This window comes from Cryobacterium sp. PAMC25264 (assembly GCF_019443325.1).
Classification (GTDB): domain Bacteria; phylum Actinomycetota; class Actinomycetes; order Actinomycetales; family Microbacteriaceae; genus Cryobacterium.
Window position 1 is genome coordinate 2,742,047 of the sequence record NZ_CP080383.1, and the last position, 230,686, is coordinate 2,972,732.

General features: G+C 67.6%; 211 protein-coding genes, 4 tRNA genes and 8 pseudogenes (1 of these 223 only partly in view). 78 read left to right on the forward strand and 145 right to left on the reverse strand.

The features are described from left to right. Positions 1-419: 419 nt before the first annotated feature. Complete coding sequence (locus KY500_RS12760; RefSeq protein ID WP_219900866.1) at positions 420-2,375, reverse strand: glycosyl hydrolase; 1,956 nt, start codon at positions 2,373-2,375, stop codon at positions 420-422. Positions 2,376-2,901: 526 nt separating this feature from the next. Between KY500_RS12760 and KY500_RS12765 the strand changes: the two genes are divergently transcribed. Then, positions 2,902-4,404 (forward strand): MBOAT family protein, encoded by a 1,503-nt coding sequence (locus KY500_RS12765; RefSeq protein ID WP_219900867.1) that lies wholly within the window; start codon positions 2,902-2,904, stop codon positions 4,402-4,404. A 9-nt stretch (positions 4,405-4,413) separates the two neighbouring features. After that, the gene (locus KY500_RS12770; protein ID WP_219900868.1) at positions 4,414-5,562 is read left to right on the forward strand and encodes a hypothetical protein; all 1,149 of its coding nucleotides are present in this window, start codon (positions 4,414-4,416) and stop codon (positions 5,560-5,562) included. Positions 5,563-5,581: 19 nt separating this feature from the next. Here the strand turns inward: KY500_RS12770 and KY500_RS12775 are convergent, their stop codons facing one another. The 47 genes and pseudogenes from KY500_RS12775 to rpoB all read right to left on the reverse strand — a co-directional run bounded on the left by KY500_RS12775 (position 5,582) and on the right by rpoB (position 58,500). Next, complete coding sequence (locus KY500_RS12775; protein ID WP_219900869.1) at positions 5,582-5,806, reverse strand: antitoxin; 225 nt, start codon at positions 5,804-5,806, stop codon at positions 5,582-5,584. Positions 5,807-6,126: 320 nt separating this feature from the next. Then, entirely contained in the window at positions 6,127-6,969 is an 843-nt protein-coding gene (locus KY500_RS12780; RefSeq protein WP_219900870.1) for an ABC transporter ATP-binding protein, read from the reverse strand. Then, a complete protein-coding gene (locus KY500_RS12785; RefSeq protein WP_219900871.1) occupies positions 6,966-7,811 on the reverse strand; it encodes an ABC transporter ATP-binding protein in 846 nt (281 codons plus the stop codon). Before KY500_RS12785 ends, KY500_RS12780 begins: the two co-directional genes overlap by 4 nt. After that, a complete protein-coding gene (locus KY500_RS12790) occupies positions 7,808-8,710 on the reverse strand; it encodes an ABC transporter permease (RefSeq protein ID WP_219900872.1) in 903 nt (300 codons plus the stop codon). The genes KY500_RS12785 and KY500_RS12790 overlap by 4 nt, the downstream gene beginning before the upstream one ends. Then, positions 8,707-9,783: an ABC transporter permease gene (locus tag KY500_RS12795; protein WP_236900726.1), complete on the reverse strand. Its 1,077-nt coding sequence runs from the start codon at positions 9,781-9,783 to the stop codon at positions 8,707-8,709. The genes KY500_RS12790 and KY500_RS12795 overlap by 4 nt, the downstream gene beginning before the upstream one ends. A 4-nt stretch (positions 9,784-9,787) precedes the next feature. Further along, positions 9,788-10,210, reverse strand: coding sequence for a hypothetical protein (locus tag KY500_RS19380; RefSeq protein ID WP_255579283.1), 423 nt, complete (start codon positions 10,208-10,210; stop codon positions 9,788-9,790). Further along, positions 10,195-11,183: pseudogene (locus tag KY500_RS19390) on the reverse strand (ABC transporter substrate-binding protein). Before KY500_RS19390 ends, KY500_RS19380 begins: the two are co-directional and overlap by 16 nt. 397 nt (positions 11,184-11,580) lie before the next feature. Then, positions 11,581-11,886 (reverse strand): hypothetical protein, encoded by a 306-nt coding sequence (locus KY500_RS12805; RefSeq protein WP_219900873.1) that lies wholly within the window; start codon positions 11,884-11,886, stop codon positions 11,581-11,583. Further along, entirely contained in the window at positions 11,883-12,632 is a 750-nt protein-coding gene (locus tag KY500_RS19625) for a GNAT family N-acetyltransferase (protein WP_219900874.1), read from the reverse strand. Before KY500_RS19625 ends, KY500_RS12805 begins: the two co-directional genes overlap by 4 nt. Positions 12,633-12,790: 158 nt before the next feature. After that, positions 12,791-13,375 carry an Lrp/AsnC family transcriptional regulator gene (locus KY500_RS12815; RefSeq protein ID WP_219900875.1) on the reverse strand — a complete coding sequence of 195 codons (585 nt, stop codon included), beginning with the start codon at positions 13,373-13,375 and terminating at the stop codon, positions 12,791-12,793. A gap of 341 nt (positions 13,376-13,716) precedes the next feature. Further along, complete coding sequence (gene tuf / locus KY500_RS12820; RefSeq protein ID WP_066597682.1) at positions 13,717-14,910, reverse strand: elongation factor Tu; 1,194 nt, start codon at positions 14,908-14,910, stop codon at positions 13,717-13,719. 126 nt (positions 14,911-15,036) lie between these two features. Beyond that, positions 15,037-17,151, reverse strand: coding sequence for an elongation factor G (fusA, locus tag KY500_RS12825; protein ID WP_304505671.1), 2,115 nt, complete (start codon positions 17,149-17,151; stop codon positions 15,037-15,039). A 117-nt stretch (positions 17,152-17,268) separates the two neighbouring features. Then, on the reverse strand, positions 17,269-17,739 hold the full coding sequence (gene rpsG / locus KY500_RS12830) for a 30S ribosomal protein S7 (RefSeq protein WP_066597688.1): 471 nt from the start codon (positions 17,737-17,739) through the stop codon (positions 17,269-17,271). Next, complete coding sequence (gene rpsL / locus KY500_RS12835) at positions 17,739-18,113, reverse strand: 30S ribosomal protein S12 (RefSeq protein WP_055811472.1); 375 nt, start codon at positions 18,111-18,113, stop codon at positions 17,739-17,741. Before rpsL ends, rpsG begins: the two co-directional genes overlap by 1 nt. Positions 18,114-18,548: 435 nt before the next feature. Beyond that, positions 18,549-19,397: an endonuclease domain-containing protein gene (locus KY500_RS12840; protein ID WP_219900876.1), complete on the reverse strand. Its 849-nt coding sequence runs from the start codon at positions 19,395-19,397 to the stop codon at positions 18,549-18,551. Between the two features lie 274 nt (positions 19,398-19,671). Continuing rightward, positions 19,672-20,316: a spermidine/putrescine ABC transporter substrate-binding protein gene (locus KY500_RS12845; protein WP_219900877.1), complete on the reverse strand. Its 645-nt coding sequence runs from the start codon at positions 20,314-20,316 to the stop codon at positions 19,672-19,674. A 399-nt stretch (positions 20,317-20,715) separates the two neighbouring features. Beyond that, positions 20,716-21,918, reverse strand: coding sequence for a YitT family protein (locus KY500_RS19405; RefSeq protein WP_255579289.1), 1,203 nt, complete (start codon positions 21,916-21,918; stop codon positions 20,716-20,718). A gap of 44 nt (positions 21,919-21,962) precedes the next feature. Beyond that, on the reverse strand, positions 21,963-23,675 hold the full coding sequence (locus KY500_RS12855) for a hypothetical protein (protein ID WP_219900878.1): 1,713 nt from the start codon (positions 23,673-23,675) through the stop codon (positions 21,963-21,965). After that, entirely contained in the window at positions 23,668-24,615 is a 948-nt protein-coding gene (locus KY500_RS12860; protein WP_219900879.1) for a hypothetical protein, read from the reverse strand. The genes KY500_RS12855 and KY500_RS12860 overlap by 8 nt, the downstream gene beginning before the upstream one ends. A 2-nt stretch (positions 24,616-24,617) precedes the next feature. Further along, positions 24,618-25,106: a hypothetical protein gene (locus tag KY500_RS12865; protein WP_219900880.1), complete on the reverse strand. Its 489-nt coding sequence runs from the start codon at positions 25,104-25,106 to the stop codon at positions 24,618-24,620. 161 nt (positions 25,107-25,267) lie between these two features. Next, positions 25,268-25,564 (reverse strand): WXG100 family type VII secretion target, encoded by a 297-nt coding sequence (locus KY500_RS12870; RefSeq protein WP_219900881.1) that lies wholly within the window; start codon positions 25,562-25,564, stop codon positions 25,268-25,270. 133 nt (positions 25,565-25,697) lie between these two features. Beyond that, a complete protein-coding gene (locus KY500_RS12875) occupies positions 25,698-26,600 on the reverse strand; it encodes a hypothetical protein (RefSeq protein WP_219900882.1) in 903 nt (300 codons plus the stop codon). Then, the gene (locus tag KY500_RS12880) at positions 26,597-27,196 is read right to left on the reverse strand and encodes a hypothetical protein (RefSeq protein WP_219900883.1); all 600 of its coding nucleotides are present in this window, start codon (positions 27,194-27,196) and stop codon (positions 26,597-26,599) included. Before KY500_RS12880 ends, KY500_RS12875 begins: the two co-directional genes overlap by 4 nt. 8 nt (positions 27,197-27,204) lie before the next feature. Next, on the reverse strand, positions 27,205-27,840 hold the full coding sequence (locus tag KY500_RS12885; RefSeq protein WP_219900884.1) for a hypothetical protein: 636 nt from the start codon (positions 27,838-27,840) through the stop codon (positions 27,205-27,207). A 9-nt stretch (positions 27,841-27,849) separates the two neighbouring features. Next, positions 27,850-28,458 (reverse strand): hypothetical protein, encoded by a 609-nt coding sequence (locus KY500_RS12890; protein WP_219900885.1) that lies wholly within the window; start codon positions 28,456-28,458, stop codon positions 27,850-27,852. Beyond that, positions 28,434-29,141 (reverse strand): hypothetical protein, encoded by a 708-nt coding sequence (locus tag KY500_RS12895; RefSeq protein WP_219900886.1) that lies wholly within the window; start codon positions 29,139-29,141, stop codon positions 28,434-28,436. The genes KY500_RS12890 and KY500_RS12895 overlap by 25 nt, the downstream gene beginning before the upstream one ends. Further along, positions 29,138-29,464, reverse strand: a complete 327-nt coding sequence (locus KY500_RS12900) for a hypothetical protein (RefSeq protein WP_120339348.1) — start codon at positions 29,462-29,464, stop codon at positions 29,138-29,140. Before KY500_RS12900 ends, KY500_RS12895 begins: the two co-directional genes overlap by 4 nt. Positions 29,465-29,693: 229 nt before the next feature. Next, the gene (locus tag KY500_RS19410) at positions 29,694-32,573 is read right to left on the reverse strand and encodes an FtsK/SpoIIIE domain-containing protein (protein ID WP_255579293.1); all 2,880 of its coding nucleotides are present in this window, start codon (positions 32,571-32,573) and stop codon (positions 29,694-29,696) included. Then, complete coding sequence (locus tag KY500_RS19415) at positions 32,564-33,520, reverse strand: hypothetical protein (protein WP_255579295.1); 957 nt, start codon at positions 33,518-33,520, stop codon at positions 32,564-32,566. Before KY500_RS19415 ends, KY500_RS19410 begins: the two co-directional genes overlap by 10 nt. Further along, on the reverse strand, positions 33,433-34,164 hold the full coding sequence (locus KY500_RS19420; RefSeq protein WP_255579296.1) for an FHA domain-containing protein: 732 nt from the start codon (positions 34,162-34,164) through the stop codon (positions 33,433-33,435). The genes KY500_RS19415 and KY500_RS19420 overlap by 88 nt, the downstream gene beginning before the upstream one ends. Positions 34,165-34,230: 66 nt before the next feature. Then, on the reverse strand, positions 34,231-34,719 hold the full coding sequence (locus tag KY500_RS12910; RefSeq protein WP_219900887.1) for a DUF6121 family protein: 489 nt from the start codon (positions 34,717-34,719) through the stop codon (positions 34,231-34,233). A gap of 27 nt (positions 34,720-34,746) precedes the next feature. Beyond that, the gene (locus KY500_RS12915; RefSeq protein ID WP_219900888.1) at positions 34,747-35,772 is read right to left on the reverse strand and encodes a hypothetical protein; all 1,026 of its coding nucleotides are present in this window, start codon (positions 35,770-35,772) and stop codon (positions 34,747-34,749) included. A 117-nt stretch (positions 35,773-35,889) separates the two neighbouring features. Further along, positions 35,890-36,606, reverse strand: coding sequence for a hypothetical protein (locus tag KY500_RS12920; RefSeq protein ID WP_219900889.1), 717 nt, complete (start codon positions 36,604-36,606; stop codon positions 35,890-35,892). Positions 36,607-36,608: 2 nt separating this feature from the next. Further along, positions 36,609-37,271 (reverse strand): hypothetical protein, encoded by a 663-nt coding sequence (locus KY500_RS12925; RefSeq protein WP_219900890.1) that lies wholly within the window; start codon positions 37,269-37,271, stop codon positions 36,609-36,611. Then, positions 37,268-38,317: a type IV pilus assembly protein PilM gene (gene pilM, locus KY500_RS12930; RefSeq protein WP_219900891.1), complete on the reverse strand. Its 1,050-nt coding sequence runs from the start codon at positions 38,315-38,317 to the stop codon at positions 37,268-37,270. Before pilM ends, KY500_RS12925 begins: the two co-directional genes overlap by 4 nt. A gap of 34 nt (positions 38,318-38,351) precedes the next feature. Further along, the gene (locus KY500_RS12935) at positions 38,352-39,191 is read right to left on the reverse strand and encodes an A24 family peptidase (protein ID WP_370626812.1); all 840 of its coding nucleotides are present in this window, start codon (positions 39,189-39,191) and stop codon (positions 38,352-38,354) included. Then, a complete protein-coding gene (locus KY500_RS12940) occupies positions 39,188-40,966 on the reverse strand; it encodes a hypothetical protein (protein WP_255579298.1) in 1,779 nt (592 codons plus the stop codon). Before KY500_RS12940 ends, KY500_RS12935 begins: the two co-directional genes overlap by 4 nt. After that, entirely contained in the window at positions 40,966-41,658 is a 693-nt protein-coding gene (locus tag KY500_RS12945) for a type II secretion system protein J (protein WP_219900892.1), read from the reverse strand. The genes KY500_RS12940 and KY500_RS12945 overlap by 1 nt, the downstream gene beginning before the upstream one ends. After that, positions 41,655-43,022 (reverse strand): prepilin-type N-terminal cleavage/methylation domain-containing protein, encoded by a 1,368-nt coding sequence (locus KY500_RS12950; RefSeq protein ID WP_219900893.1) that lies wholly within the window; start codon positions 43,020-43,022, stop codon positions 41,655-41,657. The genes KY500_RS12945 and KY500_RS12950 overlap by 4 nt, the downstream gene beginning before the upstream one ends. Before the next feature lie 117 nt (positions 43,023-43,139). Continuing rightward, positions 43,140-43,634 carry a type II secretion system protein gene (locus tag KY500_RS19630; protein ID WP_304505673.1) on the reverse strand — a complete coding sequence of 165 codons (495 nt, stop codon included), beginning with the start codon at positions 43,632-43,634 and terminating at the stop codon, positions 43,140-43,142. 198 nt (positions 43,635-43,832) lie between these two features. After that, positions 43,833-45,062 (reverse strand): type II secretion system F family protein, encoded by a 1,230-nt coding sequence (locus tag KY500_RS12960; protein ID WP_219900894.1) that lies wholly within the window; start codon positions 45,060-45,062, stop codon positions 43,833-43,835. Next, complete coding sequence (locus KY500_RS12965) at positions 45,062-46,120, reverse strand: type IV pilus twitching motility protein PilT (RefSeq protein ID WP_219900895.1); 1,059 nt, start codon at positions 46,118-46,120, stop codon at positions 45,062-45,064. The genes KY500_RS12960 and KY500_RS12965 overlap by 1 nt, the downstream gene beginning before the upstream one ends. Continuing rightward, positions 46,111-46,836, reverse strand: coding sequence for a hypothetical protein (locus KY500_RS12970; RefSeq protein WP_219900896.1), 726 nt, complete (start codon positions 46,834-46,836; stop codon positions 46,111-46,113). Before KY500_RS12970 ends, KY500_RS12965 begins: the two co-directional genes overlap by 10 nt. A gap of 27 nt (positions 46,837-46,863) precedes the next feature. Then, entirely contained in the window at positions 46,864-48,534 is a 1,671-nt protein-coding gene (locus KY500_RS12975) for a GspE/PulE family protein (RefSeq protein WP_219900897.1), read from the reverse strand. A 1,037-nt stretch (positions 48,535-49,571) separates the two neighbouring features. Beyond that, the gene (locus KY500_RS12980) at positions 49,572-50,267 is read right to left on the reverse strand and encodes a hypothetical protein (protein ID WP_219900898.1); all 696 of its coding nucleotides are present in this window, start codon (positions 50,265-50,267) and stop codon (positions 49,572-49,574) included. A gap of 804 nt (positions 50,268-51,071) precedes the next feature. Beyond that, positions 51,072-54,964 (reverse strand): annotated as a pseudogene (locus KY500_RS12985) (DNA-directed RNA polymerase subunit beta'). 44 nt (positions 54,965-55,008) lie between these two features. Continuing rightward, positions 55,009-58,500, reverse strand: a complete 3,492-nt coding sequence (rpoB, locus tag KY500_RS12990) for a DNA-directed RNA polymerase subunit beta (RefSeq protein ID WP_066597748.1) — start codon at positions 58,498-58,500, stop codon at positions 55,009-55,011. Positions 58,501-59,242: 742 nt separating this feature from the next. Between rpoB and KY500_RS12995 the strand changes: the two genes are divergently transcribed. Further along, entirely contained in the window at positions 59,243-60,112 is an 870-nt protein-coding gene (locus KY500_RS12995; RefSeq protein WP_219900899.1) for a spermidine synthase, read from the forward strand. An 81-nt stretch (positions 60,113-60,193) separates the two neighbouring features. Continuing rightward, complete coding sequence (locus tag KY500_RS13000; protein WP_255579300.1) at positions 60,194-60,877, forward strand: hypothetical protein; 684 nt, start codon at positions 60,194-60,196, stop codon at positions 60,875-60,877. Positions 60,878-61,089: 212 nt separating this feature from the next. Here the strand turns inward: KY500_RS13000 and KY500_RS13005 are convergent, their stop codons facing one another. From KY500_RS13005 to KY500_RS13045, 9 genes are all read right to left on the reverse strand, one after another. After that, positions 61,090-61,980: an NAD(P)-dependent oxidoreductase gene (locus KY500_RS13005; RefSeq protein ID WP_219900900.1), complete on the reverse strand. Its 891-nt coding sequence runs from the start codon at positions 61,978-61,980 to the stop codon at positions 61,090-61,092. Further along, entirely contained in the window at positions 61,977-62,630 is a 654-nt protein-coding gene (locus KY500_RS13010; protein ID WP_219900901.1) for a DAK2 domain-containing protein, read from the reverse strand. The genes KY500_RS13005 and KY500_RS13010 overlap by 4 nt, the downstream gene beginning before the upstream one ends. Positions 62,631-62,637: 7 nt before the next feature. After that, positions 62,638-63,639, reverse strand: a complete 1,002-nt coding sequence (locus KY500_RS13015) for a dihydroxyacetone kinase subunit DhaK (protein WP_219900902.1) — start codon at positions 63,637-63,639, stop codon at positions 62,638-62,640. A 17-nt stretch (positions 63,640-63,656) separates the two neighbouring features. After that, positions 63,657-64,799 carry an ABC transporter permease gene (locus KY500_RS13020; RefSeq protein WP_255579303.1) on the reverse strand — a complete coding sequence of 381 codons (1,143 nt, stop codon included), beginning with the start codon at positions 64,797-64,799 and terminating at the stop codon, positions 63,657-63,659. Continuing rightward, positions 64,796-65,845, reverse strand: a complete 1,050-nt coding sequence (locus KY500_RS13025) for an ABC transporter permease (RefSeq protein WP_219900903.1) — start codon at positions 65,843-65,845, stop codon at positions 64,796-64,798. Before KY500_RS13025 ends, KY500_RS13020 begins: the two co-directional genes overlap by 4 nt. Then, entirely contained in the window at positions 65,845-65,985 is a 141-nt protein-coding gene (locus tag KY500_RS13030) for a hypothetical protein (protein ID WP_219900904.1), read from the reverse strand. Before KY500_RS13030 ends, KY500_RS13025 begins: the two co-directional genes overlap by 1 nt. Continuing rightward, positions 65,982-66,479, reverse strand: a complete 498-nt coding sequence (locus tag KY500_RS13035; protein ID WP_219900905.1) for an ATP-binding cassette domain-containing protein — start codon at positions 66,477-66,479, stop codon at positions 65,982-65,984. The genes KY500_RS13030 and KY500_RS13035 overlap by 4 nt, the downstream gene beginning before the upstream one ends. Next, on the reverse strand, positions 66,476-67,381 hold the full coding sequence (locus KY500_RS13040) for an ATP-binding cassette domain-containing protein (RefSeq protein WP_219900906.1): 906 nt from the start codon (positions 67,379-67,381) through the stop codon (positions 66,476-66,478). Before KY500_RS13040 ends, KY500_RS13035 begins: the two co-directional genes overlap by 4 nt. Positions 67,382-67,454: 73 nt before the next feature. Further along, complete coding sequence (locus KY500_RS13045; protein ID WP_219900907.1) at positions 67,455-68,504, reverse strand: autoinducer 2 ABC transporter substrate-binding protein; 1,050 nt, start codon at positions 68,502-68,504, stop codon at positions 67,455-67,457. A 371-nt stretch (positions 68,505-68,875) separates the two neighbouring features. On the opposite strand from KY500_RS13045, the gene KY500_RS13050 reads away from it, so the two are divergent. From KY500_RS13050 to mgtA, 6 genes are all read left to right on the forward strand, one after another. Next, entirely contained in the window at positions 68,876-69,625 is a 750-nt protein-coding gene (locus KY500_RS13050; RefSeq protein ID WP_219900908.1) for a DeoR/GlpR family DNA-binding transcription regulator, read from the forward strand. A 59-nt stretch (positions 69,626-69,684) separates the two neighbouring features. Next, positions 69,685-70,821, forward strand: coding sequence for a sorbosone dehydrogenase family protein (locus KY500_RS13055; RefSeq protein WP_219900909.1), 1,137 nt, complete (start codon positions 69,685-69,687; stop codon positions 70,819-70,821). After that, the gene (locus KY500_RS13060) at positions 70,821-71,312 is read left to right on the forward strand and encodes a SprT-like domain-containing protein (protein ID WP_219900910.1); all 492 of its coding nucleotides are present in this window, start codon (positions 70,821-70,823) and stop codon (positions 71,310-71,312) included. Before KY500_RS13055 ends, KY500_RS13060 begins: the two co-directional genes overlap by 1 nt. A 199-nt stretch (positions 71,313-71,511) precedes the next feature. Next, positions 71,512-72,207: a hypothetical protein gene (locus KY500_RS13065; RefSeq protein ID WP_219900911.1), complete on the forward strand. Its 696-nt coding sequence runs from the start codon at positions 71,512-71,514 to the stop codon at positions 72,205-72,207. Further along, on the forward strand, positions 72,183-72,650 hold the full coding sequence (locus KY500_RS13070; RefSeq protein ID WP_255579304.1) for a flippase-like domain-containing protein: 468 nt from the start codon (positions 72,183-72,185) through the stop codon (positions 72,648-72,650). The genes KY500_RS13065 and KY500_RS13070 overlap by 25 nt, the downstream gene beginning before the upstream one ends. 28 nt (positions 72,651-72,678) lie before the next feature. Then, entirely contained in the window at positions 72,679-75,198 is a 2,520-nt protein-coding gene (mgtA, locus tag KY500_RS13075) for a magnesium-translocating P-type ATPase (protein WP_219900913.1), read from the forward strand. A 173-nt stretch (positions 75,199-75,371) separates the two neighbouring features. Here the strand turns inward: mgtA and KY500_RS13080 are convergent. The 3 genes and pseudogenes from KY500_RS13080 to KY500_RS13090 form a co-directional block, all read right to left on the reverse strand. Further along, positions 75,372-75,673: pseudogene (locus tag KY500_RS13080) on the reverse strand (DUF427 domain-containing protein). A gap of 169 nt (positions 75,674-75,842) precedes the next feature. After that, on the reverse strand, positions 75,843-76,316 hold the full coding sequence (locus KY500_RS13085) for a DUF1772 domain-containing protein (protein ID WP_219900914.1): 474 nt from the start codon (positions 76,314-76,316) through the stop codon (positions 75,843-75,845). Between the two features lie 69 nt (positions 76,317-76,385). Beyond that, the gene (locus KY500_RS13090; RefSeq protein ID WP_219900915.1) at positions 76,386-76,748 is read right to left on the reverse strand and encodes a DUF4267 domain-containing protein; all 363 of its coding nucleotides are present in this window, start codon (positions 76,746-76,748) and stop codon (positions 76,386-76,388) included. Positions 76,749-76,861: 113 nt separating this feature from the next. Between KY500_RS13090 and KY500_RS13095 the strand changes: the two genes are divergently transcribed. Continuing rightward, the gene (locus KY500_RS13095; RefSeq protein WP_219900916.1) at positions 76,862-77,395 is read left to right on the forward strand and encodes a TetR/AcrR family transcriptional regulator; all 534 of its coding nucleotides are present in this window, start codon (positions 76,862-76,864) and stop codon (positions 77,393-77,395) included. A 100-nt stretch (positions 77,396-77,495) separates the two neighbouring features. Here KY500_RS13095 and KY500_RS13100 read toward each other — a convergent pair whose 3' ends face one another. The 4 genes from KY500_RS13100 to KY500_RS13115 form a co-directional block, all read right to left on the reverse strand. Beyond that, a complete protein-coding gene (locus tag KY500_RS13100; RefSeq protein ID WP_219900917.1) occupies positions 77,496-77,756 on the reverse strand; it encodes a hypothetical protein in 261 nt (86 codons plus the stop codon). Beyond that, the gene (locus KY500_RS13105; RefSeq protein WP_219900918.1) at positions 77,726-77,968 is read right to left on the reverse strand and encodes a hypothetical protein; all 243 of its coding nucleotides are present in this window, start codon (positions 77,966-77,968) and stop codon (positions 77,726-77,728) included. The genes KY500_RS13100 and KY500_RS13105 overlap by 31 nt, the downstream gene beginning before the upstream one ends. A gap of 131 nt (positions 77,969-78,099) precedes the next feature. After that, positions 78,100-79,365, reverse strand: a complete 1,266-nt coding sequence (locus tag KY500_RS13110) for a hypothetical protein (protein WP_219900919.1) — start codon at positions 79,363-79,365, stop codon at positions 78,100-78,102. A gap of 351 nt (positions 79,366-79,716) precedes the next feature. Next, positions 79,717-80,163, reverse strand: coding sequence for an EVE domain-containing protein (locus KY500_RS13115; RefSeq protein WP_255579306.1), 447 nt, complete (start codon positions 80,161-80,163; stop codon positions 79,717-79,719). A gap of 43 nt (positions 80,164-80,206) precedes the next feature. On the opposite strand from KY500_RS13115, the gene KY500_RS13120 reads away from it, so the two are divergent. The 5 genes from KY500_RS13120 (at position 80,207) to KY500_RS13140 (ending at position 85,390) form a co-directional block, all read left to right on the forward strand. Next, positions 80,207-80,797, forward strand: coding sequence for a hypothetical protein (locus KY500_RS13120; protein ID WP_219900920.1), 591 nt, complete (start codon positions 80,207-80,209; stop codon positions 80,795-80,797). A 4-nt stretch (positions 80,798-80,801) separates the two neighbouring features. Continuing rightward, entirely contained in the window at positions 80,802-81,437 is a 636-nt protein-coding gene (locus tag KY500_RS13125; protein ID WP_219900921.1) for a DUF1684 domain-containing protein, read from the forward strand. Between the two features lie 313 nt (positions 81,438-81,750). Then, complete coding sequence (locus tag KY500_RS13130; RefSeq protein ID WP_219900922.1) at positions 81,751-83,289, forward strand: DEAD/DEAH box helicase; 1,539 nt, start codon at positions 81,751-81,753, stop codon at positions 83,287-83,289. Between the two features lie 381 nt (positions 83,290-83,670). Then, positions 83,671-84,162, forward strand: a complete 492-nt coding sequence (locus KY500_RS13135) for a GNAT family N-acetyltransferase (RefSeq protein ID WP_066597774.1) — start codon at positions 83,671-83,673, stop codon at positions 84,160-84,162. A gap of 247 nt (positions 84,163-84,409) precedes the next feature. Next, positions 84,410-85,390, forward strand: a complete 981-nt coding sequence (locus KY500_RS13140) for a nucleoside hydrolase (RefSeq protein WP_219900923.1) — start codon at positions 84,410-84,412, stop codon at positions 85,388-85,390. Positions 85,391-85,450: 60 nt separating this feature from the next. Here KY500_RS13140 and KY500_RS13145 read toward each other — a convergent pair whose 3' ends face one another. Then, complete coding sequence (locus tag KY500_RS13145; protein ID WP_066597778.1) at positions 85,451-86,038, reverse strand: NUDIX hydrolase family protein; 588 nt, start codon at positions 86,036-86,038, stop codon at positions 85,451-85,453. A 212-nt stretch (positions 86,039-86,250) separates the two neighbouring features. Here KY500_RS13145 and KY500_RS13150 point away from each other — a divergent pair, with 212 nt between their 5' ends. Further along, positions 86,251-86,910, forward strand: coding sequence for an alpha/beta hydrolase (locus KY500_RS13150; protein ID WP_219900924.1), 660 nt, complete (start codon positions 86,251-86,253; stop codon positions 86,908-86,910). 159 nt (positions 86,911-87,069) lie between these two features. Here the strand turns inward: KY500_RS13150 and KY500_RS13155 are convergent, their stop codons facing one another. Next, complete coding sequence (locus KY500_RS13155) at positions 87,070-87,510, reverse strand: DUF5997 family protein (RefSeq protein WP_255579308.1); 441 nt, start codon at positions 87,508-87,510, stop codon at positions 87,070-87,072. A gap of 141 nt (positions 87,511-87,651) precedes the next feature. Between KY500_RS13155 and KY500_RS13160 the strand changes: the two genes are divergently transcribed. Then, a complete protein-coding gene (locus tag KY500_RS13160; RefSeq protein ID WP_219900925.1) occupies positions 87,652-88,443 on the forward strand; it encodes a LysR family substrate-binding domain-containing protein in 792 nt (263 codons plus the stop codon). A gap of 80 nt (positions 88,444-88,523) precedes the next feature. On the opposite strand, the gene KY500_RS13165 is transcribed toward KY500_RS13160, so the two are convergent. Genes KY500_RS13165 through KY500_RS13180 form a run of 4 tightly spaced genes read right to left on the reverse strand, consistent with a single transcriptional unit; the run spans position 88,524 to position 91,506 of the window. Beyond that, the gene (locus KY500_RS13165) at positions 88,524-89,186 is read right to left on the reverse strand and encodes a GyrI-like domain-containing protein (RefSeq protein WP_255579310.1); all 663 of its coding nucleotides are present in this window, start codon (positions 89,184-89,186) and stop codon (positions 88,524-88,526) included. A gap of 58 nt (positions 89,187-89,244) precedes the next feature. Next, complete coding sequence (locus tag KY500_RS13170; RefSeq protein WP_219900926.1) at positions 89,245-89,631, reverse strand: VOC family protein; 387 nt, start codon at positions 89,629-89,631, stop codon at positions 89,245-89,247. Between the two features lie 43 nt (positions 89,632-89,674). Continuing rightward, positions 89,675-90,514 carry an ABC transporter permease gene (locus KY500_RS13175; protein WP_219900927.1) on the reverse strand — a complete coding sequence of 280 codons (840 nt, stop codon included), beginning with the start codon at positions 90,512-90,514 and terminating at the stop codon, positions 89,675-89,677. After that, complete coding sequence (locus tag KY500_RS13180) at positions 90,511-91,506, reverse strand: ATP-binding cassette domain-containing protein (protein ID WP_219900928.1); 996 nt, start codon at positions 91,504-91,506, stop codon at positions 90,511-90,513. The genes KY500_RS13175 and KY500_RS13180 overlap by 4 nt, the downstream gene beginning before the upstream one ends. 84 nt (positions 91,507-91,590) lie before the next feature. Between KY500_RS13180 and KY500_RS13185 the strand changes: the two genes are divergently transcribed. Continuing rightward, complete coding sequence (locus KY500_RS13185) at positions 91,591-92,232, forward strand: TetR/AcrR family transcriptional regulator (RefSeq protein WP_219900929.1); 642 nt, start codon at positions 91,591-91,593, stop codon at positions 92,230-92,232. 17 nt (positions 92,233-92,249) lie between these two features. Here KY500_RS13185 and KY500_RS13190 read toward each other — a convergent pair whose 3' ends face one another. The 3 genes from KY500_RS13190 to KY500_RS13200 form a co-directional block, all read right to left on the reverse strand. Next, positions 92,250-93,218, reverse strand: coding sequence for a hypothetical protein (locus KY500_RS13190; RefSeq protein ID WP_219900930.1), 969 nt, complete (start codon positions 93,216-93,218; stop codon positions 92,250-92,252). 19 nt (positions 93,219-93,237) lie between these two features. Next, entirely contained in the window at positions 93,238-94,257 is a 1,020-nt protein-coding gene (locus KY500_RS13195) for a hypothetical protein (RefSeq protein WP_219900931.1), read from the reverse strand. A gap of 73 nt (positions 94,258-94,330) precedes the next feature. Next, positions 94,331-95,473: a hypothetical protein gene (locus KY500_RS13200; protein WP_219900932.1), complete on the reverse strand. Its 1,143-nt coding sequence runs from the start codon at positions 95,471-95,473 to the stop codon at positions 94,331-94,333. Positions 95,474-95,597: 124 nt separating this feature from the next. Here KY500_RS13200 and KY500_RS13205 point away from each other — a divergent pair, with 124 nt between their 5' ends. The 4 genes from KY500_RS13205 (at position 95,598) to KY500_RS13220 (ending at position 98,464) form a co-directional block, all read left to right on the forward strand. Further along, complete coding sequence (locus KY500_RS13205; protein ID WP_219900933.1) at positions 95,598-96,278, forward strand: potassium channel family protein; 681 nt, start codon at positions 95,598-95,600, stop codon at positions 96,276-96,278. Positions 96,279-96,479: 201 nt separating this feature from the next. Further along, positions 96,480-96,980: a CarD family transcriptional regulator gene (locus KY500_RS13210; protein WP_066597804.1), complete on the forward strand. Its 501-nt coding sequence runs from the start codon at positions 96,480-96,482 to the stop codon at positions 96,978-96,980. Between the two features lie 267 nt (positions 96,981-97,247). Further along, positions 97,248-97,955, forward strand: coding sequence for an endo alpha-1,4 polygalactosaminidase (locus KY500_RS13215; RefSeq protein ID WP_255579313.1), 708 nt, complete (start codon positions 97,248-97,250; stop codon positions 97,953-97,955). Positions 97,956-98,062: 107 nt separating this feature from the next. Further along, a complete protein-coding gene (locus tag KY500_RS13220) occupies positions 98,063-98,464 on the forward strand; it encodes a hypothetical protein (RefSeq protein ID WP_219900935.1) in 402 nt (133 codons plus the stop codon). 331 nt (positions 98,465-98,795) lie between these two features. Here KY500_RS13220 and KY500_RS13225 read toward each other — a convergent pair whose 3' ends face one another. From KY500_RS13225 to KY500_RS13235, 3 genes are all read right to left on the reverse strand, one after another. Continuing rightward, a complete protein-coding gene (locus KY500_RS13225) occupies positions 98,796-99,671 on the reverse strand; it encodes a membrane protein insertase YidC (RefSeq protein ID WP_219900936.1) in 876 nt (291 codons plus the stop codon). A gap of 94 nt (positions 99,672-99,765) precedes the next feature. After that, entirely contained in the window at positions 99,766-100,116 is a 351-nt protein-coding gene (locus KY500_RS13230; protein WP_219900937.1) for a DUF6412 domain-containing protein, read from the reverse strand. A gap of 47 nt (positions 100,117-100,163) precedes the next feature. Beyond that, positions 100,164-100,562, reverse strand: coding sequence for a DUF6855 family protein (locus KY500_RS13235; protein ID WP_219900938.1), 399 nt, complete (start codon positions 100,560-100,562; stop codon positions 100,164-100,166). Between the two features lie 146 nt (positions 100,563-100,708). Between KY500_RS13235 and ppk2 the strand changes: the two genes are divergently transcribed. Beyond that, entirely contained in the window at positions 100,709-101,569 is an 861-nt protein-coding gene (gene ppk2 / locus KY500_RS13240) for a polyphosphate kinase 2 (protein ID WP_255579316.1), read from the forward strand. On the opposite strand, the gene KY500_RS13245 is transcribed toward ppk2, so the two are convergent. Next, entirely contained in the window at positions 101,566-101,808 is a 243-nt protein-coding gene (locus KY500_RS13245) for a three-helix bundle dimerization domain-containing protein (protein WP_219900939.1), read from the reverse strand. The two genes, ppk2 and KY500_RS13245, sit on opposite strands and share 4 nt — an antisense overlap. Before the next feature lie 105 nt (positions 101,809-101,913). On the opposite strand from KY500_RS13245, the gene KY500_RS13250 reads away from it, so the two are divergent. Further along, a complete protein-coding gene (locus tag KY500_RS13250) occupies positions 101,914-102,669 on the forward strand; it encodes a dienelactone hydrolase family protein (RefSeq protein ID WP_219900940.1) in 756 nt (251 codons plus the stop codon). Positions 102,670-102,781: 112 nt separating this feature from the next. Here KY500_RS13250 and KY500_RS13255 read toward each other — a convergent pair whose 3' ends face one another. The 3 genes from KY500_RS13255 to KY500_RS13265 form a co-directional block, all read right to left on the reverse strand. Further along, entirely contained in the window at positions 102,782-104,227 is a 1,446-nt protein-coding gene (locus KY500_RS13255) for an NAD(P)/FAD-dependent oxidoreductase (RefSeq protein ID WP_219900941.1), read from the reverse strand. Positions 104,228-104,298: 71 nt separating this feature from the next. Continuing rightward, the gene (locus tag KY500_RS13260; protein ID WP_219900942.1) at positions 104,299-105,519 is read right to left on the reverse strand and encodes an AI-2E family transporter; all 1,221 of its coding nucleotides are present in this window, start codon (positions 105,517-105,519) and stop codon (positions 104,299-104,301) included. Positions 105,520-105,668: 149 nt separating this feature from the next. Then, positions 105,669-107,423 (reverse strand): pyruvate dehydrogenase, encoded by a 1,755-nt coding sequence (locus KY500_RS13265; RefSeq protein ID WP_219900943.1) that lies wholly within the window; start codon positions 107,421-107,423, stop codon positions 105,669-105,671. Between the two features lie 121 nt (positions 107,424-107,544). On the opposite strand from KY500_RS13265, the gene KY500_RS13270 reads away from it, so the two are divergent. Beyond that, entirely contained in the window at positions 107,545-108,036 is a 492-nt protein-coding gene (locus KY500_RS13270; protein WP_219900944.1) for a glutathione peroxidase, read from the forward strand. Between the two features lie 31 nt (positions 108,037-108,067). Here the strand turns inward: KY500_RS13270 and KY500_RS13275 are convergent, their stop codons facing one another. Together KY500_RS13275 and KY500_RS13280 are read right to left on the reverse strand one after the other, a co-directional pair. After that, complete coding sequence (locus KY500_RS13275; RefSeq protein WP_219900945.1) at positions 108,068-108,910, reverse strand: ABC transporter permease subunit; 843 nt, start codon at positions 108,908-108,910, stop codon at positions 108,068-108,070. Further along, positions 108,907-109,866 (reverse strand): ABC transporter ATP-binding protein, encoded by a 960-nt coding sequence (locus KY500_RS13280; RefSeq protein ID WP_255579317.1) that lies wholly within the window; start codon positions 109,864-109,866, stop codon positions 108,907-108,909. Before KY500_RS13280 ends, KY500_RS13275 begins: the two co-directional genes overlap by 4 nt. A 103-nt stretch (positions 109,867-109,969) precedes the next feature. Here KY500_RS13280 and KY500_RS13285 point away from each other — a divergent pair, with 103 nt between their 5' ends. Next, positions 109,970-110,125 (forward strand): hypothetical protein, encoded by a 156-nt coding sequence (locus KY500_RS13285; protein WP_219900947.1) that lies wholly within the window; start codon positions 109,970-109,972, stop codon positions 110,123-110,125. An 81-nt stretch (positions 110,126-110,206) separates the two neighbouring features. On the opposite strand, the gene KY500_RS13290 is transcribed toward KY500_RS13285, so the two are convergent. Further along, a complete protein-coding gene (locus KY500_RS13290; RefSeq protein ID WP_255579318.1) occupies positions 110,207-111,244 on the reverse strand; it encodes a LacI family DNA-binding transcriptional regulator in 1,038 nt (345 codons plus the stop codon). A 209-nt stretch (positions 111,245-111,453) separates the two neighbouring features. On the opposite strand from KY500_RS13290, the pseudogene KY500_RS13295 reads away from it, so the two are divergent. Both KY500_RS13295 and araA read left to right on the forward strand, forming a co-directional pair. Further along, a pseudogene (locus KY500_RS13295) lies at positions 111,454-112,162 on the forward strand (L-ribulose-5-phosphate 4-epimerase). 4 nt (positions 112,163-112,166) lie between these two features. Then, a pseudogene (gene araA, locus KY500_RS13300) lies at positions 112,167-113,683 on the forward strand (L-arabinose isomerase). A 15-nt stretch (positions 113,684-113,698) separates the two neighbouring features. Here araA and KY500_RS13305 read toward each other — a convergent pair. Continuing rightward, positions 113,699-115,219 (reverse strand): diguanylate cyclase, encoded by a 1,521-nt coding sequence (locus KY500_RS13305; RefSeq protein WP_219900948.1) that lies wholly within the window; start codon positions 115,217-115,219, stop codon positions 113,699-113,701. Positions 115,220-115,446: 227 nt separating this feature from the next. On the opposite strand from KY500_RS13305, the gene KY500_RS13310 reads away from it, so the two are divergent. Continuing rightward, positions 115,447-115,860 carry a PLDc N-terminal domain-containing protein gene (locus tag KY500_RS13310; protein WP_219900949.1) on the forward strand — a complete coding sequence of 138 codons (414 nt, stop codon included), beginning with the start codon at positions 115,447-115,449 and terminating at the stop codon, positions 115,858-115,860. On the opposite strand, the gene KY500_RS13315 is transcribed toward KY500_RS13310, so the two are convergent. The 7 genes from KY500_RS13315 to KY500_RS13345 form a co-directional block, all read right to left on the reverse strand. Next, entirely contained in the window at positions 115,846-118,095 is a 2,250-nt protein-coding gene (locus KY500_RS13315) for a bifunctional diguanylate cyclase/phosphodiesterase (protein WP_219900950.1), read from the reverse strand. The genes KY500_RS13310 and KY500_RS13315 overlap by 15 nt on opposite strands. 120 nt (positions 118,096-118,215) lie before the next feature. Continuing rightward, on the reverse strand, positions 118,216-118,857 hold the full coding sequence (locus KY500_RS13320) for a bifunctional 4-hydroxy-2-oxoglutarate aldolase/2-dehydro-3-deoxy-phosphogluconate aldolase (RefSeq protein ID WP_219900951.1): 642 nt from the start codon (positions 118,855-118,857) through the stop codon (positions 118,216-118,218). 5 nt (positions 118,858-118,862) lie between these two features. After that, entirely contained in the window at positions 118,863-119,894 is a 1,032-nt protein-coding gene (locus tag KY500_RS13325) for a sugar kinase (RefSeq protein ID WP_255579321.1), read from the reverse strand. Next, positions 119,870-121,414, reverse strand: coding sequence for a UxaA family hydrolase (locus tag KY500_RS13330; RefSeq protein ID WP_219900952.1), 1,545 nt, complete (start codon positions 121,412-121,414; stop codon positions 119,870-119,872). Before KY500_RS13330 ends, KY500_RS13325 begins: the two co-directional genes overlap by 25 nt. Before the next feature lie 48 nt (positions 121,415-121,462). Beyond that, entirely contained in the window at positions 121,463-122,923 is a 1,461-nt protein-coding gene (locus KY500_RS13335) for a glycoside-pentoside-hexuronide (GPH):cation symporter (RefSeq protein WP_219900953.1), read from the reverse strand. A 118-nt stretch (positions 122,924-123,041) separates the two neighbouring features. Further along, on the reverse strand, positions 123,042-124,427 hold the full coding sequence (gene uxaC / locus KY500_RS13340; protein WP_219900954.1) for a glucuronate isomerase: 1,386 nt from the start codon (positions 124,425-124,427) through the stop codon (positions 123,042-123,044). Positions 124,428-124,464: 37 nt separating this feature from the next. Next, complete coding sequence (locus tag KY500_RS13345) at positions 124,465-126,873, reverse strand: tagaturonate reductase (RefSeq protein WP_219900955.1); 2,409 nt, start codon at positions 126,871-126,873, stop codon at positions 124,465-124,467. A gap of 300 nt (positions 126,874-127,173) precedes the next feature. Between KY500_RS13345 and KY500_RS13350 the strand changes: the two genes are divergently transcribed. Continuing rightward, entirely contained in the window at positions 127,174-127,971 is a 798-nt protein-coding gene (locus tag KY500_RS13350; RefSeq protein WP_219900956.1) for an IclR family transcriptional regulator, read from the forward strand. A gap of 14 nt (positions 127,972-127,985) precedes the next feature. Here KY500_RS13350 and KY500_RS13355 read toward each other — a convergent pair whose 3' ends face one another. The 3 genes from KY500_RS13355 to KY500_RS19430 all read right to left on the reverse strand — a co-directional run bounded on the left by KY500_RS13355 (position 127,986) and on the right by KY500_RS19430 (position 129,627). Continuing rightward, positions 127,986-129,083 (reverse strand): hypothetical protein, encoded by a 1,098-nt coding sequence (locus KY500_RS13355; protein WP_219900957.1) that lies wholly within the window; start codon positions 129,081-129,083, stop codon positions 127,986-127,988. Between the two features lie 68 nt (positions 129,084-129,151). Beyond that, the gene (locus KY500_RS19425; RefSeq protein WP_255579324.1) at positions 129,152-129,442 is read right to left on the reverse strand and encodes a MerR family DNA-binding protein; all 291 of its coding nucleotides are present in this window, start codon (positions 129,440-129,442) and stop codon (positions 129,152-129,154) included. A gap of 11 nt (positions 129,443-129,453) precedes the next feature. Then, a complete protein-coding gene (locus tag KY500_RS19430; RefSeq protein ID WP_255579331.1) occupies positions 129,454-129,627 on the reverse strand; it encodes a MerR family DNA-binding transcriptional regulator in 174 nt (57 codons plus the stop codon). 48 nt (positions 129,628-129,675) lie between these two features. Between KY500_RS19430 and KY500_RS13365 the strand changes: the two genes are divergently transcribed. Beyond that, a complete protein-coding gene (locus tag KY500_RS13365) occupies positions 129,676-130,299 on the forward strand; it encodes a superoxide dismutase (protein ID WP_219900958.1) in 624 nt (207 codons plus the stop codon). A 491-nt stretch (positions 130,300-130,790) separates the two neighbouring features. Here KY500_RS13365 and KY500_RS13370 read toward each other — a convergent pair whose 3' ends face one another. From KY500_RS13370 to KY500_RS13385, 4 genes are all read right to left on the reverse strand, one after another. Beyond that, complete coding sequence (locus KY500_RS13370) at positions 130,791-131,315, reverse strand: pyridoxal 5'-phosphate synthase (RefSeq protein ID WP_219900959.1); 525 nt, start codon at positions 131,313-131,315, stop codon at positions 130,791-130,793. Between the two features lie 98 nt (positions 131,316-131,413). Continuing rightward, positions 131,414-132,619 (reverse strand): N-acetylglucosamine-6-phosphate deacetylase, encoded by a 1,206-nt coding sequence (gene nagA, locus KY500_RS13375; protein WP_219900960.1) that lies wholly within the window; start codon positions 132,617-132,619, stop codon positions 131,414-131,416. Between the two features lie 121 nt (positions 132,620-132,740). Then, positions 132,741-133,223, reverse strand: a complete 483-nt coding sequence (locus KY500_RS13380) for a PTS glucose transporter subunit IIA (RefSeq protein WP_255579334.1) — start codon at positions 133,221-133,223, stop codon at positions 132,741-132,743. A gap of 26 nt (positions 133,224-133,249) precedes the next feature. After that, positions 133,250-133,483 (reverse strand): glucose PTS transporter subunit EIIB, encoded by a 234-nt coding sequence (locus KY500_RS13385; RefSeq protein ID WP_066597867.1) that lies wholly within the window; start codon positions 133,481-133,483, stop codon positions 133,250-133,252. Between the two features lie 209 nt (positions 133,484-133,692). On the opposite strand from KY500_RS13385, the gene KY500_RS13390 reads away from it, so the two are divergent. The 3 genes from KY500_RS13390 to KY500_RS13400 all read left to right on the forward strand — a co-directional run bounded on the left by KY500_RS13390 (position 133,693) and on the right by KY500_RS13400 (position 136,731). Continuing rightward, positions 133,693-134,442, forward strand: a complete 750-nt coding sequence (locus KY500_RS13390) for a GntR family transcriptional regulator (protein ID WP_219900961.1) — start codon at positions 133,693-133,695, stop codon at positions 134,440-134,442. 173 nt (positions 134,443-134,615) lie between these two features. Then, the gene (locus KY500_RS13395; RefSeq protein ID WP_219900962.1) at positions 134,616-135,860 is read left to right on the forward strand and encodes a PTS transporter subunit EIIC; all 1,245 of its coding nucleotides are present in this window, start codon (positions 134,616-134,618) and stop codon (positions 135,858-135,860) included. A gap of 85 nt (positions 135,861-135,945) precedes the next feature. Then, positions 135,946-136,731: a glucosamine-6-phosphate deaminase gene (locus tag KY500_RS13400; RefSeq protein ID WP_219900963.1), complete on the forward strand. Its 786-nt coding sequence runs from the start codon at positions 135,946-135,948 to the stop codon at positions 136,729-136,731. Here KY500_RS13400 and KY500_RS13405 read toward each other — a convergent pair. Continuing rightward, positions 136,728-137,390, reverse strand: coding sequence for a LysE family transporter (locus tag KY500_RS13405; protein ID WP_219900964.1), 663 nt, complete (start codon positions 137,388-137,390; stop codon positions 136,728-136,730). The two genes, KY500_RS13400 and KY500_RS13405, sit on opposite strands and share 4 nt — an antisense overlap. Before the next feature lie 68 nt (positions 137,391-137,458). Here KY500_RS13405 and KY500_RS13410 point away from each other — a divergent pair, with 68 nt between their 5' ends. From KY500_RS13410 to KY500_RS13445, 8 genes are all read left to right on the forward strand, one after another. Next, positions 137,459-137,899 carry an Lrp/AsnC family transcriptional regulator gene (locus KY500_RS13410; protein WP_219900965.1) on the forward strand — a complete coding sequence of 147 codons (441 nt, stop codon included), beginning with the start codon at positions 137,459-137,461 and terminating at the stop codon, positions 137,897-137,899. Between the two features lie 46 nt (positions 137,900-137,945). After that, entirely contained in the window at positions 137,946-138,695 is a 750-nt protein-coding gene (locus KY500_RS13415) for an ABC transporter permease (RefSeq protein ID WP_219900966.1), read from the forward strand. Continuing rightward, a complete protein-coding gene (locus KY500_RS13420; RefSeq protein WP_219900967.1) occupies positions 138,692-139,447 on the forward strand; it encodes an AzlC family ABC transporter permease in 756 nt (251 codons plus the stop codon). The genes KY500_RS13415 and KY500_RS13420 overlap by 4 nt, the downstream gene beginning before the upstream one ends. Beyond that, positions 139,444-139,755, forward strand: a complete 312-nt coding sequence (locus tag KY500_RS13425; RefSeq protein ID WP_219900968.1) for an AzlD domain-containing protein — start codon at positions 139,444-139,446, stop codon at positions 139,753-139,755. Before KY500_RS13420 ends, KY500_RS13425 begins: the two co-directional genes overlap by 4 nt. A gap of 115 nt (positions 139,756-139,870) precedes the next feature. Beyond that, on the forward strand, positions 139,871-140,914 hold the full coding sequence (locus tag KY500_RS13430; RefSeq protein ID WP_219900969.1) for an NAD(P)-dependent alcohol dehydrogenase: 1,044 nt from the start codon (positions 139,871-139,873) through the stop codon (positions 140,912-140,914). A 327-nt stretch (positions 140,915-141,241) separates the two neighbouring features. Next, the gene (locus KY500_RS13435) at positions 141,242-141,451 is read left to right on the forward strand and encodes an RNA polymerase sigma factor (RefSeq protein ID WP_219900970.1); all 210 of its coding nucleotides are present in this window, start codon (positions 141,242-141,244) and stop codon (positions 141,449-141,451) included. Positions 141,452-142,181: 730 nt separating this feature from the next. Beyond that, positions 142,182-143,741 carry an HNH endonuclease signature motif containing protein gene (locus KY500_RS13440; protein WP_219900971.1) on the forward strand — a complete coding sequence of 520 codons (1,560 nt, stop codon included), beginning with the start codon at positions 142,182-142,184 and terminating at the stop codon, positions 143,739-143,741. 123 nt (positions 143,742-143,864) lie between these two features. After that, entirely contained in the window at positions 143,865-144,644 is a 780-nt protein-coding gene (locus tag KY500_RS13445; protein ID WP_219900972.1) for an SDR family oxidoreductase, read from the forward strand. Positions 144,645-144,653: 9 nt separating this feature from the next. Here KY500_RS13445 and KY500_RS13450 read toward each other — a convergent pair whose 3' ends face one another. Further along, complete coding sequence (locus tag KY500_RS13450; protein WP_245976969.1) at positions 144,654-145,367, reverse strand: FadR/GntR family transcriptional regulator; 714 nt, start codon at positions 145,365-145,367, stop codon at positions 144,654-144,656. A gap of 329 nt (positions 145,368-145,696) precedes the next feature. On the opposite strand from KY500_RS13450, the gene KY500_RS13455 reads away from it, so the two are divergent. The 10 genes and pseudogenes from KY500_RS13455 (at position 145,697) to KY500_RS13500 (ending at position 156,568) form a co-directional block, all read left to right on the forward strand. Then, entirely contained in the window at positions 145,697-147,094 is a 1,398-nt protein-coding gene (locus KY500_RS13455; RefSeq protein WP_219900973.1) for an ABC transporter substrate-binding protein, read from the forward strand. Positions 147,095-147,224: 130 nt separating this feature from the next. Next, positions 147,225-148,129: pseudogene (locus KY500_RS13460) on the forward strand (ABC transporter permease). A 4-nt stretch (positions 148,130-148,133) separates the two neighbouring features. Further along, positions 148,134-150,197 carry a dipeptide/oligopeptide/nickel ABC transporter permease/ATP-binding protein gene (locus KY500_RS13465; protein ID WP_219900974.1) on the forward strand — a complete coding sequence of 688 codons (2,064 nt, stop codon included), beginning with the start codon at positions 148,134-148,136 and terminating at the stop codon, positions 150,195-150,197. Beyond that, positions 150,194-151,000 carry an ABC transporter ATP-binding protein gene (locus KY500_RS13470; RefSeq protein ID WP_219900975.1) on the forward strand — a complete coding sequence of 269 codons (807 nt, stop codon included), beginning with the start codon at positions 150,194-150,196 and terminating at the stop codon, positions 150,998-151,000. The genes KY500_RS13465 and KY500_RS13470 overlap by 4 nt, the downstream gene beginning before the upstream one ends. Before the next feature lie 26 nt (positions 151,001-151,026). Then, complete coding sequence (locus KY500_RS13475; RefSeq protein ID WP_066597903.1) at positions 151,027-151,971, forward strand: dihydrodipicolinate synthase family protein; 945 nt, start codon at positions 151,027-151,029, stop codon at positions 151,969-151,971. Further along, positions 151,971-152,921, forward strand: coding sequence for an ROK family protein (locus tag KY500_RS13480; RefSeq protein WP_255579944.1), 951 nt, complete (start codon positions 151,971-151,973; stop codon positions 152,919-152,921). Before KY500_RS13475 ends, KY500_RS13480 begins: the two co-directional genes overlap by 1 nt. Next, positions 152,918-153,622 (forward strand): N-acetylmannosamine-6-phosphate 2-epimerase, encoded by a 705-nt coding sequence (locus KY500_RS13485; protein ID WP_219900977.1) that lies wholly within the window; start codon positions 152,918-152,920, stop codon positions 153,620-153,622. The genes KY500_RS13480 and KY500_RS13485 overlap by 4 nt, the downstream gene beginning before the upstream one ends. Further along, positions 153,622-154,401: a glucosamine-6-phosphate deaminase gene (gene nagB, locus KY500_RS13490; RefSeq protein ID WP_219900978.1), complete on the forward strand. Its 780-nt coding sequence runs from the start codon at positions 153,622-153,624 to the stop codon at positions 154,399-154,401. The genes KY500_RS13485 and nagB overlap by 1 nt, the downstream gene beginning before the upstream one ends. After that, positions 154,398-155,372: a DUF4862 family protein gene (locus KY500_RS13495; RefSeq protein WP_219900979.1), complete on the forward strand. Its 975-nt coding sequence runs from the start codon at positions 154,398-154,400 to the stop codon at positions 155,370-155,372. Before nagB ends, KY500_RS13495 begins: the two co-directional genes overlap by 4 nt. Then, entirely contained in the window at positions 155,369-156,568 is a 1,200-nt protein-coding gene (locus tag KY500_RS13500) for an N-acetylglucosamine-6-phosphate deacetylase (protein WP_219900980.1), read from the forward strand. Before KY500_RS13495 ends, KY500_RS13500 begins: the two co-directional genes overlap by 4 nt. A gap of 458 nt (positions 156,569-157,026) precedes the next feature. Here KY500_RS13500 and KY500_RS13505 read toward each other — a convergent pair whose 3' ends face one another. From KY500_RS13505 to KY500_RS13515, 3 genes are all read right to left on the reverse strand, one after another. After that, on the reverse strand, positions 157,027-158,601 hold the full coding sequence (locus tag KY500_RS13505; RefSeq protein ID WP_219900981.1) for a glycoside hydrolase family 1 protein: 1,575 nt from the start codon (positions 158,599-158,601) through the stop codon (positions 157,027-157,029). Further along, positions 158,598-160,526, reverse strand: a complete 1,929-nt coding sequence (locus tag KY500_RS13510; protein WP_219900982.1) for a beta-glucoside-specific PTS transporter subunit IIABC — start codon at positions 160,524-160,526, stop codon at positions 158,598-158,600. Before KY500_RS13510 ends, KY500_RS13505 begins: the two co-directional genes overlap by 4 nt. Positions 160,527-160,645: 119 nt before the next feature. Continuing rightward, complete coding sequence (locus KY500_RS13515) at positions 160,646-161,467, reverse strand: PRD domain-containing protein (protein WP_219900983.1); 822 nt, start codon at positions 161,465-161,467, stop codon at positions 160,646-160,648. Between the two features lie 199 nt (positions 161,468-161,666). On the opposite strand from KY500_RS13515, the gene KY500_RS13520 reads away from it, so the two are divergent. Continuing rightward, positions 161,667-163,172 carry a serine hydrolase gene (locus KY500_RS13520; protein ID WP_219900984.1) on the forward strand — a complete coding sequence of 502 codons (1,506 nt, stop codon included), beginning with the start codon at positions 161,667-161,669 and terminating at the stop codon, positions 163,170-163,172. 34 nt (positions 163,173-163,206) lie between these two features. On the opposite strand, the gene KY500_RS13525 is transcribed toward KY500_RS13520, so the two are convergent. Then, on the reverse strand, positions 163,207-163,668 hold the full coding sequence (locus KY500_RS13525; RefSeq protein WP_219900985.1) for an SRPBCC domain-containing protein: 462 nt from the start codon (positions 163,666-163,668) through the stop codon (positions 163,207-163,209). A gap of 210 nt (positions 163,669-163,878) precedes the next feature. After that, a tRNA-Ser gene (locus KY500_RS13530) sits at positions 163,879-163,968 on the reverse strand. Between the two features lie 76 nt (positions 163,969-164,044). Between KY500_RS13530 and KY500_RS13535 the strand changes: the two genes are divergently transcribed. Both KY500_RS13535 and radA read left to right on the forward strand, forming a co-directional pair. Then, positions 164,045-164,827, forward strand: coding sequence for an SGNH/GDSL hydrolase family protein (locus tag KY500_RS13535; RefSeq protein ID WP_255579338.1), 783 nt, complete (start codon positions 164,045-164,047; stop codon positions 164,825-164,827). Between the two features lie 46 nt (positions 164,828-164,873). Further along, positions 164,874-166,237: pseudogene (gene radA, locus KY500_RS13540) on the forward strand (DNA repair protein RadA). A gap of 48 nt (positions 166,238-166,285) precedes the next feature. Here radA and KY500_RS13545 read toward each other — a convergent pair. The 7 genes from KY500_RS13545 to KY500_RS13570 all read right to left on the reverse strand — a co-directional run bounded on the left by KY500_RS13545 (position 166,286) and on the right by KY500_RS13570 (position 176,788). After that, positions 166,286-166,696 (reverse strand): dehydrogenase, encoded by a 411-nt coding sequence (locus KY500_RS13545; RefSeq protein WP_255579339.1) that lies wholly within the window; start codon positions 166,694-166,696, stop codon positions 166,286-166,288. 102 nt (positions 166,697-166,798) lie between these two features. Next, positions 166,799-167,434, reverse strand: a complete 636-nt coding sequence (locus KY500_RS13550; RefSeq protein WP_219900987.1) for a hypothetical protein — start codon at positions 167,432-167,434, stop codon at positions 166,799-166,801. 53 nt (positions 167,435-167,487) lie between these two features. Further along, positions 167,488-169,998: a bifunctional UDP-sugar hydrolase/5'-nucleotidase gene (locus tag KY500_RS13555; RefSeq protein ID WP_219900988.1), complete on the reverse strand. Its 2,511-nt coding sequence runs from the start codon at positions 169,996-169,998 to the stop codon at positions 167,488-167,490. A 226-nt stretch (positions 169,999-170,224) separates the two neighbouring features. Continuing rightward, complete coding sequence (locus tag KY500_RS13560; RefSeq protein WP_255579945.1) at positions 170,225-172,483, reverse strand: ExeM/NucH family extracellular endonuclease; 2,259 nt, start codon at positions 172,481-172,483, stop codon at positions 170,225-170,227. Further along, entirely contained in the window at positions 172,408-173,334 is a 927-nt protein-coding gene (locus tag KY500_RS19435; RefSeq protein WP_255579340.1) for a lamin tail domain-containing protein, read from the reverse strand. The genes KY500_RS13560 and KY500_RS19435 overlap by 76 nt, the downstream gene beginning before the upstream one ends. A 278-nt stretch (positions 173,335-173,612) precedes the next feature. After that, positions 173,613-174,125, reverse strand: a complete 513-nt coding sequence (locus KY500_RS13565) for an amino-acid N-acetyltransferase (protein ID WP_219900989.1) — start codon at positions 174,123-174,125, stop codon at positions 173,613-173,615. 137 nt (positions 174,126-174,262) lie between these two features. After that, the gene (locus KY500_RS13570; protein WP_219900990.1) at positions 174,263-176,788 is read right to left on the reverse strand and encodes an ATP-dependent Clp protease ATP-binding subunit; all 2,526 of its coding nucleotides are present in this window, start codon (positions 176,786-176,788) and stop codon (positions 174,263-174,265) included. Between the two features lie 242 nt (positions 176,789-177,030). On the opposite strand from KY500_RS13570, the gene KY500_RS13575 reads away from it, so the two are divergent. From KY500_RS13575 to KY500_RS13595, 5 genes are all read left to right on the forward strand, one after another. Further along, positions 177,031-177,675, forward strand: coding sequence for a hypothetical protein (locus KY500_RS13575; protein ID WP_219900991.1), 645 nt, complete (start codon positions 177,031-177,033; stop codon positions 177,673-177,675). Next, the gene (locus KY500_RS13580) at positions 177,675-177,905 is read left to right on the forward strand and encodes a helix-turn-helix transcriptional regulator (RefSeq protein ID WP_219900992.1); all 231 of its coding nucleotides are present in this window, start codon (positions 177,675-177,677) and stop codon (positions 177,903-177,905) included. The genes KY500_RS13575 and KY500_RS13580 overlap by 1 nt, the downstream gene beginning before the upstream one ends. 112 nt (positions 177,906-178,017) lie before the next feature. Then, positions 178,018-178,410 carry a hypothetical protein gene (locus KY500_RS13585; protein ID WP_219900993.1) on the forward strand — a complete coding sequence of 131 codons (393 nt, stop codon included), beginning with the start codon at positions 178,018-178,020 and terminating at the stop codon, positions 178,408-178,410. Positions 178,411-178,470: 60 nt separating this feature from the next. Then, positions 178,471-179,571, forward strand: a complete 1,101-nt coding sequence (locus tag KY500_RS13590; RefSeq protein ID WP_219900994.1) for a hypothetical protein — start codon at positions 178,471-178,473, stop codon at positions 179,569-179,571. A 9-nt stretch (positions 179,572-179,580) separates the two neighbouring features. Then, positions 179,581-180,558: a pirin family protein gene (locus KY500_RS13595; RefSeq protein WP_219900995.1), complete on the forward strand. Its 978-nt coding sequence runs from the start codon at positions 179,581-179,583 to the stop codon at positions 180,556-180,558. 19 nt (positions 180,559-180,577) lie between these two features. Here the strand turns inward: KY500_RS13595 and cls are convergent, their stop codons facing one another. The 16 genes from cls to tilS all read right to left on the reverse strand — a co-directional run bounded on the left by cls (position 180,578) and on the right by tilS (position 194,575). Beyond that, positions 180,578-182,032 carry a cardiolipin synthase gene (gene cls, locus KY500_RS13600; RefSeq protein WP_370626935.1) on the reverse strand — a complete coding sequence of 485 codons (1,455 nt, stop codon included), beginning with the start codon at positions 182,030-182,032 and terminating at the stop codon, positions 180,578-180,580. 11 nt (positions 182,033-182,043) lie between these two features. Continuing rightward, the gene (locus KY500_RS13605; protein ID WP_162942781.1) at positions 182,044-182,220 is read right to left on the reverse strand and encodes a hypothetical protein; all 177 of its coding nucleotides are present in this window, start codon (positions 182,218-182,220) and stop codon (positions 182,044-182,046) included. Positions 182,221-182,333: 113 nt separating this feature from the next. Then, a complete protein-coding gene (locus tag KY500_RS13610; RefSeq protein ID WP_157109259.1) occupies positions 182,334-182,486 on the reverse strand; it encodes a hypothetical protein in 153 nt (50 codons plus the stop codon). A 4-nt stretch (positions 182,487-182,490) separates the two neighbouring features. After that, on the reverse strand, positions 182,491-184,029 hold the full coding sequence (gene lysS / locus KY500_RS13615; protein WP_219900996.1) for a lysine--tRNA ligase: 1,539 nt from the start codon (positions 184,027-184,029) through the stop codon (positions 182,491-182,493). A 55-nt stretch (positions 184,030-184,084) separates the two neighbouring features. Next, positions 184,085-184,960, reverse strand: coding sequence for a pantoate--beta-alanine ligase (gene panC / locus KY500_RS13620; protein ID WP_219903444.1), 876 nt, complete (start codon positions 184,958-184,960; stop codon positions 184,085-184,087). Positions 184,961-184,962: 2 nt separating this feature from the next. Next, a complete protein-coding gene (locus KY500_RS13625; protein ID WP_219900997.1) occupies positions 184,963-185,724 on the reverse strand; it encodes a Rossmann-like and DUF2520 domain-containing protein in 762 nt (253 codons plus the stop codon). Then, the gene (locus KY500_RS13630; protein WP_255579346.1) at positions 185,721-187,496 is read right to left on the reverse strand and encodes a PH domain-containing protein; all 1,776 of its coding nucleotides are present in this window, start codon (positions 187,494-187,496) and stop codon (positions 185,721-185,723) included. The genes KY500_RS13625 and KY500_RS13630 overlap by 4 nt, the downstream gene beginning before the upstream one ends. Then, a complete protein-coding gene (locus tag KY500_RS13635; RefSeq protein ID WP_219903445.1) occupies positions 187,493-187,996 on the reverse strand; it encodes a PH domain-containing protein in 504 nt (167 codons plus the stop codon). The genes KY500_RS13630 and KY500_RS13635 overlap by 4 nt, the downstream gene beginning before the upstream one ends. 25 nt (positions 187,997-188,021) lie before the next feature. After that, complete coding sequence (locus tag KY500_RS13640; RefSeq protein ID WP_219900998.1) at positions 188,022-188,513, reverse strand: DUF3180 domain-containing protein; 492 nt, start codon at positions 188,511-188,513, stop codon at positions 188,022-188,024. Continuing rightward, entirely contained in the window at positions 188,510-189,097 is a 588-nt protein-coding gene (folK, locus tag KY500_RS13645; protein WP_219900999.1) for a 2-amino-4-hydroxy-6-hydroxymethyldihydropteridine diphosphokinase, read from the reverse strand. The genes KY500_RS13640 and folK overlap by 4 nt, the downstream gene beginning before the upstream one ends. Then, positions 189,094-189,504, reverse strand: coding sequence for a dihydroneopterin aldolase (folB, locus tag KY500_RS13650; protein ID WP_219901000.1), 411 nt, complete (start codon positions 189,502-189,504; stop codon positions 189,094-189,096). The genes folK and folB overlap by 4 nt, the downstream gene beginning before the upstream one ends. Further along, the gene (gene folP, locus KY500_RS13655) at positions 189,501-190,307 is read right to left on the reverse strand and encodes a dihydropteroate synthase (protein WP_255579349.1); all 807 of its coding nucleotides are present in this window, start codon (positions 190,305-190,307) and stop codon (positions 189,501-189,503) included. The genes folB and folP overlap by 4 nt, the downstream gene beginning before the upstream one ends. A gap of 13 nt (positions 190,308-190,320) precedes the next feature. After that, complete coding sequence (gene folE, locus KY500_RS13660) at positions 190,321-190,890, reverse strand: GTP cyclohydrolase I (RefSeq protein ID WP_219901001.1); 570 nt, start codon at positions 190,888-190,890, stop codon at positions 190,321-190,323. A gap of 10 nt (positions 190,891-190,900) precedes the next feature. Next, the gene (gene ftsH / locus KY500_RS13665; RefSeq protein ID WP_219901002.1) at positions 190,901-192,913 is read right to left on the reverse strand and encodes an ATP-dependent zinc metalloprotease FtsH; all 2,013 of its coding nucleotides are present in this window, start codon (positions 192,911-192,913) and stop codon (positions 190,901-190,903) included. 83 nt (positions 192,914-192,996) lie between these two features. After that, positions 192,997-193,557: a hypoxanthine phosphoribosyltransferase gene (gene hpt / locus KY500_RS13670; RefSeq protein WP_066597968.1), complete on the reverse strand. Its 561-nt coding sequence runs from the start codon at positions 193,555-193,557 to the stop codon at positions 192,997-192,999. Further along, positions 193,544-194,575, reverse strand: a complete 1,032-nt coding sequence (gene tilS / locus KY500_RS13675; RefSeq protein ID WP_219901003.1) for a tRNA lysidine(34) synthetase TilS — start codon at positions 194,573-194,575, stop codon at positions 193,544-193,546. Before tilS ends, hpt begins: the two co-directional genes overlap by 14 nt. A 45-nt stretch (positions 194,576-194,620) precedes the next feature. Between tilS and ppa the strand changes: the two genes are divergently transcribed. Continuing rightward, positions 194,621-195,112 (forward strand): inorganic diphosphatase, encoded by a 492-nt coding sequence (gene ppa / locus KY500_RS13680; protein WP_219901004.1) that lies wholly within the window; start codon positions 194,621-194,623, stop codon positions 195,110-195,112. Positions 195,113-195,183: 71 nt separating this feature from the next. Here the strand turns inward: ppa and KY500_RS13685 are convergent, their stop codons facing one another. Both KY500_RS13685 and KY500_RS13690 read right to left on the reverse strand, forming a co-directional pair. Further along, the gene (locus KY500_RS13685; RefSeq protein ID WP_255579351.1) at positions 195,184-196,581 is read right to left on the reverse strand and encodes an NlpC/P60 family protein; all 1,398 of its coding nucleotides are present in this window, start codon (positions 196,579-196,581) and stop codon (positions 195,184-195,186) included. Further along, the gene (locus tag KY500_RS13690) at positions 196,574-197,986 is read right to left on the reverse strand and encodes a M23 family metallopeptidase (RefSeq protein ID WP_219901005.1); all 1,413 of its coding nucleotides are present in this window, start codon (positions 197,984-197,986) and stop codon (positions 196,574-196,576) included. Before KY500_RS13690 ends, KY500_RS13685 begins: the two co-directional genes overlap by 8 nt. Before the next feature lie 313 nt (positions 197,987-198,299). Between KY500_RS13690 and KY500_RS13695 the strand changes: the two genes are divergently transcribed. From KY500_RS13695 to KY500_RS13705, 3 genes are all read left to right on the forward strand, one after another. After that, positions 198,300-198,372: transfer RNA gene (locus KY500_RS13695), tRNA-Glu, on the forward strand. 66 nt (positions 198,373-198,438) lie between these two features. Then, positions 198,439-198,515 (forward strand) — tRNA-Asp (locus KY500_RS13700). Positions 198,516-198,582: 67 nt separating this feature from the next. Beyond that, positions 198,583-198,655: transfer RNA gene (locus KY500_RS13705), tRNA-Phe, on the forward strand. Between the two features lie 94 nt (positions 198,656-198,749). On the opposite strand, the gene KY500_RS19810 is transcribed toward KY500_RS13705, so the two are convergent. Continuing rightward, the gene (locus tag KY500_RS19810; protein WP_370626815.1) at positions 198,750-199,091 is read right to left on the reverse strand and encodes a hypothetical protein; all 342 of its coding nucleotides are present in this window, start codon (positions 199,089-199,091) and stop codon (positions 198,750-198,752) included. Between the two features lie 71 nt (positions 199,092-199,162). On the opposite strand from KY500_RS19810, the gene KY500_RS19815 reads away from it, so the two are divergent. From KY500_RS19815 to KY500_RS13730, 5 genes and pseudogenes are all read left to right on the forward strand, one after another. After that, on the forward strand, positions 199,163-199,573 hold the full coding sequence (locus tag KY500_RS19815) for a transglutaminase family protein (RefSeq protein WP_370626816.1): 411 nt from the start codon (positions 199,163-199,165) through the stop codon (positions 199,571-199,573). Between the two features lie 99 nt (positions 199,574-199,672). Continuing rightward, positions 199,673-200,283: pseudogene (locus tag KY500_RS13715) on the forward strand (acyltransferase). A gap of 2 nt (positions 200,284-200,285) precedes the next feature. After that, positions 200,286-200,936, forward strand: a complete 651-nt coding sequence (locus KY500_RS13720) for a hypothetical protein (protein WP_219901006.1) — start codon at positions 200,286-200,288, stop codon at positions 200,934-200,936. Between the two features lie 41 nt (positions 200,937-200,977). Then, positions 200,978-202,234, forward strand: coding sequence for an MFS transporter (locus tag KY500_RS13725; protein ID WP_219901007.1), 1,257 nt, complete (start codon positions 200,978-200,980; stop codon positions 202,232-202,234). After that, positions 202,231-203,247, forward strand: a complete 1,017-nt coding sequence (locus tag KY500_RS13730) for a hypothetical protein (RefSeq protein WP_219901008.1) — start codon at positions 202,231-202,233, stop codon at positions 203,245-203,247. Before KY500_RS13725 ends, KY500_RS13730 begins: the two co-directional genes overlap by 4 nt. 29 nt (positions 203,248-203,276) lie before the next feature. Here the strand turns inward: KY500_RS13730 and KY500_RS13735 are convergent, their stop codons facing one another. Continuing rightward, positions 203,277-204,506 (reverse strand): glycosyltransferase family 1 protein, encoded by a 1,230-nt coding sequence (locus KY500_RS13735; protein WP_219901009.1) that lies wholly within the window; start codon positions 204,504-204,506, stop codon positions 203,277-203,279. A gap of 224 nt (positions 204,507-204,730) precedes the next feature. Next, positions 204,731-205,387: a hypothetical protein gene (locus tag KY500_RS13740; protein ID WP_219901010.1), complete on the reverse strand. Its 657-nt coding sequence runs from the start codon at positions 205,385-205,387 to the stop codon at positions 204,731-204,733. Positions 205,388-205,573: 186 nt separating this feature from the next. Here KY500_RS13740 and KY500_RS13745 point away from each other — a divergent pair, with 186 nt between their 5' ends. The 6 genes from KY500_RS13745 (at position 205,574) to KY500_RS13770 (ending at position 211,422) form a co-directional block, all read left to right on the forward strand. Beyond that, on the forward strand, positions 205,574-206,026 hold the full coding sequence (locus KY500_RS13745; protein ID WP_219901011.1) for a hypothetical protein: 453 nt from the start codon (positions 205,574-205,576) through the stop codon (positions 206,024-206,026). Beyond that, positions 206,023-206,232, forward strand: a complete 210-nt coding sequence (locus tag KY500_RS13750) for a hypothetical protein (RefSeq protein ID WP_219901012.1) — start codon at positions 206,023-206,025, stop codon at positions 206,230-206,232. The genes KY500_RS13745 and KY500_RS13750 overlap by 4 nt, the downstream gene beginning before the upstream one ends. A 75-nt stretch (positions 206,233-206,307) precedes the next feature. Beyond that, complete coding sequence (locus KY500_RS13755; protein ID WP_219901013.1) at positions 206,308-207,546, forward strand: O-antigen ligase; 1,239 nt, start codon at positions 206,308-206,310, stop codon at positions 207,544-207,546. A 202-nt stretch (positions 207,547-207,748) separates the two neighbouring features. After that, positions 207,749-208,966: a hypothetical protein gene (locus KY500_RS13760; protein WP_219901014.1), complete on the forward strand. Its 1,218-nt coding sequence runs from the start codon at positions 207,749-207,751 to the stop codon at positions 208,964-208,966. 120 nt (positions 208,967-209,086) lie between these two features. Continuing rightward, entirely contained in the window at positions 209,087-209,923 is an 837-nt protein-coding gene (locus tag KY500_RS13765; protein WP_255579352.1) for a glycosyltransferase, read from the forward strand. Between the two features lie 122 nt (positions 209,924-210,045). Next, entirely contained in the window at positions 210,046-211,422 is a 1,377-nt protein-coding gene (locus KY500_RS13770) for a glycosyltransferase family 4 protein (protein ID WP_255579353.1), read from the forward strand. A 110-nt stretch (positions 211,423-211,532) separates the two neighbouring features. On the opposite strand, the gene KY500_RS13775 is transcribed toward KY500_RS13770, so the two are convergent. From KY500_RS13775 to KY500_RS13785, 3 genes are all read right to left on the reverse strand, one after another. Then, entirely contained in the window at positions 211,533-213,005 is a 1,473-nt protein-coding gene (locus KY500_RS13775) for an oligosaccharide flippase family protein (protein ID WP_219901017.1), read from the reverse strand. After that, positions 213,002-214,069, reverse strand: coding sequence for a glycosyltransferase (locus tag KY500_RS13780; protein ID WP_219901018.1), 1,068 nt, complete (start codon positions 214,067-214,069; stop codon positions 213,002-213,004). The genes KY500_RS13775 and KY500_RS13780 overlap by 4 nt, the downstream gene beginning before the upstream one ends. Before the next feature lie 67 nt (positions 214,070-214,136). Beyond that, entirely contained in the window at positions 214,137-219,935 is a 5,799-nt protein-coding gene (locus tag KY500_RS13785; RefSeq protein ID WP_219901019.1) for a DUF4082 domain-containing protein, read from the reverse strand. Between the two features lie 266 nt (positions 219,936-220,201). On the opposite strand from KY500_RS13785, the gene KY500_RS13790 reads away from it, so the two are divergent. Beyond that, positions 220,202-221,149 (forward strand): glycosyltransferase family 2 protein, encoded by a 948-nt coding sequence (locus tag KY500_RS13790; protein ID WP_219901020.1) that lies wholly within the window; start codon positions 220,202-220,204, stop codon positions 221,147-221,149. A 5-nt stretch (positions 221,150-221,154) separates the two neighbouring features. Here the strand turns inward: KY500_RS13790 and KY500_RS13795 are convergent, their stop codons facing one another. After that, complete coding sequence (locus KY500_RS13795) at positions 221,155-221,808, reverse strand: polysaccharide deacetylase family protein (RefSeq protein ID WP_219901021.1); 654 nt, start codon at positions 221,806-221,808, stop codon at positions 221,155-221,157. Between the two features lie 108 nt (positions 221,809-221,916). Between KY500_RS13795 and KY500_RS13800 the strand changes: the two genes are divergently transcribed. After that, positions 221,917-222,783, forward strand: a complete 867-nt coding sequence (locus KY500_RS13800) for a hypothetical protein (protein WP_219901022.1) — start codon at positions 221,917-221,919, stop codon at positions 222,781-222,783. An 8-nt stretch (positions 222,784-222,791) separates the two neighbouring features. Here the strand turns inward: KY500_RS13800 and KY500_RS13805 are convergent, their stop codons facing one another. The 8 genes in view from KY500_RS13805 to KY500_RS13840 are tightly spaced (at most 44 nt apart) and all read right to left on the reverse strand, a layout consistent with a single transcriptional unit that may run on beyond the window. Beyond that, entirely contained in the window at positions 222,792-223,784 is a 993-nt protein-coding gene (locus tag KY500_RS13805; RefSeq protein WP_219901023.1) for a hypothetical protein, read from the reverse strand. 23 nt (positions 223,785-223,807) lie between these two features. Then, complete coding sequence (locus KY500_RS13810) at positions 223,808-224,065, reverse strand: acyl carrier protein (RefSeq protein ID WP_219901024.1); 258 nt, start codon at positions 224,063-224,065, stop codon at positions 223,808-223,810. A 44-nt stretch (positions 224,066-224,109) separates the two neighbouring features. After that, the gene (locus KY500_RS13815; protein ID WP_219901025.1) at positions 224,110-225,336 is read right to left on the reverse strand and encodes a pyridoxal-dependent decarboxylase, exosortase A system-associated; all 1,227 of its coding nucleotides are present in this window, start codon (positions 225,334-225,336) and stop codon (positions 224,110-224,112) included. After that, a complete protein-coding gene (locus KY500_RS13820; RefSeq protein WP_219901026.1) occupies positions 225,333-226,955 on the reverse strand; it encodes an acyl-CoA ligase (AMP-forming), exosortase A system-associated in 1,623 nt (540 codons plus the stop codon). Before KY500_RS13820 ends, KY500_RS13815 begins: the two co-directional genes overlap by 4 nt. Further along, a complete protein-coding gene (locus KY500_RS13825; RefSeq protein ID WP_219901027.1) occupies positions 226,952-228,106 on the reverse strand; it encodes a DegT/DnrJ/EryC1/StrS aminotransferase family protein in 1,155 nt (384 codons plus the stop codon). The genes KY500_RS13820 and KY500_RS13825 overlap by 4 nt, the downstream gene beginning before the upstream one ends. Next, positions 228,103-228,744, reverse strand: coding sequence for a NeuD/PglB/VioB family sugar acetyltransferase (locus KY500_RS13830; RefSeq protein WP_219901028.1), 642 nt, complete (start codon positions 228,742-228,744; stop codon positions 228,103-228,105). Before KY500_RS13830 ends, KY500_RS13825 begins: the two co-directional genes overlap by 4 nt. Beyond that, positions 228,737-229,888 (reverse strand): DegT/DnrJ/EryC1/StrS aminotransferase family protein, encoded by a 1,152-nt coding sequence (locus KY500_RS13835; protein ID WP_255579355.1) that lies wholly within the window; start codon positions 229,886-229,888, stop codon positions 228,737-228,739. Before KY500_RS13835 ends, KY500_RS13830 begins: the two co-directional genes overlap by 8 nt. Then, positions 229,885-230,686 carry the 3' portion of an NAD-dependent epimerase/dehydratase family protein gene (locus KY500_RS13840; RefSeq protein ID WP_219901029.1) on the reverse strand. It continues 194 nt past the right edge of the window, so the window shows 802 of its 996 coding nt (coding positions 195-996); its start codon lies beyond the right edge, outside the window; the stop codon is at positions 229,885-229,887. The genes KY500_RS13835 and KY500_RS13840 overlap by 4 nt, the downstream gene beginning before the upstream one ends.

Here is a 230,686-nt window from a genome sequence, read left to right on the forward strand (position 1 = left end):
GAACCTAGCATGGTGCGCAAAAAGGTGACTACTGCACAAGACCCAGTCCGCCTCAGTTCTGGGTAGATCCCTCCACACAAGAGGCATAAGGGGCAATGCCAGCGCCTTGTGGTGCCGCAAAGGGGTCTTCGACAACCAAGTTTCTGTAACTCGTCCACTTCGAAAGCGCGAAGGGAGGTCTTCCCAGAGAGAGACAATAGGCGCGTCAGGGTATATCGAAGCAAGGACTTCGACTACGTTCTCTGACCCGCCATTGGTCGCGAGCCACTCGTGCACGATGACGCCGCTCATGAAACATCTCCTATTGGGGGTAGCCCCGAACCTGGCTGAGCCGGCTCGGCGCAGTGCTGACTAACGATATCGGCAGACAGGAACCTGCCGACAACCGCCGGCCTCGTATGATTGTCCGCTTAGGGGCGCTACGGCGTGACTGCAGAAACCGCCGTCACTGCTCCCTCAATGAAGATCGGCACGTCTGTGAGCTGGATGTTCACCATCCCGTCCACGGACTGGACGACTGTGACGTCTCCGCTCAGGGAGGTCAGTGTGAGAGCCCCTGTCGTCTTGTACGAGACGGAGGCGGGAGTTGGAGACCACGCCACTCGGCTTGCGTCCTTACCCTCGCCGAAGGCGTATGAGTACGTGGATGCGCCTACCTCATCACGAACCGTGAAATCCTTGCCGGCAACTTTCCTGATGAGAAGGGCCTGAGCCATCCCGGCAGGTTTCGGGGGAAGGGCGGGTACTGCGTCGGTGGCCTGCTTCACCAACCCGAAGTTTCCTTCATGGTCCGTCGGGTTGGTTTGGTCGTTCACCAAGTCGTACCAGAAGTACTTCTCAACGTTGTTTGCCAGCGCGATGGTTTCCGCCCTCACCAGGAACTTCGCCTGCGCGTCTTCGCCAAGCGATGCGGTTGACCAACCAAGTTCGGTCAGCCAGATTGGCTTTTCGACCCCGCCGTTGTATTCCTTAATGCGGTTCTCGGCCTGTTGCAAGCTATCCACGAGGAATTCCGGGTCTCCGGAATAGCCATAGTCGTACGGATGAAAACTCACCGCATCGAGGTACTTCAAGCCGCCCGCTTGGTACAGCTCGGTCAGCCAGGCGTCGTCGTTGTGTGCGATCGACGGCCCCACAACGTTTACCCCGGGGTTCGTCGCCTTCACCTTGTTGTAGCTTGCTTCCAGCAGAGGCAAATAGCACGTGGCGTTAGAGCCGCAGGCACTGGTATTCATCGGAGGATTATTGAACTCGTTGTAGATCTCAACCGAAGGGGCATTGAGGTGGGTAACCATGGCGTCGGTGTACTTGGCAAACGCCTCGATCGCCTCGGGGCTGCTGGGCGTGCGCCCTCCGTCGTACAGGTCGTTGCCGTAATCGCTGATAGGGAGGATCGCCATGCCTTCGCTGGCGTAGGCATTCATCTCAGCAGTCTCGTCAGCTCGGAAGGTGTACTCGCCTCGAGACTTCTCAACGTACGACCACGTCGCGTCTGTGCGCATGTTTCCAAAGCCGATTTGACGCGCGACCTGTGGGGCCGTGTCCCGGACCTGGTGGCTAAAGTGAACGCCGATCCCGAAACGGTCATCAAAGGAAACTTCGGTGGGATCAAGAACAGCGATGGTTGTATTGATCATGTCGCCAGGATTCTGCACACTGGCCAACGCGACCAAATAGTATCCCTGAGCAAGACTCTTCAGATCGACAACGCCGAGCCCATTGCTAGTGGAGACTTCGCCCTCGGCAGCAACTTCTCCAGACGGTTTCGTGACGGTCCATGCGATTTGATCGGTCCGCCAAGCGACACTGAGAGCTGCTTTCTCGCTCTCAAGAATCAATGACTCATTCGCGATCTGCGTGGGCGCCTCGTAAGTTTCGAATGAACTGTTGAGCACGGCATTGTCAGCTACCGTTGCCGACGTCATCGAGAGTTCGTCGATTTGAAGCGCGTCGGTGGGACCGGCGACCAGAAGTTCAAGCAGCACGGTCGTCTCGCCCGGGCCCGTCTTGTAGGCCCATTTCGTCGTTGACCATTCCCCTGGCGTCGGCTCTAGCTGAGCCACGGTTTGACCGCCCATCTGGATCGAGACGTCTGCAGCCGGAGCCAGGGTATCGTCGCCATACTCGACAGATCTTATTTGTGCGCTCAGGTCATATTCGGTCTCTGGCTGCACCGCAATCGTTTGGGTGAGTGACCGATGGACGGGGTTATCCGAGGGAGTGGCACTCTCTACCCGAAGTGAGACTCCGCCATTGTCCGCGACCCCTGCCTCGGCAAGGAACTTAGCGCCTAGGTCATCCGTTCCCGACTCGCTCCAGTCTGAGAAAGCGGCCAGCACCGTCGCTGTCGGAGCGTCCGGCAAGACCGGTTCCACTGCAGGCTCCGCCGGCTCCGCTGCATCGGCTGGCGCGCTAGGTTCACCATGCAGCCAGGGACCGAAAACCAGAAGGCCAGTCAGGGAGAGCGCGAGCGCGCCCCCAACGCCTACGATCCACCACGTTCGAGTTCTTAGTGGAGGCAATCCCGACCGTCGGCGTTTGGCTGGCTGTGTTGAAGTCATTCGCGGTGCGTCCCCCCAGAGGTTATTGCGGTGGCACCCGAATTTCCGTGCACCAGCTGATCGCTCCCCCTGTGAGCCCCGGCCGTTCCAGCCTAGGCCACACGCCATTCATACTCCGCACCTGCCAGAGGTAGACAGCCGCACAATCACCAGTAGCGCGGAGTCCACTGCCGGAGCCTATGCGCGCGATGACGCAAAATGCTCGCCCCGAATGGGGGCAAGAATCTAGCCGCGTCGCTCGGCGACGGCGACGACTTCCCCTTTAGGCTGAGCCCGGGGCAGGTCCATTGCCTCGAGAGTGAGTTGCACTCCGGCTGGCAGCGTGTGTTGCCCCGAAGCCGTGATCCTATTTGGCGGTCTGTTCTTCGTGGTCTTCTCGAGCCCCACCTTCCTGTTCCTGTTTCTACCGATCACGCTGTTGGTGTACCACGCCATTCCCGTGACGTCACGGTGGCGGAACACCTGGTTGCTGGCCGCGAGCATCCTGTTCTATCTGTGGGGTGCCGGCAGCGCGATTCTGGCGATTCTGTTCGTGAGCCTGTCCAGCTTCGGCGGCGCGTACATCGCCTGGCTCATTCTGCGGCGGCAGCGCCGGGATGCGGCGCCTGGCGGGGAGATCCGCAAGATCAGCATTCCGTCCTTCGTCACACTGCTGATCATCCTGGTGCCATTGGTGGCGTTCAAGTACCTCCCGCAGGTGGCGACGCTGGAGATCCCGCGGGTCTCCTCCGCGCTGACAACCCTGGGGGCGAACACCTGGGCGCTCCCCCTCGGCATCTCCTTCTTCACCTTCCACGCCCTCTCGTTCGTCATCGACTCTGCCCGGGCCGGGCGGCCGCTAACGACGTCGTTCCCGTCGTACCTGCTCTACCTGTTCGTGTTCCCGCACCAGATCGCCGGCCCCATCGTGCGGTACTCCGAGATCGGCGCGCAGATCACGGCGGTGCGCCGGATCACCGCGCAGCAGATGGGCTACGGCATCACCCGGTTCACCTGGGGTCTGTCGAAAAAGGTGCTCATCGCCGACAACTGCGGTGTGGTGGCCAACGCGATGTTCGACAACGCGGCGAACCCCACCCTGATGTCGGGCACCGGGGCATGGCTGGGCGCCGTGGCCTACGCGCTGCAGATCTACTTCGACTTCAGTGGGTACTCCGACATGGCCATCGGGCTGGCGCAGATGTTCGGGTTCCGGTTTCCGGAGAACTTCCGGTCGCCGTACACGGCGGGCAACATCACCGACTTCTGGCGCCGCTGGCACATCACCCTCACCACCTGGTTCCGCGACTACGTCTACATCCCCCTCGGCGGCAACCGCCGCGGCGTCTGGGTGGAGTATGGCGCGCTGCTGCTGGTCTTCCTGCTGACCTCGCTCTGGCACGGCGCCCTGGCCGGGTTCCTGATCTGGGGCGGCCTGCACTCGCTGGCGTTGCTGTTTGAGCGGGTGACCGGGCTGCGCAAGGTGCGGTCCTTCGTCGTGCTGCGGCGTTTGCTGACCCTCCTGTTCGTGATCGCCGCGTGGGTGCCGTTCCGGGCACTCGAGCTGCACACCAGCGTGGACATCTGGCAGGCGATGCTCGGCGGGCCGTGGGATTTCATGTCGCCGGGCCTGTTCGCCACGCTCACCCCGTTCACGATCGGTGCGCTCGTGGTGGGGGCGCTCAGCTTCGTGATGCCGGCGAAACGCACCGGCTTCCAGACCGTCTTCGGCCAGTCCGAACCGGGCACCCTGACCGCGTTCCGGTGGAAGACCGCGCTGGTGCTCGTGCCGCTGGCCCTCGTGGTCACCCTGGCGATGGTGCTGCACTCCGACTTCAGTCCGTTCTTGTACTTCCAGTTCTAAGGCGCATCCGTGACCGACACCGACCTCTCCCCCGACGCCAGCACCGAGCCGCGCGGCTGGCGGCGCTGGGCGCTGACCGCCCTGATCGCCGTGTTCTGCGTCGGGCTGCTGGCCATCTGGCTGGTACCCGGCAACACCGCCGGCGCGCAGAACCGCGAGCCGATGGCGTTCCCGGTGCTCTCCGCGGACGCGCTGGCCGAGACATCCACGTACCGGGGCATCGACGCGGCCCTGCGGGACCGGTTGGGCGCGCAAGCGGCGGTGTCGGAGAGCCTGGGCGACCTGTCGGTGCACGGTCTGGGGCGAAGCCCCACGTCGACCGTGCTGATCGGCAGCAACCGGGAACCATTCTTCGTGGAGGACCTCGCCCGCCCGTGCCGGGAGACCGAGGAGTCGCTGGCAGCGGTGAAGGGCGGCCTGGAGCAGGATCAGGCCGCCATGACCGCGGCCGGCAAGTACGTGTTGTTCACGGTGGCGCCGGACAAGACCTCCGTGCGCAGAGGGCCGGTGCTAGACGTCTCGCCGGATCTGCTGCGCTGCAGCGATTTCGTGCGCAGTCACTTCGAGACCTGGGAGGCCGACGGCGGGCTGCCGTTCATCGGCCTGTGGGACGATGTGGCCGCATTGGACACCCCGGACTCGCCCGCGTACCTGTGGAATGACACGCACTGGAGCGCATCCGGCTCGATGGCGCTCAGCCACGCGTTGATGAACCGGCTCGTCGCCGACGGGCAGGCGCCGCCGGCGATCTTGGACGACCTCACCAACCCGGTGAAGGGGAAGCCCGTGGCGTACGTCGGTGACCTGAACCGGATGATGGGCGTGGACGACATCGACCACGCGTCGACAGCCTCATTCGCGCGGCCCGGCGTGACCACCCGGCTGGAGACCACCAAAGGCGCCGCCGGCACCTCGCAGTACCACTACACGTCGACGTCGACGACGAAGCCGCTGATTCAGGGGCGGACGCTGCTTATCGGTGACTCGTTCTTGCTGCATCAGATGCCGACGCAGCTGTCGAACTTCTTCGCCGATGTGACGATGACCGACCTGGAGGAGTGGGAGCAGGCCGGAGACTACGACCGGGTGATCGTGGAACGGGTGGAACGCTACAGCGGCACCGGCGAGTGGCCGTCGTTGGCGGCGACGCTGCAGTAGCGGGGCGCCGGGGCATCGGTTACTTGGGGTCGGCAGTGGGGGTGCCGCGGCCGGCGTCGCCGTCGTTTTTGCCCAGGTGCTTGTCGGCGTTGTCGCGGGCGTTCTGGATCTTGTCGGCGTGCTTGTTGCCGGTGACCTTGTTGGCCACGTCGGCGGCGCCGTCGAGGACCTTGTCGGAGACGGACTCGCCCTTTTCGGTCTTGAGAAAGTCCTGGGCCTTGCGGGTGATGTCGTTGAGGTTCATGGGGTCTCCGATCTGGGGCGTTTTATAGAGGGTAGATCGGGTTGCGGGGTCTGGACAAGCTCGACCGACGTGTGGGGGCGACGAGCAGAGTGGGTTGCGGGGTCTCGACGAGCTCGGCCGGCGTGTGGGGGCGACTCGCAGGTCGGGGTGCGGGGTCTCGACGAGCTCGACCGGCGTGTGGGGGCGGCGAGTAGGTCGGGTTGCGGGGTCTCGACAGGCTGGACCGACGTGGGGGCGCGACTCGCAGATTGGGTTGCGGGGGCTCGACGGGGTTGACCGACGTGTGGGGGCGGTGAGCAGGTCGAGTTAGGCGGGCGGGGTTAGGGGCGGTTGAGGGCGTTCGGGAGCGGGGTGGACCAGGCGGCGGGGGCCTCGAGGTCGGGGGCGGCGGGCAGGATGCCGCGGCCGTCGGGGTGCGGGATGGCCGAGAGCAGCGCCTGTGTGTACGGGTGCATCGGGTCGGACCAGATGGTTTCGCTGCGGCCGGACTCCACGATCTTGCCCTTGTACATCACCGCGGTGCGGTCGGCGATCACCCGCACCACCGAGAGGTCGTGCGAGATGAACAGCATGCCCGCGCCGGCGTCGAGGCAGAGCCGGCGCATCAGGCCGGCGACGGCGGCCTGGCTGGAGGCGTCCAGGGCGGAGATCGGTTCGTCGGCGACGATGAGGTCGGGCCGGGCGGCCAACGCCCGGGCGATGGCGATGCGTTGCCGCTGCCCGCCGGAGAACTGGTGCGGGAATCGGTTGAGGAGGCTGCTGCTCAGGCCCACCGCTTCGATCCACTCCCCCGGTGTGGACCCGGCGGCGCCACGCGCCACGGCCGCGGCGATGCCGTCATTGATCTGCGCGCCGACCCGTTTGCGCGGGTTGAGCGAGGAGTTGGGGTCTTGGAAGACCATCTGCATGGCCGTGAACCGGTGCGGCCGGCGGCGCAGGCCGAGCGGCGGAACGGCGTCACCGCGGTATCGCACTGAGCCGGACTGGGGCCGTTCCATGCCCACGACCGCCCGGGCGGTGCTGGACTTGCCGCATCCGCTCTCGCCGACGAGCGCGAGCACCTCGCCGGGCATGATGGACAGCTCGATGCCGTCGACGGCGCGCACGGTGACGCGGCCGGGGTACTCGACGACGAGGTCATCGATGGTGAGCAGTGCGCTCATGAGGTGCCTTCTTCGTCGGGGAAATCGAGGGCGGACGCATCCGTGCCGGCGGCGGCGCGCACCGCGGGCGCCGAGTCGGGCATCGCGGCCAGCAGGGCCCGGGTGTACTCGTGGGTGGGCGCGAGGAAGATCTGCTCGCGGGTGCCGGACTCCACGATGAGGCCGTGGCGCATCACCGCCACGTCATCGGCGATGGCGCTCATCACACCGAGGTCGTGGGTGACCAGCAGCACGGCCAGGTTGCGCTCGATGGCCAGGTCGCGCAGCAGGTGCAGGATGCCAGCCTGCACGGTGACGTCGAGCGCGGTGGTGGGCTCATCCGCCAGCAGCACCTCGGGGTCGCAGGCGAGCGCGATCGCGATGGCAATGCGCTGGCGTTGGCCGCCGGAGAACTGGTGCGGGTAGCGCCCCAGCGCATTCTCCGGGTCGGGAACCCGCACCCGGGTGAGCAGCTCGACCGCGTGGCTGCGCGCGGCGGCTTTGCTGAGTTTGAGGTGCCGGCGCACATGGTCGGTGAGCTGGTGACCGACGGTGAGCTGCGGGTGCAGGCTCGCCGACGGGTCTTGGAAGACCATCGCCACCCGGCGTCCGCGCACGGCGCTGAGCTCACGGCGGCGGAGGCCGACGAGGTTGAGGTCGCCGAGCCAGATCGACCCGGAGACGGTCGCGGTGCGAGGCAGCAGGCCGAGCACCGACATCGCCGTGACGGTCTTGCCCGAACCGGACTCCCCGGCCAGGCCCTGCACCCGGCCGGCCTGCAGGTCGAGGGAGACGCCGCGCACCACGGGGGTGGGACCGAAAGCGATGGTGAGGTCGCGGATCTGCAGCACGGGCGCGCTCATACGACGGCCTCCCGTGCGGCCGGCTGCCCGGGCGTCACCGGGAGGGCGGCGGCCGCTTCGCGCGCCCCGCCGGAGACCGGGTCGAGGATGTCGCGCAGCGAGTCGCCGATGAAGTTGAACGCGAGCACCACCGTGAGGATGGCGAGGCCGGGGAACACGCCGATCCACCAGGCGTCGAAGTTCTGGATGGCGCTGGAGATCATGGAGCCCCATTCGGCGGTGGGCGGTTGGGCGCCCAGGCCGAGGAATGACAGTCCGCTGAGCAGCAGGATGGCGGTGCCCACGTCGAGGGTCGCGAGCACGACGACGGGGCCGGCGATGTTGGGCAGGATGTCGGTGAGCAGCGACCGCACCGGGCTGAAGCCGAGCAGCCGGCCGGCGATGACGTAGTTCTGCTGGCGGAGGCTGAGCACCAGGCTGCGGCTCACCCGGGCGTAGGCGGGCCACGACACCACGATGGCGGCGAGCACGGCGTTGAACAGCGACGGGCCGAGGGAGGCGGCGATGACCATGGCCAGGATCACCGTGGGGAAGGCCATGACCAGGTCGGTGAGGCGCATCAGCACCTCGTCGACCCAGCCGCCGAAGTACCCGGCGACGGCGCCGAGGGTGGTGCCGATGGTGAGCGACACGACCACCAGGGCCAGGGCGAGCGGGATGGTGACGCTCGCACCGCTCATCAGCCGGGAGAACACGTCCCGGCCGACGGAGTCGGTGCCCATCAGGGTGTCGATGCCGGGTGCCTGCAGGCGCGGCAGCACCTGCGCGTTGGGCGCGTAGGGAATCCAGAGCGGTGCGGTGACCGCGATGAGCACCCAGGCGACGGCGATGACCACGCCGATGATGGCGAGCGGGCTCACCCAGGCGCGTGGGATGGGGATGCGTCGGCGGCTGATCATCCGAGCCTCACTCTCGGGTCGAGGAATCCGTACAGCAGGTCCACCACGAAGTTGACCAGGAGGTAGATGACGCCTACGACCAGGCCCACGCCCATGACGCCGGGCAGGTCCAGGCTGGTGGCGGAGTTGTAGGCGTAGGTGCCCAGGCCCGGCCAGGCGAAGACGGCCTCGACGAGCACGGTTCCGGAGAGCAGCGACCCGAATGCGATGCCCACCACGGTGAGGATCGGCAGGGAGGCGCCGCGCAGCACGTAGTCGAGCACGACGCGGGTGCCGCTGAGGCCCTTGGCGCGGGCGGCGCGCACATAGTCCTGGTCGAGCACCTCGAGCACCGAGGTGCGGATGAACCGGGTGAGCAGACCCACGGTGAACAGGGACAGCACGAATACCGGCAGTGCCAGGTGGGCCATCGCATCCACGAACCCCACGCTGTCGCCGTTGAGCAGGAAGTCGAGCGTGTAGAACCCGGTGACGGTGGGCGGTGGGCTCAGCTGCGGGGAGAGCCGGCCGGAACCGGGGGCGATGCCCAGCTGCAGGAAGAACAGGTTGAATGCCACGAGAGCGAGCCAGAACGTCGGCACGCTCAGCCCGATGAGCGAGACGACCCGCACCACCTGGTCGGTGACGAGGCCGCGGCGGTAGGCGGCCAGGGTGCCGAGGGCCACGCTCACGACCAGGCTGACCAGGATGGCGCCGATCGCGATCTCGATCGTGGCCGGCACCGCGACGGCCAGGTCGGCGGTGACCGCCCGGCCGGTGGTGAGCGAGCGGCCCAGGTCACCCTGTAGGAGGTTGCCGAGGTAGGTGAGGTACTGCACGGGCAGCGGCTGGTCGAGCCCGTACCGTTCCACGTATGCGGCGACGGTCGCGGGGTTGTTCGAGGCGCCCTCGCCGAGGGCTGCGGTGATGGGATCACCGGGCACGAGGTTGGTGAGGGCGAACGTGACAATGGTCACGCCGAGCAGCAATAACACCGAGGTGCCGAGCCGGCGCAGCAGGTAGGAGGCGAGGGGGGAGGTCGCCTTCCTGCTGCTGCGCCGACTCGGACGGGCGTCAGTTTTGTCCAGGGTCACGCGGTCAGCTCGTGGGGCTCAACTCGGCGATGTCCATCGTCCACACCGCGTTGTACACGGCTCCGGTGACGGTCTTGGCCGTGGCGATGTTCGAGCCGGGCACGATCAGGGGAACGAACGGGCCGTCCTTCTGCATCGCAGTGGCGAAATCGGTGAAGATCGCCTCACGGGTGTCGGGGTCGGTCGCGGCGGCGGCCTGCGTGGCGAGGTCGGCGATCTCCGGGTTCGCGTCCGCGGTCCAGCCGGCGCGGAGGCCGACCTTGAGGCCGGGGGCGAAGGGCAGGAAGTTGGCCGTATCGGCGTAGTCCGGGCCCCAGAACCACATGCTGAACGCTTCGGTGCCGTTCACGTAGGGGTCGATCTCGGTGGTGAACGGCGCGGGCGCCAGTTCAACGTTGATGCCGGCATCCTTCAGCTGGGCCTGCACACGCTCGGCAAGCGGGGTGAACTCGACGCCGCGACCGGGTAGTCGTTCGGGTACTGCAAGCGCACGGTCTCGCCGGTGTAGCCGGAGGCGGTGAGGGCGGCGGTCGAGGCGGCAAGGTCCTGCTTGACGCCGTCGGTCAGGGCGCCGGCGAAGGACGGCGGGATCACGCCGGTGGCCTCGGAGGCACCCGTGCCGGCCAGTTCGAGCAGGGCGTCGTAGTCGAGCGCGTAGCGCACGGCCTCGGCGAACTTGGGGTTGGCGGTGACGCCGCCCACGGTGGCGTTCTGGTTGACCAGGAGGAAGATCGTCTGCGCGGACGGCACCGACGCGACGGTGAGGTTGTCGGCGAGGTTGGAGACTGGTCGCCGTTGAGGTCCATGGCGACCATGGTGTCGCCGCCCTCGAGGTTGATCTTCTGGGTGGCGCTCTCGGTGACGTTGCGGATCACGACGCGGTCGTAGGCGGCTTCTTCGTCGCCGTTGTACTCGGCGTTGCGGGTGAGCACGACCTGCGAGGTGAGGTCGAGCGAGTCGAGCACGAAGGGGCCGGAGCCGGCGGACTCGCCGTCGAGGAAGGCCTGCGCGGTGTCGGTTCCGTCGGTGGCGCCGCCGTTCTGCTCCACAACCTTGGAGTTCACGATGCCCAGCGCCGGGTTCGCGAGGATCGCGGGCAGCTGCAGCAGCGGGGTTTCGGTGGTGAAGGTGATGGTCTTCTCGTCGACCTTCTTGATGGTCACGCCGGCGAGGAGGAAGGCGGGCTTGGCGTCGGCCATGCCCTGGATGCGCTGCAGGGAGAACACCACGTCGTCGGCGGTGATGGGGCTGCCGTCGGAGAACACCCGGCCGTCGTCGAGGGTGAAGGTGAATTCGGTGGCGGCGTCGTTCTGCGTCCAGTCGGCCAGCCCGGGGATGGGCGTGGTGACGTCGGATCCCTTGAAGTCGACGAGGGTCTCGTAGAGCGCCTTCGCGACCATGTTGCCGGTGGGGTCGTAGGTGTTGCCGGGGTCGGCGGTCTCGATCGAGAACGCGGCGTCGATCACGACGGATCCGCCGGAGGCGTCGTCGGTGTTCTGCGCGGAGTTACCGCCGGAGCAGCCGGCCAGCAGGAGCGCCGCGACGGCGCCGATCGCGATGCCGGTGTAGCGGGGGGACGTACGCACGAAGTGCCTCCTGGAGTGAAACGGGTCAAAGTGTCGCAACAAGCAACCGCGGACGGTTTAGATGAGATTGCCACATCCCCCGACGATCTGTCCAACGGAACCGGCGGTGCCCGGACATTGCTCCGGTGGCACCGGCGTTCATTGGCAGAACGTCTACAAGAGCCGACGACGCGCGCGCGGCGATAAGACGAATGCTCGTGTTTCGGGCGTGTTACACGACCTGCACGCACACACTCTGGTGGGTTTGGCCGTTCTTCTCGAATTCCTCCACAAGGTAGACCAGGCCGTCGTCGCGCACTTCGGCCACGCTCACGGCCGAACCCATCACGACGGACCCGTCGGCGACGAGGGCGTGGGCGAAGCTGATCTCGATGCGATCCTCGACGATCCGGCCCACCATGCGACCCTGGGTGACGGTGTCGCCGGTGTAGTCACCCCAGACCAGCGTGCCGTCCTGACGGTAGAGGAACCGGGTGGGGGCCTCGGCGCTCACGTCGCTGGCGGTGGAGGAGATCATGTGGAAGCTGAGTCCGTCGAGCTGGAGGGGACGATCGGCGGCGGGTGTAGGCATGGGAACCGGTTCTTTCGGGGCGGGGCTGAGCCGTCGGAATGACAGCAGGGGCGGGTGGGTGGGGTCGGTGGGGGTTGAGGTGGGGGTGGGGACGGTGGGGGTTGTGGTGGGGGTGGGGTCGGTGGGGGTGGGGGTTGTGGTGGGGGTTGTGGTGGGGTTGTGGTGGGGGTGGGGTCGGTGGGGGTGGGGGTTGTGGTGGGGGTTGTGGTGGGGGTTGTGGTGGGGGTGGGGTCGGTGGGGGTGAAGCCCAGGCGGGTGAGCACGCGGGCGGATGCGGCGTTGGGCGCCTCGACGACGGCCTCGACGGCGGAGAGCCCGAAGCGTCGTTCGGCGGCCTGCAGCAGCTGGCTGGCGGCCTCGGTGGCGACGCCACGTCCCTGCGCGGAGGCGGCAAGGACGTAGCCGAGCTCGGCCGTGGTGTCGGACGTGCGCTTGAGCAGGATCTCGCCGATGACGGCGCCGGCCTCTTCGATGGCCAGGACGATCCAGTCGCCGGCGGTGCGGGCATCCGTCTGCCGCAGTTTGGCGGTGAGCGCGGCGAGGGTGGCGGCGCGGTCGCGCACGGGCCAGGGGATGTACCGGGTGACGTCGGGGTCGCCGTGGAAGAGCACGAGGTCGTCGAGGTCGTCGAGCGTGTGCGGGCGCAGGAGGAGCCGCTCGGTGCTTAGCGGGTAGTCGAAGGTCCAGATCACGCCCCGAGCCTAGACTGCGCGTGCGGGGCTCCGTGGGGCCGCTGGACGACCTTGGCGTGCCGGCCGCGGAGGCGCCGGTTCTGTCCATTCGGGCGGGTGGACCGGCAGGGGCGCGTTAGACGATTGGGGCGGCCGCGTGGCGGGGGCCGCGGTGGGGCTTACTGTCTGGGGAGTGATTCCCGTTCGGCGGCGGGTCGGGTCCAGCGGGTCATGCCGAGCCGTTCGGCCTGTTGCGGGCGCTGTGGGATGTCGCTGGGCAAAAGGTACGGTTTGCGGATCACCTCGTCGAGCACGACGACGCTCACGACTGCCTTGATCTCGGGGCGGATGGCGACGACCCCGGTGACGAACTCGTGCACGCTGCTGACGTCGGCGGCGCGGATGAGCATCATGGCGTCGTGCTCGCCGGTGGTGATGGAGCAATACTCCACGTCGGGCATGCTCTGCAGGGCGTCCCGGAATGATTTCCACATCTGCGGGTGAACGGTGACGAACACCAGGGCGCAGATATCTAGGCCCACCAGGCGCGGATCGATGCGGGCACTGAACCCGGTGATGACGCCGGAGCGGGTGAGCAGTTCGACGCGGTTGTAGGCGCTGGCGCGGGAGAGATTGATCTTCTCGGCCAGGGCGGCCATGGAGATGCGACCGTTCTCGCGCAGCTCCCGGAGGATGTGCAGGTCGACCGAGTCCAGGGTGGGCTTGGCCGGCCGAGACGACTCGGGGGCGGGCAGGTCGGCCATCAGCGCTGCCGGTCTGTCGTTTTGTCTAGCGTCATACCCAAATAGTAGACACATCGGCTAGTGCTGCGGAGGCTGGGGGTGAAATTGTCTGACCGGGTCTCGACAGGCTCGACCGCCGAGATCGGCGCGACGGGCGGGACCGGCGCGACCCGCACGCTGATCGAGCCTGTCGAGATCCCGGCACACGAGAGAGACCTGGTCGCGAGGTCGCGACAAGCTCGAGCGCCGAGACGCGCTCGAGCGCTGGGACGGGGTTTAACGACAACAGGGTCGGTCCCGAAGGACCGACCCTGTTGTTTCTCGACGAGCTCGATCAACGAGCCGCCGGATGTACTACTGAATTACTTGAGAACCTTGATGACGGTTCCGGCGCCGACGGTGCGGCCACCTTCACGGATAGCGAAGCCGAGGCCCTCTTCCATGGCGATCGGCTGGATCAGCGCGACGGTCATTTCAACCGTGTCGCCGGGCATGACCATCTCGGTGCCCTCGGGCAGCGTGATGACGCCGGTGACGTCGGTGGTGCGGAAGTAGAACTGCGGGCGGTAGTTCGCGTAGAACGGGTTGTGACGCCCACCCTCATCCTTTGACAGGATGTACGCGGTGCCCTCGAAGTCGGTGTGCGGCGTAACCGAACCCGGCTTGACGACAACCTGGCCGCGCTCGACGTCTTCGCGCTTGGTGCCACGAAGAAGAAGACCACAGTTCTCGCCGGCCCATGCCTCGTCGAGTTGCTTGTGGAACATCTCGATACCAGTGACCGTGGTCTTGATGGTCGGGCGGATGCCGACAACCTCGACCTCGGAGTTGATCTTGAGGGTTCCACGCTCGGCGCGGCCGGTGACGACAGTTCCACGACCGGTGATCGTGAAGACGTCCTCGATCGGCATCAGGAAGGGCTTGTCCTTGTCGCGGACGGGCTCCGGGAAGTAATCATCCACTGCCTGCATGAGCTCGAGGATCTTTGCAACCCACTTGGGGTCACCCTCGAGCGCCTTGAGGGCGGAAACCTGAACGACGGGGGCGTTGTCGCCATCGAAGCCCTGGCTGGAGAGCAGTTCGCGAACCTCGAGCTCAACGAGCTCAAGGATCTCTTCGTCGTCGACCGCGTCGGACTTGTTCAGCGCGACGAGCAGGGACGGCACGCCGACCTGCTTGGCGAGAAGAACGTGCTCACGGGTCTGAGCCATCGGGCCGTCAGTAGCGGCAACCACGAGGATCGCGCCATCCATCTGAGCAGCACCGGTGATCATGTTCTTGATGTAGTCAGCGTGGCCGGGAGCGTCGACGTGTGCGTAGTGACGCTTCTCGGTCTCGTACTCAACATGCGAGATGTTGATCGTGATACCGCGCTGGCGTTCTTCCGGAGCAGAGTCGATCGACGCGAAGTCGCGCTGAACGTTGGTCTTGGACGGGTACGTGTCGGCAAGGACCTTGGAGATCGCTGCAGTCAGCGTGGTCTTTCCGTGGTCAACGTGACCGATCGTTCCGATGTTTACGTGCGGCTTGGTCCGCTCGAACTTGGCCTTGGCCACTGTGGGTCCTCCTCAGGACTCTCGGCTCCACCGGACGTTGGTTTACGCCCGGTGGAACTGCTGGATTTGTGTACTTATGTTACTCGGGCCAGGAGGCCTAAGCGATTCGGCCCGTAGGCCGGTGGGTTATTCGCCCTTGTTCTTCTGGATGATCTCGTCGGCAACAGCCTTCGGGACCTCCTGGTAGCTCTCGAAAGTCATCGAGTACACCGCGCGGCCAGAGGTCTTGGACCTCAGGTCGCCGATGTAACCGAACATCTCCGACAGCGGAACGTGAGCGCGAATAACCTTCACGCCCTGTGCGTCCTCCATGGTCTGGATCTGGCCACGACGAGAGTTGAGGTCACCGATGACGTCACCCATGTATTCCTCAGGGGTGCGCACCTCGACGGCCATCAACGGCTCGAGAAGAACGGGGTTTGCCTTACGAACGGCTTCCTTGAAGCCCATCGAACCGGCAATCTTGAACGCCATCTCCGAAGAGTCGACATCGTGAGCGGCGCCATCAAGCAGCAACGCGCGCACGCCGACCATCGGGTACCCGGCGAGCACACCCACGTTGAGGGCATCCTGGATTCCGGCGTCTACCGAAGGGATGTACTCACGCGGGATACGTCCACCGGTGACCTTGTTCACGAACTCGTACGACTGGTCGGCAGTGATTTCAAGCGGCTCGATCGCGAACTGAATCTTCGCGAACTGGCCGGATCCACCGGTCTGCTTCTTGTGCGTGTAGTCGTGACGCTCGACGGCCTTCTTGATCGTCTCGCGGTAAGCAACCTGGGGCTTGCCGACGTTCGCCTCAACGTTGAATTCACGCTTCATGCGGTCGACGAGGATGTCCAGGTGAAGCTCGCCCATTCCCTTGATGACCGTCTGACCAGTTTCCTGGTTCTGCTCGGTACGGAAAGTGGGGTCTTCTTCGGCCAGCTTCTGGATCGCGAGACCCAGCTTTTCCTGGTCCTGCTTGGTCTTCGGCTCGATGGCAACCTCGATAACCGGGTCAGGGAACGTCATCGACTCGAGTACGACCTGCTGGGCAGGGTCGCACAGGGTGTCGCCGGTGGTCGTGTCCTTGAGGCCGATGACCGCGTAGATGTGACCAGCGGTAACGAAACCGACCGGGTTCTCCTTGTTGGCGTGCATCTGGAAGATCTTCCCGATGCGCTCCTTCTTGCCCTTGGTGGAGTTGATGATCTGGGCACCGGAGTCGATACGGCCGGAGTACACCCGGATGTAGGTGAGACGACCGAAGAACGGGTGCACAGCAACCTTGAACGCCAGAGCCGCGAAGGGCTCGTCAGCGTTCGGGTGCAGCATGACAACCTTTTCTTCGTCGCGAGCGTCGTGCGCCTCAATGGCGGGAACGTCGAGCGGCGTCGGCAGGTAGTCGACAACGGCATCCAGCATCGGCTGCACACCACGGTTCTTGAACGCGGAACCGCAGAGGACCGGGTAGATCTCGCTGGCGACCGTGAGCTTGCGGATGGCGTGCTTGATCTCGGAGACGGTGAGGTCTTCGCCGGAGAAGTACTTCTCCATGAGGTCGTCGTCGGTCTCGGCGACGGTCTCGAGGAGGAGCTTGCGGTACTCAGCAGCCTTCTCAACGAGGTCGGCGGGGATCTCTTCGATGGCGTACTTGGCGCCCATCTCGACGTCACCCTTGGAGTCGCCGCGCCAGGTCAGTGCACGCATCTCGACGAGGTCGACGACACCTTCGAAGTTGGACTCTTCACCGATCGGCAGCTGGATGACCAGCGGCTTCGCGCCGAGGCGCTTGATGATGGTGTCGACGGTGTAGTAGAAGTCGGCGCCGAGCTTGTCCATCTTGTTGACGAAGCAGATGCGGGGCACGTCGTACTTGTCGGCCTGGCGCCAGACGGTCTCGGACTGGGGCTCAACGCCCTCCTTGCCGTCGAACACTGCGACAGCGCCATCGAGGACGCGGAGCGAACGCTCCACCTCGACGGTGAAGTCCACGTGGCCGGGGGTGTCGATGATGTTGATCTGGTTGCCGGCCCAGAAGCACGTCGTTGCAGCGGACGTGATCGTGATGCCACGTTCCTGCTCCTGTGCCATCCAGTCCATCGTGGAGGCGCCATCGTGCGTCTCACCGATCTTGTGGTTCACACCCGTGTAGAACAGGATGCGCTCGGTCGTGGTGGTCTTGCCAGCATCAATGTGGGCCATGATGCCGATGTTGCGGACCTTGCTCAGGTCGGTGAGCACGTCAAGTGCCACGGGTGTCCTCCGGAAGTGTTGTGAAAGATGAGGTTGAACAGGCGTTCGATGGTCGAGCTTGTCGAAACCTGGCGAGTCGAGACTCGGGTCTCGACAGGCTCGACCAACGGTGGACTACTACCAGCGGTAGTGAGCGAAAGCCTTGTTCGCTTCAGCCATCTTGTGAGTGTCCTCACGACGCTTCACTGCGGCACCGAGGCCGTTGGATGCGTCGAGGATCTCGTTGGTGAGACGCTCGGTCATGGTCTTCTCGCGACGCGCCTTGGCGTAGCTGGTCAACCAGCGCAGCGCGAGGGTGTTCGCGCGGTGCGGCTTGACTTCGACGGGCACCTGGTAGGTGGAACCACCGACGCGGCGCGAACGCACCTCGAGGGTCGGGCGCACGTTGTCGAGGGCCTTCTTCAGCGTGACAACAGCATCCGCACCGTTCTTGGCAACAACGCCTTCGAGTGCATCGTAAACGATGCGCTCGGCGAGGCCCTTCTTGCCGTCGAGGAGGATCTTGTTGACCAGCTGGCTAACAATGGGGGCGCCGTATACCGGGTCAGCGATAACGGGACGCTTGGGCGCTGGGCCTTTACGAGGCATTACTTCTTCTCCATCTTGGCGCCGTAGCGGCTACGAGCCTGCTTGCGGTTCTTGACTGCCTGGGTGTCCAGGGCGCCACGAACGATCTTGTAACGAACACCGGGGAGGTCCTTAACACGACCGCCGCGAACGAGCACCATCGAGTGCTCCTGCAGGTTGTGGCCTTCACCGGGGATGTAGGCGGTGACCTCGGTACCGTTGGACAGCTTGACGCGAGCAACCTTGCGGAGAGCCGAGTTCGGCTTCTTCGGGGTGGTCGTGTACACGCGCGTGCAAACGCCGCGCTGCTGGGGGTTGGACTTCAGGGCGGGAGCCTTGGTCTTGGTGACCTTGGGGCTGCGTCCCTTTCGCACCAACTGCTGAATGGTGGGCACTAATAACTCCTTGTTTTTGCTGCACGGTGACAGCTGACTGATGTCAAAGCATTCGAATCGCACTTCACAGTGCTCATCGAGTTCATCTGGACCCTCCGGACATCACGAACTCGCGTTCGATCGTTCTGGTGGGTATGCCGTGGGGGCCGCTCGGAGAGCAAACCCTGTTTGCGTGGAGTGTCGGGGCGACTGAAGTGCAACCCGATGTTGGAACAACGAAGCGGCATAACTGAAGCGCACGACAAAGCGCACACTCGTCAATGCTAACCCCGGCAGGGTTGCGGGTCAAGCGCGTTCGACTTCAGGTGCTACTCCTCGTGTGGGTGCCGGCCGGGGGGCCTTGGTGGGAGGTTTACTGGGAGGTGCGATGGGAGGTTTACTGGGACAAAGTGAGATTACTGGGACGGAATCGGCGAAAGCATCCTCTTAATCTCACTATCTCCTGTTTTGCGCCGGCGACAGGTGCAGACCTTGGGCCATGGCCCGGAGAATCTCCTGCTCGATCCGCGGCCAGTCGAACAAGATCTGCCGGTAGTCGTAGCGCAACACCGTGTAGCCCAGCAGCGCCAGCCGTCGATCGTGCGCAATGTCCGCCCGCCGCTGCTCGGCCGAGGAGTGAAAGCTGAAGCCGTCGCTCTGCAGCACGAGCCGGTCGCCGATGAGCCCATCCACCTTGTGGCCGTCAAGCATCACCTGCTGGTTGACCCGGATGCCGGCCAACGCCAGCCGTGCCACCGGCAGCGTCTCCAGACCCGAATCAGACAATCCCGACGCGACGTCTCGCACGGCGCGGGCCGCGGCGCCGCGCAGGGGCAAGCGTGCGAGCGCCTGCTGGGTCACCAGGTTCTTGTTGAGGGCGGAGTCCCACACGACGAGAGCGTTCTCGAAGCTCTGGCACTGGGCAATGTGCACGAGGGCGTCCTCGATCGGTTCCACGAGGGCGAACCGAGCAATCGGCACCGGTCCGGCGCTCCAGTGCACCCGCAGGGTGTCGGATGCCGGAACCGTCCCATTCCTCGGCATGCTGACGTGGTTCATCCCGTCGGGGAGGTGCCACAGCTCGAGTCGCCTGGCCACGCTGAGGCACGCCACCCGCCCGCCGAGTGCCGCCGCAGCTCGCAGGTCGATCGGGGCCGTCGGCAGCGCCAACCAATCGCGCCGGATGCGGGCGCACACTCCTCTCGCAACGCTTTGCCGGATCGCGAAGCGGGTGAAGCCCGCTCGGAGGGCCTGGTGGGAGTGCGCGATGCCGTCGTGCTGGGTGAGCCAGATGCCGAGGTCCATGCGGCCAGTGTCCCCGCCGGCATCCGCTCGTTGAGCCCGGTGTTGTCGGCTGTGCAAACTCCCCCGTACCCGTGCATCTGTGCACAAGGGGCCCACCCTGTGCCCGCGCACGATTATGAGGAAAAAGTGAGATTACGAGGACGAAATCGGCTGACTCATCCCCATAATCCGCTTTTTTCCTCTTAACCGTGCCGCAGGTCGAGTTTGCCCACGGCGCCGGTCGACCTTGCCCACTCGCTGGTCGAGCTTGTCGAGACCTCGCGAGCCGCTCCCTCTAGGTGCCGTGCGGATCGAGCGTGTTGCCCAGGTCGGCCAGCAGCGCCTGCACCTGCGGCTCAACGAACCGTGCGATGGCCTGCTGCAGCTCGGGCCGGTGCGCAACGAGGGCGGCGCACACCTGCTTGCCCACGAGCAGCGCGTGGTCGTCGGCGAGCCGCATCTCCACCCGCAGCGCCGCCTTCTCCTCGGCGCTCAGCGGCGGCGGGGACAGTTCCGGGTCGTCGGCGCTGGGCGGCGGCGCGAAGTCCTCGAACATGAACAGGTAGGGCTCGTTCGGTTCGGCGGGCGGGTCGATGTCGACGCCGTCAAACTCCGGGCCGAGGCCCTCCAGCGGGTGATACGCCGCCTGCGCTTCCTTGCGCAGTTCGATCAGCCCGAGTTCGCGGTTGAGCATCGGCAGGTTCAGGGAGGTGTAGGTGTCAACCTCGTCCTCGATCAGGGCCTTGATGCGCATCGAGAGCGGATGCTGCACTCCGTGCGGCACATCCGTGTCGAGGCCGGCTGCGCGCAGCACGGGCGAGCCGAAGCAGTGCTGGCAGAGTCTGGAGCGTGCCCGGTGAGTGCCGGGCTGCCACTTGGGAACCCAACGCAGCCAGGCGTCGACTTCGCGGCCGACCCGCGACTCGATGGATGCATCCATGGCTGTCAAGTTTAGTCGGTGCGGATGCCGGAATCACCAGGGTTCAGTAAGCCACCTCGTCGGTCGAGCTCGTCGAGACCCCGCGAGCCGATCTCTCGACGCACGTCACCTGGTTTCGACAGGCTCAACCAGCGTGGGGTCGCCGCCACCTCGCCGGTCGGGTGTGGTCACGGCCATCTCGGCGGTCGAGCCTGTCGAGACCCCGTGAGCCGATCTCTCGACGCACGTCACCTGGTTTCGACACGCTCAACTAGCGCAACAGTCACCCGGTTTCGACAAACTCGACCAGCGGAACGATCACCTGATTTCGACACGCTCAACCAGCGCAACGGGCACCCGGTTTCGACACGCTCAACCAGCGCGTCGACACGCTCAACCAGCGGAACGGGGCACGGGCGGTTAGCCGAAGTAGCGGTCGGGGCGGTGGTTCATAGCGATGATCATGTTGAGGATGACCGCGCCCACCACCGAGAGCAGCACCATTGGCACCGGCAGGGTGGCGAAGGCCGCGAGCACGATGAGCACGTCCACGACGAGCTGCACGTAGCCGGCCCGCCATCCGCGGCTCTTCTGCAGGTACAGCGCGAGGATGTTGACCCCGCCCAGGCTGGCCTGGTGCCGGAACAGCACGATGAGGCCGATGCCCGCGAGCAGACTGCCGAGCAGGGTGGCGTAGATCGAGTTCATGTCCCCGATTTCGAGCATGAGCGGGTGCACCTCGGAGAAGAGGGAGACGAGCACCACGGCCACGAGGGTCTTGAGGGTGAAGCGCCAGCCCATGCGCCAGATCGCCAGGGCGAAGAAGGGCAGGTTGACCAGCACGAACCACACGCCGAACGACCAGCTGGTGGCGTAGCTGGCGAGCAGCGCGATGCCGGCGGTGCCGCCGGTGGCGACGCCCACCTCCTTGAGGAGGTAGAGGCCGAACGAGACGGCGAAGGTGCCGATGAACAGCGCGACCACGTTCTCGAAGCGGGTGTGCGGAACGCGGGGGGATGCTTCGGAGGGATCGACGATGGTGCCGGGGGCGGTGCGCGTCATGGGCGCAACGGGGCGGGGAACGGGGTGCTGTTCATTAGCCCATGGTAGCGAGGCGGCGGGTGCCGGCCCCGCCGGGTCAGCCCAGGGCGGCGGGCTTCTCCGGTACCGGACCGGGCCAGGGCCGTACCGGGCTTCCAGGTCGTCGACGGCAACGTCCAGTGCCGGGCCGGTCAGGTCGGTCCAGCCCAGCGCGGCGGCGGCCGGTGCCAGGTCCAGGGCGGCGTCTCCTTCTCGGAACGCCACGGTCGCGGTCGTGGTGGGCTCGTCCGTCGTGGCAGACCACGCCATCGCCAGCGTGTAGTCGAGCAGGGCGGGCACATCCCCGGCATACCCGGCGTCGAGGTTCAGCCCGACCGTCATTTCCACCTGGTTGGGCAGGCCCACAGGTCCGGCCGAGACAAACGCGTCGCTCACACCGGGGAGCTGGCCGAGCTCGGCGGTGACCTGCTGGGTGGTGCGTTCGGCCACCGGAGCGGCCGCGGTCGGCTCCGGCTGCGCGCGGCCGAGCCCGGCGCATCCGCTCAACAGCGCCGCAGCAGTCAGGGCCGTCGCGAGGAGCACGCCGGCACGACGGACCCGTATCGATCGGTGGGGGCGAGTCATGCTCAACGCTGCGCTCCGTAGTCGGTGGTCGTTGACACGATCTGATGGGTCCTGCTGTTGGTGGTCGTGGTCGTGGTGACGCCGGTGGTCGGGTCCGTGCTCGTGGTCACTTCCACCGGGTCGTCGCCGGCGGGGAAGTACCCGGCCGCGGAGTCACCCCACGCGGTGATGCTCGGGTCGGAGGAGGCATCGACCTCCCCGGCGGTGATCGCATAGCGGTTGGGGTTGTGGGCACCCGTCTCCCCGCCGATGCCGACGGGAGCGCCCTTGTCGGTGGAGAGGGACGGCGCGGATGCCTCAACGGTGGTCCAGTTCGCGGACTCGGGGTTGCCGTTGCTGTCGAGTTTGGGCACCGGGTCTTCGTCGAACTCCAGCGAGAGCACCTGCACGTCGCTCGGAATGTCGAAGTTCGCGATGGGCGCCCCACCGGTGACCACGTTGGTGATGTTGTAGTTCAGGGTGGGGTCGGCGGCCATCTGACCGGCGGTGATGCCGCCCAGGCTGAAGCCCTGCAGCATGACCGGGTCGTCGGGCATGATCCCCGCCTCCCGCATGGCCGCATCCACCGCGCTCGAGAGCGCCGTTTGCTGAGCGAGCATGGCGTGAGTGTCGCCGGTGAGGTCGTTAGGGGTGCTGCCGGCCTGAGCATCCCAGGACTGGGTGCTGGGAATCTGCACGATAAAGCTGGGCGGGTTGCCGGGCACCTCGGTGATGCGGATGCGGGCCAGCGCATTCTCGTCGCCGGTTGCGGAGGTGTCGTACTGGTCGATCTGCGCCGACCCGTCGAAGAGGGTCTCTAGGCTGGTGGGGGTCACAACGTCCGCACCGACGATCTCCGGCGGGGTGAACAGGTCATCGCCGGTGAGCAGAGGTCCGTCGTTGAAGTACCCGCCTCGGTTGCCCGCACCGATGATCGCCTGCAGCGCTTGCTCATAACTGGCGGGCGGCCACGGCATGCCGGTGAGCTTACCCAGCAGCCAGTTACTGCCGCCCAGGCTCAGCAGTCCGAGCGGAAGGGTGAGGCCGGCGAGCAGGCCGGGGGCACCCTGGGCGATCAGGTCGACAGCCCACGCGTTGTCACCGGCGAGAGCGTTGAGCTGTTCCAGCTGGTCGGCGAAGGCTTCATCGACGGTTTCTTGGGCATCGTCGACGTCGTAGGCGCCGGCCGTGTTCGCGGCCAGGGCAACGAGAGCGGCGCCCGGGTTCAGAAGCGAGGCGGGGTTGGCCAGGGTCTTGTCGACGCCCTCGCGGAGTGCGTCGAGGCCCTCGAGCACATACCCGCCGGCGTACACGGCGGCCACGTCGGCCAGCACGAGCACACCGGCACCGAGGGCCAGCGGAATGACCATGACCCCGGCCACGAGGGTCGTGGCGTTGACGGCCGCGTTGGCGAGGATCTTGAGGCTCGCGTCCACGGCCTCGTAGGCGTCGACGGCTCCGGCCAGGAACACGGCGGTGACGCCCGCATCCGTGGCGAAGATGAGCATCTGCCCGGTGGCGAACACGATCTTCTCTTCGGCCGTAGCGGCGGTGATCGGCGAGAGGAGCGCCGAGGCCAGCAGGTCGCCGTCCACGGCAATGTCGGCCGCGGCGAGGGCCTGATCGACGAGTTGCTGGGCCATGGCCGACAGCTGCGCGGATTCGGTGCGCATGTCGTCGAGGCTCGCCCCGATTCCGCCCGCTCCCCCGGAGACGGTGAGACCCGACTCAGCCACGGAGCACCCCCAGCAAAGACCCGACCGCGGTGGTGACCTGGCCCACGATGGCGGCGGTGTTCGTGGTGCTGATGCGCACCCGGCTGGAATCGACGAAGTCGGCGGTGGACTCGATGCGGCCCACCACCGGGGTGTCGGCGCTCAGCTGGAACCATCCGGTGGTGCCGCGGAACCAGTGCACGGCCACGGTATCGCCGGTGAGCGAGGTGGCGGCGAGGGTGTTGCCGGCGTCGATGCCGAACGCCGCACCCTCGAGCACCCGCTCGGCCTGCGGCACACCCACCTGCAGGGCGGCGGCGTGAATGATCTCCGGGTTTTGGGTGCGAATGGCCCCGATCATGCCCTGAGCCAGGGTGAGCGGCAGCACGACGGAGCCGGCCGGGGTGTCGGGGGTGTCGTCGTCCTGGGGTTGCAGCCGGATCAGGGCGCGCAGGGCCTCGCTGATCAGCGCGGCCACCGGGAAGGCCGACAGCTCGACGGCGTCTTCGTTGCGGGGCTCGGCACCCCGGTCGTTGAGGCGTTGACCCCGCACGAGCGAAGCTGCAAAGCCGGCTCGCACGGCGATGGTCTGCAGGATGGTGCGGCCGCCGCCCCAGGAATGCACCGTCAGGAGCAGGGCCGGTTCGGTGAACAGGCCGAGGAAGCTCAGCACGGCCGGGTGCACGCGGGCCGCGAAGTCGGGCTCGGCGCCTGCGTCGGTGTTGGGGCTGAGGGCCGAGGCGGCGCGGAGCAGGCCCTGATCGATCAGGCCCATCTCGGCGGCGTGCATCCGCTCGGCGCGTTCGTCGGCCGGCACCTCGTCGGCCCACTCGGAGCGGAACTCCGGGGGAATGGCGAGGCCGGCGCATTCGACCTGCAGCAGGTGGAGTTGATCGACGGTGAGTCCGAACCGGGCCGGCGTGCGCGGCACGGTGCGGGGGGACGCGATGGAGAAAGCCATGGTTACCAGCCCCGTTGGTGGAAGGTGTCGGAAAGAGCGAGCCAGTCGGGCGAGCCCGGGGCCGGCAGCTCCCGCACTGTGCGGATGAGTTCGTCGGCCTCGTTCACGAGCGCACCGGGCACCTCGGTGCCGAAGAACTCGAAGACGTTCTCGGCGCCCTCGGCGATCACCTCGACGGTGTTCCCGACGAGTCGGGCGGCGTCGTTCCAGCGATCGGAGATCCACTGTTCGGCTTCGGCGATGGCCTGTCTGACGAGCTCGACAGCGCGGATGTGCGCGTCGATCGCGTCGGCCGCCTCCTCGAGCGAAGCGGCGGAGGAGTCGAGGTTGCCGGCGCGCTGGCCAAGCTGGTCGATGAAGGTGGCGGCGGCAGCCGAGACCCAGGTGTCGCCCACGGCCGAACGGAGAACGCCGGCGCGGGTGCGAGTGTCGGCGGCGAGTGTGCGCAGCTCGGTGGACCTGCGGCCGAGCGCTGCCATGTCGCCGTACATCCGGTCTCCCTGATGGTGGTTGGTGCTGCTGATGGTGCGTGCCGCGGCTGCGGCGATCGCGTGCGGTGCCGATGCGGCGGTTGCTGCGACCGCAGATCCGGCCGCGGATTGACCAAAGGCGTGACCGGATACCGGCCACGCCTTAGGTCACACGAGCGGAATTAGCCGCTGATGCCGCGAGCGAGCTCGCTGTCGACGTTCTCCATGGCGTCCGCGGCGCGGACGAGGAACTCCGACATGCCGGTGAGGCCGTTGACGGCCTCGGTGGTGCCCTTGGTGAACTGCTCGTAGGAGGTGTGGAAGGCGCCCGATGCGGCGTCGGTGACGAAGCCACCGGCGACGAGGTTGTTGACCAGGCTCTGCAGCTGGGAAAGCTTGGCGGTGAGGTCGTCCTTGCCTGAGATCAGGTTCTTGGACGCGTCGCGCATTTCGCTGTAAGTAACGTTCATATTCGCCATGAGAAGAGCTCCTTGTTTATTCGTTCGGGGCCAACCCCCTCAGGCCGACCGACTATGTATAACCTAACGAACCCGGGTTGCGGAGCGGAATGGGCAGCACTCCCCATGCGGTCCCCGCCGCTAGCCGTGCTGGTTAGGAGACGGATTCGCCGCTGTAGAGCGACTTCCCGCTGCGCCAAGCGTTCAGGCAGCCGATCACAGCCAGGGCTGCGCATCCGGCGGCGATCCAGAGGATCCACGCCAGCCAGGCGGGGTCGGGCACGACGGCGCACGACTGGGTGTAGCAGTCGTCGGCGGCCGACTGGTAGACCAGCGGGATGGTCCCGAGAATCGCCCCGAACCCGAACGCGAACCAGAGTTCGAACCGGAACCGGTACGACATCGCTCGCCAGAAAACCTGGCTCACCGAGCCGGGCACGATCTGGTCGCCGAACCGGTTGGCCAGGGGCTCGTAGGTGAGCCGCTTGAGCAGGGAGAACAGCAGCACAGCGGCCATCCCCGACGCGAAGAATCCGTACAGCACGAGCAACACCCAGAGGCTGTCGTCGGCGTCGGCGAAGGTATCCGTGGTGACATCGAGGTAAACCGGAACCGCAATGAGCCCTACCCACGCCGCCACACTGAGCAGGATGAAGAGCGCACGACTCCACAGCGGAGCCGGCCGCAGCTCCACCACGTTGGAGCCGCCCTGGATGAACCCGCGCTCCCGGGTGCTCCACCGCCCGCGGCGGTGGAATTCGGCCAGGAACAAGGGGGCGGCGGCGAGCATGAGGATCATGATCGGTGCCGCCACGAGGTTGGTGCCCCAACTGGCGCCGCCGACGAAGTCGCTCAGGTTACGGCCCTGCGCGGTGACGCCGATGAGCACGGCCAGCACCACCAGGGCGATGACCACGAGGATGCCGCCGACCAGGTAAAGGGTACCGGCCCGGAATCGGGTCGGCTGGCTCTCACCCTGACCCGGGGACGCTGTACTCGAGCGGCTGGCAACGAGCTGCCGGCGGCGCTCGGCGGCGCTCTTCTGCGGCCCGCTCACGAGGCGGCCACTGCAATGCCGCTGAACCGCACCGAGTCAACGATCGCGTCGAAGAGTTGGGTGTACAGCTCAGTGTCGCTGGCCATCGGGGCGTCGACCACGATGTGCAACAGCTTGTCGTCGTCTGGCGTGACCAGCCAGTACTGGATCTTCACATCGTTGGTGGTCTCCTCGCCGGCGCGGATGGTGGACGCGAACGCTCGCCGCACGGCCAGGCCGCTGTCGAGGCTGAGAAGCTCGGCCCCGGGGAAGGCCAGCCGCAGGCGCTGCTCGGTGTCGTCGGCCGGCACGGGCGAGCCGGGAGCCGTGGGCGGCCAGTCGGAGTAGTCGAGCACCATGGCGGCCGGGAACGGCACGCCGGGAAGGATCTCGAGCGAGAGCGCCACGCGGAAGGCACCGGCCGCGGCAGCGGCAGCGGCCATACCGCGCAGCTGTTCCTTGGCATCTCGGCGGAGGCGCGCGAGCCGGTCGTCCCGGCCGATGCGGCGCTTGACCACGGAAGCGATCTGGCGCTCAAGGGTCGGCGGGTCATCGAGCGGCAGAGTGAGCCACGAACCGGGCAGAACAATGGACAGGTTCGCCTCGGCGAACTTCATCTGACGGGTCATTCGGTGGGCCCCAGGTCGAGTTCGAGTGAGCCGACGATGAGCTGCGTTTCGGCGCGCATATCGCCGAACGTGGCCAAGTCGGCAGAGGTGAAGGTGAACTGCACCATCTCGGTGGAGTTCGGCGGGAAGACGCCGAACATGGTGCGGGCTTCCACCCAGCCGATCTCGTCGCCCGCCGCGAAATACTCGGTGACCTGATGGGCACCGACGAACCGACCGGCGGGCAGCTCACCCTGCCAGGTCTCGAAGTTGAGGGTGAACGCATCCGCCGCGGTCTCCGCGGCCAGCTCACGCGCGGTCTGTTCGTACCAGTCCGGGCCCTGCTCGGGCTCCATCTCCACCACCTGGAAGGTGAGGAGGAGGCCCAGGCTCATGAACTCCTCGGGGCGAATGTGCACGGCCGCCGTGAGATAGGGGTTCAGCTGGGCGAGCAAGCGGATGCGCAACTCCTCCAACTGCCCGAGCATCGAATCTTCGTGGTCGAGGCTGCCGGTCTGGGCCGTGACCTCGGCCACCACCTCGCGGGCCCAGGTCGCCGAGTCGATGTCCTCCTCGAGCCGCACAGGGTGGAACCCGTCGGAGATCTGGATCCGAAGATCGAGGATTTCGTTCAGTGGAGCGTCACTCGTCATGCAGTCAGCCTATCCGGGGGTCAATTTGGGCAGGTCGCCGTGCGACAGGTCTTTGAGGATGCTCTCCGGCTTCAGCGACAAGCCCCGGTCTTCGTGGTCGAACGGGTTGTTGGTGAGGGTCCCGGCCTTGCTCGCCAGCGAGCGGTAATTCATCACACCGAGAAACACTTTGGCACCGGTGGGAATTCCGGCCGCGGCAGCGCCCGTGAACACCGGGTTGTCGAAGCCCTGGATACCTAGCGGGTTGCGCCGGAAGTTGTGCCATGCTGCGCCGAGGTTCTTCTCGGAGACCTTGAGCGGGTTGGTGCCGAAGACCTCTTTCATGACGTTGGGCAGCTTCTTGGGCGAGCCCAGCATGGCCTGCACGTCCTTGAGCTGGGCGGCCTTCTGGCCGCGCGGAATGCCGGTGAGGGTGGTGAACTGCTTGCGCGGCAGCTTGAGAGCTGCGGTGATGCCCTTGGCCTTGACCAGTTTGGTGGCGTACTTGGCGATGTTGCCGCCGAACACGGAGAGCACTACGCCCACAGCGGCGAACGCGACGTCGCCCCAGCTGCCGCCGTTGACGGCCTTGATGGTGGCCTCGATCAGGGTGATCACGGCGCCGACAACTGCGAGCACCAGCAGGATCTGCCCGAGGAACGGCACCCAGGAGAAGAAGATGGCCAGGACCCCGGCCCACTCGCACACAGTCTTGAGGATGTCGAGGGCGGCCTTGCCCAGTCATCCCACCAGGTGTCGTTGAGAGCCTCGCCAGCCTTTCCGTCGATCACGTTCAGGATGGAGCCGATCGCAGTCTGCGCTGCCTGGTTCTTGACATCCAGCGCGGAGTGCCACTCCTGGTGCGCGGCAGCGAGATCCTGGCCGGCGGTCTGCGCGGCAGTCTCGGCCTTGGTGGCGGCGGCGGTCTCGGTGCTGGCGGTCTCCGGTGTCGCGTTCTCGGCCTTGGTCGCGGCGCGGGTGGCCGCTTGCGAGGCGGTGGCGGCCGCGCTCTCCTTGTCGTTGATGTGCGAGATAGCCGTGTTCGCGGCATCCTGCGCGCTGCGCAGCTGGGCCGAGTAGGTAATCAGTGCCTGAGCGGTGCCGGAGTACCGGCTCTGCGCTTTTCCGATGTCGTCAGCAACCGTGCCGGCCTCTTCACGCACCTTGTCGATGGCTTTGGACGTCATACCCTCGGTGGACTTGATCGCGTTGAGCGTGGTGACGGAACGCGTGATGGCGTCGGCCAGTTCGGCATAGCGGTCTGCTTTGGACCGCACCAGGTCGGGGTCGCCCTCAAGGGCGCGGAATTCGCTGTCGGTCATGGGGTCACCTTCGTTGCGGTCATGGGCGGCATCGACGCTGCGGCGTCATTGAGAGCCTTCGCCAGGCTGTCGTCGACCTCGGTGAAACCGTCGGTGATGGCGCCGATCTTCTGCTGGAGCGCCTTGACGGACTCGAGCATCGTCTTGCGCTTGTCATTCCACTTCGAGGCAAAGTCGGAAACGTGCCCGCCGAGTTCATCGTGCCCGGTGGCGGTCGCCACGTCGTTGCTGAACTCGTCGGCGTTGGTGAACTCGTTGACGACCGCGTCGAGGTCGTCGCGCAGCTGGTGTAGCAGCTGTAAGTCGAAGTTGAGATCACTCACTATCGGTTCCCCCTTGGTCTGCGGCCGGGCCGGGCCCCTCGCGACGGATGCGCGCTGGTCGGCTGCCTGTCCTGAACACTACCGAAGCCCCCGCACGGGTTCGATGGGCAGCGGTCCCCATCCGTCCGGTCGTGGTGGTTGAGCTTGTCGAAACCTGCCCGACGACGAGAGAACGGCTCACCAGGTCTCGACAAGCTCGACCGACGACGGGGCCGCGACCCAGAGGGCGTCACTGGAGGAGCGGCAGCTGCACCCGCACGAAGTTGCCCTTGGCGATGAGCACCCCTCTGCCGGGTGGGAACTCGGAGCGGTTGAGGCGGGGCAGCGCGGTCTTCAGCAGGATGTCGCCCTCCACCGATTCGGGCTGCAGCAACAGGCCCCGGCGGGAGTTCTTGATCTCGCCGAACAACGGCCAGGATGAGCTCCACGCGCTGGTCTCGGCCTCGCCGAGCAGGAAGTGGTCGCTGCGCTTGACCGCCCGGGTGAGCTCGAGGATCGGGCCGTCGGCGCTGGACTGCAGGAAGTCGCCCAGGCTCTCGACGAACACGGCGATGCGTCCCTCGGTGTCGGGGTCGGCCACCGCGGCGGCGAGGTCCTTGGCCAGCGCCGCGACGGCGTCGACGGTGGTGGCAGCCTCGGTCCACAGACCCAGCCGGGAGATCGGAGAGCGGGCGTTGCCGAAGTAATACAGTCGCGCATCCGGTTCGAACCGCTTGAACGAACGGGCGATCGACTCGATGGCGGTGCTGCGGCCGCTGGCGGGCGGGCCGGCCAGCAGCAGGGTACCGCTGGGTTCGAAACCGGCCGGGCCGAGGTCGACGTCGCCGAGGCCGAGCACGACCCGCTCCCCCACGCGCGCCGGCAGCTGGTCCTGCGGGTATTCCTTGGGCAGCGAGCCGATGATGGGCGCCTCAGCCACGCCCGCACGGCGCATGGCCTCGGCCAGCCGCCGGGTGGCGTCGGACTGGGCCGACTGGGCGGAGAGCCCGCCGAGAATCGCGATCTGGGTTTCGAAGCCGTCCACGATGGCGCGGCCGGCCGGCGACTTGACGCTGAGGATGTCGCTGGGCACGTCGAGCATGCCGTACCCGTCGTCGGCGAGCCGCAGCACGACCTTCCGCTGGATCGCAGAGGAGATCGACGCGGGCACGGCGCCGGCACGGTCGGCGGTGAGGGCCACGTGCAGGCCCAGCTGTCGACCGTCGGAGAGGATGTCCTTGAACACGTCGAACCACTGGGCGCGGCCGGCGGTGATCTCGAAGTCGTTGCGGAAGTTGGGGAACCCGTCGATGAGCAGCAGGATGCGCGGCTCGGTCGGCTGCCCGGCCAGCTGCCGGTACTCGCTGATGTTCGACGCGTTCGCCTCGGCGTAGAGCGCCTTGCGGCGGTCGAGTTCTCCTTGCAGGGTGCGGAACAACCGCACGATGCGTTCGGTGTCGTCGCCCATGATGATCGAGCCCACGTGCGGCAGCTGCTCGAGCATGCGCAGGCTGCCGGCGCCGAAGTCGAGCCCGTAGACGTGCACGGGTCCGCCGCGCGGGGTGATCGCCGCGGCGCAGGCGAGGGTGCGCAGCACCGACGACTTGCCCGAGCCACCGGTGCCGAAGACGGAGAGATGGCCGTCGATGTCGGGGCGGAAGTACGCGGAAACCTGCTGCTGCTGCTCGGCGACGTCGGAGACGCCGAGGAGGAGTTCGGCATCCGTGCGCTGCCGCAGCAGGCTGAGGTCGTAGGCGGCGGCGAGCTCGTCGAGCCACGGGCGGCGGGGCGCAGGGATGCCGGCGCCGGCGTTGGCGGCGACGATCGTGGTGACCAGACGCTGCTGGTCGGTGGGGCCGAGGTCGCGGTCTTCGTCGACGTTCTCGGTGGAGCGGGGCTCCTCCCAACGGCTTTCGGCGCCGAAGCGCAGCTCGTGCACGTCGATGCCGGCGCGCTCGGGTTCGCGGCTGGTCCACCCGCCGGCATAGGCGGACTGGAACTGCGCGAGCCGGCCGGGGCCGGTCTTGGCGACGCCGCGGCCCGGGATGGCCGGGTCGAAGTGCGCGGAGTCCTTGGTGCCGATCACGTCGGTGCTGTCGGACTCGTCGGCCATCCGCAGCGCAATGCGCAGCGGAGTGTTGGCACGCAGGTTGTCCTTGATCACGCCGGCGGGGCGCTGGGTGGCCATGATCAGGTGGATGCCCAGCGACCGGCCGCGCTGCGCGATATCGACGACGCCGTCGACGAACTCGGGTACCTCCGTGGCCAGCGCCGCGAACTCGTCGATGACAAGCACCAGGGCGGGCGGGCTGTCGGGGTCGCCGCGCTTCTCCAGCTCGAGCAGGTCCTTGGCCTTCTTGCGGTTGAGCAGGTGTTCGCGGTGGTGCAGTTCGGCGCGGAGGCTGGTGAGCGCTCGGCGCACCAGGTGCGGGCTGAGGTCGGTGACCAGGCCCACGCAGTGCGGCAGGGTGACGCAGTCGGCGAACGCCGAACCGCCCTTGTAGTCCACGAAGAGGAAGGTGACCCGGTCGGGGCTGTATTCGGCGGCCATGCCGAGCACCCAGGCTTGCAGGAACTCGCTCTTGCCGGCACCGGTGGTGCCACCGACGAGGGCGTGCGGGCCCTGGGTGCGGAGGTCCAGGTGCATGGCGTCGACACCGGCGGAGCCGATGATGGCGCGCAGCTTGCCGGCCCGGCGGGGCTTGGGCGTGCCGCCGGAACGGTCGTGGATGGACGTGTTCTGCTGCCACCGGTCGATGACCGCGGCGCTGGTCTCCACCATCTCGTGGCCGAGCAGGGTCACCAGGGACACCGTGCGGGGCAGGTCGCTGGCGTCGGCGACGAGGGCGCCGGCGTCGATGACCGGGGCCATCCGCTTGGCGAATTCGAGGGCGGTGACCGAGTCCAGCTGTTCGGTGACGACGTTGTCGATGGTCTCACCCAGGCGCACGAAGCCGACCGTGGCCAGTCCGGCGTCGTCGGCGAGGTGCAGGTAGGTGCGGCAGACGGCGGGCAGCGCGGCCACGGTCGGGCCGATCCAGATGGGGTAGACGCCGGCGTCGGCGGCGATCTCGGCGAGTTGCACGAGGCGGGCCCGATCGATGGCCACGTCATCGGAGATCAGCAGCACGATCGCGGGGATGGGCGACTTGGTGCCCTGGTCGGAGCCCTTGCCGACCTCGCCGCCGCGTTCGAGCGCGGCATCCGTTTGCCCATGGCGCCGCGACGCTGGGTCTTGGCCTGGGCGAGGCGGGCCTCGACGACGCCCTCGATGCCGGAGAGCACGGCGCTGGCGCTGGCGGCGCTGTCGGCGAGGTGGCTGCCCTCGAGCGGGCTGTGCGGGGAGGAGGTGTGCGGCATCCACTTGAGCCACTCCAGCTCGCGGGACCAGCGCGGGGTGAGCAGCGACGCCACGACGAGTTCGGCCGGGGAGTGCAGCGCGGTGAGCTGCACGAGGATCGAGTTGATCGAGCCCATCGCCTGCACCGGCGAACCGGCGATACCAAGCGCGCCGGAGTCGTAGAGGTTGTCGATCAGCGGCACGCCGTCGAGGGTCTGGTTGGCCTCGACGACCTCGGTGAGCTTCTCCTGGAACTCGGGCAGCATGTCGCCGCGGCTGGAGTCCTTGATGGTGTTGCGGGAGTTCATGGTGCCGATGCCCAGCCGGACGTTCAGGAACGACCAGTGCTCGGGCCGACGCGTCCAAAGAAGCGGGCCGCGGTTCATCGCGTGCTCGTGCGCTTCCTGCGTCGACGGGGATTCCTTGAGCCGCAGGTCGAACTCAGTAACCCGTTCGGTGGCCAGGCGTGCGGTGAGCACCTCGAGGCGGGATTCGAACGTGGCGATGGCCTTGGCCAGTCGGCGCTTGTCGCGGGATTTGGTGGTGGCGAAGTTGCCGATCAGCATCACCGGCGAGAGCAGGCAGAAGAGCAGGCTGATCGGGCTCTGGGTGAACGCGAACATGGCCCCACCGAGCAGCAGCGGGGTGATCATCGCCAGCAGCGGGAACGGCTGCGGCTCCTTCTCCACCGGCACCTCCGGCGCGGTGAATTCCTGGCCGATGTAGCGCTTCTCCACCTTGGGCGAGCGGTTGAAGAAGATCGGGCCGGGCTTGGGTGCGGCCTCGGGGCGGCGCCGGCGACCAGGCTGATTTCCACCTCGGAGTCGCCGAGCAGCAGCCGTTCGGTCTTGGCGATGCGCAGCCGGCCCACGATGCCGCCGTCGACGACCACACCGTTGGCGCTGCCGAGGTCGATGACCTCCACGGTCTCGCCGATCTCCAGACGCGCGTGCTTCTTGGAGACCAGGCTGTCGTGCAGCACGATGTCGCAGCCGGGGTCGCGGCCGAGCACCAGGCTGCCGGGCGCGAGCGGAAAGTCGGTGCCGGCATCCGGCCCGGTGAGCACCCGCAGTTGCGCGACCGGCGGCTGGGTAAGCGTGGACGGCGCCTGGTAGAGCACACCGGCGTCGGCCAGGCTCACGGATGCGCCGGAGCCGATCCACGCCTCCCCCACCGGGCCGTCCGGCGGCAGGGTGAGCGGTGCGCTCTGCCCGGGCAGCGTGGCGCGCAGGGTGAGGTACCGGTCGGCCGAGTGCACGGTCTGCGCATCCACCCGGCTGATGGTGCCGGCGATCTCGCTGATCGTGGCGGCGGCATCCGCGGTGACGATGATGTCGCTGGCGGCGCCGTTGGGGCGAACCAGGGTGAGCTTGAGGCGCATTCGGTCCCTATTTCAAGTTGCAGGCAGAGCTGTGCGGGGGTGCGGTGGTGCGTCGGGCGTCGGGCGTTACTCGCCGCGGCGTTCCCAGGGCCAAAGCGGGCGGCCGTGTTCGCCGTAGTGCGAGGCGAGCAGGATCGAATAGCTGAGCGCCACGATGAACGCCAGCGCGCCTACGCTGAGCGCGAAGGGGCTGGCGAGCATCGACCCGGCAAAGAGTACGACGGCGAACGGGTCGCCGTTGCCGGCGGCCACGAGGATGGCGCCGGTGGCGATGAACAGTCCGTACGCGGCGATGCCCGTGGCAACGGCAAACCCCACCACGACGCGTTGCTTGTCGGGTGGGGTGTTGACGCCGAGGAGGATGAGCATGAGCAGCACCAGCAGCACCGCGACGGCGGCCATGGTGGGGCCGACGAGTGGGCCGGCGGAGCGGTCGGCGATGACGTCGAGGTTGGTGGCCAGGCTGATCATGCCGAAGGCGGCCACGAGCAGCGCGGCGTAGAGCACCGTCGCGAAGACGGCGACGATGGTCGCGTACTTCTGATAATCGCGCATGTGCTCCCCCCGCACTGCTGCCGGCGGTTAGGCCGGACGAGCGAGCTGCGGTCCTTCGGCGAGCTGACGCTCGTACTCGGCCTTGGCGGCGGCGTTCTTCGCGGTGACGCTGCGACCGCGGCGGGCGATCCAAGCGCCGAACCAGATCGGCACCTCGCGGGCCACGATGGCTGCGGCGATGGCGCCGGGATTCAGCCACTGGGTGGTCACGAAGCGTCCGGCCTCGGCGGGGGTGAGGTTCCACGCCTGCACGGCCAGCAGGGCGCCGCCGATGTAGGAGAAGTACACGACCACGGCCACAAGGAAGCCGCCGAGCACGTAGGCCCACCAGCCGGCGCGGTTGAGCACCGCCACCAGCAGGGCGAAGGCGAGGAAGAAGAAGATCACCGGGATGTAGAAGACCGGCAGCACCAGGAAGTCGGTAAACCGGGTGGTGGCCTCGGCGACCGTGGGGGCGCTCGACGCGGAGATGACGAACGCGACAACCGCGTAAACCACGGCGAACACGGCGGTGGCGATCAAGCCGATGAGGATGCCCGCGGCGCGGTTGCCCGCGGTCTTGGGCGGCGTCGGAGCCGTGACGTACACCGGGGTGGGCGCGAACTGCTGGGTGGGCGTGTACTGCTCGGCGCTGGGCTGCTGCACGCTCGGCTGCTGCACGAGCGGCTGGCTGGCCGCGGCGGGCGTGGGCACGTACGCGGGCGTGTAGTCCTTCTGCTGGGCAACGGCTTCGTCGCGAGCGACCTCGGCCGGGGTGGCCTCGGGCTCAGCGGTGAGGCGTTCGACCTTTTCGGTCGGCGCGTCGGAGTCGGCGGCGGTATACGGGGCCGGCTCGTAGTCGATCGGCTCGCCGGGGACGTACGGGGCGGGCTCGGCGTCGGGCGCTGGCGTCTCGGCGGCGGGCTCCACGTGGGGGTCGATCACGGTCTCGTCGACGACCTTGCTGGGGTCGGCCACGGTGGTGGGCTCTGGGGACTGGTTGTCGTGGATGGGCGTGGTGGGCGCATCCGGGTTGTGGTTCTTGTTTCCCTCAGGGGGCGTCGTGTCGGTCATGCTGCACTCCTCGTGAGCCTCGTGGCCGTAGCTCTGTGCTGCAACTGTAGCAATCAGGGGTGCGAAGTCGACGGAAGCTTGGCGCGCGCGGCGGGGAAGCGTTGTGTCACTCGCCGGTCATTCAACCGGGGCTACTTCCTGCCCGCTGGGCACGAGCACGTAGACGAGGCCAGAGATGGTCGCGGTCACGTCATCGGGAGCGGCGGCGGCCTCGTCTCCCGCACCGTGGGCGCTTGTCAAGCCCGACACGAGGAACAGGCGCGCACCGGTTTGCAGACCGTTCACGAATTGGAGTGTGTTGACGTAGCTGCCCTTGACCGTCACGGTTATGTCCATAGAGGCAAAGTTCTCGGTTGTGATCTTCGAGTTAGTCACCGGCGGCGTACCCAGGGACGGTGTGCCGGGTTCCGGCACCGCGGTCGGAGCCGGGCTTGCCGAAGAGTCCGTTTCCGTGGCGGGCGCTGCAACCGCTTCGGGTGCCACTACAGGTACGTAGGGCGCCGGGTCGGCCACGGTAATTCCTTTCAGCGTGACCTGGGTGCTTCCGGCGAGCGCATCGAGCTGCTTGAAGAAAGCGGCCATGCCCGTCTCCGACGGCACCGATGCGTTGAGCGGAGCCAATTCACTCTTCAGGGATTCAAGGCCGGTGAAGTCCTGCTTCAACTGGTCAAGCACGGCCGCCTGGCCAGCGTTCGCGGTTGCCACCGTGTCGCGCTGGGCGTTCGCGGCCGCCGCAGCGGCGAGCTGCGGTTGAATCCCAAGTATTGTGCCCCCGACCAGCACCACGATCATAATCAGGATGGAGCCGATCATCCAGAATCGGTTCTTGTCCATGGCTACTTCTCCTCGCCGGTGAAACGCTGCGCAAGGGCGGCATCGTTGACGTGCATGATCAGGGTCACAGTGAAGACACCGTCTTCGCCCCGGGCCACAGAGCCGGGAAGCACGTCTGCCACCCCTCTCAAATCGGCGAGGGAATCCAACCAGGTAGGCACATCCGGCAGGATCGCGCTCTTCACAGTGAACGTCACCGTGGCCACGCGGGCACCTTGTAAGGGCGCGGTGGGCTGCACATAGAGAGCCAGGGGCGAGGCCGAGTCCACGGTCACTGTCTCCACGCTCACACTGGGGGGAAGGATGGCTTGGACGCTATCCAGGTACGACTTCCAGTCAATTTCGGTTGACGCCCCTACCTGCTGCGCAGCCCTCACAAGCTCCACCTGGCTTTGCACGGTTCGCACCTCGAGGTACTTGGATTGTTCCTCGAGTAGCTTGGGCGTCAGCGCCTGCTCGCTGGCCAATTGTGATTGGGCTTGCATCGCCCACGCAATAGACCCACCGATACCCAGCGCCATGAACGCCACCACACTAATGACACCCCAGCCCATTCGACGACGAACGACTCTGGCGTGACGCTCACGGTGTACTTCGGGAGGAAGCAGGTCAACTCTGGGAACACCGCCGACGATCAGGGCGACGTCCTTGCCCGCGCGGCTCACGCCGCCCGCCCGAGCGCCAGTCCGAGTGCCACAGCGAAACCGGAGCCGTCGCGGCGAAGCTCCTGTAGCGTGAGCCCCTTGCCCAGCGCCACCATCCCAAACGGATCTGCGACCTCAACTGGAAGCCGAGTCATCTCAGCCAGGGCCTCTGGAAGCCCACGCAGCTGAGAGCCCCCTCCGCTGAGCACGATTTGACTCACCGCGTCGATCGGCCGTGTGTTCACGAAATAACTGATGGTGTTGCGCAGGCTCGTCAACTGCTCGCTGGCGACCTTGTAGATCACCTCGATGGCTTTCTTGTCGGCCGCTGCCACGGTACCGGTCGCCAGGCCGAGACGCCGTTTGGTCTCTTCGGGCTGCTCGCCGCCCGGCTCTGCGTCGGAGCGCAATGCCTGGGTGATGTCATTCCCACCCGTTGCAATGATGCGCACGAATTGCGGTACTCCGTCAATGGCAATGACGACGCTCGTGGTGCTCCCTCCGATATCGATCAAAGCAACCGTGCCGCTCACCCCGGGGCGGGACAACAACACGCGACTCAGGGCGAAGGGGATCAAGTCGACATCCACGGTGGTCAGGCCGGCCAGTTGCGCGGATTTCACGTTTGCCAGGACCGCAGCCTTCACGGCCGCGATTAGGAGGCCGCGAATCATTGGTCCGCTTTCGCCTTCGACCTCAGCGATGGGGTAGAAGTCGAGGAGCGCGTCAGCGATAGGAATGGGAAGCATCTCCTGCACTTCGAAGGGAAGTGATTCACGGATGCGAGCCAGCGACATCTTCGGCACACTGAGGTCACGAGCCAAGACCCTCTGGTTACCGACACCCAGTACGACACACTTCGTCTTGAATCCGCCTTCGGACCAGAGTTGCCTGAGCGCGCCGGCAACCGTGTTGGTCTCGATGACCTCGCCGCTCACGACGGCACCGGCCGGAAGTTGAACCTGGTGGTATCGCAACAGGGTCGGTCGGGCCGAACTGGGGTCGCTGATTTCAACAGCGCGCAGCGTGAGGCCGCCGATGTCCATTCCTACGACACTTTTTGCCACGGAATTACTCCTTTGTCACTGTTTGAAAACACGTCTAAATCACCCCAAGCACGGATAGGTATCCGGTCCACAGCCACCCGCCGAAGAAGATTCCCACCCAAGCGCCGATCAGCATCCAGGGGCCGAACGGGATGCCACTTTTGCGGGTCGCTCGTCCCGACACGAGCAGACCCCCGGCGTATATCCCGCCGAGTAGGAATGCGGCGAACGCACCGACCGCCAGCTCTCCCCAACCGAGGAAGCCGAGGAACAGGCCGAGCACGCCCGCCAGTTTGACGTCGCCGAATCCCATGCCGCCGGGGTAGGCCAACGCCAGGATGAAATACGCCACCCACAACGCGGCCAATCCGGCTCCTGCCCGCAAGACCGCTGCCAAGTCGCCTGACAGCGCTGCAGCCGAACCCAATAGGACCGCACCGACGACGTAGCTGGGCAAAACCAAAGGGTTCGGGAGCCTGTGCACATCGAGGTCGATTAAGGCGAGCGCGATACTTATCGCAACGAGGTAGAGAAAACCCGTCAGGATCAGCAACTCACTTGCGACACCGGCGTCACTCGGTCCTGACAGCATCCGCGAGGTGACAGCAACGAACGCAAGAGCTGTGCCGGCCTCAACAAGGGGATATCGCGCAGAAATCGAGGTTTTGCAGGTGCGACACTTGCCGGCCAGCAGCAACCAGGACAGGACTGGAATGTTGTCACGCGGCGCGATCTGAGCGCCACAACGCGGGCACGCGCTGGGCGGAGAAACCACGGACAGGTACATGGGCACCCGGTAGACCACCACGTTCAGGAAGGATCCGATGGCGAGACCGAGCACGCCGCTCATCGCCACGATGAGGAGGGTCAGGCCCGCAGGCCAGGATGCACTCACGGAATCGGCACTCCAGCCGCGGTGAATGCCGGCTTCACGTCGACGACCACATTGACGCCATAAGTGGTCGAGACCGGAGAGAGGAACTTCGGCGGTGCGATGTACCGGAAGCGGTCGTCGTACAAGTACGCCTTGGTGTATCCGTTGCTTCCACTGCGCACGATGCCGCGGAACTTCTGAGAGATGGCGCCTTTGACGGTCAATGTTCCTTGTGTGCCGCCACGGTCGTAGTTCTGCACCTGGAACGTGTGGGCCACCGACAGGATCGCGGCGCTGATCGTTCGGTCGTTCCCCAGCAATGCCGAGTACGACCCGCCCGAAACCTTGACCGGGTTCCAGACCCACACCGCGTTCTGGCCGACCAGGCCGAGGATGTCATCCTGCGCAGACACATACGTGATGTCGCCCGTCACGTACACGTAGTTCTCCGCGGCGAGAGTGATGGCACCGCTCAGCGCGCCACTGACGAAGAGGTCCCCGTTGCGGCAGCCGTACGATGTCGCGACCGACGCGACATACTCTCCACTCATCGGGTACCCGATACCGTTTCCGGCCGCGCACACAGCGTTCGTGATGCCGGTCGGGTACATGCCCACGCCGCTCGTCGGCCAGGTGTTGGGATTACCGATTGCAGTCGGAACATTTTGCACGAAGATCAGGTTGCGGTCGAGCACATCGATGGTTGCGCCCGTGGTCGAGGCCAGTCCGCCGGTCCCGCTACCCGGCGTTCCGCATCTCGCCGGCGTGGTTCCGGACGTGGCGGGCTCGCCGGCTACATTTGTCTTCTTGGTCCACGGCGACCACACCGTCATCTTGCCGTTACTGGTCAAGGTGATTTTGGTGGGCCCCGTGTACAGGCATCCCGGCACCGCCACGACTGCGATGGGCAGGTCGGACCGGGTTTCGCTCTTCATCTCCGAGTTGGTCTGCGGCATCCCCACCTTCGGGCTGTAGGTGGGATTGCCCTTCGAAAAGACCTGACCCGTGCACGACGATCCGTTCGAGTCCTGTTTGAGATACCGCAATCCCGTTGGCGGGTTGTTGGCTGTCGTGACGATGCCGTTGAAAGTCGCGGCGCATGCGCGAATGGTGTCGTTCGAGTGCACCGGGCCATTGATAACGTCACTATTGCCGAACGCGATGTCGCTGCAGGCGCTGGTGGGCGGTGTCGGCGCAGGACGACCCTGCCAGGCATATTGAACGCAGGTGGCGACGTCATCGCCGTTCTGGTCGGGATCTTGGATCTCATAGTCGGTGAAGTAGAGGAAGTCGATGAATCCCTGCTGCTTCAAGTTCGCCACAATGGTGCGAGTGGCCTGGCCGACCCGACCCGTCGAACGAATACGCAGGATGCCCGAGCTTGAGTACTTCGAGGTATCAACCTCATAGCGGTAAGTGGCCCGACCGTCACTGCCTTCGACGGCGCCCCAGGTGCCGCTCGCTCCGACCCCGAAGGCCGGGTTAGTCTGCGCTCCAGTGGGTAGGAGCAGAGTGCTGGTGCTGCTGAATGGCGCCGCCGAGTTGCCGTAGATCATGTAGGCGTTGTCGTTCGCCAGCCGGCTCTCGTACTCCTCGACACCCGCGTATGCGGCCGAGCTCGCGGCACTCCAGTTCTGGTCGGAGCTGGCCTTGACGAGGCCGCTCACGGAGAACGCCAAAGCCGATGTCACCAGGATCAGCATGACCATCCCCGTGCCAATCACCATGGGCAGGGCGATGCCAGCCTCGCGGTCGCTCGGCCGTTGCCGCCCATGCTTCCGTCTGACCATGAGCATCAGGGCCCCGTTCTGTAGATGGGGAGGTTGGGCATGCCCACGGTGTTCTGCAGAGTGACCGCTGAGCGGGTATCGGTGGCGCTTCCCTGAAGCGTCATTGTGACCTTGATCGCTGCGATGGTCTGGCGTTGAGCTGGACTCAACCCTCCAGTCGGGGACGTCAGTTCGGTACCGTCCTTGAGCACGTAGGTGAAAAGGTACGGCGCGCTACCGCTCTGGGGCGCGACGGTGCCCGCCATGATGCGGGTGGAGCTGGACACCGTGGAGAACGTGAAGAATCCCGAACCAACCGGAGTCTCAATTGCCGGCCACTGTGTCTCGATCAAGCGGCGACTTGTGTCGAGAGACAGTTGGATCTTCACAGGCAGTTCCGCCGAAGATACCAGGTTGATGTAGGCGTAGAGGGTGACGGACTCTCGCATCGCGGTCTCGAGAGCAGGCTGGTTGGCCGCACCCGAGACCGGGTTCTCCGTGGCTGCCCGGATCACACGAGAAACCTCGTTCATACCGTTGGAAGCCTCACGAGTATTGCTGTTCAGGGTTCTCGCCTGGGAAACGGTGCGCATCGTGCTCGAGTAGAGGCCGGAGACGATCACTCCCACGATGGCGAGCAGAAGCATCGCGACGAGTAGTTCGACGAGGCTGATTCCCTGGTCGTTTTGGTTCAGCCGGTGCCGAGTACGGGCGATCACGGTGCCACCACTCGGGGGTCCAGAGTGACAAGGCCCGACAGGACGGTCGACGGGGCCGGAACGCTCAGGCCCGACGTGACGGGGGTCGATTCGGCACCGAGCGTGGTGCCGCTGGACAGCCGCCAGGCGCCGTAGGGCAAGGCGAGCGTCACCGAGTTACTGCCGAGCTTGCCGAAGCTGTAGTTCATCGTGCCGGCGCACCCTGCTGCGCCGGTCCCCGGTGCGTACGCTTGGGAGGCAGCTACAAGGAACTTGCCGTTGAGGCCAGTCACTGTGACCAGGCCCATTGGGACAGTTGTGGCGATGGGAACGCCGGGGAGAGTCGCCACGGCAGGTACCGCATGGCCGACCGCACCATCCGGTCGGGGCGTGGTCCATTCGGCGGGATTCGGTGAGATGCAGCCCGGTACGGTGGCACTCGACGCAACGTACTTGCCGCTGAAGATCTGGTAGCCGGAGGCAAACGGGTGGAGCTCGAAGACCTTGGACAACGCACTCGTCGTTGCAGTTCGGGTGTAGAGCGGGTACGTGCTCATGAAGGTCGTATCCAGATTGGTCGGGAGGATCGCCGACCCTGCGGGGGCGTTGGACGCATACGTGACCGTGTAGGCGCCGAAGCGGTCGTACTGGAACGCCACTGAGGCTGCGGCACCAGCACCGACCCCCACGAAAGAGACGGGAGTGCTGACCTGGTTCACATCAACTGAGTTCGGCGATGAGACGGATACGTTGTAGTTGCCCGGGACGACCTTGAGGATGTAGCTGCAGCCTTGAGCATCGGTGGGGTCAGGAGTTTCGGTCAGGGTGGCGGCTCCCGCAGCGGGTATGGCGGGAGCGGCGGACACGATCACACCGGCCCTGCCGGTGCCAGACGCGCCCCGAACTGAGACCAGGATGGTGCCCAGCGTCGGGTCGTTTATGCGGGTGCCGGGGGCGATCACGGTGTCGCCTCGGACCGGCAGGGTCGCAGCGCGCATGCCGTCCCAGGTGACTGAAACATTCACGCGTTTGTACTTGAGTTGTCCGCCTCCCGAACCGCAGGTGGCGTCGGCGCTGACCGACGTCACCCAGTTGGTCTGGCGGTGCAGGTGAAAGGTGGTGCCGTTGATGGTGGTGGTCTTGTCGGCGTCCACCAAGGTGAAGAGGTCTTCCACCGCCCGATTCAGGTCGATTTCCTGCGCGACCAGGTTGGCCGCCGCTTCGCGGGAGCGGTTGTCGTTGCCCATCGACAGGGACAGGGTGAGTGCGTAGGCCACCGACACGGCAATCATCGCGAAGACCATCATGGCGACCATGATCTCGATGATGGTGAGGCCGGAGTCCCGGTCCGCGGTCCCGCCGAGGCGAGCACGAATCCTGCTCATGTGGTGGCCCTCTCGGCGTTGGTTCAACTTCGGGTGTTGCCCAGCGGGTGGGGTACCGCGGAACGCGGTGCCCCACCCACTAGCTGGCGATAATGCCTCGCCTAGCTCTGTGCGGTGTTACGGCGCGGTGCAGGCGCCGGGAAGTGGCGTTACTGTCCCATTGACCTTCAGAGTTCCTCCGGATTCGAGGGAGAAGAAGACGGGAGCGCCGGTGCTAGTGCTCTTGCCAGCGACACAAAAAGCGCTTCCGGAGCCCTTTTTGTAGGTCAGCTTCAGAGTGTTTGTGCCTTTCGACGCACCGGCGTTAATCGCAGCCGTGGTTAGGGCGACACCTGCCGTATCGATCACCGCAGCCTCGTCGGGCAGCGAGCCGGTATTGGTCTGCAGACTGACGACGGCAGTCTTGAGGTTCACGACGTCAGACTGAGCGGAGCTGTCTTTGGCGTTGTCCTGAACACCCAGGTACACGGGAATGGCGATCGCAGCCAGGATCCCGATAATGATGACGACCACGAGGAGTTCGATCAGGGTGAAGCCCTTGTCGTTCGAGTCGGGGTCGTTGCGGCGGCGGTTGAGTGCGGCGAGGCTGCGAGAGAGCAAGGTGACATCCATTCCATAGGTGGTTCGAACTGGCGGTCGGGGCCGCTCTGCTGTCATGTTATTGGGAGGATATTCCCAGCTACGACCCATGAATGAGGGGTATTTTACGCAGGTCAGGCCCCATTTATGGGGTCATACCGAATATCACTAGTTGAATGCGGGCTCGCTAAAAGTCCATGACTCCTGCACACCGCCAGATCGGTCAGGCTTCTACTTAATGACCGAAGCGATACTGAAAATGGGCAGATAGAGGGCGATGACCATGCCGCCGATCACCACACCGAGGAAGGCGATCAGGATGGGCTCGATTGCCGAGGTGAGCTGCTCGGTGGTGGACTCGACCTCCTGGTCGTAGAAGTCGGCGATCTTGTTGAGCATGGTCTCCAACGAGCCGGCATCCTCGCCCACAGCGATCATCTGCGTGACCATAGGCGGGAATACGGGCTGCCGAATGAGGGGGCCCGCGATTGATTGGCCCTGTCTGACGGACTCGGCGACCTTGACCAGGGCGTTCTCGATGACCCAGTTGCCGGAGGTCTCACCGACGATCTTGAGGGCTTGGAGTATGGGCACCCCGGCACCGATCATGTTGGCGAAATTGCGGCTGAACCGCGCCACAGCAATCTTTTTGAGCAGACTACCGAACACCGGCAGTTTGAGCTTGACCGGGTCCACAGCCATCCGCACCCGGCTGGTGTGCTTGTTCTTACGCCACCAGAAGCCGAAGCCGATGCCGACGACGGCGAGAACGGGCACGACGTAGACCATGGCATGGGAAAGATTGACCAGGATCATGGTGGGCGCCGGGAGCCCGCTTCCCAGCCCCTTGAACATGTCCTCGAAGATCGGGACGATGAAAATGAGCATGATCAGTACTGAAACCAGGGACATGATCAGCACGATCACCGGGTAGGTCATCGCCGACTTGATGGTGCCGCGCAGCTTGACCTCTTTTTCGAAGTTCGCCGCGATCGACTCCAGCGCACCGTCGAGAAAACCGCCGGTCTCTCCCGCGCGGACCATGTTGATCATGATCGGCGGGAAGGACTCGCTGTGCTTGGCGAACGATTCGGAGATCGAGACCCCGGTCTCCACGTCGTCGCGCACCTGGGCGAGAATCTTCGCGAGTGGCTTGCTTTCGGTCTGTTCGGCCAGGATGTTGAGGGTGCGCAGCAGCGACAGGCCGGATCCGATCATGGTGGCCATCTGCCGGCTCATGATGGCCAGGTCCTTGAGGCCGACTCCGCGGCTGAAGCCGGGGATCGAGATCTCGCGGTTGAGGCCGGTGCCCTCGGCCGACTCCGTGATGGAGATCGGCGAGATACCCATGGTGCTGAGGCGCGTCGCCACGGCCCCCTCGCTCGGTGCATCCAGCTTGCCCTTGACCGTCTTGCCCTTGCTGTCACGGCCCGTGTAGACCCACGGCTGAACGGCTGACATCAGCGCTGCGGAATGGAGTAGGTGTCGCCGTAGTCGACGCCACCGCTGCCCATGTTGTTCGACGGCGCATCTGTGGGACTCTCGGCGCGCTTGATGAGCTGGGTGAGACTCTCGGTGTCGTGCGCCTTGTCCATGGCGGCCTGACGCGTTATCTGGCCGGAGTCGACGAGGTCGGCGAGGTGCTGGTCCATGGTGTGCATGCCCTCGGCGCTGCCGGCCTGCATCATCGAGGTGATCTGATGGGTCTTGCCCTCGCGAATGAGGTTGGCGATGGCCGGGGTAGTGACCAGGATCTCGGTCGCCACGACCCGGCCCTTATCGTTCGCCTTCTTGACCAGGGTCTGGCAGACCACGCCGCGCAGGGTTGCGGCGAGTTGGGTGCGGATCTGGCCCTGCTGGTGCGGGGGGAAGACGTCGATCATGCGATCGATGGTCTGGGCGGCGTCCTGGGTATGCAGGGTGGCGAAGACGAGGTGGCCGGTCTCGGCCGCGGTCAGGGCCACAGAGATCGTCTCCAGGTCGCGGAGCTCGCCGATCAGGATGATGTCCGGGTCCTGGCGCAGCACGTGTTTGAGGGCCGCAGCGAAGCTGTGGGTGTCGTGGCCGACCTCCCGCTGGTTGACCAACGACTTCTTGTGCTTGTGCAGAAACTCGATCGGGTCTTCCACGGTGACGATATGGTCGGGCCGGGTGCTGTTGGCCAGGTCGACCATGGCGGCCAGGGTGGTGGACTTGCCCGAGCCGGTGGGGCCGGTGACTAGCACGAGACCGCGCGGCAGCAGCGAGAAGCGGCCGACGGACTCGGGAACACCGAGCTGCCGGAGCGGCTTGATCTCCCGCGGGATGAGGCGGAACGCTGCTCCGATGGAGTTGCGCTGGTGGTAGAAGTTCACCCGGAACCGGGCTCCGGCGGCGGTATACGCGAAGTCGAGTTCGCGCTCTTCGTCGAAGCGCACCCGGTCACCGATCGAGATGATGCTGTACAGGGCCGCGTTGACCTTCTCCGGCATCCACACCGGCAACCCCTCGATGGGTCGCAGGGCGCCGTCTATGCGCATGGTCGGCGGCGCCCCACCGTGATGTGCAGGTCCGACGCCTCCAGCTCCAGCACCAGGGTGAGGGCGTCGATGAGGTCGGCGTCGGCCTGGCGGCCGTCGGGTCCGAAGTGCGGCGGGGCTGGAGTGCGCACCGCTGGCGCGGACTCGGTCGCCTGCACCGGGATGGCGGCACGCCGGCCGGTGGGCAGGTGCCGGGAGCCGGGCGCGTAGACGCGTTCCTCGGCCGTGGTGCTGAATTGGGGCGTGATCGGCACTGTGGCCGGCTCGGGATCGGAGCTGGGCTCCGGGAGCCGCTGTAGCGCCGGTGGCCAGGTGGGTTCTGGGACGTGCTCCAGCGCCGGCGGCCAGCCGAGCTCCGGGACGTGCTCCAGCGCCGGCGGCCAGCCGAGCTCCGGGACGTGCTCCAGCGCCGGCGGCCAGGCCGGTTCGGGCAGCATGGCGGTCGCCGGCTGGTGGTCGGGAGGGATGATCGGCGTTTGGTGCGCGGGCGGTGCGGCTGCCGTGCCCAGCACCAGGGCGTCGAAGGGCACCGTCGGTGGATTCACCCGCGCGCGGCGCGCAGGAGGAAGCTCCGTGGTGGTCGACACCGACGTATCCGTCACAGCCTGGTCGCCGGCGGCCGTAGCTGCCGCTTCGTCGTCGGCGGCGATCGCGTCCCACCAGGACACATTGGCGCCGGGCTCGATGGGCGGAATCTCGTAAATTGGCTTGTCCATGCTGTTCTCCTTCGGCATGCGCGAGCGCTATGCGACGACTCGTAGAATCTCTTCGATTGAGGTCAGGCCCATCCGGACTTTCTCCCACCCGTCTTCGCGGAGGGTGATCATGCCCTCCGCCCGGGCGGCCCGGCCGATGTCTGCGCTCGAAGCGCGGTCGACGGCGAGACGCTCAATGGTTTCGGACACCGTCATGACCTCGTGCACGGCGATGCGCCCGCGGTAGCCGGTCTTCGAACAGTTCTGGCACCCGATCGGTTGATAGAGAACAGGCGGCGGCCTGGTCGGGTCAACCCCGAAGTGCAGGGCGGCGAGGTGCTCGGGCGTGTGCTCCACCGGCTGCTTGCAGCGGTCGCACAGCCGGCGGGCGAGCCGTTGGGCAACCACGCAGTCGAGCGCGGAACCAACTAGGAAGGGTTCGATGCCCATCTCGGTGAGCCGGGTGATGGCGCTCGGTGCGTCGTTGGTGTGCAGGGTCGACAGCACGAGGTGGCCGGTGAGCGAGGCCTCGATGGCGATCTGCGCAGTCTCGTGGTCGCGGATCTCACCCAGCAGCACCACATCCGGGTCACTGCGCAGAATCGAGCGCAGCGCGCTGGCGAACGTAAGTCCGGCCTTGACGTTCACCTGCACCTGGTTGATGTCTTTCATGCGGTACTCCACCGGGTCTTCGACCGTGATCACGTTGATCTCCGGCCGCGCCACGGAGTGGAGGGTGGTATACAGGGTGGTGGACTTGCCGGATCCGGTGGGGCCGGTGACCAGGATCATGCCGTACGGCTTGGTGTACGACTTCTGGTACGCCGCATAGTTGTGGTCGAGCAGGTTGAGGTCGTGCAGGCTCATGGTGGTACTGGAGTTGTCGAGGATGCGCATGACGATCTTCTCGCCCCAGACCGTGGGCAGGGTCGCCACGCGCAGGTCGATCTGGCGGCCGGCGTGGCTGACCGACATGCGGCCATCCTGCGGTTTGCGTCGCTCGGCGATATCGATATCGCTCATGATCTTGAGCCGGGAGATCACACCGTTCTGGATGCTCTTGGGCGCGTGCTGCATCTCGTGCAGCACGCCGTCGATGCGGTAACGCACCCGCAGGCTGTGCTCACCCGGCTCGATGTGGATATCGGAGGCCTTGTCCTGGATGGCCTGGCTCACCAGCAGGTTCACGAATCGCACGATGGGTGCGTCGTCGTCCTGCGAGTCGGACACCCCGAACGCCGTGCTCTCGACGGGGGCCTGCTCCTCCTCCATGGTGGTGGTGAGGTTGCTCAGCTCGTCGTCGGCACGGTGGTAGCGAGCGATGGCGGCGAGGAGATCATTGCGCTCGGCGACGACGGGGATGATGCGCATGTGCGCGGCCTCGCGCACATCGTCGATCGCGAAGACGTTGCCCGGGTCGACCATCGCGACGACCAGGCGTCCGGCCTCGATGGTGATCGGCAGCACCAGGTGGCGTTTGGACATCGCGGCGGTGACGAGCGAGACGGCCAGGCGGTCGACCGGGTACTCCATGAGCTCAACGAACGGGAGACCGGCCTGGTCGGCCTTCGCCTTCGCGAATTGGATCTCCGTGATGACGCCGGAGTCGACCAACGCGCGAACCGCGGCCTCGTCGGCCGGGTCGCCCGCCATGAGCTTGTCGAGGTGCTCGATCGGCAACAGGCCGTGCAGGATCAGGATTTCCGTCAGGGTGGCCATACGACCCTCCCCCTAACGAACGTGCTGCTGCGAAAAGCTCGAGATGAGTGGCCGAGTTGGCCGACCGTGCCCGAGGTGTCTCTGGTGACAGCTCACGTTATCGCCGCCCGTCGCGCCGCCGACAGTCCCGCAACAGGGGGTGATTGCGGGACTGTCGGGGCGCAACCGCTGCGTGCGCGCCCGACCGCGACCCCATCGCATCCGCCGCCCGATCGAGCTCGCGAACTGTGACTTAAGCACCGAAATGGGCGCGTTTTCGGTGCTTTGCTCACAGCTCGCGGGAGGTCAGGCGCCGGCCCAGAGGGTGTTGATGATGTCGTGGGTGTAGCCGTCGGGGCCGGCGTTCGTGTAGCGCGTGGCGAGCCAGACACCGCCGCGGAGGAAGTGTGACTCCCCACCAGCAGGCCGCTACTCTCGCTTTCAGTGAGGCAACGCAGCCCGCCGAGCTCCTCGTAGCATCCGTAACCAAGCTCGGCCAGCCGTTCGGTCACCGCCGTGCTCTGCTCCGGACTCAGCCACACCATGCTCGTGTCGACACCGCTGCCCGATGGCCCGTCCGGGCTGGCCCACCGGCAGGTGAGGTGCTCGGAGGACGTGATCACGGCCACCAGATCCGGATCGTAGGCGCCGTCGCCCACGTCAGCGCCGGGTTGGGTGGTCCACTTGGGGTTGAGAACGAGGTCGCCGAAAGCCTGCTTCATGGCGGCGCTGTAGATCTCGGCGCAGGAGCTCGGTTGTGGAGTGCCCGGCGCGACGACCGCCTGTGAAGAGGAGACGGGCTCGGGGGCGGGCGACCCCGTCGGCACCGGGCGCGCACCCGAATCAAGGCCGGGGGTGTTCGCCGGCCGCGGCAGATTGACCACGTAAATAGCCGCGAACACGACGAACACCGTGACAATGCCGCCCAGGATGAGTAGCACCCAGGTGCGGCCCGGGGTGATGGTGGGAGTTGCGTTCGAGGGCATCCGGCCTCCCTGTGCGCCTCGCGGAGGATTTTGCGCACAGCATAGCCCGGCCGGGGCAGAAGAGGCTGGTGGTTAGGCGCCGGCCCAGATCGTGCTGACCATGTCGAGGGTGTAACCGTCCGGTCCGGTGCTCACGTAATGCGTGGCCAGCCAGATGCCGTCGCGCAGAAAGTGCGATTCACCCGCGAAGCCGTCGGCGTCTTTCGCGGTTTCGATGACGCAGCGGATGCCGCCGGCCTCTTCGTAGCAGTTCTGGCCGAGGGCGTTGAGGCGCTGGTGCACCGCCTCGGACTGCGCGGCCGTGACGAACACCACGTTTGTGGTGAGACCGCTATCGGAGCCGCCCCCTTCGGCGGCCCACGCGCAGGTGAGGTGCTCGTCGCCTTCGATGACCGTGGTGAGTTGAGCATCCGTCGTGCCGTACCGAGGCGGCAGGTCGGCAGCCTGAGTCCAGGCGGGGTTGAGTGTGCGGGTCTCGCTGAACTTCGTCAGCATCGCGGGGCTGTAGATCGACTCACAGGTGGTGGGATGCGGGCCGGCCGGCGTGCTGGGCGTGGGAGTGGCGCTGGCCACGGCGAGCGGCTCGGCCGAGGTAGTGGGGGTGGGGCGGGTCTCCTCCGCCGCGTTGCCGCCGGGTGTTCCCGCCCCGCCGCGCCAGACCACGAGCACCACGATGAGGACCACCACCAGAAGTGCGCCCACCGCGCCCAGCGCGAACCAAAGCGGACGCCGGGACGGTGACCCGGTCGGCAACGTTGCAGCACCCATGCGGTGATCCCCCTCGAAGAATTCCCCCCAGCCTAGCGGCCGCACTGGGCCGCCCCGGTTGCCCTGGCCGAGCTCCCGAATGGGGCCACGTGGACTCCTGCTGGGCTGCGAAGCGGCCGTTTGACCGCTCCCGTGGGAGGGCGTGCGGGGTGCCGGGCCAGATCGAGTCGGCGAGCGGATGCGAGGGGTGCGCCGGTTGCGTCAGCGCTCGAAGCAGGACAAGATGTAGGTGAACCGCCGTGGTTCATGACTTATTGTTGCGCGACCTAGTCCGCACTGTCTGTCCCACGGCGGTTCCTCGTGTTAACCGAACGGTTGCGGGGTCTCGACAGGCTCGACCGACGATCGGGAACCCACCGCACGACGGGTCGCGGGGTCTCAACAGGCTCGACCGACGACCGGGAACCAACCGCAGGACCGGTCGCGGGGTCTCCTAAGGAAGTGCACTTCCGCCGACACCCGGGCGCGAAGCGCCCCCACAGCTCGACAGGCTCGACCGACGATCGGGAACCCACCGCAGGACCCGTTGCGGGGTCTCGACGGGCTCGACCGACGACCGGGAACCCACCGCAGGACGGGTTGCGGGACAGGCTCCACCAGCGCACGGTGGCGCATCCGCTCGGGAAAGCACGTGACTTTAGGGGGAGAAAGTGACTTGAGAAGGACGAGATTGGCGAGAACGTCCTGTTAATCGTCCGATCTCCTGATAATCGTCCGTCGACCGGGGCCGTGCAGCGGGCATCCGCGGGTTAACGGGGAATGGCCCCCTGCCGAAGCAGGGGGCCATCCGGGAATCAACCTCGGTTAGTTGTACGTACCGGGGGTGAAGTCGTCCGACGAGAAGCTGTCGAAGTCGACGAAGCTCAGGTCACCCTCGGTGAACGCTGCATCATCGGTGAAGATGCGGTTCGGGTAACGCTCAGCCTTGGCTTCATCCGTTGCCTCGACGTTGACGTCGCGGTAGCGGGGAAGACCGGTGCCGGCCGGGATCAACTTACCGATGATCACGTTCTCCTTCAGGCCCATCAGCGGGTCGCTCTTGCCTTCCATGGCCGCCTGGGTCAGAACCCGGGTGGTCTCCTGGAAGGAAGCGGCCGACAGCCAGGACTCGGTTGCCAGCGAAGCCTTGGTGATACCCATGACTTCCTGACGAGCCGAAGCCGTCTTCTTGCCCTCGGTGAGCGCGGTGCGGTTGAGTTCGTTGTACTTCAACCGGTCAACGAGCTCGCCGGCAGCAGGCCGGTGTCGCCGTGCTCCACAACAGTCACCTTGCGAAGCATCTGACGAACGATGACCTCGATGTGCTTGTCGTGAATCGGCACGCCCTGCGAACGGTAGACATCCTGCACGCCACCGACGAGGTGCTTCTGCACCGCGCGGACACCCTTGACTCGAAGAACTTCCTTCGGGTCGACGGCGCCGATGATGATCTGCGTGCCGAGCTCCACGTGCTGGCCATCCTCAACGAGGAGGGTCGCGCGCTTGAGCACCGGGTAGGCGATGGCTTCGTCACCGTTGTCGGGGGTCAGGATCACCTTGCGGCTACGATCCGTGTCCTCGATGGTGATGCGGCCGGCAACGTCGACGATCGGCGATGCACCCTTGGGGGTACGCGCCTCGAAGAGCTCCTGCACCGGGGCAGACCCTGGGTGATGTCGTCTGCGGATGCGGAACCACCGGTGTGGAAGGTACGCATGGTCAGCTGCGTGCCGGGCTCACCGATCGACTGTGCGGCGATGATGCCGACGGCCTCTCCGATGTCCACGAGCAGGCCGGTCGCGAGCGAACGGCCGTAGCAGACCGCACACACACCGACAGCAGACTCGCAGGTCAGCACCGAGCGCACCTTGATGTTCTCGACGCCGGCGGCAACCAGCTTCTCGATCATCACGTCACCGACGTCGTCTCCGGCGTCAGCAACAACCTCGCCCTTGGCGTTGACCGCGGGGGCGGCCAGGCTGCGAGCGTAAACCGCGTTCTCCACGTTGGGGTGACGCGAGAGGTTACCCGCGGCATCCTTCGTGGCGATCGGCAGGTCGAGACCCTTGGTCGTGCCGCAGTCGTCTTCGCGGATGATGACATCCTGCGAGACGTCGACGAGACGACGCGTGAGGTACCCGGAGTCTGCAGTACGCAGAGCGGTGTCGGCCAGACCCTTACGAGCACCGTGAGTAGCAATGAAGTACTCGGCGACGGACAGGCCTTCGCGGTAGCTCGAGATAATCGGGCGAGGGATGATCTCACCCTTCGGGTTGTTAACCAGACCACGCATACCGGCGATGTTTCGCACCTGCAGCCAGTTACCACGAGCACCAGAGGTGACCATCCGGTTGATCGTGTTGTCAGCCGGGAAGTTCGCCTGCATGGCCGCGGCGACGTCTTCGGTCGCCTTGGTCCAGATCTGGATGAGCTCCTGACGACGCTCGAGGTCGGTCGTGAGACCCTTCTCGAACTGCGTCTGAACCTTCGCGGCCATCTTCTCGTACGTGCCGACGATCTCCTTCTTGTTCGGAGGCGTCAGGATGTCGCTGAGCGCGACGGTCACACCGGAACGGGTGGCCCAGTAGAAGCCGGCGTCCTTGATGCGGTCGAGCGTTGCCGCTACTTCCACCTTCGGGTACCGCTCTGCCAGGTCGTTCACGATGGCCGAGAGGGTGCCCTTGTCGGCAACCTTCTCGAAGTACGGGTAGTCAGCCGGCAGCGCCTCGTTGAAGATGGCGCGGCCCAGCGTGGTGTTCACCAGGACGGTTCCGACAGCCTGACCATCGACCAACTCGACACCGTCGGGCTGGGTGCCCTCGGTGAAGTACAGGTCGGTGATGCGGATGCGCACCTTGGCGTTGAGGTCGAGCGACTTCTGGTCGTGGGCCAGGATGGCCTCCGAGACAGAGGTGAACGCGCGGCCTTCGCCGGTGACGCCTTCCTTGAGCGTGGTCAGGTGGTGCAGACCGATGATCATGTCCTGTGTGGGCAGGGTCACCGGACGACCGTCGGACGGCTTCAGGATGTTGTTCGAGGCGAGCATCAGGATGCGCGCTTCGGCCTGGGCCTCCATCGACAGCGGCAGGTGCACAGCCATCTGGTCACCGTCGAAGTCGGCGTTGAACGCCGCACAGACGAGGGGGTGCAGCTGGATGGCCTTACCTCCACGAGCTGAGGTTCGAAGGCCTGGATACCGAGGCGGTGCAGCGTGGGTGCACGGTTCAACAGAACCGGGCGCTCACGGATGATCTCCTCGAGCACGTCCCAAACCTGCGGACGGCTGCGCTCGACCATGCGCTTGGCGGCCTTGATGTTCTGAGCGTGGCTCAGGTCGATCAGGCGCTTGATCACGAACGGCTTGAAGAGCTCCAGAGCCATCTGCTTGGGCAGACCACACTGGTGCAGCTTCAGCTGCGGGCCGACGATGATGACCGAACGGCCAGAGTAGTCAACGCGCTTACCGAGCAGGTTCTGACGGAATCGACCCTGCTTACCCTTGAGCATGTCGCTCAGGGACTTGAGGGCGCGGTTACCGGTACCCGTGACCGGACGGCCACGACGACCGTTGTCGAACAGCGCGTCAACGGCTTCCTGCAGCATCCGCTTCTCGTTGTTCACGATGATCTCGGGGGCACCGAGGTCAAGCAGACGACGCAGACGGTTGTTGCGGTTGATCACACGACGGTAGAGGTCGTTGAGGTCAGAGGTGGCGAAACGGCCACCGTCGAGCTGCACCATCGGGCGCAGTTCCGGCGGGATGACCGGCACGACGTCGAGCACCATCGCGGCCGGCGAGTTGCCAGTCATGATGAAGGCGTTGACGACGCGCAGACGCTTGATGGCGCGGATCTTCTTCTGACCCTTGCCCTCGGCGATCTGCAGGTGCAGGTTTTCGCTCTCCGTGACCAGGTCGAACGCCTCAAGGCGCTTCTTGATGGCCTCGGCGCCCATGTAGGCCTCGAAGTACATGCCGAAGCGGTCCTGGAGCTCGTGGAAGACGGAGTCTTCCGGCTTCAGGTCGCCGACCTTAAGGGTGCGGAAGTCTTCCCACACACGCTCGAGGTGAGCGATCTGCTCGTCGGCAGACTTACGAACCTGGGACATCTCCTTCTCGGCGGCGTCCTTGGTGCGCTTCTTCTGGTCGCTCTTGGCGCCTTCGGCCTCCAGTGCTGCGAGGTCGGTTTCCAGGCGCTGTAGACGGTCGGCGATGCGGGAGTCGCGTGAACCTTCGAGGGTCTTGATCTCGAGGCGCAGTTCGTTCTCCAGCCCAGGCATGTCCTGGTGGCGACCGTCTTCGTCGACCTCGATGACCATGTAGGCAGCGAAGTAGATGACCTTTTCGAGGTCCTTCGGAGCCATGTCCAGCAGGTAACCGAGACGCGAGGGCACACCCTTGAAGTACCAGATGTGCGTGACGGGGCGGCGAGCTCGATGTGGCCCATGCGCTCACGGCGCACAGACGACTTCGTGACCTCTACGCCACAGCGTTCACAGACGATGCCTTTGAAGCGCACTCGCTTGTACTTGCCGCACGAGCACTCCCAGTCGCGGGACGGTCCGAAGATCTGCTCTCCGAAGAGGCCGTCCTTTTCGGGCTTGAGCGTGCGGTAGTTGATGGTTTCGGGCTTCTTGACCTCACCGTGCGACCAACGACGGATGTCGTCAGCGGTGGCCAGGCCAATGCGAAGCTCGTCAAATGTTGTTACGTCGAGCAATTTCTCTCCTTGGAAAGTTTTCGAGTATTCGTCAGTGGCCAGGCTTAGATGTCGTCGATTGACGACGACTCAAACCGGGTGGAAATGTTGATGCCCAGTTCCTCCGCTGCGCGGAAGACCTCGTCATCCGTGTCGCGCAGGCTGACTGCGGTTCCATCGGCCGAGAGCACCTCGACGTTCAGGCACAGCGACTGCATTTCCTTGATCAGAACCTTGAAGCTCTCGGGGATACCGGGTTCCTGGATGTTCTCGCCCTTGACGATGGCTTCGTACACCTTGACGCGGCCGAGGATGTCGTCCGACTTGATGGTCAGGAGTTCCTGCAGGGCGTAAGCGGCTCCATATGCTTCGAGCGCCCACACCTCCATCTCGCCGAAACGCTGTCCACCGAACTGCGCCTTACCACCCAGCGGCTGCTGCGTGATCATGGAGTACGGGCCCGTCGAACGTGCGTGGATCTTGTCGTCGACGAGGTGGTGCAGCTTCAGGATGTACATGTATCCGACCGCGATGGGCATCGGGTACGGCTCGCCGGAGCGGCCGTCGAACAGCTGCGTCTTTCCGGTGGAGTCGATCAGGCGGTCGCCGTCGCGAGTCAGAGTCGTCGAGTCGAGCAGACCGGCGATTTCCTCCTCGAGCGCGCCGTCGAACACCGGGGTCGCGACCTTGGTGTTCGGTGCGGCGCTGTGCGCGGCCTCGGGCAGACGGCCGGCCCACTTGGGCTTGCCCTCAACCTGCCAGCCCTGCTTGGCGATCCACCCGAGGTGGGTCTCCAGGACCTGGCCGAAGTTCATGCGACCGGGGATGCCCAGCGGGTTCAGGATGATGTCGACCGGGGTTCCGTCGGCGAGGAACGGCATGTCCTCGACCGGCAGGATCTTGGAGATGACACCCTTGTTGCCGTGACGACCGGCGAGCTTGTCACCCTCGGTGATCTTGCGCTTCTGGGCGATGAAGACCACAACGCGCTGGTTGACGCCCGAGCCGAGCTCGTCGTCGCCATCCTGCGAGTCGAAGACCTTGACACCGATGATGGTGCCACGCTCACCGTGGGGAACCTTCAGCGAGGTGTCGCGAACTTCGCGGCTCTTCTCGTTGAAGATCGCGCGCAGCAGGCGCTCCTCGGCGGAAAGCTCGGTCTCGCCCTTCGGCGTGACCTTGCCCACGAGGATGTCGCCGGGGCGAACCTCGGCACCGATGCGGATGATGCCGCGCTCGTCCAGGTCTGCAAGCAGATCCGGGGAGACGTTCGGCAGGTCGCGGGTGATCTCTTCCTTGCCCAGCTTGGTGTCGCGCGCGTCGACTTCGTACTCTTCGATGTGAATCGAGGAGAGAACGTCGTCCTTCACCAGGTTCTGGCTCAGGATGATGGCGTCCTCGAAGTTGTGACCCTCCCATGACATGAATGCCACGAGGAGGTTCTTTCCGAGAGCGAGCTCACCCTGGTCGGTAGCGGGACCATCGGCGATGACCTCGCCGGCCTCGATACGGTCGCCGGCGTTGACGATGACACGGTGGTTGTAGCTGGTGCCCTGGTTGGAGCGGCTGAACTTGCGCAGGTAGTAGTCCTGCGTTCCACCCTCGTCGAGCTGGATGGTGACGACGTCAGCCGAGACCTCCATGACCACACCGGACTTCTGTGCGGTGAGCACGTCGCCGGCGTCGATGGCCGCGAAGCCCTCCATACCCGTTCCGACCAGCGGGCTGTCGCTGAGCAGCAGCGGCACAGCCTGACGCTGCATGTTGGCACCCATGAGTGCGCGGTTAGCATCGTCGTGCTCGAGGAAGGGGATGAGCGAGGTCGCGACGGACACCATCTGGCGCGGCGAGACATCCATGTAGCCGATGTCTTCTGCGGGGAAGAGGTCAACCTCTCCACCCTTCTTACGGGCCAGAACGCGGCCCTCAGCGAAGCGGGCAGCCTTGGTCAGCGGGGCGTTGGCCTGCGCGACGATGTACTCGTCTTCCTCACTTGCGGTGAGGTAGTCGATCGTCGTGGAGACGACGCCGTCGATGACGCGACGGTACGGGGTCTCGATGAAACCGAAAGCGTTGATCCGCGCGAACGAGGCGAGCGAACCGATCAGGCCGATGTTCGGGCCTTCCGGGGTTTCAATCGGGCACATGCGGCCGTAGTGGGACGGGTGAACGTCTCGCACCTCGACGCCGGCGCGGTCACGGGACAAACCACCCGGGCCGAGCGCCGACAGGCGACGCTTGTGCGTGAGACCTGCGAGCGGGTTGTTCTGGTCCATGAACTGCGACAGCTGGCTCGTACCGAAAAACTCCTTGATCGCGGCGACGACGGGGCGCACGTTGATCAGGGTCTGCGGGGTGATCGCTTCGATGTCCTGCGTGGTCATGCGCTCGCGAACGACGCGCTCCATGCGGGACAGGCCGGTGCGAACCTGGTTCTGGATGAGCTCGCCGACGGCGCGGATACGACGGTTACCGAAGTGGTCGATGTCGTCGATGTCGATGCGGATGTCGGTCTCGACGCCGTCGCGCGTGCCGCGGATCGTGGTCTGGTTGTCGTGCAGCGCAACCAGGTACTTGATCGTGGCCAGGATGTCCTGGAGCGTGAGGACGGAGTCGCTCAGCGGCGCTTCGAGGCCCAGCTTGCGGTTGATCTTGTAACGACCAACCTTGGCCAGGTCGTAGCGCTTGGAGTTGAAGAAGAAGTTGTCCAGCAGCGCACGCGCGGCCTCGGCGGCAACCTGTTCTCCCGGACGGAGCTTGCGGTAGATGTCCTTGAGGGCTTCTTCCTTGGTGAGGATGTTGTCCTTCTCGAGGGTGAGCTCGATGGACGCGAAGCCCTTGAACTCCTCGAGGATCTCTTCGGAGGTGAGTCCGAGGGCCTTGAGGAACACCGTGACGGACTGCTTGCGCTTGCGGTCGATGCGAACGCCGACCTGGTCGCGCTTGTCGATCTCGAATTCGAGCCAGGCACCACGGCTCGGGATGACGCGGGCGGAGTAGATGTCCTTGTCGGAGGTCTTCTCCTGTTCGCGGTTAAAGTACACACCCGGGGAGCGCACGAGCTGCGACACGACGACACGCTCGGTGCCGTTGATCACGAAGGTGCCCTTGGGGGTCATCAGCGGGAAGTCGCCCATGAACACGGTCTGGGTCTTGATCTCACCGGTGAGGTGGTTCATGAACTCAGCGTTCACGTACAGCGGTGCGGAGTAGGTCTTGCCCTTTTCCTTGCACTCGTCGATGGTGTACTTCTCCGGCTCGAGCTCCGGGTTGGTGAAGGACAGCTGCATCGTTTCGCTGAGGTCTTCGATCGGAGAGATCTCCTCGAAGATTTCGTCGAGGCCGGTACGGGTGGGCAGGTCCTGTCGACCGGCCGCCTGTGCCTCGGCGACGCGAGCCTTCCAGATGTCGTTGCCAACGAGCCAGTCAAAGCTTTCGGTCTGCAAAGCGAGCAGATCGGGAACCGTGAGATTGTCGGTGATCTTTGCGAACGAAAGACGGCCAGCGGCTCGTCCGTTCTTGGGTGAATTGGTGGTTGCGTTGCGCGCAGCAGCCAAGGAAGTAACCTCCGTGGACCCCGTCAGGTCTAATCACTGTTAGTAATTTGGTATGGACTCCACAGATCCTGCAGCTGGGATGTCTATCCGCGATATGAGGACATCCGGCGCAGTAACGTGCTGCAAGGTGGCTTGAGCACGCAAAGCCGACCGCAATATGAAGGCAGAGTTAAATCTGGGAGCGCAAAGGTCAACTATATGCGCTCTGACTCGCCATGTCTACCCGAATGTTGACCTTCGTCAAATTCTCAGGTATAACCCGGTTTCGGGTGCGGTGTGTGACGGGCGTTGGGCTGCGTGTCGGGCTTCGGATGCGGCAGCCTCCACCGTCGAGTTGCTGCTAGCGCCCCTTCCCGGGCGTGGAAGGGGCACGTCGGCGCAAGTCGCGGAGATCTGGGGCGGCGCATCCTGCACGCCCCGGTCAGGGCCCGCGGGTGAATTGCCACTTGGGGCCCATTGCCGGCTGCTGAAGGGGCCGCAACTGGCAACTCATCTCCTGGCCTGGCGCTGACTTGCCAGTCGAGGCCCATTGCGGGCGGCCCAGGGGGCGCAAAGTGGCAACTCACGTCCGGCAGCTGTGAGGGGTCGCAAATGCGGGATGTCGCTACCGCTCTGTGCCTCGGCTCGGGTTCTTGCGAAAGCGGCCGCGTGGCTGCCTCCGCAACGGCAAGCAACCGTTGCATCGCTCTCGCGAGATGTATGGCGGGGTGTGGCGAGGGGGCTGGGCTGTCAGACTGGGGGCATGAGCAGGGGCGAGCACGAGCATCCGACGATCACGCTGAAACTGAGCGGGCACCAGGCCGTGATCGAGCCCGATCGCTTCACGCCGGGCAGCTACCAGCTCGTGGTCGACGGCACCCCGCAGTCGCACGTGAACATCGACAACCCCGACGAGCTGTTCTTCGAGTACATCCAGCGCATCGGGCACGTCATCGACCTGATCGGGGACCCGGGCGAGGCCATCACGGCCGTGCACCTGGGCGCCGGCGCGCTCACACTCCCCCGCTATGTGGAGGCGACCCGGCCGGGTTCGCGGCAGCAGGTGGTGGAGATCGAAAGCGATCTCATCGATTTCGTGCGGGCCGAGCTGCCCTGGGACAAGCGCGCCAACCTGCGGGTGCGGCACGGCGACGCCCGCGAGGTGCTCGGCAAGCTGCCCGCCGGGCTGCACGGATCCGTGGACCTCGTGGTGGTCGACATCTTCTCCGGCGCCCGCACCCCCGCCCACGTGACCAGCCGGGAGTTCTACGAGCTGGCCGCTCCTCTCCTCTCGCCGCGCGGGGTGCTGGCCGTGAACGTGGCGGATGGCCCCGGGCTCGCCTTCGCGCGCGCCCAGGCCGCGACCCTGTCGGCGGTGTTCGGGCACGTCATCGGCCTGGCCGAGACCCAGGTACTCAAGGGGCGCCGGTTCGGCAACATCGTCTTCGTGGCCGCGCACACCCCGCTCGACCTGCACTGGGTGCCGCGGCTGCTTGCGGGCGGCCCGCATCCGGCCAAGGTGGTCGAGGGCGCCGAGCTCGCCCAGTTCATGGCGACCGCATCGGTGGCGACGGATGCGACGGCCACGCCGTCCCCGCTGCCCGGCCGCACGGTCTTCCAGATCGGCAACTAGCCAGCGGGCGCTGCCGCGAGTTGCGGGCAACTGTTTCCCATCCGGACGAATGGGCCCGGCACACCGGGTGCAGAAGTCCGCATGGGCACCATGTGCATCGACGACCGGTCGAATTCGGGATGCCGTGACGCGGCACACCCCGGCACGCGGGGATCGGCGGGGCGAGGTCGGGTTACCCTTGAAAGGAACCCGATCTCACCCGCGGCACCCCTCGGCCGCCCAGTCAAGGACATCATCCTGACCATCATCACTGGCTACGACGCCGTCACCCTCCGGGAAAAAGTCGATCTCCCCGCCGCCGCCGAACGACTCGACGATCTCGGCAAACTCCGCAGCCTGTCTGCCCTCAACGAGAAGGTCACGCTGCTGCGCCTGCTCGACCGCCTGGAGGAGGCCTTCGAGATCGCCAACCAGGCGCTGCGCCAGGCGCGGTTCACCGGCGACCGGCAGGACTTCGTGCTGTGCCGCATCCGTCGCGCCCAGGTGATGCAGTTCCAGGGCAAGCTCGAGGAGGCCGCCGCCGAGCTGACGCAGTGCGTGCTGGAGTCGGAGACCCACGAGTGGAACCTCACGGCCGCTTTCGCCCGGGAGACCCGGGGCAAGGTGCACTTCGAGCAGGATGAGCTCGAGGGCGCCCTCACCGACTTCACCGCCGCCGTCTTTCTGCGCGAGAAGGCCGGCGCCTCCCCCGATGAGCTGGAGAGCGCGCTGATCGCGGTTGCCGTGGTGGAGTCCTTCATCGGCGAGCGCCGCACCGAGCGCTGAATCGCGGATTCGCACCGCGCCTCAGGGCCTGGGCGCGCACGGGCACTCGCTGCACCGCTGACCGCCGGATGCGCCGGCGGGTCGTCGCCCGAGCGTTCGCCGCACCCCCTGTGGGCCGCCGCGCCCGCTATAGGGGGCGCGGCCGGCCATACGAGGTGCAGCGAACGGTCCGAACGGTAGCGAGCATCCGAACAGCGGACGCCGCGCGGTAGCTAGGGAGCGGTCAGCGAGACCCCGGCCTCCGTGGCGAGGGCCTTGATCAGGGCTGAGGCGTTCTCGTCGCGCCAGCCGGCTGCCATGGCGGCGTCCACGTAGCGGGAAGCCGCGGCGACGCTGGGCACGGGAACGTCCAGGCCGGACGCGAACTCCTGGATCAGTCGGCCGTCCTTCTGCATCAGGTGCAGGGCGAACGAGGGCGAGTAGTCGTCCGCGAGCACGGCCGGGCCGACGCCGTCGAAGATCGGCGAGCGGAAGTCGGTCACGTGCAGCACCTCGAGCACTGTGCGCAGGTCCAGCCCGGCGCGCGCGGCCAGGGTCAGGGCCTCCCCCAGCGCCAGCAGCTGTGACGCCACCACCAGGTTGCCGACGAGCTTCATCCGCACGCCCGACCCACCCGCGCCCAGGTAGTGCACGGTCTCGCTCAACGGCTCGAGAACAGGTAGGGCCGTCTCGAAGTCGCGCCGGTCACCACCCACGACGATCCACAGACCGCCGTCGGATGCCTCACCCCGCGACCCGAACACCGGAGCATCGAGGAAGCGCACACCGCGCGCCGCGAAGGCGTCCCGCTCGGCGGCACTGGCCTCCGGGCTGATGGTAGACAGGTCGATCACGAGCGCGTCACTGCCGACCACCGCGGCCAGGCCGTCCTCGGCGAGGACGACCGCGTGCACGGCCGCGTCATCACTCAGGCAGTACATGACCACCTCGGCACCGTCGACCGCGCTCAGGATGGTGTCGGCCGCGGTTGCGCCGGCGTCCGTCGCCTGCTGCAGCGGGCCGGACGAGCGGTTCCAGACCGTGACCTCGTGCCCGGCGGCGAGCAGGTTCCGCACCATGCCCAGGCCCATGGTCCCCAGACCGAGGAAAGCGACCCGGGTCACTTGGCCACCTCCGCCGACGTGGACTGGGACGCGGCCAGCGGCGCATTCGCCGCCTTCCAGGCCTGCAGGAACCTCAGGTACCCGGTGGCCCCGGGATCCTGCAGGCCGATGCTGCGCTCCTGCAGCCAGGATGCCCGGCCACGCCGGGACTGCAGCGCCTTGGAGGCAATGACCCCGCGCTCGGCCGCCTCAATGGCCTCATCGAGCGCGGTAGCCGGCGGCGCGGAAAGCAGGGCTTCTGCGGCCGGGAACATGGCGTCGAGGATGGTCTTGTCACCGACCTGGGACTTGCCGCGCTGGCTGATCGACTCGGCGGCCGCGAGGGCGAACTTGCCGATCTGGTCGCCGGTGACGGTGGCCGAGTCGCCCCAGACCTTCGACCCGGCGAGCAGGGCGCCGGCCACGAGGGCGGCCATGGTGGAGGGGTTCGCGTTCGCGAAGGCCTTGGCGCAGGCGAGCACCACCTCGGAGGGGGTGGCGGTCTCGGGGAGGGCCTCCAGCGCGGCGACGGCCGCTGCCGCGCCGAGCGACACGGTGATGCCCAGGTCGCCGTCGCCGAGCTGCTGGTCGAGTTCGCCCAGCTCGTCGGCGTACTGCACGAGTTCACCCAGGCAGTTGCGAATGGCGGTGCTTAGTTCGTGTCCGTTCATGATGGGCTCATGCCTCCTGGAAAAATGGGGATCGGGCCGGCGCGTTGAGCAGGGCGAGTCGCTCGTCGTTCAGCGTCAGCAGGGAGATGGATGCCCCAGCCATTTCCAGGCTGGTGGCGTATTCGCCGATGTAGTTCTTCTCGATGGTGATCCCCTGCTCGGCCAGCAGCTGGTGCACGCGCCGGTACAAGAGGTACAGCTCCTCGAGCGGGGTTGCTCCCATGCCGTTGACGAGCACGGCCACTCGATCGCCCGAGCCGATGCCGAGGTCGGCCAGCAGCCGCTCGGTGAGGCGCTCGGCGATCTGGTCGGCAGTCTCCAGGGCGCCGCGCAGGAATCCGGGCTCGCCGTGGATGCCGATGCCGACCTCCATCTCGCCGTCCTCGAGTTCGAAGCTCGGCTTGCCGGTGGTGGGCAGGATGGTGGGTGAGAGCCCGATTCCCATCGTGGCGGTGTTCTCGATGATGTCCTCGGCCACCGCGGCGACCTGGGCGAGGCTGTCGCCGCGCTCGGCCGCGGCGCCGGCCGCCTTGTAAGCGAAGAGGATGCCGGCGACGCCACGACGGTCCGTCTTGCGTTCCTTGGGCTGGCTGGCCACATCGTCGCGGCCGAGCACCGTCTGGGTGCTGATGCCCTCGAGCTCGGCCATGTCGGTGGCCAGGTCGAAGTTGAACACGTCGCCGCCGTAGTTGCCGTACAGGTAGAGCACGCCCGCGCCGCCGCTGACGGCCTTGGTGGCCTCCAGCACCTGCGCCGACGACGGGGAGGAGAACACGTTGCCGATGGCGACGCCGTCGCAGAGGCCGCGGCCCACGTAGCCCTTGAACAACGGCAGGTGGCCCGAGCCGCCGCCGGTGACGATGCCGACCTTGCCGGCGACCGGGGCATCCGCTCGCACGAGCACCCGGCGGTCGTCGGTCGCGGCCTTGAGCAGGTCGGGGTGGGCCAGCAGGATCCCGTCGACGAACTCGTCCACGAACGAACTGGGGTCGTTGATGATTTTCTTCATATCTCTCTCGGTTCTGTCTAGTTCTCTGAAACGGGCACGGAAGCGGATGCGGGCGGGTTTCCACCCGGGGGCCTGCCGCGAGCGGCGCGCGGCCGCCGGGTGCGGGAGGCCGATACGGCGTCGAAGATCATCACCGCGATGAGGATCACACCCTGGGCGATGGCGTATTCATAGGAGGAGAGGCGCATCGCGGTGAACCCGCTGGAGACCACTTGCAGGGTCAGCGTGGCCAGCACGACGCCGGCGACCGTGGCGAACCCGCCGGTGGGGTTGGTGCCGCCGAGCACCGCGATCACGATCACCAGCAGCACATACGACGAGCCGTAGTCCGCGGATGCCGTGGGGTTACGAGCCAGGAACACCACGCCGGCCAGGCCGGCGAGCGCCCCCGCGATCGTGTACGTGCGCAGGAGCACCTTGCGGCGCGGGATGGCGGAGTACAGGGCGGCCACGGAGTTAGCGCCCTCGAGCTGGATCATCCGGCCGAGCGACGTGCGGGTGACGAGCACCGCGACCAGGATCGCGATGACCAGGAAGCCCAGGAAGAGCAGCGGCACATTCGCCACGGCGGCCTGACCGATCGCGCCGAGCACCTCCGGCGCGCCGTACAGGGTCGACCCGCCGGTCCACACGATGGCCAGGCCGTTGTAGATCTGCATGGTGGCCAGCGTCGCCAGGATCGGAGTGATGCCCACCACGCTGACCAGGAACCCGTTGATGGCACCGCCCAGCATGCCCACCACCACTCCGGCCAGCACGATGACCGGCGCCAGCGAGGCCGCCAGGGCGGGGTCGGAAGCCGACACCGCGGTGTGCAGCGTGGAGATGGTGATCGCGGAGAAGTTGGCGATGGCCACGAGGGAGAGGTCGATGCCGCCGGTGAGCATCACGATCATCATCGCGAGAGCGATGATGCCGATCTCCGGCGCGGCGACCGAGATGTTCTGCAGGTTGATCGGGCTGAGGAACACCCGCGGGTTGAGCACGCTGAACAGCACGACGGCCAGCAGCAGGGCCACGACCATGCGGGCAGCGCTCGGGGACGCCCCCGGGCGCCGCAGGAATCCACGGGTGAACTGGCCGAGCCGGTCGTTCAGCGCTCGGGGCGACCGGTCGGCGGATGCCCGCCGCTCGGTGCGCGTATCGGTGTCGGGGCTCATGATCCCACCTTCATTTCGGGCTGAGACTGCACGGGGTCTGCGTCGTCGATGACACGCATCCGTCGTGACTTGCGGCGGGCGGCGATGGCCTGCACGCCCACACCGACGACGAGGAGCACCCCGACGGCGGTGCGCAGCCACGCGCTGGGAACGCCGACGAGCAGCAGGCTGTTCTTGATCACCTGCACGAGGAGCACCCCGAGCACGGTACCGATGACGGAGCCGCGGCCGCCGAAGATCGACGCACCGCCGAGCACCACGGCTGCAATGATGTCGAGTTCGCCGCCGACCAGGTCACGAGGGTTGGCGCTGCGGCTGAGCACGATGTGGATGACCCCGGCGATGGCGGCCAGGGCTCCCACTGCCACGTACACCCACACCTGGGTGCGCTTGACCGCGAAACCGGCCCGCCGGGCCGCCTCCAGGTCCCCGCCCATGGCGTAGAGCGACCGGCCGAACATGGTGCGCTTGAGCACCAGCGACACGAGCACACAGAGCAGCAGCACCGGCACGACGAGAACGTGCAGGTAGGCGCGGCCGGACGCCGTGGTCACATCCACCAGGTTCGTCGTGGCCAGTGCGGCCATCGAGCCGGGCAGCTCGGCGTAGTAGCTGGCGCCCACGTAGGTGTACATCGCGCCGAAGAAGATGCCTTGCGTGCCCAGCGTCACGATCAGAGTGGGCAACCCGAAGCGGGCGATGACGATGCCGTTCACCAGGCCCAGCAGAGCGCCGACGCCGATCGCGATGGCGAAGATGCCCGCCAGCCCGGGGTCGAAGCCGACCGTGAGGCAGAACGACACCGTGGCGTAGCCGGCGAAGATCGCGATGGCCGCGAACGACACGTCGATGCCGCCGGTGATGACCACGACGAGCACACCGAGGGCGAACACCACCGGCACGATGGAGCTGCGCAGGATGGCGAAGCCGGTGTTGAGCGTGAAGAAGGTCGGGTTGGCGATCGACATCGCCACGACCAGCCCGAGCAGCACGAGGGCGAGCACGCCCTCGTTGTTCGAGCCGCGCAGTCTGCGGAGAGCGTCCATCAGGCCGACATCCTCTCTTGGATGGTTTCCACGGTGATCTGGTCTCCTTCGAGGGTGTGGGTGAGCCGGCCCTGCTTGATCACGAGAACGCGGTGGCACGACGACACGAGTTCCGGCGCGTCATCCGAGATCACGATCACCGACATCCCCTGGGCGGCCTGCACCCGCAGCAGTTCGAGGATCTCTTCCTTGGAGCCGATATCGACCCGACAGTGGGCCCGTTGAGCATGAGCACGGTCGGCGAGGTGGCCAGCCACTTGGCCAGCACCACGCGTTGGGCGTTGCCGCCGGACAGGGTGCGCACGGCCGCCTGGGCATTGGGCGCGCTGATCTTCAAGCCGGTGAAATAGCGTCGGATGGTCTCGGCGATGCCGGACCGGCTGAGGGTGCCCCAGCGGGTGCGGTGCGTCGGGAGTGACGCCGCGACGATGTTGTCGGCGATCGACTTCTCGAGGAACAGCCCCTGGGTGAGACGGTCCTCGGGTACGTAGCCGATGCCGGCAGCGACGGCGTGCTGAATGCTGCGGATGCTGACCGGCTTGCCGGCCACCCGGATCTCGCCGGCGTCGGCGGGCGTGACGCCGAACAGCGACTCCGCGATCTCGGTGCGGCCCGAGCCCAACAGCCCGGTCACCCGAGGATCTCCCCGCGGCGCACCTGGAACGAGATGTCCCGATACGCTCCGGCGAGCGAGAGGCCGGTGACCTCGAGGGCCAGCGGCGCGGCAGGGTCGAGGTCGCTGACGACGCGGGTCTCATCGACGTGCCGCCCCGTCATGTGGTGCGAGATGGACCGCTGGTCGAAGTCGGCAGTCGGGCCGCTCACGACGTGCCGACCCGAGCGCATGATGGTGAGGCGCTGGGAGATAGCGAGCACCTCTTCGAGTTTGTGCGACACGAACATCAGGGCCACGCCGCGGGCGCGCAGGCGCTCCACCAGGGCGAAGAGCCGGCTGACCTCGGTGTGGGTGAGCGCGGTGGTCGGCTCGTCCATGATGATCGCCCGGGCGTCGTTGACGAGCGCGCGGCAGATCGCCGTGAGCTGTTTGTCGGCCACGGAGAGGTCGCCGACCTCCCGGTCGAGGTCCAGGTCCAGGTCGAGTTCCTTCACGATCGCCTCGGCGCGGGGCCGGATGGCGCTCGGCGAGTACCGACGGGCGCGGCTGGCGACCTCGGCGGTGAGCACGATGTTCTCGGCAACCGTGAGGTTGGGAAACAGGGAGAAGTCCTGGTAGATGACCTGGATGCCGCTCTGGATCGCGGCGTTCGCGTTGATGTGGTCGTAGGAGACGCCGTCGATGATGATCTCGCCGCTGTCGGGCCGTTCGGCGCCGGAAATGATCTTGATCAGAGTCGACTTGCCGCAGCCGTTCTCGCCGGCGAGGCAGTGCACCTCACCGGGGATCAGGTCGATAGAGACATCGGTCAGCGCCGGCACGCCGCCGAAGCTCTTGCCGATGCCGCGGGCGGAAACGAACGGCACGGGGGTCTGGGTGCTGCTCGCGCTCGAAGTCGTGGGAATGGGTATGGACGTCATGGCATGGCCTTTCCAGCCGAAGCGTCGGGGCGCGCAGCCGCTGGGCGCGCGCCCCGGTGTCGAACTCGGGTGACTAGAAGTCGTACTTCTTGGCCGTCTCGGCGTCGGCGGCGACGGATGCCTGCCCGACGAAGACGTTGTCGTACCCGTCGAGCTTCTTGAGGGAGGTGTAGCCCTCGATGCCCAGGTCGGTGCCTTCCTCGATGGTGTCGCCCTCGGCCAGCATCAGCGCGATCTTGAGCTGGGCCTCACCGGCGAGCGCCGGGTCCCAGAAGAAGATCTTGTCGATCGAGCCGTCGGCGAGGTACTGGTTGGCCACCGACGGGATCGAGGTGCCCATGACGCAGACCTGGTCTTCCAGGCCGGCTTCCTGCACGGCGCGGGCGATGCCGGGAACGTCATTACCGGCGGAGCCCTGGAACCCGGCGATGTTCGGGTACTTGGCCAGGACCTCCTTGGCACGTTCGTACGCGGTGCCCTGGTCGTCTGTGCTTTCGATGGGGGTCTCGACCCGGGTCATGTCGGGGAAGTTGGCCTGCTGGTTCTCGTAGGCCGCGTCGACCCACTCCATGTGCGTCTGGGCGGTGAGGCCACCGACGAACTGCACGTACTCGCCTTTACCGCCCATGCACTCCCCGAGGTTGTCCATGATCTCGGAGCCGTAGGACGCGTTGTCGAAGGCTTCGATGTCGATATCGACGTTCTTGATGCCGGTCGCTTCGTGCGAGACGACGATGATGCCCTGGTCCCTGGCCTGCTTGAGCACCGAGTCGAGTGCCTCGGGTGAGTTGGGCACCACGGTGATGGCGGTGGGCTGCTGTGCGATCAGGTCCTGCACGATCTGAACCTGCTTCTCGGGGCTGACGTCATCCGCGCCCTCCTGGCGGGCGTCGACGCCGCTGGTCTCGGCGAAGGACTTCACCCCGACCTCCATGCGCTGGAACCACGGGATGGTCTGGGCCTTGACGACGGTCACCATGACCATGTCCGAGGCGGACTTCGTGCTGGCGGACCCTGTACTGGAGGTCTCGCTGCCGACGTTACCGACCGAGGTGCAGCCGGCGAGCAGGAAAGCCGCCCCGACGACGAGTGAAGTGCTCCTGAGAGCGTGCTTGCGTTGCATTCCGTTTACTCCTTTGTGAACGAATCGTGAGCTGATCACGATGGGGCAGCACACCGGTGGTGCGTGCTCTCGGACGAAGTTATCCGCAACTCGCACAGCATGTCAAGCGTTTGTGCGCGACATATGCGCAATACCCGCGCGATTGTGCGCAAAAGCGCCGCTCGGTCGACTGACTTTCCTCACGTCCGTGGCAGCGCTACTCATCTTGCGCACGGCCTCACATGAGAGAGCCTCACTGAGCGGATTGCGGGCAGAACGTCGGCCGATCGGTGCGGGATAAGCATCCGTTGCTGCGCATTTTCGCGCAGAAATCTTTACAAAGTGCGCAGTTCTGGATAGCCTGAGGCAACTCACCGAGACGAGGAGAAGGCGTGTCACGACAGGCTGAGATAGTCGACGCCCTCCAGGACCGCGGGTTCCAGTCGGTCAACAGTCTGGCGGAGCGGTTCGAGGTCACGGCATCCACGATCCGGCGCGACCTCGAGCGTCTCGAAGCGATGGAACTGGTCAAGCGCACCCACGGCGGTGCGATCCCGATCCACCAGGCGGAGACCCCCAACCAGTTCAAGCAGGAACTGCATCTGGCCGAGAAGGCCGCGATCGGCAAGGCCATGGCCGACCGGGTCCTCGAGGGCCAGACCGTGCTGCTGGACGGCGGCACCACCACGCTCGAAGTGGCCCGGCACCTCACCCAGCGGCGCCTCACCGTGGTCACCAACGACCTGCGCGTGGCCATGGAGATCGCGCAACGCCGCTCGGCGCACCTGGTGTTCATCGGCGGCGAATTGTTGCCCGACGTGTACACGATGTGGGGCCCGGCCTCGGTTCTGCAGTTGACCAACCTGCGCGTGGATGTCGCGATCTTCGGCGCCGACATGGTCTGCGACGACGGGCTGTACCACTCGAGCAGCTACGAGGTCGAGCTGAAACGGCTCATGCGCTCCATCGCGCGGGAAGCATTCTTCGTCGCGGACAGTTCCAAGTTCGGCCGAGAGGCGCTGTTCAAGGTGCTCGACATCGCCGATTTCACCGCCGGCATCACCGACGACCTGCTCGATCCGCTGCGTGCGTCGCACTTCCCGGTGCCGCTCATCCAGGTCGGCGCGCGCAAGGGTCTCTAGCGGCCTGTGGGCTCCAGCGATTCCAGCCAGGTTCAGGCTTCTGTGGCATTCTTCAGGTGATGCATCACAGACGAGTTTGGGGCGGCCTGGTGGCCGCGAGTACGGTCGCGCTGCTCTGCGCCTGCGCGGTGAGCGCCCCGCGTACCAGCGTCAGCTCGAGCACCCCGGCGCAGCCGACTCCGGAGGTGACGAGCACGGCCCCGGATGCGGCGCCCGCGCCGATGCATCCGGTGGGTGACCCGGTCGTGATCGCCGAGGGCCTCGACGTGCCGTGGTCGATCCTGCGGCTGCCCGACGGGGTAACGCTGATCAGCGAACGCGACACCGCGCTCGTGCGGGAGCTGCTGCCCGACGGCAGCCTGCGCGACGCCGCGACCGTGGCCGGGGTGGTGCCGAACGGCGAGGGCGGGCTGCTCGGGTTGGCGTACCTGCCGGGGGACGACGACACCGACTGGGTCTACGCGTATTTCACCGCCGCATCCGACAACCGCATCGTGCGGATGCCGGTCACCGGCGCCGCCGGCAGTCTCGCACTGGGCGAGCCGGAGACCGTGCTCACCGGTATCCCCGCGGCCGGCAACCACAACGGCGGCCGGCTCGGGTTCGGACCCGACGGCATGCTCTACGCCACGGCCGGCGACGCGGGCAACACCGGCAACGCGCAGAACCTCGACTCGCTGGGCGGCAAGATCCTGCGGATGACGCCGACCGGCGAGGTTCCGGCGGACAACCCGTTCGGCACCCTCGTGTACTCGTACGGGCACCGCAACCCGCAGGGTCTGGCCTGGGATTGGGCCGGGCAGCTCTGGGCCAGCGAGTTCGGCCAGAACACCTGGGACGAACTCAACCTCATCACCGCGGGCGCCAACTACGGCTGGCCCGAGGTAGAGGGCATCGGCCAGACGCCCGGGTTCACCGACCCGGTGCACCAGTGGTCCACCGACGAGGCCAGCCCGAGCGGGCTCGCGAGCGTCGGCGACACCCTGTTCCTGGCCGCGCTGCGCGGAGAGCGGATGTGGCGGGTCGACTCCTCCACAGGCACCGTGGACGACTGGTTTGTGAACAGCTTCGGCCGGCTGCGTGACGTGGTGTCGGGCCCCGGCAGCACACTGTGGTTCGTGACGAACAATACCGATGGCCGCGGCACCCCCTCCCCCGGCGACGACCGCCTCTACCAGGTAGAGGTGGCGCCCTGATGGCCGACCTCGTGCGCGTGCGCCGTTGGGCCGACGCGCTGATCGCCCTGCACCTCGACCCCAGTTGGACCTTCGATTTCGACAACGCCAAGAAGCGGGCGGGACTGTGCAACTTCACCCTCAAGCGCATCACGGTGTCGCGCTACCTCGCCGCCCGGTACGGCGACGACGAGATCCACCAGATCCTGCTGCACGAGGTGGCACACGCCCTGGCCGGCGCCCGCGCCGGTCACGGTCCGGCCTGGCGCAGCGTGGCTGCCAGTCTCGGCTATGACGGCAAACGCACCCACGACGGGGAGATCGCCGACGACCTCGCCCCCTGGGTGGGGACCTGCTCGGCCGGCCACACGCACTACCGGTACCGCAAGCCCACCCGGCAGCTGGCCTGCGGCCTCTGCGGGCGCGGCTTCACCGCGGCGCACGTGATCACCTGGGTGCGGCGCGAGATCACCCCCGCAGCCCGCCGCAAGGCCGCCGCCGCCGCGCGCTGAGCCACCCGTTCCCGGCGCGACTGGTCCCGAACCGGACAAGTGCACCCGGCACACCGGGTGCAGAAGTCCGCACGGGGACCGGTTAGCGGCGGATGCGGCGGAGGGCGGATGCGGCGGCGGGCGCGCGGGTGGAGACTGTGAGGTGAGCACACGCGTGCGAGCCGCATCCCGACCACCAACGTGTGCGTGGGAGTGGGCCATGACCGACGACGCGGACCTGGTGCCCGAACCCGGTGCGCCCCAACCTGACGGCCCCGCACCCGGTGCGCCCGAACCTGCCGGCCCCGAGTCACCCCACGCGGCAGCCACCGCGCGGCGCCGGCATCCGCTGGTCATCATCGCGTCGATGCTGCTGCTGCTCGTCATCGTGGGGGTCGTTCTTGTGCCGCAGTATGCCAGCGGCGTGCGGGCGCTGGAGTCGTTCGGGTCGATCTCGCCGTCGCTCGTGCTGGCCGCGCTCACCCTTGAGCTGGCCTCCCTGCTGTGTTACAGCGCACTGTCGGCGGAGATGATCGGGCCGCCCACGCCACGCTTCCGCACCCTGCTGCGCATCGACCTCACCGACCTGGGCATCCGCAACGCGGTGCCCGGCGGCGGCGCCACGGCCGCGGCCGCCAGGTACCGGTTTCTGCGCCAGGCGGGCGTGCGGCCGGAGAACGCGCTGACGGCCGCGACCATCCAGCTCACCGGGTCGAACCTGGCCCTCGGCGCCCTCTTCGCCCTGGGCGTGGCCCTGTCATTGCGCACCTTCTCGGACAACCTCTACTACCGGGTCGCCGGCATCGCGGTGCTGCTCCTGCTGGCCGGCGCGGCTCTCGGGTGTGGCTGCTCACCCGGCTCCCGGCCCGATCGGTCACGGTGGCCCGCGCCGTGGCACGCCGTCTGCCGCTTGTGACCGAGTCCGCAGCGGAGTCGTTCGTGCGAACCCTGGGCGGTCAGATCCGGCTCCTGGCCACGCATCCGCGCCGCCTGCTCGTCGTGGTGCTGCTGTCGGCCGCGAACTGGCTGCTGGATGCGGCCGCCCTGTGGGTGCTGTTGGCCGCGTTCGGGTATCCGCTGGCGTTCGGCCCACTGCTCACGGTCTACGGGCTGGGCACGATCGTCGCGATGCTGCCGCTCACCCCGGGGGGTCTGGGCATCGTCGAGGCCGTGATGGTGCCGGCCCTCATCGCGTTCGGTGCCCCGCGCGCGGCCGCGCTGCTGGGGGTGCTGGGGTGGCGGTTGCTCGAGTACTGGCTGCCGCTGCCGCTGGGCCTGGCCGCGTGGCTGTCGCTGCGGTGGGGCAGCTTGCGCCGGAGGGACCGCCCCCGGCGCGGGGTCGGCACGAGCGTACGCTGAGCATGTCCGCATCCGTCAGGAGCCTCGAGTGACAACAACCCGCCCCACCCACTCTCCTCGGCGCACCCCGACGGACCCCGCGGCGACCAGCTTCTGGGCTCTCACCGTCGACGAGGTAGCGACGCTGTTCCCGGCTCCGGATGCCGCCGCCGCACCCCTCGCCCGCACCCGCGGCCACTCCCGGTTGCGGTCCTGGGCCGGCATCGTGCTCCGTCAACTGTCCAGCCCGATCACGATGATCCTGCTCGTGGCGGCCCTGATCGCCACGGCAACCGGCGACAACGTCGATGGCGGGGTGATCCTGCTCATCGTGGTGCTCAGCGCCGCGCTCGGCGCCTGGCAGGAGGGCCGGGCCGCCGACGCCGTGGCGAACCTGCTCGCCAGCGTCGCGGTCACCGTGCGCGTACAACACGGCGATGCCCTGGTGGACCTGCCTACCGATGCGGTACGGCCGGGCGACCGGGTCGTGCTCGGTGCGGGCGACATCGTGCCCGCCGACTGCCGCCTCGTGGAGACCGACGACCTCCAAGTCGACGAATCGTCGCTCACCGGGGAATCCTTTCCGGTGGCCAAACAGGCCGGCGGCCCGCTCCCCGTCGATACCCCGCTGGCGCAACGCAGCAACATCCTCTTCAACGGCACCAGCGTGGTGAGCGGCAAGGCCGTGGCCATCGCGGTGCTCGTGGGCGCCGACAGCACCTTCGGACACATCTCCACGGCGCTGGAGAAGCGGGCTGAACCCACCAGCTTCGAAACCGGCATCCGGGCGTTCGGCCTGCTGTTGCTGCGCGTGATGGTCATGATGGTCGCGGCGATCCTCCTGATCAACCTGGTGCTCGGCCGTCCGTTGATCGACTCCCTGCTCTTCGCCCTGGCCCTGGCCGTGGGCATCACTCCCCAGATGCTGCCCGTGGTGGTCTCGGTGAGCCTGGCCGCCGGCGCCCGGCGGATGGCCCGGCAGGACGTGATCGTCAAGCGCCTCGACGTGATCGAAGACCTGGGTTCGATGAGCGTGCTGTGCACCGACAAGACCGGCACCATCACGGCCGGCAGCGTCAGGGTCGACCGGGCCCTCGACGCCGCCGGGCAGCCCAGCGAACGGATGCTCGACCTCGCGGCGCTCAACGCCGGCCTGCAGTCCGGGTACCCCAACCCGCTCGACCTGGCCGTGTTGGCCCGCCGGCCGCTGCCGCCTGGCGCGGTGTTGCTCGACGAGGTGCCCTACGACTTCACCCGTAAACGCCTCACGGTGGTGGCCGACGTCGCCGGAGCGCGCACCATGATCACCAAGGGCGCCTTCGACGGCGTGCTGGCCTGCTGCTCCCGGGTGGACACGGCCGACGGCATCCGCCCGCTCGATCCGATCCGGGCGGAGATCGCCGACCGGTTCCGTCGGCTGAGTGCCGACGGCTACCGGGTGATCGGGCTGGCCACGGCCCCGGTCGACTCGGACCGGCCGCTGATGGTGGTCGACGAACACGACCTCGTCTTCGGTGGCTTTCTCGCCTTCCTCGACCCGGTCAAGGAGGACGCCCAGGCTTCGCTGGCGGAACTGGCGGCGCTGGGCATCCGCACCAAGATTCTCACCGGTGACAACCGGTATGTGGCCGCGGCGCTCGCCCCGCAGCTGGGCATCGACGCCGGCCGGGTGGCCGTGGGCGCCGACCTGGCCGGCCTGGGCGAGGCGCAGGTTCACGAGCTGGTGTCGCGCACGAGCATCTTCGCCGAGGTCGAGCCCAGCCAGAAACAGGTGATCGTGGCGTCGCTCCGCGATGCGGGGGAGACCGTGGCGTTCCTCGGCGACGGCATCAACGACGCCACCGCCCTACACGGCGCGGATGTGGGCATCTCGGTGGACACCGCCGCCAGCGTGGCGAAGAAGGCCGCCGCGGTGGTGCTGCTCACCAAGGAACTCGCCGTGGTGGCCACCGGGGTGCGGCTCGGCCGGCACACGTTCTCGAACACGCTCAAATACGTGCGGGTGGCGTCCAGCGCCAACTTCGGCAACATCCTGAGCATGGTCATCGCCGCGGCGACGCTGCCGTTCCTGCCGATGCTGCCCGGTCAGATCCTGCTGCTGAACTTCCTGGCCGACATCCCCAACACTCTGGTGTCACGCGACAACGTCGACCACGAGCGGCTCCAGGTGGCCGGCGTGTGGGACATGCGTCAGGTGACCCGGTTCATGATCATGTTCGGGCTGCTCAGCACTGTGTTCGACTTGGCCACCTTCGCGTTGATGCGCTGGGTGTTCCACACGGATGCCGCCACCTTCCGCACGGGCTGGTTCATCGAGTCCGGACTCACCCAGTTCGTGGCGATGATGACCCTGCGCACCAGCCGGCCGGCCTGGCTCAGCCGACCGGACGGAGTGTTCTTCTGGGTGAGCCTCGGCGTGGCGGCCGCCACGGTGACGCTCACCTTCACCCCGCTGGGCGCGCTGGCGCAGTTCGTGGCGGTGCCGCCGGCGCTGCTGCTGGCCCTGTTCGCCATGGTGCTCGGCTACGGGCTCGCGAACGAGGCGCTCAAGCGGTTCGTGCGGTTCTGACCGCGGCGGCGGCGGGCGCGGCGGGCGCGGCATCCGTTCGCAGAGACTGACTGTTGCCAGAACGGACAAATGCGCCCGGCGTACCGGGCGCACATGTCCGCACGGGGAACAGAAGGGGCGCGCAGCCTTCCCGAGCCGCGCGAGGTGCGGTGGGTGCGCGGGGTGCGGCGGGGCTACTCCATGACCTTGAGGTCTTTCCAGAAGGCGACGTAGCCGCTGTAGTCCTTGCCGACCCGGTCGAACGAGCTGGGGGTGGGCGTGGGGTAGCTGAACGCGCCGTCGACCACCGTGGAGACGCCATCGGTCACGGTGAAGTACTGGCACTCGCCCTTCCACGAGCAGGTGTACTGAGTGTCGGTGGGCGCCAGGAACTCGTCCTTGACGCTCGACGGGGGAAGTACCAGTTGCCCTCGATCTTGATGAGTTCGTTCTCGGGGGCTTCGGCCACGACCGTGCCGTTGAGTACTGCCTTCATGGTTGACTCCTTCGTTGGGCTGTGCAGTGATCGCCGGCCGCCGCGGTGCAGCGGATGCCGCAGACAGAAACCGGTGCTGCTCTGCAACACCCGAACACCGGCACACATTCCCGTCGGAACGATGTCTGGTGGCGCCAACGGCGTCCGCCAGCGGCGGCGGGTGCCGGTCTCAGCCCACGAGGAGGCTGACACCCAGCGCGAGGACGGCCAGCCCCTGCAGCGTTGAGCGGAGCGTGATGATGCGATCCCAGCCGGCCTGGAGTGCGCGGGCATTCGTGGGGATGACCCGAGCGTCCGCCGCGGCCGTGAAGGCCCTATTGATCGGTGCGCTGGCCCTCACGTAGAGCACCATCCAGACGACCAGCAGAGCGAGAGCCACACCCGCAGCGCATGCGGCCACGACGTTGTCGCCGATCGCGGCGAGAACGGTGGCGGCGGCGGAGGCGACGAGACCGACGGCGCCGGGAACGGGCATCCGCCTGTCGCCGTAGCGATGCACAGCACCCATCACCGTGGACAGAGCCGAATCATCGACCTGGGCGAGGGCTGGACGCAGCACCAGGGCGCAGAAGACGTCGGTGCCGTAGACAACACTGACACCCATGATCGCGAGGAGTGCGGAAACGTGCGCGAGGGAAGTCATAAGGGGGTATGCCTTTCTGTTTCAGGGGAGAGCCCGAGCCGCGACAGGCGCGCCTCGCTGCGTGACGGGTCAGACGAAGGCCAGGATGAGGCCGGCGACGACGAGCACCAGAGCGGTCGCCCCGTGCACACTCAGCGCGTGCCGCACGGTGCCACCGTTGGAGGTGACGATGATCGCGTCCCCGATGGGGGTGATCGCGGCAGCCACGAGCACCCACCCGAAGACGTGCCCTCCGGCGACGACGAGGACGACAAGAGGCACGATGCCAGAGGTGATGTCACGGACGCCCTTGATACTGGTCAGGGCGCGAGCGCGGTCCTCGGTAATGCCAAAACCAGCCAGCGCCGCACTGGGGGCGAGGAGGAACCGGGCGCCGATAACAAGGATGAAGAGGCAGCCGAGGACGGCGACGACGAGGGCGGTGATGTACATGTGAACTCATTCCAATGGGGTCTAATCACGTTATCTAACACTGTTCGATAACGACGCTAGCACAGCGTGGAACAGAAACTAGCACTGTTATGTAACCGTGCTAATCTGTCAGCATGGCTCCTCGACCCGTCCCCGACCTCAACCTCAGACGCGATCAAATCACTCAGGCGGCGTGCAGCATCGCCGAGTCCGAAGGGTGGACTGCAGTGACCATGCGCCGGGTCGCAACCGAGATCGGCGTGACGCAACCGGTGCTGTACAGCGCCTTCGCCGGCGGTCGCCAGGCACTCCTCGAGGCCGTCGCACTGCAGGGGTTCACCGCGATCGCCGATGCCCTTGACGCTGTCGCTCCCGACCCGATGTCGCGGATGCGGGCCTACCTCGGGTTCGCCACCTCCCAACCGCGTCTGTACGAGGTGATGTTCTCCATGCCGTCAGGCCTTCCGTTCGGCGCCGACGACAGCCCCGCGCCACTCCGGCGCGCTTTCGCGGCGATCCAAGAGGCATTCCCCGGTACTGACGACACCGCATCGGAGGTCGCCTGGGCGACCCTGCACGGACTCGCGACCCTTCAGATCAGCGGGCGCATACCCGCAGGGCAGGCCGAGGCGCGGCTGAACCGCGCACACGCGGTGCTGGCACACTGACCTCGTCTTCGCCGAAACGGGTCGATCCTGGTGGTGACGTGAGTCCCAGCGGCCAGCCTCGGACCCCGAGGATCGACATCGGGGTGGTCGGCCGTCCCGATCAGGCGAGGAAGTCGTAGGCGCGCACAACGGTGACGTGGGCCGCGGCATCCGTGGCCGCAGGCTGTGCCGGGCCCGCGGCGGCCACCCCCGCAGCTGCGACGAGGGCCTGCCCGGTTTCGGACGCCTTCACGAGGTGCTGCACGGCGCGCTTGAGTCCCACGAAACTCGCCGCAGCTGCTGCGGCCTCCGGGGAGCAGTGGTCGATGCCGCGTTCGGCGAGGGCGTCGATCACGGCGCCGGCGACGAGCTGGTCCTCCATGGCGAAGCGGATGCTGCCATCGGTGCGGCGCTCCCCACGGCGATGACCGCCACGGAGAAGCGGTCGCCCTTCTCGGTCTGGCGGGCCAAGGCCCAGTCGGCCACGAGTGCACTCGTGGCCAGGTTTGCCGCGATGACGGTGTGGGTGGCGACCGGGGTGGGGAAGCTGTGCGCGGCATCCACGGGAGGCAACTCGTCGGCGAGCACAACCACGTCGGCCTCGGCCGCGAGGGCCTGGAAGCCCGCCAGACCCCAGTCGAATCGGACCTGGTACTTGATCTGGGCTGGGCGTCGCTCACCCGTTCAGAATACCGGTCGGCGGACTCCGGCGGCGGGAAAAAGAGTCACGGGGCGTCGTAGTGGGCGAGGGCGTCGGCGTCGGTGGCGTGGGTCATGGCCCGACGGGCGCCGTCGAGCGCGGTGACCGGGTCGGCCTCGGCCTCGGCGAGGGCGAGCTGGCGTTCGGCCTCGGCAAGGCGGGTGCGGGCGTCGGCGCCCACCCGGCCCCGGTTGGCGGTGATGAAATCGCGAGTGAGGCCGATCTGGCTGCGGGCGGCCAGCCGGGCGCCCACGAAGGCTTCGCGGGCGTTGTCGAGCCGCAACTGCCGGTTGCGGGCCTCGGAGCGGGTGACGTCGAGCCCGTCGAGGGCTTCGCGAAGCCGAGCGAGGTCGGCGGCGGGGTCGCTCACCCGGCCGGGTCGGCGCAGGTCGGCCACCACGGTGTCGGCGTCGGCGATCACCCGGTTGAGCTCGGTGCTGGCCTCGGATTCCTCGTGCCGGTCGCGCAGAGCACGGGCCTCGGCCAGTTCGGTCTCGGCTCCGGCGAGGGCGGTGCCGAGGCTGGCGAAGGCCACATGCAGCTGGTCCTCGCCGGTTTCGATGGCGTCCAACAGGGTGGTCGCGGTGAAGAGCCCATGCTCGGCGGCGCTGACCTGGTCGCCGACGGGCTCGGTGGCGCCGGCGGCGAGGCGCGTATCGGCGGCATCCGCGGCACGGCGGCCCTCGTCGATGGCGGTGCGAGCCCGCTCGACGTTGCCGCTGATGGCGGCCAGCGCGGACGCGGAGTAGGTGGTGGCGAGGCGGTCGAGAGTGGCGGCGCCGCCGGCGAGACGATCGGTGGCCCGGTCGAGGCGGCGGCGAAGCTGCTCGAGCTGCAGTGGCGCGTTCTGCTCCACCACGCGCTTGCTGTCGAACTCGCGGGTCTGCGCGTTCAGCCGAACGGTGGCCTCGTCGGCGAGCCGGGTGATCTGCTCGGTCCACTGCCGGATCTGGGAGTCGGTGTCGGGCACGCCATCGTCGAGCTTCTGCTGCAAGGCGAACGCCTCGCGCAACTGCCGCTTCGACACGTCGAGCGCTGCGGCGAAGTCGGCCGTGGCCCGCTCGCCGAATTGCGCCTGGGCGAAACCGAGCTCGTCGGTGGCGGACTCGATGAGGTCGTCGGCCCGCACCAGGCTGATCGCGGCGGTACGCGCCCGCTCGGTGATCTCCGCGGTCTCGGCGGCACGGATACTGCGACCCCTGCGCCGGGATGCCGACACGAACAGCCAGATGACCCCCACGACCACGCCGAGAACAATGACGGACGGGAGCCACCACAAAGCATCAGTCATGCGGCCATCTTATTGAGCGAAGCTGGTGGAATGGCTGGTGGCAGGCCGGTCCCGGGGGTCTTTCGTGGCGCATCCGGTAGGTGCGTGTGCCCGGTCGGATGCTCGCTGCTCCCCCTGTGGGCGACCGCGCCCGCTATAGCGGGCGCGGCCAGCGATACGAGGTGCGGTGAAGGCCAGGATGGCTTGTTCCGGGATCGGCTCGACGGGTCTCGACAAGCTCGACCAACGAGACGGGGACGCACCCAGGTAGGCTCGACCAGCGGGATGGTCGGGCGGCCGGGGCAGGCTCGACCAGCGGGATGGATCGGGCCGCACTGATCAAGTCCGAGCAGCGACGCTGGGCACGATCGGCTAGCGGCGGCGGTCGTCGGCGCTGGGGCGGCGCATCTGGGCGCGGATCAGCTCGAAGTCGTGCCGGCTGATCTCGAGCAGGCCGCGTCGGAGCTTCAGGCCCCAGTTGGGGTCGCCCCGGGTGAGGTCGAGCACCTTGAGCAGGGGCCGGATCGACGCGGGCTCGGCATCCGGATCGTAGGCCACCTTGCGCCGCCACGGGCGGTACTCGCTGCCGGAGACGCCTACCTGCACCACGGCGTTGTCGCTCACGTAGCCGATGGCGGTGAACTCGCGCAGCCGGTCGCCCTCGAACTGGGTCTTCGGCGAGTAGTAGACCAGCCCGTCGGATTCGTTCATGTCTTCGAGCAGCTCGCGGGCGGCGAAGTTCACCTGGGCCAGGCCCATGGACACGCTGCGCAGCACATACTCCTGCTGCACCACCCCGAGCCAGTACCGAATCGCCACGTACTAGTTGTAGTGCATTGCTCCGACAGCACAGACTGAGGGCATGCGTGTATTACTCAAAGAGATCCTCGACTGCACCCCCGACGCCGCCTGGCGGGCGCTGGCCAGTCCCGCCGTGTTCCGCGAGGTCAGCGCGCCGCTGATGAGCGTCGAATCCCTCGAAACGGATGGCTTCCCCACCACCTGGTCCCCCGGCGAACACCCGGTGACCATGAGCGGCCTGGGCTTGGTGCCGCTGGGCGAACAGATGATCCGGCTCAACATGCGCACCACCAAGAACGGCGTGCGGATCGTGCACGACACCGGCAACGGGGTCTCCGGCGCCATGAAGGCCGTGACGCACTGGGACCACAGCATGGCCATCTCGCCCGACCCGGCCGGCACCGGCAAGACCCTGTACCGCGACCAGCTGATCTTCTCCGCAGGACCGGCGACCCTGGCGGTCTGGCCGGGCCTGTGGGCGTTCTGGCAGCTGCGGATGCTTCGGCTCAAGGCCCTTGCACCGACCTGGCGCTACGACTTGGGCGCCGACGACCCCGCCTTCGTGGCCGCGGGCGCCGCCGAGGCCGAGCGTGCCGAGCACGAGGCCGAGCGCGCCGCCGAGCCGACCGGGCGGGAGGACGGGTTAGCCTGAGCACATGAGTTCATCCATCGGAGCCCTGCAGATCGCCGACTGGCGCCGCCGCGTCTTCGGGCTCTACGGCGGGGTGCGCCAGCTCAGTGCCCGCAAGCCCTCGGCCGGCCACGAACTCTGGCGCTCCGGACGCGACGAACTCTTCGCCGGGCATCCGGCCTCGCCCCTGCTGCCCGACGACCGGGCCGCGTTCACGGGCCTCACGGTCGCCGCGTACGACCCCGACTGGCGGTTCGAGGTGGAGGTGCACCGCACCGAGGAGCCGTTGCGCATCAAGGTGGAGACCGGCACCGACGGCGTCGTGCCGTTCGACCTGGTGGGCACCGTGCGGCTGCCCTACATCGGCTCGCTGGACGTCTGGCGACTCGCCAGCTACGGCGGCGGCCTGTTCCTGCCGCTCAAGGACGGCCTCGCGGGCAAGTCCGGCGGCACCTACGGTGGCGGCCGCTACCTGCTCGACACCATCAAGGGCGCCGACCTCGGCCCCGGCGTCGGTGACGACAGCCTGATCCTCGACTTCAACTTCGCCTATAACCCGTCCTGCGCGTACGACCCGATGTGGGCGTGCCCGCTGCCGCAGGCGGGCAACATCGTCACCGTCGACATCCCGGTCGGCGAGCTCTACACGCCGCGGGGCTAGGGCCGAAAGTCCCGGCCACCGACTGTTTGCGGGGTATTTTTGCTGTCTGCTTGACAGCATCCGCTAGAGTAGACGTACTTGTGAGTTCGTAGTTGCGCTCACTGCGTCGTAGAACGCCCTCTTCTTATCGATGGCCGCGCGAGCACGAGTACGACTCGATGCCGGCGAACCGCTCGATTTTTCGAATGACACTTTCTTACGGCGAACGGATGTGCCCATCGGCACCTTCGCCATGTGAATCCTCCTGGCTCCGGCCGTCGCTTTTGGGCGGCACCGGTTCGAGCGAGGTGACTGATGCCCGAAAGGCACCACTTTGTCTGAAACTTCCTTTGGCGCGCTTGGCGTGCCCGCTCCCCTCGTTGCCGTGCTCACCTCGCAGGGCATCGACAGTCCGTTCCCGATCCAGGTCGACACCCTGCCCGACACCCTCAAGGGCCGCGATGTCCTGGGCCGCGGTAAGACCGGCTCGGGCAAGACCCTCGCGTTCTCCATCCCCATGGTGTCGCGCCTCGGCGGCAAGCTCGCCGGCGGCAAGCGCCGCCCGGGCCGGCCGCTCGGCCTGATCCTCGCACCGACCCGCGAGCTGGCCACCCAGATCACCGCAGCGCTCACCCCGCTGGCCGAGGCCTACGGCCTGAACACCACCACCATCTTCGGCGGCGTCTCGCAGAACCGTCAGGTCGCCGCGCTCAAGGCCGGCGTCGACATCGTCGTGGCCTGCCCCGGCCGCCTCGAGGACCTCATGAAGCAGGGCTTCGTCAACCTCGACTCCGTCGAGATCACCGTGCTCGACGAGGCCGACCACATGGCCGACCTGGGCTTCCTGCCCGTCGTCACGCGCATCCTGGACAAGACCCCGTCCAGCGGCCAGCGCCTGCTGTTCTCGGCCACGCTCGACAACGGCGTGGACAAGATCGTGCGCCGCTTCCTGCACAACGAGGTTCTGCACTCCGTCGACGAGGCCACCAGCCACGTCTCCGCGATGACCCACCACGTGTTCGAGGTCGACACCGCCGAGTCCAAGAAGGAGCTCATCGAGAAGCTCGCTTCGGGCACCGGCCGCCGGATCCTCTTCATGCGCACCAAGCACCACGCCAAGAAGCTCGCCAAGGCACTGACGGATGCCGGCATCCCGTCGGTCGACCTGCACGGCAACCTCTCGCAGGTGGCCCGTGACCGCAACCTCGCCGCATTCAGCGCCGGCGACGTGAAGGTTCTCGTCGCCACCGACGTCGCCGCCCGCGGCGTGCACGTCGACGACATCGAACTCGTCATCCACGTGGACCCGCCCGCAGAGCACAAGGCGTACCTGCACCGCTCGGGCCGCACCGCCCGTGCCGGCAGCGCCGGTGACGTCGTCACCATCGTGCTGCCCGCGCAGAAGCGCGACACCGACCAGCTCCTGCGCAAGGCCGCCATCACGGTGACCCCGCAGCGCGTCAACGCCGCCTCCCCCGCCGTGATCGCCCTCACCGGCGACGTGGCCGCGTACGTCAAGCCGGTTCCCCGCGTGGAGCAGCCGCACGGTCAGTCTCAGGGCGGCCGCTCGCAGGGCGCCAACGCTCAGCGCAAGCGCGTCAACCGCGACGACCGTGACAACGGCGGCCGCGGCTCGCGCGACTCCGGTGGCCGTGGCGGCCGCAGCGGCGATGCCGTTGCAGCCGGCGGCGCCCGTCGCGACCGCACCGAGCGTCCCGCATCCGGCGGCCGCGGCAACGCGCCCCGCACCGGCGGCTCGGGCAACGGCGGCTCCGGTCGCTCCGGCGGCCTGCAGGTCGGCGGCCTGGTGCGCGGCTCCGGTTCCACCGGCGGCGGCGCCCGCCGCTCGGCTCCGCGCCGCGCGCAGGGCTAACCAGCCCTCAGCATCCGCTGACTGTTTCACCGCATGACCCGAACGGGCCGGCTCCACACGGAGCCGGCCCGTTCTGGGTCTCCGGGCCGCTGCGCGGGCCGGACGCGGACGCGCGGGCGCGGCGCCGCTACGCGGGTGGCACGCCCGGCGCGTGACGGCGCCCTGCCCGCGCAGCTCCCCCTGACGACGAAAACACCGTTGCGCGGGACAAACGCCGTTCCGCGGTGCGGGCGACGATGCGCAGGTGCGGCGCCGCTACGCGGGTGGCGCGCGCGGCGCGCAACGGCGCCCTGCCCGCGCACGTCTTGCCGGGATCGCCGGCAGGGAGCTACCGGGCCCTGGTGGTTCGGCGAGGTCGGCGGCCGGGGTTAGGGTCGAGGTATGAACACCACAGTTGTTGTTCGGCCCGTCACCGAAGCGGATGCCGACAGCCTGGGCCGCGTCCACGCGGCTTGCTGGCACGAGTCCTATGACCACATCCTGAGCCAGGCTGCTCTCTCGCAGCTGCATCCGGAACGCCTCGCCCAGATGTGGCGCCGGTTCTCGGCCCAGGGCCCCGCCTACCGCCACGTCGTGGCCGAGCTCGACGGCGAGATCGTCGGCTTCGCCGGCAGCGGACCGGGCCGGGACGCCGGCAAGCCCACCGAGCACGAGCTCTACTTCGTCTACCTGCTCGAGGCCCACCAGGGCACCGGCATCGGCCAGGCGCTCTTCGACGCCGTCGTCGACCCGGGCCCCACCTACCTCTGGCTGGCCGCCGACAACCCCCGCGCCCACCGTTTCTACGCCCGCAACGGCTACCTGCCCGACGGGCAGGAGCGCACCGAAGAGGTGCTCGGCGAACCATTCCGCGAGGTGCGCCTCGAACGCTAACTCCACCCGGCCATCCGGCCCCGCACCAGCCCGATCCCGCCCAGCGGGGTCGGGCTTCTGCGTGCCCGCGCCGGCCGCGCCCGTCCCGCGGCGGGTGTTCCGGGCCGGACCGGGTGTTTCGGGCCGGACCGTGCCCTGCCGTGCCGGATGAGCACTCCCACCCCGCCTCCGGCGATCGAGCACATCCCTCAGAGCCCGCAGCGAAGCCCGAGCGGCCCGCACCCCGCGCACACCGTAAAATCGGTGGATGCCCACGATTCCTGTCATTCTCGACGTCGACACCGGCGTCGATGACGCCCTCGCCATCCTGTTCGCCGTCGCGCATCCCGACATCGAGGTGCTCGGCATCAGCTGCGTCGCCGGAAACGCCTCGCTCGAGCGGGTTGTGGAGAACACCCTGCGCATCCTCGATGTGGCGAACGCCCCCGACATCCCCGTCGCCGCCGGCGCACGCCGGCCGCTGATCTCCCCGGCCCGCAGCGCCTCGCACGTGCACGGCGAAAGCGGTCTCGGCACCGTGCACCTGCCACCGAGCTCACGCACGCCCGCGCCGGTGAACGCCGTCGAACTGCTGCACCGGCTGATCTCCGAGAGCGCGCGCCCGGTGACCCTGGTGGCGCTGGCTCCGCAGACCAACCTGGCGCTGCTCTTGCGCCAGTACCCCGACCTGGCCGAGAACATCGAACGCATCGTGTTCATGGGCGGTTCCGCGAGTGTGGGCAACGCCACGGCCGTGGCCGAGTTCAACGTGTGGCATGACCCCGAGGCGGCGGCGATCGTGCTGGATGCGGGCATCCCCACGTTCATGTACGGGCTGGACGTCTTCAACCAGGTGGCCATCGACCGCGAGGTCGCCACCGCGCTGGAGGACGGCGACTCCACCCAGGGTCGTGTGGTGGGCGCACTGCTGACCAACCGGGTGGCGCGCGGCGAGAGCAGTATGGCCGAGTACACCGGCCTGATCGGTGACGCCGGTGCGATCTGCGCGCTGGTGGACCCGCAGGCGCTCAGCACCCGGATGCTGCCCGTGCGCGTGGAACTGACGGGCTACGGCCGCGGCCAAACCATCGTCGACCAGCGCAGCCGGCTGGGCGAGGACACCCTACACGGCAGCATCGACAGCTGGGAGGTCGTGGAGGTGGCCCTCGACGTGGACGCACCGCGCTTCGCCGCCCTCTTCCTCGACACCCTGGGCCTCACTCCCCCAGTTCCGCGAGCTGTGACTTAAGCACGCAAAAACCTCCCCGAGAGGGGCTTTTCTCACGGTTCGCGAGAGGGGACGGGCGGGTCAGCGCAGCGCGCCGACCGAGGCCAGGGCCATGCGGAGCAGGCCGCCGCGGCCGCCTTCCATCTCGGCCGAGACCGCGTCGGTCGCGGCCTCCTCCGGGGTCATCCAGGTGAGTTCGAGGGCATCCTGGCGGGGGTCGCAGGTGCCGGTCACGGGGACGACGTAGGCCAGCGAGACGGCGTGCTGGCGGTCATCCGTGAACGCGGTGATGCCGGGCATCGGGAAGTACTCGGCGACCGAGTACGGCACGGGGCTCGGCGGCAGCTGCGGGAAGGCCATCGGGCCGAGGTCCTTCTCGAGGTGGCGGAACAGCGCGTCGCGCAGGGTCTCGCCGTAGAGCACCCGGCCGGAGACCAGGGTGCGGGTCATCTTGCCCTCGGGGGTGGCGCGCAACAGCACGCCGACCTCGACGACCTGACCCAGGCCGTCGACCCGAACGGGCACGGCCTCCACGTAGAGCAGCGGCAGCCGCTGGCGGATCTCGGCAAGCTCCACGTCGGTCAGCCAACCGGGATTGCTGTTGGGCGGCGGCGCGTCATCCCCGCCTGGCGTCCAGTCCGGGTCGGGGTCAGGGGTGCGCACGCTCATAGGTTCATTCTCACTCACGAGAGCCGCGGATGCATCACCGACGCCCCCACAGACCCCGTTCCACCCCTCGCGAACTGTGAGCAAAGCCCCAGTTTGGGCCCGATTTTGGGGCTTAAGTCACAGTTCGCGGGAGGGAGAGGGGGTCGCCGGGCGTGGAAGGATTGGAAGGAGTCGGGGCAGGACACGCGTCGACCTGAGTGTGAGGACCGCCAATGGCCGACAGCATCCGTCCCGAGCCCATCGACCCGGCCGCCGTGCTGTGGTCGGCCGCCGTCGCCGACCGGGTGGACCGTCCGCTACTGCTCGTGCTGCACGGCTACGGCTCGCACGAGGGCGACCTGTTCTCGTTGGCGCCGCACTTGCCGCTGGAGCCCACGATCGCGGCCCTGCGCGCGCCGCTCCCGGTGGGCCAGGGCTGGTCCTGGTTCCCGATCGGCGTGCCCGGCGACCCGGTCGGCGACGCGCTCGATGCCGCCGCGGCCGGGATCCTCGACTGGCTCGACGCGCTGCCCGAGCAGCCCACCTCCATCGGGCTGCTCGGGTTCTCGCAGGGCGGCGCCATGACGCTGCAGCTGATGCGGCACGCGCCGGAGCGGTTCGCCTTCGCGGTGCAGCTGTCGGGGTTCATCGCGAGCAGCACGCATCCGGGTGACGCTCGCCTGGCCGAACTCAAGCCGCCGGTGTTCTGGGGCCGCGGCACGCTCGACCCGGTGATTCCCGAGGCGGCTGTCGTGCGCACCCAGGCCTGGTTGCCGGGGCACTCCACGCTCACCGAGGGTATCTACGAGGGGCTCGGGCACTCGATCTCCCAGGCGGAGCTCGGTGAGATCGTCACGTTCCTGCGCGCGCAGTACCCGGCCCCGGCTGCTTGAGGAAGGGCAGCCCGCCCGCGCCTGAGGTGTCCCGTCCGATGGCGACGACGCCGGCGCAGCCTCGGAAAGCCCCAGCGGCCACCTCCTTAACGCACGAATTGCCCCGATCCGGCGGATGACGACATCCGCGACGGGGCAATTCGATGAAAGTGCGGCGAGCTAGCCGCGCTTGCGGGCGGCCTGCTCGTTCTGGGCGGCGAAGCGCTCGGCGTGCGCCTTCTTGCGAGCGCGCTCGGCGTCGCGGTCCTTCACCCGGATCTGCTCTTCGCGCACCTCGAACTGGGTGGCGCGTTCGGTGACGAGCCAGGCCGGCGGCTGCTGGAGCAGCGCGAGGATCTCGGCGCTGGTGAGCGGCTCGGTGACCTCGCCGCGGGCCAGGCCCGAGATCGAGACGCCGAGCTTGGCGGCGACGACCTGCTTGGGGTGCGGTCCGTTGGCGCGCAGCTCGCTGAGCCACTCGGGCGGGTTCGCCTCGAGGGCGGCCAGCTCGGTGCGCGACACCGGGGTGGACTGGAACTCCTCGGGTGCTGCTTCGAGCAGAATCCCGAGCTTCTGGGCAGCCGTGGCCGGCTTCATGGTCTGGGGCTTCTTCTCGCTCATTGTTCCAGCGTATAGCCTGAGAGCACTAAGGTTTCGGTGTCGTGCGCCCGAACGCCTCGAAACGCACCCGGCGCCGGCACATTGCACTCCGCCGCGCGGCCATCACCCACACACTGACACATGCACAACGAGAGGATGCCGGTGACCTTTTCCATTGCCTTCGTCGCCGGGGTCACCCCCACCAAGTGGACCCGCATCTGGGCCGAACGCCGCCCGGACGTCGAGCTCGAGGTGTTCCGCACCGATTCCGCCGAGCAGGAAACCGTCTTGCGCGACGGCCGCGCCGATGTCAGCCTCGTACGCCTCCCGATCAACGAAGAGGGCCTGAGCCTGATCGCTCTCTATAACGAGATTCCCGTGGTGGTCGCGGCCAAAGACCACTTCATCGCCGATGCCGACAGTGTGGTCGTGGCCGACCTCGTCGACGAGCACCTGCTGCAGGATCCGGACGAGGTGCCCGAGTGGCGGGACGTTGCCGTGGAGGTGCGGACCGGCAGCCGCCGCGCGCTGCCGCCGATGCGCGACATGGACGAGACCATGGAACTCGTCGCCGCCGGCGTGGGCATCGTCATCCTGCCGCACTCGGTAGCCCGGCTGCACAGCCGCAAGGATGTCGTCTCCCGCCCGGTGGAGGACACCGCCGAGAGCCGCATCGCCCTGGCCTGGCGCACCGTGGACACCACCCCCGACGTGGAAGAGTTCATCGGCATCGTGCGCGGCCGCACCCCCGACAGCTCCCGTAAGAACGCCGCCCTGCCCACCGACGAGCCGGTGAAGAAGGAAAAGAAGACCGCGAAGGCGAAGGCCGCCGCGAAGGCCGTGCGCGCCGCCGCGGCCGCGGCCAAGCCGGCCACCGCACGTAAGACCCAGAGCGCCGGGCGCACCCGCAACTCCCCCAGCCCGCAGGCCGGCAAGCGCCGCGGCGGCCGCTGACGGCTCACGAACCGTGAGTTAAGCACGCATCCGGGCGCTTTTGTGGGGCTTTGCTCACAGCTCGCGGATGGGGGCGGGCGTCAGGTGGGGGCCACGGGCTGGCGCAGGACGGTGCGGAGTTTATCGGGGGCGACCCGGCGGGGGTCGCCGAGGTAGACCTCATGGTGCCGGCCGCGTTCCCGCATCCCGGCGGCGGGCAGGACCTCGCCGTGCAGCCTGGCCAGCACGGGCGTCTCGTCGTCATAGGAGCCCACGTGCAGCACCTGCTCGCAGAGGCCCTCATCGAGGGCCTCGACACGCAGCCGGTCCAGCGCGGGCAGCGGCTTCTTCTTCGTGGCAGCTTTAGCGCGTGCCGCGGCGATGGCCTCGCCGATGTGCGCATCGCTCACCCAGTCGGGCTGGCTGATCAGCATGGTCCAGCTCCAGGCATCCTTGTCGCGTGCGCTGAAGACGGATGCGTCGTCGGCGTACCAGAGCCCCTCCAGCGGCCCCACCACCAGGTCGCGGCCGGCCCGTTTGCTCGCGAACTTCACCGTGTACGCCACCGCGTAGAGCGCCTCCACGGCCTCGGTATACGCCGGGGACGTGTTCGGATCGCCATGCCCGTCGACCGCGAGGAACCGCTGCGGCGGCACCGTCACTCTCTCCCACTCCCGGTTCTTCGGGGCATAGAGCGCCCGCAGTTCGCGCTTGATGTCGTACGGCGCCGCCACATCGCCAGACGACGCAACGTCTCTGGTCACGGTCGTACCGCCGGGCGCCACATCCGCTCCGGGCACCGTCACGCGAGGCACGACCGGGTCAGTTCTGCAGCACAGAGAGGATGTTGCCCGCCGGGTCGGTGAACCAGGCGATCCTTGGGTTCCCGTTCGCGATGCCTCGTTCGTCCTGCTCGAATCCGTCGAAGTCGTAGCGGAGGAACTCCACCCCGCGCTCGGCGAGCACGTCGGCGGACTGGTTGATGTCTGCCACCTCCAGGTTGAGGATGGTGAACACGGCCGGCTGATGGTCGGGCTTGGGGTAGATGATCACGTCGGCGCCACCGGGCAGGGTCAGCCGCAGCATGCCCATTCCACCGTCCGCCACCTCGAGACCGAGCACGTCGGCGTAGAAGGTGCGCGCCGCCTCGATGTCGGGCACCGCGAATCCGCTGAAACCGTGCAGGTACTCCGGGTCGATGGTGGGCATGGTGTGCTCCTTCTGGTCGAGAGTGGGGGTCTGGCTCCCCCGATCAGCGGGAGCTGATCGAGGCGAACTTACGGATGCACAATGGCACGAACACCACGAGCAGCACAACAACTCCGATGAGCACGGTCGCCACCGGGTTCTGCAGTGTCCAGACATCCGGCACCGGCGCGGTGCCCTCGTTGCCGAACAGCTCGCGCGCCGCCTGAACCAGCGCCGACACCGGGTTGAACTCGGCGAAGATGCGCAAGGGGGTGGGCAGCGTCTCGATCGGCACGAACGCATTGGAGATGAACGTGATGGGGAACAGGATGATGAACGACGCGTTGTTGATCACCTCGGGCGAACGCACACTCATGCCCAGCAGCGCCATCACCCAGCTGAACGCGTAGCTGAACAGCAGCAGCAGACCGAGCCCGGCGAAGAACTCCCCCATCGACGAGTTCACCCGCCAGCCGACCAGGAAGCCGGTGGCCATCATGATGATCATCGAGATGGTGTTGAGCACCAGGTCTCCGTTGGTACGGCCCACCAGCACAGCGGATGAGCTCATCGGCAAGCTGCGGAACCGGTCGATGATGCCGTCCTTGAGGTCTTGCGCCATGGCGGAGCCGGAGAAGGTGGAGCCGAACACCACGGTCTGGGCGAAGATGCCGGCCATGAGGAACTGCGTGTAGTCCGTGCCCTGCACGTTGATCGCGCCGCCGTAGACCTGGCTGAACAGCAGCACGAACATGATCGGCTGGATGACGGCGAACACCAGCATGTCGGGAGTGCGCTTGATCTTGATCAGATTGCGCTTGGTGGTTGTCCAGCCATCCGAATACCAGAGGGACAGCGGGTTCCAGGTTGGCGTGGGCGCTGGCCTGGTGGCGGTCTGGGTCATTTCACCAGCTCCTGCTTCTCGTCTTCGTTGTCGTCGGCGGCGAGGTCGGCCTTGTGCCCGGTGAGCTTGAGGAACACGTCGTCGAGGGTGGGCCGGCGCATCCCGGCGTCGTGCAGGTCGATCCCGGCCGTGCGCAGGTCCGCGAGCACGTGCTGCAGCGCCGGCGGTCCATCGGTCACGGCCACGTCGAGGCCTCGCCCGTCGCTGGAGACCTGCGGTTCGCCGGCGCCGTAGCGGGCGAGCACCTCGCTGGCGGCGGCGCTGTCCGCGGCGTCCACCAGGGCCACGACCACCCGGTGCCCGCCGATCTGGGCCTTGAGTTCGTCGGAGGTGCCCTCGGCGATCACCCGGCCGTCGTCGATGACCGCGATGCTGTCGGCCAGCTGGTCGGCTTCCTCCAGATACTGGGTGGTGAGCAGCACGGTGGTGCCGTCGTCGACGAGCTTGTTGATCACGCCCCACAGGGCGATGCGGCTGCGCGGGTCGAGCCCGGTGGTCGGTTCGTCGAGGAAGAGGATCTTGGGGTTGAAGACCAGCGCGCCGGCCAGGTCGATGCGTCGGCGCATGCCGCCGGAGAACCCCTTGACCGGCCGGTTGCCCGCCGCGGTGAGCTCGAACAGGTCGATGAGTTGCTGCGCCCGCTTGCGGGAGGCGGCGCCGCCCAGGTGGTAGAGCCGGCCGACCATCTCCAGATTCTCGAAGCCGGTGAGGTTCTCATCGACCGCCGCGTACTGGCCGGACACGCCAATGATGCTGCGCACGGCCTTCGGATCGTCCTGAACGTTGATGCCGTCGACGATCGCCGTGCCGGCATCCGGTCGGATGAGGGTGGTCAGGATTTTGACCACCGTGGTCTTGCCGGCACCGTTGGGGCCGAGGATCGCCTTGACCGTGCCGCGCGGCACGGTGAGGTCGAGCCCGGCGAGCGCGTGCACCGGCCCGGTCTTGGATTTGTAGGTCTTGGTAAGCCCGGAGGCTTCGATAATCGTCATGCCACGCCCCTGCCAAATCGGTGGGTATGCTTTATGTGGACGTTGTACACATGTGAGCTTTTATCGTAACGAAACGGATGCGCGATGACAACGGGTGGGGGAGATTCTCCGGTACGAACTTCGTACCGGCACGGCGACCTGCGCCGGGCTCTCATCGAGGCCGGGGTAGACCTGGCCCGGGAGGGCGGTCCGCCCGCCGTGGTGCTGCGGGAAGCCACCCGGCGCGTGGGGGTGACGCCCAACGCCGCGTACCGGCACTTCGCCGACCGGCAGGCGCTGCTGGACGCCGTGTGTTCGAGTTGCCAGGGCCTCGTCGCCGGGGCGATCGAAATCGATCAGGCCCGAGTCGACACGACCGACCCGGTCGACGGCGCCCGCCTGCGGTTCCGGGCTGTGGGCACCGGCTACCTGCGCTTCGCACTGGAGCAGCCGGGCCAGTTCCAGACCGCGTTTTCCGCGTCGTCCGACCTGGACAGCGCCACCTGCGCGGCTCGGGCCGGCCCCGCCGGGCTCACTCCGTTCCAGTTGCTCACGCAGTCGCTCGACGACCTCGTCACCGTGGGGCTGTTGCCGGCCGGGCGGCGCCCGGCGGCCGAGTTCCTGGCCTGGTCGGCCGTGCACGGACTCGCCGAGCTGCTCATCGACGGCCCCCTCCGCGCGCTGCCCGCCCCGGTGAAGCAGACCCTGATCGTGCGGGTCATCGACATGGTGGAGCAGGGGCTGTAGCGCAGCGCGGATGCGCCTCAGGGCGCGTCGCCGGAGGCCGCCGGGCCAACGCTGGTGCCGCCGTCCGACGTCCATTCGACATACCAGTTGCGCTGCCCTGCCGTGGGAGCAAGTCCCTCGCTCGCCAGCCCCTGGTCGCTGGTCCAATACAGGGTCACCCCGGACGCCGCGAACTCGGACTCGCCCACACAGCTCGATAGGTAGTGGGTGTCGTCGAGCAGTAGGAGCAGGCAGACACGCTCCGCATCGGACCGCACCACGTAGAACAGGGACTCGGCGGGCGGGTCGACAGACTCCCAGGAGATTCCGCCGATTGTGCGCAGCGTCAACGGCTGGAAGGAGGCGGGCAGGGGTACGGCCGGCACGTCGTCCACAGTTTGAGGACGATCGAAGATCTCGAACGCCTTGGCCTCGGTGGTGGCAGCGGCCGGGATCTCCGTGCCGCGGGCGATCGCTCCCACGATCTGCGCCCCGGCCACGCCGCCGAGCACGGCCGCGACAATGAGGCCGACCGCCAGACGAACCCGGCTCCGGGATGCGACGGTGGGCTTCTCCGGCGCAGCCGGCGGCCCATCGGCGCTCACCGCCGACCCCGCATCGCGCTGCGATTCGTCACCCCGGGGAACCATCGGGCGCGCCGGAGCGACCCGGGCCACAGCCGACCCCTCGAGCTCCTGCTCCGCGGCGAGTACCGCATCGTCGATCGCCTCCTTCTCCCCCGCGATCTCGGCCTCGAGCTCCCGCAGGGCCCGGTGCACGGCGTGGTCGCCGGCGGCGTCGGCATCCGCTGCGAAGACCCGGCGCTGCAGCGCCCGCACCCGACCGCTCGGCGCCGGCTCGCCCTCCGGCGAGGCCTGGTCAGGATGCGCCCGCCACCAGAGCGCGTCGAGAACGTCCCGGCTGCCCCGGTAGTGGTCCCGCACGGCGGAACGGTACTCCTCGTCGCCCAGGGCCCGTTCGTACGCGTCGCGATGACCTGGGGTCATCGGAGATCCCCGGTCGGGGTCATCCCTCGGCCACCACGTCCGTAGGGGTGGGCCTGCCGGCGAACTCGGTCGACAGGCCGCCGCCGAGTTCCCACACCACCGAGATGTCGCCGAGCACCCGCGATACGCCTGCCTCGCCGTGAAGGATCCCGCTACCCTCCCAGTACAGCCGCAACCCTACCGACGGAAACCCCGACTCGAGCGCACACGTGGACACGTAACCACCGCTCTCCGGCATGGCGACGAGGCAGGTCATGCGAGTGGAGGACTGCGCCGCGTAGTAAGGCGAGGCGCCCGCCTCATTGGCGTTCTCTGGCCAGCCGGCCGACCCGAGATAGCGGAAGGACTCGGGCCTGAAGACGTCACCGGTCGAGACCAGAGGAATATCCTGTGGCGTCTGCTCGCGGATGAAGATCATGCTCGGCGACTCCGAGGACACCGTGGCGATCGAGGCCGTCTGTGAGGGGGTCGGAGTGCCGGTGGGCGCGGCCCCGCTGACGAGGCCCGCGGCGCCCAGCCGGCTGCCGAGGATGACCCCGATGGCCACCGCGAGGAGGATGCCGCCGGCCAGGAACCAGTGGCGACGACCGAATCGTCCGAACCTCACGGTCGGCGTCGGGTGTGATTCGGCGACCTCTGGCTCCCGCGTGTCATCGCCTGCTGCCGACCCCACCAGCTCGTCGAAGGTGGATGCGGTGACGGCGGCCGAGGCACCGACCTCCTGAGCATTCGCGGCCCGCAGGGCCTCAGCAATGGCCAGCCGCTCGGCGGCGATCTCGGCCTCGAGGTCCCGCACGGCCTCGGCCACGACCGCGTCCCCGGCGGCATCGCCATCCGCTGCGAAGGCGCGGCGCTGCAGCGCCCGCAGGGTGGCGATGGGCGACGGCATGCCACTGGGGGCCGGATCTTCGGGGTGCCATTCCCACCAGAGCGCGTCCGGCAGGCTCCAGTGACCGGTGTGAGCGGCGGCCACGGCGGCGGCGAAGTCCGGGTTCTCCAGAGCTCGCTCGTACGGATCGTCGTGCCTGTTCCCGGCCAATGAAACCCCCCTCATTGTTCTGCACATCCTGCCACACGCGTCGGGCGGAGCGGTGCGGCACCGACGCTTGCGCTCAGGGAGCGACCACCCGGCCGGAGCCGCTCGTCTCGATGGTGGAGTCGCGTTGCCAGGCCACCGTGATGTCCAACACCATCGGCGTCGTGCCGGCGCTGGCGCCCTGCAGCATGTCGGTGCTCTCCCAGGAGAGGCGGAGGCCCGCCGACGGGAAGTCGGACTCGAGCGAGCAGGTCGACAGGTAGCCGCTCCCCTCGGGCACGGCCACCAAGCAGATCATGTTCGCCGAACCGCGGGCCGCGTAGTACGGCGAGTCGGTGAGGCCGTTGCCGTCGGCATCGGTCCAGCCCGCCGAGCCGAGGTACCGGAACGAGGCGGGGTCGAAGGCAGCGGGCATCGGCACGAGCGGAACGTCCCGCGGCGCCTGGTCGCGCGCGAACACCTGCGCGGCGAGCACCGGAACCTCCAGCGTGGGGGCGGGAGTGGCAGTGGCGGCGTCGCTGCCCGCCTGGGGCGCAGCGCCCCACGGCGCCAGGTCGTCCACCTGGCTGCCCACAACGGCCCCGAGCACCACGGCGCCGGCCAGGGCCACCCCGAGCAGCACCCGGTGGCGCGGCATGGCGCGCGATGGCGCGCCCTGCTCGGTGGATGCATCCGCCATCGAGACGGATGCGGTGCCCACCGCCGTGTCGGCCGCCTCGGTGCCGAATGGTTCGGTGCCGGCCGGTTCGGTGCCAAACGCCTCGGTGCCGAATGGTTCGCTGTCGGGCACATCGCCGAAGGCCCCGTCGTCACCGGACAGCTCAGCCCCGGCCGACTCGGCACTCGACCCAACCTGCCTACCGGCGGCCACCGACGTGCCCACGGCCGGCACCCGTCGCCCGCTGCGCGCGGCGGCCACCGCCGCGGCGATGGCAGCCCGTTCGGCCGTGATCTCGGTTTCGAGCGCGTGCAGGGCGTCGGCGACGCCGCGGTCGCCCGCCGCATCGCCGTCGGCCGCGAACACCCGGCGCTGGAGGTCGCGGAGCCGCTCGGTGGGTGACGGCGTGCCGTCGGGGGTGGGTTCGTCGGGATGCACCCCCCACCACAGCGCGTCGAGCACGTCCCAGTGCCCCCGATGGGCCCGGGTCACCGCCTGCAGGAAGGCCGCATCGTGCCGGGCCTGTTCGTACGGATCGCCGTCGTTCCGTGCCTCTGCCACCATCGCTCCCGTCGTTCTGCACATCCTGTCACCGGTCGGGCCGCCCGCGAACCTCCACGTGCAGGTGCCGGCCCCGCGCCGGGAGGGCATTGGCCGCACCCCGAGCCGGTGGCAGGATGCCCGCATGACCGTGACCGAGCACCGGGTGGACCCGTGGGGTGGGCCCCGGCAGGCACGCTGGCAGCAGGCCGTGGACTGGCCGCTCACCATTGCGGCCCTGGTGTTCCTGGCGGCCTACTCGATCTCGGTGATCGGAGCGGTCGATGTCTCCACGGGCGCGCTGCTGCGGATCGTGATCCTGGTCAGTTGGGCGCTCTTCCCGGTGAGCTACCTCGTCGATCTCGTGCTGGCCGACCATGCCTGGCAGTGGGCGCGGCGGCATCCGGTCAATCTGCTCTTCGTGCTGCTGCCGTTGCTGCGACCGTTGCGGCTGCTGCGGGTGCTCGCGCGCAGCAGCCTGTTCCAGAGCTCGGCGGGCACCGCGTTCCGGGCGCGGGTGCTGGTGTACCTGGCCGGCACGGCGGTGCTGGTCACCTATATCGCCGCGCTGGCGGTGCTCGAGGCGGAACGGAGCGACCCGAACGCCAATATCACCTCGTTCGGCGACTCGCTCTGGTGGGCGGCGGTGACCATCACCACCGTGGGTTACGGGGACTTCACCCCGCTCACCATCCGCGGGCGCATCATCGCGACGGCCCTGATGCTCGGCGGCGTGGCCGTGCTCGGTGTGCTCACCGCCACCCTGTCGTCCTGGATCGTGCAGCGCGTCGCCGACCTCGAGGAGGAGCGTCACCGGGCCGAATAGGGCCAGCGAGGCGGGAATGATACACTCTCCCAATACCCTTAACGAACCGCTGTGCCATTTTCAGTCGCGTGATGTATCCAGTGACCTGCCCTGGGTGCCTCGAATCGGCTGTCGCAGCACCGCGGAGGAGCACGCCTGCGCCCCGCGCGGACGTCCGGGTGATACGTCAACCACGCTCAAAGAATTATGAGGCTGCATCAGATGATTTTCGAAGTCGGCGAGACCGTCGTCTATCCCCACCACGGCGCAGCAACGATCACCGCAGTCGAGACCCGCACGATCAAGGGTGTCGAAAAGCGCTACATCACGCTCACCGTGCACCAGAGTGACCTGGCCATCAACCTGCCCATCGACAACGCCGAGCTCGTCGGCGTTCGCGATGTCATCGACGCCGCGGGTGTCGAGGCGGTCTTCGACGTGCTTCGCAGCGACGTCGAGGAAGAGCCCAGCAACTGGTCGCGCCGCTACAAGGCCAACACCGAGAAGATGGGCAGCGGCAGCGTCTACCGCGTCAGCGAGGTCGTTCGCGACCTGTGGCGCCGCGACCGCATCTCCGGCGTCTCCGCCGGTGAGAAGCGGATGCTCATCAAGGCCCGCCAGGTTCTCGTCTCCGAGCTCGCGCTCGCGCAGAAGTCCACCGAGGAAGAGGCCTTCGTCACCCTCGACGACGTCCTGAACGCCAGCGTCGCCGAAGTCGCCTAGTTCACCCCCCTCAAACGTCGTCGGATGAGCAGCCCCCTGGTTGCCGTCCGGCGACGTTTCTGGGTTAACGAGTCTGCTTCGACAGGCTCAGCACGGCGTGCTTCGGCCGGCTCAGCACGGCGTGCTTCGACAGGCTCAGCACGGCGTACGGCCGCCGACCGAGCACGCGCCGCTCTGCCGGCCGCTCTGCTGACGCTGACGCTGGCACTCGCGGGCTGCGCCGGTGCTCAGCCCACGGCGACCGGGCCCGGCCCGACGCTGCCGCCTGTGGGCGGCGGCTTGGACTACCAGCTCGGCGGCGCCTACGACCCGCCGGACGGGGTGAGCGTCGTCGCCCGCGACAGCACCGAGGCGCCCGCCACCGGCCTGTACTCGATCTGCTACCTCAACGGGTTCCAGACCCAGCCGTCCGACTCCGAGCGGCTCCTGGCCGACTCCCCCGAGTTGATCCTCACCGCCGAGGACGGACCCGTGCGCGACGAGAACTGGCCGGACGAGCTCCTGTTCGACACCGGCACCGCCGCGAAACGGACCGGGATCGCCGCGCTGATGCTGCCGCAGATCGCCGGATGCGCATCCGCCGGCTTCGACGCCGTGGAGATCGACAACCTCGACTCGTACACCCGCTCGGCCGGGCTGCTCACGGTCGACGACAACGTGGCGCTGGCGACCCTCCTGGTTGATGGCGCACATGCCGAGGGGCTCGCGATCGGACAGAAGAACGCAGCCGACCTTGCCGACGAGCTGGCCGGAACGTTCGACTTCGCCGTGGCCGAGGAATGCGACCGCTGGGAGGAGTGCGGGCTCTACACCGCCGCCTACGGCGACCATGTGCTGGCGATCGAGTACAGCGACGATCTGCGCGTCGACTTCGCCACGGCCTGCGCGGAGCCGAACCGGCCACTGTCGATGATCCTGCGCGACCGGGACCTCGTCATAGCGGGCTCGGACGGATACGTGTACGAGCGCTGCTGACCCGTTGGGGTGTGCCGTAGAAGGCCGACCAATCTGTCTGCGTGAGGGTGGCGAACTAGACACGTGAGGCGATCCGGCCTTGCGGTTCAGTCACCAAGGAGCTCCTCATGCGTTTCATTCCCACCAAGGTCCACGCCGTTCTCGACTACGTCGTCGCCATCGCCCTGATCCTCGCCCCCACACTCTTCATGTTCGAAGAGGTCGGCGGCGCGGCCGTCATCATCCCGCGTATCCTGGGCGTCGGCCTGATCCTCTACAGCCTCTTCACCCGCTACGAGCTGGGCCTGGTCAAGGTCATCGGCATGCCCGTTCACCTCGTCTTCGACATCGTCGCGTCGGTGTTCCTGATCGCCTCACCGTTCCTGTTCGGCTTCATCAGCGAGGCCCCGAACGCCTGGCTGCCGCACATTGCCGTCGGTGTCGCCGTGATCCTCGTCGTCATTTGCTCCAAGAGCCAGCCCGGCGCCAGCGTCACCGGCTCCAAGGCGCACGCCAGCAGCGTCGCCTGATCCGCTTTACGCACACAGACTGCGGCAAGCGCTCCCGGCACTGGGGGCGCTTGCCGCTTCTGTGTGCCCGCGGCCTCGCGGTGGGTTGCCGCACAGTGCCCGTCCTACGCCGGCGATATGCGGGGCAGGCGCCGGGTGCCGGGTTGCGCAGGAAGGCTCCTCGTGACTTGCCAGTTGAGGCCCCCTCCGAGGCATTGACTGGGCAGCAAGTGGCAACTCACGACCGCCGCATCCGGTGAGTTGCCACTTGAGGCCGCCTCGGGCGCCCGGAGCGGGCGCCAAGTGGCAAGTCGGCGGGGGGCAGATCGGGCAGCCGGATATTGCCGGGAGGCTACCGGGCGACCGGACGCAGGATGCGCCAGAGCAGCGCCCGCTCGGTGACACCCCAGAGCGCGCTCACCGTGAGGTAGATCGCCGCGGCCAGCGGCACGAACGCCGCGAAGACCACGCTGATCAGCGGCAACCAGCTCAGCACACCGGTCATGGTCGCCTGGGCGGCCGGCGAGAGGGCTCCCGGAACCGGCGGGACCGCTGCGGGGCGCGCCCCGGCCGTCGTATTCCGGCCGGCGGTTACACCGACAGCTCCCGGGGCGCCAGAGGCCGCCGCAGCACCGGGCGCGAGCGGGCCGGCCGGGGCGGCGGATGCGGCGGCCTGGGCGAGCATCAGCCGCCGACTGAGCAGCTGGGCAGCCAGCAGCACGGCGAGGAGCACCCCGCCGACCAGCAGCGCCGCCGGGGTCGTGCCGGCGCCCCAGCCGGAGAGGATGCTGCTGCCCAGCGGGCTGCCGAACAGGCCGCCGGCGAGGAGGGCGTTGTCGTGCCCGTTGATGGTGCCCAGCACGAAGAGGCCGTAAACGATCGAGAGGATCGGGGCCTGCACGAGCAGAGGCAGGCATCCGGCCAGGGGCGACGCGTTCTCGGCCGCGTACAGCGCCATGGTCTCCCGTTGCAGGCGCTCGGGGTTACTGCCGTGTTGGCGGCGCAGCTCGGTGAGGCGCGGAGCGAGGCGTTGCCGCTGCCGTTGGGCCCGGGCCTGGGAGACCCCGACGGGGATGAGCACCAGCCGCAGGGCAAGGGTGAGCACGATGATCGCGAGGGCGGCCGCGTTGGCCGCGCTGAGCGGGGTGAGGAACAGGGTGAGGTTGTGCAGAACGGCATAGGCCGCGTCGAGCACGGCCGCGATGGGGCCGAAGGCATAAAAATTCATGGGGAGACTCCCGGTCGGAATACGGAAAATGGGGAACCGTATGGTCGCGACAGGAAGGGCGGGCACCCGATGGGTGCGGCGCGGGAAAAGGCTCCTAGGCGACCGGGAGGGCGCGGCCCGGAGCTCGCGGCTGGGGCTTACCCGGCGCATCCGGAACGCTCTGGCCTACCTGCGAGGCCAGCTCGGGGTAGGGCCGGGCGACGGGCGTGGGTGCGCCGGTGAGCACCATGACGAGCATGGCCAGCACCTGCTGCGCCGCGCCGGTGACGGCCACGGCCGAGGCGCTCAGGGTGAAGAGGGCGGCCAGGGCGAGGACCTCGCCGAAGCCGCGGCCGCCGAGCAGCAGCGCGCCCAGGCCGAACCCGGTGCCGAGGCTCAGGCCGAGCGCGACCGACAGGCGGGCGGTCGGCGATGCCCCGGCGGGCAGCAGCGTGCGTGTGCGCATCCGGGTCACCTCCAGCTCAGTCGTCCGTCCGGTCTTGTTCGGCCACTCTAGTCGGCGGGAAGCGCACGCATCTGGTTGTTGCGCTTCTCGTGGGTGAGTTCGGCCAGGCCGAGGTGCTCGAGCAGCGGGGGCAGGTACATGCCGAACCGGCCGCGGTAGCCCGAGCGCAGGCCGTACCAACCGCCGACCGGGTTGTCGGCGGAGCGGCCCCATGCCTCGACGCTGCCTTCCGGTGCGGGCTTCTTCTCGTCGCTGGCGCCCAGCGGCACCCAGTCGCCCTGCTCGAGCAGCCAGGCGTGCAGGTCGTCGATGGCGCGCGCTTGGTATTTCAGGGTCGTGGCACCGACTTGGCAGACGAGTTCGTCGCCCTCGCGGTACATCGTGTAGGTCGAGGAGCCGGGTGCTGTCGTGAGCTGCCAGGGATCGGCAGCGGTTCCTGCGGTCATCGGGTCTCCTCCGGGGCCGGCGCACGCCGCTCGACTCCCGCTTTCGTCAGCCTAGGCACCAGGCCGGGCTACCGCTAGAGCTACGGCCACACCACCGAGTACGCTGAGCGCACGTGGACTGCCCACGCGAACCGGAGGGACCGCGCATGGCGAAGAAGGATGCATCCGGCACACCCCGCATGAACAAGAAGCTCTACGAAGACGAGCTGCGCCGGCTCCAGGCTGATCTGGTGACCATGCAGGAGTGGGTTCGCGAATCCGGCGCCCGCATCGTGGTGATCTTCGAGGGCCGCGATGCCGCGGGCAAGGGCTCGGCCATCAAGCGGGTCACCGAGTACCTCAACCCGCGCATCGCCCACATCGTGGCGCTCCCGGTGCCCACCGACCGCGAGCGCGGCCAATGGTATTTCCAGCGGTACATCAAGAACCTGCCCACGGCCGGTGAAATCGTGCTGATGGACCGCTCCTGGTACAACCGGGCTGGTGTGGAGAAGGTGATGGGCTACTGCACCCCCGACGAATACCGCCGGTTCCTGCACCAGGCGCCCCTGTTCGAACGGATGCTGGTCGAGGACGGCATCATCCTGCTCAAGTACTGGTTCTCGGTGTCGGACAAGGAGCAGGAGCTGCGCTTCCGCTCCCGACAGAAGGACCCGATGCGGCGCTGGAAGCTCTCCGAGACCGACGTTCTGTCGATCACCAAGTGGGTGGACTACTCCAAGGCCAAGGACGAGATGTTCGTGCACACCGACATCGCCGAGGCCCCGTGGTGGGTGGTCGAGAGCGAGGACAAGCGCGCCGCCCGCCTCAACATGATCAGCCATTTCCTGTCGATGGTGCCCTACGAGCAGATGGAGCCGCCGCTCGTGCACATCCCGCACCGGCCACCGGCGTCGGACTACGAACGACCGCCGCGCGAGCTCAACCGTCCGGTGCCCGACCATGCCGCGCGCATCACCGAGTTGGCCGCGGAGGCCAAGTCGAAGGGCAAGGGCAAGGCTAGCTAGCAGTGCGTGGGGCGATGCGCCGGGCCATGCCCGGTCGAGTTCCGCAGCCGTGCCTTCGCGCCGTGCTCGATCAGCACCGGCACGTAATCCCTGATCGGCTTGCCGTCGAGCAGGTGGCGTTCCTCGGTGACGACATCTTCGATGAATGACCGGGGCCGGTCCGGGTATCGCTCCACAAGACGATCGATGACCTGGGCTACCGCGTGGTCTTCGTGTTCGGTGCGCTCTTCAGTGTCCACCCGATCAGTCTGTTCTTCGCGGCCGATCCGGTCAACTCCGGGGCTACGCTGAAGCACCGCGCGCTGCACCGATGTGCAGTCGCCTCATTCTTCGAAAGGGAAACCATGGCCACCGGCTCCCCCACTCTGATCGACATCACCCTGCCCGCAACGCCGGGCGGCAGTTTCGGCCTCGCCGCGGTGCTGGGCGTCCCGGCCGGGCCCGGGCCGTGGCCGGGCGTGGTGCTGGTGCACGAGGCGTTCGGGCTGAACGACGTGATGCGGCGCCAGGTTGAGCGGATGGCCGCGGCCGGCTACCTCGCGCTGATGCCCGACCTGTTCAGCGAGGGCGGCGCCCGCCGTTGCTTGGTCGCCACCTTCCGTTCGCTCTCGGCGGGCCAGGGGCGGGCGTTCGTCGACATCGAGTCGGCCCGCACCGCGCTCGGCGCCCGCGACGACTGCACGGGCGCGGTCGGCGTGCTGGGCTTCTGCATGGGCGGCGGCTTCGCGCTGGCCGCGGCGACCCGCGGGTTCGATGCGGCCTCGGCCAACTACGGCATGCTGCCCGGCGGTTCCGACTCCGAGCTCGACGACGCCCTCACCGGCGCCTGCCCCATCGTGGGCAGCTACGGCGGTCGGGACACATCGCTGCGCGGCGCGGCCGAGCGCCTGGATGCGTCGTTGACCCGACTGGCCCTCCCGCACGACGTGGTGGAATACCCCGGCGCCGGGCACGCGTTCCTCAACGACGCCGAGAGTGGGCCCGTCGCCCTCCGGTTCGCCCTCAAGCGCTTCCTCGGCGCCGGCCCAGACCCCGTGGCGGCCGCGGATGCCTGGCGGCGCATCGACGCGTTCTTCGCCGAGCACCTGACCACGCCCTAGACATCCGCCCACCCGGCCGCGACTGGCCCCGATGCGGACATCTGCACCCGGCGCACCGGGACCAGATGTCCGCATCGGGACCAGTTGGACGGGAGGGTGAGCCGCGATGGCGTTACTCCAGCGTGCCCGCCACCGCTTCGGGCGCGGCGGCGGGGGCGGCCTCGGCCAGGAGGGAACGGGCGGCGAGGCCGATGATGGCGCTGTAGGTGGGGTAGGCGAAGCGCACGTGGGCGAGAGTGGCCACGTCCACGCCCGCGGCGATGGCCGTGGTCACCGACTGCACCACCTCGATGGCGTTCTCCCCCACCGCGTGCGCGCCGAGGATCAGGTCCCGGCGGCGGTCGGAGATGAGCATCAGGAAGCCGCGTTCCCGGTCGTCGATCACCGCCCGGTCCAGGCTCGCGTACGGCACGGTGGCGACGACACAGAGCGGGTCCCTGGCGCGAGCCTGCTCCTCGGTGAGCCCCACCCCGGCGTAGTCGGGGTCGGTGAAACCGCCGGCCGGCAGCAGGTGGTGCGGCGTGCGGCGGTTGGTGCCGAGCACCGCGTTCTCGGCGGCGGCCTCGCCCTCGAACTGGGCGGCCTGCACGAGCATGTCCCGGCCGTTCGCGTCGCCGACGGCAAAGATGTGTGACACCTCGCTGCGGAAGTACTGGTCGACGGGGATCGCCGAGCGCACGGTGGCGACGCCGGCCTTCTCCAGGCCCAGGTCGTCCACATCCGCCGGCCAGCCGGTGGCCATGATGACGGCGTCGAAGCTGTCGGAGACGGACTCGCCGCCCGCCTGCCAGGTGAGGGTGATGGAGCCGTCGGCATCACGCACGAGCGACTCCACGGTGGTGATGCCGGTTTCGACCCGGGTGCCCTGTTCCCGGAACGCCGTGCTCACAGCCTCGGAGACGGCGGCGTCCGACGCCATCAGGATGCGCGGCGCCACGTCGAGCAGGGTCACCCGCGAGCCGAACGAGCTGAAGATGGTGACCAGCTGCGCTCCGGTGTTGCCACCGCCGATCACCGCGAGGCGTTCGGGCAGGGCGGGCAGGCTCAGCACGTGCTCCGGCACCGTCGCCAGCTCGGCGCCCGGGATCGGCAGCCGCCGGGAGTGGCCGCCCACGCAGACCAGGATGTTGTCGGCGCTGATGCGGCGCCCCGTGCCGAGCTCGACGGTGTGCGGGTCGACGAACCGGGCGCGGCCCTCGAGGATGAGGTCGATCCCGGCGTCGGAGAACCGTTCGGCCTCCCGCTTGATCGCCCGCACCCGGTCGACGGATTCGGTGACCCGGGCGGCCGTGGTGCGCCAGTCGAACCGCTCGATGACGGCCTCGATGCCGTAGGTATCGGCGGTGCGCACCTCGCGCATGAGCCGGGCCGCCTTGGCGAGCGCCCGGGTGGGCACGCAGCCGGTGTTCACGCAGGTGCCGCCGGTGCGGTCGGATTCGGCCACGGCGACGCGCGCGCCGAGCTCCGCCGCGCGCAGGGCGGCGGAGGTACCGGCCGGGCCGGCTCCGATGACGAGCACGTCGTAGTGCGAGATGGCGGTGGGGGCAACAGCAGACATCGGGACCTCCGGGCAGCGAACGGAACACCGACACTGCCAGTCCGGGCTGGGAGTCGGCCCAGACCCGACTCTCAGGCGGCGCCCTGGCCGCGCTTGGCGTCCTTGTTGGCCGCCCGGCCTGCCTTCCGCATCGCCTTGTTTCGGGCATCCTCGGATTTCATCAGCGTGCGTGTTTCGTCGAGGTCGCCGATCAGGGGGCGCCACCAGGAGGCTGCGGGGTCGGCATCCACCAGGATCGTGCGGATGAGCAGGGTGAGCGGAATCGCCAGGATGGCGCCGATGGCGCCCAGCACGATGGCCCAGAACAGCACGGACGCGAAGGTGAGCGACTGGCTCAACGCCACCGCGTTGCCGACCACCCGCGGCTGCACTATGGACTGCACGACGGCGTTGATGATGGCGTAGATGACGATCACCGGCAGCGCCAGCGCCCAGCCGCCGACGAGGAAGGCGAACACCGTGGGTGGAATGATGGCGATGAAGTAGCCCACGTTGGGGATGAAGCTGCAGAGGAAGGACAGCAGCCCCCAGAGGAACGCGCCCGGCACACCCAGCAGCACCAGGGCGAGCGCGTTGAGCACCCCCTGGGCGATGCCGAGCAGGGTCGTGGCCACCATGTAGCGGCGCACGCTGGAGGCGAAGTCGGTGAGCGCCGCGACCAGGGTGGGCCGGGACGGCCGCAGCTGGCTGAGCAGCGTGGGCAGGTAGCCGGCGTCCGCGGCCATCAGGATCAGCATGGTCAGCACGATCACCAGGGCGACCGTGACGTTGGTGATGCTGCCGAACACGCCCGACACGAGCGGAACGAGGTTGCTCGGGTTGAAGGTCGATTCCACGGCTTGCACCTGGGTGGTGCCGAAGCCGATGCTGGCCAGCCAGGTGGCGATCCTCGCACCGATGTCGCTGATCTGGCTGGCGAATTGCGGCAACAGGGCGGCGAACTGGCCCAGCGCCAGGCCGAGCGCGGCGACGAAGGCGGCCAGCACCACGAACACCGTGGCCACGACCGACCCGGTGGCCAGCCCCCGCGGCACGCCACGGCGTTCGAGGCCACGGCGCACCGGATGCGCGCAGATCGTGAGTATGAGCGCCAGCAGGATCGGCGCGGCGATACCCGCGATGGCCGCGAGACCGAAGACCGCCACGGTGGCTCCGCCCAGGCCGAGCAGGATCGAGGTGCTGCGGTGCATCAGCGCCGGGGCCAACACTCCGGTGGCGACCAGCTCCGATTCGATCGCGCCGGGCACCGCGGGAGCCTCGACGGGAGCCCTGCGGTGTCGACGTCGCCACATGGGGACTCCCTCCGGGGTCGGAACGCTGGTGCCGGCCGTGACGGCCGGTCTCAGCCACAGTGTCCACCCCCGGCGCGCCCTATGCCCTCACCCGGTTCGGGTGAGGTGGCGCGGCGGTCTCACATGATGCGGTGTCAGATGATGCGGTGTCAGAGCCCCGGCAGGTGCCGGATGTTGGACCTGGCCATCTGCACGGCCTCGCCGACCCCTCCGTTGAGCACGGTCTTCGACAGGGCCAGCGCGAACCCCTTGACCTGCTTCGCGGTGACGTTCGGCGGCAGCGACAGTGCCAGCGGGTCGGTGACGATGTCGACGAGGGCGGGGCCGTCGTGGGCGAACGCATCCGTCAGCGCGCCGCGCAACAGACCCGGGTCCTCCACCCGCACGGCGAAGAAACCGAGCGCGGCGGCCACGGCGGCGTAGTCGACGGCGGGCACATCGACCGCGAAGTCGGGATACCCGTCGACGAACATCTCGAGTTTGACCAGGCCGAGGGTGGAGTTGTTGAACACCACGACCTTCACCGGCAGCTTCTGGGCGGCGATGGTGATGAGCTCGCCGAGCAGCATCGCGAGCCCGCCGTCGCCGCTGATGGTGACCACTTGACGGTCGGGGTAGGCGCTCTGGGCGCCGATGGCCTGCGGCACGGCGTTGGCCATGGAACCGTGCAGGTACGAGCCGATCAGCCGGCGGCGGCCATTGGGGGTGAGGTAGCGGGCCTGCCAGACGTTACCCATGCCGGTGTCGGCGGTGACGATGGCGTCGTCGGCGACGAGGTCGTCGAGGGTCGCGGCGGCGAACTCCGGGTGGATCGGTCGGCCGTGGTCGACATCCGTGTAGGTGCCCACGACGCTGCTGAGCAGCTTCTCGTGCTTGGCGAGGGTGCGCTCGAGGAAGGACCGGTCGGCCTTCTTCGTCACCAGCGCGGTGAGGGCCGCGAGCGTGGCGGTCACGTCGCCGTGCACCGGGTGGGTCACGCTGGCCCGCCGGCCCAGGTGCGACGGGTCGGTGTCGACCTGGGCGATGATCACCTTGTCGCCGTCGGGCAGGAACTGCTCGTAGGGGAAGTCGGTGCCGAGCAGCAGCACCAGATCGGCGTCGTGGATGCCGGCATGGGCGGCGCCGTAGCCGAGCAGGCCCGTCATGCCCACGTCGAACGGGTTGTCGTACTGGATCCACTGCTTGCCACGCAGGCTATGCCCGACGGGCGCGGCCACGAGGTCGGCGAACGCCACGACCTCGTCGTGCGCGCCCTCCACCCCGGCGCCGGCGAAGATCGCCACGGTCTTGGCCTTGTCGATGGCGTCGGCCAGGGCCCGCACGTCGGCCCCGTCGGGCACCACGGTGGGGCGGCCGGGCAGCACCAGCTTGGGCACCGAGCCCTCCGCGGGAAGCTCGGCGACATCACCGGGCAGCGTCACTACCGACACCCCACCGAGCGCCAGGGCGTGCCGCATGGCCGCGTTGACGACCTGGGGCGACTGCGCGGCGGAGGAGATCAGCTCACGGTAGTGCGAGCACTCCACGAAGAGCCGGTCGGGGTGGGTCTCCTGGAAGAAGCTGCTGCCGATCTGGGTGGTGGGGATGTGGCTGGCGATCGCGAGCACCGGCGCCCCGCTGCGGTGGGCGTCGTAGAGCCCGTTGATCAGGTGCAGATTGCCGGGCCCGCAACTCCCCGCGCAGACGGCCAGCTTTCCGGTCAGCTGCGCCTCCGCCCCCGCGGCGAAGGCCGCAGCCTCCTCGTTGCGCACGTGCACCCAGTCGATGCCGCCCTTGGCGGAGCCGCCGGTGCGGCGCACGGCATCCACGACTGGATTGAGGCTGTCCCCCACGATGCCGTAGATGCGGTGCACCCCGGCGCCGACGAGCTGGGCGATGAGTTGGTCTGCGACGGTCTGAGCCATCGACCCAGTTAACTCCGCGGGGCGCCCAGGCCTCCAGTACGGCCGGTCACAGTCAGCGAACTCCCAGTCCTCTGTAACCGTGCGTTCGCACACCGTCCAGCCCGATGCCTAAGCTCGGAGGATGACCCTGCGCAGCATTCCCCTGACCCTTGCCTCCGGGCAGACCGTGACCCTCGCCGACTATGCCGACCAGGTCGTGCTCATCGTCAACGTCGCCTCCAAATGCGGTCTCACGGTGCAGTACGGCGCCCTGGAGGAGCTGCAGAAGACCTACGGGCCGCGCGGCTTCACGGTGCTCGGCTTTCCCTGCAACCAGTTCAAGGGCCAGGAGCCCGGCAGTATCGAGGCCATCCTCGATTTCTGTTCCACCACGTACGGCGTGACCTTCCCGATGTTCGACAAGGTCGAGGTCAACGGGGCCGACCGTCATCCGCTCTACGCTGTGCTCACCCAGACGCCGGATGCCGACGGTGCGGCCGGCGACGTCGGCTGGAACTTCGAGAAATTCCTACTCACTCCCGCCGGGGTCGTGCACCGGTTCCGCCCGGCGACGGTGCCCGATGCGCCCGAGATCCTCGCGGCGATCGAGGCCGGACTGCCGGTCAACGCCTGACCCGGCCGGTAGAGCCGGCCGGCAGGATGCCTCAGGCACCGACATCCTTCTGCCGGAGGACCAGGGCCGCCAGGCCGCCAAGCACCAGGACGGCCAGGTAGAACAGCACGAGCGTCCAGGCATCCGCGCCGTTGGCCAGCGGACTGTTGCCGTACGCCGCGTAGTACGGCGAGAGGCCGTGCAGCCACTGAAGGTCGGTGCTCTGGTTGGCGATCGCATTGAACACGTAGCCGATCACGGCCACCGCCGCCCCGCCGCCGATGCCCCACACCTTGCGACCGGTGAGCGCCCCGCAGACCAGCGCCGCGCTGCCGCAGACCAGCGCGAGAGCGCCGAAGAGCAGGCAGGTGACGGCCAGGTTCGCCACGTCGATGTCGAGACCGGCCGGACCATTCCAAAGCAGCACCACCAGGAACACCACGAGGGCCAGCGTGAGGACCTTCACGACGAGGGCCGCGAACCGTTGCACCGCCACCTGCACCCGGGTGACGCCGTGGGCCAGGGTGAGCTCGAGCTGGCCGGATTCCTCGTCGCCGCCGATGGCCGCGGCACCCCAGCTGATCGCGGCGATACTGATGAGCAGGAACCCGATCAGGCCGAAGAAGGTGGACTGGGTGTATCCGGCCCCGGTGTCGATCTGTTGGTAGTTGATGGTGCGGGTCAGTTCGGTGGGCAGGCTGTCGATGAGCTGCTGCATCTGCGGGTTGCCGCCCAGGCTCGGGAAGATCGGCAGGTATAGGCATAGAGCCGCGGTGAGCCCGATCGACCAGCCCAGTAGCGAACGCCAGCCGTCGGTCAGCGCCTTGGTGAAGATCGGCACAGCGCTGCGGTGCTCGGTCGCGGTACGCGGCGAGGTGGCGGTGGCGGCACTCATGAGCGCACCGCCTCGGTGTGTGCGACCTCGGGCGTGGAGTAGAGGCGCAACACCGATTCCTCGAGATCGGGTTCTTCTACGACGAGGTCGGTGAGCCGCATCGGGGAGATGGCCTGCACGAAAGGCGAGATCGCCCCGGTGAGGATGGCCGTGGCCTCGGCACCGTCCGTGGCCGGCCGGCAGTCCAGCTCGCCCAACCCAGCCAGGGGCGACAACCTGTCGTACAGCTCCGCGGCGGTGATGCCGGTCGCGCTCATCCGCAGGTGCCGGATCGCGGTATCGCGGAGCGCTTCGACCCCGGCCACGGTGATGATGCGGCCGTCCCGCAGGATGGCGACCTGGTCGGCGGCCTGCTGGATCTCGCTGATCACGTGCGAGGAGAGGAACACGGTCTGGCCGGCCGCCCTGGCCTCGTCGACCAGCCCGAGGAAGACCTGCTGCATGAGCGGGTCCAGGCCGCTGGTGGGCTCGTCGAGCACCAGCAGGTCAGGCCGGTGCATGAACGCCTGCACGATGCCGAGCTTCTGCTTGTTGCCTTTCGACAGGGTGCGCACGGTGCGGTCCAGGTCGAGGCCGAGCCGGTCGGCGAGTTCGTCGACCCGGCCGGCCGGCACCGGTCCGGAGATGTTGGCGTAGTGCCGCAACAGCCGCCGGCCCGTGATGCGTCCCTCGAGGATGAGCTCCCCCGGTAGAAACCCGATCCGGCGACGCAGGTCTGGGCCGGCGTTGCGGGAGTCGATGCCCAGGAGGGTGGCGTGGCCGGAGGTCAGCCGGATGAGGTCGAGCAGCGCGCGCATGATGGTGGTCTTGCCCGCTCCGTTGGGCCCGATCACACCGAACACGCTACCGCGGGGCACCGTGAAGCTCACGGCGTCGAGGGCCACGGTGCTGCCGAATTTCTTGACGAGGTCGACCGCGACGATGGCGGCAGACGAACTGGAGTTCGAGGTACTCACAGTGCTGAGCCTAGACATGCGCCAACCGGCTCACAAGACCCATTTCTACAACGATGGAAAAGGCGTCGAACCCCCTTGCCCGTGATTTTTACAACGTTGTAGATTGAGCAGGTTCTTCCCCTTCTCGGTGACCTCGCGCCTGGCCCGCGGCGAAGTCGTGCGCGCTCGCATCGACGCAGGCACCTACGACACCGCCGTGTACGGTGCCGCCCCGCTGATCGACTCCGTCGTCACCGCGGATGCCGAGACCGGCGCTTGATTTCAGCTCGACCGGCGCGACCTCGACCACCGGCTCGACCGACGCGACGGGAACCTGCGCGCAGCGGGTTGCGGGGCGGGGTCAGGCGCGGGGGCGGGGCGGGGCGGTGCTCGCGCGCACGATGAGCTCGGGCGTGATGGCCGGGATCAGCTCGGCGGGCTCGCCGCCCATCAGGTGGAGCAGCCGCTCGACGGCGACCCGGCCCACCTCGTCGAAGTCCAACCGGATGGTGGTGAGGCCGGGTTGGAAGTACCGCGCCTCGCTCATGTCGTCGAAGCCGACCACGCTCACGTCGGCCGGAACACTGCGCCCCTGCTCGGTGAGGGCCTTCATGACCGCGAGGGCCATGGCATCGTTGGCGGCCAGCACAGCGGTGATCGACGGGTTCTGGGCGATGAGCAGCCCGGCCCGGTAGCCCGACTCGGCCGTCCAGTCCGTGGTGGCGAAGTCCGGGTTCATCGGGCGCCCGCGACCGCCGAGTTCCGAGAGCCAGCCGGAGCGCCGGGCCTCCGACGCCGTCCAGCCGGGCGGCCCGGCGACGTGCCACACGGTCTCATGGCCGAGGTCCAGCAGATGCCGAGTGGCCAGCTGCGCACCAAGGACGTCATCCATGGTCACGGCGTGCGGGCCGGCCGGGGCTCCCTGCTCGAACCGCACAATGGGAACGTCGAGATCCAGCCCGTCGAGCACCGGCGCGGCCGCCGACATCGGCGCGAGTACGACGATGCCATCGACGGAGTCCCCGACCAGGGTGTCCAGTGCCGTGCGAATCGTGCGCGGGTCCACATCCGAGATGCTCACCAGGCTCGTCGAGTACCCGTTGCGACGAGCCTCTTCCGCCACCCCGAACAACACCATGGTCGACCCGTGCACCGGAAGCGAGTAACTGATCACCCCGAGGTTCATCGACCGGTTCGTGGCCAGCGCCCTTGCGGCGGAGTTTCGGTTGTACCGCAACTGCACGATGGCCTGTTCGACGCGCTCGCGCACCTCGGCACCCACATTGCTGTGTCCATTGACTACCCGCGACACCGTCTGCTGGGACACCCCGGCCAGCCTCGCCACGTCGATCATCCGCACGCTGCGCGGCGTCGGTATGGGTCGGGTCTCGGTCTGCATCCTCTCAGGATAGAACCACAAACGAGGCAGCACGGAACCATTCAGCGTCGAGTGGTAGCGCACTATCACTGCTTACGCGTTGGGCGTCATGAACATATGTGCGCTGGTCTGAGCGTCGATAGTGCGCTAACATCAGCTGAACCAGCCAGTCTGACACCCACCCACCTGACAAGGACGTCGACAGTGACCATCACCTCGCCGCAGCGCGCATGAGTAGCTTTGGACCGCAGATTGAGGTGGCGATTGCCCGGGTGCGGGCGGATATCGCTCGGTTGCACGGGGAGCTGACCGCGAATGGCTTGGTCGTGTGGACTGGCGGGAATGTGTCGGGTCGGGTGCCGGGTGCTGACCTGTTCGTGATCAAGCCCAGCGGGGTGGATTACGCGGATTTGGCGCCGGAGAACATGATCCTGTGTGATCTGGATGGCGTTGTCGTTCCGGAGACGCCGGGTTCGGACCGGTCGCCGTCCAGTGACACGGCCGCGCATGCGTACGTGTATCGGAACATGCCCGAGGTCGGTGGTGTGGTGCACACGCATTCGACCTATGCGACGGCGTGGGCGGCTCGGGGTGAGGAGATCCCGTGTGTGATCACGGCGATGGCTGATGAGTTCGGCGGTCCCATTCCGGTGGGTCGGTTCGCGATCATCGGTGACGACACCATTGGGCAGGGCATCGTCGAGGCCCTCGCCGGGCACCGCTCGCGTGCGGTGTTGATGCAGAACCATGGCCCGTTCACGATCGGCAAGGATGCCCGCGATGCGGTCAAGGCCGCTGTATGGTCGAGGACGTCGCCCGTACGGTGCACTGGCCCGTCAGGGCGGGGACCTCATCCCGATCCCGCAGGACGCGATCGATTCTCTTTTCAACCGTTATCAGAACGTCTACGGACAAGCACCGCAAGGAGCACTCAAGTAATGACATCACCCACGACCCCTCCACGACCCTGGACGCCTACGAGGTGTGGTTTCTCACGGGAGCCAGAACCTCTACGGCGAAGAAACCCTCGGCAGGTCGCCGAGCAGTCGAAGGCGATCTCGGACGCGTTGAACGCGTCGAGCGCTGTGCCGGTCACGGTGGTGTGGAAGCCGGTGCTGAAGGACGCCGAGTCCATTCGCCGGGCCGCTCTGGACGCCAACAGTGATGACAACGTGATCGGGTTGATCGCGTGGATGCACACGTTCTCGCCGGCGAAGATGTGGATCGGTGGTCTCGACGCGCTCCGCAAGCCCCTGCTGCACCTGCACACGCAGGCCAACGTGGAACTGCCCTGGAGCGAGATCGACTTCGACTTCATGAACCTGAACCAAGCCGCGCACGGCGACCGGGAATTCGGCTACATCCAAACCCGTCTCGGTGTGTCGCGGAAGACCGTCGTGGGCCACGTGTCGAACCCGGCCGTGACCGCGTCGATCGGCACCTGGACCCGCGCTGCGGCCGGGTGGGCGGCATCACGGAGCATGAAGCTGGCCCGGTTCGGCGACAACATGCGTTACGTCGCCGTCACCGAGGGCGACAAGACCGAAGCCGAACTGCGGTTCGGCGTGCAGGTGAACACCTGGTCGGTCAACGAACTCGCCGACGCCGTGCACGCCGCCTCGGATGCCGACATCGACGCTCTCGTGGCCGAGTACGAGACCCTCTACGACGTGGTCCCGGAGCTTCGGAAGGGCGGGGACCGGCACGAGTCGCTGCGTTACGGCGCCGCGATCGAACTGGGCTTGAAGTCGTTCCTGGAAGCGGGCGGGTTCAGCGCCTTCACCACGAGCTTTGAAGACCTGGGTGCGCTCAAGCAGCTGCCCGGCCTGGCCGTGCAGCGCCTCATGGAGCAGGGCTACGGCTTCGGCGCCGAGGGCGACTGGAAGACCGCGATCCTCGTGCGCGTGGCCAGCGTCATGGGCGCGGGCCTGCCCGGCGGGGCGAGCCTGATGGAGGACTACACCTACGACCTCACCCCGGGAGCCGAGCTCATCCTCGGCGCCCACATGCTCGAGGTCAACCCCGCCCTGTCCACCACCAAGCCGACCCTGGAGATCCACCCGTTGGGCATCGGTGGCCGCGAAGACCCGGTGCGCCTGGTCTTCAACGCCGACCCCGGCCCCGCCGTGGTCGTCGCGATGAGCGACATGCGCGACAGGTTCCGCCTCGTCGCCAACGTCGTCGAGGTCGTCGAACCCACCGAAGCCCTACCGAAGCTCCCCGTGGGCCGCGCCGTCTGGCGCCGAACCCGACTTCGCGACCTCTGCCGCAGCCTGGCTCACCGCCGGCGCCGCCCACCACACCGTCATGTCGACAGCCGTCGGCATCGAGGTGTTCCACGATTTCTCCGAGATAGCCCGCACCGAGCTCCTCGTGATCGATAAAACCACCACCCTGCGGGACTTCACCCGCGAGGTGCGCTGGAACCAGGCCTACTACCGCCTCGCGCAAGGCCTGTAACCCGCGGGCCGCGCCTCAGGCGCCGGCGTGCACGACGCGGTTGCGGCCGTCGCGTTTGGCAATGTACATGCGCACGTCGGCGGCCCGCAGCAGCGCGGTGCTGGTGTCGCCGTCGGCGGGCGCCAGCGCCACGCCCAGGCTGACGGTGACGTGCAGTCCGGCGGAGATCGGTGACCAGTCGTGGGAGCCCACGGCCACCCGCACCCGCTCGGACACCTCGATGACCTGGTCCTCCGCGAGCGCGGGGAGGATGAGCAGGAATTCCTCTCCGCCCAGACGGGCGGCGACGGCCCCGGGGACCGGTGCGAGCGCATCCGTGAGAATGCGACCGAGAGCCCGCAGCACCTCGTCGCCCACCTCGTGCGACAGGGTGTCGTTGATGCGCTTGAAGTGGTCCACGTCGAGCATGGCGATGGCCACCGGGCTGCCGCCCTCCCGGTGCAGCATGAGCAGCATGGTGAGGTGCTCATCGACGAATCGGCGGTTGTGCAGGTCGGTGAGCGGATCGCGCTCGGCCATCTCGCGGTAACGTTCGCTTTCCTGACGTGACTCCGCCGTTTGGAACATGGCCTCGAGGATGCGCCCCTTGGCCTCGTTCTCGCTGGCGCTGAGCGCGATGGACTGGGCGTGGTAGCTCCGGTACGACTCGAAAGCCGCCTGGAAGTCTTCCTTGGCCGCGTAGGTCTCGGCCTGTTCCCGGGTGACCTCGGTGGTCCAGCGCACCAGGCCGTGCTCCTCGCTCAGCGCCAGGCACCGGTCGATGACGTCCTGGGCCTGGTCGAAACGCCCCTGGGTGCGATACGTCTCGGCCAGGGTGACCAGCGCCGCCGCGATGCTGTCGGGGTGGTAGTCCACCGGTTTGGCCTCAAGGGCGGTTTCGAGGGTGGCCGCGGCCTCGTCGAGCCGGCCCGCCACCAGGTAGACCCTGGCGATGGTGTCGCGGGCGTACATGCCGATCGGGCGGTTGTGGAGCTGCGACAGCGCGATCAGGCTCTCCACGGCGGTCATCGCCTCATCGTGGTTGTGCGCGAGGTACTCGGTGTAGGCGAGGTTGTTCAGAATTTGATAGCGGATGCTGGTCTCCGGGTCGTCGATGACCAGCCTGAGCGCCTCGTTGTAGCGTCTGCGCGCCTCGTCGAACGAACCCGCCGAGCCGAGGGCATCCGCCAGGGTCAGCCGGGCGGCCGCCCGCATCAGCGGCACCTCCGAGTCGTCGAGGAGGCTGTTGGCCGCCACGGCGTGCTCGAGGGACAGTGCCCGGTCGCCGACGAGCTCGAAGATAGAGCCCAACACCTCGTGGCAGCGGGACTGGAGGGCCAGCTCGCCGTGCCGCTCCGCCCAGTCGAGCATGCGCTGCATCTCGACGGCGCCCTGGCGCGGATCGCCGCGGCGGGTGAGGATCGAGGCGATCTGCACCTCAAGTCGGCGGCCCAGCACTCCGTGCACACCGATGCCGGACAGTTCGGCCAGCCACTCCTGAGCGGCCGTGAGCGCGACATCCTTGTCGATCCAGTAGTGGCGCTCGATCCACGCCAAACGTGTCTCCGCCGTGCGGTTCCCCACCGTCGCCACCGCGATCACTCCCCCTGTTTCGCCCCAGCCTAGCCGCCGCCACAGGCCAACACCCCGGTGTTTCTCACCCAGTCCGGGTGATCCAGAACCAGCCTGTGTGATTACCGTGAAGAGCAGCCAAGGACTGTGACCTGCCGCCCCTCAGCGGCGGCAGGACCTCGGCCAGACCTTACCGAGAAAGGGTGCCGCCCATGAGTTTCTGGTCCAGTTTCTGGGATTTCATCGGATTCTTCTTTTGGACATTCGTGTTCGTGTCCTACCTGTTCGCACTCTTCGCCGTGATCGTCGACATCTTCCGGGACCGGGAGCTCAACGGCTGGCTCAAGGCGCTGTGGCTGATCTTCCTGGTCTTCGTGCCAATTCTCACGGTGCTGGTCTACGTGATCGCGCGCGGCCGCGGCATGGCCGAGCGTCAGGCCAAGGCCGGAATGCAGGAGCGGGCGATGACCGACGACTACATCCGGACAGTCGCCGCCAGCAGCCCGGCCCAGGACATCGCAGAGGCCAAGAGCCTCTTGGATAGCGGTGCCATCACGCAGGGCGAATATGCGGTACTGAAGGACCGCGCACTGGGCAACACACAGGCTCGTTCAGATATCGTCTGACGGCTGGGGGGCGGTTCGGGCCGCCAACCAGTTCTCCAGTTCCGGCGCCGGAACCGGCTGCGACATGAAGAATCCCTGCGCAAGGTCGCAGCCGTACCGGGCCAACTCCTCGTAGGCCACACCGCTTTCGACGCCCTCAGCCACCATGCGCAGCCCCAGGCTGTGGGCCAGTTCGATGGTGGACGCCACGAGGGAGGCGGCGCGAGCGTCGTCGGCCATGGGGAGCACGAAGGACCTGTCGAGTTTGAGTTCGTCGATCGGCAGGTCTCGCAGGTAGGACAGGGAGCTATAGCCGGTTCCGAAGTCGTCCACCGAGATCTGGATGCCCGCCTCGCGCAGCCGGAACAGCACGTCCCTGGCCCGGTCACGGTCGCTCATCAGAAAGTCCTCGGTGATCTCCAGCATCAGCGAGGAGGGTGGTAGCGCCCGGGCGGTGACCATGGCCGCGATCTCCTCCGGCAGGTCCACGTCGACGAGCGAACTGGCCGACATGTTGACGGCAATGGGCATCGTGCGGCCCTGCTCCTGCCAGAGCGCCGCCTGGTCGAGCGCCATGGTGAGTACGATCCGTGTGAGGGAGTGCATCAGCCCCGATTCCTCGACGAGGTCAAGGAACTCCTCGGGCAGGAGCAGCCCCCTGGTCGGGTGCTGCCAGCGCACAAGCGCCTCCACGCCGATCACGGCGTTACTCCGCATCTCCACCTTGGGCTGGTAGTACACCACCAGCTGGTCCTCGCTCAGGGCCGTGCGCAGCTCGTGCAGGGTGCGCAGCCGCGTGTCCCCGTGGCTGTCATCCTCCGAGCTGTAGACGTGATGGCCCAGCCGATTGGCCTTGGCCCGGTACATCGCCATGTCGGCGCGGCGCATCAGGTCGCTGAGGTCGTGCCCCTGCTCGGGGAACAGTGCAATGCCGATGCTCACGCTGGTCTGCACCGACAGGCCGTCGAGGGTGAAGGTGCGGGCGAGGGCATCGCGCAGGCCCACTGCGACGGCGGTGGCCCCGGCCTCGCCGGCGTCGGCAAGCAGGATGGCGAATTCGTCGCCGCCGAGGCGGGCCAGCCGGGCGTTCGGCGGCAGCGCCGCCGCCAGCCGAGCGCTCACCTGCACGAGCAGCCGGTCGCCCACGTCGTGGCCGAGGCTGTCGTTGACCTCCTTGAACCTGTCGAGGTCGAGCAGCATCAGGGCGTTGTGTCGCTGCCGGGCCGCGGTGCGGCTGACAACGAGCAGGGCGGGCGCATCCGCGTAGAGGGCCCGCCGGTTGGGCAGGCCGGTCAGGTCGTCGGTGCGGGACTGCCGGCGCAGCATCCGCTGCCGGAACACCAAGGGGATGGCGGCGAGGGCCACGGTGAGGCCGGCCAGGACGACGGCGAGCACGGGCTGGGCCACCTGGGTACCGAGCACGAGCACGCCCAGGCCCGAGGCGACGGCGACGGCCGGCACGAAGAGCGCGGGGGTTTTCGTGCCGCCGAGCGGGGGCCGGCTGGTCGGCCTGCCCGCCGCGTTGACCCACACGGCCATGAGGGCCAGGCCCAACGCCCAGGCGGCGTCAAGGGGAAGACCGACGAGGTAGAGGCCGTCCACCTCCAGGAGCGCGTAGATGATGTCGGCCGCAGCGAACACCAGGAGACCGCCGACGAGGAAGGTCCAACGTCGCCCGATGGTGAGCCCCGGAGCGGCGGCGATGCCGGCGACGGCGGCCACGAGGAGCAGGTCGAACACCGGATACGCCACCGCGACCACGGTGGCCAGCACCTCCGACTCGTCGACGGCCGAGGAGAGCACCGGTGCGAGCAGGGCCGTGAGGATGGCGGCGGAACCGATGGCACCGACCATACTGTCCAGCAGCACCGACCAGGCCAGTCCCCGCATCTGGCTGCGCACGAGCGCCACCAGGGCGGCGAGCATCAGCGGATAGAAGAGGAGGTAGCCAACGTCTGCCATCGACGGGAACGGCAGTTCGCCGCCGGCATCCATCACCGTCACGTAGTAGGTGTCGGCGGCGGCGTTGAGAGTCACCGCGAGGGTGGCGAAGAGCACATCGCCCCTGGCGAAGCCGGTGCGCACCGTGGCGACCCAGAACACCGCGACGGGGACCCACTGGGTGAGTTCGCCCAACAAGATGTCGACGAGCGGGTTCGGGACGTCGCCGTGCAGCAACAACCCGATCGTGTACGCCACGACGAGGGCGAACACGAGCCAGATCGGCCACCGCTCGCCGAGTCCGCGACCGTTCACGCTCGGCCGGGGGATGCCAGACCGGGCACTGCCTGATCGGTTCGCGCCACGCCCGTTCACCCGCACGTGGCTCCCCCTCATGTCTTCGCTCAGCCTATCAATCGGCCGGCGGCGACCCGGCTATCGTGCGCGGGCGATGAGGGCGCGCACGAGGTCCAGCTGCGCGTCGTCGGCGAAGGCTCCGGAGAGTCCGACGACGCTGGTGCCGGCGGCCAGGAACTCCGGGGCGTTCCGGGCAGTGACGCCACCCGTGGCGATGAAGTTCGTCTCGGGGTACGGGCCCTTCTGCGCCTTGACCCAGGCGGCGCCGAGGAGGGAGGCGGGGAACGCCTTGACCCAGGTGAGCCCGAGGGCGCGGGCCTGCAGGATCTCGGTCGCGGTGGCGATACCCGGCAGGTGCGGGATGCCGCGGCGCACGCTCTCGGCCACGATGGCCGGGTCGAGTCCCGGTGAGACGGTGAATGCGACTCCCACGTCAGTGGCGGCGTCGAGCTGCTCCAGGGTGGTCACGGTGCCGGCGCCGATGACGAGCCCACGTTCGGCGGCGGCATCCGCCACGGCCTGCAGCACGGGGACGGCGTCGCTGGTCTGGATCGGGATCTCGACGTGCTCCACGCCGGCGTCCCAGGCGCGCACCGACAGGCGCACGGCCTCCGCGGCCGAGAGGCCCCGGAACACGGCGATCACGGGAACCCGGAAGAAGTCCCGGGGGAACCACTGGTCGGTGCTGAGCGGCTGGATGGTGCTGGCTGGTACGGTCATGCGGGTCATCTCCTGAGTTCGGCGACACGCTCGGCGTGGGCCGTGGCGTGGGTGTGATCGGTGGGTTCGTCGGCCGACATGCGCCGGCCGAGCCCGGGCCGGAAGTCTTCCCGGCTGCCGAGCGCCCACGCGGCACGGGAGTGTCCGCGTTCGAGTCGTTCGGCGGATGGGGCCGCGAGAATCAGGCTGGACAGGTAACCGGCCGCGAAGGCGTCGCCGGCCCCCACGGGTTCGACGACCTCGACCCGGCGGGCCGGCACCACGGTGACGGTGTCGGTTTCGTTGGCGGCCAGGGCGAATTCGGTCGCGTCGATCGATGAGTCCTTCACGACCAGGTAGGGCACGCCGGGCAGCAGGGCGCGCACGTCGGCGGCGGTGACGCAGCCCCAGAGAACGGCAGCCTCGTCGAGTCCGACGAGCACCACCGTGGCCTTACCGGCCAGGGCGAGCAGGCGTGGTGCGGCCTCCGCCACCGGCCAGAGGCCCGGACGGAAATTGATGTCGAACGAGACGGAGACGCCCCATTCGGCGGCGTGATCGAGCACGTGCTCCACGAGGGCGGAGCAGGACTCCGACAGCGCGGGGGTGATCCCGGTGGTGTGCACCCACCGGGCGCCGGCCAGGGGCCAGCCGACGGCATCCGCGATCTTCAGCGTGGATGCCGCCGAGCCTTGGCGGTAGTAGAACACGTGGGCTCCACTACCGGTGTCGGGCTCCTTGAGGTAGAGCCCGGTTGGTGCATCGAGTGAGCGACCGACCCACCGGGTGTCAACGCCTGCGTTGTTCAGCGCGGCGATGATCTTGCTGCCCACGGGGTCGGTGCCGACCGTGCTGGCCCAGGCCACCGTGTGGCCGAGCTCGGCCAGGTGCATCGCCACATTGGACTCTGCGCCGCCGGTGCCGAGGGTGAAGGCGCTGGCTTGGTCGAGCGGCAGGGAGGTGGTGGGGGTGAACATGCCCATGGTTTCCCCGAAGCACAGCACCGTGGGAGTCGTGTCGTGGTGGTCGCCCATCAGGTCACGGCTCCGATGTGCCACGGGACGAACTCTTCCTGGCCCACGTTGAATTCTTCGCTGACGGTCTGCTTGCCGCTGGCGACGGCGATGATCATGTCGAGGATCTCGGCACCGACCTCGTCGACGCTCGCGTTGCCGTCCGCGATGCGGCCGGCATCGATGTCGATGTCGTCCCCCTGGCGCAGGAATAACTCGGTGTTGGTGCCGACCTTGATGCTCGGGGTGGGCTTGCAGCCGAACACCGAGCCGCGGCCGGTGGTGAAGACCACGACGGTGGCGCCTCCGGCGACGAGGCCGGTGACCGAGACCGGGTCGTAGCCGGGGGTGTCCATGAATCCCAGGCCCCTGGTGTCGATCGGTTCGGCGTACTCGTACACGGCGGCCAGGTCGGCGTGGCCGGCCTTGGCCACGGCGCCCAGCGACTTCTCCAGGATGGTGCTGATGCCACCGGCCTTGTTGCCTGGGGAGGGGTTGTTGTCCATGGTGCCGCCGTTGGCGTGGATGTAGGTCTCCCACCAGTCGATCCGCTCGATCAGCTTGTGGCCCACGGCAGGCGTGACGGCACGGGCGGTGAGCAGGTGCTCGGCCCCGTAGATCTCGGGCGTTTCGGCGAGAACGGATGTTCCACCGTGCGCCACGAGAACATCCGACGCCCAGCCCAGGGCCGGGTTGGCCGTGATGCCGGAGTAGCCGTCGGAGCCGCCGCAGTTCAGGCCCAGCACGAGTTCGGAGATGTCGATGGGTTCGCGGTGGCGGGTGTTGATCTGCTCGGCCAGGGCGAGGATCTTCTCCACGCCCGCGGCAACCGTGTTGCGCATGCCGCCGGTCTCCTGGATCGAGAGGGACTCCACGACGGTGTCGCTGGGCAGGGTGCCCTCGGCCAGCACCAGGCTGGTGGGGGTCATCTCGCAGCCGAGGCTGAGCATCAGCACGCCGGCGATATTGGGGTGCCGGGCGTACCCGTTGAGGGTGCGGAGCAGCACCTGCGCGCCCTCGCTCTCCAGGACCAGGCCGCAGCCGCTCTGGTGGGTGAGGGCGATGACACCGTCGACGTTCTCGAACCTGTCGAGGGCGTCGCCTCGGAACCGGTCGGCGATGAGCTTGGCGGTGGTGCCGGAGCAGTTGACGGTGGTGAGGATGGCGATGTAGTTGCGGGTGCCGGCCCGGCCGTCGGCCCGGCGGAAGCCGTCGAAGAAGCGACGTTCCGTCGGGACCGCCAACTCGGTGTGCACGGTGCCGAATTCGTGGCTGCGGGCGGCGAGGTCCATACCGATGTTCTGGCTGTGCACCTGCTCGCCGCGGTGGATCGGCGCCGTCGCGACGCCGATCGACTGGCCGTACTTGTGCACGGTGGAGCCGACGCTCATGTCGGTGAGGGCGATCTTGTGGCCGCTCGGAACGAGCGTGGTGACGGTGAGGACACCGTCGCCGACGGGAAGGGACTCGCCGGGGAGGAGGTCCCGGAGGGCGACTGCGACGTCGTCACCCTCGGCCATGACCAGCACGGAGGTGCCGGTCGTGATGCTTTCAATGTGTGACATGAGAATCGATTCGTTAGATGCTGCGGTTACGCGGTGCGGTCGGCCCGATCAGGACTGGCCGATGATGCCCTTTTCCCAACGGCCGGCTTCGAGGTCGAGGGCGATGGACGTGTACTTGTCGTCGGACAGGTTGTAGAGGAAGTAGACGATCACGGCGGCAGCGGCGAGGGCGATGGCCGGGTAGAGGGTCATCACGGCCTTGATACCGAAGAGGGTCTCCTCCGACTGGCTCGCTCCCTGAGCGATGTAGCCGGTGACGGCCAGCATCCCGGCGCCCACCAGGGCGGCGATGGACTGGGCGATCTTGCGGGAGAAGTTGAAGGCCGCGTAGGTCATGGTCTCCTTGCGCACCCCGGTGTGCCATTCGCCGTAGTCGATGGTGTCGGAGACGAAGGCCCAGGTGACGGCGTTCGGGATGGCCAGGGCCATGTAGCCGATGGTCACCAGGAGCATGAAGGTCCACAGGTTGGTGGGGATGATGAAGTTGAGGCCGTTGGCGATGACGCCGATGATGAACCCACCCATGGCGGTGCGCTTCTTGCCGAACCGGGCGACCAGGCGCGGCACGAACATGATGCCGATGATGGAGGCGCCGATCATGACGAGGTTGAGGATCGGCTGCAGGGCGATGTTGCCGAGGTTGTACTGCGCGAAGAAGATCATCATCATGTTGTTCACGTTCATCGCGGAGATCGTGAAGAGGGTCATCAGCACCAGGCCGAGGAGGGGACGGTTGGTGAAGATCGCCTTCGCGTAGTCCTTCATGCCGTTCTTCTCGAAGCCCACGGCGCGGTTGACGTAGACGCGTTCCTTGGTGCCGCGGTAGCAGACGTAGAAGGACGCGATGCCGATGATGGCGAAGACCGCGGAGGCCCACATGTAGTTGGTGCCGGTCATGCCGCCGAACATCATCATGATCGGGATGAACGCGAAGCCGCAGATCCACTGGGCGCCGAGCGAGCCGGCCTGCCGGGTGGTGGCGAGCTGCGCGCGGTCCTTGACGTGACGGGTCATCACCGAGGCCAGCGACCCGTAGGGGTCGTTGGTGAAGGAGTAGATGAGACCCCAGATGGCGTAGCTGCCGGCCGCGAAGGCTATCTTCCAGCCCATGGTGACGTCGGGCATCGTGAAGGTGACGACGGTCATCACGCCCAGGAGGATCGAGGAGATCATCATGACGGGGCGGAACTTGCCGCGCTTGCCGAACTTGCGGCTGTCGATGTAGGCGGCGGCGATCGGGTCCATGAACGCGTCGAAGATCTTGGCGAGGGAGAAGATCAGGGCCACGACGCCGGCGGCGATGCCGCAGGTGTCGATCCAGAACTTGGTCAGATAGGACTGACCGAGGTCGAACATGAACCCGTTGCCGAAGTCGCCGAAGCCGTACGAGACCTTTTCCTTGGTGGAAATTCGCTCGATGACGGCGGGTGCGTCGATCGTGGTGGTGGAACCGGCCTGGCCGGCAGGGCCGGCTGGGGCGCCGACGTCAATACCATCGTGGATAGCCATGACTCACATACACTCTTTCAATTCTCGATATTCAGGCAGAACGGGACGCATCGGTGCGGCTCGTCGTGGTGCGGGATAGCGGTGGTGCGGATGCTGCGGTGGTGCGGAACGGCCGGGCTTAGAGGCCGAAGTAGGTGTGCGCGTTGTTGTACGAGATGTCCTCGACCATCCGTCCGAGGAGCGCTTCGTCGTCGGGAACCTCGCCGAGTTCGACCCATTCGCCGATGAGCTCGCAGAGGATGCGGCGGAAGTATTCGTGCCGCGGGTAGGAGAGGAAGCTGCGGGAGTCGGTGAGCATGCCGACGAAGTTCGACAGCAGGCTCTCGTCGGCGAAGGTCTGCAGTTGCAGGCGCATGCCGGAGCGGGTGTCGTTGTGCCACCAGGCGCTGCCGAGTTGCATCTTCTGCACGGTGTCCTTCTGGTACGAGCCCATCAGGGTCACCAGCGGCAGGTAATCGTTGGGGTTGAGAGAGTAGAGCATGGTGCGCGGAATCGAGTCTTCGGACTCCATCGAGTCGAACAGCGCGGCCAACGGTTCGGCGACGGGACGGTCGTTCATACCGTCGTAGCCGGTGTCGGGGCCGAGGATGTCGAGCATGCGCCGGTTGGTGTTGCGCAGGGCGTGCAGATGCAGCTGCATGGTCCAGTTCTTCGCCGTGTACAGGCGCATCAGTGCCTTGAGCACCGCGGTACGGTACTGGGCGATCTGGGTGTTGCTGAGGGCGCCGCCCGCGATGGCGGTGGTGACGATGGCGTCGAGTTCGGGCTCGGTCGACTCCGCGTACACGACCGTGTCGAGGGCGTGGTCGGAGAGCCGGGCGCCCATCGAGTGGAAGAAGTCCACCCGGGCGGAAAGCGCGACGACGATGTCGGCGAAGGTGCCGATCTTCACGCCGGCGGAGGCGCCGAGGATGACCAGGTAGTCGGCGTAACCGGCGGCGTGGATGTTGATGGCCTTGTCGGGGCGGAACGCCGGGACGACGGTGAAGGCCTTCTCGGTCTTGAGCAGTTCGTGCCAGTGCAGGTCGTCGGCCGGGTCATCCGTGGTGCAGATGGCCGTGACGTTGCTGGAGCGGATCAGGCTGCGGCGAGTGAAGCCGGCGGTGGCCAGCTGGGCATTGGCGCGGTCGTAGATCTCGCGGGCGGTCTCGCGGCTGAGCACCAGGTCGATGTCGAAGAACCGGCGGAGCTCGAGGTGGGTCCACACGTAGAGCGGGTTGCCGAGGGCCTTCTCCACGGTGCCGGCCCAGGCGTAGAACTTGGCGAAGTCGTCGCCGTCGCCGGTGATGAGGTTCTCCGGCACGCCGTTGGCACGCATCAGGCGCCACTTGTAGTGGTCGCCCTTCAGCCAGACCTCGGTGATGCTGGCGAATCGCAGGTCTTCGTAGATCTCCTGCGGGTTCAGGTGGCAGTGGAAGTCGATGATGGGCATGTTCTTGGCGTGGTTGTGGAACAGCTTCTTCGCCATGTCGGTGCCGAGCAGGAAATCGTCGTTGAGGAGCATGATCTGCGGTCCTTTAGTCGAGGGTGGGTGGTGCGCTTTACGCGAGGACGGTGAGGTCGGCGAGGGTGGCGCGCACACCCCGGTCGCGCAGGCTGGTCAGCCCGGTGGCTACCTGCTCGACAAGTCCGTCGAGGACGGTGAGGTCGGTGCCCCACAGGGTGGTGTCGGCCAGGATCGTGGCGACGTAAGCATCCGTGTCGGCGGCGGCGGCGTACGCCGCATGGAACGCCGCGATGGTCTCGGCGCTGTCGACCGGGGTGATGGTCACGCTCGGGTCGCCACTGTAGGTGAGCAGGATCGCGGACAGGGCGAGGGTGACGCGGGGCGGGAAGGTGCCGTTGGCGGTGTGGAAGTTCAGCAGGATCGGCAGCAGGCGGCTCTTGTACTTGGAGGCGCTATTCAGGGCGATCGAGGCGAGTTCGTGGTGCATGAACGGGTTCTCGAAGCGTTCCTTGACCGACTCGGCGTAGGCGGCGAGCTCGTCATGCGGCAGGTCCAGCACGGGGATGATCTCCTCGTACATCTCCTCGTGCACCAGCGGCCCGAAGTCGGGGTCGAGCATGACGTCCCGCACGGTCTCGACGCCGGCGAGGCGGGCGAGGGAGGCCATGGTGGTGTGCGGGGCGTTGAGCAGGAAGACCTTGCGTTCGCGGTACGGGGTCATGTCGTCGGTCACCGTGACGTTGAGTCCGGCCTTCGCCAGCGGAAGGGTTTCGGTGAGCGCCTGCGGGCCCTCGAGCACCCACAGCAGGAACGGTTCGGCCTTGACGATCAGGCGGTCCTCGAAGCCGAACTCGGCGCACAGTTCCTCGGCCCGGTCCTTCGGGTAGCCGGGAACGATCCGGTCGACGAGGCTGGAGTAGAAGGTGTTGCTCGTGTTGACCCAGGCGGTGAACGCGTCGCCGAGTTCCCAGTGTGCGGCGGTGGCCAGCACGGTCTCCTTGAGCTTGTCGCCGTTGTGCTCGATGAGCTCGCAGGGGATCAGCGTGAAGCCCGTCTTGCCCAGCTCGAATCGGCGGTAGAGCAGCGCGGTGAGCTTGCCGGGGAAGCTGGCGTGCGGGGCGTCGGTGCGGAGGTCTGCAGCGCTGTAGACGATGCCCGACTCGGTGGTGTTGGAGAAGATGAACTCGATGTCGTCGTTCTCGGCCAGGGCCAGGTAGGCCTCGTAGTCGACGTAGGGGTTGACCGTGCCGGTGACGACAGTCATGACCTCGTGGGACTGCACCTCTTCACCGTCCTGCTTGCCCTCGAGCAGCACCGTGTAGAGGTTGTCCTGCTCCTCGAGCATGGCGACGAGGCCGCCGGCGAGGGGCTGCACGATGGTCACGCCGCCGTTGAACAGGCCCTGCGTGTTCATCTGCTGCAACTGCCAGTCCACGAACGCCCGCAGGAAGTTGCCCTCACCGAACTGGATCGCCCGGGTGGGCAGGGTGTCGCTGGGGTGGATGGCGCGGGTGAGTCGTTCCATGGTGTGGGGGTCCTCTGCGTTCTGGTGGGGCTGGGTGTGCGTGGGGGTGGTCGGCTCGTCGCGCGCGGGCTCTGGTTCGACGCTGAGTGTGACGCCCATCCGGTGCTGGGCGCCGGGGGCGAGAACCCGGGCCTGGCCCTGCACGTTGCAGGCTTCGACGCACACGGTCTGGGTCCATTCCTCGTCGCCGAAGTCGCCCATCGCGGCAGCTTTGGTGCTGCCGGGGTTCCAGACCACGGTCTGGGCCGCATCCGTGTCGCCGACCAGGATGCTGCGGTGGTTGCCGGTGTCGTCGATGGTGACGACCCGCGGCATCGGGTAGACACGGTCGATCTCGGCGCCGGTGAAGGCCACCGGCAGGGCCGCCGACGCGGTGACCGGCGGGGACACCGTGCGGTCGAGGTAGGGCAGGTCCTGCAGGCCGAGCAGGGTGGTGCCGCGGGCGTCGGCCACCGCGAAGTAGGTGTGGAAGGCCGTCTCCACCGAGACCGGGGCGGCACCGTCGTTGCGCACCGTGAGGGCGAGGGAAAGGGTGGCGCCGATCCGCACGGTGTAGCGCAGGGAGACCGGCTGGGCCGTGCCGGTGGAATCCCGGTGCGAGCCGGCCAGTTCGAAGGTGAGCACGGCATCCGGGCCCTCGAGGGCGGCGGCGGTGAGGGTCCACGCGGAGATGCGGGCCCAGCCGTGGTTGGGCGCGGTGGCGTCGCTGAGGTTGGGGCCGAACCAGGGGAAGCAGACGGGAATGCCGCCGCGCAGGGCCGCCGTGGGGGTGAAGGCGCCGCTCTCGCTCATCCACAGAACGGGCTTCTGCCCGGCGGGCGTCCACTCGGCGACGTGGGCGCCGTGCAGATAGACCAGGGCGGTGGCGGCGGGGAGGAACACTTCGACGGCCGGCAAGTCGCCCTTGGCCGTCACCAGACGGATGCCTACCGGCAGGGTTACGACGCCTGTCACCGGTTCGTTATCGGTTGCCTTCATGTTTCCTCCTCGTTGAGAATCAGCTTGTGAGCTTCTCGCTGTTCCGCCTGGCAGAATCTAAGTCCGCCACATGAACTCACCATAACCACGTTCAGAATCCGACCGCAACTTGCCAGGGCCTTCAATCCGACTCAGACCCTAACTGGGGGCAGGAATATGACGGATCCGGATTTGTCAAGGGTCCGACGGCATTGAATTCCGGGACGTGGACCACTGAGCGGCACAGATATTCCACAAGCGTGGTTAACTGTCCATAAGACAGAACGCCGGATCATCGGCGACAGCGCAGAGGCAGGACACATGGGACCTTCGTCAACCAGCGACCCCGAGAGCACAAGCGCGCCCGCGACCTCGGCCAAGGACAACGCCGCCCAGAAGCTGCTGCGGGTGCTCGAGGCCGTCTCGAACCCCGGCGACGCCCACCGGCTCAGCGACCTGGTCAAGGAGACCGGGCTCGCCAAGACCAGCGTGTTCCGTCTCCTGTCGGAACTGATCGATAGCGGGTACGTGGCCCGCCGGCCCGACGGAAGCTACGCGCCCGGGCGGGCGTTCCGCCTGCTCGCCCTCAAGCTCACGGCCGCGCCCGACGACTCAGACCTGATCGGTGACCGGCTGCGGCGTCTGCAGGCTGACGTGCACAGCACCATCCACTTCGCGCTGCGCACCGGCGACTACGCCACCTACGTGGAGAAGATCGAGGATACGGCCCAGCCCATCCAGATCGCCTCCCGGGTGGGCGCGCAGATTCCGCTGCACTCCACCGCCATCGGCAAGGCGATCCTGGCGCACCTACCCGAAAGCGAGGTGCGCAGCTACGCCACCCGCACCGGGTTGCACACCCGCACCGAGTACACCATCACCGATGTGGCAGGGTTGCTCGCCGACGGCCGACTGGTGCGCAACCGCGGGTTCTCCATCGACGATCAGGAGAACGAGGAGCACATCCGCTGCATGGCCGTGCCGGTCTTCGACACGCAGCAGCACCTCATCGGCGGAATCGGCATCACGACCATCGCTCCCCTGGTTCCCCGGGAGAAGCTCGAGGCGTACGCGCCCCTGCTGATGACCGCGGCGCGCGACGTGATGACGCTGCTGTAGACGCGCTCTGCCCGCTAGGGCAGCGTCTCGCAGGCCAGCCGGTCGTTGTCGGAGTCGAGACCGGCGATGTCACCGTAAGTCGGGTAATAGGTGTTGAACCAGTTCTGCGCCTCGGCGCGGGTGGCGAAGTCGCCACAGTCCTTGTCGCCAGGCCGCGCGGGTGCCGACACCGTCGGCGAGCTCGGGGCGGTGCTGCCGTGCACGTCCGGGGCGGGGAATCCCGCGGCGGCCCACTCGGGGTAGCTGACGGCACGGTTCACCAGCGGTCCGGCGTAGACGACCGTGGGGTCACCGGCGGACCGGTAGAACTGGTCACCGGGGAATCGCTGCACCACCTGCGGGGTGGGGAATGATTCGGCGGCCCACTCGGCGTAGCTGAGCTTCGCGCCCTGACCGCCGGCGATGTCGTTCATCCCGCCGATCTCGGCGGACCAGCTCAGCTTCTGGAAGCCGACGTTGTCCAGTCGCTCGAAGTCCTGGAAGCCCGAGTCGGCCCACTCGGAGTAGTTCAGCTTGTGCACCACTCCGTCGCCACCCTGCACGAAGAGTTCGGCCGAGGTGGACCACTGGTAGTACGAGCTGCCGAGGATCCAGCCCGCGTTGCGGACCGCCGGGTAGTGGGCCTTCTGGTACTGCGGGAAGGTGAGTTCGTCCCACTGCCAGGTGTCGGAATCCGTCTGCCAGAAGGTGACGCCGTACACGGTGGCCGACCACGGGTACTTCACGTACGCGGTGGGGGCCGGCTGCACCGCGGCGAACTTGTAGACGTCGCGGTAACGCTCGAAGCTGATCGGGGTGGGCGTCACGCCGTCGACGAGTTCGTAGACCGTGTCGAGGTAGGCGATCTTGGCGAGGGTCCAGGTCTGTTCTGCCGGGTCCGTGGGAACCGGGCTGGGCTCCGGGGTCGCGGTCTGGGTCGGGGCCTCGGTCGGCGCCAGGGTCGGCGCCGGAGTCTCGCTCGCCGCCGGCGTGGGCGTGGGTGTCTCCACCGACGAACCGTTCAGACCGGATGTGATCGATGCAGTCCCAGCCAGTGCAGGCTGGGGTGCGGCGATACAGCCGATAGTGACGATGGCGATGGCGGCCAGGCCGCGCATAGAAATCTTGATCACGTGTGATTCCCCCTCGAATTACCCTCAGGCTAGTGGCCGGCCGGCTCCGACGGGGTGAACGGCAGAAGTCAGTCTGTGTCGGTCGTTGCCGCCGAGCCGAGCACGCGGCGGGGGCCGGCGCCATCCGTGCGCAAACGGTCCTCGGAGTTCAGCACGGCGCACCGCGACTGGGAGAGGCAGCCGCAGCCGATGCAGCCGGTGAGTTCGGCCTGCATCCGCTCGAGAACGGCCCGCTGACGGGCCAGGTGCTCACCCCAGGTAGCCGATATCGCGCCCCATTCGACACGGCTCGGCGGGCGGTCGTCGGGCAGGTCGCTGAGCATCTCGGCCACCTCGGCCAGCGGGATGCCATAGCGCACGGATACCTGGATCAGCGCGATGCGGCGCAGAACGTGCCGGGGAACATCCGGGCGTTGGTGCTGGAGCGCACGGCGGGGATCAGCCCGAGCGTCTCGTAGTAGCGAATGGTGGACACCGCAACGCCCGCGCGGGCGGCCACCTGGCCGATTGGCAGGAGGTCGTGGCTGGATAAGTGCTCTGACACGGACATTCTCCTTGATCTCAAGTGCACTTGAGACGATAGCGTAAACAAATGACCGCATACACGCTCCCCCAGCTGACCTACGACTACGCCGCCCTCGAGCCTGCTATCAGCGGGCGCATCATGGAACTCCACCACAGCAAGCACCACCAGGCCTACGTGACCGGTGCGAACGCCGCGCTGGACCAGCTCGCCGAAGCACGCGAGTCGGGCAACCTGACCTTCGTCAACAAGCTGCAGAAGGACCTCGCGTTCAACCTCGGTGGTCACGTCAACCACTCCATCTTCTGGACGAACATGTCGCCGAACGGTGGCGACAAGCCCACCGGTGAGCTCGCCGCGGCGATCGACGACACCTTCGGCTCGTTCGAGAAGTTCCAGGCGCACTTCACGGCTGTGGCCATGGGCGTGCAGGGCTCCGGCTGGTCGATTTTGGCCTGGGATACCCTGGGCCAGCAGCCGATCATCGTGCAGCTCTACGACCAGCAGGGCAACCTCCCCGCCGGCATCGTTCCCCTGCTCATGCTCGACGTCTGGGAGCACGCCTACTACCTCGACTACCAGAACGTTCGCGCTGACTACGTGAAGGCATTCTGGACGGTCACCGACTGGGCCAACGTCTCCGCGCGCTTCACGAATGCGCGGGACACGACCTCGGGTCTCATCACGCTGTAAAACGCTTCATCGAAAGGGGTGCTCGGCCGTCGGTCGGGCGCCCTTTTTTGTGCCCAGTGGCGAATGTTCCCCGATGAGCAAGGACGAACTCGTCGAGGCAATCCAGAAAGAGAACGCGAGGCTCACGCGGGCCGCTGCCGGGTAATCGCACCGAGCAGGGAGGGAAGGACCCTCGGAACGGTGGAGGGTGAGGTCTGGTTCCTCGAATGGCGCGCCTGGTGGGGATTCCGGCAGAGGCCGCTTGGTTGCGTTGCCTGGACCTGGCTTCGCCGCCGCGGCTGGGTAGCTGGCAGTGCGGACGAGGTCGTGGGTGCGGGTGTTGGCGTAGGTTTTCGGCGGCCATGGACCGGCGGGTGAGTTCCTCGTCGTCCCACGACGACCTGTACGCCTTTCCGGTGGGGTCGAGGCGACCGGATTCGACAGGGTCGCCGTGTAGGCCGGCCACGATCTGGGGGTCGTGGCCGAGCCCTGTGGAGGAGCGGCCGGGTCGGTTAGCCGGGCAATTCGTAGCGGTGACGAACGTGGTGTCGATCCGCGCTGGCCTGCCAGAATTCGACCTCGGTGGGTCGCAGGGCGTAGAGCTGCCAGGCCGGGTTCGCGGCGGCGTTGGCCGCGGGGCGTTCGGCCCAGTCCCGGGCCGAGGCCTCGGCGGACAGCTCGACCACTGAGCCGACCAGCCGCACCTGGCGGCCCAGCTCCGACCAGTAGAAATTCATTGCCGCCCGTGGATTCCCGGCCAATTCCCGTCCCTTGCGTGACGTGCGCGCCGTGGCGAACTGCCAGCCCTCCTCATCGAGGTTCTTGAGGATCAGCATGCGGGACGACGGCATGCTCGCTTCGCCGACCGTTGCCAGGCTGAAGGCGTGCGGCTGGCGCACCCCGGCGGCGAGCGCCTCGTCGAGCCAGTCGAGAAACAGCTCGACCGGATCGGCCGGCGCCATGGTCGGGTCGAATCGGGGCAGGTCGTCGGGAAAATCGGGCAGGGCACGCAGCCGGCTTCTGAGGTTTTCGGTCACGTCGCGAGCCTACCCATCTCCCCGCGAACCGTGAGCAAAGCACCGAAATCGGGCGATTTGTGGGGCTTAAGTCACAGTTCGCGGAGGGGCGGGCGGGGTCAGACCCAGGTGCCGTGGTGCAGGGTGGCGGTCACGTGCAGGGCGGCGTCGAGAAGGACCAGGTCGGCTCGGAGACCGGGGTGGATACGGCCGCGATCGGTGAGCGAGAGCAGGTCGGCGGGATTCTGGGTGGCCGCCCGCACGGCGAACGCCAGCGGCACGCCGGCCGTGAGCACCGCGAAACGTACGGCCTTGCTCAGGGTGAGCACGCTACCGGCGATGGTGCCGTCGGCCAGCCGGGCCTCGCCGTTGGCGACCGTCACGTCCAAGCCACCCAGCTTGTAGTCGCCGTCGTCGGCACAGGCCGCGGCCATGGCATCCGTCACGAAGACCGGCCTGGCCCGGCTCTCGGCGACCAGTCGCACCACGGCCGGATGCAGGTGCACACCGTCGGCGATCAGCTCGGCGAACACCGACGGGTCCTCCAGCACCGCCAGTGCAGCACCCGGCTCGCGGTGGTGCAGCGGGCGCATGGCGTTGAAGACGTGGGTGCCCACGGTGACGCCCGCCTCGATGGCGGCGCGCGAGGTCTCGTAGTCCGCATCGGTGTGCCCGATTGCGGCGACCGAGCCGTACTCCACGATCCTGGCCACCGCTGCGAGGCCGCCGTCGAGCTCGGGAGCGATGGTCACCATGCGCACGGCCCCCGCGCCGGCCTGCATCAGCCTGTCGACACTCTCCGAAGTGGGCTGCAGTAACAACCGCTCGGCATGGGCTCCGCGATGCACCGGGCTGAGCCACGGCCCCTCCAGGTGGATGCCGGCCAGCAGGCCGTCGCGCACCAGCCCGGCGAGCGCCGCCACCAGGATCTCCATCTCGGCGATGGGCGCCGTCACCAGACTCGCCATCATGGTGGTGGTGCCGTGCTCGCGGTGCGTCGCCACGATGCGGTGAGCCGCGGCCCGGGTATCCGGGTCGTTGAAGCTCACCCCGCCGCCGCCGTGGCTGTGCGCGTCCACGAAGCCGGGCGCCAGGATGCCGTGCGGCACCGCCACATCCGCCGGACGGGGCGGTGTGCCGCCGCCGCAGCCCACAATGAGGCCGGCGCGCACCTCCACCCAGCCCGGGGAGAGCTCCCGGTCGGGCAGGATCACCGTGCCCGCCGCGATCAGCAGCGGGGTGTCGGATCCCGGACCCGCGTCACCCGGAAGCGACGGGACGGCCTCGCCCTGGGCGGGCGGCTGGGCGGAGGTGAGCGGTGTCATGGCGGGTCTCCAGGAAATGGGGCGGCGGGGCGGAGCGGGTATCCGACGGGGATCTGGCGGGGCAGAACCTCGGTCGGATGGGGCGTGCGGCACGCCGCGCGGGAGTCGGGCGGGTGTCAGCTCAGGTGTTCACGGTGAGGAAGACATCCCCGGCCGTGAGCCCGAGTCCGGCCACGACGGCGTCGGACAGGCCGATGTCGGCACGGGTACGGTCCAGGACGATCACGGGAGCGATCGGGTCGCGGCCCGACGCCACGACGGCGGGTACGTCGTAACTGACGATCATGTCGCCGGCCGCCACGGTGTCGCCCTGCGCCACGTGCAGGGTGAAACCCGCACCGGCCAGTTCCACGGTGTCGATACCGAGGTGCACGAGCACCCCGATCCCCTGCGGGGAGACGATGACGTAGGCATGCGGGAAGACCTTGAGCACCGTGCCGCCGATCGGCGCGATGGCGTCGACGACTTCGCGGGGCGGGTCGATGGCCGCTCCCGGGCCGACGATCTCCTGCGCGAAAGTGGGGTCTGGCACCGTCTCGAGGGCCACAGCACGGCCGGGGATCGGCGCCAGCACGACCAGCGGCGCGAGCGTCTGTGCGGTCACAAGCTCAACCGTCGGCTCGACCGCGGTCACCGGAGGTCTTCGATATCGTCGGCGAGGTTGTCGGCCTCTGGGCCCACCACGACCTGCACGATGGTTCCGTTGCGGAAGACGCCGTGGGCGCCCGCGGCCTTGAGCGCCGCCTCGTCCACCAGGCCGGCATCGGTCACCTCCGTGCGCAAACGGGTGATGCAGGCCTCGATGTCCACGATATTTCCGGAGCCACCGAGGCCCGCCAGGATCTGCTCTGCCTTGCTCGTCATCATCTTCTCCTCGGGTACTGCGTGGCACCGGGGTGCCGGGAACGGTCGGGACGGAGCACCTCGCGGACCGAGATGCCCGTGCGAACCGGCCCTTGACAACGGACCGCCGCACCTTCATTATCGAAGTAATTGGACCGTACCAGTACGGACCAAAAAGCGAAAGTGGTCTGGTCTGAGAATTGACCGATCGCCAGAAAGAAAGGTTCGCCGTGGCGACACAGCTCGACGAAGGACCGGTACTCGCCGGCGGCGCGGTGCCGAAACACACGCAACTGCGCTCGATCCTGCTCGATCGGGTAGAGACCACGCTGGCCCCGCACGCCGCCATCCCCCCGGAGCGCAAGCTCATGACCAAGTACGGTGTGAGCCGGTCGACGGTGCGTGAAGCCATCCGGCAGTTGGTGGAGGAGGGCGTGCTGTACCGCATCCAGGGCAAGGGCACCTTCGTCGCCGGCGAACGCGTGCAGAGCGATCTGCACCTCGCCTCGTTCACCGAAGACATGCGGCGGCGCGGCCTGGTGCCGGCGACCGTCGTGATCGCGGCGGCGCTCATCGACGCCCCGCTGGAGGTACGGGCTGCCCTCGGACTCAAGTCCGGCGCTCAGGTCTACCAGGTCGAACGGCTCCGCCTGGCCGGCGGCATCCCGATGGCCTTCGAACGCGGCTATTACCCGGTGGCCCTGGTGCCCGGGCTGGGCGAGCAGGACCTGACCCGGTCGCTCTACGCGACCTTCTCAACCGAATACGGGCTGCGCATCGACCACGCCGAACAGACCGCCTGGGCAGAGACCGCGGATGCGGCGCTCGCCGAATCGCTCGGCACCCCGCCGGGCACGCCCCTGCTGGTTTTCCGACGCACGTCCTCCGCAGGGTCGACCCCGCTCGAGTACATCACCTCCTGGTATCGCGGTGACCGCTACCAGATCCACATGACCCTCGACCTGCACCACGAGTTGTAACCACACAGACCTTTCCCCGCCCCGCTCAGGAGCGCCCGTCCCACGCCGCACCCCGGCGCTATTCGGCGCGCCGTCGCGAGACGATCCGCAGCACCGTTCAGAGCACCATCCGCACCACGCACGGCAGTCCCCGCCACACCCCATGCACACGCGCCAACCACCAGGAGGAATCTATGTCCAGCACCACCGTAGATGCCGGGACGGGACGCAAGATCCCCGGCCTCGCCCAGCTCCAACGCATCGGTCGCAGCCTCATGCTGCCCATTGCGGCACTTCCCGCCGCCGGTCTGCTCCTGCGTCTCGGCCAGCCCGACCTACTCGGCGCGATCCCCGGCTTCGAGACCGGGGCGGCCGTGATCGCCTCGGCCGGTGGCGCCCTGTTCGACAACCTCCCCCTGCTGTTCGCCCTCGGCGTCGCAATCGGCTTCGCCAAGAAGGCCGACGGCTCGACGGCGCTGGCTGCCGTCGTGGGCTATCTCGTCTTCAGCAACGTGGGCAAGGCCATGTCGCCGGCCGTGATGGGCCTGCCCGCCGAGGGCGCCGACCAGGTGCTCGTCAACTACAACGTGCTCGGCGGCGTGCTCATGGGCGTCGTCTCCGCGGTGCTCTGGCAGAAATACCACCGCATCAAACTGCCCAGCTACCTCGCCTTCTTCGGGGGCCGCCGGTTCGTGCCGATCATCACTGCCGTGGTGGCCCTCGTGCTCGGGGTGCTTCTCAGCTTCATCTACCCGGCGTTCAGCAGTGGGCTCACCGGGTTCGGCGAGTTCGTGAGCTCGAACGACATCTGGGGCGGATTCCTCTACGGCACGGCCAACCGGCTGTTGATCCCGGTCGGGCTGCACCACATCCTCAACTCGATGATGTGGTTCGTGATCGGCGACTACAACGGCGCCACGGGTGACCTGCACAGGTTCTTCGCCGGCGACCCCACCGCGGGCTCGTTCATGACCGGGTTCTTCCCCATCATGATGTTCGCCCTCCCGGCCGGCGCCCTGGCCATCTGGCAGGAAGCCAAGCCCTCGCAGAAGAAGATCGTGGGTGGCATCATGCTCACCGGTGCCCTGACGGCGATGCTCACCGGCGTCACCGAGCCGCTCGAGTTCTCCTTCATGTTCGTCGCGTTCCCGCTCTACGCCATCCACGCCGTGCTCACCGGCTCGTCCCTCGCCCTGGTCAACGCATTGGGCATCCGCGACGGCTTCAGCTTCAGCGCCGGCGCCTTCGACTACATCCTCAACTTCGGACTGGCCGAGAAGCCGCTGCTGCTGATCCCCATCGGGCTGGCGTACGCGGCGATCTACTACTTCCTGTTCCGATTCGTCATCCGCCGCTGGAACCTGCGTACCCCCGGCCGCGGCGACGACGAGATCGCGGAGGCCGGCGCGCCGGACTCCGCCTCGGCGACGACCGTCTAACCTCACCCGACCGCGGGCCGGGCGCCCTCAAGCGCCCGGCCCGCGGCCACTCTCACCAAACACCGATCCGCACCAGGAGTATCCAGTGGCCGAAGTAGTCATCCTCGAGAACGAAACCGCGGCGGGAATCCTCGCCGCCGCTACGATCCGCGACCTCATCGATCGACAGCCGGATGCCGTCCTCGGCCTGGCCACCGGATCCACCCCGCTCTCCGTCTATAGCGCGCTGGCGGCGTCCCTGCGCCGGGACCCCCTGGACGTCTCCCGGGTGCGCGGCTTCGCGCTCGACGAATACGTGGGGCTGCCGGAGGGCCACCCCGAAAGCTACCGCGCCGTCATCACCCGCGACGTGGTCGACCCCCTCGGCCTCACCCCCGGCAACATTCAGGTTCCCAACGGCAACCCCGCCACCCTCGCGACGGCCGGCGCCGACTACGAGAACGCCATCCTCGCGGCGGGAGGCATCGACCTGCAGATCCTCGGCATCGGACGCAGCGGCCACGTGGGGTTCAACGAACCCGGCTCGTCGTTCGCGTCGATCACCCGGGTCAAGACGCTCACCGAGAAGACCCGCATCGACAACGCCCGTTTCTTCGCCTCGCCCGACGACGTGCCGATCCACTGCATGACGCAGGGGCTCGGCACCATCCGCCGGGCGCGGCACCTGATCCTGCTCGCGTTCGGCGCCGAAAAGGCGGATGCCATCGCCGCGGCCGTGGAGGGCCCGGTCACCTCGAGCAAACCCGGGTCGGTGATTCAGCTGCACCCGCACGTCACCGTTCTCGTCGACGAGGCCGCGGCCTCCCGGCTGGAGAACATCGCCTACTACCGGTACGCCTGGGCGAACAAGTACGCCGGGCAGGGCATCTAGGCGGTCGACGGGGCGGCCAGGGCGGCCAGCGCCGCCCCGGCCCCCAGCAGGATCACCAGGAGATACCCGGCGCGACCGACGAGGACCTGACCGCGCGGCGTGATCCGGCCACCCCAGAACGCCCCGGCCGCCACCAGCCCGAGTTGCCAGGCGAGCGAGGCAATGGCCACCCCGGCCACGAACGCCGTGGCAGCCACCGCGCCGCCGGGCGCAGCCAGAGTGGGCCGCAGGGCCGTGGTCAGCGCCGCGAAGTAGAGCAGAGTGGCCGGGTTGACCGCGGTAAGGCCGAGCAGCAGCAGGAAGAACCTGGCAGGTGCCGGGCGTCGCACACTGCTGCGGCCCGGCTGATCCTGGCTGGCCGTAGGCCGGCGCCGCTCCCGCAGCAGACCGGCCACACCGAGCGCCATCAGCATCGCCCCGGCCAGCAGCCCGGCCGCTGCGCCCCACTCCCCCAGCACCGGCGCCACGACTGCCCCGGCGCCCAGCGCGACGATGCAATACACGCTGTCCACGAGCGCCACCGCTGCAGCGCCGGCCGCGCCCACAACGAACCCACCGGCGACCCCCTGGCGCACGAGTAACAGCCCGATGGCGCCGAGCGGAACGGCCACTCCCAACCCGGCCAGCGCCCCCGCACCGAACAGCCCCAGAATTTCCATGGGCCGATCCTGCACCCCCTCCCACGCGGTGACCTAGATTTTTGCGGCGGCGCGGCTACACTCGCGGCATGGACAGTCTCGACAGCGAAATCATCGGCATTCTGCGCGACGATGGCCGCATTTCGTTCAGTGCGCTGGGCACCGCGGTGGGGCTCAGCACAAACGCCGCGGCGGCCCGGGTGCGCAAGCTCGAGGCCAACGGCGTGATCGTGGGATACCGGGCGATCCTGGCCGATGACACCCCGCTGGGCGCCCTCGGCATGGAGGCGTTCATCGATGTCCGGCTGCGCGCCGACGCCGACTCCGAGACGTTCCTGCACGCCGCCCTGGCCGAGCCCGAGGTGCGCGACGCGGTGCACGTGACCGGACCCTACGACTATCTGCTGCACGTGTGGGTCTCAGACACCACCCACCTGAACGGCTTGCTGCACAGGCTCAAGAAGAAGGCCGGCGCCGGCCAGACCCAGACCCGACTGGCCCTGCGCCCGCCCGCCACCGCGAGGGAGTGACCCGCCCGCTGCCGTCGACCCCGTCACCGCTCGGTACGCTGGCAGGATGAGCGACTTCGGCACCTTCGCCCCCACCCTGGTGGGGGTCGCGGCGCTGGTGGCGCTGACCATCACGGTGCTGTGGGGCACCCACATCCCGAATCCGTTCGCCCCCTCCCTGGCGATCCTGCGCGGCGCGGTGCAGCTCATGCTCATCAGCGTGATCCTCAGCGGCGTGATCACGAGCCCGCTCTGGGTGACCGTGGCGCTCCTGGTGATGTTCACCGTGGCCGCCGTCACCGCCGCCCGCCGGTTGGGCGGCCGCCGGAAACACATCGTGCTGGTCGCCTCCGCCATGGGCGCGGGCATCGTGACCACCCTGCTCATCGTCTTCGTCAGCGGCGCCATCGAGTTCTCGCCCCGGTACGCCCTCGCGATCGGCGGCATCGTCATCGGCAACTCCATGTCGATCGCCACCCTCGCCGGCCGCCGGCTCACCGAGAGCGTGAACGACCACTGGGACGAGGTGGAAGGGTGGATGGCTCTGGGCGCGACCCCGCGGCAATCCACCCTCGGCCTGGCGCGCAATGCGGTCTATTCGGCGCTCATCCCGTCCACCGACCAGACCAAGACCACCGGGCTCGTCACCCTGCCCGGCGCCTTCGTCGGCGCCATCTTCGGCGGCGTCTCACCGCTGGAGGCCGGCCGGTTCCAACTCGTGGTTCTGGCGTCGATCATGGCCGCCGGGTCGATCACCGCCGTCGTCGTGGTGCGAATGCTCGCACCCGTACGGATGCGCCCTGCGGCACTCCAGTGAGCCCCAGCGGGCCCGCCTCCCTCCGTCACTCCCCCGGCGCCCGGGTGGGTCTGTCGATCGCCGTCGCGACCGGGCTGTACGGCATCTCCTTCGGCGCCCTCTCGGTCGCGTCGGGCCTCGACGTCTGGCAGACCGCGGTGCTGAGCCTGCTGCTGTTCACGGGAGGCTCGCAGTTCGCGTTCATCGGGGTCATCGCCGGCGGCGGCACCCCTGTGGCAGCGGCGAGCGCGGCCGCGCTACTGGGCATCCGCAATGCCGTGTACGGGATGCAGATGAACGTTCTGCTGCATCCGCGGGGCTGGCGCCGGTTCGCCGCCGCACACGTGACCATCGACGAGTCCCTCGCCACCAGCACCGGGCAGACCGACCCTCTCGAGCAGAAGCGCGGCTTCTGGGTCGCCGGCGTTGGGGTCTTCGTGCTCTGGAACCTATTCACCCTGATCGGGGCGCTCGCCGGCGACGCGCTGGGCGACCCCAAACAGTGGGGCCTCGACGGGGCCGCGGTCGCCGCCTTCCTCGGCCTGCTCTGGCCCCGGCTGCGGTCACGGGATGCCGGCGCCATCGCCGTGGTCTCTGCGCTGGCCACCCTGCTGGCCGTGCCATTCGTGCCGCCGGGCATCCCGATCCTCGTGGCCGCTGTCGTGGCCGGACTGATCGGTTGGTTCGGCTCTCGGGACGCCCCGCCCCGCGAGGGCCTGGAGCCCGATGTCGACCCGTACCCGCAGGGCGACGGACGGAGCCCTCTGTCGTGACGCTCTGGTTCTGGATCGTGGTGGCCTGCGTCGCCGGGTTCCTCACGAAGCTGCTCGGTTATCTGGTGCCCCGCACCTGGCTGACCAACCCGCGCGTCGCCCGGGTTGCCGGCACCCTGACGATCGGACTACTGGCCTCGCTCACCGTCGCCAACGCCGTGGCATCCGGTCAGGCCCTGGTGTTGGACTCCCGGCTGGGCGCCCTCGCGGCGGCGGCTCTCGCGCTGTGGCTCAAGGCGCCGTTCCTGCTGGTCGTGATCGTGGGAGCCGCAGCCGCAGCCGGACTGCGGCTGCTCGGGATGCCGTAGCCGACCCTCCCCCTCCGCTGGGGTGCCATAACAGGGGACCCTTCGGTGTGCAGGACGGCTTCCTGGTGAGCGATGCTTGATACCCCGCATTCGATTTAGAGATTTCTGGAGAACCATGCTCACCGTCACCGCCTATGCGGCGCCGTCTGCGACCGCGCCCCTCGTCAAGACCACCATCGAGCGACGGGAGCTCGGCCCGGCCGACGTTCTCATCGACGTCAAGTACTCCGGCATCTGCCACTCCGACATCCACACGGTCCGCGGCGAGTGGGGCCCCATCCAGTACCCGCAGGTGGTCGGCCACGAGATCGTGGGAATCGTCTCCGCCGTGGGATCCGACGTGAGCCTGCACCAGGTCGGCGACCGGGTGGGTGTCGGCTGCATGGTGAACTCCTGCCGCGAGTGCGAGAACTGCCTGGCCGGTGAGGAGCAGTACTGCCTCCGCGGCAACACCGGCACCTATGCCAGCGTGGACCGCGACGGCACCATCACCCAGGGCGGCTACGCCACACACATCGTCGTGGTCGAGGACTTCGTTCTCAAGGTTCCCGAGAGCATCCCGTTCGAGGCCGCGGCACCGCTGCTCTGCGCGGGTATCACCACCTACTCGCCCCTGGCGCACTGGAAGGCCGGCCCCGGCCGCAAGGTCGCCGTCGTGGGCATGGGCGGCCTCGGCCACATGGCCGTGAAGATCGCCCATGCCATGGGCGCCGAGGTCACCGTGCTCTCGCAGAGCCTGAGCAAGCAGGAGGACGGCCTGCGCCTGGGCGCCGACCACTACTACGCCACGAGCGACCCGGCCACCTTCGAGACCCTCGCGAACACCTTCGACCTCATCATCAACTCGGTCAGCGCCTCCATCGACATCAACGCCTACCTGTCGCTGCTCCGCCTGGACGGCACCCTGGTGAGCGTCGGCGCCCCGCCCGAGCCGCTCCCGGTGCAGGTGTTCAGCCTGTTCGGCAACCGTCGTTCCTTCGCCGGCTCCGGAATCGGCAGCATCCGCGAGACCCAGGAAATGCTCGACTTCTGCGCCGAGCACGGCATCGCGCCCGAGACCGAGCTCGTGGCGGCCGACTACATCAACGAGGCGTACGAGCGAGTGCTGGCATCGGATGTGCGCTACCGCTTCGTGATCGACGTGGCGACCATGGCCTAACCCGGCCGGATGACCGCAGAAGGCGCCGCCCCGGCCGATTAATCGACCGGGGCAGGCGCCTTCTCCTGTTCGTTGACGACGATTGTTGTGAGCGGGGCCTGCACAGCTCTCGGTTGTGTTAGTGTGGGTAGTTGCGCGTCGATCTTTATCACGATTCGACCCCTCCGCTGCCCCAATCCATGGCCGGAGCCGCACACCCTCCGATCGGGTTCATCCCCATTCGGAACCACTCGACCGGAATACCGGTCGGTCATTCACGCTGCAGAAATTCGGCGTGCGCAACGTTGCGCGCCGCCTTCACACGTCACAACGAAAAGTTCGCTTCACATGTTTACTCCCACTATCAACCTCGACAACGCCACGGATGCCATCGAAACCCTGGCTCCCGAACACCAACAGGCGATTCACCTGGCCTACTACGCCGGCTTCAACAACGATCAGGTCGCCAACCTGCTCGGGGTGAGCGTCGACGTGGCCGATTCCCGCCTCAGCGAGGGGCTCACCCACCTCCGCGAGGCGCTGCGCGTCGCCGCCTGACCTTCCCGTTCCTTCACGCCGCGTCTACAGTCGGCGTCCGACTGACCGTGCACCCGAGCATTATCGCGTCGTGATCATCGGCGGCGGCAACGCCGGCCTGTCGGTAGCGGGTCGGCTGCCCGCACCCCCACGACCGGCGGCGCCCTGCGCAAGCAGACCCTGGTCCCGGCGAAAAACCTGAACGCGGTGCTGAACGGCAGCCCCCGGCGAAAAGATACGACGGGTACTCCGTCTGTCCGTTCACCGCCCTGGGTGTACGTGCACCTGATCCTCAAGGAGCGTGTTCAGCGCGGGTTGCGGATGGGCACACGGGGAGAATGGCGCGGCGAACACTCTGCGTGCGGCGGCGAGGCGATCCTGGAGGCGTGCAGGTCGTCCGGCCGGACGCGCTCTCCGACGACAACGTGATATTTCGAATGTTCGTCTCGATCTCGCGAACAAATGCGAACAAAGTTTCGAGACTGGTTCTCAAATTAAATGACTGAATCTCACAATTTTGATCGAATCGTGAGAGAATGGAGTCATGGACGAAGAGCTCGAAAGAGGCTCCACACCACCGGCGGGAACATCTCCCACCGGACCGACTCACGCCCGTCCGAACCCCGGCGACTGGAACACCGGCCTTGCGACCCCGCCCGTGAGTGCGGCACCGCTTCACTCCACGATAGACGGCACCTCCGACACCCGAGCCGCCGCTTCGCCCTCGCCGAGGGCGGCGAAAGAGCAGCCCGTGTGGCGGGAACCGGACGAGCTTCCGGCGGTTCAGCGGGCGCACACCGGAGCCTTCGGCGACAAGCTCTCTGCCCTCACCGACGCGGCGCGCACCATGCAGGCCGTGATGGACTCCATCGACGCCGCTGGGCTCAACGATGCCGAAGCGGTCGCGTTGACCCAGAAGGTCGAGCAGCTCGGTCGGGCGGTCGACGCGGCCAGGGTCACCACTGCCACGGTGATCAGCGGCCGCGCGCACCGCGGTCTGGGCACCGACTCGCTCGCCTGGCGACTGGGGGCCTCCCACGAGAACGAGCTGCTCACGCTCCTCACCCGAGCCTCGGTGCCCGAGATGAAGCGGCGGGTTGCCCTGGGTGAGAAGGTCGCACCGCGGGTGTGGGCCGGCATGGTCCTCGAGCCCGTGTTTCCCATCGTGGCTGCCGCCCTGGCCGCCGGCGAACTCGGAGTGGACGCGGCCGAGAACATCGTCAGGGGTCTGGCTGACTACAAGGTCCACGGCCGCTTCGATGCCAACCCCGCCGATGTCGACGCCGCCGAACGGGACCTGGTCATGTCCGCGACCGGGTCGCTCTTCGACCGCAGACCCACGAACGAAGCCACCCGTCCAGGCACGCAGGCCACCGGTCCCGTCGTCCGGCTGGGCGACTCGGACGGGTTCACCTTCACGGCTGACCGCATCAACGAGATGACCAAGCCCTGGCAGGCACGCTTGAACCCCAACGGCGTTGCACCGAACGAGGCGATCGTGGAGGCGAAATCCACGTTCACCTTCGGCCGACTCCGCGATGACGGGCTCTACCCCATCCGCGGTGGCGTCACCCCAGACCTCAAGGGTCGCATGGACCGGCTCTTCGACACCTATCTCTCCGCCCGGTCCGCGCCCGCCTTCCCCAGCGCGGAAGAGCAGGAACGAATCGAGGCCGGCGAACTGGTCCCCGGTGCGGTATTGGATGAGCGCACCGGCGGTGAGAAGCGCGCCGACATTCTGCGCGGCATCCTCACCCAAGTCGCTCAGGACCCCCGCACCCCGACCATGGGCGGAATGCCACCCGTCGTGATGGTCCACGTGAACGCCACCGATCTACTCGCCGACTTGGGCGTCGGCTGGATCGACGGTGTGGACGCCCCCCTCTCGATGAAGACGATCAACCAGATGATCGACAACGGCGGCATGCAACCCATCTTTTTCGGCGGCAACGGGGCTGTTCTGGGGTTGGGTACCAAGGCCCGCTGCTTCTCGCCTCTGCAGCGCAAGGCAATCACCGCCCGGGATGGTGGCTGCATCCTCTCGGGGTGCACCTGCCCACCACAGTGGTGCGAAGTGCACCACGTGGTCCCCTGGCAGAACGGCGGCGCAACCGATGTGAGCAACGGGGTGCTGCTGTGCTGGTATCACCACCACACGATCACCAGCGGCACCGGCTGGAAGATCCGCATGGTCGACGGGATGCCCCTGGTGAAGGCTCCACACTGGATCGACCCCGCCGGGCGGTGGCGCAGACCCAACAAGCACCGGGCACATGACACGGCCCCAGACGGCCCCCGGAATACCGGATAGCCCGGACCATGAAGCGGCGCGCCCGGTCAGCTGATAGTCGCCTTTCTCCGGCTCTACGGGCACCCACCGGACTGGTCTGACTCCGCACCGACCCGCCCCACGGAACGCCCTAGTCTGGCTAGCATGCCTATCCTCGACTCAACCCAGGTCGCCCTCGTCACCGGCGTGGGCCGTCGCCGATCGATCGGGGCGAGCCTCGCGGTCGGGCTGGCCCAAGACGGCTGGGACCTCGCACTGAACTATTGGCGGCCCTACGACGACCGGCTCGGCTACGAGCGCAGCGCTGACGACCCCGAAGCCATCGCCGACGAGTGCCGTGCCCTCGGCGTTCGAGTCCAACTCGTCCCCGGCGACCTCGGTGACCCCGACGTGCCCGCCGCGCTCCTGACTGCTGCACAAGTCCTCGGTCCGGTGACCGGCCTGGTCATGTCGCACTGCGAATCGGTGGACAGTTCGATCCTCGACACGGAAGTCTCGGCCTGGGACCGGCACTTCGCGGTGAACGCCCGCGCCACCTGGCTGCTCATCAAGGCCTTCGCCGAACAGTTGCCGGCATCCGTGGCACCGGGCACCGTCGGCGGCCGAATCGTGGCCCTGACCAGTGACCACACTGCGAACAACCTGCCCTACGGCGCCAGCAAGGGGGCACTCGACCGCATCGTGATCGCCGCCGCCGTTGAGCTGGCCGACCGCGGGGTGCGCGCGAACGTCATCAACCCCGGCCCCATCGACACCGGCTGGATGGACGACGCGGTGCGGACCTGGGCGACGTCCGCGACACCCGCCGGTCGGCTCGGCACTCCCGCCGACACGGCGAACCTCGTGCGGTTCCTGTTCTCCGAGCCGGGCTCATGGATCACCGGTCAACTGCTGCACAGCAACGGCGGCTTCAAGATCGGTTGACAGAGGGGCTTACGCCGTCGCGGCGGAGATCGACTTCTGCAGGGGGCGATAGTGCTCGACCACCGCTTTTCGATAGCCCTCCACGTCCCCGCGCAGCGCGGCGGCGAGCATATCGCCGTGTGCTTCGGCGGTGTGTCGGATGTCCGCCGGCATGGCGATTCCCAGCTGGGGAATTACCGCGGTGTGAATATCCCAGAAGGCGCCGACCAACTGTACGGCCAGCCGGTTGCCGGTCACGGCGAACAGCTTTGTGTGAAAAGCCCGGTCGGCCTCTAGAAACCCTTCGCCTCGGGATGCCTTGTCGATCATCTCGTCCACGAGCGCCGCCAGCTCCGTCGAGTCTGCTTCAAGAGCGCCGTTCACAATGACGTCGGCCATGGCGAGGTCCAGGGCGAGCCGCACGTCGACGACCTCACGCAGGGCCGCCAGCGATCCCTCCGGCGACAACACACCGCGGAACACGAGCGCCTCGACCATGGGGTCCAGCGACATGGCGCCGACGTAGGTTCCGTGCCCGTGGCGTACGTCGACGATGTCAAGGGTCGCGAGAGTTCTGATCGCCTCGCGAACTGACGAGCGGGAAACATCGAGGGTCTCGCAGAGTTCGGGCTCGGTCGGCAGCAGGTCACCCGGCTTGAGATTTCGGGTGAGGATCAATTTCTTGATCTCGTCGGCCGCGGTAGAACGCCGCATGCGCGACGTGTGCTTGTCGATCTGTGACATCCAGTCTCCGTCCCCTCGGTTTCCCCGACGTGACAATTTGGTTTCCACCATTGCGTCGGGGCCGAACTTGTGTCTACAGTACATCAGACGTCAGATGTCCTGCAATGCTTTCCCGTCCCTCTTGGAGAACTCATGAATCGAATACCCACCCGCCGTCGTATGGGTCGTCTCGCTGCCGCAGTAGCTGGCACCGTCGTGACCGCCATCGTGTTAGCCGGCTGCGGAGCATCCACCCCGATCCTAGCGAGGACAATGCCTCAGCCGAGGTCGATCCGAACGGCATCATCGAAGCCGGAATCTCGTATTCCCTGAACGGTAGTTTCGACCCGATGATCGCCTCAGGCGCAGTGACGGTCGCCGCCAACTGGCACATCTTCGAGGGGCTCGTCGACCTGGACCCCGTCACCAAGGAGCCCTACGCGGCGCTCGCTGCGGATCTCCCGACGAAGGTCGACGACACCACTTTCGAGATCGACCTCCGAAAAGGTGCAACCTTCCAGAACGGCGAACCCGTGACACCGGAAGATGTCGTGTACAGCTACGAGCGGGTCCTCAACCCGGACAGCGGATCGCTGTTCACGACGTACATCGATTTCATCAACTCGGTCACCGCGGTCGATGATGACACCGTTCGAATCACCACCGACTACCCGTTCTCGCTGATCAATGAGCGCCTCGGCATCGTCAAAATCGTTCCGAAGGCTGTCGTCGAGGCAGACCCCGAAGGCTTCGGCGCCAACCCGATCGGCTCCGGACCCTACTCGCTGGTCTCCGCGGTTCCCGAGGACAAGATGGTCTTCGAACGCTACGACGACTACAACGGCCCGCGCCCCGCGCTCGCGGCCGGCATGAACTGGAACCTCCTGGCTGACGCGGCCGCTCGCGTGACGGCCATGTCCTCCGGCACCATCCAAGCCATGGAGGACGTTCCGTACATCGATGTCGACCAGCTCGCCTCATCGGCCGATGTAGACAGCGTCCAATCGTTCGGACTCCTTTTCATGATGTTCAATACGGATGCGGCTCCGTTCGACGACCCCCGCGTGCGCCAGGCGTTCTTCTACGCGCTCGACATGGACAAGATCATCGAAACCGGCATGCTCGGCAACGCGACCGCGGCCACATCCTTCCTTCCCGAGGACTACACGAACTACCACGAGGCGTCCACGGTCTACACCTATGACCCCGACAAGGCCGAAGAACTGCTCGACGAGGCCGGCGCGTCCGACCTCTCGATCACGCTCCTCACCACCGACACGGGCTGGGTCAAAGAAGTCGCTCCGCTGATCAAGGAGTCCCTGGACGCCATCGGAGTCGACGTGACCCTGGACATCGGCCAGTCGGCCGCTGCCTACGCCAAGGTCGATTCCGGCGACTACACCGTCATGGTCGCCCCGGGTGACCCCTCCGTGTTTGGCAACGACCCCGACCTCCTCATGAACTGGTGGTACGGCGACAACGTTTGGACAAACACCCGCACCAACTGGGCGGACACGGAGGAATACGCCCAACTACGCGGCCTGCTCGACAGTGCAGTGCAGGAGGACGGCAGCACGCAGCAGGAGACCTGGAACGAAGCCTTCGATTTGATCTCCGAGCAGGCTGTACTGTACCCGCTCTTCCACCGCAAGCTCCCCACCGCGTGGAGGGGGCAGGAACTGACCGGTTTCCAGCCCGTCCCCACCACCGGGCTGTCCTTCCTCGACGTGGGCGTCGCCGCAAACTAACCGTCGTCCACCCGCCCAAGGGGGAGGTGCGCATCTGCGCGCACCTCCCCCGCCCCCCACTCTTAGGAAGGAGCGGTCCGTGTCCAACACCCTCCGCCTCATCGGCCGTCGGCTCCTGCAGCTGCCGATCATGATCCTGGGCATCACATTCCTGGTTTTCTTCGTGATGTCTTTTTCCCCCGTCGACCCGGCACGCACCGCACTCGGAGAAACCGCGTCCCGGATGCTCTGGAGTCTTACCGCGATGCGCAAGGCCTCAATGACCCACTGCTCGTGCGGTACGGCGACTTCCTCGCCGGTTTGCTGCGCGGCGACCTGGGGACCTACTCCGCTCGGAGCCTCCCCGTCAGCGAAGAAGTCGCTCGGGCCTTTCCCATCACACTCTCCCTCACCTTCCTCGGTCTGGTGATCGCTGTCGTTCTCGCCCTGGCGCTCGGAGTCCTCGCAGCCGTCTACCGCGATCGGTGGCCAGACAAGATCATCCGCATCGTGGGTGTCGCGTCACTGTCCACGCCGTCCTTCTGGCTCGCCATCCTCCTCATCCAGCTCTTCACCCTGCAGCTATCGATCCTTCCCGCCTCAGGCCGGCTTCCGGACTTCAGCTCGGATCCGGTCGGCTGGTTGGCCCGGATGGCCCTGCCGGCGGTCGCGCTTGCCATCCCCGTCACAGGTCAGCTGTCACGAGTCGTCCGCACCTCCATGGTGGAGGAACTCGACCGGGACTACGTGCGGACCGCGCTCGGCGCCGGCATCCCCCGACACATCGTGGTCGCCCGGAACGTGCTGCGGAATGCTCTGATCACCCCGGTCACGGTGCTCGGACTCCGCGTGGGATATCTCATCGGCGGCGCCGTGGTGATCGAGGTCATCTTCGCCATCCCCGGAATGGGAACGCTGATCCTCAACGGCGTGACCAACAACGAACCCAATCTCGTGCAGGGGGTCACCCTCGCGGTCGCCCTGGCCTTTGTCGTGATCAACATCATCGTCGACCTCCTGTACGTGCTGATCAACCCAAGAATTAGGGCGGTTTGAGACCATGCGACGCACACTAGCCGAACGACTTTCGGTACCAGGCCTGCGCCTTGCCGGCCTGTCCATCGGGTCAAGAATCTGTCTGGCAATCATCACTGTGATCGCCCTTTCCGCGATCTTCGCACCGCTGGTGGCTCCATTCGACCCCCTGGCATCCGGCCCGCCGGTGCAGGCGCCCAGCGCTGAACACTGGTTCGGCACGGACCGGCAGGGGCGCGACATCTTCTCGCGGCTCCTCTACGGCGGCCGGTACTCATTGGCGATCGGCCTCGGCGCGACGCTGAGCGCCCTCGCGGTGGCATCGGTACTCGGCGCAATCGCCGCCACTGCATCCAAGTGGATCGCCGAGACCCTGATGCGCGTGATGGACGTCGTCATGTCATTTCCCGGAATCGCTTTGGCGGCCGTCTTCGTCGCCGTGTTCGGCAAGTCACTTCCGGTCCTGATCTTCACCATCGCCTTTCTCTACGTCCCCCAGCTGACCCGAATCGTGCGCGCCAACATCCTCGACCAGTACGGCGACGACTACGTCGCTGCCGTACGGGTCATGGGTGCATCAACACCACGGATCATCGTCAAGCACGTCGCCCGCAACACAATGGCACCGGTACTGGTGTTCGCCACGGTTCTCGTCGCCGACGCGATCGTGTTCGAAGCGTCCCTGTCATTCCTTCAGGCCGGCGTCCCCGACCCTGAGCCCTCCTGGGGCAATGTGATCGCGTCTGGTCGGAATCTTCTGATGAGCGGTGCGTGGTGGGCGACGTTCTTCCCCGGCCTGCTCATCATGCTCTCGGTGCTGTGCCTGAACATCCTCTCCGAGGGGATGACCGATGCCATGCTCACCCAGAAGACGCGAAAGATCACCACCACAGCCGCCGCGACCGACGAGGCGACGAGCACGCTCGAAGCCAACCAGTCGGAAGGCGCCGCCTCGGGGGCCGGACTCACCGGGGACACCAGGTCCGACGGCGCCGAGGTACCCATCGTGACGGTCGCCATACCCACGTTGGAAGCCACCACGACAGCCGTCCCACTGGAAGAGCGGCTCGCCGCCCTTCGTGACATCGAGCTCGGGCGCTCGGACCGGTTGCAGTTCACAACCGACGTGCCGCCGCTGCTCGAGGTCAGAAACCTGTCGATCTCCTTCCCGCGCCACGGCGACGTCAGTGTCGTTGACAACGTCAACTTCACGGTGCGCCCAGGCGAGACCATGGCATTGGTCGGCGAGTCCGGGTGCGGCAAGTCGATCACCTCCCTCGCCATCATGGGTTTGCTCGACCCGCGGGCGACGATAACCGGCCAGATCCTCTTCGACGGCAAGGACCTTCTGCAGATGGCGCCCAAGGAGCGCAACGCGCTCCGTGGTCACGACATCGCGATGATCTACCAGGATGCTCTGAGCTCGCTCAATCCCGCCATGCTGATCCGTTCGCAGATGAAGCAACTGACCTCGCGAGGCGGCACCCGCAGCGCGGAGGAGCTTTTGCACCTGGTCGGCCTCGAGCCGAAACGCACTCTGGCGTCGTATCCGCATGAGTTGTCCGGTGGGCAGCGTCAGCGAGTGCTCATCGCCATGGCCCTCACCCGGAACCCACGGCTGGTCATCGCGGACGAGCCGACAACGGCTCTGGATGTGACAGTTCAGGCTCAGGTCGTCGATCTGCTCAACTCGCTCCGCGAGGAACTCGGATTCGCCATGGTGTTCGTCTCCCATGACCTCGCCTTGGTCGCCGAACTCGCGCACCGCATCACCGTGATGTACGCGGGCCAGGTTGTCGAGCAAGCGACGACCCGGGAGCTGCTCACCCAGCCGCTGCACGAATACACTCGCGGGCTGCTCGGTGCTGTGCTCTCGATCGAATCCGGTTCCGATCGCCTCCACCAGGTCCCCGGGACTGTACCGTCGCCGCGAGACTTTCCGGCCGGCGACCGTTTCGCGCCACGATCGTCCACCCCGGCACGAGGCCGCGGGGTCACCCCCGTACGCCGCCGTCTCGACGGGACGGATCACTACTATGCCGCGCATCCCGAGGACGCGCCGATCCTGCCACTAGGAGGCACACGATGAGTCAACCCATCATCGAGCTTCAGGACGTACACGTACGGTTCAAGACCCGCACGTCCGGCCTGTTCACCAAGAGCTATATTGATGCGCTCGCGGGTGTCTCACTCACGGTCAGGCGGGGACAAACCCTCGGCATCGTCGGAGAATCCGGCTCGGGAAAGTCCACCGCCGCGAAAGTTCTCGTGGGTCTGCAGCAGCCGACGGCGGGTCAGGTTGTGTTCGCCGGCGAAGCCGTCTCCTCGTTCACTCCCGGTGTGCGCCGACGCCTCGGCAGCATCCTGTCGGTCGTCTTTCAAGACCCGGCGACCGCCCTGAACGCCCGGATGACGGTGCGAGACGCGCTGCTGGATCCGATGCAGGTGCACCACGTCGGCGAGCCCTCGCACCGCGAACTCAGGGTGAAGGAGCTTATCGGCCTGGTCGGCCTCCCGACGTCGGCCTTGGACGCGCTCCCCGCCCAACTCTCCGGTGGTCAGCGTCAGCGCGTCGCGATCGCGCGCGCACTGGCTCTCAACCCGCAGGTGATCGTGGCGGACGAGCCCACCTCGGCCCTCGATGTCTCGGTGAGAGCACAGATCCTGAACCTGCTCACCGACCTCAAGAACGAACTGAACCTCGGCATGGTCTTCATCTCCCATGATATCCAGACCGTGCGCTACCTCTCCGACGAGATCGCTGTAATGAACAGGGGCCGTGTTGTCGAGTTCGGGGACGCTGCCCGCGTCTTCAACGACCCCGCTGATCCCTACACACGCAGCCTCCTCGGAGCCGCGCCTTCACTGCTCAACCCGCATTCACCCGCCTGACACATCAACCTCAATTGGACGTACAGATGACTTCCCTCGCCACTCCCTCCACCATCCGTTTCGCCGGCATCATCCCCCCTGTCGCGACTCCTCTCCATCCGGACGGGACTATCGACCACGCGTCCCTCGCCCGCCTCGTCGACTACCTGATCGGCGCCGGTTGCGCTGGCCTCTTCGCGCTGGGTTCCACCGGCGAGACCGCGTACTTCACCAATGCACAACGAGTGGAGATCGCCCGCACCATCGTCAACACCACGGCAGGGCGCGTGCCGATCATCGCCGGGGCCATAGAACTGACGGCCGTGCGCGTGATCGAGGTCGCCCGCCAGCTCATCAAGGTCGGGGTCGATGCGATCGTCACCACCGCGCCGCTGTACACGTTGAATTCGACCGCCGAGGTCGCCGCACATTTCCGCACCATCGCGGCCGCCATCGACGCGCCGCTGTGGGCGTACGACGTTCCCGTGCGCGTCCATTCGAAACTCAACCTGGACCTCCTCATGGAGCTGGCCACTGAGGGAGTTCTGCACGGCGTGAAGGACTCATCCGGCGATGACGTCGGGTTCCGTCGCCTTCTGGCTGCGAACGAGGCCGCGGGGCATCCGCTGCAGGTTCTCACCGGGCACGAAATGGTCGTCGACGCGATGCTCCTTGCCGGCGCCGACGGAGTAGTTCCCGGCTTCGCGAACGTCGAGGCCGAGGGATACGTGCGGTTGTGGGAGGCCGCCGCTCTCGGAGATTGGGACACCACGCGGGCAGAGCAGGTCCGCATCAACCGACTGTTCGAGGTCGTCTTCCAGCCCTCGGGCCTGTCCGGCGATGCGACAGGCGTCGGCGCCTTCAAGGCAGCGATGCTCGCGCGCGGTCTGATCGATCACGCCACCGTGGCGACCGGTGTCGAAGCTCTTGACGACGCCGCGGTGACGAAGATCCGCGCGATTCTCGCGGACCACGACCTGTTGCCGGTGTGATGAACGACGTCATGCTCGCCGTCGACATCGGAGGCACGAAGACCGCCGTCGCCCTCGTCGACTCTGACGACACCATCCTCAGCCGGGCCACACGGCCGACACCGGGCTCGGCAGGACCGGGCGCCGTCGTCAGCACGGTTGTGAACCTGGCCACCGAGCTGCTCGACCGGATGCCCCAAGCGATTCTCCGTGGTGTCGGCATCGGTACCGCCGGAGTCGTCGACGTGCGCTCGGGATCGATCGTGTCCTCGACCGACACTCTTGCCGGCTGGGCCGGCACCCCGCTCGCCGACGCTGTGCGCAGGGGCATGGGCACCCGACTGCCGGTCAACGCGGTTGTCCATGTGCAGAACGACGTCGACGCTCACGCCGCAGGCGAGATTCGCCACGGCGCAGCACTCGGCGCCGACAGTGTGCTGGTCGTGGCGGTCGGCACCGGTGTCGGCGCCGGTGTGATTCTCGGCGGTCGCGCACTCCGGGGGGCGCGCCACGTCGCCGGAGAGATTGCGCACGTCCCCACTCCCGGCGCCGAACACCTGAGGTGCACGTGCGGGCGGTCCGGTCATCTCGAAGCGATCGGGTCAGGTCTGGGCCTGTACCGGCACTACCTCTGGCTCGGCGGAGATCCCGCCGAAACGGATGCGCGGGGTGTGGGCGGCCGGGCCGCAACCGGGGATGTTCTCGCAGCCCGCGCCGTGCGCGATTCCGCTGCGGCCGTGGGACGTGCGATCGCAGCGGTGGTGACCGTCCTCGATCCCGAGCGCGTGGTTATCACCGGCAGTGTGCCCACGATCGGCGACGCCTGGTGGAGTGCCATGGACGCCGCGTTCCACGCCGAAGTGATCGACGCGCTCCAAGGGGTGCCGCTCGTCGCCGGCACCCTCGGCGGCGACGCTCCGTTGCGCGGAGCTGCCGCATCCGCGTGGGCCGCTGTGAGGGGAGAGTCATGACGACGCGTGCCGAGAGCATTATCGGCCTTCTCACCGGTGGGCTGATCGTCTCCTGCCAGGCCTACCCGGGCGAGCCCATGCGCGACCCCAAGACGATGGCACAGATCGCCCGCGCGGCCGTGCTCGGCGGTGCCGTCTCAGTGCGGCTGCAGGGCATCGCCGACATCCGGGCTGCCGCCGACATCACCGTTCCGATCGTCGGGCTCGTCAAGGACGGTGGCTCCGGCGTCTTCATCACCCCGACGCTCGAGCATGCCCGTGCCGTCGCGGATGCCGGGGCGAGCATCGTCGCGATCGACGGCACACGTCGGCCCCGCCCGGACGGGCTCACGCTGGCCCAAACCGTCGCGGGGCTGCGGGCAACACATCCGGACGTCCTCGTGATGGCCGATTGCGGTTCCCTCGACGACGCGATCGCTGCCGAGCAAGCGGGCGCAGACATCCTCGGCACGACCCTCTCCGGCTACACCGGTGAGCGCAATAAGACATCAGGGCCCGACCTTGATCTCATCCGGAGCATCGCCACGCGTTGCGTCCAGCCTGTCGTCGCGGAGGGGCGAATCCATACACCGGCCGACGCCGAAGCGGCACGTCGAGCGGGCGCCCATGCCGTGTGTGTGGGTACCGCGATCACGCATCCAACCACGATCACGTCGTGGTTCGTTGAAGCATTGGCGACCACATCAGGGAGAGTCAGCTAGTGGAAGTAATCATCGTCCGGGAAGACCGGATCGGCGACCTCGTTGCCGACGAAATCGCTGCGCTCATGGCACGCAAGCCTGACGCGGTATTGGGGCTCGCCACCGGGTCGAGCCCCCTGCGCATCCACGACGCTGTGGCCGACCGGGTCGCCGAGGGCACGATCTCACTGGCCCGGGCCCGTGCGTTCACGTTGGATGAATACGTGGGCCTGACTGAGGGGCACCCCTGTTCCTACCGCACGGTGATCGAGCAGGACTTCGTCTCCCGAGTCGATCTGCCCACAGACGCCGTGCAGGGCCCGAACGGCGGCGCAGCCGATCTGCCTGCCGCCTGCGCCTCCTTCGAGAGCGCGATGCGGGAGGCGGGCGGTGTCGACCTGCAAATTCTGGGGATCGGCACCGACGGTCATATCGCCTTCAACGAGCCTGCCTCGTCGTTCACTTCGCGCACGCGGGTGAAGACCCTCACAGACCAAACTCGCCTCGACAACGCGCGGTTCTTCGACGGCAACGTCGATGCGGTTCCCGTGCATTGCCTCACCCAGGGGCTCGGAACGATCATGGAAGCCCGTCACGTCGTGCTGGTCGCGACGGGCGCCGGAAAGGCTGAAGCGGTGCGACAGCTCGTCGAGGGCGCCGTGTCGGCGCTCTGGCCGGCCACAATCCTCCAGCATCACCCGCATGTCACCGTGTTCGTCGACGACGAGGCGGCCGCGCAGCTGGAACTGGCGGACTACTACCGCTCCACGTACGCTCACCGAGACAGTGTGATCCGATGAGGTACGAGCCGCCGGCCGAGCCCCTGGCACCTCGGGGAGCGCTCGTCAGCGCTTATGCCGCCTCGCCCGCCCACGGCAGTTGGGATCCCGTCCTCGAGGGGGAGCTGCTTCGGGGATTGTGCGCGCTGCCCGATGTGGTCGGGCTTGAAATACCCTGGCTGGGTGCCATTCACCCGCACGACAGTGCGTGGTTCCTGCACAATGTTCCTGCCGGCGCGCAGTTGTCTCTGACCGCATTGCCGTTTGTCATGAAGCGATGCCGAGAAGCCCCTCACTATGGGATCGCGTCTCCGGATCGTGCGGGCAGGACGGCAGCGCTCGCCGACCTGCGGCGCCTGGCCGCCGACGTGCGGATGCTCACCGAGCAGTCTGAGGCCGAGGTGGCCGTGGTCAGCCTGCACACCGCCCCCGCCGGGGGCGCAGACTCTGCAGCTCTTGCCGAGTCGCTCGCCGAACTCACCGACCTCGACTGGAATGGGGCTCAGCTCGTCATCGAGCACTGCGACGCTGTCATGCCGGACCACCCGTTCGAGAAGGGCTTCCTCCCGGTCGCCGACGAGATCGCCCTGGCCGCCCAGTCGGGCGCGTCCATCGGCATGTGGGTGAACTGGGGGCGCTCGGCCATTGAACTGCGCAGCGCAGACTCCGTCACCTCACAGATCGCCGCAGTTGCGGGCTCCGGGCTCCTGACGGGGCTCACGTTCTCGGGGGCGAGTGCCGCCGACGGTCCCTATGGCCACGCTTGGAGTGACGCGCATCTTCCCGTCCTCAGCGCCGACCCGGCATCCGGGTCGCTCCTCGACGACGTTCATGTGCGGGCGGCTCTCAGCGCTGCGGCCGACGTGGAGTGGCTGGGCGTGAAAGTCAGCCGTCGGCCGCACGATCGGACGGCGGCGGACATCGTTCGCACCGTCGAGAGCAACCTCTCGGCGATCCGCAACGTTCAAACGGATGGTGAGGTGAAGGCATGACCGGTCTGCTCGTACACTCCGCTCGGCTCATCACCGCCAACTCCCCCGGTGACATCCGCGACGACCCGACTGGTTGGGTGCGCATCCGCGACGGCATCGTGACAGCCACCGGCACGATGGAAGGCTGGGCCCCCGACGGGGACGAAGTGGTCGACGCCAGCCAGATCGGCGGGCCAGGTGCGATCATCACCTCCGGCCTCGTGGATATCCACAACCACGGCGGAGCGACCTTCGCGTTTGACGGCAGCATCGAAGAGATCCTGCAGGCAGTCGACGCTCATGCCGCCCACGGCGTGACCCGGATCGTGCTTTCTCTTGTGAGCGCCCCTCCCCGTGCCCTTGAGGCTCAGCTGACCCGGATCGCCGCCGCCCGGGGCGAGCAGCCCGGCATTCTCGGCGCCCACCTCGAGGGTCCATACATCGACAGTGATCGCTGCGGAGCCCACGACCCAGCCGCCCTTCATCCGCCCGAAGCGCACGAGCTCGCCCGCCTGCTCGCGACGGGGGTGGTCCAGCAGGTGACGCTCGCACCCGAACTGACCGGCGGTATCGAGGCGGTGCGCCAGATTGTCGCCGCCGGGAGCGTTGCGGCCATTGGGCACACCGGCGCTGACGCGGGCACCACGCTCCGTGCGATCGATGCCGGAGCCAGCCTTCTGACTCACACTTTCAATGCGATGCCACCGGTGCATCACCGGGTGCCGGGGCCGATCGGTGCCGCGGCGGCGGACGACCGGATGATCCTCGAGATCATCGCTGACGGCAGTCACGTCGACCGCACGATCGTCCGGATGCTCTTCGCCGCCGCACCCGGCAGGGTGGCACTCGTCAGCGACGCGATGGCCGCCGCTGCAGCGTCCGACGGCGAGTACCTGCTCGGCGCCCAGAAGGTCACCGTGAGAGATGGGCTCGCCACTCTGCACGGCACCAGTGTCCTCGCCGGTTCAACCTTGACCCTGGACCGTGCCCTCCGCAACGTAGTGTCGTGGGGCATTCCGCTCGGTGCGGCGATCGCCTCAGCAACCGTCGTGCCGGCCCGAGCGATACAACGCGACGACCTCGGCCGTCTCGAGGTGGGCTGCCGCGGTGACCTGGTGATCTGGGACAGCGCCCTGGTCCCTCGTGCCGTGTGGCGCGACGGTGTCCGTATCGTCGCGGACGCCGTCGCGCACAACCGTCCGCTCGCGGCCGGATGAAAGCCGCCGTGGCACGGTCAGAGAACAACTCTGTGCCGCTGGCACGACAGGTCGAACCGGCCCTCCGTTCGTTGGGCGATGCTCTGCCGACGGATTATCGGCGTGCCCGGCGCCATGACGGCGTACCGTCTTCAGGCCCAGTCACGAGCCACGAGCGCCGAGGTCAACGCAGCCCGATGCGGCTTGTCCTCCTCCGAGCGCTCCTCGGGCGGTGTCCCGGTAACCGTCTTCCAGGCGCCCGGAGAGCCCGCGGTCGCCCGTGTGATCTTTCTTCACGGCGGCGGCCTTATCGCCGGGGACCGGTTCGCCGGTGCAGACATCGTCGCCCGGCATGCCCTCAAGTTGAGACTCGAGGTCTGGTGCGTCGAATACCCGGCCGGCGGCTCGGTGACCGTTGGCCCAGGACGATGCCCTCCCGATCCGGCGCAGATCGGGAGGTCATCGTCCTGTCATGCGGGTCAGGCGGATGCGACCGGCTGAGCCTCGTCGAGCACGGCACCGTTGGTGTCCACCAGCTTCTGGTACCAGAAGAAGCTGTCCTTGCGCACCCGGTCGTAGCTACCGTTGCCGGCGTCGTCGGCGTCGACGTAGATCACGCCGTACCGCTTGGTCATCTGCGACGTCGAGGCGCTGATGATGTCCAGTCCGCCCCATGCCGTGTAGCCGAGCAGGGTGACACCGTCGGCGATCGCCTCGCGCACCTGGCGCAGGTGCTGCACGAAGTAGTCGATCCGGTACGGGTCGTGCACCTGACGGGTGTCGGTGCCACCGTTCGCGGCATCCGGGGCCGAACCCTCGAGTATGTCGGTGGCGCCCAGGCCGTTCTCCACGATGAAGAGCGGCACCTGGTAGCGGTCCCATAGGTCGTTGAGCACGTACCGCAGGCCCTCGGGGTCGAAGTGCCAGCCCCACTCGGTGGTGGCCAGGTGCGGGTTCTTGATGGTGGAGAACAGGTTGCCGCCGGTGGCGCCGTACTTCTCGGGCGACACCGAGGAGACCAGGCTCATGTAGTAGCTGAACGAGAGGAAGTCGACGGTGTTGGCCGCCAGCAGGTCCTCGTCGCCGGGCGCCATTTCCACGGTGATGCCCTGGTCACGCCAGAACCGGCGCACGGTACCGGAGTACCGGCCACGCACCTGCACATCGGTGTGGAACAGGTTCATGTTGTTGTCGAACTGCGCCTTGACGATGTCGGCCGGGTCGCTGGATGCCGGGTAGTGCGACATGCGGGCGAGCATGCAGCCCACCTGCGCGGCGGGGTCGAGCTCGTGCACGATCTTGGTGGCCAGAGCGCTGGCCACGAACTGGTGGTGCAGCGCCTGGTAGCCCGCCTGGCGCGGGTCGACACCGGGACCGGGCTCCCGCTCGATGATGCCGCCGCCGGTGTACGGCTCGATGATGGTGGTGTTGATCTCGTTAAAGGTGAGCCAGTAGCGCACCAGTCCGGCGTATCGACCCACGATGGTACGCGCATAGCGCTTGAAGAAGCCGACCACCTCGCGGCTGGTCCAGCCGCCGTACTCGGTCACGAGGCGCAGCGGCATCTCGTAGTGCGACATGGTCACGACCGGTTCGATGCCCTTGTCACGCAACCGGGTGAAGAGGCGCTCGAAGAACAGCAGGCCCTCCTCGTTCGGTTCCTCCTCGGTGCCGTTCGGGAAGATACGCGACCAGGCGATCGACATCCGCAGGGCCTTCAACCCCATCTCGGCGAAGAGGTCGACGTCCTCCTCCCAGTGGTCGAAGAAGTCGCTGCCGCTGCGCTTGGGGTAGCCGGCCGCGCCGGGGCTCGCGATAGCCGCGGCGACGGTCGCATCCGACGCCTTCATCAGCGCGCTGATGTCGACGTAGTCACCTGCGGTGCGATACGGGATGACGTCGGCCTGAGAGAGGCCCTTACCGCCCTGGTCGAAGCCGCCCTCCACCTGGTTGGCCGCGAAGGCGACGCCCCAGAGGAAACCGTCGGGAAACGCGCCGGTGGTGCCGGCGGGTGCCGGGTCGGTGGCGGTCACGGGCGTGGTGTCGGTGCTCATACGTGGGCTCCTCGCGTTGCCGCGACGACGGGGGTGACGCGGATGAGCGCATCCCCCGCGCGGACGGGTCCGGTGGTACCGGGCTCGACGGTGTATTTGGCGGAGTTGGTGATCACGACGACGCTGAGCGTGTCGTGGGTGGCGCCGACGGCGGCGAGGTCGACGTCGAGCAGGAGGTCGCCGACGGCAACCTTGTCGCCGACCGCGACGTGGGCGGTGAAGCCCGCACCCTTGAGGTTGACGGTGTCCAGGCCGACGTGGATGAGCACCTCGACGCCGGAGTCGCTGCGTACGGCGACAGCGTGCTTGGTGGGGAACAGGGTGGCGACGACGCCGTTCACCGGGGAGGTCACCCAGCCGCTGGTGGGGCGGATGGCGGTGCCGTCGCCGACGAGGCGCTTGGAGAACGTGGTGTCGGGCACGTCGTCGAGCGACACGAGGGTACCGTTCAGCGGGGCGGACACGATCTCGCTCGCGCCGGCCGCGAGGGGCGCGACGACGGGAGCGGACGCATCCGCCTTCTTGGCGATCGGTGCCGTCGCGGGGGTCTTCTCCGCGGTGCCGGCCAGGATCGACTCGTCGATGCCGAGGATCGTGGAGACGACCGCCGAGACAATGAAGGCGATCACGATGCCCACGATCGCCCAGACGAAGGTTTCCCCGACGAGGCCGGGCAGGCCGGGCAGGCCGCCGTTGCCGGCGAGCACGTATGCCTTCACCCCGAACCCGAGCGAGATCGCGCCGCCCACTGCGGCACCGGCCATCGTGGCGATGAGGGGGCGACGCAGCGGCAGGGCCAGACCGTAGAGGGCGGGTTCGGTGACACCCATCAGCGAGGTGAACGTGGTGGAGAGCGACAGCGCCTTGATCTGCTTATTCTTGGCCCGAAGGAAGACACCGAAGACGGCGCCGGCGGTGGCGAAGGTCTGCACGTACGTGAGCGGCAAGAACTTGTCGTAGCCCAGCGTGGCGAGGTTCTGCAGGATGAACGGGACGAGCGTGTAATGCATGCCGGTCATGATGATCAACGGCAGGAGCGCGCCAATCACGAAGCCGGCCGGCACACCGCCGTTGTCCAGCGCCCAGTTGATGCCGCCGGCGATGCCCGAGCCCACGAAGGTGCCGAGCGGGCCGAGCAGGGTCAGCATGACCGGAGCGACGATGACGAGCGAGAACATCGGCACGAAGGTGAGCTTCAGGAACGACGGGATGATGCGGGTGAGGCCGCGCTCCACCCAGCTCAGCAGGTAGACGCCGAGCAGAACAGGGATGACCGAGTACGAATAGGTGGCAGCCGTGACGGGGATGCCGAGAAGGCTGACCGCCTCACCGGTGCCGAGCAGCGCCGTCAGTGCTGGGTAGACCAGCAGCCCGCCGAGAGACGCCGCGACGTACGGGTTGGCGCCGAGCTTGCGGGCCGCGGAGACCGCCACAATGATCGGCAGGAAGAAGAACACCGCGTCGGCGATGGCCGAGAAGATGAGGAACGTCTGTGAGCTCGGATCGACCCAGCCGAACGAATTGCTGAGCGCCAGGATGCCCTTGAGCAGTCCCGCGCCGGCAATGGCAGGCAGGATCGGGGCGAAAGTGCCGGAGATGAAGTCGAGGAAGCGGGTGTGCAGCTTCTGCTTCGCACCGGTCGTGGTGGCAGCGCCGTCAATGGCATCCTCCGTCGACAGGCGGGGCACGTCGGCCACGATCGCGCGGTAGACGTCGGGCACATCGTTGCCGATGATCACCTGGTACTGCGAGCCCGCGTCGTTGACGCCCATCACCGGAGTGATGGCCGTGAGCGCTGACTGATCGGCCAGGGCATTGTCCTTCAGGCCGAAGCGCAGTCGGGTAACGCAGTGGTAGAGCGAGTCGATGTTCGACTCGCCGCCGACCGCGGCGATGATCGCCGCGGCATCTTTGTCGTACTTCAAGGGGTTCTCCTTCATTGAAGAATCCCGAGCTTCACGCGGTGACCCTGACGCGGCTTCGGATTCGGTTCTGTTTTCTTTTATGGGCGGGAGCGGTTGCTCCCGTGTTCGGGGACCGCCGGCTACAGGAAGCTGGCGATGTGCAGGCCGATGTAGACCTTTTCGGACGCGCTCATTGCATGACCGTGGCTGCGCATGACGAACGCGTCGACCCTGTCGACGCAGGCGAACGCGGCGGGCTTCTGCTCACGCAGGATGCGCAGCAGTTCGGCATCGTCGCGCTGCACGGTCTCGCCGAGCAGCACTCGCTGTGCGAAGAAACGCAGGTGGGTGACGAAGCGGAGATAGGCGGGGCTGTCGTCGTCGTAGGCGATGCCGAAGTTCAGCCGCACGATGTCGAGGATCGAGTGGGTGAGCTCCATCAACCGGGTGGCGCTGTCGGCGGCGCCGCCCACTTGGGCGTTGATGATGTGCAGGGCGATGCTGATCGCCTCGTCGGCCGGCAGTTCGATGCCGAGCTTCACGTTCAATTCGGTCACAGCGCTCTTGGCGAAGGCGTATTCGGTGGGGTAGAACCGGCGCACCTCCACGGCGAGCGGCACCGTGAAGTCGCCGCCGTCCCGCACCCGGGCCACGGCGAAGGAAAGGTGGTCGGCCAGCGAGGCGTACAGGCTGTCACTGATCTTCACCCGTAGCTCCTCGCGGGCCCTCGTGACGATGTCGGCGGTGGCGGTAAGCACATCTGCGGGGATGGAGCCCACAATGGACGCGAAGTGCCGGCTCGCGGCGGCGTCGTCCAGCCGGAAGATCTCGATCATCGATTCGTCGATCGATTCGCCGGGCTTGGACTTGAAACCCAGGCCCTTGCCGAAAACGATCACTTCCTGCAAGGAGTCGTCGAGACCGTCGACAACGTTGTTGTTCAGTACTCGCCTGACGATCACTGCTTATCCACCATCACCCTGCTTCGGGAACACTCCAGCTGTCGTCGTCTTCGAGAACAGCACTGGTGTTGCCTGCAGGAGCAGTGACAAGCCGAAAAGATCGTAACACGGTACCCCGTGCGAAAACCAGGGCAGCACACGCACAGCCGGCCGACTGCGGTGCGGAAGACTGGGGGAACCGCAATGGCAAAGGACCACCGTGACTCCCTCAGCAGAACTCCTCTTCTCCCTCGAGCATTGGTTCGACCACGACGCCCCGGTGTCACCCTCGATCAGCTACGCGCTCTTTGATCGAAGCGGCGTTCTGTTCCACCACGGGATCGGAGAGTTCCAGTTCGACGGCCGTGCTCCCGCGCTCGACACGGTCTACCGCATCGCCTCGATGTCGAAGAGTTTCGAGGTGGCAGCCGTGCTCGCGCTGCGCGACCGGGGGCTGCTCCGCCTGGACGACCTGGTTTCAGCCCACGTTCCGCAGTTCACCGATCCTGTCGACGCATCCGGTGTGCCCCTTCCGGTCACGCTCCACATGCTGATGAGCAACTGTTCGGGTCTGCCAGAAGACAACGGATGGGCCGACCACGAGCTCGGGCTCAGCCGGGCGGATTTTCTAGCGGTCATTGCGGCCGGACTTCGGTTCGCCGACCTGCCCGGTGTCGGGTACCAGTACTCCAACATCGGATTCTGGCTGCTCGGTGTCGTCGTTGAGAACGTCTCCGGGCAAAACTTCGCTGAATTCGCGACAGCTTCCCTGCTCGACCCTCTCGGTCTGTCGGCCACCCGCTACGACATCGCGCACTACCCGGAGCACGGCGTGGGAGCGGGCATCGCTCAGGGCTTCGGCACCTTCGACGACGGCACGACCTGGTTCGATCGTCCCGTCGTGGGCACGGGTATCGGCGGCTGCGCAGCGAGCCTGTTCAGTACGGTGTCTGATATCGCGCGCTGGAGCGGCTGGCTCTCGAGCGCCTTCGATCCGGACAACAGCGATGACACGGTGCTCAGCCGCGCGTCGCGTCGGCTCATGCAACGGGTGCACACCTTCCACCCCTCCTCCACGGATCACCCGGCCGAGCGGACGCTCGAGGGTTCCGGCTATGGGCTCGGGCTCGCCATCGACCATGACGTGAGGTTCGGTGCGATCGCCCAGCACTCGGGTGGCCTGCCCGGCTGGTCGTCGAACATGCGCTGGCACCTCGCCTCCGGACTGGGCGTTGTCGTGTTCGCCAACACCAACGGCGTGCGACCCGGCATCGCCGCCGCCGCCATGCTTCGCGCTGCGCTGGCCGACCAGGATGCGCCGGCCCGCGAAACCGTGCTGCTCCCGTCGACGGTTGCAGCGGCCGTCGCGATCGATGCGGCCATCGTGGGCGCCGGCGATGTCACGGCTATCGACGCTCAGCTCAGCCCCAACCTCCTCAGCGATGTGCCGGCAGAGGAACGCGCGACCCGGCTCGTCAAAGCTCTTGCCGAGGTGGGAGGTCTCGCGGATGCCCGTTCGATTCCCCCGCTGGCGGATCGACTCGCGTGGTGCGTCTCGGCGGCGCAGCTCACGTTCACAATTCCGGGACGCGAGGGCGAACTCGAGTGCCGGTTCGAAATGACACCGACGCAACCCGCTCTCGTGCAGCGCCTTGACATCGAGAAGAGGCCGGCCGTAACGGCACTCTCGCCGACCGTGCGCCACTACCGCCCGCTGATTGCATGAACGCTAGTTTGCTGGCCGACCGGCTGGAGTGAAGCTACTGGTCGGCGCCGTCGAGGAGGATCACGAGCTCGTCAAGCTCGACGTCCCAGCCCTCTCGGTTCTGCTCGAGACGGTCACGACGGTAGAGGGTGCCACCGGGAAGCTTATCGAAGCCCGATTCGACCACCGTGACATCCGTTCCGGTACCAGCGTCAGCGAGGCTAAAACGCACGTGCGTCGAATACTCGTCGAGCTCGTCGGCGGGGATTCCCGACCAACGGAAGCCGAACGAGTCCGCGGGGACAACCTCGGTGATTTCGATCGGGAAGGTGCCGTAGTCCTCCCATTCGACACTGCCAGTAGCCCCGGCATCGAGCGCGGTGAAACTCACGCTATCCCCGAACCACGTGGCCATCACCTCGGGTACGGTCAGCGCCTCCCAGACGCGCGCCCGCGAGGCCTCGGTGTGCACGGTGCGGGTCACGGTGTGGCCCTTGATTCTTGCGTGGTCAGACACGGTGATTCCTTCACGTTCGAGCTGAGCGCGACGGGGCAATGCCCGCCGAGCGGCACGTCACCTGGTTCTGCAAACGCGCTTCATCGAGCGTACCCATGATTGCGTGCCTGTTCACGGCCCGAGCCCGCTCAGCTCTGCGGTTCTTGCGGGCAGTGGCCGCGTCTGGGTAGCAAAAAACCCCGTAATCACTGGGATTGACGGGGCTTTTCGTGGCGGTACCGGTGGGATTTGAACCCACGGTGGAGTCTCCCCCACACAACTTTTCGAGAGTTGCACCTTCGGCCGCTCGGACACGGTACCGAGAGCGATTGTAGTTGAGTTGCGCGTGCGGCGCGAATCCGGGCAACTGTCAGAGCCTGGAGGTACTCTCTCCACCGTGACAAACGACACCTCCACTCCCCGCACCCTTGCCCTCACCGCGGGCGCCGTGGCCGCCACCGCCGGGCTCGGCGCCGCCGCCATGGTCAACTACCGCAAGTTCCGGCTGCGCCTGGCCGCCAACGCCGCCGAGCTCAATGAGACGCTGCCGGTCAACTCGCTCTGGTGGCGCACCCACGCCAAGGAGAAGGGCGACCTGCTCTACGTCGCCATCGGAGACAGCGCCGCGCAGGGCATCGGCGCGAGCGCGCCCAACCGCGGATACGTGGGGATCCTCGCCGACCACATCCGCCTGGCCACCGGACAGAGCCTGCGGGTGGTCAACCTCAGCGTCTCGGGCGCCACCGTGGACCTGGCCGTGCGCGACCAGCTGCCGCGGTTCACGAAGCTACAGCCCGACTTCGTGACCGTGGCGATCGGCGCCAACGACATCGCCCAGTGGGATGCGGCACGCTTCGAGGCGGGCATCCGGGAGGTGTTCGCGGCGCTACCGCCACACGCCCTGGTGGCCGACCTGCCGTGCTTCCACCTGCCACACAACGAGCGCAAGGTGGCGACGGCCAACCGGATCGTGCGCGACGTGGCCGCCGAGCGCGGCCTCACCGTGGTGCCGCTGCACGCGACAACCCACCGTGAGGGCTGGCGCAGCGTGTTCACCCAGGTCGCCAACGATTTCTTCCACCCCAATGACCGCGGTTACCGCGTCTGGGCGGAGGCGTTCCTCCCCGACGTGAGCGCCGTGGCGTCCCGCCGGGTTCCCCAGACTGCGCTGGCCGACTAGGCCGGCCGAACCGGGACTGTCGGCGGCCGCAGCTAGGCTCGCTGACATGGCCAAACCTGTCTCCAACTTCCGGTGCACCGAATGTGGCTGGACCACGCTGAAATGGGCGGGCCGCTGCGGCGAATGCCAGCAGTGGGGCACTGTGGTGGAAACTGCGGAGAAGACCGGCATCAGCCGCTCGGTCACCCCGTCGGTCGTGAGCGGACCCGGCGTCGCCCGGCCGATCACTCACGTCGACACGACGGCGGTGGCGCACTGGCCCACCGGCATCGACGAGTTCGACCGCGTGCTCGGCGGCGGCATCGTGCCCGGCTCGGTGATCCTGCTCAGCGGCGAGCCCGGGGTGGGCAAGTCCACGCTGCTGCTCGAGGTGGCGTCCAAGGCCGCGATCGCGAAGTCCCGGGTGCTCTACGTGAGCGCCGAGGAGTCGGTGGCGCAGGTACGCCTGCGCGCCGAACGCACCGGGGCGCTACAGCCCGAACTCTACATCGCCGCCGAAACCGACCTGGCCACCATCCTCGGCCAGATCGACGCGGTCAAGCCCGACCTGGTGATCATCGACTCGGTACAGACCGTCTCCAGCGCGCTCAACGACGGCCAGGCCGGCCAGCCCGGGCAGGTGCGCGAGGTGGCGTCCACGCTGATCCGGCTCGCCAAAGACCGCAACCTGCCGGTGCTCCTGGTGGGGCACGTGACCAAGGACGGCACCATCGCCGGCCCCGGCTGCTCGAGCACCTCGTCGACGTGGTGTGCCAGTTCGAGGGCGATCGACACACGGCGTTGCGCTTCGTGCGGGCGCTGAAGAACCGATTCGGCTCCACCGACGAAGTGGGCTGTTTCGAGATGACCGGAGACGGTATCAGCGAGGTCGCCGACCCGAGCGGGCTGTTCCTCAGCCGCGGCACAACCGCGGTCTCCGGCACCTGCGTGACGGTGGCGATGGAAGGCCGCCGGGCGCTGCCCGTGGAGGTGCAGGCGCTCGTGATCGACACCGCCATGCCCAACCCTCGCCGGGTCACCAATGGCGTGGACGGGTCCCGGGTGGCCATGCTGCTCGCGGTGCTGGAGAAGCGGGTGGGCTACCCGCTGTCGAAGAAGGACGTCTACGTGTCGACGGTGGGCGGGGTGCGGCTGGTGGAACCCGCCGCTGACCTGGCCATTGCGATCGCGGTCGCGTCCGCGCTCAAAGACGAACCCATTGCCCACAACGTGGTCGCGTTCGGCGAGATCAGCCTGGCCGGTGAGATCCGGCCCGTCTCGGCCGCCAAGCAACGCGCCACCGAGGCCGCCCGGTTGGGCTTCACCACCCGCATCGACGCCTCCAGCAGCACTGTTCAGACGGCCGTGCTCCGGGCGCTCGGCACGGGGCTCTCCCGGCGCGACGCCGAGCTCGACAAGGCGTTCGGCTAGGGCCCGCCGGGCGATGCTCGGTGCCAGGCCGCGACTGAGGGGGCGGGCTCAGGCCGTCGGGCCGCCCTCGTCGCCGATCGGCCCGAGCGCCTTGAGCAGGTCGGCCGGCGCCGCCTGCATCACATGCGGGCCGGCGATATCGAAGAACACCATCTCGAGAGTGGCGCTGTGCACGGTGAGGAACTCGCGCAGCCATTGCGCGTCGCCCACCATCACCTGCGGGTTCACCTCGTCGGGGATCATCTGGGCGTAGTTCGCGCCGGAGGAGAAGAGCAGCAGCATCCGTTTGTCGCTACCCTCACGGCCGAAGACCCGCACCTGCTCGGCGGTGCCGTTGACCACGAGTTGCGGCACGATCACCACGTCGTTGCGCAGGGCGTAGGCCACAGCGGCCACATCCTGCGCGGCCAGGGCGGTGGCGAGTGCTTCTGAGCGGGTGTCCGGGGTTGCGTCTGTCACGTGTTCCATTCAATCATCCACGCCCGAGCAGGGCCCACCTCACGACTCAGCCGGCAGCGAACGCGGCGGGCGGATGCGGCGCGTGGGTACCTCAGGCCGGGCTCAGTTGAGCAGGAACTGGGTGGGGCTGGCGGAGGTGACCCCGCCCACACTCACCGAGAGATAGTAGGAGGCCCCTTCACCGGGGACGGGCTCCCGGTCGGTGATCTCGCAGGTCTCCGGGCTCGACCGGGTGCGGTCCCAGGTGACCGGGGTCTTGGTGCTCACCGCGACGCCGGGCTCGAGCGTGACCTCGGCGTCGGACGGGTCGGTCTGGCAGTCGGTGGAGGTCCAGTACACATCCGCGCCGCTGGTGATGGTGAACACCTGGGTGGAGGTGCCGGCGTTGAGGGTGCACGACGTGCTGCCGGTGTTAGTGACGCTCAGGGAGAGTTGCGGCTCGTCGCCCGGGTCGTAGGACCCCTGATCGGTGATGGCCTCGACGACGAGCGCCGCCGGGTCACATGCGGCACCGGCGGCGGGCGTCTCGGCGGCAGGGTCGGTGCCGGCGGGCGGGTCGGTCGAGGCACCGGTGGCCGCCGGGCCCGGGGTGGCGGCCGGGTCGCCGCCACTGCCGGGCCACACGAAGATCAGCACGATGATGAGCAGCACAGCGAGCAGGCCAAGGCCCACTACAAGACGACGGCGCCGGTAGACGGCACTGGCCTGGGGGCCGACGGGGTGCTTGGTCGTCGACATGGTTCCAGGCTAGCGAGGTCTACCGGCGCCGCCGGTAATGCCTTGCGTGTCGGTTACGATTCCATCGAAACCCGACGACGACGCTGCAGCAGGACCCCACCGAGCACGAGCATCAGCAGGCCGCCGGCCAGCCAGGGGCCGGCCTCAAGCCCGGTGTTCGCCAGGCCCGTCGCGGTGGCACCAGCGGCCGAGACCGTGATCTCGGCCCAGCCGATCACGGCGCCGGAGGCGTCCTGCACGATGATCCGGTGCGTGCCAGCGGCCAGGTCGGTGGGCAGGACCGCCGTGATGGTTCCCACGGCGCTGACCTGCTTCCAACCACCCAGGTTGACCGGCGTGGACCGCACCCAGGCGGAGACGTACTGACCGGCGAAGGAGGTGCCCACGGTGACGGTGATCTTGTCGCCGGGCGCCACGGTGGAGTCGGACAGCGTGATGGTGCCCTTCAGGGCGGCCGTCAACGCGGACTCGGCCGCGGCCGTGGGCGCGGTGGCGGGTGCCGACGGTCCCGTCGTCGGCAGCGGGGTCGGCTCCGTCGTCGGGGCGGGCGTCGGGGCGGGCGTCGGAGCGGGCGTCGGGGTCGGTACCGCTGCGGTGACCGCCAGGGGCACCCGCACGACGGTGCCGGATTCCTTGGCTGTCAGGGTGAGGACGCTGCTGGCTGCGGCGTCGGCCGGAACCGTGACGGTGACGGTGGCGGCACCGTTGGCGTCAACGGCTGCGGGAGCGAACGTCGTGCTGCTGCCACCCCAGGCCACCGCGAGTTGGGTGTTCTTCGGCGCTCCGGTGGAGGTGAGGTTGAGCTGCGACACGGAGAAGCTGACGCTGTCGCCGGGCTTGACGGCCGTGGTCAGCACTCCGGTGACGGAGGCCTGGCGGGCCGCGAACGACGGCGAGAGCGGGCTGTTGGCGGTGATGTAAGAGATCCAGGCGTCCCGGTCGACCAGCCCGGAGTCCCGGGTTCCGGTGCCCTGCGAGAAGATCCGGAAGTTGTCGCCGCCGGTGAGCAGGAAGTTGAACGAGCCGATCCGGTAGCCGCGGGCGACGTCGATGGGCTCGCCGTCGATCCAGATGCCGGTGATGCGGTCGCCTTCGGGGCGGGTCGCGTCGAACGTGTAGTTCACGTTGTCGGAGAGGCCGAGCTGGAGGTACGCGCGGCTGGGCACGGCGCCCTTGTCGTCACGCTGCCACTGCTGCTCGAGAGCCGTCTTGAACTGCGCGCCGGTGAGGGTGGTGGTCCACAGGTTGTTCAGGAACGGCAGCACCGCGTTGGCCTCGGCGAAGCTGACCGACGAGTCCGGGGTGGTGGAGAGCTCGGCGCGCATGCCGCCGGGGTTCACAATGCCGATCTCGGCGCCGCCCTTGGCCGGGTCGGACAGGGAGGCGCGCAGCGAGTTGGCCACCAGGGTGCCGAGCGTCGACGGAGCGGACCGGTCCTCGACCACCGGGGTGGCACCGCCGATGGAGGCGCGGGTGATCGGCGCGGTGATCGAGCCGACCGCGACGCTGCCGGTGACGGCCGCCTGGGCGAGCGCGGCATCCGTGATGGACTTGACCGTGGCGACGCGGGGGAAGGCGCTGACCAGGTCGGCGTCGGCGGTGGTGCTGCGCTTGACGTTCTGGTTGGTCACCGTGCTGGTGCTCTGGGTGGCGGGGTCATAGCTGAGCACGACCTGGCCGATGTTCTCGCCGTAGCTGCCGGTCTGCAGCACCGGGCGGGTCACGCCCGCCGTGGCGCCGGGCACCTGGGCGTTCCAGGCGTACTGCTTGTGCGTGTGGCCGGTGAAGATGGCGTCGACCTCGGGTGCGGTCTGCGTCACGATCTTCGCGAACGCGCTGTCGGTGAGGGCGAGCTCCTGCTCGAGGGTGGCGTTCTCGACAGTGCCGGATCCGGCGCCCTCGTGGTACTCGGCGATGATGACGTCGGCCTCGCCGTTCTCGGCGTTGCCGTCGGTGAGCTGCGCGGCGACCCGGTTGACCGCGGCGACGGGGTCGCCGAAGCTCAGGGTCGAGATGCTGTTGGGCGACACCAGGGTGGGGGTCTCCTCGGTGACGGTGCCGATGATGGCGACCTTCACGCCCTGCACGTCCTTGATCGTGTATTCCTGCAGGGCGGGGGTCTCGGTGCCGGCGAGGTAGACGTTCGCTCCGAGGTAGTCGAAGTCGGCCTCGTCGGAGACCCGTCCGGTGAGGTCGGCGAAGCCCTGGTCGAACTCGTGGTTGCCGACCGCGGAGGCCGACAGCTCGAGGGCGTTGAGCACATCGAGAGTCGGTGTGTCCTTCTGCGACGCGGAGGCGTACAGCGAGGCGCCGATGTTGTCACCGTCCGAGAGGAACAGGGTGCTGTCGGGGTGCTGGGCGCGCAGCGTCTCGACGGTTCCGGCGAACTTCACGGTGTTCGCGTCGATGCGTCCGTGGAAGTCGTTGATGTTCAGCAGGTTCAGCTGCACCGCGCCTTCCGGTGCGGCGAATGCGGGCACCGCCACGACGGGAGCGGCCACGAGGCACGCTCCGATCACTGCGGCGAAGGCCAGCCGAAGCGGGCGGGACGGATTGTGCGACATTGTTCTCCTCGAAAGTCGACCTGTGATGACGGGGTGCGTGATGGCGGGGATGGGTCTGGCGGTGTCGGCAGCCTAACGACGCTGGATGTCCGGCGGGTTACGTAGTCTCAAACGTGCTCGGATGAGCAGCTACGTGGTGGTCTGCCCAACATGTGAGCAGGGCGGGCGGGGGTAGGGCCGGGCACCGGTGGCGTCGGTGCCCGGCCGTCGAGGGGTGGAGCGCCGGTCAGGCGCCGGTGACGGTGCCGCGGCGCCGGCGGGCGAGCACGGTGCCCGTCAGCACGGAGCCGAGCAGCAGCAGCAACAGGGCGCCGCCCAGCACGGGAAGTGGCTCAACGCCCGTGCTTGCCAGGCCGCCCGTTGCCACCGTGTCGGCCGCGACGACGGTGATCTCGGTCCATCCGATCACGCCGCCTGCGGCGTCCTGCAGGATGATCCGGTGCGTGCCGGCGGCCAGGTCGGCGGGCAGAGCGGTGGTCACCGTGCCCGCGGCACTGACCCGCAGCCAGCCGCCGAGGTTGACCGGAGTGGAGCGGACCCAGGCGGACACCGTCTCTCCGACGTGTTGGGTGCCTGCCGTGATGGTGATGGCCGAACCGGCCGGGTACCGCACCAGGTTCGTGCTGATCCGGTCCCGCAGCGTCTCGGTGAGGGCACTCTCCGGCGCGGCGGCAGGTGGTCCAGCGGGGGTCTCCGGCGTGATCGTCGGGGTAGGCGCCGGCGTGGTCGGGGCGGGCGTGGTCGGGGCGGGGGTGGTCGGGGCGGGGGTCGGCGCCGGGGTGCTGGGCTCCGGTGCCGGCTCGGTCGGGGTCGCCAGGTTCAGGCCGAGCACCACAGGGTCGTGGTCAGAGGAGCGGTACGGATCGGCGACGTAGAAGTCGGTGGCGTTGGAGTTGTACCGGCTGTACTCGAGGGCCACCGATTCGACCGAGTTGATGTTCCACACATCCACCGCCGCCACGGCGGCATCCGCCTCGACCGACGCGAAGACGTGGTCGAGGGAGCCGACCGAACCGTCGTAGGCGTAGGTGTACTCGCCGCTCTTGGCCTCCTGGTTGAGGTAGCCGGCGTCGGTGATCACCTTGATCGGGTCTTCCTGGTCGTAGGCGTTGAAGTCGCCGGTGAGGAATACCCGGTCGATGCCGGTCTGGGCCGACATGGTGTCGGCGAAGGCCACCAGGGCGGTCGCCTGGTTCACGCGGGAGGCGTTGGACGCACCCTGCCCGTCGCCCATGTCGGCGTCCACGCCGGTACCGGACCCCTTCGACTTGAAGTGGTTGACGATGGTGAGGAATCGACTGCCGGTGTCGCCGACCAGCTGGAAAGCCTGGGCGAGCGGCTGGCGGGCGTTGCTGAACGCGGCGGAGCCGGTGAGGATGGTCGACGCGCCCACGGTTTCGACCGCGGCCTTCTGGTAGATGAAGGCGGTGCGAATGACGTCCTCGTTGGCCGGCAGAGACGCCGGGGACGGCACGTATGCCCAGGTGTCCGTGCCGAGATCGGCGTTCAATGCGGCCACGAGAGTGCCCAGCGCGGTGTCGCGGTCCTTGCCGAACACGGCGGAGTTCTCGATCTCCTCGAGCGAGATCACCTGCGCGTCGAGGGCGTTGATGGCCGCGACGATCTTGGCCTGCTGGCGCAGGAAGTTCGCCTGGTCGGCGGCGCCGCGGGCGTCGCATCCGCTGCGCACGGTGATGTTGGCCCCGGCACGGTCGGTGTAGTAGCTGCAGCCGGTGAGGGTGTCGCCGGTGGTGGAGAAGTAGTTGAGCACGTTGAAGGTGCCCAGGCGGATGTCGCCGCCCACGTCCTCCGGGGCGGCCGTGCGGGTGTCGGCAAACGTGGCCGGCTGCACGGTGGCGGCGTTGGCTGGGACCAACGCTTCTTGGGGCTGGAGCTTCCAGGCGGAGTTGCGGTAGTCCAGGATCGCCGGCTGGGTGAAGGTGACGGCCGCGCCGATGCGCACGGGGGCTTCGGTGGACAGGTAGGGAACCGGCTTACCCTGATTGCTGGAGCTGAGGTAGTTGGTGCTGGCGCCGTCGTCGAGGGTGATCGCCCGGGCGGCGTTGGCGGCCACGGCGGCCGTGTAGCCGGCGCTGCCGGGCCGGTCGGTCACGGTGGGGTTGACCAGGGGCGTGGTCCCGGCCGCGAGGCCGATCTCGGCGTACTGGTTGGTGGTGTAGTTGTTGGTGACCGTGACGTCGCCGACCGGGGTCACGAGCATCCCTTCGAGACGTTCTCGCTCGGCATCGGTGCTGGGCAACGTCAACTCGCTGGGTAGCGGCGCGGTGATGCCGCTGCCGTCAAGGGGGGTGATGTCGTCCAGGGTGCCGATGGTCATCTGGGTGAGGCCGTAGTACTCGCTGACCGTACCGACGACGCTCACGTAGTCACCGACCGCGACCGAGCTCGTCAGGGTCTTGGTGTACACGAAGATGCCGTGCGAAGCCGCATCGGTGCTGCTGCCGCCGGTGCCCGGGGTCTGCAGGTAGAAGCCGGCGAAGCCGCCGACGGGTAAGCGGCCGTGACGATGCCGACGGTCTTGACGGTGCTTCCGGCCAGCGGGCTGGTGTCGCCGGTTCCCTGGATGGCGCTGATGGCGGTGGTGTCGGTCGGCGGGGCGGGCGGTGTTGTGGGTTCGGGTGTATCGGTGGGCGGCGGGGTGGGGGTGGCCGCCGTCTGGCCGGCCGCGTTGGTGGGCGTGATGCTCGCCGACAGGCTGATGTCGGTGGCGTTGTTGTCGGTGTCGGCGAACGCGGTGCGGTTCAGCGACTTGACGTCGGTGTTCGATGACGGAGCCGGGGCGACGGCCGCCTCGAAGGTGAGCGAGGCGCCGTAGCCGACCAGGTCGATGACGGCAGCGTTGCCGGCCGAGTTGCCGGCCTCCAGGCTCAGGGCCGAGGTGGAGTCAGCGAGGATCAGGGTTCCGCTGGTGCCGCTGGGGTTGAGGGTGGAGACCTGGTCGGGGGTGGGCAGGGCGGCACCGTTCGCGCCGTTCGCATTCGACCCGCCGGAGACGAGATAGTACCCCTTGGCCGGGATCGTTCCGGTCAGAGCGACGGCCGCCGGGCTGTCGGTGACGACGCCTGTGGCCTTGCGGTACTGCAGCGACCAGGAGGACAGGTCGATGGCTGTGTCGGTGGGGTTATACAGCTCGACGAACTTGGCCGAGAAGGCGGCTCCAGCGCTGCCGCCGCTGAGGTAGGCCTCATTGATCACGACTCCGGTGCCGGCGGGGTTGGCCTGGGCAGGGATCGCCACGAGCGGGACGAGTGCCAGGCACGCTCCCAGCGCTGAGGCGAGGGCCAGCCGAAGCGGGCGGGGTGGGGCGAACGACATTGAAGACTCCTGGTGAATGCGATGAACGGCTGAGTGAACAGGGTGCAGGGCAGCAGGGCAGCAGGTCGTACGGGGGTGGAATTCGGGTTCCGGTACAGCACACCGAGCAGGCTTTCGGGCACGCCGCACACACCGAGGCAGGCAGCGCACACCGAGGCGAGTCGGCCGGGAAGTGCTGTCCGGTGAGCTTAACGACCGACTGTGTCCGGTTGGTTACGAGAGATCTAATTGCTCAGATGAGCAGAGAAAAGGTTCCATCGCCCACATCTGAGCGGATGTCAGGTCAGGCGCTTGAGCATCCGGGTGTTGCCGAGGGTATTGGGCTTCACCCGGGCGAGGTCGAGGAACTCGGCGACACCCTCGTCGGGAGAGCGCACGAGTTCGGCGTAGACGTGCGGGTCGACAGTCTCGGTGCCCATGTCCAGGAATCCGTGCCGGGTGAAGAAGCCCACCTCGAAGGTGAGGCAGAACAGCCGGCTGAGGCCGAGCTCGCGGGCATCCGCTTCCAGCCGGTCGAGAAGCGCATGCCCCACACCGCGGCCGAGCCAGTCCTGGGAGACCGCGAGGGTGCGCACCTCTCCGAGGTCCTCCCACATCACGTGCAGGGCGCCGCAGCCCACCAGGGCGCCGTGGGCGTCTTCGACGACCCGGAATTCCTGCACGGCCTCGTAGAAGACCACCCGGTCCTTACCCAGGAGGATGCGCTGCTGAACGAGCGGTTCGACGAGTTCCTGGATGAGCGGCACATCACTCGTGCGGGCCCGACGGACCGTGAAACCCTGCTCTGTCACGTCCGCCCACTCTCTTGGCCGCTGAGATCGTTGATTTTCCTGAAAGGTCCAGTCTAGGGCGGCGTCTGGGCCGCGCCCGGGCGGGTTAACGAGGGAACGGCCCGGCGGAATCCGCCGGGCCGTTTCTCAGTGTGGTGCTAGTCGCTCGTGATGGCGAGGTCGGGCGTGCCAGGGCCGGTGCCCACGCTCGCGGCGGTGTTGATGCCCACCGAGACGGCCTCGTTGCGGTTCGTCGTGGTGAACACGTACTCCCCGTCGACGAAGTCCACGTGCACGTGGTCGCCGGCGTTGAGCTCGCCGTGCAGGATGCGCTCGCTCAGACGGTCCTCCACCTCACGCTGGATCGCGCGACGTAGCGGCCGTGCACCGAGGGCGGGGTCGAAGCCGACTTCGATGAGGTGCTCCTTGACCGCGAGGGTGATCTCGATGGTCATGTCGCGGTCGAGCAGCCGGTCACCCAGACGCTTGACGAACAGGTCCACGATCTGCAGCAGTTCGGGCTTGGACAGCTGCGGGAAGACGATGATCTCGTCGACGCGGTTGAGGAACTCGGGCTTGAAGTGCTTCTTGAGCTCCTCGTTCACCTTTCCGCGCATCCGGTCGTAGCCGGTGGACGTGTCGCCCTCGAGCTGGAACCCGACGGGCGAGCCGCTGATGTCCCTCGTGCCGAGGTTGGTGGTCATGATGATGACGGTGTTCTTGAAGTCGATCACGCGACCCTGGCCATCCGTCAACCGGCCCTCTTCCAGAATCTGGAGGAGCGAGTTGAATATGTCGGGGTGAGCCTTCTCGATCTCGTCGAACAGCACCACGGAGAACGGCTTGCGGCGCACCTTCTCGGTGAGCTGGCCGCCTTCTTCGAAGCCGACGAACCCGGGAGGGGCGCCGAACAGCCGCGAGACGGTGTGCTTCTCGCCGTACTCACTCATGTCGAGCGAGATCATGGCGGCCTCGTCGTCGAAGAGGAACTCGGCGAGCGCCTTGGCCAGCTCGGTCTTACCGACACCGGTGGGGCCGGCGAAGATGAACGAACCGCTCGGACGCTTCGGGTCCTTCAAACCTGCACGGGTGCGACGGATGGTCTTGGCCAGAGCCGAGATGGCCTCTTCCTGACCGATGACGCGCTGGTGCAGTGCCTTCTCCATGAAGACGAGCCGCGAGGACTCCTCCTCGGTGAGCTTGAACACGGGGATACCGGTGGCCTGGGCCAGGACCTCGGCGATCAGGCCCTCGTCGACCACGGCGGTGGTCTTGACGTCGCCGGACTTCCACTTCTTCTCCAGGCGCAGACGCTCGCCGAGGAGGTTCTTCTCCTCGTCGCGGAGGCCCGCTGCCTTCTCGAAGTCCTGGTCCTCGATCGCGGTCTCCTTGGCGGCACGAACCACGGCGATCTTCTCGTCGAATTCGCGCAGCTCCGGCGGGCTCGAGAGGATCGAGAGGCGCAGGCGTGCGCCGGCCTCGTCGATCAGGTCGATGGCCTTGTCGGGCAGGAAGCGGTCGGAGACGTAGCGGTCGGCGAGGTTGGCCGCGGCCACGAGGGCGCCATCGGTGATGGAGACCTTGTGGTGCGCCTCGTAGCGGTCGCGCAGACCCTTGAGGATGTTGATGGTGTGCGGCAGCGACGGCTCGTTCACCTGGATGGGTTGGAAGCGGCGCTCGAGAGCGGCATCCTTCTCGAAGTGCTTGCGGTACTCATCGAGCGTGGTCGCACCGATGGTCTGCAGTTCACCGCGGGCGAGCAGGGGCTTGAGGATCGACGCCGCGTCGATGGCGCCCTCGGCGGCACCGGCTCCGACGAGGGTGTGGATCTCGTCGATGAACACGATGATGTCACCGCGGGTGCGGATCTCCTTGGTGACCTTCTTCAGGCGTTCCTCGAAGTCACCGCGGTAACGGCTGCCGGCGATCAGCGAACCGAGGTCGAGCGAGTAGAGCTGCTTGTCCTTCAGCGTCTCCGGAACATCGCCCTTGACGATCGCCTGGGCGAGGCCCTCGACGACGGCGGTCTTTCCGACGCCCGGTTCACCGATGAGCACGGGGTTGTTTTTGGAGCGGCGGGAGAGGATCTGCATGACCCGCTCGATCTCCTTCTCGCGCCCGATGACCGGGTCGAGTTTGTTGTCGCGCGCCGCCTGGGTGAGGTTGCGTCCGAACTGGTCGAGAATCTGGCTGCCCGCGGGGTTGGCTGCGGTCTCGTTCGCGCCCACCTGCACCTGCTCCTTTCCCTGGTAGCCGGAAAGGAGCTGGATGACCTGCTGGCGCACCCGGTTGAGGTCGGCGCCGAGCTTGACCAGCACCTGGGCGGCAACGCCCTCGCCCTCGCGGATGAGCCCGAGCAGGATGTGCTCGGTTCCGATGTAGTTGTGGCCGAGCTGCAGGGCTTCGCGCAGGCTCAGCTCGAGGACCTTCTTGGCGCGCGGCGTGAACGGGATGTGACCCGTGGGCTGCTGCTGGCCCTGGCCGATGATGTCCTGCACCTGCTCGCGCACGGCATCCAGGGAGATGCCGAGGCTCTCCAGGGCCTTGGCGGCCACGCCTTCACCCTCGTGGATGAGACCGAGCAGAATGTGCTCGGTTCCGATGTAGTTGTGGTTGAGCATCTTGGCCTCTTCCTGGGCCAGGACGACGACACGACGAGCTCGGTCGGTAAATCTCTCAAACATATGAACACTCCCTTGGCGCCAGGGCGGTTATGGCACCGATACAAAGAGAGTAACCAGCGCAAGCTCCGAACCGGGCCTCTGTTCGCCGTGGGCGTGACGGATGCCGACACCCGGCGTGACCCATCGCGAGGAGCCCGGGCCGGCGACAACGAGACAATTCCGCGGAAACTCTTGCCTGACACATCGATAATCGATATGTTGATCGCACTGGACATATCGATAATCGTTAGGACGATGACCTCATGCCAACCACTCCTCTCACCCGCACCGAGCGCACCGACCGTCTGGAACGCCGGTTCGGCCGCGGGCTCACCTGGACCGTGCTTGTCGGTGCCGTCGGCTGGGGGCTGCTGGCCACCGTGGTCGGCATCGTCACCGTGCTGGCCCAGCTCGTGCAGGACCGCTTCGACGTGACCCTGCTCGCTGATACACCCGTGCCTGACGCGGCATCCGGCGGCACGGCCCGCCTGGTGGACGGCTCTTTCGACACGGCGGAGGTCACCGTCACCGGGCTCAGCGCTCTGCCCCGGTTCCTACTCACCCTGGAAGGCGCAACGACCGTGGCGACGACGTTGCTCGTCTCGGCCACCGTGGCCTACTTCTGCTGGGGAGTGCTGCGACGCCGTCCGTTCAGCCGCCCCGTCTTCGCCCTGGTGGCGCTGGTGGGTTACGCGCTGCTCCTGGGCACGATCCTCGGCCAGGGTTTCGGAGGGCTCGGCCGCATGATCGCAGCCGGCGAGCTGAACGGCGCCGGCGTCGAGGGCTTCTGGCCGCTGGCCACCGTGGTCGATCTCGGCCCGGCCGGCACCGGACTCGTGCTGCTCGTGGCCGCCGGGGCGATCTCGATCGGCCAACGCATGCAGCGCGACACCGACGGCCTCATCTAGTGGCGCCCGTCGACGACGACGAGATCACCGGCATCCACTGCCGGCTCGACGAACTGTTGGTCGAGCGCGGCCTCACCCTCACCCGGCTCAGCGAGCTGGTCGGGGTGAGCGTGGTCAATCTGTCGGTGCTGAAGAACGACCGGGCCAAGGCCATCCGCTACTCGACCCTGGCCGCGGTCTGTGTGGCCCTGGACTGCGAGGTCGGCGACCTGCTGGTGCGCGCCGACTGATCTCTCGGCCGCCGTGGTCCCCTTGCCAGCACTGCGGAGTGCGCAAATACTGGCTGCATCGAGGTCAGCGCAACTCCCCGACCCAGAACCGCAGGCGAAAGGCGGCGGCACCATGGACGGCACCAGAAATCTCGACCCACCGGGCAGCGGGAGCGCCAACGGCGCCATTCACACCTCGGGCACCGCCGCACCGCCGGATCCGGCCGCGGAGATCGCTCGGCTCTCGGCCGAGAACGCTCGGTTGCGGGCGCAGGCGGGCCCGGGTGCCGAGCATCGTGCGGCTGCGCGCTGGCGCGCATTCCTCGCGGCGCTGCTGATCGCCATCGGCGTACTCCTGGCTCCGGTCAGCGTGGTGTCGTACTGGACCAAGGGATACGTCAACGACACCGATCGGTTCGTCGCGTCCCTCGCCCCGCTCGCAGACGATCCGGCCGTACAGGCCTACATCGTCGACGAGATCGTCACCGTCGTGAACGACAACATCGACATCGACGCCACCACCTAGGACCTGTTCGCCGGGCTCGCGAACCTCGACCTCCCACCGGCCGCACAGAAGGCCCTGTGGTTGCTCGAACAACCCGCCGTTCAGGGCGTGCAGGGACTGATTCGATCGACGGCCACGAACATCGTCGCCTCCGATGCCTTCGCCCAGCTGTGGGAACAGGCTCTGCGCACCAGCCAGACCCAGGTGATCGCGGCGTTGCAGGGTGAAACCGGCTCGGCGCTGGCGATCAGCGACACCGGAGAGATCGGTATCCAACTCGGGCCGATCATCGAGGAGGTCAAGAACGAACTGGTCAACCGGGGCTTCTCGCTGGCGCAGAACATTCCGGCGGTCAATCGCACCATCGTCGTGGCCCAATCCGACTCCCTGGTGCAGGCACGCACCGGCTATCGGCTACTGAATCTGCTCGGCTTCGTCCTGCCGCTGGTGAGCCTGGGCCTGATCGTGCTCGGCGTGCTGGTGGCCAACCGGCGCTCGCGCACCATGATCTGGGCCGGGCTCACCCTGGCCCTGTCGATGGCCCTGCTCGCGGCCGGGATCGCGGTGGGGCGCATCCTCTTCGTCAGCGCGCTCGCGCCGACCTACCTCCCCACCGACGTAGCCCGGGCGCTGTATGACGCCGTGGTGCCGTTCGTCAACGCCACGGCCCTGTCGGTCGGGCTGGTCGGCTTCACCGTGGCCGTCGTCGCCTACCTGGCCGGGCCATTCCGTGGCTCCACCCTCGTGCGCCGTGCGACGGTCCAGACCTCAGCCCGGCTCCGGCTGGCCGCGGCGAACGCGGGCGTCACCACCGGCCGGTTCGGGGCCGTGTTGTACAGGTATCGGCGGGTCGCCCACGTGCTGATCGGGCTGGCGGCGGCGGCCGTCGCGATCTTCTGGCGACCTCTCACTGCCCCGGTCATCATCTGGACGGCGATCCTCGCCCTGGTCGCTGTACTCCTGGTCGAACTTCTGCAATGTCCTCCACTCCCCGCGGAGCCCGGCTTCGAGCCACCGCCGTCGTCCTCCGCTCCGACTGGCGACGGGGGCGCCGGCCCTCTCGCTGCCACCCTGCCTCTTCCTCCGGTTGTGTCTGCGACACGGGACGCCGCCGTGCTCGCCGGCCAGACCGGTCCGACGGAACCTCTCGAGCCGATTCCCGGCCGGGGTCGCCCGGATTAGGCTCGCAGGGTGAGCAATCTAGAAACCGAACCGGCCGAGATCGTCAGCACCGGCGGGGACGACATCTCCGCCGCTATCGAGATCCTCACGCCGCGAGACGTGCCCCTCGGCGGTCCCCGCGCCATGGGTGTGCGGCGCACGCTCCCCCAGCGCCGGCGCAGCCTGATCGGCGCCTGGTGCTTCGTGGACCACTACGGTCCCGACAACGTCTCCGTCACCGGCGGCATGGTCGTGCCGCCGCATCCGCACACCGGACTGCAGACCGCGAGCTGGCTCTTCGCCGGCGAGGTCGAGCACCGCGACAGCGTCGGCAGCCTGGCCCTGGTGCGGCCGGGCGAGCTCAACCTGATGACCGCCGGGGCCGGCATCAGCCACTCCGAGGTGTCGACGCCGGCCACGACCGCCCTGCACGGCGTGCAGCTGTGGATCGCGCTGCCCGAGCTCACCCGGCACCAGGCCCCGCGCTTCGAGAACCACGTCATCACCCCGGTCACCCTGAACGACGTCACCCTGCACGTGTTCATCGGCAGCCTGGCCGGGCAGACCGCGGCGGCCCTCGGCGATACCCCGCTCGTCGGCGCCCAGCTGGACCTGCCCGCCGGGGCCTGGATCGACCTGGAGGTGGAGACCTCCTTCGAGCACGGGGTGCTCGTCGACACCGGCACCGTCTCGGTCGTCGGCACCCCGGTGCGGCAGAACGAGCTGGGCTTCGTCGAGGCCGGGGGCGGGCGCATCCGCGTGGCGAACACCGGGCATACCCACGCCCGCGTGCTGCTGCTGGGCGGCGAGCCGCTCGGCGAGCAGATTGTGATGTGGTGGAACTTCATCGGCCGCAGCCACGACGAGATCATCGCCTGGCGGGCCCAGTGGCAGTCCGACGTGATCGACGGCACGGATGCGGGCGGTCGGTTCGGCCACGTCGCATACCATGGCGCCGCTCTGCCGGCGCCGGCTCTGCCCACCGTGCGGCTGAAGCCCCGGGACTGAACGCGACTGCCGATCGCGCCTACTGAACGGCCGAGGTCAGCCGGGCCAGGTTGTCCAGGATCGTCGAACGCAGCGGTTGCTTCATCCACTCGTCGAGGGTGAGCTCCCGGCTGTCGGCCCGGTAGCCGTCTTCCACCTCGCGGAGCGCCTCCACGAAGGAGTGCCCACGCACCATCAGCGATACCTCGAAGTTGAGGCTGAACGAGCGCATGTCCATGTTGCTCGACCCGATCACGGCCACGTCATCGTCGATCGTGAAGTGCTTGGCATGCAGCACGTACGGCGCCTTGTACATGTAGATCTTCACGCCCGCGCGCAGCAGTTCCTCATAGTACGAGCGCTGGGCGTGGTAGACGAGGGCCTGGTCGCCGATCTCGGAGACGAACAACTCCACGTGCAGGCCTCGCTGCACAGCCGTGGTGATCGCGTACATGATCGACTCGTCCGGCACGAAGTACGGGCTCGTGATCACGATGCGTTCCTGCGCGTAGTACAGCAGCGCGAGGAACAGGCGCAGGTTGTTCTCGCCCACGAAACCGGGGCCGCTGGGCACGACCTGGCAGTCGATGGGGTCGGACACATCCTCGGGGTGCACCGGCTCGATGTCTCGGGTGAGCAGCTCGTTGGTCTCGCTGTACCAGTCGGTGATGAAGATGGCGTTCAGGCCCGACACGATGGGGCCCTCGAGCCGCACCATGAGGTCCTTCCACTTGAGTCCGCGGCGGATGTTGGACTTCATGTTGTAGGTGCGGTCGATCACGTTCTGGGACCCCATGAACCCGACCCGGCCGTCCACGATGACGAGCTTGCGGTGGTTGCGAAGGTCAGGTCGTTGCCACTTGCCCTTGAACGGCTGCAGCGGCAACATGAGTTCCCACTTCACGCCCGAGTCCGTCAGGCGCCGCTTGGTCTGCTTGAATCCGGGCTTCCGGGCCGACTGGATGTGGTCCATCAACACCCGCACGGTCACGCCGCGCTTGACCGCGTTCTCCATGGCGTCGAAGAAGCCCGCCGTGGTGTCGTCCAGGGAGAGGATGTAGAACTCCACGTGCACGTACTTGGTCGCCCTGTCGATGTCGGCGGCCATCGCGGCGAGGGTCTCCTCGTAGTTGCCGTGCAGGTGGGCCCGGTTGTCGCCCACCAGCGGCATGGCGCCGAGGTTGCGGTTGAGCTCCACCACGGACTCCAGCCAGCCGGGCCAGGGGTGCTCCCGGGTGACCCGTTCCATGCCCGCGGTGCTGTCGAGGATGAACTGGTTGATTTCCGCCTGCTTCTCGACGCGCTTCTTGGGCAGCGTGCGGAACCCGATCAGCAGGAACAGGAGCGCCCCGAAGTAGGGGATCAGGAAGATCGCCAGCAGCCAGGCCATCCCGGAGGTGGGCCTGCGGTTGCGCGGGACGACGATGATGGCCACGACCCGGATGGCGAAGTCAACAAGGAATGCCACCACGAGGAGGATGGTGGACAGGTCGATTCCGAACACGCTTAGCCGGCCGGTTTGTCGAGGCCGAGCTTGGCCCGTTCTTCGGCTTCGATGCGCGCGTAGGCGTTTCGCTCCGTGCGGTCGGCCCGGATAATGGCACGCATGATGATCCAGAAGATCACACCGACCAGAACGGTGGGCGCGAGCGAAAACAGTGCGTTGGCCCAGAAGTCATCCATAGTCTCTCCAGCCTACGCTGTCCCGCCCCGCCCCCTCCCGCGAGCTGTGACTTAAGCACCAGAATTCCCCGGTTTTGCGTGCTTTTCTCACAGTTCGCGAGGGGGAAGCGGGGTTACTTGACGAGGATGCCCCAGATGCCGGAACCCAGCAGGTACAGGCCGATGCCGCCCACCACGATCCAGATCATGATCCGGTTGGTCGACGGACCCTTCTTGCCGCCGTCGTCGTCGGGCTTCAGCTCGTCCTTGGGCAGAAAAGTCATCATGCGGTCACTTTACCAACGGGAAGAGGATGGTCTCGCGGATGCCGAGGCCGGTGAGAGCCATCAGCAGGCGGTCGATGCCCATTCCCATGCCGCCGGTGGGCGGCATGCCGTGCTCGAGCGCGCGCAGGAACTCCTCGTCCAGGCGCATCGCCTCGGGGTCGCCGCCGGCGGCCAGCCGGGCCTGTTCCACGAAGCGTTCGCGCTGCACGACGGGGTCGACGAGCTCGGAGTAGCCGGTGGCCAGTTCGAAGCCGCGGATGTAGAGGTCCCACTTCTCCACGACGCCATCGATGGACCGGTGCCCGCGCACGAGCGGGCTGGTGTCCACCGGGAAGTCGAGCACGAACGTGGGGCGTACGAGGTCGCCCTTGACGAAGTGCTCCCAGAGTTCCTCGACGTACTTGCCGTGGATCGGGTGGTCGACCTCGACGCCCTCGGCATCGGCCAACACCTGCAGGTCGGCCAGCGGGGTGGCCGGGCTGATGGTCCGCCCCACGGCCGCCGACAGGCTGTCGTACATGCTGATGCGGTCCCACTGACCGCCCAGGTCGTATTCGGTGCCGTCGGCCCAGGTCACGACGTGCGAGCCGCCGGTGATGGCCGCGGCGGCATCCTGGATGAGAGTCTGGGTGAGCTCGGCGATCGAGGTGTAGTCGCCGTAGGCCTCGTAGGCCTCGAGCATGGCGAACTCGGGCGAGTGGGTGGAGTCGGCGCCCTCGTTGCGGAAGTTGCGGTTGATCTCGTAGACCCGGTCGATGCCGCCGACGACGGCGCGCTTGAGGAAGAGCTCCGGGGCGATGCGCAGAAACAGCTCGGTGTCGAAGGCGTTGCTGTGTGTGGAGAACGGCCGGGCGGAGGCGCCGCCGTGCATGGTTTGCAGCATCGGCGTCTCGATCTCGAGGAAGCCGCGCGCGGTGAAGGTCGCGCGCAGGCTCGCGACGGCCTGCGAGCGCTGCACGACGGTGCGGCGGGCCTGGTCGCGGGCGATGAGGTCGAGGTAGCGGCTGCGCACCCGGGTCTCTTCGCTGAGTTCGGAGTGCAGGTTGGGCAGCGGCAGCAGCGCCTTGGCGGCCACCTGCCACTCGGAGACCATGATGGAGAGCTCACCGCGACGGGAGGAGATGACCTCACCGGACACGAAGACGTGGTCGCCGAGGTCGACGAGGTCCTTCCAGGCCGCGAGGGACTCCTCGCCGACGGCGGCGAGCGACACCATGGCCTGGATGCGGCTGCCGTCGCCGGACTGCAGGCTGGCGAAGCACAGCTTGCCGGTGTTGCGCAGGTGCACGATGCGGCCGGCCAGGCCCACCGTGACGCCCGTGGCGGCATCCGCCTCGAGGTCGCCGTATTCGGCGCGCACGGCGGGGATGGTGTGGGTGACGGGCACCGACACCGGGTAGGCGCCACCGCCGGCGTTGGTCGCCGCCTGGTTCAAGCGGTCGCGCTTGGCCATGCGCACGGCCTTTTGCTCGCTCAGCTCGGCCGCTGCGGCCTGGGCGTCCTGCTCGTCGTTGCCGGGAGCGGCGTCGGGGGTGGTGCTCATGCGGTTCTCCGTCGGTGGGCGTGCGCGGGCCGCAGCCAGCGCCTGGGAAAGTCGGTTAGGGAATGTCCAGTGCGATGTTGTCGATGAGCCGGGTGCTGCCGACCACCGCGGCGACCAGCATTCTGGCCGGGCCTCGGTAGTCGTCGGCGACCGGCAGGTAGGTGTGCGGGTGCACGACAACGAGATAGTCCAGTTTAACCAGTGGCTGGGCGCCGATGACCGCGTGCGCCGCCACGATCGCGGCCGGCACGCCGGCCGACGCGGCCTCGGCGGCGGCCGCGAGGCCCACTGACAGCGACCGGGCCGCGTCGCGGGCGGGGTCGTCGAGGTTGCGGTTGCGGCTCGACAGGGCCAGGCCGTTGTCCTCCCGCACGGTGGGAACGACCTCGATGCCGAGCCTGAGGTTGAGGTCGGCGACCATGCGCTCCACAAGGAACACCTGTTGGGCGTCCTTCTGGCCGAACACGGCGATGTCGGGTTCGACGATGTTGAACAGCTTGGCCACCACCGTGAGCATGCCGTCGAAGTGGCCGGGTCGGGCCGCGCCCTCGTACAGGCTGCCGATCGCGCCGGCGGTGACGCGGGTGGAGGACGCTCCGTCCGGGTACATCTCGCGAATCGTGGGCGCGAAGACGAACGCGGCGCCTTCCTCGGCCAGTGCCGCCACATCGGCGTCGAGGGTGCGCGGGTAGGTGTCGAGGTCTTCGTTCACACCGAACTGCAGCGGGTTCACGAAGATGGAGACCACAACGATGGCGCCGAGGTCCGCGGCGCGGCGCACGAGGGCGCGGTGGCCGGCGTGCAGGGCGCCCATCGTGGGCACGAGCACGACATGGGCGTCGCCGCCCTGGGCGGCAACGTTCTGCTTGGCGAGGCAGAGTTGGCCTCGCAGCTCATCGATGGTGTCGATGACTTCTGGCTTGGTGAGCACGGTCACTGGTCCTCCGGGTCGAGCGGGTATGGCAGGTCGAACGGGTGGGGCAAGGTCTCGAGGCCGTCGAGCGGATGCGTGGCTCCGTTGCGGGTGAGCGCGTTCTCGATGGCCGATCGCACAAGCGGCGCGATCACAGCGCCGGGCTGCTCGATGCCGATGCCCTGCAGCAGCCGCGTGGACTGCTCGACGATCGAGGTGGAGAACGCCGTGGCGGTCTCGATGGCCTCGGCGTAGGCGGCGCGGTCGGCTTCGGCCACGATCACCGGCTCACCGCCCATCTCCACTACCAGGGCCTGACCGATCGGCAGCACAGGGGCGGGCGCGGTGACGGCGAAGTAGCTGTCGGCCAGCCGGCTGATGTCCAGGCTGGTCCCGGTGAACGACATGGCCGGGTGGATCGCCAGCGGGATCGCGCCGGAGCGCAGGGCCGGCAGGAGCACATCCGTGCCGTACCGCGCCGAGGTGTGCAGCACCAGCTGGCCGGGCTGCCACGTTCCCGTGGCGGCGAGCCCGGTGACCAGGCTGTCCAGCTGGTCGTCCGGCACGGCGATGATCACGAGTTCGCTTCGCTCCACGACCTCGGGCACCGTGAGCACGGGCACCTGCGGCAGGATCGCCTCGGCCCGGTCGCGGCTGGCCTGGGAAATGGCGGAGATACCCACGAGGGCATGTCCGGCACCGGCGAGGGCCGCGGCGAGGATCGGGCCGACGTGCCCGGCGCCGATGACGCCGATGCCGAGCCGGCCGGGGCGTTGGCTCACCAGGTCACCTCGGTGCTCGGGCCCAGCGGGGTGGTGCCAGGCGGAGCCGCGGCAGGCGGAGCCGCGGCAGGCGGAGCCGCGGCAGGCGGAGCCGCGGCAGGCGGAGCCGCGGCAGGCGGAGCCGCGGCAGGCGGAGCCGCGGCAGGCGGAGCCGCGGCAGGCGGAGCCGCCGCGAGCGGAGCTTCGGGGACGGGAGCAGGGGCGGACGTCTGGTCGGCGACTTGAGCGGTGCGACTCCAGTGGTGGCTGGTGTCGGAGTCGGCCGAGGCGACCGCGCCGGCGGACACTGCCTCGAACAGACGCACGGCTTCGATGCTGTCGATCACGCCGAGCGTCGCGCTGACCGGGCCGGCCACGGTGTGCAGCCTGGCGGTGGCCAGACGCAGCCGTCGCCGGATCGGGCCCTGGTCGATACCGACGCTTTGCAGGCGGGCCAAGGGCACGAGCACGAGGTCCCTGGCCAGCACTCCGCGGCGGAGCAGCGCCACGTCGGCGGCCACCGCGTAGCCGGTGCGCCGCCAGGAGAAGGGCCGGAGCCACGCGGCACGGCGCGGAGCGTTGTGGAAGCCGTCGTCACCGCCGCGGGAGGTGAGGCCACGGTCGATGAGCGCCCGCTGGGCGTCGTCGGAGAAGGCCGGCAGGATCAGCTCGAGCACGCGTTCGACGTCGCCGAGCGACCCGACCGGGAGCACCGTCGTGGCCGCGGCGCCCGCCGCGCCCTCATTGGTGGAGTGCCCGGCCTTGTTGATGCGGATCTGCCACCAGCCGAAGGGGCGCCACAACAGCGGCTGGTTCACCCCCACGGCGTGGATACGCCCGGGAGGCAAGGTCTCGTTGCTCGTGGTGAGCAAGCCGAAGCCCACCCGCACCCCGTCGCTGGTGCCCGCGATGCTGTACCGCAACGACTTGGTGAACCGGGAGAAGTAGTAACCGAGGCTGCCGATCAGGCCGGGGACGATGGCGATGAGCAGCCATTCGCTGCCGCCGACGACCACCGAGGTGATCAGGGCCACCACGCCCACCAGCAGGAACAGGGTGAACCCGCTGAACACTATCGACCCGATCAGTCGCACGATCGGGATGCGCACGACCGACTGCGGCGGCGCGGCATCCGGGTCCAGCTCCGGCGCCAAGAATTCGCCCACCCGTGCGGTGGCGTAGTCCCCGAGCCCCTGCCGGAGCCCGCGCCCGTTCGCCTCGGCGGCACCGGAGCCCTGGACGGGTTCGCCGGGTTCGCCGGGCGACACACGCGGTTGCCGGGCACCGGAGGCCAGCTGCAGGATGTCGCGGCGCAGCCCGTCGGCCAACGCTGAGCCGAGATAGGCCAGTTGCACATTGGCGTCCTGCCCGGCCACGCTCACCTCGAGCTTGGCGGCGCCGAAGAGGCGGGGAATGAGCGGGCGCACGATGTTGACGCCCTGGATGCGGTCCAGCCTCGCCTTCCGGTGGCTGCGGAACAGGATACCGCTGCGCACCTCGACCGACTCGTCGGTCACCCGGAAGGTGTGCATGCGCCACGAGAGGCTGAAGGCGATGAGGATGACCACCAGGATTCCGCCGGCGATGAGGAGGGCCCAGCCCACGACGCCGCGCTCGTAAATGGTGTCCAACGGGTCGCCGGACTCCCGCGGGATGCCGAAGACCAGGTCGACGACTCGTTCGCGGAAGTTGGCGATGACGAACCCGAGCAGGGCGAAGACGAAGATACCGCCGCGTAGCAGCGGGCTCGCGGGATGCAGGCGGTGCCACTCCCCGTCGGCGAGGGAGGTCACAACCCGGCCCGCCGGCTCTCGGCGAGTTCCACGAGACGGTCGCGGAGGGCGTCGGCATCCGCCTCGGCCAGGCCGGGGATGGCCACACCGGACGAGGCCGCTGCGGTGACGAACTTGAGGTCGGCCAGGCCGAGCAAACGGGCGACCGGGCCGCGGGTGATGTCCACGAGCTGCATGCGACCATACGGCACCGAGACGAAGCGCTGGTACATGATGCCGCGGCGGAAGAGCAGGTCGTCCGCACGCAGCTGATAGCCGATCGAGCGCACCCGGCGGGGCTCGAGCACGAGGGAGATCAGGGTGATGAGGGCGACGAGACCACCCACCCAGAGCGCCCAGTCCTGTTCGAGCACCAGCCAGAGAAAACCGGTGACCGCGCAGACGATGAGCAGGAACACGATGGTGCCCACGATCTCGACCATGACGTACTTGGGTGACACGCGCTTCCACTCGCCGGCCTCTGGGAGGTTCAGTCGTGCTCCAACCGGCGGAACCGGCATCGGCGCGATCTCGCCGCCGAGGTTGTCAGGCATGGGCTGCTCCGCCATTGTTCGGTCCCCCGTTGTCGTGATCGTGGTCGTCGTCCGGCGGGAGTGTGCAGAAGTGCTCCGCCACGAGACCGCCCGCCAGGAGGATCACCGCGCCGAGCGCCATCCCGATTGCGAGCCACAACGATGTTACCGCCGGCACCACCGAGCGGGTGAGGATGAAGACCACGATGCCCAGGCCCACGCCGAGCAGGAGCGAGCCGCTCAGGCTGGATGCCTTGGCGAGCAAGGCCACCCGCATGGCCCGGAACGGGTCGACCCGCCGGGTAGAGCGGCCCCGGGTGGCCTGCCGGATCGGCCAGGCGAGGGCGACGAGGATCACGGCGATCAGTACGAGCGCGAGCGGCAGGGTGAGTGGCGGAACGAAGATGGGCGCGCTGAAGGCCGTTGCCGCCAATTCGGCCAGGAACCCGACGACCAGGCCGACCAGGCCGAGGGCGATCAGCGGGGTGGGCGAGGTGCGCTTCATGTCCGGGGCTCCTGCAGACCGGGGGCGACCTCGGTGTGGGCGACCTCGGTGTGGGCGGGGTCGGTGCTGGCGGAGACCGGATGCGCCCTGGCCGTGCGGTCGGCGACGGCCAAGAGTTCGGTCACCCGGCCGCGACCGGGGATCTCGGCATCCGCGTCGATGTCGGCCCAGGGCGCGAGCACGAAGTCGCGCTCGGCGGCACGCGGGTGCGGCAGGGTGAGCCTATCGTCGTCGATCTGCAGGTCGCCCACGCAGATGAGGTCGATGTCCAGGGTGCGGTCCCCCCAGCGTTCCTCGCGCACCCGGCCGTGCGCGTTCTCGATGCCGTTGACGGCGTCGAGCAGGGCATACGGGTCTTCCGACCAGAGCAGGCTCACCACGAGGTTGAGGTAGCCGGGGGCGTCGAGGTCCACACCGTCGGTCTTCACGGCGTCGGAGGCGTAGACGGGCGAGATGGCGATGAGTTCCGCTTGGGACAGGTCGGCGATCTCCCGCACGGCGGCGGCCAGGGTGGCCTCACGGTCGCCGAGGTTGCTGCCGAGGGCCAGCACCGCGGTCCGTGGAGTGTCGTTGGTCTCCGTCATGCTCGGCTCCCTTCCGAGTGGACCAGAGTCGGCTGCGCGCGGTCGCTCTGCGCGCGTTCAATCTGAACCGAGACATCCGCGAACGGGATCTCGATGGGCGCCTGCGGTTTGTGCACCGTCACGCGCACACGTTCGGCGGCGTCGTGCGCGAGCACCACGTCGGCGATCCGCTCGGCCAGGGTCTCGATGAGGTCCACGGGGTCGCGGCGCACGGCATCCGCCACCTCGACGGCCAGTTCGCCGTAGTGGATGGTGCGGGAGAGGTCGTCGCCGGAGGCCGCCGCCCGGAAATCCAGCCACACGGTGACGTCGATGACGAACTCCTGGCCGTTCTCGCGTTCGAAGTCGAAGACACCGTGGTGCGCGGTGATCCGCAGCCCGGTGAGGGTGATCGAGTCGGTGCTCATGACCCTATTCTGGCCGAATCGACCCGGGCCAGCACGTTGAGGGCGGTTCGGGTGCCGGCCACGTCGTGCACGCGGACCGCCCACATACCGGCCTGGGCGGCGAGCACGCTGAGCACGGCGGTCGGCAGGTCCCGGTTCACGATGGGCGCGTCGTCCGGTAGCAGGGCGGCCAGGAACCGTTTGCGCGAGGCACCGACCATGACGGGGAATCCGAGCGCCGAGAACGCGTCCAGCCGGCCGAGCAGGCGCCAGTTCTGGTCGGCGTCCTTGCTGAAGCCCAGCCCGGGGTCGAGGACGATCTGGCTGCGCCTGACGCCGGCGGCCTCCAGAGCAGCGACCCTGTCGGTCAGTTCCGCGACCACCGTGGCGACCACGTCGTCGTAGACGGCGAGGGTGTCCATGGTGCGAGCATGGCCGCGCCAGTGCATGGCGATGTACGTGAGCCCGGTGCGCGCCACCACGGCCGCCATTCCGGGGTCGCCCAGGCCGCCGGACACATCGTTGATGATGTCGGCGCCGGCGTCGGCGGCCCGCTCGGCGGTCTGGGCGTTGAGGGTGTCGACACTCGTGACGATGCCGCGGCGGTGCAGTTCGGCGATCACCGGGAGCACCCGGCCTTGCTCCACCTCGGGAGTCACCCGGGCGGCACCGGGCCGGGTGGACTCGCCGCCGACATCGATCAGGTCGGCGCCGTCGGCGTGCAGGTCGAGGGCATGGTGAACGGCCGCCTCCGTGCTGGCCCAGCGTCCGCCGTCGCTGAAGGAGTCCGGTGTGACGTTGAGCACACCCATGACGAGGGTCACCGCGGTACCCCGGTCACAGCGAACCGCCGATGAGGGCGATGATCTCGGAGCGCGCCACCGGCTGGGCCAGCTCGCCGCGGCTGGCCATGGTGACGGTGGAGCTGCGCGACTGGCGCGGACCGCGCGTGGTGACACATCCGTGGCTGGCGTCGAGAACCACGAGGATGCCTCGCGGCGCGAGACCGGCCTCGAGGGTGTCGGCGATCTCCTCGGTCAGCCGTTCCTGCAGCTGGGGCCGCGCCGCGAGAGTCTCCACGACGGCGGCGAGCTTGCCCAGACCCACGATGTGGTTGCCGGGCAGGTAGGCGAGGTGCGCGATACCGAGGAAGGGAAGCAGGTGGTGTTCGCAGACGGACCGGAACTCGATGTCGCGCAGCAGCACGAGTTCGCCGGTGCGCTCCCCCACGGGCACGCTGTCCCGCAGGTGCTCGAGCGGGTCGGTGCCCAGACCGGAGAAGAACTCGGCGTACGCGGATGCGACCCGCTCCGGCGTGGTCTCCAGGCCGGGCCGTCCGGGATCCTCGCCGATGGCGGCGAGGATCTCGGCGACGGCCGCCTGGATGCGTGGCTGGTCGACTCCCACGGGCGCCGCGCTACGCGGTCGCGGGGCGGGGTTTGCGGGCCGGCGCGCGCTTGGGCTTGTCGGTCTCGGCGCCGCCGCTGGAGATGCCGCCGTCAACGGCCGCGCCGTCGATGGGAGCCTTCGGCGCGGGCATCGCGATGGGCGGCAGGTCGGAGACCGGGCGCTTGTCGCTGGAGAGCCACTGCGGACGCGGCGATAGCTTCTGCACCCCGGCGAAGATGTCCACCAGAGCGGTCTGGTCGAGCGTCTCGTGCTCGAGCAGCTTCGCGGCAAGGTCGTCGAGGATCGCACGGTTGGCGTTGATCACCGTGTACGCCTCGTCGTGGGCGTTCTCCAACAACTGGCGCACCTCGGTGTCCACCCGCTCGGCGAGCCGCTCGGAGTAGTCCCGCTGGTGGCCCATGTCGCGGCCGAACATCATCTCACCGGATGCCGAACCCAGCTTCAGCGGACCGACGTCCGAGCTCATGCCGAATTCAGTGACCATCTTGCGGGCCGTGGCTGTGGCCTTCTCGATGTCGTTCGATGCACCGGTGGTGGGGTCGTGGAAGATGATCTCCTCCGCGACTCGACCGCCCATGGCGTAGGCGAGCTGGTCGAGCAGTTCATTGCGCGACACCGAGTAGCGGTCCTCGAGGGGCATCACCATCGTGTAACCGAGAGCACGTCCGCGCGGCAGGATGGTGATCTTGGTCACCGGGTCGGTGTTGCGCATAGCCGTCGCCACGAGGGCGTGTCCACCTTCGTGGTACGCGGTGATGAGCTTCTCCTGGTCGCGCATCACGCGGGTGCGACGCTGCGGGCCGGCCATGACCCGGTCGACGGCTTCGTCGAGGGCCCGGTTGTCGATCAGCTGTGCATTGGAGCGCGCGGTGAGCAGCGCGGCCTCGTTGAGCACGTTGGCCAGGTCGGCGCCGGTGAAGCCCGGCGTCTTGCGGGCGAGCACCTCGAGGTCGACTCCCGCGGCCATGGGCTTGCCCTTGGCGTGCACCTCGAGGATGCGCTTGCGGCCGTGCATGTCCGGCGCATCCACGCCGATCTGCCGGTCGAAGCGGCCGGGCCGCAGAAGCGCCGGGTCGAGGATGTCGGGGCGGTTGGTCGCCGCGATGAGGATCACGTTGGTCTTGACGTCGAAGCCGTCCATCTCCACCAGCAGCTGGTTGAGGGTCTGCTCGCGTTCGTCGTGCCCGCCGCCCATGCCGGCACCGCGGTGGCGTCCGACGGCGTCGATCTCGTCGACGAAGATGATCGCCGGGGAGTTCTCCTTGGCCTGCTGGAACAGGTCACGCACGCGGCTGGCACCGACACCCACGAACATCTCGACGAAGTCGGATCCGGAGATGGAATAGAACGGCACCCCGGCCTCGCCGGCGACAGCGCGGGCAAGCAGGGTCTTACCGGTTCCGGGAGGGCCGTAGAGCAGCACACCCTTGGGGATGCGCGCGCCGACGGCCTGGAACTTGGCCGGTTCCTTGAGGAAGTCCTTGATCTCCTGCAGTTCCTCGATGGCCTCGTCGGCTCCGGCGACGTCGGCGAAGCTCACCTGCGGAGTCTCCTTGGAGACCAGCTTGGCCTTGGACTTGCCGAACTGCATGACCTTGTTGCCGCCGCCCTGCATACCGGAGAGCATCAGCCAGAAGAACGCACCGATCAGGAGCACCGGCAGCAGGATGCCCAGCAGCGAGAGGAACCAGCTGGACTGGGGCACCTCGTCGGTGAAGCCATCCTTGGGGTCGGCGGCCGTGACGGCGTTCACGACCTCTTCGCCGCGCGGGGCGACGTAGTAGAACTGCACCTGCTCGCCGTAGGTGGCATCGGCCTTGGTGAGGGTGAGGTCAACGCGCTGGTCGCCGTCGACGATCTTGGCCTCGGAGACCTTGCCATCCTTCAGGAAGTCCAGCCCCTGTTGGGTGGAGATCTCGCGGAAGCCCGACATGGTGAGGAGGCTCGACCCCACCCAGACGGCGATTACCGCAAGGATGATGTAGAGGAGCGGCCCGCGCAGAAGTTTCTTGACGTTCATGGTGGTGACAGGCTACCGCTCCCGCACTGGGGGAACACCGAGTGTTCGCCCAAAGGGGAACTGGAATACGCCGGGAAGTGGCGCTACTCGCCCGTGGAGTACACGTGCGGTGCGAGCACCCCGACCGAACGCAGGTTGCGGTACTTCTCCGCGTAGTCCAGGCCGTAGCCCACGACGAACTGGTTGGGGATGTCGAAGCCCAGGTATTTCACGTCGATCTCGACACGGGCAGCGTCGGGCTTCCGCAGCAGGGCGCAGATCTCCAGGGAGGCGGGGCCTCGGGAATTGAGGTTGGCCATCAGCCAGGAGAGGGTCAGGCCGGAGTCGATGATGTCCTCGACGATAAGCACGTGTCGGCCGTGCAGGTCGGTGTCGAGGTCCTTGAGGATGCGCACGACACCGCTGGACTGGGTGCCGGAGCCGTACGACGAGACGGCCATCCAGTCCATGGTCACCGGGTGCACGAGTTCGCGGGCCAGATCGGCCATGACCATGACCGCGCCCTTGAGCACGCCCACCAGGAGCAGGTCCTTGCCGGCGTAGTCCGCTTCGATCTGCCGTGACATCTCGGCCAGTCGGGCCCGGATCTCGGCCTCCTCGATCAGGATTTCGGTGAGGTCGCCGTCAATGTCACGAGGTTCCATGGGAGCGGAAAGGTCCTTTGTTCTGGGTGTGTCGAGCTGCCGAAAAGAAGAGCATGTCCCCCTGCCGTTCCACTCTAACGCCTGGCAGGTCGAGCGCCTTCTGCCCGCGCCAGTGCGTGACCAGCCGTGCGACGGCCAGGATGTGGCTGCGTTCAAGTGCGGCGCCGAACCCGTCGGCGGCCACCATCCGGATCATCCGCTGCCGGAGTGCGGCCGGCTGGGCGGCCAGCGCGGCGACCCGCACCGAGGAGCCAGACTCCCCCACCGTGACCGCGCCGGCCAGCAACGCGGGCACCAGTGCGTCGAGGGCAGCGGCGTCCTCCCGCAGGCTCACGGCGGTGCGGGCGAGCGCTTCGGCGATACCCGGGCCGAGCTCGGCCTCCAGCAGCGGCAGGACGCTCTCGCGTGCCCGCACCCTGGCGTACCGGGGATCGAGGTTCTGCGGATCGGACCAGGCGGTGAGACCCGCGTCGAGGCAGGCCTGCCGGGTCTGGGCGCGGCGGATGCCCAGCAGCGGGCGCCGGAACCGGCCGGTGACCGGCGCCATGCCGTGCAGGCTGGTGGCGCCAGAGCCGCGGGCGATGCCGAGCAGCACGGTCTCGGCCTGGTCGTCGAGGGTGTGGCCGAGCAGCACGGCGACGGCCCCGGTCTGCTCCAGTGCGGTGTCGAAGGCCGCGTAGCGGGCGGTGCGGGCGGCGGCCTCTGGGCCGTCGCCGCCGGCATCCGTCACGTCGACCGTCTGCACCAGGACCGGGTCGAGGCCGAGCCCGGCGGCCTGGGCCGCGGCGGTGAGGGCGACCCCGGCGGAACCCGCCTGCAGGCCGTGGTCGACGATCACGGCTCCGGCGCGCAGCCCAGCCCGGGGCGCCTCGAATGCCGTCGCGGCGGCCAGCGCCAGCGAGTCCGCCCCGCCGCTGAGGCCCACAAGCACCAGGCCGCTCTCGGGCAGCATCTCCCGCACTGCGCGGCGCAGGTCGGCGATGGCCGGCGACAGGCGCGGGCGGCGGGTGGACTGCATCCAGTAACGTTATCCGCAGACTTCGAATAAGGGAGATATCAGGCCATGGCCGAATACGACGCAGTCATTGAAATCCCACGTGGTAGCCGCAACAAGTACGAGGTGGACCACGAAACCGGTCGGGTCTACCTCGACCGGGTGCTGTACACGAGCTTCGTGTACCCCACCGACTACGGGTTCTTCGAGAACACCCTGGGCCTGGACGGCGACCCCGTCGACGTCCTGGTGCTGCTCGACTTCCCGCTGTTCCCGGGCGTCGGCGTGTCCGTGCGCCCCGTCGGCGTGTTCAACATGACCGACGACGGCGGTTCAGACGCCAAGGTCATCGCGGTTCCCGCCGGCGACCCGCGCTGGGACCACATCCAGGACGTCACCGACATCCCGGAGTACACCCGCAAGGAGATCGAGCACTTCTTCGAGCACTACAAGGACCTCGAACCGGGCAAGTGGGTCAAGACCGAGGGCTGGGGCGACGCCGCTGAGGCCGACCAGATCGTGCGTGACGGGCTCAAGAAGCTCGTGGACGAGGGTCACTGACCCCGTATAACCGTGAACGACCGAAGCCGCTTCCCTGACGGGGAGCGGCTTCGGTCGTTAAGCGGCCGGGCTCAGGATGGCCGGCCCACATAGGGCGCGACCTCGCCGGCCGACCAGATGCTGTGCACCCGAACAGGCTTGCCGACGTCGGGCGCCTCGAGGATCTGTCCGCCGCCGACGTAGATCGCCACGTGGTAGTAATTTCCCGGCGAGCCCCAGAACAGCAGGTCGCCGACCTGCACCTGCGAGAGCGAGACGAGCTTGCCCTGGCCGGCCATGGTGTTGTACTGGTTGGTGGCCGAGTGCGTGCCGATATAGATGCCCGCGGCAGCATAGGCGGCCTTGGTCAGACCAGAGCAGTCCCAGACGTCGGGGCCGGCACCGCCGAGCCTGTAGGCCTTGCCGAGCTGGGCGCGGGCGAACGAGATGGCCGTCTCGACCGCGGAGGCGTTGGGCGCAGAGGGCGTCGTGGTCACGGGGGCTGCCGGGGCAGGGGCCGCCGGCGCCGGGGCAGCAGGGGCAGCAGGGGCAGGGGCAGGGGCAGCAGGTGCCGGAGCAGCCGGCGCCGGCGCGGCGGGCGCTGCCGCGGCCGGGGCGGATCCGCCCGAGGCCGGGGCTGCGGGGGCCGCTGCGGCCGGTGCGGTGTTCTTCACGGCGGCCGCGGCGGCGGCCTGGGCCTTCGCCAGGGCGGCGGCGGACGCGGCGGCATCCAGACCGGTCTGGTACTCGCGCTCGACCTCGGCGGTGGTGTCCTTGAGCAGGGCGAGCTGCTCGTAGAGTTCTGCGGACTTGGCCAGTTCGGTGTCGAGGGCCGCTTGGGCGCTCTGGGCCGCGTTGTTGGCAGCGTCGTACTTGTCCTTGGACTCGGCGCTCAGGCGCTTGCGCTCGGCGGTGGCCGCCGCAGCCTGCGCGATGAGGGACTCCGCGGTGTTCTTGTCCTGCACGGCCTGCCGGTAGATGGTCTCGGACTGCTCGCTGAGCTTGCTGGCCGTGCCGAGCTGGCTGAGCAGGTCGTCGGCGGTGTTGCCGTTCAGGAACAGGTTGAGCGACAGGTCCTGGGCACCGGTCTTGGCCAGGTGCGCGGCGATCAGGCCGGCGCGCATCTTCGAGGTGTCGGCTGCCTTCTGCGCCACCGCTGACTGCTTGTTCAGGCTTTCCTCGCGGGCCGTGGCCGCGTCGAGGTCGTCCTGGGCCACCCGGTAGGCCTCTGCGGCCATCTGGGAGCCCTGGGACGCTTCTGCTGACGAGGTCTGCAGGCCCTCGAGCAACCCGGTCAGGTTCTCGATTTGGCTCGCCTTGGCGGCTTCGCTCTCCTTGGCCTTGGCGACTTCGTCCCAGCTGGGGTAGTCCTCATCGGCGAACGCGGGGGCGGCCACGCCGGCGGATGCGGCGACCGAACCGATCATCGCGGCTGACAGCAGTGCTGCCGAGGTACGGCGCGAGCGGCGAATGGGCGTGGTGTCAGCCAAGTGGGGCTCCCCTGTCGGACATGAATGGAACGGCGTTGATGCGGTTGCCGCCGGTGCGCACCTCGAAGTGCAGGTGGCAGCCGGTGGAGGCGCCGGTGGTACCGGAGCTGGCGATGTTCTGGCCCACGTCAACGCGCTGGCCGACGGAGACGAAGATGCCGCCGTCACGGATGTGCGCGTACCCGGTTTCGACACCGTTGCCGTGGCTGATCAGGATGAAGTTGCCGTAGGTGCCGTAGCGACCCGCATAGGTGACGGTACCGGTGGCGGCCGCGTAGATCGGCGCGCTACAGCCGGTGCCGATGTCGGTGCCGTAGTGGAATCCGCCGCTGCAGCCTCCGCTGCCACACAGAACGGACCGCGCACCGAAGCCGTCGGTGATGCGACCGCCGGCCGGCACGGCCCAGCCCTGGCCGCCGATCGATCCGCCGCTGAGTCCGGCGCCGGCGGTGCCGGTGGCAGAGCCGCCGGAGCTCGGCCGGGACGCTGCCGCGGCTGCCGCGGCAGCGGCCTGCTCAGCGGCCACACGCTTGCGCTCTTCTTCGGCCAGGCGGGCACGTTCGACGACGCCGGCCTGGTAAGCGGCGGCCGTGGTGGCCTCGGCATCCTGCATGAACTGAAGCTGTGCTTCGAGAACCACACTCTGCGCTTCGGACTCTGACAGGGCCTGGGCCGCCGCGTCCGCGGCGTCCTGTGCGGCGGCCATGGCAGCCTCGGCTGCCACCCGCAGGGTTTCCCGCTCGGCCTGCGCGACGGCGGCCTGGTCGCCTAGCGACTGGGCGGTGTTGTTCGCGGTCTGAGCCTGCTCGTAGACATCGGTGCTGCGTTCGACGAGTTTGCTCATGCTGCCGAGCTTCGAGAGCAGTTCGTCGGCGCCTTCGCCGCTTTCCTGCCCGTCGATGAAGAGGTTCACGCTGAGGTCGGTTCCGCCGGTGCGGTAGAGCTGGGCGGCGAGCTGACCGGCCTGGCGCGTGGCGGCATCCGCCTGGGTCTTGCTTGCGTCTGCCTGGGCCTGCAGGTCGCTGGCCCGACGACTGGCGTCATCGAACTTCTCCTGAGCCGTCTGCAACTCCACGCCGCGCGCCTCGGCCTCGGCCTGCGTGCGTTCGACTTCGGTCTGGAGTCCCGCGATCGCGTTCTGGATCTGGGTGACCTGATTGGCGGCGGCGGCGGTGTTCGACTTGGCGGCCTGGAGTTCGTCCCAGGTCGGGTAGTCGACGGCCATGGCCGGGCTGATCGGGCTGGCGAGCGTGACCGCCAGGGTGAGGGCGGCGGCGAAGCCGGTCAGACCTATGACGTGCTGACGGGTTCCGGAGGCCCGGCGCGAGCTGCGCAGCCGGTCGGGCCGCATTCGGCGCAGGCCGGCGCGAATGCCGTGACTGATCACGGTTGCCGTACTCTTCATAACTCCCCGATCGGGCTTTTTGTTGTCACATCCGTCACTGTGGCAACACAAGTCACAATAACAAACCCGCCTGAGCGGCCGGGTCCACTAAAAAACGTAACCTGCCCGATGCCAGAATCGCCGACCATTCGCGGGCGCGGTGAATGCGACACGCCGAAGGACGTCTCGGCCGAACGAGGCTCCAGGCCCGGAATTCCGGGGCAAACGGGCAGGTTCAAGGTCGGGGCGACCCCAACGCATTCGGCCGATTTGAACTCTGGCCGTATCTCACCTTATAGTTATGCGTCGGAAGTTATCAGCTTCCGGGAAGTTCGGCCCCATCGTTTAGCGGCCTAGGACGGCGCCCTTTCACGGCGTTAACACGGGTTCGAATCCCGTTGGGGCTACGCATACTGTAGGTTGTACTCGGCACGAAAAGTTAGACAGCACAAAGCACGACAGCATTAAAGTTTGGCCCTGTAGCGCAGTTGGTTAGCGCGCCGCCCTGTCACGGCGGAGGTCGCCGGTTCAAGTCCGGTCAGGGTCGCCAAGGCGACAAGCCCTTTCGAAAGAAGGGGCTTTTCTCCTTACAGAAGGCGCTCACGTAGCCGCCTTCTGGCCCTGTAGCTCAGTTGGTAGAGCGTTCGACTGAAAATCGAAAGGTCACCGGATCGACGCCGGTCGGGGCCACTTGGCCATCTGCGGGCTTCTACCGCAGGTGGCCTTTTTTGTGCCCGCGAACCGTGAGCTAAGCACCCAAAACGCGCCACATCCGGTGCTTTTCTCACAGTTCGCGGATGTATGCGAGCATGTGGGCATGCAACGCTCTGCCTCCGCACACCTCGAACTTCAGGCCATGGGGCCTGCCGAGCTGGTCCTGTCCGTCGCCGTCGCCGCGGATGCGAGCGCCACCGAGCTGCTCACGATCCTGCAGGACGGCCGGCCGCTGGACTACCGGGAGGCCCTGGACCAGCACGGCACCCGTTTGCAGCTCGTTTCGGTGCAGGCCGGTCGGATCGACATCGACTACACCGTCGAGGTCTCCGGCAAGTCGCCCGAGGCCGAGGTGACCGACATCGACATTGTGCGGTACCTGCGGCCGAGCCGGTACTGCGAGTCCGACCACCTGTGGCCCACCGCCCAGGCCGAGTTCCGCGGCCTCACCGGCACCGAGCTCCTCAACGCCGTCACCACCTGGTGGGCCGGCACCTCAGCTATGTTCCCGGCGCCAGCCTGCCCACGGATGGCGCGGTGCGCACCCTGCTGGCCCGGCAGGGGGTCTGCCGGGATTACGCGCACCTCGTCATCGCGTTCCTGCGCGCCCACGACGTGCCCGCCCGCCTTGTGTCGGTGTACGCGCCGGGGCTCTCGCCCATGGACTTCCACGCCGTGGCCGAGGCCTACCTCGACGGAGCCTGGCAGGTCGTGGATGCCACGGGCCTGGCCCCCCGGCAGTCGCTCATGCGGATCGCCACCGGTAGGGACGCCGCCGACACTGCGTTCCTCTCCTCCGCCGGAGCCGCCGTGCTCCTGAACGTGCTGTCCGTCACGGCCGTCGCCGACGAGCTCCCCCGCGACGACACGACCGCCCTGGCCAGGCTGCGCTAACCGCTGTCCGACACCTCTCGCCGAGTCGGGGTAATCCGGTCATACTGAGGGCGACCACACCCACCGCCACTGTCTGACAGACCTTTCGGGACGGCACTCATGACGCAGGACACCGAGCAGATCGCACCCACCGCCGACGTGGACCCGCGCGCCACGATCGGGCCTGACGTCACCATCTGGCACCTTGCCCAGGTGCGGGAGGATGCCCAACTGGGGGCAGGGTCGATACTCGGCCGCGGCGCCTATATCGGCCCCGGCGTCATTCTCGGCGCGAATTGCAAGGTACAGAACTACGCTTTGCTCTACGAGCCGGCCGTGCTGGGCGACGGTGTCTTCATCGGACCGTCGGTCGTGTTCACCAATGACATGTTCCCCCGCGCCGTGAACGTCGACGGCAGCCGCAAGGGCGCCGAGGATTGGGACGCCGTGGGGGTGAACGTCGGAGCTGGGGCCTCGATCGGTGCCCGTGCCGTGTGCGTTGCCCCGCTCCGGATCGGTCGGTGGGCCCTCGTCGGGGCCGGAGCAGTCGTGACTCGGGATGTCCCGGACCACGCAATAGTCGTGGGCGTCCCGCCCGGCAGGTCGGCTGGGTCGGACCAGCGGGAGTCCCCCTGGTCTCGGCCGGGGACGGCCTCTTCACCTGTCCGGCCACCGGAGAGCGCTATCGCGAGGTGAACGGCGCCCTGTCGATCGCCTCCCCGGAGCGGTGATCATGCGCCGCCGCTTCGTGGCCGTGGTCGCCCTCGCGGCCGCTGCCTTCCTCGCCGCGGGAGCATTGGCCCTGCAGCAGGCCGGTGTCGTGCCCGATCCGGCGGCGACATCCGAGGCCCGCGGGACAGGCTCACCCTCGTCAACGCCGGGAACGGAATCCCCTGCCTCGACCCCCGCACCCCATCTCCCCGACGCCCAAGCGACCACGCAGCCCGGGGAGTCGACAGAGTCGCGGGCCACCGGACCGGATGCACCTGCGGGCACCGCACCTCAGCCGGCTCCACTGCCGGCCCTGGTGACGCTGCCCTTGCCGGACACGTCAAGCGCAACCGGGTCGGTGGTGGCCGGTTTCCCCGATCGGGTTCTCCCCGCCGCTCCGCAATCCTCAATCGCCTCCAGCTCCATCACAACCGAAGGCTCCCGCCTTCAGGCCGCTCTGGTGGCCGAGACGCCCCTCACCGTCGGAGAAGTGCTCGATTTCTACACCTCTGCCCTGACGGCACTGGGTTTGGTCGGCGCCCCCGTGCCTGCGCCCGACGGGTCATCCGCACTCGCGTTCACTCGAGGAGTGAACAGCGTCACTCTCACTGCCAACCCCGTGGACGGCGGCTCCGAGTACACAGTGCTCGGTATTTTCTCTGCGGAGAGCTGACTGTGCCCTGCGTGGTGTTGACGGCAGCGGACTGAGCGCCCATGTACATTTCCTTCTCGGATCGGAAAGGCGGCGTCACGGCGCCGACGAAATCAGCAACGAAGGTCTCGTCGGTGGTGGTCAGCCTCGGCGTAGTGAGTATGCTCACCGACATCTCCTCCGAATCGGTGGCCGCGATCCTTCCGCTCTACATCACCGGTGTGATCGGGCTGTCCACCGTCGCCTACGGCTTCATCGATGGGCTGTACCAGGGCATCAGTGCCTTCGTGCGCATCGCCGGCGGCTGGGCCGCCGACCGCGGGGATCAACCCAAGTGGATCGCGTTCTTCGGCTATGGAGTGTCCGCGCTAGCCAGGATCGGCCTGCTCTTCGCCGCCGGGTTCGGCGCCCTCGTCGCCGTCCTCGCGATCGACCGGCTCGGTAAGGGCGTCCGCACGGCCCCGCGGGACGCACTCATCGTCGCCTCCTCCGCGCCAGACAACCTCGGCCGGTCCTTCGGAGTGCACCGCATGCTGGACACCGTCGGCGCGGCGGTCGGACCGCTGCTGGCGTTCGTGGTCCTGTTCTTCATCCCCGACGGGTACAGCACAGTCTTCGTGGTCTCCCTGACCTTCGCGATTCTGGGCGTCGTCATTCTCGGCATCCTGGTGCCCAACACCAGGCCGAGGGCGGAGCGCGCGGCAGCGGCCACTGACCCTCGGCCGGCTCGATTCCGCTGGCGCCAACTGGCCGATCCACGGCTCCGCCGCCTTCTGATCTGCGCCGGGCTCCTGGGGATGCTCACCATCGGCGACGGCTTCATCTATCTGGTCCTGCAGAACAGGGGGGCATTCGCCGCAGCCTGGTTCCCCCTGCTGTACGTGGGCACCAACGTCGCCTTCCTGCTTCTGGCGATCCCACTCGGCCGGCTCTCGGACCGGTTCGGGCGCGGGCGCGTCTTCATCATCGGCCATGTCGCCCTGCTGGCCGCGTATATCAGTGCCGCGCTCCCGACGGCCGGCCCGCTGGCGACCGTTCTCTGCCTCGTCCTCCTCGGCACGTTCTACGCTGCGACCGATGGGATCCTGGCCGCCCTGGCCTCGCAGTGCACGCCCGAGGAGGCCCGGGCCAGCGGGATCGCGGCGGCGCAGACCGTGGTGGCGCTCACCCGGCTGATCGCGTCCACCGGTTTCGGGCTGCTCTGGTTCTCGCTGGGGCGGGAAAACGCGATGCTGGTCGCGGCGGCGGCCCTGGCCCTCGTGATCCCGGCCGCGGCGCTCCTGTTGCGCGGCGTGGTCTCCCGGCGGCCGGCGAGATGACCACCCGACGCCGGATCTGGCTGGTGGCCATCATCGGCATCGTTCTGCTATCCGGTGCCGCCGGGTACGGGATCGTAGCGTGGGCGGAGCACCGCGCCAGCGCGTCCGCCCCCAGCGAGGTGGAGTCCGTGGTCACAGACACCCGGCCGGCCGGAGCACGAGTGGTCTTTCGCAATACCGCACTCGGGGCCGGGTATGGCCTCGTCGCGTCCGTTCCCCTGTCGGACCCCACGGCGGCCCGCAGCGTCACCGCTCAGGCCTGCGACCGGGTCTACGCCACCGCCGCCCTGCAATCGTGCCTGCACATCGATCGGGGCGTGGTCACGACATTCACCGGAACCCTGAGCGACGCCGCCGGCCGGGAAACCCGCTCATGGCCCCTGGCCGGGGTGCCCAGCCGCACCCGCATCTCGGCCGACTCCACCCTGGTCGCCGCCACGTCGTTTGTAACCGGCGAGTCGTACGGCACCGTGGGATTCGCCACCATGACGACGATCTCCCGAACCGACGGCAGCCAGGACTACGGCAACCTCGAGGACTTCGCGCTGTTCGTGGACGACGTGCGCGTCACCGCGGCCGACCGGAACGTCTGGGGGGTCACGTTCAGCGACGACGACTCTGTGTTTTATGCGACAGCGGCGTCGAACAACCAGACCTGGCTGGTGCGCGGCGACCTGACCGCCCGCACCCTGACGTCCATCAGGGAGACCGCCGAATGCCCGTCGCTCTCACCCGATGGGGGCCGTATCGCTTATAAGAAGGAGGTCTCCACCGCAGCCACGCCGCACTGGACGATCGCCGTGCTGGACCTCGGCACCGGCACCGAGACCCTGCTGCCCGAGAAACGCAACGTGGACGACCAGGTCGTCTGGCTGGACGACGGCACTATCCTCTACGGGCTCGGACGGGACGGCGCTGTCGGCGACAGCGATGTGTGGTCAGTGTCCGCCGACGGCACGAGCGACCCCGAGCTGTTCCTCGCACACGCGTGGTCGCCGTCGGTAGTTAACTAGCGCCGGCGGCTCACGCCGGCGTCCTTCGCTCAGGTGGGGAGCCTCGAGTGCTCACTCCGCGGCGCCCAGGCCGCCTGCTCGATCAGCCGCATCGTCTCGCGCGCCGTCGCTCCCCAACCATGGGTGACCCGTTGTGCCATCTCCGTTCGCGCCACCCCTGGCATCATCCGGTCGACGGCTCGGCCCAGCCCATCGGCCAACGCCCCCGGCGTGGTGACGGACCACTGGACATCGGGGTGTCGGAGCACATCGCGGGCGTACGGGACTTCCGTGACGACGGGTATCACGCCGGCGGCGAGCATCTCCTCTGCCACCAACGTGATGTTTGTGAACGAGATCGCCAATCCGGCCTTGCTCGAGTTGTACAACTCGTTGAGGGCGCTCGGGGAGAGCCGCCCATGTTGAATGACGGGAATGCGCCAGTTGTCGTCTGCGTCACCGTAGAGATGGATGGGCTCTGCGGGGTGCCTCCGGTGGAACTCCTCCAGCGCCAGTCGACCGAGTCGGTAACCGCGTCGATCCGAGCCGGGCTTCGTGTAGTAGACCACCCCTGAGCGCTGTGCAGCCGGATTAGCCAGCCGGTAGACATCAGTGTCGCAGCCGAAGGGAACGATGGAGTGCGCGATGCCGCGGTCCGCGAGTTCGCTGGCCACGAGCTCGCCGAGCGCGATGTTGACGAAACCGAAGCGATAGCTGTCTTCGGCGAGCGCGTAGAGGGTGCCCTTCGGGTGGAAGTAGGGCTCGAAGTCCTGAATGAAGTAGAGCAATGCCGCAGCCGAACGCACCCTGGAGGCGATCACGTGGGCGCTCTCCCAGGAGCTGGCCACATAGGCATCAGCCCCATCGATCCCCAGCGTCGCATTGCGCACCTCGGCCGACACTCCGGGCCAGAACCGGCGCATCACGCGCTGGTGTCGGTCATGGTCCCCGCCGTGCCTGTCGTAGAAGTAGACGATGCAGCGATGGCCGGCTCGCTCTGCGGCCTCAACCATGCGAAACAGGGTCGTGTGTCCGCCGGAGCCCGGGCCGGGCGGCGTGCAGACCCACCCGATCGTGAGGGGACTGCCGGGCGGGATGGGCTCGCCGGGTGGGCGCGCCTGGCGGGTCGAATCAGCTATGTCCGAGTCGAGCAGCGGAAAGTCGAGGGCTTCGACGTCAAGTCTGGTAGCGAAGCGCCGGATCAGACGCCTGGTCGCGTCGGTCAGGCCGTCCTGCCGCGCCCGGCGCGCGATCTCCCGGAGTCCGGGGGTTGTCCTCATCGGTGGCACCGGTTCTGGATTACCGTGCAGCGAGGCGGTCGGTAGCGTGCGTCCGAGGCCAGCGTACGTCGCGCCACGACCGCGACATCGTTCCTGCTCATGCGTTCGACTCCGTGATCCCCCGGGCGGGACTTGTGTTGCTCGGCTTGCCGCTGTGCAGTGATTATGCCCCGATGCGCTCTGCCGCGATCCCCCCTGTTCGAGGCACCGGGCGCGCGGAGAGCTCAGGATGTGCGGCGGCGCGCCCTCCGTCGGGCGAACAGACGATCCGCGAACAGCGCCATGATCACGGCGCCGGCCAAGCCCAGGAGCACGGTCACCAAGACCGCTCGAGTCGGTTGACCCGACACGTAGACGACATCAGCCGTGGCGGGAGAGACCAGGACCCCGACGCTGTAGGCGTCATCGACGCCGCTCTGCTGCTGGCGTTCCGTGACGATGCCGGAGAGGTCCGCCACCGTGGCATCCAGAAGGGCTCGCGCACGTTCGGCGTCCGGATTCACGACATCGACGATGAGGACGGGATTGGGAAAGTTAAGATTCCACTGATTCCCGTCGTTGACCAGACGAACGCTGACGCCCGTACGCACACCGGCGCCGGCCAGAGTGACGTTGGGCGACGCGAATCGAATCTGGGCGGCATTCCCGTTGTACTGCCGGTCTACAAGAGCGGCGAAGTCGATCAGTTCTTCAGCGCGCTCCCCGATGGCGTTGTCCCCCTCGGTCAGCGCCGACGGCGGAAGTAGCCGTACCGAAGCCTGCGCCGAATACACCCCTGGCATATGGGCTACCAGGACCGCACACAGCGCCGTGAGCATGAGCGCGGCAAGAACAATGATCCACTGTCGGGCGATCACGCGAAGGAGCTGAACCATGGTCATGACCTGCACCTTAGTTCGAACCTTCAACAAAAGGCACTTTCAGTCTATGTTGGGGACCTCAAGCCCCAAAAGAGTGGAAGTGGGTCGGACATGTACTTCCGCGATCTCGGTCTGAGCCTCGTCCGGCGTTGGCCGTTACTGCTGATAGGAATCGTTTTAACGGCCGGTCTAGCGACGGCCGTCTTCATGTTCGTCCCGGCCTCCTGGACAGCGAGAGCGAGCGTCCTGATCCTGCCGCCTGCGACGGTTGTCGGCGATACGGGCAATCCGTACCTCTTCCTCGGTGGGCTCGGGCAGGCGTCGGACGTCCTGGCCAAACGGCTGGACGCGGAAGACGCCCATACCTCGGCCCAGGAGCGCTACAACGGAGGCGACTTCACCGTGGGGACAGACCGGGGTTCGCCGGCCCCCGTGATCCTGATCGAGGTGGATGCCCCCACAGCGTCCGAAGCTCTCGAACTCGTCGGGAACCTTCACTCACAGGTTCCCCTCGAGTTGGGCGCGATGCAGCGCGACCTCGATGTGCCCTCAGCTGCCCTCATCACGACGTCTGACATCACGGTCGACTCCGTGGCGACGCTCAATCCGAGAGCGCGCATCCAGCTCACCGCCATCGCCGCGGTTGGGGCATCGCCTTGACCGTCTTGCTCATCGGATTCTTCGACGGGCTTGCGCGCCGGCGCCGACGCCGTCCCGGCTCCGACCCCGACGCCAAAGCCGATGCCGATGCCGATGCCGACGAGCTCAGCGAGCTCGACGAGCTCGATACCATCCCCGAGAACGAACGTATGCGCGAGCCGGCATACCGATCCCGGACGGCAAGCGACGAAACCGCAACGGCGTAACCGGTGACTTCCCTCCGCACTGGAACAGAGCTGAGGCGCCACGCCACTCCGCGGGCGGCACCGGATGCGGTCACCATGCTCACGATCTACCTTGTGGTCCTCTACGGCATTCCGTCCACATTGCGTGTCAGCGCCCTGGGCAGCATGGGCTCCATCGGCATACTCGTGGGTCTCGGCACTCTGATCTGGTGGGCCTGGTACCGGATCCAGCTGCGAGAACCGATCGATGAAGTCGGAACCAATCCGGTGCGCATCGGTGTGTTCGTCGTCGGAGGCGCGCTGCTGCTGAGTTACCTCGCCGCGATGACCCGAGCGATTCCCTCCGCGGAGATCAGCCCGGCCGACACCGGCATGCTCCGGGCCGCCGCGCTGATCGGGGTTGCGTTGCTCGCGCTGGACGGCCCGCCGAACATGGACCGCTTCATGGTCTTCGTCCACCGGTTCGCGCTTGCGGGTGGCCTCATCGCCGCCCTCGGGCTTCTGCAATTCGTGACCCAACAATCTCTGGTGGACCAGATACCGCTGCCCGGGTTCGTGGCGTCGGCGGACTACTCCAGCCTGGTGCTGCGTGGGGGGCTGACCCGTCCGGCCGGCACGTCGGTACACCCGCTGGAGTATGCCGTGATCCTGTCGATGACCCTCCCGATCACCATCGTCTGCGCCCTGCACGCGCGACGTGGCCGAGCGGTGGGTCTGTGGGTGATGGCCGGCCTCATAGTGCTCGCCCTCATGGTCTCGAGCTCTCGTTCGGCCTACGTCGGGCTGGCCGTCTCGGTGATACCGCTGGTCTTCGGCCTCGGACGCACCGCACGGCGCTGGATGATCGTGGGAGGTGTCGGGCTGACGGGCTTCGTCTACATCATCGCGCCTCGGGCCCTCACCAATCTGCGATACCTTTTCGTCGCCGGCGCCGACGACCCCAGCGTGCAATCCCGGACGTCCAGCTACGCGGTGATCGAGGCGCTCTTCCCGCACTTTCCCTTCGCGGGCCGAGGCTTCGGCACATTCCTTCCCGAGTACCGGATCTTCGACAACGAGTACCTGGTGCTTCTGATGGAAATCGGAGTCGTCGGGCTGCTCGCCGTGATCGGACTTCTGGTCGCAGCAGCCGTCGGAGCGGCGCACGCGCGAAAACGTTCCAAAGATTTTTTCACGCGCGATGTGGGTGTCGCGCTGATTGCATCTCTCGCCGCGGGAGCTGCGTTATTGGCCTTATTCGATGCTCTCTCTTTTCCCCAGGCAGCGGGCACTTTATTCTTGACGATAGGGCTGTGCGGAGCGTATTGGCGACTCCTGACTCATAAGCTCTCCTAGCCACATTCACGGCGCATACGCAGGCCTATCCGCGCGCGGATTTAGTGATGCAACCTCATTTTTGATTAGGGAACCCGGCGGACCTCGCCTAGCATTGCCGAGGTCACCCAGGCATTACCCCCCAAAAGGGGGTACAGGTTCGCGCCTGAATCCGTAATCAGAAACAGGCGGCCGACTCCGGTCGCGTAGGAGGATCCACCCGATGACATCTATCGGCAAAGCATCGAAGCACACGACACCGAAAACTCGGCACCGTCCGCTGATCGCAACGGCGATCACCTCGGCGGTCGTCATCGCCGTTATTTCAGGAGGCAGTCTTGCCGCTTCCGCCCACCAAGAAGGCGGAGACGCCAAGTCGTCGTCTTCCGCGGCGGCTCACCAGAAGAGTTCCAGCACATCGCACTGGTGGAAGGACGCTCAGAACGACGGCAAGGGACACGGCTCCCAGTGGCGCAAGTGGGGACACTCCACGCCCTACCGCCCCACCCAGCCGGCTACACCTCCGGTCACCGCGCCGCCAGCGACCGAGCCACCGGTCACCACACCGCCCGTCGCCGAGCCACCGGTGACGGCTCCCCCCGTCGCCGAGCCACCGGTGACCGCTCCCCCCGTCACCGCGCCACCGGTCACCACACCGCCCGCGGAGTCCGCTCCGCAGACCGGCAGCTGGCCCACCGCGGCCACCACGGGATACCCGGCAGGAACCAACCTCACCCCCATGGGCGGAATCACCATCACGACGGATGGCGCCGTCTACGACGCCGTCGAGTTCAGCGGCGACGTGGTGGTCAAGGCCAACAACGTGACCATCCGCAACTCCAAGGTCAACGGCCGCATCGATATCCGCGCCCCCTACGCGGGACTGCTGGTGCAGCGGGTTGAGATCGCCGGCCCCGGTGCCGGCTACACAACCAAGTACCCGGGCATCGGCTACGACAACTTCACCGCTGATGGCGTCAACATCCACGGATGGGGTGATGGAGCCATGTTCGACTCGAACGTCACGATCAAGAACTCCTGGATTCACGACATCCCCGTTTCGGGTGATTCGCACAACCAGGCCATCCTCAGCCTCGGTGGCCCGAACTTCACCATCGTGAACAACCGTCTCGACGCCGGAAACGAGGGCAACTTCACCGCAGCACTCTCGTTCCTGAACCAGTGGGGCGCGTTCACGGACACCCTCGTGCAGGGCAACCTGTTCAACGGTGGCGGTTACTGCGTCTACGCCGGCGGCGAGGACAAGGGCAATTCGGCGCGCCCCTCCTCGAACGTACGATTCCTCGACAACTCGTTCGGCACTGAGAAGAACTCCAAGTGCGGCTACTACGGCCCCGCCACGGCGTTCGACAAGAGTGGCGCCGGCAATGTGTGGTCGGGCAACGCCATGACGAACGGAACCCCCGTCACGGCACCTTGACGAACCACGCCCCGTAAGTACACTGGCGGCATCTCGGGTCTCATGAGGTGCCGCCAGTCGTATTCGAGGGGGAACCATGTTCGGTCGTCCGCTTCGGCAGTCCTGTCCTCGGCGCCGACGATGAGCGGGTGCCGCACATCTATCGTGATCGCTGCCCATAACGAAGCGCAGGTGATCGCCCGCACACTGGCGGCGCTGGAACCCTCTGTTAGTTCGGGGGACTTCGAGGTGCTGGTCGTCTGCAACGGCTGCACGGACCGCACCGCACAGATCGCGCGCGGCTTCGCCGGGGTCACCGTGGTCGAACTCGACACCGCCTCAAAGGTCGCCGCGCTCAGAGAGGGTGATCGTCTCGCGGCCTCCGGGGCGCGCATCTACCTCGATGCGGACATAGTCCTCACCAGCCGGGCCGCGACGGATGTCGCTGCAGCACTCACGACGGGCGCCCTGGCCGCACGTCCTCCCCGGAGCTTCGACGCGCACCATGCGGCCTGGGTCGTTCGCCGCTGGTACGCCCTGCGCCAGAGCCTGCCGTCGATCTCCGGAACCCTGTGGGGGGCGGGTTGCTACGCCCTGTCAGAGGGCGGACGTTCCCGATTCGGTGAGTTCCCCGACATCCTCTCCGACGATCTGTTCGTGCACAGCCTGTTCTCCGCCGAAGAGATCGTCATCGTCGCCACGGATCCTGTCGTCATCACCACACCGAGACGGACCGCGGACTTGCTGCGGATCCTGCGCCGGCACCACCGCACGCAGGGGGAGGTCGCTCCCGCTCTCTCCCCGATCGGCGGCCGGGCCAGCCAACTCAGCGATATCCGCACACTGCTGCAGAGGGATCCTCTCCGGATCATCGACGTCGGCGTCTACGTCGCGACGATCGCCTGCGCCAGGTTGCTCGCACTTACCGCGAGCGGTGGTGGCTGGGAGCGCGACGCGAGCTCGCGCGAGGCGCGCTAAGCGGCCCGCCTCGCCACCAAGTGCATGTCGAGGAAGACTCATCTACCACTGGCGGGCACAGGCAAGGTTCGCTACTGTGTGCGCCACCACGCAGGATGCGTGCGCCGAGGGGAGTCACACCTGTGCCAGCCAATCGAGTACTCATCATCGTGCAGAACCTGCCGGTGCCACTGGATCGTCGCGTCTGGCTGGAGTGCAACGCACTCGCTGCGCAGGGGTACACCGTCTCCGTGATCTGCCCGAAAGGGCCGGGTGATCGGTCGTATGAGTTGCTCGACGGGATCGCCATCTATAAGTACCGTCCCAGCCCGGCAGCGCGAGGTGTGTTCGGATTCGCTGTGGAGTTCACCTGGTGCTGGATTCTCACGGCGTTGCTGTCAGTGCGGGTGCATCACCAGCGCGGTTTTGATGTCATCCAGGCCTGCAACCCGCCGGACACGTACTGGTTACTCGCTTGGCTCTGGCGGGCTCGCGGTGTGCGCTTCGTCTTCGATCAGCACGACCTCAACCCGGAGCTGTTTCTCTCCCGATTCGGCAAGCCGACGTCACCCGCCGCACGGGTGGAATTCCGGGGCCTGCTCTGGTTGGAGCGAATGACCTACCGGATCGCCGACCGGGTGATCTCGACCAACGGATCCTACAAAGCCGTTGCCGAGCGGCGGGGGCACAGGGATCCCGCAACGGTGACCGTCGTTCGCAGTGGGCCGGACACGCGGGTGATGCGCCCCGTCTACCCCGACCCGGCCATCCGCGGCGACGCTGACGCGCTGCTGTGCTACCTGGGCATCATGGGCCCTCAAGACGGCGTAGAGACCATGCTCGACCTCATGGAGGAGTTGGTGCACAAACGCGGCCGAGTGGGCCTGCACGCCGTGCTGCTGGGCTTCGGGGACTGCCTTGAAGACCTCAAGACCCGCTGCACGGAGCTGAATCTCGACCAGAATGTCCGATTCACCGGTCGAGTCGGGCCGGCCGAGATAGCCCAGTATTTGAGTGCGGCCGATATCGGTATCGGGCCTGACCAGAAGACACCGTTGAACGACGTCTCGACGATGAACAAGACCATGGAATACATGGCGTACGCGCTCCCCTCCGTGTCTGTGGAACTCCTGGAAACACGGGTCTCGGCCGGGGAGGCCGGCATCTTTGTCCCGTCGGGCGATATCAGCGCATTCGCCGACGCGGTCGAGGCACTTCTCGATGACCCGGCCCGCCGGGTCGAGCTTGGTCTGGCCGCTCGACGCCGAGTCTCCGAGCACCTCGACTGGAGGCCTCAGGCGAGCGCCTACGTCGCGGTGTTCGACGATCTGTTGGATTCACCACCCGACGCCACCAGATACGCCGCGTGGCCCTTCACCAGCTCCGGGATGGATCTCCCCGCTGGCAGGCGCTACGTCACTCTCGACGACGAGGCCGAGTTGGCCCGCTTCATCCGGGAACGGTGCGAATTGCCGGTGCCAGCAGCCGAGTCAATCAGGGCCACGCGCGACACTGACTGAGCCTGCCTGGGCTTCGGGCGCACGTCAAGCGGCTGCGCCGCCGGGCACGCCTCAGACCAGGCCCGCGCCGACAGGCACCAGGAGCAGGTCCGTGACCAGGTTCCGGGGAGTCACGGCGAGACAACGTCATCGAGGTCCGGAACAGCGCGGGCTTCGCGCCACAGAGACCTCCACACGCGAACAGTGACAGCCACGTACGCCAGCAGGCCACTCATCCCACCAGCGATCAGCGCCAGCCAGGAGTTGCCGACCAATGATGCAACGAATGCTGCGATCACCGCGGCAAGTATGGCGGCCGCGGCCAGGGGTAGGAACGCCCAGAGCTGAGCCGAAATCCGCGCGCGCAGCACCCGCGAAATTGTGACCATGTAGAGCGGCACCACAACGAGCCACGCGACCACGGCATGCGCCCAACCCGCGCCGGCAATACCGAAGAGTTCGACTCCGAGCAGCATGGCCGGGATGAGGGCGATCAGCCAGACGGCCTGCACCCAGAGCAGACCGCCCGTGCGCCCCGCCCCCACACTGAGGTCAGCGAAGAGCTCGGACAGAATGCGGGCAGCACCGAACACGCCGAGACCGAGCAGCGCGACCGCGGCGGGCGCCCAACGCTCACCGTAGAGGGCTGTCATCAGCGCTGTACCGAGGGCACCGATCATCGCGCACACGGGGAACGCGGCCCAAGCGATGCCTTGTACCAGGCGGGGGGTCAGTGCGGCCAAGTGCCCACCCGCGGCCAGGCGCCCGAACGCAGGCACCGCAACCGTGCGAATTATCGTCGTCAACACCGTGCTCGGCAGGGCCGCGAGATTGAAGGCGATGAGGTACAGGCCCAGTTCCTGTGGTCCGAGCTGCCGCCCCACGATGATGTAATCGACGTTCAACAGGATGAAGGCCAGGAAGTTTGCGCCGGCCAGGGGAAGCCCGAGCCGGAGCAAGCCGGGCAGCTCGGCGCGGTTCCAGCCGGGCAGGTAGCGGCGCGGAACGATGATCCAATAGCCGATGGTGGACATCGCCTGGCCGATAACGCGGGACCAGGCCAGAGCCATGGCGCCCCAACCGATCATGGCCAGCGGCACCGCGATCAGCATCGTGACGACGATGGAACCGATATCGACGACGAGCCGGCGTTTCTGCAGGAAGTCCCGCCACACCAGCGCGGTGGGCACCGACGCGAAGGATGCCAAGATCACGCTCAGCGCCATGACCTGGATGACAGGGGTGGCGCTCGCGTCTCCGAGCGCGACAGCGAGCCAGGGTGCGGTCAGGACCATGACGAGGGTCAGCACGGCCCCGGTGACGAGTGAGAGGGTGAACACCGTCGGTGCGATTGCATCCGGACTGCGATCGCCCCTGGCGATGGATGCGGTCGTGCCGAGTTCGGTGATGTTCAGAGCGATTGTCTGTGCGACGAGGGCGACCGCAAGAGCACCGAATTGTTCGGGGGCGAGGATACGGGCGAGGATGAGGGTCGTCAGGAACTGGAGCAGCTTGGACAGCGCGACGTTGAGGGATCCCCACGCCGATCCGCCCTTCACCCGGGAACGAAGGGACCGCTCTGGGGTGATCTCCGCCCTGGTCACGCGATCCCAGCGATTTCAGAGAGCACACCGCGAACCCTGTCGAGCTGGGTGCGACCGCGTTCGATCATCCGCTGCCTGGATGCGGGTGTCTTGCCACGTGAATCCCGCGAGACCCTCCAGCTGATGCGCCGAGCCGACGACGATCCCGGCGACAGCTCCTCGGCCAACGCGAGCAGTTCCTGCACCTCGCCACGATGCGCTCCACGGTCGAGTTCTCGCGCCGCGAGGATGTTTGCTTGCCGGGCTATGGCCTGCCTCGTCCGGACGATCAGGCGGTCGGACCCGGGCACCAATGGCGCGAGCTCGGGCCCGGTGAGGACCTCGAAGGCCGTGAGCCGGTGGCGCATATCGACGGCCATCGTCGCGAACTGTGTGAGGTGCATGTTCTCTCCGTGCATTCGGTAGAACGCCTGAGGACGGCCGTTCACCCGCGCTACATCCCACCGTGCCGCCGCACGCAGCCAGAATTCGAGATCACCGGAATGTGGCAGCTCGGGGTTGTAGCCGCCGGTCTCTCGAAGCGCTCGAGTGCGCATGACGGCCTCGGGGGACACGATCAGATTGCGGCCGCTCGAGGCAGTCCAGTCAATCCAGTCCCGTCCGTTCCATACGCTCCAGGTCTCCGGCAACGGCCGGTGCCTGGGCACGGGGTTGTCATGGAAGACCGACGCATGCCCATAGACCAGGCCGACACCTGGAAACCGGTCCATTAGTCGGGTGGCGCGTCCGAGCGCCCCTGGCGCCACCACATCGTCTGCCGAGACGAGGGTGACGTACTCGGTGTCTACCGCGGCCAGTCCGTCGTTGTAGGTCTGGATGTGACCGCGGTTGTGCGCGTGGATGATCGCGCTGACACGCGGGGAGTTCTCCTCGGCGAGGCGCGCTGCGACATCGCCAGAGCCGTCTGGCGAGGCGTCATCGACGATGATGACGTGTGTCCGGACATCTCGCTGGGCAAGCACACTGGCAACGAGTTCCGGCAGGAAATGCCCATAGTTGTAACACGGGATCACGACGGTCACCGACGCCGGGCCGGCGGCGGGACCTGGTCGCACCAGTCTCATGATCGCCGCCCCTCCCGACCGCGCGCGAGACGCTCCCGCGGCACTCCGCTCACGCTGAACCGTGTGGTCACGGGGTCCTGCCGAAAATCATGTCGATCAGGAAGCTGTCGTTCGTGGTCTGATCTGGATACCCGTAGCCATAGACGCCCGCCGACGGTGGCGATGACAGGAACCCGTTCACAAGCGGGAGGGCCGAGCCGTTGGGCACCCGGGCGAATGTCCCACCCGAGCTGCTCACCGTGACACGATATTCCGCACCGACGGTGAGATCGATGGCCTTGGTCAGTACCCCGGTCTGCCAGCCGGCGGTCGCTTCACCGACGAATGGGACCGTAGCCAGGAGCTTCCCATCGGGCCCCCACAGGTACCCGGTGCGGGTCGGGCTGGTGTCAGCACCCACGTAGAACCGGACCCCGGACACAGCGCCCGCAGCGGACGGGGTGAAGCGTGTGCCGACCTGAAGGCCGCGATCGTTGACGGTGTGGCCGGGTACTTCGGGCAGGAACGATGCAGAATCCTCGATAGCGGGCACATCGGCCGTGACGAACTGCCAGGCGGTAATGGTCTCGCGCTGGGCGGTCACCGTCGCCGTATAGCTCGTCGTCCACTCAAGCGGCACCGTCGGCGTGAAGTCGACGACGCCGGTTTTCGGGTCGTAGAGTGACTCACCGGCGACATCACCGGTCGGACCGGTGAGAGCGATCGAGGCGGTATCAACTCCGGAGACCGTCGCCGCCACCAGGAGTGTCGGGCTGACGCCGTCAGCGTCTTCAGCCGGAGCCCGTGAGCTGATGTCCGCCGAAACGGGCGCATTCTCTGCCTTCGGAGTGACCCGGGTTTCTGGTGAGGGGGTCGGCGTCGAGGTCTCGGCCGGCGCGGGGGTCTCCGTGGGCGTGGGCGTCGGCGTTGAGGTCTCCGTCGGCTTGGGCGTCGGCGTCTCCGTCGGATTGGGCGTCGGCGTCTCCGTCGGCTTGGGCGTCGGCGTGGAGGTCTCCGTCGGCGTCGGCGTCGAGGTCTCGGTCGGTGTGGGCGTGGAGTCGGGTGTCGGCGCCGGCATCATCCGGGCGGCGGGCGGCGGGGTGCTTCCGGTCGAGAACACGACATCCACCAGGTAGCTGGTTGCCTTGTAGCTCGAGGTGGGCATTGCGCCACCCGCGCCGTAGGCGTAGATCCCATTTGTGGCGGTCTCCGAGGTGATCGGACCACTGGTTCTTTGGGTGGCGAAGTAATTCGCACTGGCGGAGTAGTGGCCAACGGGCGCGTGATACGAGACGACATAGCGTTGGCCGGGAGTGAGCGCCACCGGGGTTGTGAGGGTGGCCGTCTGCCAACCGTTGGCGGATTCCCCGGTGAAAGTCACGGTTGCCAGCTTGGCGCCCGCAGCTGACCAGAGCGAGCCGGTGTGGGTGCCGGAGTTTCCGCTGCCTTTGTAGAAGCGGATCCCGGTCACCGATCCCGGCTGGGAGACCGTGAAGGCCGTGCCTAGCTCGATGCCCGTTGTGCCATCGTTGACGGAGTCGATGGTGGGCGTCGTCGAGCCGAGAAGGGTGAACTCGCCGCTCGGCGCCGGAGCGGGAGCGGTAGCGGTGGTGAACGACCACGCACCACCGGTCGGTACGGTGCCCGCCACTCCGACGCTTGCCGAGTACTGAGTACCCCAACCGAGCACAGCGGCCGGCGTGAACGTGACTGTGCGGGAGACCGCGTCGAATGTCGACGTGCCAGCGACATCTCCCGCGGGCCCGCTGAGCGCCAAGGCCGGGGTCTGCGCGAGAGTTCCGGCCGAGAGCACCGCCGAAATCGTGCCGGATGGGCTGACCCCGGTCGCGGTCGCGGCGGGTGTCGTAGACGTGACCGTCACCGGAGCCGGAGTCGGCGGTGTTGTCGTTGTCGTCGTGCGGAACTCGACGTCGACGAAGTAGTTCGATGCCTTCCAGGTCCCCGTCGGGAACCCGCCGGTCGCGCCGTACCGGTAGAGCCCGTTCGCCGCCGTGTCTGCTGTCAACGGCCCCTGGCTGCGGAGCAGGGAGAAGTAGTCCGGCGTGTTCGAATAGCGTCCGTTGGGGGCCAGATAGGACACGACATAGCGCTCCCCCGGCGTGAGGGTATACGGCGTCGAGAGCGCCGCCGTCTGCCATCCGGTGGCCGTCTCGCCGGTGAAGGTCACCGTCGCGAGTTTGACGCCTGCGGCGGACCAAAGGCTGCCAACATGGGTTCCGGTGTTTCCTGTCCCTTTATAGAAGCGGATGGCGGTGACCTGTCCCGCTTGGGAAACGGCAAAGGACATACCCAACTCCACGGCCGCGCTGTCCGCGGTGGCCGCGACCGCTGGTGTCTCCGTCCCCAGGAGGGTGAACGTGCCCCCCACCGGAGTATTCGCGGCAGTGGTGAACGACCAGGTGCCTCCCGCAGGGACGATTCCGGAGATCGACACCGTCGCCGTGTACACGGTCGACCAGGCCAGGGTCGCGGCCGGCGTGAAAGTGACCGTGCGCGTGGAGGGCGCGTACGCCGACGTTCCTGCAACGGCCCCTGCTGCTGTGGTCAACCCGAGTTGCGGGACCGTGCCGGTGGGCACGTCGGCGGAGAGCACGGCCGTGACCAGACTCGACGGCGGTACCGCGGTCTGGTTCGCTGCGGGGCTCACCAAGGAGACGGACGCCGGCTGCGGCGGGAGCGCACCGTTGGTCACGAAGACCACGTCAAGGAAGTAATTGGTGGTCGATGTCGAGGTCGGGGATCCGGTCCCGTAGGTGTACCGTCCGGCAGTCGCCGCTACAGAGAGAGGTCCGTTCGTGAACCCGGCGTTGAATGCACCGACCGTCGCCGAATACTTCCCGGTGGTGGACTGATAGGAGGCCGTGTAGCTCACTCCAGCTTGGACAGGAACGGGCTGGGCGAAGTACACGGTCTGCCACCCGGATGCTGACTCCGCCAGGAATGTCGCGGATGCGAGCGCTTGACCGGTGCTGCTCCAGAGCGTGCCGACGTGCGTTCCGGTGTTACCAGGTCCCTTGTAGAACTTGACTCCGGCGATGGCACCGGTCGCGCGGGCCGTGAACTGCACACCGAGGGTGACCGGGCTGTCGTTCACCTGCGCGATGACGGGTGTCACGGCCGGGCCGAACAGCGAGCACGGGCATGCCGCATCGCTGGCTGCCGTCGTGAATGCCCACGTCGTCCCGGAAACCACGGGGGATCCGTTCGTTCCGGTAGCCGCCAGGGTCACGCGGTACGAGGTATTCGGCGCAAGCGCAGTGGCCGGTGTGAACAGCGCGGTCCGGGAGCTCGGGTCATAGCTCGTCGCACCGGCGACGGGCGAACCGGCCGCCGTTTGCACGGAGAAGGCGACCGAGGCTGATGTCACGTCGTTGGACAGACGAGCGCTGACCGTCGTGCTCGTGGGGACGGACGTCGCGTCAGGAGTCGGCCACTGGCCGGTCGCAGCGAGCGGCGTGGTGTTGACGGTATCGAAGACGACATCGACGAAGTAGTTGGAGCCCTGATAGGTCTCGGCGGGGAACGCCCCCGGCGCGCCGAATACGCCCGGGTCTGGTACGCCGAAACCGCTCGGTACCGCGATCGGCGAGCTCTTCCGTGTCGAATACGGCCAGTAATACGATGCAACCGAGTAGTGACCCTGCGGGGCGGTGTAGGACACGACGTAGTTCTGGCCGGCTGTCACGGCCACGGGGGTATCGAAGTTCGCCGACTGCCATCCTATGGAGGTCTCGGCGGAGAACGTCACTGACGCGAGCTTCGCACCGGCACTGTTCCAGAGCGAGCCGGTGTGGGTGCCCGTGTTCGCCGCGCTCTTGAAGAAGCGCACGCCCGAGACAAAACCGTTCGTCTCGGGCCGGAACCGCATGCCGGCTTCGACGGCTGACGTGTCGGCGGAGTCCTGGATGGCCGGCACCACTTGACCGAAGACCCCAGTCGGGCCGGTTACGACGAGGTTGACGGAGGTGGGGGTAGAGGGGTAGTTGGCGCTGTCATCGATCGCTCGGACACGAATACCGGCGGAGCCGAGGCCGGTCTGGTGATACGTGTACGACCATGACGTAGTCCCTGTCGCGGGGCGCCACGTTGCGCCGCCGTCGACCGAGACCTCAACCCCGGCCACGACACCGCCGACGTCGGAGGCGGTGCCCGTGACTGTCACGGCAGTACCCGCGGCGATTGTCGAGTTCGTGACCGGCGCAGTGACCGTGGCGACCGGCGCGGTACTGTCGGTGCTTTTCTGCGCCGTGGCGAGTCCCGACATGAGGGTAGAAGGCTGCGAGCCCATGTCTGCGAGGAGATTCACCTGCGCCTGCTGCATGGCGGCGTTGGCAGGGGCGCCTTGACCATCGTGGGTCTCATCGAGACCCCAGGCCCACTGGACGCTTCCCGCAGAAAAGACCAGCACGCCACTTGGCGCCCTGTACAGGGTCGTATTGTGCCTGGTGGTGCCAGGGACGACAGTGTTTCCGTAGTCCGTGAGGTACTCAGGGGTCGGGCCCACCGTCGTCGACAGGTGGATGAGGCCCGCCGGCCGGTACCCATTGTCGACGTCCTCATCGGACTCGTAGCCGACGGTGTGCGGTGCCAGCTGCGTTGAGGTGCCAGCCGCCATGGTGCTCAGTCCCGAGTTCTTCCAGGTTCTGAGTTTTCCCTCCTGTGCAGAGACTGTCACGGCAAGATCATCGTGGTTGGCCTGGAACATGGTTCCAGTCAGGGCATTTTCGGGCAGGCCGCCGCCTGCCTGTTGTGACGCGAACCGGGGATCTCGCCAGGTACCTGTCCACTGGCTTGACGGGTCGATCTTCGCGTTGCTCCAGGTTTCCTTATAGGAGACCAGAGTGCGGTAATTCGTGGACGTTCCGCTCGCCGCCGATGCCTCATATCGGGTACGCCAGTACCCCGTGTTGCCGGTGAGGAACTGCAGGTTGACCCCGGCGTCACGCGCTGCGAAGAGATTCGCCCGTTGGGCGCCGGACCAGTACTCGTCGTGGCCTACAGAGAGGAGCACACGGTGGTTGGCCAGGAGAGAGCCGAACCTATCCGTGTCGATGCCGCTGAAGTAGCTGACGTCATAGCCGTTTCGTTCCATGAAACGCACTTGGGCGAATTCGCTGCTGAAGTAGAAGTCGCGTTTGGTGGTGCCCGCCCTCGTGACGAACGGGCGGTTGTAACTGATCTTGTAGGCCCGCCCGTTCGCGGCGCCCTCGTAGAAGTCCGAGCCGCCGTACGAGTTGTAGGCCTGCCAGGTGGGGTCGGAGGTTTGGAACAGCACGTCGGAGCCTGAGCTCTGGTCACGCACGATGAAAATGATGTGACTCTCGCCGCCTGTATCCGGGCGGCGCAACAGCGCAACATAGACACCGGAGACCGCATCGTCCGGCACCAACCAGCTGGCAGAGACGCCCCAGTTACCACAGTCGTACAGTTCGGTACTCAGATCGGACAGGCACTGGGGCTGGGTCTGCGGCCGAGCCGCGGACGGGGTGACGGACGCCACCTTGCGGGCGCCCAGGCCCTGGTACCACCCGGTGCGGTAGAGATCGATGGTGTAGTTGGAGGCGTCGGTGTCGATCTTGAATTCGATCGTGGCTCCGTTTTCCACGGAGATATCGGTGCTGAAGCCCTGGATGGTGGGGTCGCCCGCACCGTTGATGTCCCACGTGTTGGGATTGGTGCCAGGTTTGGCGTTCTCACAAGCCACGGGGTTGGCCGCTGCCCGGCATCCGCTTGCCGCGTTCGCCACCGTGGGCGATGCGGTGAGGCTCGTGATGACCAGGGCCGCGGCAAGCGCGAGCGCAAGCGCGAACCGGCTGTGGCGCCAAGCGGAGGGACCCTGGTGCGCGGTGATCGGTGCTGACGCCATCGGTAATCCTGCCGCTCATGTCGGGTCATGGGGAGGAGGGCGCACGACTCCAGGGAAAGAGGCCACGCGGCTCGCAACTCGGTAGTGAGAACCTATGAGGATTGTTCAGATCAAACCAGTCCCCCATGCACCCCCCAATCGAGTGCCACTGCGCCGGCTGAGGCACGGGTGCCGCCTGGAGTGACCCCCGAAAGGGCCACAGCGCGCAGGGAGGAATGTGGATATTGTCGGCAAGCTGAAACAGATCCAAGAAGGGGGCGCCGCCGTTGACCGATCGTGAGATTGACGAAGCGCCCCGCCGCGGGCATCAGGCGGTGGTAGACGTTGCTGCCGTGGTCGTCACCTACAACAGCACCCGGCACGTCGCCGCACTCCTCGACAGCCTGCCGGCCGCATTCGGCGGACTGACCTATTCGGTGGTGGTCGTCGACAACGGTTCAACCGACGGCACTCGAGACATTCTGGATCGACGAGCCGACTGCGAGGTCGTTCGGGCCTCGAACGATGGCTACGCGGCCGGAATCAATCGGGCGGTGCTCGCCTCACCCGACGCCTCGACGGTCCTCATCCTCAATCCCGATGCCACCCTCGACCCCGACGCCGTGCCACGGCTGCTCGAGGTGCTTCGGCGGCGACCCGGCGCCGGAATCGTCGCGCCGCGTGTGCGTGAGGAGGATGGCAGGCTGTCTCCCACCCTGCGACGTGGACCGACCCTCGGCCGGGTCGGCGGGCTGAGTTTCACGAGACTGGCGGTGTTCGCCGAGCGCATCGAACTCCCTGGCGCATACGAGACCGAGCATGAGGTCGACTGGGCCGTTGGCGCGATTCTCCTTGTCGACCGGAGGTGTTTCGATGAGTTGGGGGGTCTTGACGAATCCTTCTTCCTCTACTCCGAGGAAACCGATTTCAGTCTCAGGGCGCGTGACGCGGGATGGACCACGGTCTTCACCCCGCGGGCCGGCGCGATGCATATCGGCGGTGGCTCCGGCGAAAGCGCGGCGACGCACACTATGCAGATGCTCAACCGGGTTCGCTTGTATCGCCGGCGCACCGGTGACCTGCGCGCGTGGATCTATTTCGGTTTGACCGTCGTGGTGGAAACCAGGCGGGCGGTGTTGGGCCAACGAACGTCCTGGACGACGGTGCGCGCGCTGCTGCGGCCGGCGCTGAGGCCGCCTCAGTTGAGGGCGAGCTCAGCGTTCCTCCCCTCCTAACCAGCTCAGCGGATCCGTTTGACCGCGCTCGCCAGCAGGTTGCGCGCGTCCCGCACACCGGGACGATGTGTGACGACCGCACGGATCGATTCGGCCGTGTCGCGAGCCGTGACGCTGTAACGGGACTGAAGCCATACCGAGGAGCGCGCGGGGAGCCGATCGCTCGTGTAGACCGCGCGGTAGTCAGTCTTCCTCAGCTCGGCGAGCAAGCGACGATCGTACCGACCGAGTGGAAGGGCGGCCTCGTCGATGTCTCCACCGCTGGCCTCCGCGAGGGCGATGCGTGCATCGACGAGCTCCCGGCGAGCCTCCCGCGGGCCCAGCCCGCGCCACGGAATGTGCGTCCAACCATGACTTCCGATCTTCATGCCGACGCTGCGCATCTCCCGGAGGTCGGCCGACGAGAGACTGGCGGGATCGTCCAGACGGCCGGCGAGAGCGAAGAACGAGGCAGTCAACCCGCGTTCCTGCAGCGCCGGGAGCGCGACCGCGCTGTCAGACCGATTGCCATCGTCGAAGCTGAGTCTCACCTGGGATTCACCTCCCACCTCATCAAGGATGCGGAGGAAATTGGCTTCTGTCACCCAGTACAGGGACTCGCCGGTCTCCCGCTCGTGATCGATGGTTCCGATGCCGTGGAAGCACAGGTTGATGTTCATGCCCAGCCCGGGTCCCTTCCGTGCTGACGGCTCGCGTTGTGAGTCCGTCAACATCAGCTATCGTGCACAGTACCCCGTGTGGAGCGTATTGTGCCGTACGATCGGCTCATGGATCGGGAGAGAGCGGCCGTTCGCCCCATCACGGACGGGGATGCCCTCGCCGTTGCCGAGTTCCTCCACCGTCACCTGAACCCACGGGTCAGCACGGCGGCGTGGGGGGCCCTCCTTGCGCCACCGTGGGGCGTCACGGCGCCCAACCACGGCTATCACCTCCTCGCCGGCGGCAGCGTTGTCGGAGCCTATGCTGCGGTGTACTCCGAGCGTGAGGTTGATGGGGAGCAGCGCAGGTTCTGCAACCTCGCTGCGTTCTGCGTACTGGATGAGCATCGAGCCGACGGCCTTAGGCTCATCCGGGCGATCCTCGCGCAGCCCGGCTATGAGTTCACCGACTTCTCGCCGAGCGGAAACGTGGTGGCACTCAACGAGAGGCTCGGCTTCGCCGCCTTGGACACCGCAACCCGGTTGACACCGAATCTGCCCAGCCTGCCCCGCCGCGGCCTCACGATCTCGGACGACCGTCGACGTGTGGCTGACGTCCTGACCGATCAGGATGCTCGGGTCTACCGGGACCACCGTGACGCGCCCGCCGCCCGTCACATCGTCGTGACCTCTCGCGGTGAGTACGCCTATCTCGTTGTCCGCAAGGACAGCCGCAAGCGACTCCCGATCTTCGCGTCACCGCTGTACGTCGGAGGGAGCCGAGAACTGCTCCGATCGGCGTGGCCACAGGTCGGCTCACACCTGCTGCTGAGGCACGGGGCACTCGCGACCCTCGGCGAGCGCCGCGTACTCGGCTTCGTCCCTGCCCTCGGCATGGACCTGGGCACCCCCCGGGCCAAGATGTTCCGCAGCCAGACGCTGGCGGCCACCACCATCGACTATCTCTACAGTGAGCTGACCCTGCTGGACTGGTAGTCGACGCGTCAGTTGGCCGGCGCCACAGGGGTGCCATCCTCCCATCGGTTGTTGCTCCACACATTGCCCGGTGCGTCGGAATCGAACGAGGTGATCGGCCCGAAATCGCCGCACTTGCTCGTTGTGCCACGCTGCCAGATATTGTTCGTGAACCGGATATCCCGGGTTCCGACCGAGTGCGGCTTTCCCGTCGTGGAACCTCCGTAGGTACAGTAGCCGCCGGACCCGGCGATGAACACATTGCCGTCAATGACATTGTTCTGGATGACCGCAAAATCCCCGTAACCGGTGAGTGCTCCGGAGCAGCCACCGTCCGGGGGGACGTCGGGAGCATCGCAGGCGATGGTGTTGCCGCGAATGACGGCATTCGAGCCCATCCGGATCCCGGACTCGTGGTAATACCCCGTCGCATCTGTGAACTGCCCGTGCACATAGGATCCCTCAACCGTGCACTCCCGATAACACATGACCGACCGTTTGCCGCCGGTCACGTGCACCCGGGTCGCCGTGAAGCTGACGTCGCCGATTCCGGTCACGGGGTTGTCACCCGAGTTGACCTCGCTGTCGCTGATGCTGAAGGAACCCGCACCGTCGTCGGCGCTGTAAACGAACCCGTTGATCTGCGATCGCGTGATCACGACCCCCGGCGCATCGATCTGCAGCGGCCAGCAGTCCACCTGTTTCTGGTCGATGACCGTGTTCGGCGTTGTGATCCGGCACTGGCCCGTGTAGTCCGAGAGGGTGGTCCCCTGCGGTAGTCCCGTCGTCTCGGCCGAGGGAAAGTCCTCCGGGATCGTGCCGGGCGCCCGCGACGGCTCCGTCGAGCTGGAGCTTCGGGAGTCCGGTCCCGTGGGACCTGGCGAGCCCATCGAAACCGCGACCCACAGAGCTGCCGTTACCGACAACACGAGCAGAAGTAGGATCACCGCGATCAGGCGCCTTCGCCGGAATGCGGGCGTGCCCGACGGACCAGCGGCCGGAGCATCGGGGGCGTGGGGCATCGGGGTTCCGTTCGTGTTCGGCCTCAGGCCGTGGCCAACTTCGCGTCGACGAACCCGGTGAGGGTGCCGACCGTGTCGAAGATGTCGGCGCCGAACTCATCGTCGTCGACGGTGATGTTGAAGCGCTCTTCGAGGGATGCCACGAGGCTTACGACCCCGAACGAATCGAGTTCAGGCATCGACCCGAACAGTGCGGTCTCCTCCCGCAGGTCTTCCGGGCGCTGCTGCAGTTCGAGTGCCTCGATCAGCACGGTGCGGACGGCGTTCAGGGTGTCGGTCATCGGTATTCCTTCGTGGGGATCGGGTGTGGGCTACTCAGATGGGATCAAACGAGGACCTCCGCGGGAGCCGCGTGTCCGAGGAAGGCGGTCGGGCTGGCGGTGAGACCGTACGCTCCCGCCTGGAAGATCACGATGAGGTCGTCGATGTCGGCTTCGGGCAGCTCCACGTCCTTCGCGAGCAGGTCGAGCGGGGTGCACAGACAGCCCACGACCGTGACCGTCTCTGCAGAGGAGCTCCCGACCCGGTTTCCGACAGCGACCGGATAGTTGCGGCGGATGGCCTGGCCGAAGTTGCCCGACGCGGCGAGCTGGTGATGCATGCCGCCGTCGACCACGAGGAAGGTCGTGCCGCGCGACACTTTTCGGTCCAGCACCCGGGTGACGTAGACCCCGCACTCCCCCACGAGGTACCGTCCGAGTTCGATGACCGGACGCGCCTCGGGCATCCGCTGCCGGATCGGCCCGTCCACAAGCTCGTGGAGGTTCTCGGCGACGGCGCCGAGGTCGAGCGGCTGGTCTTTCTCGACATAGGGGATACCGAACCCGCCGCCCAGATTGAGGTAACGCACCGGGGTGGGCAGGTGCTCCGCAAGACCGCTGACGAGGTCGACGGTTTGTCGTTGCGCCTCGGCGATGATTTCTGCGTTCAGGTTCTGCGAGCCGGCGAAGACGTGAAAGCCGAGCACATTCGCTCCGGCCGTTGCATAGTCGCGCAGCACGGCGGGCACGTGTTCGGCGTCGATCCCGAATTGCTGCGGACCACCGCCCATCCGCATACCCGACCCCTTGACCGCGAAGTCGGGGTTCACCCGTACGGCGACGTTCGGCTCGATCCCGAGTTGATCGCCCGCCGCGAGTACCCGGCGGAATTCGGTGCCGGACTCGACCTCGATGAGGATGCCGGCCGCGACGGCCTGGCGGATCTCGGCCGGGGTCTTACCCGGACCGGCGAAGCTGACCTGGCCGGCGAGGATGGTGGTGTCCAGCGCGGTTCTCATCTCCAGCCCTGACGCGACGTCGATCCGGTCCAGCCGTCCGGACAGGTGATGCACAACGGCGGGCATCGGGTTGGCCTTCATCGCGAAGCTGAGTTCGACCTGCGCGGGCAGCGCCGAGCGCAGCTCGTCCACACGCCGGTCGAGCAGCGCCCGGTCATAGGCGAAGAACGGTGTTGACCCGACCCGGGCGGCAAGTCTGGACAGCGGCATCCCACCGACCCGAAGTTCGCCGCCTAACGTGCCGAAACCGGCGATGTGCTCGTGTGGTTTCATCCGGGCACCTCCGACAGGACCTCTGCCAGGAGCGCCGCGCGATCGTACTTACCGTTGGGCGAGCGGGGTAATGACTCGCGAACCTCTATGCGGGCGGGCACCATATATAGAGGTAGCACCTGCCGCAGAGCCCCGGACAGAGTGTCGACGTCGACCTCGGCCGCGGGCGTTGTCGACGAGATCACGAGCACTATCCGTTGGCCCAGTGCCGGGTCGTCCTCGCCGAGCGCGACGGCGTCACGCACAAGACCGGTGCTGTAGGCGGCCTCTTCGACCTCGCTTGGGCTCACCCGGTAGCCCGACGTCTTGATCATGTCGTCGCTGCGGCCGACAAAGTACAGAAAGCCCTCCTGGTCCGCCACCACTGTGTCTCCGGACCAGACGGCCCGCTCAGGTGCACGCCACGGTTGCTGGGGATAGTGAACCGGCCGATAGCGTTCCGCCGTCCGGATCGGGTCATTCCAGTAGCCAAGCGCCACCAGGGCTCCCCGGTGCACGAGTTCTCCTTCCTCTCCGGGCGCGCACGGCGTCCCGTCTGGACGGAGTACGAGAATCTCGGCGTTCGGGATGGCTCGGCCGATCGAGTCGGGGCGCCGGTCGATTTCGGATGGGTCGAGATAGGTCGACCGGAAGGCCTCGGTGAGCCCGTACATGAGGTACGGGTCGGCCTCGGTGAAGATACCCCGCAACCGGTCCAGCATCGGCCTGGGCATCCTGCCCCCGGTGTTCGCCCAATATCTGAGCCGTCTCGCGGTTGCCGGTGGCCAGGCGACCTCGCTGAGTTGCAGCCACAGCGGGGGCACACAGGTGAGGGCGGTGACCCCGTACTGTGCGCAAAGCTTGGGTACCTCCAGCGGCAGCAGGTAGTTCATCAGCACACAGTGAGCGCCGACGGAGAAGGCCGTCGTCACCTGGCTCAGCCCGGCGTCGAAGCTCAGCGGAAGTACGCTGAGGATGACATCGTCGCTCGTGTTGCCCAGATAGGAACTGACGCTCTCGGCGCCGACGATCAGGTTGCGGTGGCTGAGCACGACACCCTTGGGTGTGCCGGTGCTCCCCGAGGTGTACAGGATCGCCGCCGGGTCGAGGTCTATCGCCGGTGGCTCTGGCCGGTCCTGGGTCGCGATCTGCCCGTCCGGCCACCGGTGCGTCTGCCAGGGTGTCTCCGGCCCGGACGGAGTGTGCCCGGACGGAGTGTCGCCCACGACGATCACATGAGCGACCTGCGTGACCGGCAGGACCGCCCCGAGTCGGGCTAGCCGGTCCGCCGAGGTGATCAGCACCGCCGCCGCGCTGTCCTGCAGGATATGACGCACCTGGGGTGCCTTCAGCACGTGGTTTATCGGGACGAAGACGCCCCCGGACGCAGAGATGGCGAAGATCGATGCGACGGTCTCGAAGCGCTTTTCCAGGTAGATCGCAACCCGGTCTCCCCTCCGCACTCCGAGCGCGTGCAACCGCGCGGCCGTGGCGAGTGCCATCCGCCAGGTCTCGGCGTAGCTGATGGTGGCATTGCGGTAGCTCAGCGCGGGGGCGTCCGGCGTCAGCACGGCCGCCTGTGAAAGCAGGTGGTGGAGGTTCGTCCTGACCACGGTATGCCGTCGCCACTCTGCGCTCATGACACAGCCCGATCGGCCAGGACCGGCACTTCTCCTGCTCGTGATCGTGCCCTCAGACTTCCGACGAGCGCGGCGGTGACCAGCGATTGCTGCACTGCAGTGAGGTGCGGGTACATCGGCAGCGAGAGTATCCGCCGCGCGGCGGCTTCCGCCACCGGAAAACGGCCGGCCTGATAGCCCAGTCCCGCGTAGGCGGCCGTGAGGTGCAACGGAGTCGGGTAGTGGATGGCCGCGCCGATCCCGGCGGCCCCGAGTTCAGCGAGCACCCGGTCGCGTTCGGCGACCTGGACCACGTAGAGATGCCAGACGTCCTCGTTGCCGGGCCGGGTGGCGGGGAGCCGCACCTCGGTGAGGTCGGCAAGCATCCCCGCGTACCGTTCGGCGGCCGCGCGGCGGGCGGCGTTCCACGTGTCGAGCCTGCGTAGCTTGGCGCGCAACACCGTGGCTTGCACGGCATCCAGACGCGAGTTCACGCCAGCCCGGTCGTGCACATACTTCACCGAGCTTCCGTGAGCAGCGTAGTTCCGGACGAATTCGGCGACGGCTGGGTCGTCGGTGAGCACTGCACCGGCATCTCCGGCCGCTCCAAGGTTCTTGCCGGGATAGAAGCTCGTCGCGGCGACCCGGCCGAGCGCACCGGCTCGGCCGATCGTGGCAGTCGCCCCCTGTGATTGGGCAGCGTCCTCGACGACGACAAGCCCGTGCCGTGTCGCGATCTGCAGGAGTGCTTCGACCGGCGCGGTCTGGCCGTAGAGGTGCACGGGCACGATTGCCCGAGTGCGCGACGTGACGGCCGCTTCGACTGCAGCGGGGTCGATGAGGAGGTATTCCTCATCGACGTCGACGAAGACCGGGGTCGCACCCAGGCGGGTCACCGCCTCGGCGGTCGCTATGAACGTGTTGACGGGGATGATGACCTCGTCGCCTGGGCAGATACCGACGGCCCGGAGTGCGAGCTCGACCGCATCGGTCCCGTTGGCCACTCCGACGCAGTGCCGAACGCCGATGTACGCGGCGTACTCCCGCTCGAATGCGGCGACCTCGGCACCTCCGACAAAGGCCGCGGACGTGAACTGTTCCCGCCAGGCGGGCAGCACCTCCTCCGCGATCTCCGCCTGTTGGGAGACGAGGTCGAGAAACGGGACTCTCATGCTGGTATCACCTTTCGTGGACCGGCCGGCACGCCCAGCCAGGTTTCCTCCGATGGCAGGTCCTTGACGAGCGCGGCCCCCATACCCAGGACCGAGTATTTGCCGACCCGTACGCCCTCGCGCACGCTCGCGTTCATGCCGAGGTACGCGCCTTCGCCGATCCACGCGTGGCCGCCGAGTGTCACGCCGGCGCAGAGAGTGGCGAAGGACTCCACGAGGTCGTCATGGGTCAATGTGACATTCGGCATGATGACCACATGCCTGCCGAGCTCGACATTGGTGGTCAGCACCACGCCGGCAAGCAGGATGCTCCCCACCCCGACTGTGCAATCTGCCGGCACCACCACGCTGGGATCGATGACGCTGACGAAGTCGTCGTTGCCCCGGCCGTACCCGGCCAGGCGAGCGGCGATAGCCGCCCGGGTGACTCCACGTCCGGCGCAGATAACCAGCCGGGCCTGCGGGTGATCTGCGACCTGACCGGTACCGCCGAGGATCGGCAGTCCGTCGAGACTCTTGCCCCATCGGGTTTCGTCATCGTCGAGGTACCCGATCGCGGTGTGCAGTCCCGATCGCCGAAGCACGGACAGCGCCTCCCGAGCCAGGCCGCTCGCCGCGACGAGGAGCACCTCAGCCATGCGCGGCCACCGTGAGCGGAGAGAGCAACGCATCGATGACCGTAGTCTGTTCCGCATCCTCGAGCTGGTGGTAGAGCGGCAGGATCAGGGTGTTGCCGGTGAGCCGTTCCGACACCGGCAGCGGACCGCGGTATGACGGACTTCCTTCGTACGCCGGCTGCAGGTGCGCCGACATGATGCCTCGTCGAGCCGACACCCCGGCTTCGGCCAGGCGCACCAGTAGCGTCTCACGGTCGAACGGATAATCCGGGCCGACCTCGACCCAGTAGGACTGGTAGTTCGAGGTTCCCCACTCCGGGTCGCCTACCGGGCGCAGCCCTACGATGCCAGACAGGGCGGCTGTGTAGCGTTCGGCGATCTCCCGCCGACGGCGCACGATTTCCGGCAATCGGCCCAGCTGGACGATCCCCACCGCTGCCTGCATGTCGGTCATCCGATAGTTGTATCCGATCTCCAGGTACTCCTCTGCCGGAGCGAGAATGCTCGCCTGCCGGTCGCTCGCCGACACGCTCATCGCGTGTTCCCGCAGGCGCCTGGCTCGCTCGGCCCAGTCTGAATTCGAGGTCGTCAACATGCCGCCCTCTCCCGTGGTCAACAGCTTGCGGGGGTGGAAGGACCACGCCGCCAGCGCGGCCCCGGCCCCCACTGGCCGACCCTTGTAGGTGGACCCGGCACCGCAGGCGGCGTCTTCGATCACCACGATGCCCAGCGGATCGCAGAGGTCGCGGATTGGGTCGAGGTCGACGGGCACCCCACCCTGGTCAACGACGATGACGGCTCGGGTCCGATCGGTGAGGGCGGCGGCGATGCCGTCTGCGGTGACACATCCGGTGTCGGGGTCGACGTCGATGAACACCGGTCGCGCACCGACGTAAGTGGGGGCGTTGGCCGTGGCAACGAAGGAGAATGAGGGAACAATCACCTCATCGCCGGCCTGGACCCCGGCAACGATCAGCGCCAGGTGCAGTGCCGTGGTGCAGTTTGAGGTCGCCACGGCGTGGTTGGCCTGCATCGACGCTGCGAACTCGCGCTCGAACCGGGCCACCCTGGGGCCCTGCGCGACCCAGCCGGACTCGATCACCTCCGTGAGGGCGAGGACCTCTTCTTCCCCCAGCCACGGCTTCATGACGTTGATGCGGCTCATGACACCACGCCCACACGACCGGCCGAGATCTCGTCGCGCTGCGGTTGCCACCAGTCGACGAGCCGTCGCAGACCGTCGTGCAATCCGACCTGAGCCTCGAAGCCGAGCTGCTCTCGCGCCGCTCGGGTATCCGCCAGACGCCGGACAACGCCGTTGACCGCACGGTCCGGGCCGTGCTCGACCGCCAGGTCGGAGCCCATCACCTCGAGAAGCGCCTCGGCCAGACCTAACAGGGTGGTCTCGGTTCCGCTGGCCACGTTGTACACACCCTCCGTGCGGTCGCCGGCGGCGGCCAGGAGATTCGCCCTGGCGATGTCCGTGGTGAAGATGAAGTCCATGGTCTGCAACCCGTCGCCGTAGATCAACGGCGGTCTCCCATCGGCGATGCGCTCCATCCAGCGCACCAACACCTCGGTGTAGAGACCGTGGATATCCATCCGTGGACCGTAGACGTTGAAGTAGCGCAGAGCCACATAGTCGAGCCCGTACATCGAATGGAAGCTGCGCAGCATCCCCTCGCCGAACGATTTGGCCGCGCCGTAAAAAGTGTCGTTGTTGGTGTGGTGATGGCTCTCCGGCGTCGGGAAAGTCTCGGCCAGGCCGTACACCGAGGCACTGGAAGCGGAGATGACCTTGTCGACACCATGCGCCGCTGCGGCCTCCAGGACATTGAATGTTCCGTCGGCCAACACCTCATTGGCGAGGCGCGGCTCCTCTGCACACTGGGTGATGCGAATAGCCGCCTGGTGGAAGACCAGGTTCGTGCCCGCCGTCACCCTCCGCACCACAGCAGCGTCA

Excerpts from the sequence above, each read along its gene's own strand:
- KY500_RS12775 (WP_219900869.1), bottom strand. The coding sequence starts at position 5,806 with ATGAACCTCAACGACATCACCCGCAAGGCCCAGGACTTTCTCAAGACC.
- KY500_RS12780 (WP_219900870.1), bottom strand. The coding sequence starts at position 6,969 with ATGAGCGCACTGCTCACCATCGATGACCTCGTCGTCGAGTACCCCGGC.
- KY500_RS12785 (WP_219900871.1), bottom strand. The coding sequence starts at position 7,811 with ATGAGCGCGCCCGTGCTGCAGATCCGCGACCTCACCATCGCTTTCGGT.
- KY500_RS12790 (WP_219900872.1), bottom strand. The coding sequence starts at position 8,710 with ATGATCAGCCGCCGACGCATCCCCATCCCACGCGCCTGGGTGAGCCCG.
- KY500_RS12805 (WP_219900873.1), bottom strand. The coding sequence starts at position 11,886 with ATGATCTCCTCCACCGCCAGCGACGTGAGCGCCGAGGCCCCCACCCGG.
- KY500_RS12815 (WP_219900875.1), bottom strand. The coding sequence starts at position 13,375 with ATGGCCGACCTGCCCGCCCCCGAGTCGTCTCGGCCGGCCAAGCCCACC.
- rpsG (WP_066597688.1), bottom strand. The coding sequence starts at position 17,739 with ATGCCTCGTAAAGGCCCAGCGCCCAAGCGTCCCGTTATCGCTGACCCG.
- KY500_RS12840 (WP_219900876.1), bottom strand. The coding sequence starts at position 19,397 with ATGGACCTCGGCATCTGGCTCACCCAGCACGACGGCATCGCGCACTCC.
- KY500_RS12845 (WP_219900877.1), bottom strand. The coding sequence starts at position 20,316 with ATGGATGCATCCATCGAGTCGCGGGTCGGCCGCGAAGTCGACGCCTGG.
- KY500_RS12860 (WP_219900879.1), bottom strand. The coding sequence starts at position 24,615 with ATGGCTTTCTCCATCGCGTCCCCCCGCACCGTGCCGCGCACGCCGGCC.
- KY500_RS12865 (WP_219900880.1), bottom strand. The coding sequence starts at position 25,106 with ATGTACGGCGACATGGCAGCGCTCGGCCGCAGGTCCACCGAGCTGCGC.
- KY500_RS12870 (WP_219900881.1), bottom strand. The coding sequence starts at position 25,564 with ATGGCGAATATGAACGTTACTTACAGCGAAATGCGCGACGCGTCCAAG.
- KY500_RS12880 (WP_219900883.1), bottom strand. The coding sequence starts at position 27,196 with ATGAAGTTCGCCGAGGCGAACCTGTCCATTGTTCTGCCCGGTTCGTGG.
- KY500_RS12885 (WP_219900884.1), bottom strand. The coding sequence starts at position 27,840 with ATGACGAGTGACGCTCCACTGAACGAAATCCTCGATCTTCGGATCCAG.
- KY500_RS12895 (WP_219900886.1), bottom strand. The coding sequence starts at position 29,141 with ATGACCGACAGCGAATTCCGCGCCCTTGAGGGCGACCCCGACCTGGTG.
- KY500_RS19420 (WP_255579296.1), bottom strand. The coding sequence starts at position 34,164 with ATGCGCCTCAAGCTCACCCTGGTTCGCCCCAACGGCGCCGCCAGCGAC.
- KY500_RS12910 (WP_219900887.1), bottom strand. The coding sequence starts at position 34,719 with ATGCGCGATTATCAGAAGTACGCGACCATCGTCGCCGTCTTCGCGACG.
- KY500_RS12915 (WP_219900888.1), bottom strand. The coding sequence starts at position 35,772 with ATGACCGACACGACGCCCCCTGAGGGAAACAAGAACCACAACCCGGAT.
- KY500_RS12920 (WP_219900889.1), bottom strand. The coding sequence starts at position 36,606 with ATGGACAAGAACCGATTCTGGATGATCGGCTCCATCCTGATTATGATC.
- KY500_RS12940 (WP_255579298.1), bottom strand. The coding sequence starts at position 40,966 with ATGCTCATGGTCAGACGGAAGCATGGGCGGCAACGGCCGAGCGACCGC.
- KY500_RS12950 (WP_219900893.1), bottom strand. The coding sequence starts at position 43,022 with ATGAGCAGGATTCGTGCTCGCCTCGGCGGGACCGCGGACCGGGACTCC.
- KY500_RS19630 (WP_304505673.1), bottom strand. The coding sequence starts at position 43,634 with ATGGATGTCACCTTGCTCTCTCGCAGCCTCGCCGCACTCAACCGCCGC.
- KY500_RS12960 (WP_219900894.1), bottom strand. The coding sequence starts at position 45,062 with ATGTCAGCCGTTCAGCCGTGGGTCTACACGGGCCGTGACAGCAAGGGC.
- KY500_RS12965 (WP_219900895.1), bottom strand. The coding sequence starts at position 46,120 with ATGCGCATAGACGGCGCCCTGCGACCCATCGAGGGGTTGCCGGTGTGG.
- KY500_RS12970 (WP_219900896.1), bottom strand. The coding sequence starts at position 46,836 with ATGGACAAGCCAATTTACGAGATTCCGCCCATCGAGCCCGGCGCCAAT.
- KY500_RS12975 (WP_219900897.1), bottom strand. The coding sequence starts at position 48,534 with ATGGCCACCCTGACGGAAATCCTGATCCTGCACGGCCTGTTGCCGATC.
- KY500_RS12980 (WP_219900898.1), bottom strand. The coding sequence starts at position 50,267 with ATGGGTGCTGCAACGTTGCCGACCGGGTCACCGTCCCGGCGTCCGCTT.
- KY500_RS12995 (WP_219900899.1), top strand. The coding sequence starts at position 59,243 with ATGAGCAGGGGCGAGCACGAGCATCCGACGATCACGCTGAAACTGAGC.
- KY500_RS13000 (WP_255579300.1), top strand. The coding sequence starts at position 60,194 with ATGGGCACCATGTGCATCGACGACCGGTCGAATTCGGGATGCCGTGAC.
- KY500_RS13010 (WP_219900901.1), bottom strand. The coding sequence starts at position 62,630 with ATGAACGGACACGAACTAAGCACCGCCATTCGCAACTGCCTGGGTGAA.
- KY500_RS13015 (WP_219900902.1), bottom strand. The coding sequence starts at position 63,639 with ATGAAGAAAATCATCAACGACCCCAGTTCGTTCGTGGACGAGTTCGTC.
- KY500_RS13020 (WP_255579303.1), bottom strand. The coding sequence starts at position 64,799 with ATGAGCCCCGACACCGATACGCGCACCGAGCGGCGGGCATCCGCCGAC.
- KY500_RS13025 (WP_219900903.1), bottom strand. The coding sequence starts at position 65,845 with ATGGACGCTCTCCGCAGACTGCGCGGCTCGAACAACGAGGGCGTGCTC.
- KY500_RS13040 (WP_219900906.1), bottom strand. The coding sequence starts at position 67,381 with ATGACGTCCATACCCATTCCCACGACTTCGAGCGCGAGCAGCACCCAG.
- KY500_RS13045 (WP_219900907.1), bottom strand. The coding sequence starts at position 68,504 with ATGCAACGCAAGCACGCTCTCAGGAGCACTTCACTCGTCGTCGGGGCG.
- KY500_RS13055 (WP_219900909.1), top strand. The coding sequence starts at position 69,685 with ATGCATCACAGACGAGTTTGGGGCGGCCTGGTGGCCGCGAGTACGGTC.
- KY500_RS13060 (WP_219900910.1), top strand. The coding sequence starts at position 70,821 with ATGGCCGACCTCGTGCGCGTGCGCCGTTGGGCCGACGCGCTGATCGCC.
- KY500_RS13065 (WP_219900911.1), top strand. The coding sequence starts at position 71,512 with ATGACCGACGACGCGGACCTGGTGCCCGAACCCGGTGCGCCCCAACCT.
- KY500_RS13085 (WP_219900914.1), bottom strand. The coding sequence starts at position 76,316 with ATGACTTCCCTCGCGCACGTTTCCGCACTCCTCGCGATCATGGGTGTC.
- KY500_RS13090 (WP_219900915.1), bottom strand. The coding sequence starts at position 76,748 with ATGTACATCACCGCCCTCGTCGTCGCCGTCCTCGGCTGCCTCTTCATC.
- KY500_RS13095 (WP_219900916.1), top strand. The coding sequence starts at position 76,862 with ATGGCTCCTCGACCCGTCCCCGACCTCAACCTCAGACGCGATCAAATC.
- KY500_RS13100 (WP_219900917.1), bottom strand. The coding sequence starts at position 77,756 with ATGGAGGACCAGCTCGTCGCCGGCGCCGTGATCGACGCCCTCGCCGAA.
- KY500_RS13110 (WP_219900919.1), bottom strand. The coding sequence starts at position 79,365 with ATGACTGATGCTTTGTGGTGGCTCCCGTCCGTCATTGTTCTCGGCGTG.
- KY500_RS13120 (WP_219900920.1), top strand. The coding sequence starts at position 80,207 with ATGCGTGTATTACTCAAAGAGATCCTCGACTGCACCCCCGACGCCGCC.
- KY500_RS13125 (WP_219900921.1), top strand. The coding sequence starts at position 80,802 with ATGAGTTCATCCATCGGAGCCCTGCAGATCGCCGACTGGCGCCGCCGC.
- KY500_RS13135 (WP_066597774.1), top strand. The coding sequence starts at position 83,671 with ATGAACACCACAGTTGTTGTTCGGCCCGTCACCGAAGCGGATGCCGAC.
- KY500_RS13140 (WP_219900923.1), top strand. The coding sequence starts at position 84,410 with ATGCCCACGATTCCTGTCATTCTCGACGTCGACACCGGCGTCGATGAC.
- KY500_RS13145 (WP_066597778.1), bottom strand. The coding sequence starts at position 86,038 with ATGAGCGTGCGCACCCCTGACCCCGACCCGGACTGGACGCCAGGCGGG.
- KY500_RS13150 (WP_219900924.1), top strand. The coding sequence starts at position 86,251 with ATGGCCGACAGCATCCGTCCCGAGCCCATCGACCCGGCCGCCGTGCTG.
- KY500_RS13155 (WP_255579308.1), bottom strand. The coding sequence starts at position 87,510 with ATGAGCGAGAAGAAGCCCCAGACCATGAAGCCGGCCACGGCTGCCCAG.
- KY500_RS13170 (WP_219900926.1), bottom strand. The coding sequence starts at position 89,631 with ATGCCCACCATCGACCCGGAGTACCTGCACGGTTTCAGCGGATTCGCG.
- KY500_RS13175 (WP_219900927.1), bottom strand. The coding sequence starts at position 90,514 with ATGACCCAGACCGCCACCAGGCCAGCGCCCACGCCAACCTGGAACCCG.
- KY500_RS13180 (WP_219900928.1), bottom strand. The coding sequence starts at position 91,506 with ATGACGATTATCGAAGCCTCCGGGCTTACCAAGACCTACAAATCCAAG.
- KY500_RS13185 (WP_219900929.1), top strand. The coding sequence starts at position 91,591 with ATGACAACGGGTGGGGGAGATTCTCCGGTACGAACTTCGTACCGGCAC.
- KY500_RS13190 (WP_219900930.1), bottom strand. The coding sequence starts at position 93,218 with ATGACCCCAGGTCATCGCGACGCGTACGAACGGGCCCTGGGCGACGAG.
- KY500_RS13205 (WP_219900933.1), top strand. The coding sequence starts at position 95,598 with ATGACCGTGACCGAGCACCGGGTGGACCCGTGGGGTGGGCCCCGGCAG.
- KY500_RS13210 (WP_066597804.1), top strand. The coding sequence starts at position 96,480 with ATGATTTTCGAAGTCGGCGAGACCGTCGTCTATCCCCACCACGGCGCA.
- KY500_RS13220 (WP_219900935.1), top strand. The coding sequence starts at position 98,063 with ATGCGTTTCATTCCCACCAAGGTCCACGCCGTTCTCGACTACGTCGTC.
- KY500_RS13225 (WP_219900936.1), bottom strand. The coding sequence starts at position 99,671 with ATGAATTTTTATGCCTTCGGCCCCATCGCGGCCGTGCTCGACGCGGCC.
- KY500_RS13230 (WP_219900937.1), bottom strand. The coding sequence starts at position 100,116 with ATGCGCACACGCACGCTGCTGCCCGCCGGGGCATCGCCGACCGCCCGC.
- KY500_RS13235 (WP_219900938.1), bottom strand. The coding sequence starts at position 100,562 with ATGACCGCAGGAACCGCTGCCGATCCCTGGCAGCTCACGACAGCACCC.
- ppk2 (WP_255579316.1), top strand. The coding sequence starts at position 100,709 with ATGGCGAAGAAGGATGCATCCGGCACACCCCGCATGAACAAGAAGCTC.
- KY500_RS13250 (WP_219900940.1), top strand. The coding sequence starts at position 101,914 with ATGGCCACCGGCTCCCCCACTCTGATCGACATCACCCTGCCCGCAACG.
- KY500_RS13255 (WP_219900941.1), bottom strand. The coding sequence starts at position 104,227 with ATGTCTGCTGTTGCCCCCACCGCCATCTCGCACTACGACGTGCTCGTC.
- KY500_RS13260 (WP_219900942.1), bottom strand. The coding sequence starts at position 105,519 with ATGTGGCGACGTCGACACCGCAGGGCTCCCGTCGAGGCTCCCGCGGTG.
- KY500_RS13265 (WP_219900943.1), bottom strand. The coding sequence starts at position 107,423 with ATGGCTCAGACCGTCGCAGACCAACTCATCGCCCAGCTCGTCGGCGCC.
- KY500_RS13270 (WP_219900944.1), top strand. The coding sequence starts at position 107,545 with ATGACCCTGCGCAGCATTCCCCTGACCCTTGCCTCCGGGCAGACCGTG.
- KY500_RS13275 (WP_219900945.1), bottom strand. The coding sequence starts at position 108,910 with ATGAGTGCCGCCACCGCCACCTCGCCGCGTACCGCGACCGAGCACCGC.
- KY500_RS13290 (WP_255579318.1), bottom strand. The coding sequence starts at position 111,244 with ATGCAGACCGAGACCCGACCCATACCGACGCCGCGCAGCGTGCGGATG.
- KY500_RS13310 (WP_219900949.1), top strand. The coding sequence starts at position 115,447 with ATGAGTTTCTGGTCCAGTTTCTGGGATTTCATCGGATTCTTCTTTTGG.
- KY500_RS13320 (WP_219900951.1), bottom strand. The coding sequence starts at position 118,857 with ATGACCGTACCAGCCAGCACCATCCAGCCGCTCAGCACCGACCAGTGG.
- KY500_RS13330 (WP_219900952.1), bottom strand. The coding sequence starts at position 121,414 with ATGTCACACATTGAAAGCATCACGACCGGCACCTCCGTGCTGGTCATG.
- KY500_RS13335 (WP_219900953.1), bottom strand. The coding sequence starts at position 122,923 with ATGGCTATCCACGATGGTATTGACGTCGGCGCCCCAGCCGGCCCTGCC.
- uxaC (WP_219900954.1), bottom strand. The coding sequence starts at position 124,427 with ATGCTCCTCAACGACGATTTCCTGCTCGGCACCGACATGGCGAAGAAG.
- KY500_RS13345 (WP_219900955.1), bottom strand. The coding sequence starts at position 126,873 with ATGAAGGCAACCGATAACGAACCGGTGACAGGCGTCGTAACCCTGCCG.
- KY500_RS13350 (WP_219900956.1), top strand. The coding sequence starts at position 127,174 with ATGGGACCTTCGTCAACCAGCGACCCCGAGAGCACAAGCGCGCCCGCG.
- KY500_RS13365 (WP_219900958.1), top strand. The coding sequence starts at position 129,676 with ATGACCGCATACACGCTCCCCCAGCTGACCTACGACTACGCCGCCCTC.
- nagA (WP_219900960.1), bottom strand. The coding sequence starts at position 132,619 with ATGACACCGCTCACCTCCGCCCAGCCGCCCGCCCAGGGCGAGGCCGTC.
- KY500_RS13385 (WP_066597867.1), bottom strand. The coding sequence starts at position 133,483 with ATGACGAGCAAGGCAGAGCAGATCCTGGCGGGCCTCGGTGGCTCCGGA.
- KY500_RS13395 (WP_219900962.1), top strand. The coding sequence starts at position 134,616 with ATGTCCAGCACCACCGTAGATGCCGGGACGGGACGCAAGATCCCCGGC.
- KY500_RS13405 (WP_219900964.1), bottom strand. The coding sequence starts at position 137,390 with ATGGAAATTCTGGGGCTGTTCGGTGCGGGGGCGCTGGCCGGGTTGGGA.
- KY500_RS13410 (WP_219900965.1), top strand. The coding sequence starts at position 137,459 with ATGGACAGTCTCGACAGCGAAATCATCGGCATTCTGCGCGACGATGGC.
- KY500_RS13415 (WP_219900966.1), top strand. The coding sequence starts at position 137,946 with ATGAGCGACTTCGGCACCTTCGCCCCCACCCTGGTGGGGGTCGCGGCG.
- KY500_RS13430 (WP_219900969.1), top strand. The coding sequence starts at position 139,871 with ATGCTCACCGTCACCGCCTATGCGGCGCCGTCTGCGACCGCGCCCCTC.
- KY500_RS13435 (WP_219900970.1), top strand. The coding sequence starts at position 141,242 with ATGTTTACTCCCACTATCAACCTCGACAACGCCACGGATGCCATCGAA.
- KY500_RS13445 (WP_219900972.1), top strand. The coding sequence starts at position 143,865 with ATGCCTATCCTCGACTCAACCCAGGTCGCCCTCGTCACCGGCGTGGGC.
- KY500_RS13450 (WP_245976969.1), bottom strand. The coding sequence starts at position 145,367 with ATGTCACAGATCGACAAGCACACGTCGCGCATGCGGCGTTCTACCGCG.
- KY500_RS13455 (WP_219900973.1), top strand. The coding sequence starts at position 145,697 with ATGATCGCCTCAGGCGCAGTGACGGTCGCCGCCAACTGGCACATCTTC.
- KY500_RS13465 (WP_219900974.1), top strand. The coding sequence starts at position 148,134 with ATGCGACGCACACTAGCCGAACGACTTTCGGTACCAGGCCTGCGCCTT.
- KY500_RS13470 (WP_219900975.1), top strand. The coding sequence starts at position 150,194 with ATGAGTCAACCCATCATCGAGCTTCAGGACGTACACGTACGGTTCAAG.
- KY500_RS13475 (WP_066597903.1), top strand. The coding sequence starts at position 151,027 with ATGACTTCCCTCGCCACTCCCTCCACCATCCGTTTCGCCGGCATCATC.
- KY500_RS13480 (WP_255579944.1), top strand. The coding sequence starts at position 151,971 with ATGAACGACGTCATGCTCGCCGTCGACATCGGAGGCACGAAGACCGCC.
- KY500_RS13485 (WP_219900977.1), top strand. The coding sequence starts at position 152,918 with ATGACGACGCGTGCCGAGAGCATTATCGGCCTTCTCACCGGTGGGCTG.
- KY500_RS13495 (WP_219900979.1), top strand. The coding sequence starts at position 154,398 with ATGAGGTACGAGCCGCCGGCCGAGCCCCTGGCACCTCGGGGAGCGCTC.
- KY500_RS13500 (WP_219900980.1), top strand. The coding sequence starts at position 155,369 with ATGACCGGTCTGCTCGTACACTCCGCTCGGCTCATCACCGCCAACTCC.
- KY500_RS13505 (WP_219900981.1), bottom strand. The coding sequence starts at position 158,601 with ATGAGCACCGACACCACGCCCGTGACCGCCACCGACCCGGCACCCGCC.
- KY500_RS13550 (WP_219900987.1), bottom strand. The coding sequence starts at position 167,434 with ATGTCGACGACCAAGCACCCCGTCGGCCCCCAGGCCAGTGCCGTCTAC.
- KY500_RS13555 (WP_219900988.1), bottom strand. The coding sequence starts at position 169,998 with ATGTCGCACAATCCGTCCCGCCCGCTTCGGCTGGCCTTCGCCGCAGTG.
- KY500_RS19435 (WP_255579340.1), bottom strand. The coding sequence starts at position 173,334 with ATGTCGTTCGCCCCACCCCGCCCGCTTCGGCTGGCCCTCGCCTCAGCG.
- KY500_RS13570 (WP_219900990.1), bottom strand. The coding sequence starts at position 176,788 with ATGTTTGAGAGATTTACCGACCGAGCTCGTCGTGTCGTCGTCCTGGCC.
- KY500_RS13575 (WP_219900991.1), top strand. The coding sequence starts at position 177,031 with ATGCCAACCACTCCTCTCACCCGCACCGAGCGCACCGACCGTCTGGAA.
- KY500_RS13585 (WP_219900993.1), top strand. The coding sequence starts at position 178,018 with ATGGACGGCACCAGAAATCTCGACCCACCGGGCAGCGGGAGCGCCAAC.
- KY500_RS13605 (WP_162942781.1), bottom strand. The coding sequence starts at position 182,220 with ATGGATGACTTCTGGGCCAACGCACTGTTTTCGCTCGCGCCCACCGTT.
- KY500_RS13610 (WP_157109259.1), bottom strand. The coding sequence starts at position 182,486 with ATGATGACTTTTCTGCCCAAGGACGAGCTGAAGCCCGACGACGACGGC.
- lysS (WP_219900996.1), bottom strand. The coding sequence starts at position 184,029 with ATGAGCACCACCCCCGACGCCGCTCCCGGCAACGACGAGCAGGACGCC.
- KY500_RS13635 (WP_219903445.1), bottom strand. The coding sequence starts at position 187,996 with ATGCCGGTTCCGCCGGTTGGAGCACGACTGAACCTCCCAGAGGCCGGC.
- KY500_RS13640 (WP_219900998.1), bottom strand. The coding sequence starts at position 188,513 with ATGAAGCGCACCTCGCCCACCCCGCTGATCGCCCTCGGCCTGGTCGGC.
- folK (WP_219900999.1), bottom strand. The coding sequence starts at position 189,097 with ATGACGGAGACCAACGACACTCCACGGACCGCGGTGCTGGCCCTCGGC.
- folB (WP_219901000.1), bottom strand. The coding sequence starts at position 189,504 with ATGAGCACCGACTCGATCACCCTCACCGGGCTGCGGATCACCGCGCAC.
- ftsH (WP_219901002.1), bottom strand. The coding sequence starts at position 192,913 with ATGAACGTCAAGAAACTTCTGCGCGGGCCGCTCCTCTACATCATCCTT.
- hpt (WP_066597968.1), bottom strand. The coding sequence starts at position 193,557 with ATGGAACCTCGTGACATTGACGGCGACCTCACCGAAATCCTGATCGAG.
- tilS (WP_219901003.1), bottom strand. The coding sequence starts at position 194,575 with ATGCAGTCCACCCGCCGCCCGCGCCTGTCGCCGGCCATCGCCGACCTG.
- ppa (WP_219901004.1), top strand. The coding sequence starts at position 194,621 with ATGGCCGAATACGACGCAGTCATTGAAATCCCACGTGGTAGCCGCAAC.
- KY500_RS13690 (WP_219901005.1), bottom strand. The coding sequence starts at position 197,986 with ATGAAGAGTACGGCAACCGTGATCAGTCACGGCATTCGCGCCGGCCTG.
- KY500_RS13720 (WP_219901006.1), top strand. The coding sequence starts at position 200,286 with ATGCGCCGCCGCTTCGTGGCCGTGGTCGCCCTCGCGGCCGCTGCCTTC.
- KY500_RS13725 (WP_219901007.1), top strand. The coding sequence starts at position 200,978 with ATGTACATTTCCTTCTCGGATCGGAAAGGCGGCGTCACGGCGCCGACG.
- KY500_RS13730 (WP_219901008.1), top strand. The coding sequence starts at position 202,231 with ATGACCACCCGACGCCGGATCTGGCTGGTGGCCATCATCGGCATCGTT.
- KY500_RS13735 (WP_219901009.1), bottom strand. The coding sequence starts at position 204,506 with ATGAGGACAACCCCCGGACTCCGGGAGATCGCGCGCCGGGCGCGGCAG.
- KY500_RS13740 (WP_219901010.1), bottom strand. The coding sequence starts at position 205,387 with ATGACCATGGTTCAGCTCCTTCGCGTGATCGCCCGACAGTGGATCATT.
- KY500_RS13745 (WP_219901011.1), top strand. The coding sequence starts at position 205,574 with ATGTTCGTCCCGGCCTCCTGGACAGCGAGAGCGAGCGTCCTGATCCTG.
- KY500_RS13755 (WP_219901013.1), top strand. The coding sequence starts at position 206,308 with ATGCTCACGATCTACCTTGTGGTCCTCTACGGCATTCCGTCCACATTG.
- KY500_RS13760 (WP_219901014.1), top strand. The coding sequence starts at position 207,749 with ATGACATCTATCGGCAAAGCATCGAAGCACACGACACCGAAAACTCGG.
- KY500_RS13765 (WP_255579352.1), top strand. The coding sequence starts at position 209,087 with ATGAGCGGGTGCCGCACATCTATCGTGATCGCTGCCCATAACGAAGCG.
- KY500_RS13780 (WP_219901018.1), bottom strand. The coding sequence starts at position 214,069 with ATGAGACTGGTGCGACCAGGTCCCGCCGCCGGCCCGGCGTCGGTGACC.
- KY500_RS13785 (WP_219901019.1), bottom strand. The coding sequence starts at position 219,935 with ATGGCGTCAGCACCGATCACCGCGCACCAGGGTCCCTCCGCTTGGCGC.
- KY500_RS13795 (WP_219901021.1), bottom strand. The coding sequence starts at position 221,808 with ATGAACATCAACCTGTGCTTCCACGGCATCGGAACCATCGATCACGAG.
- KY500_RS13800 (WP_219901022.1), top strand. The coding sequence starts at position 221,917 with ATGGATCGGGAGAGAGCGGCCGTTCGCCCCATCACGGACGGGGATGCC.
- KY500_RS13805 (WP_219901023.1), bottom strand. The coding sequence starts at position 223,784 with ATGCCCCACGCCCCCGATGCTCCGGCCGCTGGTCCGTCGGGCACGCCC.
- KY500_RS13810 (WP_219901024.1), bottom strand. The coding sequence starts at position 224,065 with ATGACCGACACCCTGAACGCCGTCCGCACCGTGCTGATCGAGGCACTC.
- KY500_RS13815 (WP_219901025.1), bottom strand. The coding sequence starts at position 225,336 with ATGAAACCACACGAGCACATCGCCGGTTTCGGCACGTTAGGCGGCGAA.
- KY500_RS13820 (WP_219901026.1), bottom strand. The coding sequence starts at position 226,955 with ATGAGCGCAGAGTGGCGACGGCATACCGTGGTCAGGACGAACCTCCAC.
- KY500_RS13825 (WP_219901027.1), bottom strand. The coding sequence starts at position 228,106 with ATGAGAGTCCCGTTTCTCGACCTCGTCTCCCAACAGGCGGAGATCGCG.
- KY500_RS13830 (WP_219901028.1), bottom strand. The coding sequence starts at position 228,744 with ATGGCTGAGGTGCTCCTCGTCGCGGCGAGCGGCCTGGCTCGGGAGGCG.
- KY500_RS13835 (WP_255579355.1), bottom strand. The coding sequence starts at position 229,888 with ATGAGCCGCATCAACGTCATGAAGCCGTGGCTGGGGGAAGAAGAGGTC.